This window comes from Stenotrophomonas sp. X (genome assembly GCF_055721025.1).
In genome coordinates, this window is sequence record NZ_CM146756.1 from 989,453 (window position 1) to 1,209,857 (window position 220,405).

The following is a 220,405-nucleotide window of genomic DNA, read 5'->3' on the forward strand; positions in this document are numbered from 1 at the left end:
TGGACAGCGGCCGGGTCCACCACGCGTTCCTGTTCACCGGTACCCGTGGCGTGGGCAAGACCACCATCGCGCGCATCTTCGCCAAGTCGCTCAACTGCGAGCAGGGCACCAGCGCCGACCCGTGCGGCCAGTGTGCCGCCTGCCTGGACATCGACGCCGGCCGCTACATCGACCTGCTGGAAATCGACGCCGCGTCCAACACCGGCGTGGACGACGTGCGCGAGGTGATCGAGAACGCGCAGTACATGCCCTCGCGCGGCAAGTACAAGGTCTACCTGATCGACGAAGTGCACATGCTGTCCAAGGCGGCGTTCAACGCACTGCTGAAGACGCTGGAAGAGCCGCCGGAGCACGTGAAGTTCCTGCTGGCCACCACCGACCCGCAGAAGCTGCCGGTCACCGTGCTCAGCCGCTGCCTGCAGTTCAATCTCAAGCGCCTGGACGAAGACCAGATCCAGGGCCAGATGACCCGCATCCTGGCGGCGGAAGAGATCGAGGCCGACGGCAGCGCCATCGTGCAGCTGGCCAAGGCCGCTGACGGCAGCCTGCGTGACGGCCTGTCACTGCTGGACCAGGCGATCGCCTATGCCGGCGGCGCGCTGCGCGAGGACGTGGTGCGCACCATGCTGGGCACTGTGGATCGCACCCAGGTGGCGGCGATGCTCGATGCGCTGGCCGAGGGCGATGGCCCGCGCCTGCTGCAGGTGGTGGCCGCGCTGGCCGAATTCTCGCCGGACTGGAGTGGCGTGCTGGAAGCGCTGGCCGAAGGCCTGCATCGCATCCAGGTGCAGCAGCTGGTGCCGGGCGCCGCCGTCGCGGAAGGCCTGGATGTGGCGGCATTCGCCGAGCGCCTGCGCCCGGAAGTGGTGCAGCTCTGGTACCAGATGGCCTTGAATGGCCGTCGCGACCTGCCACTGGCACCGAGCCCGCGCGCGGGCTTTGAAATGGCGGTGCTGCGCATGCTGGCGTTCCGTCCGGCCGCAGCGGTACCGTCGGTGCCGAAGGCCGTCGACGGTGCGGCGGGTGGCACGCCGGGTGGCAACGCTGCCGGTGGTGGCGCCGGTGCCGGAAGCCATGAAGCGACGCCGGCCGCTGCCGCCGCTTCGGCCAGCCCGGCCGTAGCGTCGCAGGTGGCCGCTCCGGTGGCTGCACCGCGCGAACCTGAACCCGAACCCGAGCCGGCCCCGCAACCGGAGCCGGATCCGACGCCTGAGCCCGAGCCGGTGCCGGTGGAAGAGCCCGTGTCACAGCCGCCGGTGAAGGCCGAGGCGCCGGCGCCTGCCATCGCTGTAGAGGCAAGCGATGACCTGCCGCCGTGGGCCACCGACGAAGCCGAGGCGCGGGATGGGGCCCTGGCGGCCGAGATGGCCGGCCCGGATGCCGCCATGGTCGCGCCCTGGCATGAACCGCCGGCTCCCGCCGCGGATCCAGGCGAACCTGCGCCGCCGGAGCGTTCGTTCCGCGCCGAAGGTATTGCCATTGCGCCGGCCGAACCGGCTCCGGCGCGTGAGGCCGCGCCGCAGGAAGGTGTCAGCGAGCTGGCCACTGCCGAAGACTGGCTGGACCTGGTCGCCAACAGCGGCCTCAGCGGCCCCTCGCGGCAGCTGGCTGCCAACGCTGCCTTTATCAGCTGCCAGCACGGGACCTTGAAACTGGGCCTTTCGCCCGGATTTGAGTACCTGCGCTCGGAGCGCGCGCTGGCTGCCCTGGGCGAGATGCTGGAGAAGGCCCTGGGCCAGGCGCCGAAGATCGTGGTCGAGACCGTGGAAACCGAACACGTTCCGGCCGAGACCCTGCATCAGCGTGCCGACCGCCAGCGTGGCGAGCGGCAGCAGGTGGCAGAGGCTGTTTTCATGGATGACCCGGAAGTGCAGGTGCTGATCCAACAGCACGGTGCCCGGGTTGTTTCCGATTCCATCCGTTCTTTTGACGAGTAAGACACTATGCGCGGCAATATCGCTCAACTGATGCAGCAGGCCCAGAAGATGCAGGAAAACCTGCAGAAGGCCCAGGAAGAAATCGCCAGGATCGAAGTGACCGGCAGTGCCGGCGGCGGCATGGTCAGCGTGACCCTGACCGGCGCCAAGGAATGCCGCAAGGTGCGCATCGACCCGTCGCTGACCAGCGACCCGGAGATGCTGGAAGACCTGATCGCCGCCGCCTTCAACGATGCCTCGAACAAGATCGATGCCGAGTCGAAGTCGAAGATGGGTTCGGCCACCGCCGGCATGCAGCTGCCGCCGGGCATGAAGCTGCCGTTCTGATTGCCAGCGTGGCATCCGTGCAAGCGGGTGCCACAGAATCTGTAGCCGTCGAGCTCGCTCGGCGCCATCAAAGCATGCCGCCGTGTCCGCATCCCTGCTTGAACAACTGATCGACGCACTGCGGGTGCTGCCTGGCGTAGGCCAGAAGACGGCGCAGCGCATGGCCTACCACCTGCTCGAGCGCGAGCGCGAAGGCGGCCAGCGCCTGGCCGAAACGCTGGCCTTGGCGGTGGAGCGTATCGGCCACTGCGTGCAGTGCCGCGACTTCAGCGAAACCGAGCTGTGCCCGACCTGTGCCAACAGCAGCCGCGAGCGCAGCCAGCTGTGCGTGGTTGAATCGCCGGCCGATCGTCTCGCGATCGAGAACGCGACGGGTTTTCGCGGTGTCTACTTCGTGCTGCAGGGCCGGCTGTCGCCGCTCGATGGCGTCGGCCCGCGCGAGCTGGGCCTGGAGCAGCTGGAGCAGCGGCTGGCCGAAGGTGAGGTACAGGAGCTGATCATCGCCACCAGTGCCACCGTCGAAGGCGAAGCCACCGCGCATTACCTTGCGCAGCTGGCGCGCGCGCGCAAGGTGCAGCCCAGCCGGCTGGCACAGGGCCTGCCGCTTGGCGGCGAGCTTGAATACGTTGACCGCGGCACGCTGTCGCACGCGTTCGGGACGCGCAGCGAATTCCGCGATTGAGGACCACCCGGGCATCACCCGGCGCGGCCGGCCTACAATGCGGAAGACACTCCCGCCGAGGCCGACCATGAGCAACGAAACCCTCTTCAGCAAGATCATCCGTCGCGAGATCCCGGCCACCATCGTCTATGAGGATGACGAGGTGCTGGGCTTCAAGGACATCGCACCGCAGGCGCCGGTGCACGTACTGTTCATTCCGAAGAACGAGATCATCCCGACCCTGGACGACCTGCAGCCGTCGCAGGCGCACCTGGTCGGCAAGCTGGCCCTGGCCGCTGCCGAATACGCGCGCCGCGAGGGTTTCGCGCAGGACGGCTACCGCATCGTGATGAACTGCCGCGAACATGCCGGGCAGACCGTGTTCCACATCCACATGCACCTGCTGGCCGGCACGCCGCTGGGGCATTTCGGTACGCCGGGGCGTTGAAGCCCTGTCCACGCATGCGTGGATGAAAAAGGCCGCCCGGAGGCGGCCTTTTCCGATCATGCGGGCTGGGGGGCGATCACCACCAGCCCCAACGGCCGTAGCCACCCCAGTACGGGCCCCACGGACCCGGGCCCCACGGGCCATAGGGGTAGGGCACCACATCGACCTGGCGCTGTTCCGGCCACAGGTAGATCACATCGGCCGACAGCTTCGGCAGGCGGTAGTCGTAGTCCCCAATGCGGGTGTTCTGGTAGCCGTCGATCTTGCCGATGAAGGTCACGTCACGCCCGGCTTCAAACACGGCCGGGTCGTAGAAACCGGCGCGGCAGGCAATGAAGCGGCCGTCGCTGGCGTCGGACGAGGTGGTGTTCGGGCGGCCACTGGCGTTGAGCGGGCGCGAGATCATCTGGAAGCAGGTCTCGCCCTGGCCGGGCTTGGTCTCGATGATGCGGCCGCCCCATCGGACCGGCGTGCCGACTTGCTGGGTGGCGACCGAGTCGCGCGGGGAAACCAGGCTGAACTGTCCCTGCAGCGGCTTGGGGGCCGTGGCGCAGGCCGACAGGGCCAGCGTGGCCACAGCGGTGAGGAGGAACTTGGTGTTCATGGGGAGGCTCCGGAAGTCGGGCGATGCCTGCGCAGGTCCCGCAATAATGAAGCGAGGTCGGTGCAAGTTCCAGCGTAGCGCGCGTCGGCGAAACGCTGGCTGAGCGCGAGCAGGGTCGGGTCGGGTCGCTGCCGGTGAACCCGCTGTGCCCAGTCCTGTGCGGTTTCGTGCGGTTCGCGGGCCAGGCCAAGGCGCGCATACCGCCGCCCGAGCCGGTGCCAGGCGCGCAGCAGCGGGTCGCGCTCGCGCTCGCCGCGGGCCAGCAGCCAGGCCATCCACGCCAGTGCCAGCAGGGCGGCGACCACGAATCCGGTCACCAGCTGCGCCGGCCCGAGGTCATCCAGCCCGAACGGCTTGAGCAGTTGCTGCTGGCGGCGTGCATCGAAGGACAGCACCAGGTCGTTCCAGCCGCGGCGCAGCCAGTCACCCATCTGCCCCAGCTGCAGCCAGCGCTGTTGCAGCGGGGTATCGGTGCCGGCCCGCAGGCGGTCGTCCAGGGTGTCCAGGATGCGTTCGGGTGCCACGGCGGCAGTCGGGTCGACCCGCACCCAGCCGCGTTGCGGCAGCCAGACTTCGGCCCAGGCGTGGGCATCCATGCGACGCACCACCCAGTAGTCGCCGATGCGGTTGCGGGTACCGCCTGCGAAGCCGGTGACCACCCGGGCCGGAATGCCGGCGTTGCGCATCAGCACTACGAAGGCCGAGCTGAAGTGCTGGCAGAAGCCGGCCTTGTAGTTGAACAGGAAATCGTCGACCGGATCGCGCCCCGCCAGTGGTGTATCCAGCGTGTAGGAGAAGTCGCGGGTGATCCATTGCAGCGCACGGCGGACGATGGCCTCGTCATCGCTGCCGGCCTCCTGCCGCCATTGCCGCGCGAGCTGGGCGGTGCGCGGATTGAAGCCGGGCGGAAGCTGCAGCGCCGCGCGGCGCAGGTAGGGCGAAAGATCGGTGTCGAACCGTTGCGGCGGCGCCGAATGCAACCGCCAGCGGCTGAGCGCGGACAGCGTGCGGTCGCTGCGCAGGCTCATGTCGGCATCGAAGCTGCTGCCCTCCGGTGCGCGGCTGGGCAGGTCCAGTGCCACCAGCAGGCGACGGTCGGTGGGCTCGTAGTCGATCTGGTAGTCCCAACCCTGTGCGGCGGTTTCGACTACCGGTGCGGGGCGCCCGGCCGTCGCGCGATCGCGGCTCCAGCGGTGGCCGTCGAACGACGTCAGCACCGGGCCGCGCCAATAGCGCTGCGCAGGCTCGGGCACCGTGCCGAAAAACTGCACGCGCAACGCCGGGGTGTCGTCGGCCATCAGGTCCAGCCACTGGTCCGGCGCCATGCTGTCAGCCAGTCCCGGTGTGCCCACCGCTCGCTCGGGTACGCCCCACAGCGGCGTGGACAAGCGCGGGAACAGCCAGAAGCAGGCCAGCGCGAGAGGCAGGCCGATCCCCAGCAGGCGGCCGACGCCACGCAGTTGTCCGCGCAGCGGCAGGCGAGGGCTGTGGCCCTCGTCCAGGGCCAGGCGTTGCAGGGCCAGCAGTGCGGCAACTGCGGCCAGCGCTGCCAGCCCGGTGGTCAGCGGCCCCTGGTCGAGCAGGAAGGCCGCGAACGGCGAGAACAACGCGAAGCCCAGCAGGCTGCGCGCATCGCGCAGGTTGCGCAGCTCGCTGGACTTGATCGCCAGCATCGCTGCCAGCAATGCGCAGCCGGTATCGCGGCCCGGCCGCACCATGCCCATCTGCCAGACGATGGCGGCAAGCATGGCCAGCACCAGCAACAGGCGGACCGGCATCGGCAGCAGCCGCCGCCATGAAAGCGCAGCGGTCAGCACGGCGGCGATCGCGATCACGCTGGCCAGCACCGGCGGCAGCTGCAGCAGCAGTGGCAGCAGCGCCAGCGCTGCGCTGGCCAGGGTCCAGCTGCGGGCGTTGCGGTCGAGCAGGACGGCAGGCTCAGTCATGGGGCATCAATGCCAGTGCGCGCAGGCACAGGTGGTGGTGGCTGGCACCCTGGGCGGGCCCCAACGGCGGATGGGCCGGAAGCAGCAGCGTATAGCGACGGCCTTCGCGTTCGGCCATGTCGACCCAGCGTGCCAGGCGTGCGATGCGCGCTTCATGGTCCAGCGCTGCCAGCGTGCGCCAATCCAGCACCACTTCGATGCCGATCGGCTTCTCGTACTCGCGTACCAGCAGGCTGTCGCGGCGCGCCGAGTGTTTCCAGGCAATGCTGCGCGGGGCATCGCCGGCACGATAGGGGCGCAGCTGATGCAGCTCTTCGCCCGTGGCGTGGGCGCGGGTGTGCAGGGGATCGCTGCCACTTTCCGGGAGGGGCGGTGCCTGGGCCTCGGCCAGCGGGTAGACCAGCAGCGGTTGCTCCGGCCACACCCACGACCATGCCCGCACCAGTCCCAGCGGCTGCGTGCTCGACAGGCGGATGCGGGGCAGTTCCAGCCAGCCGCGGCGCTCGCTGGGAACATCCAGCTCCACTTCGCCGCGACCGTGTGCAGGCAGTGCAACCCAGGCCTCGCTTGCGCCCAGCTGCAGATGCAGCCCGTGGCGCGCGCGCGGGTCGCGCAACGAAAGGTCCACGCGCAGGCGCAGGGGATGCCCGGCCGGTACTGGTTCGGCGGAGATTGCATCGATCTGTATGCCGGACAGTTGCAGGTGCGCGGCGATGGCGCTGGCGATCGCTGCCGCGGCCAGCAGCAGCGCCAGCAGCAGGGCCGGGTTGTTGTTGTAGTTCAATGCGCCCAGCAGCATCGCCGACAGCAGGGTGGCGACGAACAGGCCGAAGCGTGTCGGTAATACGTAGATGCGATGACGGTCCAGTCGCTGCGGCAGGGCTTCGGGCCTGCGGGGGCGTGCCAGCAGCTGCATGCGTGCCCAGCGTGTGGCCACCTTCAGTCCACCGCGACGGTCTGCAGGATCGCCCGCGCCAGCGCCGGCCCGGAGCTGGATTCGGCTTCGGCCACCAGGCGATGGCCGGCCACCGCCACGAACAGGGTCTGCACGTCTTCGGGCACCACATGCCCGCGGCCGAGCAGCAGCGCATGTGCCCTGGCGGCACGCAGCAGGGCCAGTCCCGCGCGCGGTGACAGGCCTACGCGCACGCCGGCATGGTGTCGGCTGCGGGTCAGCAGCGCCTGCACATAGTCGATCAGCGCGTCGCTGGCATGTATCTGGCCAACCGCTTCACGCAATGCACGCACCTGGGTGTCGTCCAGCTTTGGCACTGCGCGTGCGATCAGGTCGCGGCGATCACTGCCGCGCAGCAGCTCGCGCTCGGCCTGCGCGCTGGGGTAGCCCATCGCCAGGCGCAGCAGGAAACGATCCAGCTGCGAATCCGGCAACGGGAAGGTGCCGGACAGGTCGACCGGGTTCTGCGTGGCGATGACGAAGAACGGATCGGGCAGCGGATGCGTCTGTCCGTCCAGGGTGACCTGCTGCTCGGCCATCGCCTCCAGCAACGCACTCTGCGTGCGCGGCGGTGCGCGGTTGATCTCATCGGCCAGCAGCACGTGGGTGAACACCGGGCCGGGATGGAACTGGAACTGGCGGCTGCCGGCCTCGTACACCGAAACGCCAAGTACGTCCGCCGGCAACAGGTCGGAGGTGAACTGCACGCGCTGGAAGCTGAGGCCGAGGCTGCTGGCCAATGCGTGCGCCAACGTGGTCTTGCCCAGCCCGGGCAGATCCTCGATGAGCAGGTGGCCGCCGGAAAGCAGGGCGACAAAGGCCAGCCTGACTTCCGGCACCTTGCCCAGCACCAGTGCGTTCACCTGATCCTGTGCCTCCCGCAGGGCCTGGCGCAGTTGATCGGTTAGCATGCTGGGATTGGGGGACGAGGCTGGCATGATCGTCTCAGGTCTGGAATCCATTCGATTATCCATAGAGCAATGCAAGGCGAACAGCGCGCGCGGACGATATTTCTCTGGTTGTGGACGCTGGTCACAGCGGCCAAGCTGGTGGTGGCTGCGCGCCTGCCGCTGTTCGTCGATGAGGCGTTCTATTGGCAGGAAGGCCAGCATCTGGCCGCTGCCTATTCCGACCTGCCTGGGCTGACCGCCTGGCTGGCACGCCTGGGCGTGGAGATCGGTGGCCATCACGTACTCGCATTGCGCCTGCCGTTCCTGGCCATCGGCGCGCTGCTGCCGATGCTGGTGGTGCGCATCGCCACGCGCTGGTTCGGCAACGTGGCCGGTTGGCAGGCGGGCAGCCTGACCCTGCTGATGCCGTTGTCGGCCACGCTGGGCCTGCTGGCGGTGCCGGACGTGCCGATGGCGCTGGCGGCGGTGATCTGCCTGCACGCAGGTGCACGCCTGCTGCACAGCGTGGATGCGTCCTCGGCGATGAAGCTGGCGCTGGGCCTGCTGATCGGTGCGCTCAGCCACTACCGTTTCATTGGTGTCATCGGTGTCGGCTTCATTGCGCTGCTGGCGTTGCCGCAGGGCCGTCGCATGCTGGCCGACCCGCGCGTATGGGTGGCGCTGGCGGTGGGCGTGCTGGCCTGGCTGCCGTTGCTGGCGTGGAATGCCGACAACCACGATGCCGGCCTGAAGTTCCAGGTGGTCGAGCGCCACCCGTGGGCGTTCGAGTGGGAGGGGCTGTGGTTCCTGGTGATCCAGCCGATGCTGGTGACGCCGATCCTGTGCATCGCGATGTGGAAGGTCGCCCTCGCGGGTACCCGCAGTGGCGGTGGGGCGCGGGTGCAGTGGCGCTATTTCGGGCTGGTGGGCGGGGTGTCGACGCTGGGCATCTTCCTGCTGGGCTTCTTCACCGATGTCGAGCGGATCAGTTTCCACTGGCCGCTGCCAGGCTACCTGGCGTTGCTGGTGGCCGTGCCGGTGGTCCTCAACGGTTGGCCGCGCTGGCTGCGCCGTACCGGCTGGTGGCTGGCTGCTGCAGGTACGGTGCTGGCGTTCGGCTACTACCTGATGGCGTCCACGCCGGCACTGCGCGAGCAGATGGCCGGCAGCAAGTACTACCCGCGCAACTTTGCCGGCTGGCAGCCACTGGCCGTGGCGGTGCGTGACGAACTGCGGCAGATGCCACCGGGTACGCGTGTGCTGGCGGGTAACTTCAAGGTTGGTGCCGAACTGGGTTTCCAGCTGGGCAACGGTGATATCGAGGTGTTGCCACATCCGCTCAACGACAAGCATGGGCGCACCGCACAGCTGGCGCAGTGGGACCTGCTGCACGAAGGCCCGCGCAGTATGCCGATGCTGCTGGTGTTGTCACCCAGTGACCAGCGCTACCGCGATCTGCTGGCGCGCTACCACACCATCTGCGAGCAGGTGGGGCCGCTGCCGGCGCCGCGCGTGGTCAGCAGCGATCATGGCTTCCAGCGGTTCCTGCTGTTCCGGCTGCCGGCCAAGCGTGCACAGGGGCCCTGCGTAACGCCCGCGATGGCTTGGCTGGATGCGCCGTCCAACGGTGAAAAGGTCTCCGGAACGCTCGCCATCAAGGGGTGGGCATTCAAGGATGGGGTCGGGCTGGCGCGGGTTGAAGTGCTGGTTGATGGCCGCTCGATCGGTGACGCGCGTTACGGGCGCGTGTTCGACGTTCGCCCCGCCTGGCCGGGCAGTACCGATCCGCAGCATCCGGCGGTGGGCTTCGACGCGTCGCTGGACACCACCACGCTGGCGCCGGGCCGGCACTGGCTCGGCCTGCGCCTGCACGGGCGCGATGGCAGCGTGGAGGCGTGGCAGGAGCAGCCGTTCGAGGTTCGTTGAGGTCCCTGGTCCTGTAGAGCCGAGCCGATGCTCGGCTGCTTCTGCTACAGATGGCGGGCAGCCTCGAAAAGAACGGCCGAGCAAGGGCTCGGCTCTACCGTTCACGGCACCGCGAATCCAGTCCTGCGCAGCAGGCCGCACAGCGCGATCAGTGGCAGGCCGACCAGCGCGGTCGGGTCGCGGTTGTCGATCGCCTCGAACAGGCTGATGCCCAGGCCCTCGCACTTGAAGCTGCCGGCGCAGTCCAGTGGCTGCTCGACGGCGACGTAGCGGGCGATCTCCTGCGAGTCCAGCGCGCGGAAGTGCACTTCGGTCAGATCCAGGGCGGCCAGGGATTCTCCATCCCGCCTCAGACTGATTGCCGTGTGAAAGCGTACCGTCTGCCCGGACATCGCCACCAGCTGCGCACAGGCCGCCTCGACCGTGCCCGGCTTGCCCAGCGGCTGGCCGTTCAGGTCGGCGACCTGGTCCGAGCCGATCACCCAGGCACCCGGATGCCGCGTGGCGACATCGGCCGCCTTGGCGGCGGCCAGGCGCGTGGCCAGGGCCAGCGGACCCTCGCCGTTCAACGGCGTTTCATCCACCTCCGGGCGTGCGCAGTCGAAGGGCAGGCCCAGCCGTTGCAGCAGTTCGCGACGGTAGCGGGAGGTGGAGGCCAGGACCAGTGACATGCGAGAATACCGGGGCAGGGTGCGGCAGTCTGGCCCGCCGGCAACGCCAGCAGCAAGTCCTGTATGGCGGGCATTTGACAGCGGGCGGTGCGATCCTTAGTATTCAGCGGCTTATGTCCGCGAACGTGCCCGAAACGCTGGATGCCTGGCGGATGGTTGTAGCGCGAAGGCGCTTCGACGGTCAGGTCTCCCTGGCTGAATTGACCCGCCTGCAGGGGTTGGTCGCAGATACCGACGGCGAGTGTGTCTACTCGCTTGAATTCGGTCGCGACGACGTCTTGCGGGTATCCTATGTGGAACTGACCATCGACACCGCGTTGCCGCTGACCTGTCAGCGCAGCATGCAGCGATTCCTGTTGCCGGTGAAGGTGACCCAGAGGCTTGGCCTGATCCGCGACGAGGACGAGGAATCGTCCCTGCCGGAGGAATACGAGGCGTTGCTGGTGCCGGAAGACGGCCAGCTGCGTCCGCTGGACCTGGTCGAGGACGAGTTGGTGCTGGCGTTGCCTGTGGTCCCGCTGTCACCCGACGGTGAGGCAGTCGACAAGGACTGGGCACCGAGCGAAGAAGAAACGAAGAAGGCCAACCCGTTTGCGGCGTTGGCGGCTCTGAAGAAACAATAGCAGCCGGATTGTCGTCGGCGGCTGCGGCGAAAGCGAAAGTGTGCTGGGCGCTGGCGTCCTGCGCGACGATACGACGAAGCAAAACGAACCGAGTTTGGAGCAATCCCATGGCTGTGCAGAAATCCCGTGTTACCCCGTCCCGCCGCGGCCAGCGCCGTTCGCATGACGCCCTGAGCGCCAAGCAGCTGTCGACCGACCCGACCACCGGCGAAGTGCACCTGCGTCACCACATCACTGCCGATGGTTTCTACCGCGGCAAGAAGGTCATCCAGACCAAGACCTCGGCCGTCGAAGAAGATTGATGTGCCGGGAAGGCCGCTGCCTCCGGGCAGCGGCCTTTGCCTTCTTTCCCGGGCGTGCCGGTGATCGGCGGCCCGCGCAACAGGAAACATGATGAGCAAGCGGATCTATTCGAGGATCGCGGGCACCGGTAGCTATTTGCCGGAGAAAGTCCTGACCAACGCCGACCTGGAAAAAATGGTCGAAACCTCGGATGAGTGGATCCAGTCGCGCACCGGAATTCGTGAACGGCACATCGCGGCCGAAGGCGAAACCACCAGCGACCTTGGCTACAACGCCGCCCTGCGCGCGCTTGAAGCCGCAGGCATCGATGCCTCGCAGCTCGACATGATCGTGGTCGGCACGACCACGCCTGACCTTATTTTCCCGTCCACCGCGTGCCTGATCCAGGCCAAGCTCGGTGTGGCCGGGTGCCCCGCCTTCGACGTCAACGCAGCCTGTTCCGGCTTCGTGTTCGCGCTTGGCGTGGCCGACAAGTTCATCCGCTCCGGCGACTGCAAGCACGTGCTGGTGATCGGCACCGAAACGTTGACCCGCATGGTCGACTGGAACGATCGCACCACCTGCGTGCTGTTCGGTGATGGCGCCGGCGCCGTCGTGCTCAAGGCCGACGAAGAAACCGGCATCCTCAGCACTCACCTGCATGCCGATGGCAGCAAGAAGGAGCTGTTGTGGAACCCGGTCGGCGTTTCGACCGGCTTCAAGGATGGCGCCAATGGTGGCGGCACCATCAACATGAAGGGCAACGACGTGTTCAAGTACGCCGTCAAGGCGCTGGACTCGGTCGTGGACGAGACCCTGGCCGCCAACGGCCTGGACAAGTCCGACCTGGATTGGCTGATCCCGCACCAGGCCAACCTGCGCATCATCGAAGCGACCGCCAAGCGCCTGGACATGTCCATGGACCAGGTCGTGGTGACCGTCGACAAGCACGGCAACACCTCGTCCGGTTCAGTGCCGCTGGCGCTGGATGCCGCCGTGCGGTCAGGCAGGGTCGAGCGCGGCCAACTGCTGCTGCTGGAGGCCTTCGGCGGCGGCTTCACGTGGGGTTCGGCCCTGCTGCGCTATTGATAGTGCAAGTTACGACAACGTGAAGTCTTGTCGTTGCGGCCCTCCGGGGCCGTAACGCGTTTAAGGAGGACCTGTCATGGTTGAGCCCATCGTCATCGAAGGGCAACGTGCCTGGCTGAAGCAGTACGGCAAGGGAAGCCGAGCACTGGCCCTGGGCCTGCTCAATTTTGTTGCGCGCCGTTTCCATCTCGATGCCCTGCGCCCGCCGCCGCACCGTGGTGGCGACGCCGCGCGCGAAACCGAGGCCCGCCGCCTTGCAGAGCTGCAGGCGCAAGGCGTGAACGTACCGGACGTGCTGGGCACCGGCCATGCCGCGCTGGTGATCGGCGACAACGGAAGTTCGTTCAATACCTGCCTGCGCGAAGCCGACGAAGCCGGTCGTGATCGGCTGGTGATGGCGGCGATGCAGGCCATTGCCCAAGCGCATGCGCGCGGCGCCTATTTCGGCCAGCCGTTGCCGCGCAATCTCACCTGGGATGGGCAGCAGGTCGGCTTCATCGATTTCGAGGAAGATCCGCTGGAAGTGATGGACCTGTCCGAAGCGCAGGCCCGCGACTGGCTGATGTTCGGCTATGGCGTGGCCAAGTACTACGCTGACCGCCCCGAACATCTGCAGGCGATGATGGCCGAGGCGATGGGCGGGGTCCAGGCGCCGGTGCGCGAGCACGTGCATGCGGTCAGTGGCCGCCTGCGCAGCCTGGCCAGGGTCTGCATGAAGCTGGGCCGCTCAGCGCGCGCGCTGGCCCATTCGATCTTCATCACCCACGGTGCCAGCACTGCTGGCGTGCTGATGCTGGTGGGCCTGTGCGTGGATTTCCTCGCCGACGGCGATCTGGACGTCCTGCAGCTGTTCTGCTGATCGTCGGCCGGGGTCAGATCCCATTTCCCGTGGGAAAGGGATCTGACCCTGTCATTGCTCCATACGCCTGCATACGCGCACGTACAGACGACACAGCGGATTCCCCCTTATCATGGCCCGCTTCGATTGCAACAAGCGGATGACCGCGTGACCGTATCCACCCTCGCTTTTGTCTTCCCCGGCCAGGGCTCGCAGTCTGTGGGCATGGTGGCCGAGCTGGCCGAACTGCACCCGCAGGTGCGTGAAGCCTTCACCGAGGCATCCGATGGTGCCGGCGTCGACCTGTGGGCGCTGTCCCAGGGCGGCCCGGAGGAAATGCTCAACCGTACCGAATACACCCAGCCGGCCCTGCTGGCCGCGAGTATCGGCGTGTGGCGTGCCTGGAACGCCGTGGGCGGTCCGCGCCCGTCGGTGCTGTCCGGCCACAGCCTGGGCGAGTACACCGCCCTGGTTGCCGCCGGCGCGCTGAGCCTGCATGACGGTGCGCACCTGGTGCGCCTGCGTGGCCAGCTGATGCAGGAAGCGGCGCCGGCCGGTGTCGGCGCCATGGCCGCCGTGCTCGGTGCCGAAGACCAGCTGGTGCTGGCTGTCTGCGCCGAAGCCGCAGGCAGCCAGGTAGTGGTGCCGGCCAACTTCAATTCGCCGGGCCAGATCGTGATCGGTGGCGACGCCGATGCGGTCGACCGTGCGCTGGCATTGCTGGCCGAGAAGGGCGTGCGCAAGGCGGTCAAGCTGGCCGTCAGCGTGCCCTCGCACACCCCGTTGATGCGCGAAGCCGCCAACCGCCTGGCCGAAGTGATGGCCGGCCTGTCCTGGCAGGCGCCGCAGCTGCCGGTGGTGCAGAACGTCGATGCCCAGGTGCACGACGGCGTGGACGCCATCCGCACGGCGCTGGTCCAGCAGCTGTACCAGCCGGTGCAGTGGACCGGTTGCGTGCAGGCGTTGGCCGCCCGCGGCATCACCCAGATCGCCGAGTGCGGCCCAGGCAAGGTGCTGACCGGCCTGGTCAAGCGCATCGACAAGGCCATCGACGGCCGTCCGCTGGCCACGCCGGGCGACTTCGAAGCCGCCCGCGAGGCATGGTCGGCCTGACCTTCCCTGTTCCTGCCGACCGTACCGGTGGCCGCTGCAAGCGGCACGGTGCGGCGGCCGCTCCCGTCTGAGGAAAACATCATGAGCAAGCCCCTGCAGGGTGAAATCGCACTGGTCACCGGTGCCAGCCGTGGCATTGGCGCCGCCATCGCCGATCTGCTGGCCGCCCAGGGCGCCACCGTCATCGGCACCGCCACCACCGAATCCGGCGCCGCCGCGATCGGTGAGCGCCTGGCCGCCCACGGCGGTCACGGCCGCGCGCTGAACGTCACCGACGCCGCTGCGCTGGACAGCGTGCTCGATGGCATCGCCAAGGAATTCGGCCCGATCTCGATCCTGGTCAACAATGCCGGCATCACCCGCGACAACCTGCTGATGCGCATGAAGGACGAGGACTGGGCGTCGATCATCGACACCAACCTGACCAGCGTGTTCCGTACCAGCAAGGCGGTGATGCGCGGCATGATGAAGGCGCGCAAGGGCCGCATCATCAACATCGCATCGGTGGTGGGCGTGACCGGCAATGCCGGCCAGGCCAACTACGCGGCCGCCAAGGCCGGCATCATCGGCTTCAGCAAGTCGCTGGCCAAGGAAATCGGTTCGCGCGGTGTCACCGTCAATGTTGTCGCACCTGGCTTCATCGACACCGACATGACCAAGGCGTTGCCGGAAGAAGCGCGTACCGCGCTGATCAACGACATCGCCCTCGAACGCTTGGGTTCGCCGGAAGACATCGCCCATGCGGTGGCCTTCCTGGCCAGCCCGGCTGCCGGTTACATCACCGGCGAAACCCTCCATGTGAACGGTGGCATGTACATGCCGTAAGCAAGGGGCGCAGGGATTGCGCCGCAAGTGATTGATCTGCTGAGGTTTTTGCTGCGATGCAAGGCCGCGCCGGTTTCCACTACACTATCCCACGGCCATCGCCTTTGATGGCGACCACTTTTGAACCACAACTCCATCTGGAGCGAGATCCCATGAGCACCATCGAAGAACGCGTCAAGAAAATCGTCGTCGAACAGCTTGGCGTCAAGGAAGAAGAAGTCACCAACAGCGCATCGTTCGTCGATGACCTGGGCGCTGACTCGCTGGACACCGTCGAGCTGGTGATGGCCCTGGAAGAAGAATTCGAGTGCGAGATCCCGGACGAAGAAGCCGAGAAGATCAGCACCGTGCAGGCCGCCATCGACTACATCACGGCCCACGTCAAGGCCTGATGTCAGACGGCAGTGCGCGCGGGTCTCCGCTCGCCGCGCACCGCACCCCATGGGGCCGCAGTTGCGGCCCCGTGTGTTTGAGCATCGCACCGAAGCAAACCGTGTTACCCGATTGAACCTTCGGGTCAGGAGAATCAGCAATGAAGCGTCGCGTCGTCGTAACCGGCCTGGGTATCGTCTCGCCGTTGGGCAATGATCTGGCCAGCAGCTGGGAAGGCATCACCCAGGGTCGTTCGGGCATCGGTCCGCTGACCAACGTTTCTGATGCCTACCTGGACCGGTTCACCACCAAGATTGCAGGTGAGGTCAAGGGCTTTGACATCACCGCCGACAACGAACTGTTCGGCAAGTACCGGGTCAGCGGCAAGGATGCCAAGAAGATGGACCCGTTCATCCATTACGGCCTCGGTGCCTCGTTCATGGCCCTGCACGACTCGGGCCTGGAGATCACCGACGCCAATGCCGAGCGCATCGGCGCCATTGTCGGCGCCGGCATTGGCGGCCTGCTCGGTATCGAAGAGCAGACCATCGAGTTCCATGAGGGCAAGAAGATCTCGCCCTTCTACGTGCCCAAGACCATCATCAACATGCTGCCGGGCCAGCTGAGCATCATCGCCGGCCTGAAGGGGCCGTCGTTCTCGGCGGTGTCGGCGTGCGCGACCTCGAACCATTCGATCGGCACCGCGATGCGCATGATCCAGTACGGCGACGCCGACGTGATGGTGGTGGGTGGTGCCGAACGTGGCTCGTCGCCGACCGCCGTGGGTGGCTTCTGCGCGATGAAGGCGATGAGCACCCGCAACGACGCCCCGGAACAGGCCTCGCGCCCGTGGGACAAGGACCGTGACGGCTTCGTGCTGGGCGACGGCGCCGGCATCCTGATCCTGGAAGAGTACGAGCACGCCAAGGCCCGTGGCGCGAAGATCTACTGCGAACTGGCCGGCTTCGGCGCCAGCTCCGACGCGTACCACATGACCGCGCCGAGCGAGAACGGCGAAGGTGCCGCGCGCTGCATGGTCATGGCGATGAAGGACGCCGGCGTGACCCCCGAACAGGTGGGTTACCTCAACGCGCATGGCACGTCCACGCCGCTGGGTGACCTGGGCGAGACCATGGCGATGAAGACCGCTTTCGGCGACCACGCCTACAAGATGATGGTCAGCTCCACCAAGTCGATGACCGGCCACCTGCTGGGCGCGGCCGGCGGCGTGGAAGCGATCTTCTCGGTGATGGCGCTGCAGGACAACGTCATTCCGCCGACCATCAACCTGCAGCAGCCGGGCGAAGGCTGCGACCTGGACTACGTGCCCAACGAAGCACGCCAGGCCAAGGTCGACGTGGTGATGTCCAATGGCTTCGGCTTCGGCGGCACCAACGGCACGCTGATCTTCAAGCGCGTCTGACCGGGTTGTAGCGTCGGGCCATGCTCGACTGAACGTGCATTACGCACGAGGAGGCCGCCGCAAGGCGGCTTCCGTGCATCTGAATCCCTGAACTGGCCATCATGACCCACGCACCGCTGATCCACCCGCTGCCGCACCCGATCGATCTGCTGGCCCTGCAGCAGCACGACCCGGCACGCTTCCCGCTGCTGATGGAATCCACCGCCTCGGGCACCGCCCAGGGCCGCTGGAGCCTGCTGCTGGCCGCGCAGGGCGATCGCCTGCGGCTGGATGCCGACGGCCAGGTGCGCGACCTGCAGGGTGCCGTGCAGCCCGGCACGTTCCTGCAGGCGCTGGATCGCGCCTGGCAGCACGAACGCCTGCCGCACGACGGCAGCCACAGCCTGCCGTTCCGCGGCGGCTGGGCGTTGATGCTGGACTACGAAGTGGCCAGCCAGATCGAACCGGTGCTGCCGGCGCGCGCACGCGAGGACGGCCGCCCCACCGCGCTGGCGCTGCGCTGCCCGGCCGCGGTGCTGCACGACCACCAGAACGACGCCAGCTTCGTCATCGCCGAAGCCGGTGAGCAGGCCCTGCTGGAGGCACTGGTGACCTTGGCGTCGCAGGCACTGCCGGAGGCTGGGCAGGGCTGGCAGCCGCCGCAGTCGGTGGGCGAGGATGCGCCGCAGCGCTTCACCGACGGCGTGCGCCGGGTGATCGACTACCTGCGTGCCGGCGATGTGTTCCAGGTGAACCTGTCGCGGCGCTGGAGCGCGCAGTTCGCTGCGCCGGTCAGCCCGCAGGCGCTGTACGCGCAGCTGCGCCGTGCCAACCCGGCACCGTTCGCCGGCTTGTTCAGCGCGCACGGCCGCCACGTGGTCAGCTCCTCGCCGGAGCGGCTGGTGTCGGTACATGCCGGCCACGCGCAGACGCGTCCGATTGCCGGCACGCGTCCGCGCTTCGAGGGCGACGATGATGCCGCGCGCATCCAGGAGCTGGTCGGCCACCCGAAGGAGCGTGCCGAGCACGTGATGCTGATCGACCTGGAGCGCAACGACCTGGGCCGTATCTGCCTGCCCGGCACCGTGGTGGTCGATGAGCTGATGACCGTGGAGAGCTACGCGCATGTGCACCACATCGTCAGCAACGTCAGCGGCCACCTGCGCCCGGAGGTCACGCCCGGCGAGGTGATCGCCGCCACGTTCCCGGGCGGCACCATCACCGGCTGCCCCAAGGTGCGCTGCATGCAGATCATCAGCGAGCTGGAGCAGGTGCCGCGCGGTGCCTACACCGGCGCGTTCGGCTGGCTGAACCGCGATGGCGACCTGGACCTGAACATCCTGATCCGTACCGCCGAAGTGGATGGCCACGAGGTGAGCTTCCGCACCGGTGCCGGCATCGTGGTTGATTCGGACCCGGACAAGGAACTGGACGAGACCCGCGCCAAGGCCCGCGGCCTGCTGCGCGCGCTCGGCCAGCAGGGGTAGTGCCGGTGGGTGCCAGTGTTGTGGTGGGTGCCGACCGTTGGTCGGCACGCAGGCGCCACCCCGGTCATGACCCCAATCCATCGGCACGGTATCCTGCACGACGGAATCGAGTTCAGAGGTAGTCCATGGCGGGAGCCAAGCGCGGGTGTCTGTTCATGGTAACGCTGGTGGTGGTGCTGGCCGCCGTCGTGGCCGGCGCGGGCGCGTGGTTCTTCTACCAGCAGACCCGCTTCGCCGATGCCCCGATAACCCCGACCGCCGAGAGCGTGGTCATCGCCAGCGGCGATGGCATGAACAGCGTGCTGCGTAAGCTGCGCGATGCCGGCGTGGACGAGGGCCAGGACGCCCAGTGGCAGCTGCTGGCGCGCCAACTCGATGCGGCCGGCAAACTGAAGGTGGGCGAGTACGCGCTCAGTGGCGAGCTGACCCCGCGCGAGCTGCTGCTGCGCATGCGCGCCGGCAAGGTGCTGCAGCACCGGGTCACGATTGTCGAGGGCTGGAACATCCGCCAGCTGCGTGCCGCGCTCAAGCGCGCCGAGCCGCTGCTGCACACCACCGACACGCTTGATGACGCCGCGCTGATGCAGCGCCTCGGCTTCGGTGGCCAGCATCCGGAAGGCCGCTTCCTGCCGGAGACCTACGTCTACCAGCGCGGCGACAGCGATCTGGACGTGCTCAAGCGCGCCCACGCCGCAATGGAAAAGGCGCTGGACGAGGCCTGGGAAAGCCGCGCGCCGGACCTGCCGATCAACACGCCGTACGAACTGCTGACGCTGGCCTCGATCATCGAAAAGGAAACCGCGCTGGCCAGCGAGCGCCCGCAGATTGCCGGGGTGTTCATGCGCCGCCTGAAGATCGGCATGCGCCTGCAGACCGACCCGACCGTGATCTACGGCCTCGGTGCTGCGTATGACGGCAACATCCGCCGTCGCGACCTGACCACCGACACCCCCTACAACACCTATACCCGTGCCGGCCTGACCCCGACCCCGATCGCCATGCCCAGCCGTGACGCGCTGATGGCGGCCGCGCAACCCGCGGCGGGCGATGCGCTGTACTTCGTCGCCGTGGGCGATGGCAGCGGCGCGCACGTGTTCTCGCCCAGCCTGGACCAGCACAACGCCGCCGTGGCGCGCTACCTGCAACAGCTGCGCCAGCAACGTACCCAGGAGACCCCGGCGCAATGAGTCCCGCGCTGCTTCGCCACCCGCGTTTCGTCAGCCTGGAAGGCGGCGAGGGCGCGGGCAAGACCACCGCCATCAATGCCATCCGTGAGTGCCTGCGCAGCCACGGCCACGAGGTGGTGCTGACCCGTGAACCGGGCGGCACGCCACTGGCCGAGCGCATCCGCGGCCTGGTGCTGAAACCCGATGCCGAGATCGCCGCCGAACCGCTCAGCGCCGAAGCCGAGCTGCTGCTGGTATTCGCCGCGCGCGCGCAGCACGTGCGCCAGGTGATCCAGCCGGCGCTGCAGCGCGGCGCCTACGTGCTGAGCGATCGTTTCACTGATTCCAGCTACGCCTACCAGGGCGGTGGCCGCGGCTTGGATCCGCAGTGGATTGCCGACCTGGAGCGCCGCGCGGTCGGCCTGCTGCCGGGCCTGACCCTGCTGCTGGACGTGGACGTGGCCGTCGGCCGCGCGCGCGCCAACGGTCGCGACCTGTGGCCGGACCGCATCGAGAGCGAGCAGGACGATTTCTTCCAGCGCGTGCGCGAAGTGTTCCGCAGCCGTGCGCAGCAGGACCCGCAGCGCTTTGCGTTGATCGACGCCGGCCAGGTGCAGGAACGCGTGGCCGCCGACGTGGTCGCGCGTGTCGAGCGCTGGCTGCAGGACGGGGAGGGCGCATGAATACCTTTTCACCGTGGCAGCAGCGCGCGTTCGACCAGACCGTGGCCGCGCTCGACGCCGGTCGCCTCGGTCATGGCCTGCTGATCTGCGGCCCGGCCGGGCTGGGCAAGCATGAGGTGGCGCTGGCGCTGGCCGACCACGTGCTGGCGCAGGGCGATGCAGCCCACGCAACGCGCACGCGCCAGCTGATCGCAGCGGGTACACACCCGGACCTGCAGCTGGTCAGCTTCATTCCGAACAAGAGCGGCGACAAGCTGCGTACCGAGATCGTCATCGAGCAGGTGCGCGAGATCACCGACAAGCTGGCGCTGACCCCGCAGTACGGCGTGGCGCAGGTGGTGATCGTCGACCCGGCCGATGCGATCAACCGCTCGGCGGCCAACGCGCTGCTGAAGACCCTGGAAGAGCCGCAGCCCGGCCGCTACCTGTGGCTGATCAGCAGCGACCCGGCACGCCTGCCGCAGACCATCCGCAGCCGTTGCCAGCGCCTGGAGTTCAAGCTGCCGCCGCAGCACGAAGCGCTGGCCTGGCTGCAGCAGCAGGGCCATAGCGAGGCATCGGCGCGCGAAGCGCTGGAGGCCGCGCGCGGCCATCCCGGCCAGGCCGACAACTGGCTGCGCGAAGACGGCCTGAGCCTGCGCCGCGAAGTCGGTCGAGATCTGGAACAGCTGGCCGCCGGCAAGACCGGCGCGGTGGAGCTGGCGCAGAAGTGGTGCGGTGACGACAACGCGGCGCTGCGCCTGCGCTTTGCTGCCGACCTGGCGCTGGCCCAGGCCAGCACCGATGCCTTGACCACGCCGGAGCGATTGCACAAGCTTGCAGCCTGGTTCGATGCGGCCAACCGCACCCGCGACCTGCTGCGCACCACGGTGCGTGCAGACCTTGCGGTGGTCGAGTTGCTGCTGGCCTGGAACAAGGTGAACGAGCGGCCTGCCGCAAGGGGAAATCGATGAGTGCCAGCAACGCCCGCCAGGGCATCCTGTCCCTGGCCGTGAAGGACAAAGCCGCGCTGTACAGCGCGTACATGCCGTTCGTGAAGAATGGCGGCATCTTCGTGCCCACGCCCAAGCGCTACTTCCTGGGCGACGAGGTGTTCCTGCTGCTGACCCTGCCCGATTCCAGCGAGCGCCTGCCGGTGGCGGGCAAGGTGATCTGGGTGACCCCGGCCGGCGCGCAGGGCAACCGCACCGCCGGCATCGGCGTGCAGCTGGCCGACGGTGCCGAAGGCGAGGGCGTGCGCCACAAGATCGAGACCCTGCTGGCCGGCCTGACCAGCTCGGACAAGCCGACCCATACGATGTGATTCCGGTAGCGCCGGGCTGGGCTCGGCTGCATGCCCCGAAACGCCTGTGAACCCGCTGTTCTGTAGAGCCGAGCCATGCTCGGCTGCGCACCCCGAAAACACCCGTGAACACGAATGTGAAAAAGTGTTGACGGCCTCTGAAAAGCCCCTATAATGAGCGGCTCAGCAACACACCGGGCGGTTAGCTCAGCGGTAGAGCATTGCCTTCACACGGCAAGGGTCACAGGTTCGATCCCTGTACCGCCCACCATGTTGCAGAACGAAAGAAGCCTCCAGAAATGGGGGCTTTTTTGTTACCAGCGATCCAGCAAGATCAGCTGGAAGCACACGCCCTTTCAGCCGTGCCGCTCCAGCAGCTCGCGCGCGATCATCGCCGTGGCATCCAGCAGGTCATGGCCGCTACCCGCCTGCACCACCACTGCAAGCAGACCACGGCCCACCTCGGCATTGCCGCTGGTCAGCTCCATCTCGCCTTCAAAGCACAGATCGGCCAACCATTCATGAGCCTGTTGCAGCCCGCGCTTGCGGACGCGGCGGAACTCCGCGAGCAGCTTCGCTTGGCCGGCCTCCTGCTCGCCATCGGCCAGCAGGCCGATGGCACCGCCGTGCGCTGCGCGCCAGAGGGCCGGTAGCGGGCGACCGTTCGCGTCCACCACGTCCGGCGAGAACTGCGCGCAGTACATTTCGTAGCGCTTGCCCGCTGTGCTGCGGGGCACGATGCCGGCTTCGGCCAGCAGGCGTTCGGCTTCATCCAGTGTGCTGAACTTCAAGCGCAGCAGTGCAGGGCGGCTCAGCTGTTGTGCCAGCGCGTGCTGGTTGGCCGCGAACCAGACGTTCCAGCCCACGGTTGCACGGCCTTCCAGTGCGGCCTTGAAGTACTCCAGGTGTTCGGCGTCCATTGCGGTCTCCTGCGCTCCCTGCGCGATTGTAGCGGGAGCGTATCCGGGCCGGTCAGGCGTCGCCGCCGGAGAGGCAATGATGTGCCTCGCGCACCAGTTGTCGTGCGGCCACGATCAGTCCGTCGATATGGAAGGCGCCCAACTGTTCGTCCGGGCCGCCTTCGTTGCGCGCATGGTCCGCGGCCTGCAGCAGATCGAGCAATGCGCCGAGCCCAGACAGCGAGCGGCGCAACGAAGCGTGATTGCTGGCGCCCAGGGTGAGGCTGATGCACGGCTGTCCGTCATCACCGTCGGCCTGGTTGATCGCATTGAGACGGGCGAAGAACGTGGCCGACTGCGCCGGCAGGTTCTGTTCGTTCAGTGCGCACTCGATCTCGCGTGCGAGGTCTTCGGGCACATCGGCGGCGACGTCGCCGATCAGGGTGTGCAGGCGGGGATGGATGGCGGTGCGGTTGGTCATGGCGAAACCCTCACTGGCGTAGGGCCACCTTCCGGAGTGAAGGTGGCGGACGGTGCGGGTTGGCGTACCAAGGCAAACGAACTCCCATCGAGAAGAAGGCCTGGCGGATCTGTCGATCCCCACGCACCGGCCGCCATTGAAGGCAATCGGTGCATTCTCTCTGCTGCGACGTAAACCGCAGCGATGGGTGTTCATTCGTTTATTCGAGACGCCAATCCCGGCCAAGGCGTCTTGCCTCGGCGCGGCGATCTTCAAGCCGGGCAATCACATCGGTCTGTAAGGAAAATTCTCAACTGTCCCTAGGCAGGCCAGACGTTTCCCGTTGTGTGTCGTCCGACACCTGCAAGTAGTGCGGCCCATCACTGATGGCGCGCATCGCCGCCCCTGCCGACCGTGCACATGACGACTCCGGAGGGATGCCACCATGGCAATCGCGTCATCCCGCGCGGCGGAGGCGGGACCATGCCACGCATGGAGCCAGAAGGTTCCATTCCTGCGCTATCCCACCGCCCCGGGCAGGCGTAGTCTCAGCCCGTTGCCGTGCCCATCCACTCTGGAGTGCCACCATGCCGCTCGCCCGCATCGATCTTCGCAAAGGTAAATCCGCCGACTACCTGCAACGCGTCGGCGACACCATCTACCAGGCCATGCGCGCGGTGGGCGTGCCGGAAAACGATCGCTTCCAGATATTCCAGGAACACGCGCCCGGCACGCTGATCTACGATCCCGGCTACCTGGGCGTGGACCGCACCGACGACTTCATCTGCATCCAGATCACCTGGAACGAAGGGCGCACGCTCGAGCAGAAAAAGGCGCTGTACGCCGGCATCGCCGATGGGCTGCATGCGGCGGTGGGCATCCGCCGCGAGGATGTGTTCATCAATCTGGTGGAGGTGAAGAAGGAGAACTGGTCGTTTGGTAATGGACAGGCGCAGTACGTGAGTTGATGCGGAACGGTGTCAGCGCCTGATGCGGCTGGGTCAGGCCATGCGCGGCGACGCCTGCTGTTGTGCCTGTTGCTCGTCCTGCGCCAGCCGGCTTTCGTCGCGGGATTGCTGCTGCACATTGGCCTGCTGATACAGCGTATCCGCGTCGCCCTGCTGCGTATCGAGCAGGGACAGGCGCTGGCGATTGGCGGCAGGGTCCGGCGAGGCGGTGTCGCCGCTGCGATGCAGGAATACGTAGGCGGGTGCCTCGGAGGTGCTGTTTGAACTGAATGCCACCTGCAGCGTGTCCTTTTCGCTGAAGCCGGCCTGCACCGCCGCGTGGGTCAGATGGCCGGCCAGTCGTTCGTGCTCCTGTCCGGGGGGCAGCCCCTGCTGTTCGCTGGCCTGGGCGAGTGCGGTACGCACTTTCTGGTCCAAGGCATGAAGGCTGTGCCCCGGTGCGCGCGCGTCCGCAGCCAGGCGCTCGCCGATGCGACCATCGACGTTATCGACTTCGCTGAGCAGGTGCTGCTTCAGGGTGCGCTCGGGCAGGGGATGAGTGGTGGTGCGGTTGAGTTCGCTGTTGGGGAAAGGGGGCTCAATACTGTCCACGCCATGGATGTTGCGCAGCGGACGATAGCCGTCTTTGCCTTGTGACTGGACGCCCAGCGGAATGCGGACGTCTGGCAGCAATTGGCCCACAGGGCCGCCGATGCTGTTCACGTCCAGGCTGTGCTTGCGCTGGATGCCGGCATGATTCAATGCGCCCCAGGTGAAGTCCACACAGTTGTGGCGCACGTCGGCATAGTGCTTGCTGAAGCCGTGCGCCACTGGATCGTCGCCGAACGCCTTGAGCTTGTTGTACTGGGCTTCGGTGATTTCGATGGTACGGACATGGGCGGGGTCCTTATAGACTTTCACGTCGTCTCTGACGATGCGCCCGGGACCATTCATGCTGCCATGCTCGACGGGTGCGAAGCCGAAACTCTGCGCCGCTTTACCTGGAGCGTGCAGAACATAGAACATGTGGCCTGGCCCGGAAGTATCAGGAATGCCATCGGGCGTCAGCTGCTGCTTTCCCGAATCGGGATCGAGCAGTGGGGTGCCGGGTGCGGCAATGACAATGTCCAGGCTGTAGCGGGGCTTGTTCATGGAAACTCCTTCGTTCCTTCGAATGGATGGTGTCACTTCCCTGCGGGACGCGAGGCGCGCACGACTAGCCTTGCCGAATAGTCGTGCAGCCCCGGTATGGCATGGACCGTTTGAATCTGCAGCCGATATCTGCTGCCGAGCTCCAGCGGCAGCGCTGTCACGTTCAGGAGGTAGCTGCCGTCGCTGCCTGATGCCAGCGAGGCATAGCGCCAGTTCTCAGAGTGATGCCACGAGGGGAGCGGCTCAACACCGTTGCGCGCGCGAGCCTGATAGCGGTCCTGTGTTGCAATCTCCTGCCAGGTAGTGCCTTCCCGACGCTGCAGGGATACTTCGAATGGGATGTTGATACTTGCTATATCGGGCGTGCCCGTTGTGGCTGGGCTTCGCCGCTGCAGTTCCAGTTCCACCGCATAAGTGCGGTAGCTGGCAAAATTGCGCGCCGTGGTTTCGAACTCGAACTGCACCTGCTGGCCGGGCGCGTCCACGGCGATGGGCTGTGAGAGTTTCAGAGGCTCTGGCGGTGGAGGCGGCCCCTTGTCGGCGCAGGCGGCAAGCAGCGCGGTCAGGCCGAGCAGGCTGATGCGCTGCCGGTGTGTGATGCGGGCGGTCATGCGGATTCCTCTGGCTCCTTGCCGTGGCCAATTGAACCCTAACGTTGGCGAGGCAGAGCCCGCAAGCGCAGGGACCGCGGTGTGGTGCATTCACATGTCGCCGCGCGAGGCGGGCCCCTGCGTCACCGTGTCGCAGGGGGCAAACCCTGAACGGGGTCCAAGGTTGACCGTAGCCCCGTAGAATGGCGGCGTGCGTCGTTCTGCTCTCCACCGCCGGTTCCAGGTCCTGGCATGGCTTGCCATGCTGCTGGTGCTGCTCGCCCCGCTGGTGAGCCGCTGGCTGGCGCATGGTCACGTGCCTGCCGCTGCGCCGGTGGCCGCCATGGACCACGCGATGCACGCAGAGCATGCGCAGCACGCGATGGAAGGGCACCATGACCATCACGCGATGGCGATGCCGCACGACGAATCGACGCCGAAGCCGGCTGTCGATCCACATGCCGATCATGAGATGGGCGTGGACTGCGATTACTGCCTGATTGCAGCGCGGTTGATCACCCTGTTGGTGGCGGCATTGCTGCTGTTGGCGCCGATGGCACCGGTGTGCCGCGCGTTGCGCGGTGCGGTGCAGACGTTGCCGCAACGGATCAGCGGCACATTGGGAGCGCGTGGGCCGCCGGCTTTCATGGCCGCCTGAGCCGCACGCGCGTTGCACTGATCGTTTTTCCATGAGGTTGCCGGCCACGGCCGGCGCCCGCACGCGCGTGTTTGTCCCTTTCTGATTGCTGCCCTGCCATTGCGGGTGGCCTTGCATGCCGTGAAAAAATGAAAACGAACCCCAACGCCGCGTACCTGCGCCGGGCGACGCTGCCTGTCGCTTGCGCGTTGCTGCTGCACTCCGCTTCTGCCCTTGCCGCCGACGCGGCACCCCCGACCACGCTGGATACCGTGCGGGTGGTCGATACCCGCAGCGGCGAGCTGTCCTCCACCGCCAGCGCCGGCTCTGCATTGGGCCTGAGCGTGCTGCAGACGCCGGCGAGCCTGACCGTGATTTCGCGCGAGCAACTGGAGCAGCGCGGCGACAGCAACCTCAACGATGCGATCAGCCGGGCGGGTGCGATCAGTGCGATGCCGCACCCGGGCAATGGCCTGAGTGCGCTGTCCAGTCGCGGCTTCACGGACGGTGCCTCGGTGATGCGGCTGTACGACGGGCTGCGCCAGTACGGCGGCGTGGGCATCACCTTCCCGTTCGATACCTGGTCGATCGAGCGCATCGAAGTGCTGCGCGGCCCGGCCTCGGTCATCCATGGCGACGGGGCGATTGGCGGCGTGATCAATATCGTGCCGAAGAAGCCCTCGCGCGGTGCCATCGAAAACGAGATCAGCATGACCGTGGGCAGCGAGGACACCGCGCGGCTGGGCTTCGGCAGTGGTGGCGCGCTGACGCCCGGGCTGGCCTACCGGCTGGATGTGAGTGGCAACTACAGCGGTGGCTGGGTCGACCGTGGCCGCAACAACGATGCGACGTTCTCCGGTGCGTTGCTGTGGCAGGCTCGCCCGGACCTGCAGCTGACGCTCACCCATGCGCAGGGCTACCAGCAGCCGATGCGCTACTTCGGCACGCCGCTGGTCGAGGGCCGCCAGCTGGAGGCGCTGCGCCACCGCAACTACAACGTGGACGACAGCGAGATCCGCTTCCGCGACCGCTGGACCCAGCTCGACGCGCTGTGGACACCGAACGCGAACGTGGAATGGCGAACCCGCGTCTACCAGATCGACAGCCAGCGTGATTGGCGCAATGCCGAGGCCTATGTCTACAACCGCGCTACCGGCTTGATCGATCGCTCGGGCAATACCGAGATCACCCACAACCAGGACCAGACCGGACTGACCTCGACGCTGCGCGTGCAGGGAACGGCGGGTGGCCTGCAGAACAGTTTTGCCGTGGGCCTGGACGCGAACCGCGCGCACTTCAAGCACACCAACAACACCTATGCCGGCAGCTCGGGCCCGGTCGATCCGTCCGATCCGGTGCCGGGCCAGTTCGCCAGCGATGCGCCGAACCTGCCGCGCTACCGCAACCGTGCCGGGCAGTACGCGCTGTTCGTGGAGGACCGGCTGGCGCTGAGCGAGCGCTGGTCGGTGCTGGGTGGGCTGCGCCACGACCGCGCGCGCATTGATCGTACCGATCTGATCAGGGGCCAGAACGCGTTCTCGAAAACCTACAGTAGCACCGGCTGGCGCGCAGGCACGGTATTTGCGCGGCAGCCGACGCTGAGCCTGTATGCGCAGTACTCGCAGGCGGCGGACCCGGTCAGTGGCCTGTTGATGATCAGCCCGGCCAACGGTGCCTTCGACCTGGCCAAGGGCCGGCAGATCGAGGTGGGCCTGAAGCAGGCCTTCGACGGTGGCGAGTGGACGCTGGCGGCGTACCGCATCCGCAAGACCGGGCTGCTCAGCCGCGATCCGCTGGTGCCGGATCGCCGCGTGCAGGTGGGCGCGCAGACCTCGCGCGGTATTGAAGCGTCGTTGACCTGGAATGTCGCGCCGCACTGGACGCTGGATGCCAACGCGACGGTGCTGACGGCCGAATTCGAGGACTTCCTGGAAACCACGGGTTCGCCGGCGGTGCTGGTATCGCGTGATGGCAACGTGCCGCCGAACGTAGCCGAGCGCCTGGCCAGTGTGTGGCTGGGCTGGCAGTTCGCACCGGACTGGAATGCGGCGGGTGGCGTTCGCTACGTCGGCAAGCGCTATGCTGACAACGCCAATACACTGGAGCTGCCCGGTTACAGCACCACCGATCTGGCACTGACCTGGCAGGCGGCACCGCGCACGCGGCTGTCCGCGCGGTTGTTCAACGTGTTCGACAAGGCGTACTACGCCACCGCGTACTACACCAGCACCCAGTGGCTGCTGGGGGCGGACCGGCGCGTCGAATTCACCGTCGACCATCGCTTCTGAGGGCGCTGGCGATGACGTTGCGTTCCACCGCCAAGCGCTGGACCTACCTGGTGCATCGCTGGCTGGGCATCGGCGGATGCCTGCTGATGCTGCTGTGGTTCGTCAGCGGCATGGTGATGCTGTTCATTGGTTACCCGAAGCTGACGCCCGGCGAGCGGCTGGCGGCGTTGCCGGTGCTGGGTGAGGCCCGCGACCTGCAGGGGCTGTCTGTACTGCCTGCCGCCGTGCAGGCCGAGCCGGAGGCTGTGGCATTGACCACGCTGCGTGGCGAGCCGGCGTATGTGGTGCGAAGTGGCAGCAACGTGGGCGCCTGGTCTGCCGTGACCGGCCAGGCCCTGCTGCCGGTGTCGGCACAGCGCGCCGAAGCATCCGCTGCACAGTTCGCCGGAGGCCCGGCCTTTGTGGGTGCGATGCGCGTGGAGGAGGACCGCTGGACGCATTCGCGCGCATTGGATGTGCATCGACCGCTCTATCGCGTCGAGGTGGGCGGCGCGCAGCCGGGCGACCTGTACGTGTCCTCGCGTACCGGCGAAGTGGTGCTGGACGCCCCGCATGTGCAGCAGCGCTGGAACTATGTGGGCGCCTGGCTGCACTGGCTGTACTTCCTGCGCATGCAGTCGGTCGACCCGGTGTGGACGTGGGTGGTGATCGTGCTGTCCGCAATGTGCACGGTGGCGGCGATCAGCGGCATCGTGGTGGGAGTGTGGCGCTGGCGTTTCCGTGGGCACTATCGTTCCGGTGCGAAGACGCCGTACGTGGAGTCGTGGATGCGCTGGCACCATCTGATCGGATTGTGTGCCGCGGCCTTCGTGTTCACCTGGATTTTCAGCGGCCTGATGTCGATGAATCCATTGGGCGTCTTCAGCAGCACGCATGCTGCGATCGACGGTGGGCGCTATCGTGGCGGCGCGGTGGCGGTGGATGGCGTGTTGGGTGAGCCGGCAAAGCTTCTGGCGGTGGCCGATGCCGAGCGCTTCCGGCCGGTGGAGATCCAGTGGCGACGGATCGGTGGTGAGCTGTTCGCGGTGCTGCTGGACGGGCAGGGCGAGACCCGCATCGTGTCCGGCAGCGACGAGCATCTGCAGGTTGCGCACTTGCTGCCGGCCGCGTGGCTGCAGCAGAAGGCGCGGGCGCTGTCCGCTGCGCCCATGCAGGGCTTCGTGGTGCAGCAGACAGCGGATGCCTACTTCTATCCGCGTGCACCGGAAGCCATGAACGGCGCAGCAGTGCGCCGCTTCCCGGTGGCCGTGGTGGACTTCGGTGATGCCGAAGCGACGCGCGTCTATCTCGATCTGGCTACGGGCGATCCGTTGCTGACGATGGGGCATCGCGAGCGGGTGGGGCGCTGGTTGTTCTACTTCCTGCACAGCTGGGATCTGCCGGCGATGCTGCGCCAGGAAGGTGCCCGGCTGGCGGTGTTGCTGCTGCTGAGCGCTGCCGGCACCGCGCTGTGTGCCACGGCGACGGTGATCGGCTACCGGCGCGTGCGGATGAAGCTGCGCCGCAGGCGGAGTTGATGCGCCGCGCTACACCCGCAGCCAACGCGTGGACATCGCCACCAGCAACAAGGCCGTGGCCACGCAGATGAACGCGGCGATCAGGCCGAAGTGGTTGGCAGCAAAGCCGATCAGCGCCGGTCCGGCAAGGATGCCGGCAAAGCCGAGCGTGGACACGGCAGTGATGGCCAGCGCGCCGGGCATGCGGGTCTGGTGGCCGGCCAGCGAGAACAGTGCGGGTGCGATGTTGGCGCAGCCGAGGCCGACCAGCACATAGCCGAGCAGTGATGCCTGCCACGGCGTGACCAGGGTCAGCACCAGCACGCCCGCGGCGGCAAGCAACGCGCCGAACACGATCGCGCGCTGGCGGCCCACGCGTGCCACCAGTGCATCGCCGAACAGGCGCGCGACGGTCATGGTCAGGGTGAAGGTCACATAGCCGATGCCGGCAAGACTTCCATCGACGCGGCGCACGTCGCTGAGAAACACCGCGCTCCAGTCGAGCATCGCACCTTCGCCGAGGAACGCGACGAACGCCAGCACGCCGATGAACAGCACGATGCCGTGTGGCAGGGCCAGCATCGGTGTGTCGTGCGGCATCCGTTCGCTGTGCCAGTACGACGCCGACAGCAGCATCACCAGCAGCATGGCGCCAACGCCGATCAGCACGGACGCCAAGGGAGGCAGGTAAGCAGACAGCAGCACGGTCATGGTGGCCGCGCCGAGGAAGCCGCCGATGCTGAAGAACGCATGGAAGCCGGACATCATCACGCGCCGTGCGTCGCGCTCGACGATGACGGCCTGTACGTTCATCGTGCAGTCCATTGCACCCACGGCGGCACCGAACACGAACAGCACGAGGCCCAGCGTCCAGGCCGAACCGGCCAGCGCCAGGCCGGGCACGGTCAGGCAGATCAGCAGGCTGCTGGCCACCATCACCCGCCGGCAACCGAGGCGCGCGGCGAGCACGCCGGACAACGGCATCGCCAGCAGCGAACCGGCACCGAGGCAGAGCAGCACCAGCCCCAGCGTGGCGTCGTTGATCCCGGTGCGCGCTTTGGCGAACGGCACCAGGGTGGCCCACAGCGCGGTGGCGAAGCCGGGAATGAAGAACGCAGCGCGGGTCGCGTGCTGTTCGGCACGCGCGCGGTTGGCAACGGACATGAGCGGTACGGTCAGGGCGGAGTGGGGTGTACCGCGATGCCTGCGGCGCGGAAGCGTGCCGCCAGCGCCGGCGGGGCCGAGGTGGTGAGCACCAGGTCGTCGATCTCGTCGAGGCTGGCAATCTGCCAGTTGCCGCGTGCACCGAGCTTTTCAGTAGTGGCGGCGACGATGACGCGGCTGCTGCACGCGACCATCGCGCGCTTCAGCGTGGCCTCTTCTGCATCCATTGCCCACACACCAGTATCGCCGTCCACCGCGCAGGGGCCGGGCAGGTACACGTCGGCGCGCAGGCGCTGCACCTGGGCCAGTGCTTCTGCGCCGACCGCACCGCCACCGCTGGCCAGGCGGCCGCCGATCAGCTGCACCGAGGTGCCTTCAAGCATGCTGGCGGCCGTGGCGATCTGTGGCGCATTGGTGATCACCATCAGCCCGAGCGCGGGCGGCAGCTGCTGGGCGATCGCCAGGTTGGTTGAACCGGCGTCGAGCAGTACGACCTGCCCGGGTTGCAGAAGCGCGCACACGCGTGCGGCCAGCTCGGCCTTGTCGCCGCGGTCGCGGGTCAGGCGCTCGCGCAGCGGGCGCTCCTTTGGCGGCGGCAGCACGGCGCCGCCGTAGACACGCTGGCACAGGCCCTGTGCGGCCAGTTCGCGCAGGTCGCGGCGGATCGAATCTTCGGAGACGGCATAGCGGCGCGCCAGCTCGGCGGCGACCACGCGGCCCTGCTGGCGCAGTTCCTCCAGGATCTGTCGGGTGCGCTGGGCGGGGAGGGGGCTGGGATCGGAGCTCATGCTGCAAGTCTGCATCTTCGTGCATCAACGTGCAATAACGTGCATTTGACCCGTGTGGACACAGGTCAACTGGACTGCCGGTGAATCTGGCCGCGGCCGTGTCTGTGGATCGCCCCCGCGGCCCGGCATCATGGCGTGGCGTTTGGCAAGGAATCCACGATGTCCCCCACCGTTCACCGCAAGCTGCGCATCGGCGCGGACCAGTACACCGGCCAGAAAGTGGTCGACCAGCAGTTCCACGAGTGCGATTTTTCAGGCGTGGACCTGACCGCCACCGAGTTCATCGACTGCAGTTTCTACGATGCCGACAGCCGCGCCGGCTGCCGCTTCAATGGCGCCACATTGAAGGAGGCCAGCTTCCGCAGCTGCGACATCAGCATGTGCCACTTCAACTTCATCAAGGCGCTGGGCCTGGAGATCAGCGAGTGCCGCGCGCAGGGTGCGGATTTCAGCAACGCCAGCTTCATGAACCAGATCACCCCGCGCAGCTGGTTCTGCAGCGCCTTCATCAAGAAGTCGAACCTGCGCTATGCCAATTTCTCGCGGGTCACGCTGGAGAAGTGCGAACTGTGGGAGAACCGCTGGGACGGTGCAAACGTGAGCGGCGCCAGCTTCGCTGGCTCGGACCTGTCCGGTGGCCAGTTCGAGGGCATCGACTGGAACAGCGCCAACTTCACCGACTGCGACCTGACCCACTCGGAGCTGGGTGAGCTGGACCTGCGCAGCACCAATCTGCGTGGCGCCACGCTGGATGTCCAGCAGGTCGCGCTGTTGATGCAGCGCATCGGCATCACGGTGGTGCCGTAGGCATCAGCCGGCGTACGCCACCCAGCCCTTGAAGCTGAAGCCCGCATAGAACAGCTCCACGCCGTCGAAGCCGGCCTCCTGCAGCAGGGCGACCTCCTGTTCGGGGGCCAGCAGCGGCAGCCGCTCGGCAATGGCGTCGATCGCGCGCTGTGCATCGGCGTGGGCAACGCCCGAGGCTTCGGCGAACGCGGCGTAGCGCTGCAACCAGCGCAGCTTGCCGACCGGATCCTGCGGCACGCTGTGGTGGGACACCACCAGCGGCGCGCCGGGCTGCAGGCGCCTGTGCAGCTCGCGGAGCGTGTGCAGGCGCTGCCCGGCGTCGAGGAAGTGCAGGGTCAGCAGGCAGCTGGCACCATCGAAGCGCACGTCCGGTGCATCGTCGATGTAGCCTTCCAGCAGCTCAACGCGTGCGTTCAACGGGCCCAGTGTCTGCTCGGCCAGCGCGAGCATCGGCGCGGCCGGATCCACGCCCAGCAGCTGCCAGCCCGGTTGCGCCTCCGCAAAGGCCTTCAGCTCCAGCCCACCCCCGGCACCGAGTACCAGCACGCGGCCCTGCGCGGGAACGCGTTCGGCCAGCAGCAGGCGACTCATCTGCTGCAGGGCGAGGAAACCGGGCACCTGGCGCAGCGGTGCTTCGGCATAGCGGGCCACCGCCTGCGGGTCGGAGAACGTGGACATGCGTGGATTGCTGCGGCGGAGGACATATCACTGTAGCGCGGCGCGCAAGGGGCATTGCGCGCCGCTGCCGGACAGGCAGGGCAGGATTCAGGCCGCCGCGGCCTCAAGCACGTCTTCCAGCCGCACGTCGCCGAGGAAGCCGCCGCTGCTGGTAGCCGGCCGCTGTGCTTCGATGGCGTGGGCGAACTGCACGCCGGCGTCGTCCTGCAAGCGCTCGAACAGCTGCTGCACCCTGGGGAACTCGCGGCGATCGACCACCTGGTGGTAGTCGTTCCAGCGCGCGATGCCGGCGAAGTAGGCGTCGGCGAAGCTGCGCTGCTCGCCCAGCAGCCACGGGCCTGTGCTGAGCATCTGCTCCAGCGCCTGATGGGCCTGGCGCACCTTGGTGGTGCCATAGGCACGCAGCGCCTTGCCGTCATCGCCCTCGGCGTGTTCCAGCGCGTGCCAGAGCGGGGCGTAGGCACCGAAGAAGCTGGTGTTGAGATAGGCCAGCCGGTGGTTGAGGCGGTCGAAGCCGGAGGTGCCCTGTGCGAAGCCCAGCCCCTGCGCAACGCCCTTGGCGGCCAGGTGGTTGAGGATGGCCAGGCTCTCGCTGAGCAGTTCGCCCTGCGCGGTGCACAGAGTGGGGGTTTCGCCCAGTGGATTGAGGCGGCGATAGTCTTCGCCCTGCACCTGGCCGGGCATGTCGATACGGCACAGGTGATACGGCTGGCGCAGCCATTCCAGCGCGACGATGGAGCCGAACGAGCAGCCCGAGGGCACGCCGTAGAAGAGGATCGGGGTCATGGCAGGTTTCCGGTTCAAGCCGCGATGCGGCGGGTGAGGAAAGCGTGCCTGCGTGGACATTGCCCCGGAAGCGGTTCGAATGGCATCCTGAAGTCCACACCTGTGGACGTTGCGCATGCTCAACCTCAACGATCTGGCCCTGTTCGTGGCCGCAGTGGAGCAGGGCGGTTTTGCAGCAGGCGGACGCCATCTGGGCCTGCCGCGCTCGACGTTGAGCAAGCGCGTGGCGCTGCTGGAAGAACACCTCGAGGTACGGCTGCTGCAACGCAGTTCGCGGCGCTTCGCGCTGACCGAAGTCGGCCAGGCGTTCTTTGATCGCGCACGCGCGGCGTTGTCCGAGGTGGAGTCCGCCGAGGCCATTGTCCGTGACCGCCAGGCCGAACCGAGTGGCACCGTGCGCATCAGCGCTTCGATTCCGGTGGTGCAGGGCGAGCTCGCCGTGTGCCTGCCCCCGTTGGCCCGCCGCTATCCGCGGCTGCGCATCGAAGTTGAAGTGAGTGATCGTTTCGTCGACCTGGCGCAGGAAGGCATCGACATTGCCTTACGCAGCCACTTCGGTCCGCTGCCGGATTCCGGTTTGGTGCAGCGCTCGCTGAGTAGAGAACGCATCGTGCTGGTGGCGTCGCCTGGCTATCTGGCAGCCGCGCCAGCAGTGGATACGCCCGAGCAGCTACGCGCGCATGCCGGCCTGCTGACGGCGCGCCACGCAACGCGCTGGACACTGCACAGCGCCGACGCCCGCACCGTGCAGGTGGAACCGCAGGTGGCGCTGGTCGGCAATGAGTCGCAGCTTCTGGTCGCGGCGGCCGAAGCGGGCCTTGGCATCACGGTGTTGCCGCACAGCCTGTGTGCCGCAGCGATTGCGGCCGGCCGCCTGCAGCAGGTCCTGCCGGCGTGGCATGCCGGCGAAGTGACCACCAGCGTGCTGCTGCCGCATCGTCGTGGACAGTTGCCGGGCGTGCGCGCGGTGGTGGAAGCGCTGGTCGCGCATTACCAGCTCAACGCAGCGCCAGCGCCCAGGGAAAAAGGCGACGGAGGGGATTAGGTCGTTTCGGGCACAGTAGGGCCGATTACGACTTAATCCCCTCCGTCCCCTTTTTATGAGGCGTCCTGGAACAGGTTCGCGACGGCATAGTCGATGAACACCCGCAGGCGTGCACTGGGATGGCGCCCACCGGGCCATAGCAGCGAGAACTGCCCCTGGTGCGTAGGTAGTGTGGGCAACACCTGTTGCAGGCGGCCGTCGGCCAGCGCGTCGGCGGCGAGGAAGTCAGGCATCCAGGCCAGGCCCATGCAACCGATCGCAGCGGCCAGCACGGCTTCCATGTTGTTGCAGGTCATCGCCGTGGAAAGGCGCGCCCCGGCGTCGCCTTCGATGCCCGGCAGCTGCCACGGATGCAGTTTTCCGGTGGTGGGGTAACGGAAGCGCAGCGCGGTGTGCAGGCGCAGGTCGCCTACATCACCGGGAATGCCGTGCGCCTTCAGATACCCCGGTGCCGCACAGAGGATGAAACGAAAGCCGCCCAGTCGCCGTGCGGTCAGGCTGGAATCGGCCAGTTCGCCGCTGCGTATCACCGCGTCCAGCCCTTCGCTGACCACGTCGACGATGCGGTCATTGAACTCCAGTTCCAGCTGCACCTGGGGGTAGCGTTGCTGGAATCCGGGCAGCACCGGTAGAAGGAAACGGTAGCCGATGGTGGGCAGGCCAATGCGCAGCAGCCCACTGGGAGCGTGCTGTCGTTGCGCCAGGTCCGCCTGCGCTTCGGAAAGTTCATCCAGTGCGCGGCGGCAGCGCTGCAGCAGCAGTTCGCCTTCGTCGGTGAGGTGCACGCGGCGGGTGGTGCGCTGGAACAAACGGGTGCCCAGGTTCTGTTCAAGGCGGGCGATGCGCTTGCCTACCGCCGAGGCGGACAGGCCGAGTACGCGGGCGGCGCCGACGATGCTGCCCGCCTCTGCGGTTCGGACGAAGGCGAGCAGGGCAGAGATGGAGTCCATGACCGACATGATTGCGGAACATATGGCCGCAATCAACGTCCATAGAGCCTGTTTTTCAGGAATAACGGCCCGCCCATCATCAATGCCCCTGATGGATGGAGGCCCGCATGGCCCCGGTTCCGATGCTCCCTGTACCTGCCCAGACGCCGCAACGCTGGACGCTGCTTGCGGTTTGCCTGGCCGCGCTGGCGCTGCCGTTGTCCTTCACCGCCGGCGCCGTCGCGGTGCCGGTGCTGTCCCGCTCCTCAGTGGCATCGCCCACTGCGCTGGCCTGGGTGACCAACGCCTTCATGCTCACCTTCGGCAGCCTGCTGCTCGCTGCCGGTGGCTTGGCTGATCGCCATGGCCGACGGCGGATGTTCCTGCTGGGCACGGCCGGCTTCACCGTCGCGACGGCCGCTGTATGCCTGTCGCCTACGCTGCTGTGGCTGGATCTGGCACGCGCTCTGCAGGGCGTTGCCGCTGCCGCAGCGCTGGCCTCGGGCACCGCTGCGCTGGCGCAGGGCTGGCAGGGACCGAGGCGTGCCCGTGTCTTCGCCCTGCTGGGCACGACATTCGGTGCGGGCCTGGCGCTGGGGCCGCTGCTCGCGGGCCTGCTGCTGCAGGCGCTGGGCTGGCGCAGCGTGTTCGCTGCAGGCGGTGTGCTGACGTTGGCGGCGTTCGCACTGGCCGCGCGCGCGTTGCCCGAAAGCCGGGGCGAGCGCGGACGGCTGGACATCGCCGGCATGCTGGGCTTCAGCCTGATGCTGGCGGCATTGACCCTGGCCCTGCTGTGGCTGGGCGAGTACGGCCTGCACGCCGGTCGCGTGCAGCTGGCGCTGTTGGCGACGCTGCTGTTGGGCGGCGCGTTCGTCTATACCGAACGGCTGCATCCTTCCCCGTTGCTGGACCTCTCACTGTTCTGGCAACCGGCGTTTCTCGGCGTCCAGCTGCTGCCGGTGGCGACCTGCCTGGGCTACGTGGTGCTGCTGGTCGTGTTTCCTCTGCAACTGCTGGGCGTGCATGGCCAGAGCACGACGCTGGTGGGACTGCAGATGCTGGCGCTGTCCGCGCCAATGCTGGTGCTGCCGATGCTGGCTGCGCGCTGGGCGGAGCGCGTTGGAAGTGCGCGGCTGTGCACGCTGGGACTGCTGGTCTGTGCCTCTGGCCTGTACCTGTTGTCGCGCCACGCATCGCAGCCGTCGCCCTTGCAGTGGGTGCCGTTGCTGATGCTGGTCGGTGCAGGGACGGCCTTGCCATGGGGCCTGATGGATGGACTGTCGGTGAGCGTGGTGCCTGTACAGCGTGCGGGCATGGCCGCCGGCATCTTCGGAACCGTGCGGGTAGCGGGCGAAGGCATCGCCCTGGCCGCAGTGACGGCGCTGCTGGCGATGCTGGTCGACCAGCAGCTGCATGGGGCATCGCCCTCGTCGTTGGCACGCGCCGGTGCCTATCTGGCGAGCGGGTCCCGCGACCAGGCGGCGGCACTGCTGCCGGCGATGAGCGGTGAGCAGCTGCAGCAGGTCAGCGCCAAGGCGCTGGCAACACTGCTGCGTGTACTGGCGCTGCTGACGGCTGTGTGTGCTGTGTTGTTGCACCTGTTGCTACGAAAACGCAAAGGCACGTTGGCCGAGCATACGGCGTAGCAGGCTCATCGCCCCCTCCGCCGTCATCCCGTTGTCGTCTTCCGCTCACGCCACCCATGCCCATCCAGGTCTAATGTTGATCGGCCCCGTCCCCCACGGAGACCCGCCATGTGGCTGCTCGACCATCTCTGGCCCAGCCGTCGACCGCTTCCTCCCCCGGTCGCGGATGCGCCGCAGGCGCCGCCACGCCGGCCTTGGCTGAAACGACCCGCGCGGGCGGGGCGCAGCGGCATGGCGCCCTGGCAGAAGATCGCCACGCCGCCGCGGCGCACGCGCCACTAGTCGCTGCGGTCTGACGGGTGATTGATCCCGTCGCTGACCGGAATGACCCCCAGCGCGAACGGGTCGATGCCTTCCAGGCAGGCCACGTTGTAGCCGTACTCGTCCGGGTTGGAGCGGCGCCGGTGATGGGTGTAGATGCCGCACACGCCGCAGAAGTAGTGCTCCGCCACATGGGTGTTGAACTGGTACTTCTGCAGGTGATGCTGCCCGCGCACCACCTGCAGGCCCTGACGGGGGACGCTGGCGGCGATGGCGCCACGGCGGCGGCACATCGAGCAGTCGCAGCGGCGGGGATCGACGATCCCGTCCGGCAGGTCCAGCAGCAGCTCGACCGTGCCGCAGTGACAGGTTGCGCGGTGCCGGGGTTGGACCGGAACGCCGGCCACGGAAGTGATGCCCATCGTTGCTCCTGTGTGATTCATCTGGCCGCGGGGCCGCCGCAGACGGTGCGCCGGCGTGCCTGAACGGGCCGTAGATGCCACGGTGAACCCGCTTGTGGCTAACTATGCGGCTTCGGGACCGCGACAGGATGCCAGTGAGAGCCGCAGGACGTTGGATGACAGGAAGTGCCATGGCGCTGGCAGCGTTGTGGCTGACCGGGCTGCTGGCTTACCAGATGCCCGGGCCGGGCTGGCTGGCGAACGGTATTGCCGTGCTGTGGCTGCTGGCTGCGCTGTGGGCCTCGTGGCGGGTCGCGCGTGGCCGCAGCAGCCGTCGCCTGGGCCTGGCGTTCGGCGCTTCGCTGGCGCTGGCTGGCCTCTGGTGGCTGCTGCTGACCCCGCGCCAGGACCGCGTATGGGCCGACGACGTGGCCCAGCGCCTGCATGTGGTGTCCTTCGACGGGCGCCACGTGGTGTTCGACAACGTGCGTGATTTCACCTGGCGCAGCGAAACCGATTACGACGCGCACTGGGTGCGCCGCGCGTACGACCTGGACCAGCTGCGCTCGGCCGACCTGGTGCTGTCGTACTGGATGGGCCCGGCGATCGCTCACACCCTCATCTCGTTTGGCTTCGAGGATGGGCGCCACGTGGTGTTCTCGCTGGAGATCCGCAAGGAGCGCGGCGAATCGTTCTCGGCACTGGGCGGCTTCTTCCGCAAGTTCGAGATGACCCTGGTGGCCGCGGAGGAGACCGACATCATCCGCACCCGCACCAATGCGCGCGGTGAGGATGTCTACCTGTACCGCCTGCATGGCATGGACCGTGCGCAGTTGAAGGAGCTGTTTGCCGCGTTCGTCGCACAGGCACGCGAACTGGATGCGAAGCCGGGCTTCTACAATACGCTCACCAGCAACTGCACCACCATCGTCTTCGACCTGGCCCGCCACATCGCGCCGCGCCTGCCGCTGGACTACCGCCTGCTGCTGTCCGGGTACCTGGCCGAGTACGCACAGGAAGTCGGTGCACTGACCCCGGGTGTGCCGTACGCCGAGCTGCACGACAAGGGCCGCATCACCCAGCGTGCGTTGGACCTGGGCAGCGGCGAACACTTCTCCACCGTAATCCGCCAGGGCGTGCCCGGCACCGAGCAGGACCCGCAGTAATGACTCGACTCCTCCTGATCCGCTGGCAGCGTGCGCTGCCGGTGTTGTTCGCCACCTTCCTGCTGCTGGGCAGCAGCGGTTGCGCGATGGTCACCGTCAAGCAGGTCAAATCCAGCGATTCGCTGGTCAACAAGCGTGCCGACGTGCTCAATACCGGCAAGCTCAGCCCCGCCGCGCGCGAGACGCTCAGCGCGGCAGGCCTGGACGAATCGCAGTGCGAGAAGGACTTCCTGGTCTGCCGCAGCACGCTGCTGATGACCGACGATCTCAATGTCGAGCAGCGGCTGTCGGCGCTGTCCGAACTGTGGGTGAAGGCCGCGCTGGCGCTGACGCCTAAGAAGACCGCAGCCGGTGATCCGCCGATGAGCGACGCAGCGCTGGACGCCTGGCTGGAAGCCGCGCGCTACGCCTATGCCTACCTGTTCTACAGCGGCCGCTCGCCGTCCGACCGTGCCTTCGAGGACCGGCAGACACAGGTGCGCGACTACTACAACTACGCCGCCGAGAAGGCAGCGGTGGTGCTGTTCGTGCGTGCGCGCGCCGCTGCGTTGGCGGGCGAGGACTACACGAAGCCGATCTCGGTTGGCAGCTGGTCGCTGGCCTCCAACTACCAGCAGCTGAACCTGAAAAGCATTCCCGCGCAGCTGGTGCCGGCCGGCACGGTCAGCTTCGTCGGGCTGCGCAGTACTTATCGCCGTGATGGCTTCGGTGCCGAGCTGGTGATGGTGATGGACCCGCCGAAGCTGGTCGCACCGGTGATCGCGCCTGAGGGCCCGAAGGCCGAGACACCGCAGGATGACGAAGAGGGCGCACGCCGTGGCCGCCGTCATCGGCATGACGATTCGGTGCCCGAGTTCAGCGAGATGTCCTCGATCAACGTCACCGCGTTGCTGCGCTTCGAAGGCAGCAGCCTGGACGATGTGATGCGGACGCGCCGGGTTGAACTGGATGCCTATTCGCCGGAAGCCACCGAGCGCATCACCCTGCACGGCGAGCAGGTGCCGCTGGCCGGCAATTTCACCGCAGCCTACGGCCTGTGGCTTGCCCAGAGCGGCTTCGCCCGGCAGTCACTGCGCACCCTGTTCGGCATGAGCGAGGGCATCGGCGAGCCACACATCTACCTGATGCAGCCGTGGGACCCGAACCGCCGCATCATCTTCATGCTGCACGGCCTGGCCAGCAGCCCGGAAGCCTGGGTGAACCTGGCCAACGAGATCATGGGCGACCCCGAGCTGCGCCAGCAGTTCCAGGTGTGGCAGGTCTATTACCCGACCAACGCACCGATCGCGCTGAACCGCTACGAGATCGCCAACGCGTTCAACGACACGCTGAAGCACTTCGATCCCAATGGCAGCACGCGTGCATCGAAGGACATGGTCTACATCGGCCACAGCATGGGCGGCGTGCTCGCGCGGCTGCTGGTGAGCGATTCCGGTGACGTGCTGTGGAACGACCTGCTGGCCAACTATGACCTGAAGGGCGAGCGTCTGAAGCGCGTGCAGAACAAGCTGGGGCCGTTGCTGCATTTCAAGGCACAGCCGAACGTGGAGCGCGCAATCTTCATCGCTGCGCCGCACCAGGGCACTGATATTGCCGGCAACAAGGTCGGGCGCCTGCTGGGCCGGCTGGTGCGCCTGCCACTGACCATCCTCGGCAAGTTCGAGGACGTGTTCATGGCGCTGGCGCAGGCCGAGCAGCAGGTCGATGGCACGGCCAAGCCGAAGATCCCCAACAGCATCGACAACCTCAAGGCCAGCGATCCGTTCGTCAAGGCCGCAGCGCAGCTGCCGATCGAAGCGGGACTGAAGTACCACTCGATCATCGCCCAGCGCAAGCCGGAGCTGCCGGTGGACAAGTCCGATGACGGACTGGTGCCGTACTGGAGTGCGCACCTGCCGGGTGCACAGTCGGAGAAGGTGATCATTTCCGGCCACAGCGTGCAGGAGACCCCGCAAGCGGTGCTGGAAGTGCGGCGCATCCTGCACCGGGATATCGATGACGTGGGGACGGGGACCCGGTAGTGCCGGCCGCTGGCCGGTACTCTCCGCGCACGCGGGAATCCCGTGATGGTGCCGGCCAGCGGCCGGCACCGCCGAAACCCGGCGGCGCTACACCCGCCGCGCGATCACCGCAGCCAGCACCGCCAGGCCGAAGGTGATCGCCAGGCACAGCAGGTAGCCGGTGTGCGGCGCGCTTTCCACGAACAGCGCGAACAACGCACCGGAGACCGCCAGCGCGGTGGTCACCGACAGGGCCTCGCTCAGCTGCAGGGCCGACGTGTTGGCACCCTGCTCATGCGCTGCTGACAGCGAAAGCGTGAGTACCGAGAGGCTGGCGTAGATCATGCCCATGCCGAAACCGGTGACCGTCCAGCCCACCAGGGCCACCGGCAATGGCACTGCATTGAACAACACCGCAAGCGTTGCGGCGATGCCGACTGTCATCATCGCCGTGCCGACGCGCAGCAGCTGCTGGCGTGACCAGCCGCGCTGCTGGTGACCCTGCAGCCAGGAGCCGGCGAACCAACCGAGTGCGCCGAGGCTGAGCACAGCGCCGGCCCAGCTGGGCGGGAGTCCGCGTTCGCGCTGCAGCAGCAGCGGCAGGTAGGCTTCGCAGGCGAAGAATGCGGCAGCGGCGATGCCGCGCAGTGCAATCACGCTGGGCAGGCCCCTGCGCAGGATCAGCGTTCCGGCCGGCAGCAGGCGATGCACGCATAGCAGCAGCGCCAGCATCGCCACGCCGATGCAGAGCAGGGCGGTCGGACCGTGCTGCTGGCCGCCGAAGTACAGCAGCAGCGCCGCCAGCGATGCACCACTGGCCCAACGTACGACGTTGCCGCGCCCCTCGTCGTCGTTGCTGTCGGCGGAGGCCTGCATGCGCGCCAGCGCAGGCCGCAGCAACAGGGCAGCAGGGACTGCCAGCAGCGGCACTGCCAGGAACACCCAGCGCCAGCCGAGATGCTGGACGATCAGGCCGCTCAGCGCCGGGCCGACCATCGAGGGCACCACCCAGCCCGCCGAGAATGCCGCGAACACCTTCGGCCGCAGGTGCTCGGGGTAGCTGCGGCCGACCATCACGTACAGCGAGACCGAAATCGCGCCCGCACCCAGGCCCTGCAGCAGGCGCCCGGCCACCAGCATGCCCATGCGCACGGCGAAGCCGGCCAGCAGCAGGCCCAGCACGAAGCAGGCCAGGCCGTACCACAGCGGCCGTGCCGGGCCCTGGCGGTCGGCCCAGCGTCCGGCCAGGGTCATGCCGATCACGCTGGTGGCCAGGGTGCCACCGAAGGCCAGCGCATACAGGCGCAGGCCGCTGAGTGCTTCGGCCACCGTGGGCATCGCGGCCGCGACGGCCAATGCTTCGAAGGCGTGCAGCGCGACCAGCGCGACCATGCCGAGGGTGGTGGCGCGGTAGCGCGCGGACAGGATCGATGTGTCAGCCGGCAGGCGGGTGTCGGCGGGAGAGAGGGTCGGGGTCATACCTGTCAGGTGCGGGCCGCGCTTGTCAACGGGCGGCGAAGATAGCAGCATGCCACCTCAACTATAGTTGAGGTCAAGCAATGGCATCCCAGGAACTCAGCGTTGGCGAGGTCTCCCAGCGCAGTGGCGTGGCCGTTTCCGCACTGCATTTCTACGAGCGCAAGGGGCTGATCAGCAGCCTGCGCACCTCGGGCAACCAACGCCGTTACAGCCGCGACGTGCTGCGCCGGCTGGCAGTGATCCGCGTTGCGCAGCGGGTGGGCATGCCACTGGAAGCGGTCGGCCGCGCCTTCGAGAGCCTGCCTGAAGGCCGTGCACCGACCAAGGCTGACTGGGCCAAGCTGTCCGCGCGCTGGCGCACCGAGCTGGAAGAGCGCATCCACATGCTGCAGCTGCTGCGCGATGAACTGACCGGCTGCATCGGCTGTGGCTGCCTGTCACTGCAGCATTGCCGCCTGGCCAACCCTGGCGACGTTCTCGGCGAACGCGGCGATGGCCCGATGCGCTGGGAATGAAAAAGGGGACGCGCTCCCGGTAGCGCCGGGCCATGCCCGGGGGGACGAAAACGACTTAATCCCCTCCGTCCCCTTTTTCTTACCAGGCCGTGATCGTCTCGCCGCTCTGGATGCCTTCCACTGCACGCTGGAAGGCCAGTGCGGCGCGTTGCGCGCTTACCGCTTCGAAGCCCGGGAAGTAGGGGCCGTAGGCCGCCATCGATTCGATCAGTACGTTCGGGCTGACCACGTTGATGCGCAGGCCGCGCGGGAGCAGTTCCAGTGCGGCGGCGCGCACGAAGCCTTCCAGTGCGGCATTCACTGCGGTGGCGTTGACGCCGTCGCGGATCGGTTGTGCGCTGACGATGCCGCTGGTCAGGGTGATCGAGCCGCCACTGTTGAGATGGTGCTGGGCGGCCAGTGCCAGCCGCACCTGGCCCAGCAGCTTGTCCTGCAGGCCCAGGTTGAACTGCTCGGGCGTCATGTCCTGCAGCGGACCGAAGTGCAACTTGCCGGCGGTGGAGATCACCGCATCGACTGCACCGGTACGCGCAAACAGCGCGGCGACGCTGGCGTCGTCGGTCAGGTCCACGCGCAGTTCGCCACTGTGGCGGCCGGCGGCGAGAATCTGATGCTGTTGGCCGAGCTGACGGGCGACTGCCTGGCCGAGGGTGCCACTGGCACCGACGAGGAGGATCTTCATGGCCGTTCCTTGCGTGTGGGAGTGAGCGCAGTCTGCGCCGTCACAGCGGGGTTAGGTAAGCGGCGTATGATTCGCAGATTCCTAACTCTGGATTAGCAATGGATACCCTTCGCTGCATGCAGGCCTTCGTCGCCGTGGCCGAGCGCGGCAGCTTTGCAGGGGCCGCCGAACAGCTGCAGGTGTCGGCGGTGATGGTGGGCAAGTACATCCAGCAGTTGGAAGCACATCTGGGCACCGCGTTGCTGCAACGGAACACCCGCCGCCAGCGCTTGACCGAAGCCGGCAGCGCCTACCTGGCCGGGTGCCGGCAGGTGCTGGAGCAGGTGCAGCAGGCCGAGGCCGATGTGGCCGGCCTGCAGGTACAGCCGCGTGGCCTGTTGCGGGTCAGCGCGCCCACCACCTGGGGCAGCTGCGTGCTGGCGCCGCAGCTGGCCGGCCTGCTGCGCGCGCAGCCGCAGTTGAATATCGAGCTTGACCTGAGCAACCGCCGCGTGGACCTGATCGAAGATGGCTTCGACGCGGCGATCCGGGTCGGGCCGTTGCCATCGCAGGAGGTGGTGGCGCGGCCGCTGCCGCCGTATGCGATGAGCCTGTGCGCGGCGCCGTCTTACCTGCGCAGGCGCGGCACGCCGCGAACACCGGATGACCTGCAGGGGCACGACTGTCTGAGCCACCTGGCCTGGCGCGGCGGGCATGGTTGGCAGTTGGCCAACGGCGAACAGGTCGACTGGGAGGCACGGCTGAGCAGCAACGATGGCTTCGCGTTGCGCGAAGCCGCCGTGGCCGGGGCCGGGCTGGTACTGCAGCCCACCGCACTGCTGGCGGCGGAGATCGCAGCGGGGCGGTTGAAGCCGCTGCTGCGCGACTACCTGCCCGAACCGCGGCCGATGCACCTGATCTACCTGCCCGATCGACGCCCGCGCCCGCGTTTGCAGTGCTTCGTGGATTTCGTCATGGCCACGTTGGGGCAATGAACATCCACGCCATGCGTGGATGATGGTAGGTGCCGACCGTTGGTCGGCACACATCGGGATCAATCATTCGCCGCAGACAATTCCTGTCCACGCACCTGCGCGGCGCGCAGTGCGGTGTCCACCAGTGCCTCGAAGCCGCCAGCCTGGAAGCTCTCGATCGCGGCCTGGGTAGTGCCGTTGGGTGACGTCACGCGGCGGCGCAGCTCTGCGGGGCTCTCACCGGCCTCATCCAGCATGCGCGAGGCGCCCAGCAGGGTCTGCACCACCAGCGTGCGCGCGGCGTCGGCCGGCAGGCCCTGGGCAATGCCCGCTGCTTCCATCGCTTCGGCCAGCAGGAACACATAGGCCGGCCCGCTGCCAGACACGGCGGTGACCGAATCCATCAGTGCCTCGCGTTCGATCCACACCGTGCGCCCGGCACTGGCCAGCACCTGTTCGGCCTGCGCGTGCTGCTGTGCATCCACCGAGGGCGTGGCATACAGGCCGGTCACGCCGGCGCCGAGCAGAGCGGGGGTATTGGGCATTGCGCGCACCACCGGCAGGTTGCCACCCAGCCAGCGCTCCAGCTGTGCGCTGGTGATGCCGGCAGCGATCGACACCACCAGTGGCCGGTTTGCCTGGGCCAGTGCCTGCAGCGACTTGCAGACCTCACGCAGCACCTGCGGCTTCACCGCCAGCAGCCAGGTGCTGCCCTGTGCGGCGGCATCGGTGGCGTTGTCGTGTACCTGCACGCCGAAGTCGGCAGCCAGCGACTCGCGCAGCGCTGCAACCGGTTCGGCCACATGGATGTGCGCGGCGGGCACGCCCTGGCGGATCAGACCGGCGATCAGGCTGCGCGCCATGTTGCCGCCGCCGATGAAGGTGATGGAATCAGCTGCCATGGATGTCTCCTTGGAAAATCAGGCCGGGCGCGGGCGCGCGCCGAACAGGGCGGTGCCGATGCGCACCAGGGTGGCGCCCTCGGCGATGGCGTCGGCGTAGTCGCTGCTCATGCCCATCGACAGCGTGTCGACCTGTGCGTGCTGGGCGGCCAGCGACTGGAAGAGTGTGCGCATGCGCACGAACGCATCCCGACGGCGCTCCACCTCGGGCCACGGCGCAGGAATCGCCATCAGGCCACGCAGGCGCAGGGTGGGCTCGGCGGCAATCGCCGCGGCCAGTGCGTCCACTTCTTCCGGAGCACAGCCGTGCTTGCTGGATTCATCGTCGATGTTGACCTGGATCAGCACATTCAGCGGGCCGCGCGCGGCCGGGCGATGGCGCGCCAGCGCCGTTACCAGCTTGGGCCGGTCCACGCTCTGCACCCAGTCGAAGTGGGTGGCCACGGCCTCGGCCTTGTTCGACTGCAGGTGGCCGATCAAGTGCCATTCCAGCGCCAGATGCTGCAGCGCCTGCATCTTGGCCAGCGCTTCCTGCACATAGTTCTCGCCGAAGGCCTGCTGGCCCTGTGCGGCCAGCGCGGCCACGGCCTCGGCCGGTTGGGTCTTGGACACGGCCAGCAGGCGCGGATCGGGCCGGCCGGCCGCCTCGGCGGCGGCATGCAGGTTGCTCAGGATCTGGGGCAGGGGAGTGGCCACGTAACGCGTTCCGTTGAATCAGGAGGCTATACTGCCGCCCGGGGAAAGATCCTTCCAGTCGAAGCCGTTATTGGGGAGTAGCCGCTCATGGATATCGCCGAACTGCTGGCGTTTTCCGTAAAGAACAAAGCGTCCGACCTGCACCTGTCTGCAGGCCTGCCGCCGATGATCCGCGTGGACGGCGACGTTCGCCGGATCAACATCCCGGCCCTGGACCACAAGCAGGTCCACGCGCTGGTGTACGACATCATGTCCGACAAGCAGCGCCGCGATTACGAGGAATTCCTCGAAGTGGACTTCTCCTTCGAGATCCCGTCGCTGGCGCGCTTCCGTGTGAACGCGTTCAACCAGAACCGTGGCGCCGGTGCGGTGTTCCGTACCATTCCGTCCGAGGTGCTCACCCTTGAGGACCTGGCCTGCCCGCCGCTGTTCCGCGAGGTGATCCAGCAACCGCAGGGCCTGATCCTGGTGACCGGCCCGACCGGCTCGGGCAAGTCGACCACGCTCGCGGCGATGATCGACTACATCAACAAGAACGAATACGGCCACATCCTCACCGTCGAGGATCCGATCGAATTCGTGCACACCTCGCAGAAGTGCCTGATCAACCAGCGCGAAGTGCACCGTGACACGCATGGCTTCAACGAAGCACTGCGCTCGGCACTGCGTGAGGACCCGGACATCATCCTGGTCGGCGAACTCCGCGACCTGGAAACCATCCGCCTGGCACTGACTGCCGCGGAAACCGGCCATCTGGTGTTCGGCACCCTGCACACCAGTTCGGCGGCCAAGACCATCGACCGTATCATCGACGTGTTCCCGGCTGGCGAAAAGCCGATGGTGCGTTCGATGTTGTCCGAGTCGCTGCGTGCGGTGATCTCGCAGGCACTGCTGAAGAAGGTCGGCGGCGGCCGGACCGCGGCGTGGGAAATCATGGTCGGCACCCCGGCCATCCGCAACCTGATCCGCGAGGACAAGGTGGCGCAGATGTACTCGGCCATCCAGACCGGCCAGCAGTACGGCATGATGACCCTGGACCAGCATCTGCAGGACCTGGTCAAGCGCAGCCTGATCACCCGCAACCAGGCCCGCGAGTACGCCAAGGACAAGCGCCTGTTCGAGTAAGGCGGGACAGCGACGGGCGGCGCGCACCAGTGCGGCGCCGTCCCCGTGCCGTTTCCTCCACCGACCGTTTCCTGGTACATGCCCTCTTGGGAGCCCGCCGTGAACAGCACCGCGACCACCATCGATTTCACTTCGTTCCTCAAGCTGATGGCGCACCAGCGCGCCTCGGACCTGTTCATCACGGCCGGCATGCCGCCGGCGATGAAGGTCAACGGCAAGATCTCGCCGATCACCCAGACCCCACTGACGCCGCAGCAGAGCCGCGACCTGGTCCTCAACGTGATGACCCCGGCGCAGCGCGAGGAATTCGAGAAGACCCACGAATGCAACTTCGCCATCGGCCTGTCCGGTGTCGGCCGTTTCCGCGTGAGCTGCTTCTACCAGCGCAACCAGGTCGGCATGGTGCTGCGTCGCATCGAGACGCGCATTCCGACCGTGGAAGAGCTGAGCCTGCCGCCGATCATCAAGACGCTGGCGATGACCAAGCGCGGCATCATCCTGTTCGTCGGTGCCACCGGTACCGGTAAATCGACTTCGCTGGCGGCGATGATCGGTTACCGCAACCAGAACTCAACCGGCCACATCATCACCATCGAAGACCCGATCGAATTCGTGCACAAGCACGAGGGCTGCATCATCACCCAGCGCGAAGTCGGCATCGATACCGACAGCTGGGAAGCGGCGCTGAAGAACACCCTGCGCCAGGCGCCGGACGTGATCATGATCGGCGAGGTGCGTACCCGCGAAGGCATGGACCACGCCATCGCGTTCGCCGAAACCGGCCACCTGGTGCTGGCCACGCTGCATGCCAACAATGCCAACCAGGCGATGGACCGCATCGTCAACTTCTTCCCGGAAGACCGCCGCAACCAGCTGTTGATGGACCTGTCGCTGAACCTCAAGGGCGTGGTCGCGCAGCAGCTGGTGCCGTCGCCCGATGGCCGCTCGCGCAAGGTCGCGATGGAGATCCTGCTGGGCACGCCACTGGTACAGGACTACATCCGCGACGGCGAGATCCACAAGCTGAAGGAAGTGATGAAGGACTCGGTCCAGCTGGGCATGAAGACCTTCGACCAGAGCCTGTTCGAGCTGTACCAGGCCGGCGAGATCAGCTACGAGGACGCGCTGCGTTACGCCGATTCGCAGAACGAGGTGCGCCTGCGCATCAAGCTCAGCCAGGGCGGCGACGCGCGCACCCTGTCGCAGGGGCTGGATGGGGTGGAGATCTCCGAAATCCGCTGACCTGACCGGCAACGGTCATGACCGGATTGATGAATTCCAGTCATGACCGACTGCGGTCCAGCCGGCTCAATCCATCGCCACCGCAGGCGTATCGTCAGCATTCCCCCTCTGGAGTACGACGATGCAGACACGTGAACTCGGCCGCAGCGGCCTGAAGGTTTCCGCCCTGGGCCTGGGTTGCATGGGCCTGACCCATGCCTACGGCCAGCCGGTCGAACCGAGCCAGGGCATTGCCCTGCTGCACGCCGCCGTCGAGCGCGGCGTGACCTTCTTCGACACCGCCGAGGTGTACGGCCCGTACACCAACGAAGACCTGCTCGGCCAGGCCTTGGCCCCCTACCGCGACAGGCTGGTGATCGCCACCAAGTTTGGCTTCAAGGATGCGCGCACCGATGCCGGCCTGGACAGCCGCCCGGAGAACATCCGTGCCGTGGCCGAAGCCAGCCTCAAGCGCCTGCGTACCGACCATATCGATCTGTTCTACCAGCACCGCGTCGACCCGAACGTGCCGATCGAGGATGTGGCCGGTACCGTGCGCGACCTGATCGCCGAGGGCAAGGTCGGCCACTTCGGCCTGTCCGAGGCGAGCGCTGCCACCGTGCGTCGCGCGCATGCGGTGCAGCCGGTCACCGCCGTGCAGAGCGAGTACTCGCTGTGGTGGCGCGAACCGGAGCGTGAGCTGCTGCCGACGCTGCAGGAGCTGGGCATCGGCTTCGTGCCGTTCAGCCCGCTGGGCCGCGGCTTCCTGACCGGTGCGATCAACGCCGATACCACCTTCGACGCCAACGACTTCCGTAACAGCGTGCCGCGTTTCGAAGTGGAGGCGCGCCGCGCCAATCAGGCGCTGGTGGATCGCATCAGCACGATTGCGGCAGCGCGCGGTGCGACGCCTGCGCAGGTCGCACTGGCCTGGCTGCTCGCGCAGGCATCGTGGATCGTGCCGATTCCGGGCACCACCAAGGTTCATCGCCTGGAAGAAAACCTGGGCGCGGCCGACCTGCAGCTGGCGCCGGAAGAACTGCAACGCATCGCGCAGGCGCTGGACGAAGTGTCGATCGTTGGCGAGCGCTACAACGCGCAGCGTGCGGCGCAGGCCAAGGGCTGACCACCCGGCGGGTGCGGACCGTTGGTCCGCACTCCTTGACCCTCACCCCATCGGCCCGCGCAGCGCATCAAGCACCGTCCGCATCGCCACGGTCACGTGGCGGCGCGAAGGGTAGTACGCATAGTAACCATCGAAGTGCGGGCACCAGTCGTCCAGCACTGATTGCAGCCGGCCATCGTCCAGCATCGGCTGCACCTGGTCTTCCGGCAGCCAGGCCAATCCGCTGCCTGCCAGCGCAGCGGTGCGGGTCATGCCCATGGTGTTGAACGTCCACTGGCCGCTCACGCGCACGCTCAGTTCATTGCCGTCCTGGCCGAAATCCCACGGCATCAGCCCACCATGCGTGGGCAGCCGCAGGGTCACGCAGTTGTGCCCGGCCAGGTCGTCTGGATGCCGCGGCACCACGTGCTGGCGGAAGTAGCTGGGCGCCCCGACCACGCGCATGCGCAGCGGCGGGCTGATCGGTACGGCGATCATGTCGCGCGCCAGCCGCTCACCCAGGCGGATGCCGATGTCGTAGCGCTCGGCCACGATGTCGGCCAACCCGTAGTCGGCCGCCAGTTCCACCTTCAAATCCGGATACTGCTGCAGCAGCGGCGCCAGCCTGGGCCAGGCGATGTACTCGGCGGCGTGGCCGGTGGCATTGATACGGATGGTGCCGGCCGGGCGTTCACGGTACTCGGCCAGCGCGGCCAGCCCGTCCTCGATCTCGGCCAGGCGCGGGGCCAGGGTATCGAGCAGGCGGGCACCGGCTTCGGTGGTCGAGACGCTGCGGGTGGTGCGGGTCAGCAGGCGCACGCCCAGGCGCTGCTCCAGTCCGCGCATGGCATGGCTGAGCGCGGACTGGGACACGCCCAGCTGGGCGGCAGCCTTGGTGAAGCTGCCCTCGCGGGCAACGTGGACGAAGGCCTGCAGGTCGTTGAGATTTTCGCGGGGCATGCGGGAATGATACGGCCGGGCTGCGCCCGGCACCTGCTTCAAGCCAAGGCAACGTCAACGTCAAATGCGTGCATTCCGTGGGATGGCGGGGTGGGTCCGGTTGAGGGGGACGCCGTCCGTGTGGCTCGGTCGCGCTTGCTCGTGTGCGCTGTCCTGCGCACACGGCAAGACCGGGGTTGGGCGTCCTGCCCAACCCGCCCGAGGCATGCCTCGGGCCCATGGCGCTCACGCCCCGCAACCTGAGCCACCCCGCCTTCGACAGTTTCCCGCGAGCTGTTGGAACGGCATTCTGCTTTGGTGGGTGCCGACCGTTGGTCGGCACCGGGTCAAACGTGTGGGTATGTCGATTTCAGGGACTGTGGTTCGTCGAATGAATGACTTCAACGGGAGCTGCAGATGAGCACTGACGCCAAGCCGAAAGGCCCGGCCTCGTATTTCCCCTCCATCGAGAAGACCTACGGGCAGCCGGTGGCGCACTGGTTTGGGCTGCTGGCGGGGAAGAAGGGCCTGAAACACATGGAACTGGTCAGCTTCCTGAAAAGTGAGCACGGCTTGGGCCATGGCCACGCCAACGCGCTGGTGGCATACCACCTGGCCGGAAAGGGGTAACCAGCGGCCGGCGGAGGGCAGGGTAGGACGCATTCAGCTGAACGATTTCATCTGCAACTGTCATGCGGATCGTGTCTAATAGCGCTCCCCACCTGCTGTTCCCCCCACCCGCATGTCCCTTCCCTCCCATGGCCCCGCGCCGTGCGACGACGCTGACGGCCACCTGGTCACCGCCGGTCCGCTGACCCCGCCGCCCGACAGCGCCGGCACCACCGCCGACGACAAAGCGCTGCGTCACTCGATCGCCGAGGACGTGCAGGGCATGGTGCTGGCCACGATGGTGGCCTCGCTGGGCCTGGCCATCTTCGCCAAGGGCGGGCTGATGATCGGCGGCATGGCGGGCATGGCCTTCCTGCTGCACTACGCGATGGGCTGGAACTTCGGCCTGGTGTTCGTGCTGGTCAACCTGCCGTTCTACTGGGTGGCGCTGCGGCGCATGGGCTGGGAATTCACCCTGAAGACCTTCGCCGCGGTCACCGCCTGTGGCGTGCTGACCGACCTGCTGCCGCGCTGGATCGACTTCTCGCACATCAACCCGCTTTACTCGGCGATCGTCGGCGGTGCGTTGTCCGGCCTGGGCATCCTCTTTTTCATCCGCCACCGTGCAAGCCTTGGTGGCATCGGCATTCTGGCGGTGTACCTGCAGCGCACCCGTGGCTGGAGCGCGGGCAAGGTGCAGATGTCCTACGACGCCTGCCTGATGGTGGCCGCGTTCTTCGTGTTGTCGCCATCGAAGGTGCTGTACTCGGCCATCGGCGCGGTGGTGCTCAGCCTCGTGCTGATGTTCAACCACCGCCCCGGCCGCTACATGGGCGTGTGACGTTCAACGGTGTTGCCGGCCAGCGGCCGGCACTACCGGCACCCACGCGCGGAGATCCATCAGCGGGCGGCGGCCTTCAACCACGGCGGTGACAGCATCAGCAGCCGCGAATGCACCGGGCAATCCTCGGCGTGCGCACCGGGCAGGTAGCCCAGGCTCATCAGGAATTCGCCGGTGATCTCGCCGCCGGTGAAGCGGAACGTCTTCTTGAACAGCTTCACCCAGTCGGCCTTGCTGCGCGGGTGGTGCGCATCCAGCCACGCCGCGAAGCTGCCATGGCTGGCCCGCAGCTGCTGGATCACCTGCGCGTTGTGGATCGCCGCCAGCACCTTCAGCCGGTTGCGGATGATGCCCGCGTCCGACAGCAGGCGCTCGATGTCCTGCTCGGCATACGCCGCCACGCGGTCGACATCGAAGCCGTCGTAGGCCGCGCGGAAGCCCTCGCGCTTCTTCAGGATCGTTTCCCAGCTCAGGCCGGCCTGGTTGATTTCCAGCACCAGTCGCTCGAACAGCTCGCGCTCGTCACGCTGCGGGAAGCCGTACTCGTTGGCGTGGTAATAGTCGTGCACCGGATGGCCCGGGGCGATGAGGCAGTAGCCGCTCATGGGGAAGGCTCGTTGGAATCGGATTCGGATTCGGGATCGATGGCCACCGCAGGGTGCCCGCCGATGGACAGCATCGGCCAGCGCGGTGGAATGAGCGTGAGTCTGCCGTCACGCAGGGCCTGGTTGATCGTCTCGGCCTGGCCGCTGACGGTGCCGAACAGCGCACCGGCCCGGCGCCACTGCGAATCCTTGCCACGTGCGTACAGTACGCAGTCCGGTCCACGGTGGGTGTTCAGCTCGCACAGCAGCACCTCGCCGGTACCATCGCCGTCCAGGTCGCGATGCACGATCAGGCAGTCGCGCTCGCTCTGGGCGCAGGATTCGCCATTGATCGATCGGGTGGCCAGAGCTTTCCACCAGTCGCCCGGTGGCGAACTGGATCCCTTGGCCAGCTTCAGCACGCGCTGAAGCGCGGCGACGTCCTGCGGCCCCTTATCGAGGCGATGGCCGTCGTCCCAGCGTGAGGTGCGTGCCAGTGCTGCAGCGATCACCTGTGGCGCGTTGGCATCAGCGGTGATGGCCGGATCGCGCTGCAGTTCGCGCAGCGCCTGCACGCCACGGCGCCCCAGATCGAAGCGCAGCACGTTGACGTCGCTGCTGGTGATCGCCGGCGGGTCCGCGCGCAGCCGCTCCAGTTGGCTGGACAGGGTCAGCCGCACCGGGTCCAGCAGGGGCGAGTTGCCCAGCAGGGCCAGTGCCAGCACCGCCCAGCACATCCAGCGGTTGACCGGCTCCAGCATCTGCAGCCAGCGGCGCTGCCGGCGCAGCACCGCCAGCGCGTAGCCCACGGCATAGCCGGCCGTGGCCAATGCGACGAGTACCGCCCAGAAGCGATCCAGGGTCCAGCCGTACTGCGCCACGCGCAGGCCCAATGCATACAGTGCCAGCGCGGCGTAAACCGGCAGTGTCAGCAGGCTGGCTTCGACCAGCCTGCGCAGCACCAGAGGGTAGGAGACACTGTCTTCCCCCTGCTGGTAGACCGCATTGGTGAACGTCACCAGCAGCAGCGACACCACCACCAGCAGGCTGGCGGCCGAACGGGTCTTCCACAGCGGTTCCAGCCCGGTAAGCGGCAGGCTCAGCACGAACAATACGGCGATGAACGACAGCAGCGGCAGCAGCCCGCGGCAGATCGCGAACAGCACCTGGCGGGTGATCTGGATCGCGCGGTGCTGGGTGCGCCCGATCAGCACGCCGAACCCGGCCAGGCTGCCGGTGGCCAGCGCGATGAAAGCGTCCTGCCGGAACAGGTCGCGGAAGACATTCACGTCCAGCAGTTGGAACAGCGCTGCCCACAGCCACAGCAGCAGCCAGGTCAGCCCGGTGAACAGCGCCGCCAGGGCCAGGGTCAAACCGTTCTGCCAGGCGTGCTCGAACAACTCGGGGTAGCTGGCGCGCCAGTGCCCATGCTGCAGCTGGAACTGCCACCAGGGCAGGGCCACGAACACCGCCACGCCCATGCCCAGGGTCAACGGAAACTGCAGCGCGCCCGATTCCAGTGCGGTTTCGCCATTGAGGTTCCAGCCGATCCAGCCGGCCAGCGCCAGCACCACCGTCGAGCCAAGCACGGCCTGCAGCCACAGGCGGCGCTGGCCCAGCTCGACCAGGCTCAGCGCCACCGCGCTGGGAATGGCCAGCACCCAGGCGTACCAGCAGTAGCGCCAGCCGATATCGCGGAAGGGCCAGGCATCGGACAGCTCCTGCGCGGCGTACAGCATCAGGCCCTGCAGCAGGGCGATCAGGACGATGGCGCTGCGTGCCGGCAGGGTCAGGGGCGATGAAGATGGCATCAATGACCTTCCGTGGCAAAGCACCATCCTAGCCCATCGCGGTTCCGCGCCATCGCGCGACCATCCCGCCCCCAGCAGGTAGAATGGGCCCATGCCTGTAATGCCGACCTCCCTTGCCGATCACCTGCTCGTCGCGCTGCCGTCGCTGCTCGACGCGACCTTTGCCCGCAGCGTCGCGCTGATCTGCCAGCACGACGAGAACGGGGCGATGGGCGTGCTGGTCAACCAGCCTTCCGAATACACGCTGGGTGAAGTGCTTGCGCAGATGGACATCACCACCGGTGATGGCGAGCTGCAGGCGCGCATGGTGCTCAATGGCGGTCCGGTGCATCCCGAACGCGGCTTCGTCATCCACGACGACGCGCGCGCGTGGGATTCCAGCCTGACCGTGGGCGACGGCCTGTACCTGACCACCTCGCGCGACATCCTCGAAGCGATGGCGCGTGGCGAAGGCCCGGCCAATGCGGTGGTCACCCTCGGCTGTGCCGGTTGGGGCGCAGGGCAGCTGGAAAGCGAGCTGTCCGAGAACAGCTGGCTGACCGTGCCGGCCGATGCCGAGCTGGTGTTCCAGCTGCCGCTGGAGCAGCGCTGGCAGGGAGCGGCTTCGCGCATCGGCGTGGACCTGTTCCGGCTGACCGACTACAGCGGCCATGTCTGAGCCCATCATGCCCGCCCCGGTTCCTGCTGCGCCGGCCATCCGTCGCGACGGCACGGTCCTGGGTTTTGATGTTGGCTCGCGGCGCATCGGCGTGGCCATCGGCAGTGCTTTCGCCGCGCATGCGCGCGCGGTGGCGGTGGTCGATGTGCACGGCAACGGCCCGGACTGGACCGCGATCGAACGCCTGCTCAAGGAATGGAAGCCCGACGGCCTGGTGGTCGGCGACCCGCTGACCCTGGACGGCCAGGACCAGCCCAACCGCAAGCGTGCGCAGGGCTTTGCCCGCCAGCTGCGGGAACGCTTCAAGCTGCCGGTGGTGATGATCGACGAGCGTTCCAGCTCGGTCGAGGCGGCCCGCCGTTTCGCCGTCGAGCGCGCCGAAGGGCGCAAGCGTCGCCGTGATGCGGCTGCCCTCGACGCCGTGGCCGCGGCGGTGATCATCGACCGCTGGCTGTCGTCCCCCGACGACGCCACCCCCATTCCCTGACTGCACGACTCCCGCCATGACTGCCCAGCAAATCGATGCCTCCGGACGCCTGCGCCACCTGCTGACCCTGGAGGGCCTGCCGCGCGAAACCCTGCTGCAGTTGCTCGATCGGGCAGGGCAGATCCGCGACGCCGCAGTCGGCCGTGTCGGCAACAAGCGCCACGTGCTGGCTGGTTCGGCGGTGTGCACGCTGTTCTTCGAGCCGTCCACGCGCACCCGCAGCTCGTTCCAGCTGGCCGCGCAGCGCCTCGGGGCCGATGTGCTGAACTTCGATGCCTCGACCTCGTCCACGCGCAAGGGCGAAACCGCCTGCGACACGCTGCGCAACCTGGAAGCAATGGGCGTGCGCGGCTTCGTGGTGCGCCATCCCGATGACGGCGCCGTGGCCGCGCTGGCCGAGGCGGCGGGCGAGGGCACCGCGTTGATCAATGCCGGCGACGGCCGCAGCGCGCACCCGACCCAGGGCCTGCTCGACATGCTGACCCTGCGCCAGGCCAAGGGCCCGGATTTCTCGAAGTTGAAGGTGGTGATCGTCGGCGACGTGAAACACTCGCGCGTGGCGCGCACCGACCTGCATGCACTGCGCACGCTGGGCGTGGGCGAGATCCGCGTGTGTGGCCCGCAGTCGCTGCTGCCGGACGACGAGACCCTGAAGGGTTGCGTGGTCGGCGATGATTTCGACGCGATGCTGGAAGGCGTCGACGCGCTAATGATGCTGCGCCTGCAGCGCGAGCGCATGGAAGAAGGCCTGGTGCCGTCGCTGGAGCAGTACCACGCGCAGTACGGCCTGACCCGCGCGCGCCTGGCGCGTGCCGGCAAGGACGCTGCGGTACTGCACCCGGGCCCGATCAACCGCGGCGTGGAAGTGACCGACGACGTGGCCGATGGCCCGCAATCGTGGGTGCTGCGCCAGGTCGCCAACGGCGTCGCCGTGCGCATGGCCGTGCTGGAAACCTTGCTGGGCTGACCACTTTGGTGGGTGCCGACCGTTGGTCGGCACGGCTGATCTGTCCTCATCCGACCCGGTGGGTACCGACCGTTGGTCGGCACGGCTGATCTGTCCTTATCCGACCCGGTGGGTGCGGACCGTTGGTCGGCACGGCTGATCTGTTCTCAGCCGATCCGGTGGGTGCCGACCGTTGGTCGGCACTGAACCATCAGTGCGGTGAAGTGCGGGCCTGGCCATTGAATGGTTCCGGGCCTACCTGTACTGACGTGGTTGCCCGATAGAAGAGGGATACCGGCAGGCGCACGCTTGGGCCCATGAACCGCGCACGCCTACGCCTTGGCCGCCATTCCCGGATCGGGCAATCCTACATCCTGACCACCGTCACCCAGGAACGTCGACGCTACTTCGATGATGCCACTGCGGTACAGGAGGTGATGGATGTGTTCCGTCGCATTGATGATGATGGCCTGACGCGCTCACTTGCCTATGTGGTCATGCCGGACCACATCCATTGGCTTGTGGAGATCCGTGCGTTCTCGCTGGACTACATCATGCAACGCTTCAAATCGAGCAGTGCATTGCGGATCAACCGCACGCTGGGCAAGACAGGACCATTTTGGCAATCGAGCTATCACGATCACGCCATTCGTTCTGAAGAATCACTGTTTCGCCATGCGATGTACATCGTCGCCAACCCGGTCAGGGCGAACTTGGCGAGCTGCGTGGCAGAGTATCCGTATGCCTGGTGCCGATGGGAGATCGATGGGAGGTACCAAGCAATGGATTACCCCGAAGCGGAGAGATAGTGCCGACCAACGGTCGGCACCCACCAATACCCAAGCCGGCCAACGGTCGGCACCCACCAATACCCGAGCCGACCAACGGTCGGCACCCACCAATACCCAAGCTGACCAACGGTTGGCATCCACCCACAGGTGTTTCCCAGCAGAAGCTATGGCTCAGCGCTTCTGCGCGAACAGCCATGCCCACATTGCCGGGTCGGCGTAGGTGGCGTCCCAGGCATTGTGGTTGCCTTCGGGGTATTCGGTGTAGCGCACGTCACGCGCGTTGGCGTTCTGGAATGCGGCGTGCAGCCGGCGGTCGTCATCCGGCGGCACCACGTCATCCAGCGCACCATGGAAGATCCAGATCGGTGTGTGCCGAAGCCGCTTGGCGATCACGGCATACGGATCGGATTCCTGGGCCACCTGTTCGACGAACAGGGTCGGACGCACCGCACGCGGCGCCAGCACTGCGCCGCATACCGGCACGATCGCGGCGAAGCGCCCGGGTTGATCCAGCGCGATGTTCCAGCTGCCATAGCCGCCCATCGACATCCCGGTCAGGTACTGCCGCGAGGGATCGGCACCGAACTCGGCGATGGTGGCGTCCAGGGCGGCCAGCGCAACGCGGTTGTTGCGCCCGCTCCATTCCTGGCGGCCCGGCACCTGCGGGAATACGGCCAACGCGGGGAAGTCGGCCGCGTGCCTGCGCAGGTGCGGCCCCAGCCCGGCATGGGTCTGCTTGACGCCGTCGCCGCCACGCTCGCCGGATCCATGCAGGAACAGCACCACCGGCAGCGCGCCAGGCGTGCGCGCCGCGGTTGCCGGAATGAACACCTGGTAATAGGCGGTACGGCCATCCACTTTCACCGCACGCGATTCGAAGCGGCCACGTGCGCTTTCCGGGTGCGAGGCGCAGCCGGCCATCATCAGGATCGCCAGCATCGGCAGCCAGCGCATCATCGTACGGACCATCGACGTTCCCGGAGCGGTGGGTTCAGTCGCATCCTAGTCCGCCGCAGGTCAACGCGGCATCATGCGCCGCATCACTGCGGGCGCGGGAAGCTGGCGATGATGTCCAGCTGTTCCTGGGCTTCGGCATTGCCGCTGGCGGCGGCGGCCTGCACCTGCGCCATGTCCGGGTGCAGGACCACCAGCAACGGGTTTTCGCAGACCGGGCAGTCGTACTCGGTGGCGTCCTCGTCCAGCTCCATCTCCATGGCACGCGAGCTGCCCTTCCATTCGCAGGCTGGGCAGGTGTGCTGCTGGTCGCGCCAGCCGGGCTGGAAATAGTTTTCGATCGTGGTGGCCATGAGGGTCCAGTTGGAATCGGGTCAGAGCCCCGCGCTGCGGGGATCCGACCCTGGGTCTTGGTGTGGGTCGGAGCTCCGCGTTGCGGGGATCCGGTCCGGCAGGGATCAGTGCAGCAGCACCAGCGTGGCCAGGCCGAGGAAGGTGAAGAAGCCCATCGAGTCGGTCACGGCAGTCAGGAAGATGCCACTGGCCAGCGCCGGGTCGAAGCCGAAGCGTTTCAGGGTCAGCGGCACCAGCACGCCGGCCAGTGCCGCGAACAGCAGATTGCAGGTCAGCGCGATGGCGATCACCGCCGACAGTCCGGGCGAGTGGAACCAGAGCAGCACGATCAGCCCCAGTATCGAGCCGAGCAGCAGGCCGTTGAGCGCGGCCACCCGCACTTCCTTCCACAGCAGCGTGCGCGCGTTGGAGGCGCCCACCTGGCCCAACGCCAGGCCACGCACCATCAGCGCCAGCACCTGGGTGCCGGCATTGCCGCCCAGCCCGGCCACGATCGGCATCAGCACCGCCAGCGCCACCAGCTTGTCAATCGTGCCCTCGAAGTGGCCGACCACGCTGGAGGCCAGGAAGGCCGTGCACAGGTTGATCGACAGCCACATCAGGCGGCGGCGCATGGCGCGCCAGACCGGGCTGAACAGGTCCTCGTCCTCGTCCAGGCCGGCGGCGCCCAGCGCCTGGTGCTCGGCCTGGCCGCGGATGATGTCGACCACGTCATCGATGGTGATGCGGCCAACGAGGATGTTGTTCTCGTCCACTACCGGTGCAGAGATCCAGTCATGGTCGGAGAACTGCCGTGCCACTTCCTGGTCGCTCTCGCCGACGTCGATGGCCGGCTGCTCGTCGTCGATCAGGCGGTTGATCGGGGTGGTGTCCTCGTGGGTCACCAGTGCCGCCAGCGACACCCGGCCGAGATATTGGTGCCGCCGGCTGACCACGAACAGGTGGTCGGTGTGGTCCGGCAATTCGCCGCGCAGGCGCAGGTAGCGCAGCACGACGTCGACGTTGACGTCGGCGCGCACGGTCACCACGTCCGGGTTCATCAGGCGGCCGGCGCTGTCCTCGGGATAGGACAGCACCTGTTCCAGCCGCTCGCGGTTCTCGCGGTCCATCGACTTGAGGACTTCATCGATGACCGTATCCGGCAGGTCTTCGACCAGGTCGGCCAGATCGTCGATGTCCAGGTCTTCGACCGCGGCGATGATCTCGTCCGGGTCCATGTCCGCGAGCAGGCTTTCGCGCACGTCCTCGCCGACGTGGACCAGCACCTCGCCGTCGTCTTCAGGATCGACCAGGCCCCACACCACCTCGCGCTTGCCCGGCGGCAGCGATTCAAGCAGGTTGCCGATCTCGGCCGGGGCCAGGGTGTTGACCAGGCGACGTACCGGGCCCAGCCGGCCGCTGTCCAGTGCATCGGACAGCATCCGCAGTTGGCGCGCAGTCTTGTCGTGGCGTACAGCTTCAGCCATCGCAGCTCCCGCGGGATAAGAAAAGCCGCGATCCCGGCAAGGATGCGGCAACAGGGGTGTTCAGCGCGTCATTATCGCAAGGCGATGTTTCAGCGCATAGCCGCCGGATGGCACCACCCTAGGCGCTCAGGCCGTTTCCGCCACCAGCGCCAGCCAGCGTTCGATGGCGCGGCGGTCGCGCGCGGCCAGCAGCTTCGGCGCGCGCGCGCGCAGCACGGACAGGTCGGCTTCGCGTATCGCACGGCGTACCTCCAGCAACGTACCGGGGTGCAGGCTGAACTCGCTCAGGCCCAGCGCCAGCAGCAGCGGGGTCATCCGGGCATCACCGGCCATCTCGCCGCAGACCGCCACCGGGACGCGGTGGCGCGCGCCGGTCTCGATCACCATCTGCAGCAGCCGCAGCACGGCCGGGTGCAGCGGTGAATACAACTCGCCCAGCGCCTCGTTGTTGCGGTCGGCAGCCAGCAGGTACTGCACCAGATCGTTGGTGCCGATCGACAGGAAATCGACCAGGTCGATGAAGCTCTCCAGCGCCAGCGCAGCGGCGGGGACTTCGATCATCGCGCCCAGCGGTACATGGTCGGACACCATGTGGCCTTCGCCGCGCAGCTGTTCGGTCAGTTTGAGCATGCGCCGGCGCACGGCCAGCAGCTCCTCGCGGGTGCTGACCATCGGCACCAGCACGCGCAGCTTGCCGTACGCAGACGCGCGCAGGATCGCGCGCAGCTGGGTGTCGGCCACCTTCGGCCGTGCCAGCGACAGGCGCACCCCGCGCAGGCCGAGTGCAGGGTTCTCTTCGTTGCTCAGGGTCAGGCCGGTACGGTCGGCCTTGTCCGCGCCCAGGTCCAGCGTGCGTATGGTGACCGGCCGCCCGCTCATGCCCAGCGCGGCATCGCGGTAGGTCTGGAACTGCTCTTCTTCGTCCGGCAGCTCATTGCGCTGCAGGAACAGGAATTCGGTGCGGTACAGGCCGAGCCCCTGTGCGCCCAGTGCATGCGCCTGGGTCACGTCTTCCAGCGATTCGGCATTGGCCAGCAGGGCAATGTCGACCTGGTCGCGGGTACGACTGGGCTTGCTGCGCAGGCGGCCGAGCTCGCGCTGCTCGCGCGCGTGCTCCTTCAGCCGGACGCGGTAGTCCCGCAGGTTGTCGGCCTGCGGGTTGACGGTGATGCTGCCGTCGGCGCCATCGATGATCAGCACATCGCCATCGGCGATGCGGCTGAGCAGCTGCGGCACGTTGACGATCAGGGGCAGGTGCAGGCTGCGCGCCAGGATCGCGCTGTGCGACAGCGCGCTGCCGGCGGCAGTGACGATGCCGACCACGCCCTGTGCCTGCAGCTGCGCCAGCTCGGAGGGGGCGATGTTGTCGCAGACCAGGATCTCGCCGGCCAGGCCTTTCACCGCCGACGGCCGTTCGGGTTGCAGGAAGGCGTGGATGCGCCCGATCACATGGTCGAGATCGTCCATGCGGCTCTTCAGATAGGCATCGTCCATGCCATCGAAGACCTTGGCCAGGCGGTCGCGCTGCAGGCGCAAGGCATAGCCGGCGCTGTACGGGCCGCTGCGGATCAGCTCGTCCAGGCCGTGCAGCAGCTCGGGGTCGTCCAGCAGCAGCGCGTGCAGGTCGAGGAACTCGCCCACTTCCTGGTTCAGGGCGCCATGCAGGCGCTGGCGCAGCTCGTGCATTTCCGTACGCGCGGCATCCAGCGCCCGGTGCAGGCGCGCCAGTTCGGCCTCGACCTGGTGGGCGGCCACGCGCTGCTCGGCCACCTCCAGCGCATGCGGCAGCCGCACGCGTGCCCGGCCCATCGCCGTTCCGCGCGCGGCGCCGTGGCCGGCCAGCAGCTGTACCGGCCGTTGGCCGGAAAGGACCTGGCTGGCGCGTGCGCGCGGCACGCTCAGCTGTCCTCGTCGAAGCGGCGTTCGAACAGGCCGACCACCGCTTCCATCGCGGCGGCTTCGTCCTCGCCGTTGATGCGCACGGTGACCGGGGTGCCCTGGCCGGCGGCCAGCAGCATCACGCCCATGATGCTCTTGGCGTTGATCTCACGGCCCTTGGCGGCCATGGTCACGTTGCAGCGGAACGGCGCCAGGGTCTGCACCAGCTTGGCGGTGGCCCGGGCATGCAGGCCCAGGCGGTTGCTGACGGTGAGTTCTCGTTCAAGCATCGTCGACTATCGCTCCATTACGGGTACCCGCCGCGGCTGTGGCGGGCAGTTGATCCAGTCCCTGTTCCGGATAATTCATCACCCGCAGCAACATCGGCAGGCTCAGCGCTGACACTCGGCGAACCGGGGTCCCCAGCCGGGCCAGCTGCCCGGCAAGGTTGGCGGGGCTGGCGCCGTACAGGTCGGTCAGGATCAGCACGCCATCCCCTGCATCGACCCGCCGCAGGGCGGCCGAGGCGAGCGGGAGCAGGGCGTCCAGGTCTGCGTCGAACGGTACTTCGAAAGCTTCGGTTTTCAGCGGCAATTGCCGCAGGAGCCGGGTCGCCACCTCAAGCAGGGCGGGCCCGACCCCCGGATGTGTTACGAGGAGAATGCCACAGGTCATTACTGCACGTTAACAGGTCAAGGTGAATTGGCGATAGCAGCAGATGAGGGGCACTGTGTCCCGTATTCAGCGTTGCTCGGGTCCGGGCCCTTTCCTGTTGAAAAGGGGGCCGCCCCTTTCCGTTTTTTCGATGCCTGACCGAGATTCATCCACGGCGTGTCCTGCAGCCCACATCGCCCCGCATCCCTCGAAATGCAGGCGTTTGACGTTGCCGTTGCCTTGGCCTCGGTGGGTGCCGGGCGCAGCCCGGCCGACCACCCTCAATCCTGTTCGCGGTGGTAGGTGGCCACGTCCTGCCAGCCCATCTCGCGGGCGTGCCGGGCCATGCGCTCGGCCAGGAACACCGAGCGGTGCTTGCCTCCGGTGCAGCCGAACGCCACGGTCACGTAGCTGCGGGTGCCATCCCCCAGTTTCGGCAGCCAGGTATCCAGGAAATCCATCAGCTGGGCCAGGTAACGCTGCACGTCGGGCTGTGCTTCCAGATAGTCGCGCACGCCCGGCTCGCGGCCGCTCAGCGCGCGCAGGTCCGGGTCCCAGTGTGGATTGGGCAGCACCCGCGCATCGAACACGAAGTCCGCCTCGGCCGGTACGCCGCGCTTGTAGGCGAATGATTCGAACAGCAGCGACAGGCCGGTGGCATGGTCCATTGCGAACTCGGTGATGATCCGCCGCCGCAGCTGGTGCACGTTGAGGGTACTGGTATCGATCACCGCATCGGCCTCGCGGCGCAACGGTGCGGTCAGTTCGCGCTCGCGGGCGATCGCTTCGGGCAGCGACAGGCCCAGCTGGCTCAGCGGATGGCGACGGCGGGTGTCGGCGTAGCGCTTGAGCACCGTTTCGTCGCTGGCCTCGAAGAACAGTACCTTCACTTCCACGCCGGCGTCGGTGGCCAGCTGCCGCCAGTCGCCCAGCTGGCTCAGGTCGGCCTGGCCGCGGACATCGATGCCTACGGCCAGGCGGCGCGGTGCGCTGCCGTCGTGGTTGGCCAGCAGGCTGCGCACGAAGTCCGGCAGCAGGTGGATCGGCAGGTTGTCCGAGCAGTAGTAGTCCTGGTCCTCGAAGGTCTTCAGGGCGACGGATTTACCCGAGCCGGACAGGCCGCTGACGATGATCAGGGTCGGGGCGGTGGGGATTGCGGTGCTCATGGACAGGCTCTTCGAGGGGCAGGAGGATCAGGGTGTTCGCCGTTCCAGCAGGTTGCTGTGGCGGGCGATGAACATGGCCGCCGGGTCAATGCCCTTGGTGCGCAGGATGTGCAGGCGGGTGGCGGCTTCGGTCAGCACGGCCAGGTTGCGGCCGGGCATCACCGGCAGGGTGATCAGCGGAACGTCCAGGTCCAGCACATGGCGGGTGCCCGAGTCGCCGGTCAGACGCTCGTAGCCATGCGGGGTGGGTTCGGTCATCGGCTTGGTCAGGTGGACGATCAGCCGAAGGTACTTGTTCTTCTTTACAGCCGTGTCGCCGAACATCTCGCGCACGTTCAGCACGCCCAGGCCGCGCACTTCCAGCAGGTCCTGCAGCAGTTCGGGGCAGGTGCCGTCGAGTACATCCGGGGCGATCTGGGTGAACTCGGGGGCGTCGTCGGCGACCAGGCGGTGACCACGGCTGAGCAGCTCCAGCGCCAGCTCGCTCTTGCCCGACCCGGCCTCGCCGGTGATCAGCACGCCAATGGAATAGATCTCCATGAACACGCCGTGCAGGATCACCCTCGGTGCGAGCGTGCGCGCCAGGTGGTAGGACAGGTGGTTGAGCAGTTCGTGGCCGCGCTTGGGCGACAACCACAGCGGCGTGCCGGATTCATCGGCGGCGGCGCGCAGGTCTTCCGGGCAGGCCTGGTTGCGGGTCAGCACCAGCGCAAGCGGGTGCGACTGCATGATCTTTTCGATGGTCTCCCAGCGCTGGCGCGGTTCCAGCGCATCCAGCCAGGACAGTTCCTCGGTGCCCAGGATCTGCACCTTGTTGGGATAGATGGCGTTGAGGTAGCCGGCCAGCGAGGGACGCCGCGAGACGGTATTGCCGGCCTCCAGCTCGCGCTTCTCACCGGATTTGCCTGCGGCCCAGCGCAGCCCCAGCCGCTCGCGCTGCTGTTCGAACAGTTCACGGGCGGTGATGCTGGTATTCATGCGGCGCTCGCAGGTGGGGTCATGTCCAGCGCCTCGCGCAGGGCCCGGGCATCGCCGGCCTCACGCAGGGCCTGGCGGATATCCGGCGCGGAAAACAGCTCGGCCAGCTCGGACAGCAGCATCAGGTGCTGGTGGGTGTAGTGGGCCGGGACGGCCATCGCGAACACCAGGTCCACCGGCTCATCGCCGCCGAAGTCGACCGGGGCCGCCAGGCGCAGCAGGGCGCCACGGGGGCGGTCCAGGGTCGGCGCGCGGCCGTGGGGGATGGCGATACCGTGGCCGATCGCGGTGCTGCCCAGGGCTTCGCGCTGGCACAGGTTCAGATAGATCTGTTCGGCATTGGCCTGGCGGCAGGCCAGCAACCCGGCGGCGGCCTGCAGGACGCTGTCGCGGTCGGTGGCCGCGCAGAGCTGGGTCTGCACGGCCGCCAGGAGGTCAGTCAGGGGCATGTCTGCGGGGAACGGTGGCGATCAGCCACCATTGTCGCCCACCGGCAGCGGTGCGTGCTGCTGTTTTTTCTCCTTGTGCTTGATGACCAGGCGGTCAAGCTTGTCCGCAAGCAGGTCGATCGCGGCATACATGGTCTGGCCGCCGGCCTCGGCGTGCAGGGTCTGCCCCGGGATGTTGAGGCTGGCGTCGACGTGGTGTTCGGTCTTCTGCAGCTTGAGGGTCACCCGCGCTTCGCAGTGCTGGTCGAAGTGTTTTCCGATCCGGGCCAGCTTCTCCTCCACATAGGACTGCAGGGCCGGGGTGACTTCGACGTCTTTGCCAAACGTTTCGATGCGCATCGGGTTTCTCCTGTGTTCGGATGTGCCAATGAACCTCTCCGCCGGGCGCGGCGGTGCGTCAAGCGATTCTGACCCTTTCGTGCGAGGCGGAGATGTTCATGGCTTCACGATACTTCGCCACGGTGCGTCGCGCTACTGGAATTCCCGACGATTTGAGCAGGTCAGCCAGCTTGGCGTCAGAAAGCGGCTTGCGCGGATTTTCGTCGTCGATCAGGCGCCGGATCATCGCCTGGATGGCGGTGCTGGACGCCTCGCCACCGCCTTCGGTATCGATGCCCGAGGCGAAGAAGGCACGCAGCGGCAGCGTGCCGCGCGGCGTGCGCACATGCTTGCGGGCGATCGCGCGCGACACCGTCGACTCGTGCAGGCCCAGTTCGGTGGCGATCTCGCGCAGGGTCAGCGGACGCAGCGCCTGTTCGCCGAACTCGAGGAAACCGGCCTGCTGCAGGATCAGGCTGCGCACCACCCGCAGCAGGGTTTCGCCGCGCTGCTGCAGGCCCTTCAGCAGCCAGCGCGCCTCCTGCAGCTGGCCACGCAGGTAGCCGGCGTCGGCCTCGCCACAGCGGCGGATCAGCTGTTCGTAGCCACGGTGGATCACCACCTTCGGCCCGGCATGGGCGGCCAGCGCCGCGCGCCAGATGCCGTTCTGCCGCCACACCACCACGTCGGGCACCACGTAGGTATCCTGCGAAAGCGGCGCGATCTGGGTCCCTGGACGCGGGTCCAGCGAGCGCAGCAGGGCGACCGCCGTCTCGACCTCATCCAGCGGCTGTTTCAGTTCATGGGCCAGACCGGCGACGCCACTGCGTGGCAGCCGTTCCAGCGGGCCTGCGGCAATCTGCCGCGCCAGCGCCAGGCCCGCGGTGTCGCCAGGCAACACATCCAGCTGCAGCTGCAGGCATTCGCCGAGCGTGCGCGCGGCAACGCCGACCGGGTCGAAGCGCTGGATGCGATGCAGCACCGCAAGGATTTCATCCTCATCGGCATGGACCGACGGCAGCAGGGTTTCGGCGATGGTGGCCAGCGGTTCGCGCAGGTAACCGTCGTCGTCCAACGCATCGATCAGCGCAGCGCCGATGCTGCGGTCATGCATGGAAAGATGCGAAAGGTGCAGCTGCCACAGCAGGTGGTCGGCCAGCGTCTCGGTTTCGGCCACGCGCTCGGCGGCGCTGCCGGCGTCATCATCATCGTCGAAGCTGCCGCCACTGCCGGCAGCGCTCCAGTCGAGCTCGGCCGGTGCCCAGTCGTCGCCATTGTCGGTGCGTTCGGCCGGCGTGTCGGCGTCCGTGTTGTCGCCGCCTTCATTGGCGGCACTGCTGTCGTTGCTGTCGGCCCAGTCCAGCAGCGGATTGCTTTCCACGGCCTGGGCGATTTCAAGCTCCAGCTCGGTCGTGGACATCTGCAGCAGCTTGATCGCCTGCTGCAGCTGGGGGGTGAGCACCAGCTGCTGTCCCAACGATGTCTGCAGCCGAGTCTTCATGCCTGTGCCGAATGGAAGGAAAGGGACCCAGCACCTGCGGTCACAGCTTGAAGGAATCCCCAAGGTAGACGCGACGTACGTCAGCGTTGTCCAGGATCGCCTCCGGCGAGCCCTGGGCCAGCACGGTGCCCTCGGCGAGGATATACGCGCGGTCGCAGATTCCCAAGGTCTCGCGCACGTTGTGGTCGGTGATCAGCACGCCGATGCCACGCTGCTTGAGATGGGTGACGATGCGCTGGATTTCGCCCACCGAGATCGGGTCGACACCGGCAAACGGTTCGTCGAGCAGGATCAGGCGCGGCTGCGCGGCCAGTGCGCGGGCGATCTCGCAGCGACGACGTTCGCCACCGGACAGGCTGGCACCGAGCTGGTCGGCGACATGGCCCAGCTGCAGCTCGTCGAGCAGGCTGTTCAATTCGCGCTCGCGGCCGGCCGAATCCAGGTCTTCGCGCAGTTCAAGCACCAGGCGGAGGTTGTCGGCCACGGTCAGCTTGCGGAACACCGACGGCTCCTGCGGCAGGTAGCCCACGCCCTGCTTGGCACGGGTGTACATCGGGTCGCTGGTGATGTCCTTGCCGTCGAGCACGATGCTGCCTGCATCGGCGGCGACCAGGCCGACGATCATGTAGAAGCAGGTGGTCTTGCCGGCACCGTTGGGGCCGAGCAGGCCGACCACTTCACCGGCGTCGAGGGTCAGCCCGAATTCCTTGACGACTTCGCGCTGCTTGTAGCGCTTGCGCAGGCCCTTGGCGACGAGCATTACTTCTTGCTCCCCGCCGGCCTGGCCGGCGCGCTGGCAGGAGCCGCCGCCTTGGGTGCGGCGGCCGGCTGTGCCGCCGCGTTCTTGTTCTTCGGCGGAATGACAGTGCGCACGCGGCTGCCATCGCCACCGGAGTTCATCTCCCCGGTGCGGGTGTTGTAGACCATGCGCTGGCCGGCATTGGTGCCGCGCGCACTGGTGACCTTGTAGCTGCCGGTCAGGGTGATGATCTCGGTCTTGATGTCGTAGTCGATGCGATCGGCCGCCGCGTCCATCCAGGTGCCGTCGTCGAGCTGCTGCTTCATCGTGGCCTGCTTGCCGGTGAATACCGCACGCACGGCCTCGCCGTCCTTGAGGTAGATCTCCGCTTCGGACGCGCGGATGTCCAGCGTGCCCTGGGTAACGGTCACGCCCTGCGAGAGCACGGTCTTGCCATCGCCGGTGAGCACGCCCGACTGGGCGCCCGAGTCGATGTTCATGTTCTCGTTGCGGTCGGTGGACTTGGCAAAGCCAGCGCTGGGAACCAGGAGACCGAGCGCGAGTACGGCTGCAAAGGGAATCTTCATCGGGGTCCGTTCTACCGGTGGGGCCGTCCGGGAAACCGGCGGCGGGTGGGTGGGCCGCCTTCCTTGCGCCGGTCCGGGGACGTCGCAGGAGGGTGGCGGAATCAGCGTCGGGGCGTGTAACGGCCCTTGGACTGGCTGAGGAAATGATACGTGTTGTTCTTCGAATCCACCTCGAAGCCGACGCCGGACTGTTCCATGCCGGGACGGGTCATGGTGACCCGCGCATCGGTGCGGGCACGGTTTTCCTTCGGGAACACATCCAGGTGGTCGGTGCGGAACGTGGTCGGCACCACGCCCGGATCGGCCGGACTGTCGCCAGCGACATTGCCGCGCAGCTTCATCTCGTCGCCCTTGGCACTGAGCCAGCCGGTCTCGGCGCGCAGGGTCCAGTGCTTGCCATCCTTGTCCGGCATCTCGAACAGTGGGGTGGCGATGTTGATGGTCTGGTCGCCGCGCTGCCGTTCCAGCCGCGGTGCGCGCAGGGTGGTCGATTCCTTGCCCTGCTCATCCAGTGCGACGATCTGGAAGTCGTGCAGGATGTAGTCCACGCCGGCGTCCTGGCCGGCAGTGGCCGGGCCCTTGTCGCGGTTGCGCAGGGCGGCCCAGCTGCTGAGCAGGGCCGCCAGCAGCAGGCCGATGCCGAGCACGGTGCGCCAGTTCAGGGTGGGCAGGTTCATGCGCCGAACCTCGCCAGCACCGCGTCCACATGGCCCTGGGCGGCCAGCAGGATGTCGCACAGTTCACGGGCGGCGCCACGCCCGCCATCGGCGCGGGTCTGCCAGTGCACGCGCTCGGCGATCCACGGGTGGGCGTTGGCTGGCGCCACCGCCAGCCCGACCGCGCCCAGCGGCGCCAGGTCCGGCAGGTCGTCGCCCATGAAGGCCACCTGCTCCAGGCCGATGCCATGCTGCGCACACAGCGCCTGCACGCTGGCCAGCTTGTCGCCCACGGCGATCTGGGTGTCGATGCCGAGGTCGGCGCCGCGCTTGAGCGCGGACTGGCTGTTGCGCGCGGTGATCAGCACGGGGTGGATGCCGTGCTGCTGCAGCAGTTTCAGGCCCAGACCGTCCTGCACGAAGTACGCCTTGCTCTCGTTGCCGTCCTTGTCGTAGTACAGCCGACCGTCGGTGAGGGTACCGTCCACGTCGAAGCAGGCCAGGCGGACGCGGGCCGCAGCGGCATGCAGGTGGGCGGGGAACGCGGGCAGCGGGGACCAGGGCATCAGGCGATCAGGCTCGGTGGGGGCGTGTGGGGCATTACAGACTGAATGGGGTCTACGGACTGTCGGTTAAACCACCCGGGCCCGCAACAGGTCATGAATGTTCAGGGCGCCGACCGCACGGCCCTGGCCATCGACCACGATCAGGCCGTTGATTTTCTGGGTCTCCATCTGCCGCGCGGCCTCTACGGCCAGCTGGTCGGCACCGATGGTGCGCGGGTTGCGGGTCATCACATCGGCGATCTTCGCGGTGCGCACGTCCAGCGCGCTGTCCAGCGCCCGGCGCAGGTCGCCGTCGGTGAACAGGCCGATCAGCACGCCATCGGCGTCGACCACGGCGGTCATGCCGAGCCGCTTGCGGCTCATTTCCACCAGCGCCTCGCTGAGGCTGGCATCGGCGCTCACGCTGGGCAGGTCCTCGCCGGTGTGCATGACATCGGTGATGTGCAGCAGCAGGCGACGGCCGAGGCTGCCGGCCGGGTGCGAGCGGGCGAAGTCGTCGGCGGTGAAGCCGCGTGCGTCAAGCAGGGCTACAGCCAGCGCATCGCCCATCGCCAGCGAGGCGGTGGTGCTGGAGGTCGGCGCCAGCGCCAGCGGGCAGGCCTCGGCCGGCACGCTTACATCCAGGTGGATGTCGGCGGCGGTGGCCAGGCTCGACTGCGGGCGGCCGGTCATGGAAATCAGCACGTTGCCCTGGCGCTTGAGCACCGGCAGCAGCATCAGCACCTCATCGGACTCGCCCGAATAGGACAGGGCCAGCACCACGTCGGCTTCGGTGATCATGCCCAGGTCGCCGTGGCCGGCTTCGCCGGGATGCACGTAGAACGCCGGTGTGCCGGTGGAGGCCAGGGTGGCGGCGATCTTGCGGGCAATGTGGCCGGACTTGCCCATGCCGGTGGCGACCACCCGGCCGCGGCTGGCCAGGATCGCCTCGCAGGCCTGCTGGAAGGCCTCGCCAAGGCGGTCGGCGACGGCATCCAGCGCCTGCCGCTCGATCTCGAACACGCGGCGGCCACTGGCGACCAGGCCGGCAGGGTCGACGGAACGGGGGGGCAACAGGGATTCGGCCATGCGGACGCCACGCAGCGGAAGTAGAATGGAGGCACATTTTATTAGGAAAGCCCGTTGGACGCCGACACCATCCGCAATCTGATCGAAACCGGCCTGCCTGGCGCCCGCGCCGATGTGCAGGGCGATGATGGCGTGCATTTCGAAGCGACCGTGGTCTGCGAGGCCTTCGCCGGCAAGATGCCGCTGGCCCGCCACCGCATGGTCTATGCCACGCTGGGCGACCTGATGGGCGGCGCGATCCACGCGCTGGCACTGAAAACCGTGACCCCGGCCGAAGCCGGCTGAACCGCAGAAGATCCCGAATACATGGCCAAGATCGTTGTGACCGGCGGCGCTGCGCTGCACGGTGAAGTGAGCATCTCCGGCGCCAAGAACGCCGTCCTTCCCATCCTCTGCGCGACCCTGCTGGCCGACGAGCCGGTGGAGATCACCAACGTGCCGCACCTGCACGACGTGGTCACCACGGTGAAGCTGCTGGGCGAGCTGGGTGCCAAGGTCACCATCGACCAGGGCACGCTGTCGCGTGGCAGTGCGATCGTGGTCGACCCGCGTTCGGTCAACCAGCACGTTGCGCCGTACGAGCTGGTCAAGACCATGCGCGCCTCGATCCTGGTGCTGGGCCCGCTGCTGGCCCGCTTCGGTGCGGCCGAAGTGTCGCTGCCCGGCGGCTGCGCGATCGGTTCGCGTCCGGTCGACCAGCACATCAAGGGCCTGCAGGCGCTGGGTGCCGAGATCGTGGTCGAGAACGGCTTCATCAAGGCCAGCGCCAAGCGTCTGAAGGGCGGCCATTTCACCTTCGACATGGTCAGCGTCACCGGGACCGAGAATGTGCTGATGGGCGCGGTGCTGGCCGAAGGAACCACCGTCCTCGACAACTGCGCGATGGAACCGGAAGTGACCGATCTGGCGCATTGCCTGATCGCGCTGGGCGCGAAGATCGAAGGCCTGGGCACTGCCCGCCTGGTCATCGAAGGCGTCGAGCGCCTGTCCGGCGGTCGCCACGAAGTGCTGCCCGACCGCATCGAGACCGGCACCTTCCTGGTCGCTGCGGCGATGACCGGCGGCAAGGTCACGGTCAACCGTGCGCGCCCGAACACCATGGACGCGGTGCTGTCCAAGCTGGTCGAGGCCGGCGCGAAGATCGAGACCACCGACGACACCATCACCCTGGACATGCAGGGCAAGCGGCCGAAGGCGGTCAACCTGACCACCGCCCCGTACCCCGCATTCCCGACCGACATGCAGGCGCAGTTCATGGCGCTCAACTGCGTGGCCGACGGCGTCGGCGTGATCAACGAGACGATCTTCGAGAACCGTTTCATGCACGTCAACGAACTGCTGCGCCTGGGCGCGGACATCCAGGTCGAAGGCCACACCGCCATCGTGCGTGGCAGCGAGACCCTGAGCGGTGCGCCGGTAATGGCCACCGATCTGCGTGCCTCGGCCTCGCTGATCCTGGCCGGCCTGATGGCCAGCGGCGAGACCACCATCGACCGCATCTACCACCTTGATCGTGGCTACGAGAACATCGAAGAGAAGCTGTCTTCGCTCGGCGCCACCATCCGGCGCGTGCCATGATCCTGCGCGGCAAGTTCAGCCCGCGCCGCAAGGCGCTGCTGGCCCTGGTGCTGATCGTGCTGGCGTGGTTGGGCTATGCCTGGTACGCCAACATCGCCATCACCCAGGGCATCGAGCAGAAGGACATGGACTGGAACGGCGACGGCACGGTCTCGCGTGACGAGATCATCGAATCGTTCTACGCGGTCGCGGTGAACGACAGCCAGGACGGCAACCGCCATTGCCGCACCTTCGTCTGGCGCAGCACCGGCGAGCAGATCCGCGTGGACTGCCGCACCGAGTTCAAGCCGGCCGCGGCCGAGGAAAAGAAGTAAGAACAACGCCCGCGAAAGCGGGCGTTTTTCCCGGGGCGTCCATCCACGCATGGCGTGGATCTACTTCAGGTTTCCAGTAGATCCACGCCATGCGTGGATGACGTGGATCTCCGGTCAGTTCATCGCCTTGATGGTCAGGTCCAGCGCATCGCGGCCGCTCTCACGCTGCAGCATGCGCGCCGGCACCGGGAATTCCGGCACGATCCAGGCGATCAGCTCCTTGTTGCCGTCGGCACGCGAGACCTTGGTGGCCTCGTAGCTCTTGCCGCCCACGGTGATCGATTCCTTGCCGATCACGCGGTAGGTCATGTTCTTGATGCGGCCTTCGTCGACCATGCGATAGGTCAGCGGCTTGCCGGCGGCCAGGTCGCGGGCGATCGCCAGGTTGATCAGCAGCGCGTCCATGTCGCCCGTCTTCAACGCGATGGGGCCCGCACGGTCCGGCTTGATGTCGCCGGTCCAGGTGGCCTGGTTGCTGGTCCAGTTGTAGTTGGCCTGCACATTGCGCTTCTTCACCAGCAGTGCCGAACGGTCCTGGCTGCTGAGCGGGCGCAGCTGGCCGCGCACCTCTTCGAACACGGTGCTCTGGCTCAGGTCGGCCAGCTGGTTCTTCACCTGCAGCGTGTAGCGCCACTTGTTGGCTCCCTCGCTGCTCAGCGTCATGCTGCCATTGGCCTGCATGCCCATGTAGCTGGCCAGGTAATCGGCCTTGAATGGCTGCAGGGCCATGGCCGGCAGGCTGGCCACCGACAGTGCCGCTGCAGCGATCCAGGTGAGGGGGCGGGTCAGGGTGCTCATGCTCAGACTCCTTGGTATTCGATCAGGCGCAGATCGACGCGGTCTTCGCCGTCTTCGCGTTGCAGGATGCGCACCGGGGTGGGGACACCGTTGGCGATCCAGAGGATGGTTTCGTTGTTGCCGCCGTTGGTCCGGTAGACCCGCAGCGCGTTGTAGGACAGGTCGCCGACCTCGACATTCTCGGTCTGCGGCGCGGCCTGGTAGTCGTGCTGGCGGACCTTGCCCATGTCCACGTAGCGATAGTGCATGGTGGCGCCCGGGCGGGCATCACGCATGATCGCCAGATTGATCAGCAGCGCGCTCTGGTCGCCCGGCTGCAGCGGGATCGGTTGCGCACGTTCCTTCTTGACGTCGCCGCTCCACTGCGCGGTGCCGGCCTGCCAGTTGTACGTGCCGACCGCTTTCTTGCCCAGGAACAGGCCCTTGCGCACCGTGCTCTGGCTGAGCGGCGCATAGACGCCGCTGCGCTCTTCGAACACCGTGCTCTGCTCGATGTTCAGGCCCAGCACGCTGGCGAAGCCGCGGCGGCCGACCACCTGCATGTCCACCCGCCACTGGTTGCCGCCGGTGTGGGTGACCTGCATGCTGGCGTCGCCGGCCTCCTTGCCTTTGTAGAAGGCTTGGTAGGTCGCGGTGAACGGCTGCAGCGGCGGCGGCTCCCAGGCCAGCGCGGGGGGCATCGGCACGGCCGGTTCTGCGGGCGGCTGTACTACGGGCGCCGGCTGCGCAGGGGCCGCAGGCGCTTGCACCTGGCCCCAACCCACGCCGGGAAGCACGACAAGCGACAGCAGCAATGAAGTGGACAGCAGGGTCGTGGTCTTCATGGAGGACAGGAGCTGCAGGAGGGGGGCAGGATGCCAGCCCCGCAGTCAGCGGGGCGTGTGCGCGGGCGTTACCGGTTCAGGTTCCCGGCGGAATCTAGGGCCAGTGGGCTAAACAGGGGGTGACCGTCCAGGTGCGGCTGCCCCTCCCGTTCAGTCAGGCGGCCGGCGCACAGCAGCTGGAGGGTGGCGATCAGCAGGGGGTGCTCCACCTCCAGCACGCGCGCGGCCAGGCTGTCGGCGTCATCGCCGGGCATCACCGGCACCCGCGCCTGGGCCAGCACGGCGCCGGCATCCAGTTCGGGAACGACCAGATGCACGCTGGCCCCGTGCTCGGCATCGCCGGCGTGCAGCGCCCGCGCATGCGTATCCAGCCCTTTGTGCAGTGGCAGCAGGGAGGGGTGGATGTTGACCAGGCGGCCATTGAAGCGCTGCACGAAGGCGGCGCCGAGGATGCGCATGTAGCCGGCGCAGACGATCCAGTCCGGCGCGACCGCGGCCAGTGCATCGCCCAGGGCCTGCTCGTAGGCGGCGCGGTCGTCGAATTCCTTCGGCGCATGTGCCCAGCGCAGGCGTGCACCGACCCGTTGCAGCGCGGCGGCGGCTGGGCGGTCGGAGAACACGCCGACCACCTCGGCGGGCAGGCGGCCCGCTGCGATGGCATCGAGGATGGCCTGCAGATTGCTGCCGCGCCCAGAGGCGAGCACGGCGACGCGGGTGGGCGCGGTCATTACGGGGCACTCCGGCGGATCAACGGCCAGCTCAGCAGGCTGCCCACGGTCGCCAGCAGCATGTCGGCATGCGCGTCCCACATGTCGCCCTGCTGCCCGTTGTAGGCCTCGGCGGCGTCGGGCGAAAGGGCCAGTGCGATGGCCCACTCGAACCACTCGTAGACCAGGCTGGCGCACATCACTGCCATCACCGCCAGGGTAAAAGCCTGGCCGCGGCGCAGCGCAGGCCAGGCATGGCGTGCCAGCTGCAGCAGCGCAGGCGTGAAGCAGACGCCGAACAGGAAGTGGATAAGCCGGTCGAAATGATTACGCTGCCAGCCAAACGCCGCATTCGGCGACCAGCCGGTCAGCGCCTGCGCCCAGGCGTCGTAGGGCACGTTCGAGTACAGCCAGCGCGCAGCCACGCAGTGCAGTGCAATGAAGCCACAGATCGCGATGAAGGCGCCATTGCCCAGCCAGCCACCCCGGCGGTCGGCCCATAGCAGTGCGGCCAGCCCGATCACGGTCAGGGTGCTGTGCAGGGCCTGCTCGATGGGCCACAGCGGGTGGAGCCAGCTGATCGCGAATACCGCCAGCACGGCGGCGAAGGCCAGCTTCTTGGGGCCCGTGAAACGGGAAGCGGCAGGCGAGGCGGTCGTCGGGAGGGCAGGCGCGGACATGGGGAGTCGATCAGGGAAGGGGGCGTCTGCCGGCAAGCTCAGACGCTGAGATGGTCGCCGCGGTCGAACAGTGCGGCCATGTCAGGCTTGGACAGGAACACCCAGGCATAGGCGGTCAGGGCCATGCCCAGCGGGCCAGCCAGTACCGCCAGCCAGGCCGCGCGCTGGCACCAGGCCAGCCCGGTGCGGCGCGACAGCAGGCGCGCGGTGTGCAGCTGCACGACGCCAAGCGCGGCCGCCAACAGCGAAATGACCCCGTAGACCGTGGCCAGTACCGCGCCATCGCCCAGCCCGCGCGAGCTGGCGACCAGGCCGATGAAACCGAGGAACGCCAGCGCGGCCATCCAGTGGAAAACCGCCAGCGCGTAGAACAGCACCTTCAGCGTCTGCAGATGGCTGGCCAGCTGCAGCTGCGCCAGGGTCTGCTGCGGCAGCGGCGGTGGTGCGCCGGGTGTCGTCATGTCGTTGCACCACTTGCATCGAAGGCGGCCTTGACCTGCGGGCGCAGCAGCGTAACCAGGGTGAATACTCCCAGAACGGTGCCCAGCGGCGCGCACAGGCAGAGCAGGCCGGCCACGATCAGGCACAGCAGGTGGCGACGACGCTGGGCCAGGCAGCGTCCGGCCTGGATGACGAATGCGGCCATGCCCAGGCCACCGGCGACGAACACGGTCCCCAGCACCGTGAACACCCAGCCGAACAGGCGCTGTTCGGCCGGCGACGAGGGCTGGCCCCCGGAGTTCATCGGCAGATGGCCGCTCAGCGCACTGATGCCGAGCACGATGTACAGAATGAAAAACAGCGAGAGCAGCGCGATCAGGCCACCGAACACGTAGTGCGCGATGGACAGCGCGCGCAGGTGGTCAGCGTCCTGCCTGCTGAAGACCGGCACGGCCGCCAACGGCGGTGGTACCGGGGTGGGTGCCAGGGGGGGCGTTGCGTCCATGCGGGCTCCTCGGGGTCGGGTTCAGCCGATGCGGACGCGTTCGGCGCCTTCGGCGGTGACCACCTGGCCGATGGTCCAGTGCTCCAGGCCCTGCGCCTTGACCGCCTCGGACACCGCAGCCACCTGGTCCGGCGCGACGATCAGCACGAAGCCGATGCCGCAGTTGAAGGTGCGCCACATCTCGCTGTCGGCCACCGCGCCTTCCTTCTGCAGCCACTGGAATACCGGCGGCAGGGTCCAGGACGAGGCCTGGATGTCCAGGCCGAGGCCGTCGGGCACCACGCGGATGATGTTCTCGGTCAGGCCGCCACCGGTGATGTGGGCCATGCCGTGGATGGCGTCGCCGTGCGACTTCAGCAGCGACAGGATCGGCTTCACGTACAGGCGGGTCGGTGCCATCAGCGCATCAACCAGCTTCACGCCACCTTCCAGTTCCAGGTCGGCCGGGCGGCCGGCGCGGTCGTAGATGCGGCGCACCAGCGAGTAGCCATTGGAATGCGGGCCGGACGAGGCGATGCCGATCAGCACATCGCCGGCGGCCACGCTGGCGCCGTCCTTCAGCTCGCTCTTCTCGACCGCAGCCACCGTGAAGCCGGCCAGGTCGTACTCGCCCGGGGCGTACATGTCGGGCATTTCAGCGGTTTCACCGCCGATCAGCGCGCAGCCGGCCTCGGTGCAGCCGTTGGCGATGCCGCCCACCACCGCTGCGGCGGTGTCGATGTCCAGCTTGCCGGTGGCGAAGTAGTCCAGGAAGAACAGCGGCTCGGCGCCCTGCACCAGCACGTCGTTCACGCACATCGCGACCAGGTCGATGCCGATCGTATCGTGGCGGTTCAGCTGGTGGGCCAGCTTCAGCTTGGTGCCCACGCCGTCGGTACCCGACACCAGCACCGGCTCGCGGTATTTGTTGGACAGGTCGAACAGGGCGCCGAAGCCGCCCAGGCCGCCCATCACTTCCGGGCGGAAGCTGCGCTTGACCAGGGGCTTGATCCGCTCGACCAGCGCGTTGCCGGCGTCGATGTCGACACCCGCGTCACGGTAGGTGAGGGGGGAGGGGGCGGAAGACGGGGTGTTGGTCACGGGCGTCGGCGCTGGCAGGGGTTGAACGAGCGATTTTAACAGGCCGCATTGGCGCAAAGGCCGTATTCGGGCAACAATTCCCCCGGATTCGTCGAGCCAATGGATGTCCTGATGCGCCGCAGCCTGATTCTGACCCTGCTCCTTGCACTGAGCCTGCCGGTGGCCACGATGGCCCAGAGCGGCCTGCGCACCGAGGGAGATGTTGCCACCGCCTCGGGTGCGTACGAGGCCGAAGTGCCCGTCAACAGCCAGGCCGAAGCCGATCGCAACGGCGCCCTGGCCCGTGCCCTGAGCGTGGTGCTGGGCAAACTGTCGGGCGACCGCAACGTGATGTCCCGCCCCGGCGTGGTGCAGGCGCTGCGCAACGCCAAGGACTACGTGGCCAGCTACGACTACAAGCAGGACCAGAGCGTGGGCGCCAGCGGCGCGCCGAGCTTCAGGACCCTGCTGGTGGCCCGCTTCCGCGAGGATGACGTCGACTCGCTGGTCTCGGCGCTGGGCCTGCCGCTGTGGCCGCAGCCGCGGCCGAAGCCGGTGGTGTGGTTGGCCGTCGACGACGGCAGTGGCCCGCGCCTGGTCAGCGTGCAGCAGGCCAACGCCGCCCGCCCGCTGCTGAACCGCGCCATCGAGCGGGGTTACAAGCTGGGCCTGCCCAGCGGCGGTGCCGCCGAACAGGCGCTGGCCGGTGCCATCTGGCGCCAGGACAGTGCCGCCGTGGCCCGCGCCTCGTCGCGCTACTCGCCGCCGATGCAGCTGATCGGCAAGCTCTACCGCGCCAACGGCGGCTGGCAGGCGGACTGGGTGTTCGTCGACAACGGCCGTGAGCTGAACAAGTGGACCAGCAAGGACGCCAACGCCATGCGCGCGATGGCCGCCGGTGCCGACGGCGCCGCCGACGCGCTGGTCAGGCGCTATGCCAAGGCGGGTGCCGCCGTCGGCCAGGCCGGGACCTACCGCGTGGTGGTCACCGGCATCAACAGTGCCGACGACTACCTGCGCCTTGCCGCCGGGCTGCGCGAGGTGCCGGTGGTGCGCAACGTCACCCCGCTGCACGCTTCGGCCGGCCAGCTGGAGCTGAGCCTGGAGATGACCACCGGCCTGGCCGGCTTCAACCGCATGCTGGGCGACAACGGCGTGCTGGTGCCCAGCGCGACGCTGCCGGCCCTGCCGACCCCGATCGATGACACCACCGGTGCCCCGGTGGCCGCGCCGGTCAGCAACGAGTACCGTTTGCGATGACCCTGACCCCGGAAGCCGAAATCGCGCAGTTCCTGCGCCGCCTGAAGTACATCCTGTTCGCCGGCCTGGTCGGCTGGGTGGTGTGGCTGCTGGCACCGATCCTGACCCCGTTCGTGCTGGCGCTGGCGCTGGCGTGGCTGGGCGACCCGCTGGTGGACCGCATCGAGGCCACCGGCCGTTCGCGCATGACCGGCGTGGTGCTGGTGTTCGCGGCGATGGTGCTGGTGATCGTGGCGCTGCTGCTGGTGCTGGTGCCGATGATCGAGCGCCAGATCACCACCCTGATCGCGGTCGCGCCGCAGGCACAGGCGTGGCTGATGGAGAAGGGGATCCCCTGGTTCGAGCAGAAGACCGGCCTGGAAGTGATGCAGTGGCTGGATCCGGACCGCCTGATCGAATGGGTGCGCAGCCACTGGCAGCAGGCCGGCGGCTTCGCCACCACATTCATGGGCTACGTCTCGCGTTCGGGCTTTGCGATGGTGACCTGGGTGGTCAACATCCTGCTGCTGCCGATCCTGGCGTTCTATTTCCTGCGCGACTGGGACAAGCTGGTCGAGCGGGTGGCGTCGGTCATTCCGCGCAACCAGATCGGCACCATCAGCGCGTTGGCGCGCGAGTCCAACGAGGTGCTGGGCGCGTTCATCCGCGGACAGTTCCTGGTGATGCTGGCATTGGGCGTGATCTATGCCGGCGGCCTGTCGCTGGTCGGCCTCAAGCTGGGCTTGCTGATCGGCCTGATTGCCGGCCTGATCAGCTTCATACCGTACCTGGGCGCGACCACTGGCGTGCTGATGGCGGTGATCGCGGCACTGGTGCAGGCGCAGGGCTTCGACCTGAAGCTGCTGATCCTGGTGGGCGTGGTGTTCACCGTGGGCCAGCTGCTGGAAAGCTACGTGCTGACCCCGCGTATCGTCGGCGACAAGATCGGCCTGCACCCGGTGGCAGTGATCTTTGCGGTGATGGCCGGCGGCCAGCTGTTCGGCTTCCTCGGCATGCTGCTGGCGCTGCCGGTGGCGGCGGTGACCAATGTTCTGCTGCGCTATGCGCATCAGCGCTACCGACAGAGCGAGCTGTACGTGGGCGAGAAGCCGGCGATCGTGCTTGATGGCGTAGTGGACGCCCCCCATATCATCGTTCCGAACGACAAGGGCCCCGACCTGAAGTGATGGGTGTGCCGCAACTGCCGCTGGCCCTGCATTACCCGCGGGACCAGCGCCTGGAGACCTTCATCGGCGCGCCGGATGGCGCGCTGGCGCAGCTGCGCGCGATCGCGGTTGGCGCCAGCCACGACTGGGTCTACCTGGAAGGTGCGGCGGGCACCGGCAAGACCCACCAGGCGCTGGCGATGTGCTCCAGCGCCGAGCAGGCCGGGCGCCTGCCGACGTACGTGCCACTGGCCAGCGCCGCCGGCCGCGTTCGTGCAGCGCTGGATGGGCTGGACGCACGCGAACTGGTGGCGCTGGACGGGCTGGACGAGGTTGCCGGCAATCGCGAGGACGAGATCGCGCTGTTTGATTTCCACAACCGCGCGCGCGCTGCAGGTGTAACCGTGCTGTACACGGCGCAGAAGGCGCCGGGCGAGCTGGGCCTGGTGCTGCCGGACCTGCGTTCGCGGCTGGGCCAGTGCGTGCGCGTGCTGCTGCAGCCGCTGGATGAGGAAGGTCGTGCTGCGGTGCTGCGCGAGCGTGCACTGCGACGCGGCCTGGCCATCGACGAAGCGGCCATCGAATGGCTGCTGTCGCACACCGGCCGTGAGCTGGGTGGATTGATCACCCTGCTGGACTGGCTGGACCGCGAATCGCTGGCGGCGAAGCGGCGGATCACCGTGCCGTTCCTGCGCCAGGTGCTGGAAGAAGGCCGGCCTCGTTACTGAGGGTGGGGTTTGTTGGCAGGGCTGCGCCCTGCACCCGCAGAAGCAACGTCAACGTCAAAAGCTGGCTATCCGTGGGATGGTGGGGTGGGTCCGGTTGCGGGGGACGCTGCAAGTACGTCCATGTAAGCTCGGTCGCCGCATCCATGCGGCTCACGCCCCCGCAACCGGACCCACCCCGCCTTCGACAGGTTCCCGCGATCTGCCGGGACTGCGTACTGCACTGCTGACGGCTGTTGGTGGGTGTCGACCTTGGTCGACACCAGAGCAAGCGCAGCGAAGCGACCCGCTTTTGCTTTTCTTTTTTCTTTTCCGTGGCTGGACGCCCACGGAAACTGTCAGAGGCCGGGCGGGTGGGCCATGCAGCGGCGTTGCACCATGGATGGCGCCATCGAGCTTACAGGGGTGAGGGCGCTTTGCTTGCGAAGCACTGCTTCGCAAGCGCCCGAACGCACAGCCGCCAGCGGCTGGGCCGGGCCCCGGAGGGGGACTTGCAGCGTCCCCTGTGCAGCCCACCCCGCCCGGCCAGCTCACAATGACAGTCGACTAACAGTCGACTCTACGCGTCCAGCCACGAGGGGCTCAGCCGTTCGCCGCCAGCTCCACATCCAGCGCGCGCAGGCGATCCACGGTCCCGACATCGGTCCAACGCCCCCGATGGTGCTGCCCCGTCATCAACCCCTGCGCCATGAAATGCTTCTGCAGCGGCACCACCGAGAACCTCGGCGGCAGCCGCTCGCTGCCCGGCGCATCGCCGATCACCGCGCGCCAGTCGGCCACGATCGAGGGGCGGTACACGCCGATGCCGGCATAGGTCAGGCATGGCCCTGCGCGGTCGTGGTGCAGCAGGCCCTGTGCATCCAGCCGATAGTCACCGTTCGGGTGCTGAACCGGATTGTCGACCAGCACCAGATGTGCCTGGCCCTGCGGCTCGCGCGGCAGCGTGGCGAAATCGAAATCGGTCCAGATATCGCCGTTCACCACCAGGAACGGGGCATCGCCCAGCACCGGCAGTGCATTGAGGATGCCGCCGCCGGTTTCCAGCGGGCTCTGCCCTTCGTAAAGGAAATGCAGGCGCAGGCCCCACTGGCTGCCATCACCCAGCGTCGTTGGGAACTGCTCGGCCAGCCACGCGGTGTTGACCACTACCTCGCGTACGCCGAGCGCCGCCAGGCGCTCCAGGTGCCAGACGATCAGTGGCTTGCCGGCCACTTCCAGCAGCGGCTTGGGTGTGTGCAGGGTCAGCGGGCGCATGCGCTCGCCGAGCCCGGCGGCAAAGACCAGCGCCTTCATCGGGCCACGCGCATCGGTGCGCCCAGTTCGGCCAGCGCCGGCTTGATGCGGTTTTCCAGCAGCTGCTGCAGAGGCGCCAGCTCGCGATAGCGTGGCAGCACTTCATCCAGATAGCCGATGAAGCGCGGTGCGTCGTCCAGGTAATGGCCCTTGTTGTCGCGGTAGCGCAAGCGGCAGAACAGGCCGAGGATCTTCACGTGGCGCTGGATGCCCATCCAGTCGGCATCGCGTAGGAAGGTGGCGCGGTCGGGCACCGGCAGGCCGGCGTCGCGCGCGCGTTCGTGGTACTGCGCCAGCCACTCGTCAACGCGCTGCAGCGGCCAGCTCAGGAACGCGTCCTTGAACAGGCTCACCGCGTCGTAGGCGATCGGGCCACGCACCAGGTCCTGGAAATCCAGCACCGCGGGGCCGTCGTCGACCGGCATCAGGTTGCGCGGCATGTAATCGCGGTGGGTCATCAGCTGGGCCTGGCCCAGCGCGTTGTCCATCAACCGGCGATGCACCAGCTGTAGCACCTCGAGCTCACCGCAGTCCAGTTCCAGGTTCAGGTGACGCTGCAGGAACCATTCGTCGAACAGGCCGGCATCGCGCTGCAGCAGCGCTTCGCCGAACTGGCCGAAGTCGGCCGGTACCGGAATCGCCTGCAGGCGCAGCAGCTGTTCGATCGAGCGGCCGAACCATTCGTCAGCATTGCGCTCGTCGAGGATCCTGGCCAGGGTCGGGCCGCCGAGATCTTCCAGCAGCAGGAAGCCGGCATCCAGGTCCTGCGCGAGCAGCATGGGCACGCGCAGACCGTTGTCGTGCAGCAGGCCGCGCATGCGCAGCCACGGCCGCGGATCTTCCAGCCCCGGCGGGGCGTCCATCACGATGTGGCTGCCGCGCGTGCTGGTGGTGCGCCAGTAGCTGCGCATGCCGGCATCGACCGAGGCGCGTTCGACCACCGCGTTGGCATCATCGAGCTGGGTACGGGCCCACTGCAGGCGCTGCGCGCTGCGCTGGGGATCGGAGGCGGGTTCGGTCATGCAGGCATATCCGGGCGCGCCGGGCGCGCCAACGTCGGGAACAGGAAGGGAAGGAGGGACGGGGTCAGCGACGGCCGCTGAACAGGCGCAGCACGGCCAGTACGGCCACCGCACCCACTACCGCACCGAGGAAGCCGGCCGGCTCACCGGGGGCGTACCAGCCCATGTACTGGCCGAACCAGCCGGCCAGCAGGGCACCGAGAATGCCCAGCACGATGGTCAGCAGGCAGCCCATGCGGTTGTTGCCGGGCATGAAGAAACGCCCGAGCAGGCCGACCAAGAAGCCGACCAGCAGGATGTACAACCAGCTGCTGCTGCCGAACAGACCATTCATGCGCGCGGATTCCGCTTGAGTGTGGACGCAGCCTAGCAAGGCCAGGCTGCGTCCGTCACCGGTGCCGGATCAGCAGCAGCCGTGGTCGCCGTGGCGGGTGCCGCTGTCGGCAGCCACCGGCGAACCGCTGGTCTCGCCACGCAGGCTGGCGGCGTAGTGCTCGCTGATCACCTTGGACACGCAGGCGGTGACCTTCTTGCCCATCGGGATGTGCAGGAACTCATTCGGGCCGTGCGCATTGGAGTGCGGGCCGAGCACGCCGGTGATCATGAACTGCGCACCCGGGAACTTCTCACCGAGCATGCCCATGAACGGGATCGAGCCGCCTTCGCCCATGTACATCGCCGGCTTGCCGAAGAAGGCCTGGCTGGCATCGTCGATGGCCTGGGTCAGCCACGGCGCCATGGCCGGGGCGTTCCAGCCGGTGGAGGCTTTTTCCAGGTCCAGGGTGACCTGCGCGCCGTTCGGCGGGTCGCGCAGCAGCGCTTCCTTCAGCAGCTCGCCGCAGGTCTTGCCATCGGCGGTCGGCGGCAGGCGCAGCGACAGCTTCACCGAGGTCTGCGGGCGCAGCACGTTGCCGGCCGATTCCAGCGGCGGCATGCCGCCCACGCCGGTGACCGACAGCGCCGGGCGCCAGGTGCGGTTGAGCACCAGCTCGGTCAGGTCCTCGTTCATCGGACGCAGGCCGTCGACCATGGGGAACTTCTCGAAGATCTCGGTATCCACCACTTCGGCCGCGCGCCTGGCCTGTTCCAGGCGTTCGGCCGGGATTTCCACGTTCATGCCGTCGATCAGGATACGGCCGGTGTCCTGGTCCTCGATGCGCGACAGCAGCTGGCGCAGCAGGCGGAAGCTGGACGGCACCACGCCGGAGGCATCGCCGGAGTGCACGCCTTCGTTGAGCACCTTCACAGTGAAGTTGCCGCCGGTCAGGCCGCGCAGCGAGGTGGTGCACCACAGCTGGTCGTAGTTGGCGCAGCCCGAATCCAGGCAGACCACCAGCGAGGGCTTGCCGATGCGCTCGGCCAGGTGGTCGACGTAGGCCGGCAGGTCGTAGCTGCCGGACTCTTCGCAGGCCTCGATCAGCACCACGCAGCGGGCGTGCGGCAGGCCCTGGGCCTGCAGCGCCAGCACGGCGGCCAGCGAGCCGAAGATGGCGTAGCCGTCGTCCGCACCGCCGCGGCCATACAGCTTGTCGCCGCGAAGGACCGGCGTCCACGGGCCGAGATCGTCATCCCAGCCAGTCATTTCCGGCTGCTTGTCCAGATGGCCGTAGAGCAGGATGGTGTCGTCGCCGGTTTCGGCGCCGGTCGCGGGAATTTCCAGGAAGATCAGCGGCGTACGGCCTTCCAGGCGCACCACTTCAACCTTCAGGCCGGGCAGCTGCTGGGCCCTGGCCCAGTTCTCCATCAGGGTGACCGCCTGTTCCATATAGCCGTTCTGCACCCAATTGGCGTCGAACATCGGCGACTTGTTGGGAATGCGGATGTAGTCGACCAACTGCGGGACGATTTCGCTGTCCCACTTGTCATTGACGAATTGGCCGAGCTTGGCGCTGTCCATCTGAAACTCCGGTTGCATGGGCTGATCCGGCCATTCTACGCCTGTGCCACGGGTAGGGTTTTTCCTACATCACGTCGGGTATTTGGCTGGCTTACGGAAATCCGGGAAACCGATAGGCTGTGCACATGTGGTGACGGACACTGTTCCTGCCGACGGGATTGCCGGTCGGGGCGGCCAGAATCACAGGGAGATACACGTCGTGCCTTGGAGTGTCGTGTTGAGGGCACTGGTGCTGGTAGTGGGGATCGCTGGGGCGCATGCCGCCGAACCGATCGACATCAACCGCGCCGATGCCCAGGCGCTGCAGCAGGGATTGACGATGGTCGGGGCCGCCAAGGCCGAGGCGATCGTCGAGCACCGGCGCAGACACGGCCCGTTTCATCGCGTCGAGGACCTGGCGCAGGTGAAGGGGATAGGGAAAGCGATCGTCGAACGGAATCGACAGCGGATCACCGTAGGCAACAGGTTGTTGCCGGCGGATCCGGTACCCGGATCGGTACCGGTGCGGACCGTACCCAGGCGCTGACAGCAGGAATCGTCGGAACCGGCAGGAGGCTGGTTCACCGGTCGCGGACAGGAAGGCCGTGACCACCGACCGCCGCAGGACGCGGCACCAATCACCAGGATGGTGGCATCACAGACCTGTGGAAGGGGCTGAGATACAAACAGGACAGACGCGGCCGCGTGCAGGATGCAACGCTACCCCCACAGCGCAGGATGCGAGGGGGCGGCAGCAGGCCGACAAGGACGTAACGATTGCCCGGTACGACACATGGCTGTGTCGCCGGGCAGTTTCATTTCCGGCGCCTGGTTTTGCCGCGGCCACCACGGGCCGATGGTGTACGGTGGCCGCTCTGCATGGAAAGGACCCGCGCTGGATGCTTCCGCACCGCCCCACGACCCTGATGCTCGCCCTTGCACTGGCCCTGCCGCTGCTGGCCCATGCCGCTGCGACGACACCGGCTGCCAAGCCCGCAGCCGCCACCGCCGGCACCGCCGAGGTACGCGGGCCGACCGACCTGAAGCCGGGCGAATACCTGTGGCATCCGGAAATCTCGCCGACCGGCCCGATCGTGCTGGTGGTCAGCCTCGATGAGCAGCGTGCCTACGTCTACCGCAACGGTATTGCCATCGGCCTGACCACGATCAGCTCGGGCAAGGCCGGGCACGAGACACCGACCGGCGTGTTCACCATCCTGCAGAAGGACAAGGACCACAGGTCCAACCTCTACAACAGCGCGCCGATGCCTTACATGCAGCGGCTGACCTGGGATGGCATCGCCCTGCATGGCGGCAGCCTGCCCGGGCATCCGGCCTCGCACGGCTGCGTGCGCCTGCCGCAGGCCTTCGCGCAGAAGCTGTTCAGCGAAACCCAGCGTGGCGATACCGTCGTGGTGGCCGATGCCAAGAGCTCGCCGATGACCCTGGCCTATCCGTCAGTGCTGGCGCCGGTCAATGCACGCGGCCAGGCCCTGCCGGAGACGGAGGGTGGGGCGTCGGCACAGGCCTGGTGGAACGACAGCGCGGCGCCGGCCGGGCAGGTCGGCATCCTGGTCAGCCTGCACGACCAGCGCCTGTACGTGCTGCGCGATGGCGTGATGATCGGCGAGTCGCCGCTGAAGGCCGACGCGCTGCCGGCCTTCCAGGGCACCACCCTGTTCGTGATGGGGCAGGGTTACAGCGATACGCCCAGCCCGCTGGACGCGAACCAGCGCCTGCACCAGTGGACGGCCTACCCGTTGCTGGGCCAGGACCGCGCCCAGGCCACGCCGGACCTGCTGGCCACGCCCTCGCTGCCGATGGCGCTGCCGGCCGAGTTCGCCCGCCAGCTGTACCGGGTGCTGGTGCCAGGCACGACCCTGCTGGTGACCTCGCTGCCGGCGGTCCGCCCAAGCCTGGCTGAATCCGGAATGCAGCCGGTCTTGGAATCCGAGCCGCCAGGGTCCACCCTCAAGGGCAACTGAGTTCCCTCGTTGTGCCCATGACTGCATCCCGCCTGTGCCGGCTGGCCGCGTTCGGCCTGCTGGCGACCTCGGCCAGCGCCCCGGCGCTGGCACAGACGCCCGCCCTCGCCACCAGTGCCGAAGATCTGGCTGCCTTGCTGTCGCGCAGTGCGCCCAAGGCCGACCGCCACGTGTTGCAGCTGGCGGCGCACGCCATGCGCTGTGCGTTGCAGCGGCCGGAGCTTGGCATCAACGGTGACCGACTGAGCGTTATCGATTACTCGCGACCGTCCACCGAGCCGCGCCTGTGGGTGTTCGACCTGGCCCACCAGCGCCTGCTGTTCGAGGAATGGGTGGCGCATGGCCGCAACAGCGGCGAGAACCGCACCGAGCACTTCTCCAACCGCGATGGCAGTTTCATGTCCAGCCTCGGCGCGTTCACCGCGCAGGAGACCTACATGGGCGGCAACGGGTATTCGCTGCGCCTGGCCGGGCTGGAACCGGGCTTCAATGACCGCGCGCGCGAACGCGCGATCGTCATCCACGGCGCGCCATATGTGAACCCGGCCACCGCGCAGCTGCAGGGGCGGCTGGGCCGCAGCCTGGGCTGTCCGGCGGTGCGCCTGTCGGTGGCCAAGCCACTGATCGATGCGTTGCGTGGCGGCACGATGGTGTTCGCCTATTACCCCGACCAGGACTGGTTGAAACACTCGCAGCTGCTGGCCGGCGGGTGCGGCGGCCAGGGCACGCTGGCCACGCGGTGATGCACGATGGCGCGCGGCGTGATGCAATGCGCCGATGAACATCGACTCCCTGCTGCACACTCCGAGCCAGGTCATTTCCCGCCTGGACTATCGCCGCGAACGCTGGCGGAATGGACTTGGCTGGACCCGCGAGATCCTGCGCCTGCCTGCGCAGGGGAATGACTGGGCGCTGCGCCTGTCGGTGGCCGAGATCGAGCTGGACGCGGCGTTCTCCGCGTTTCCCGGTGTGGAGCGTGAGCTGGTGCTGCTGCAGGGCAATGGCGTGCGCCTGCGCTTCGAGGATGGCCGCGTGGCCGAAGTCCTGCCGCCGCATGGGCGCGTGCGCTTTGCGGGCGAGGAAACGCTGCACGGCGAACTGGTCGACGGCACCACCCACGACTTCAACCTGATGTGGAAGCGCGACCTGCTGCAGGCCGAACTACTGCATCGGCCGCTGGTGGGCTCGATGTTCTTTTTCTGCGAACCAGGCGTGGCCTGGGCGCTTTACCTGTTGGCCGGTCATGCCGAATTTGGGGCTGACAGTGGTCTGCCGCCGATGCACGCTGGCGATACCGCGTGGTTGGCGGCCGGTGAACGGCAAAGGAATGCGTTGCAGGGCGGGGGCGAGTTGCTGGCGATCCGGGTCAGTGCGGCGGCGGGATGATTCCTCGGCGCCGGTGGGCGCTATCCACGCCATGCGTGGACGCGGTGAGCTCAATACACATCGCGCCGGTAACGACCGGCCAGCAGTAGCGCTTCCTTGTCCGCAGTCCCGAGCACCTGCTCGATCACCGCATCCACCGCCGGGGCCATGCCCTGCAGGCTGCCGCAGACCAGGATCGTCGCGCCTTCATCCACCCACTGCCGCAGTGTTGCTGCTTCGGCCAGCAGGCGGTCCTGCACATAGCGATGCATACCGCCATCGCGGCTGAACACTGCATCCAGCCGCGCCAGCGTGCCGTCTTCCAGCATTGCCTGCAGCTCTTCGCCAAAATGGAAGTCATGCGCAGCAGTGCGCTCACCGAACAGCAGCCAGGTACGGCGCGCGCCACTGCGTACGCGTTCGTGCAGGTGCGCGCGCAGGCCGGCGATGCCGGTGCCGTTGCCGATCAGCAGCAGCGGTACCTCGGCGGCGACGCCGTGGAAATTGTCGTTGCGGCGCAGGCGCAGCTGCACCGGCTCGCCGATGACTGCATGGTCGCACAGCCAGCCGCTGCCGATGCCAGGCGTGCCGTCCGCGCGCAGCTGGCGACGCAGCAGCAGCTCCACCGCGCCGTCGGCCATCACCGAGGCGATGGAGTACTCGCGATGCGGCAGCGGCTGCAGGGTCGCCAGCAATGCGGGCAGATCACCCGGGGGAACCAATGAAGGCAGGTGCGAGCGCGCGACGCGTGCCAGCAACGTCTGCCCGTCATCCAGCACCCTGTCCGCATCGAAGCGCTGTGCGTCCAGCCAGGCACGCACGGTGTGCGACGCATGCTGCGGGCCGATCTCGGCGATGTCGCCGGCCTGCCACTGCACATCTGCGCCGGCCGGTGGCCGCAGGCGCAACCAATACACTGGACCGCCGGGGCTGCCCGGGTTCAGATGTTCGCGCTGCAGCAGCGTCCACGGCTGGTATTCGGCCGGGCTCCAGTCGGGCAGTTCACTGGCGCCGCCGCCGAGTTGTCCCAGCAGCTGTTGCCAATGACGAAGCGCTGCCGGATCGGCGTTGTCGACCTCGATCGCATCGAACAGCGGATGCGCGCCGTGCTGGCGCAGCCATTGGTCAAGCTGGTGGCCGAATCCGCAGAAGTGGCCGTAGCTGCGGTCGCCCAGTGCGAGCACGCCGTAGTGCAGGTGCTGCAGTGAAGGCGGCGAGACCATGACATCGCGCAGGAACGGCAGTGCGTGGTCAGGTGGATCGCCTTCGCCGGTGGTGCTGGCGATGAACAATGCACGCTGGCTGCTGGCCAGCAAGGCGGCGTCGACCTCATGCAGACCGCGCACGCGCACCGGCACGCCGGCACCACGCAATGCCTCGGCACTGCGTTCGGCCAGGTCGCGGGCAAAACCGGTCTGGCTGGACCAGACCAGCAGGATCGGCGCGGCGTCAGCGGAGGCGGCATCGTCGCGCGGGCGCCCACGCCACCACAGTGCGGCGCAGGCCAGCGCATACAACGCCGTAGCGAGCACCGCGATCTGCGACTGCCGCGCTGGTGGCGCGCCCTGCCACCAGGCTTCGCCGAGATGCAGGCGCAGCAACGCCGAACCGATCAGCGCCAGCAGAAGCAGGACCAGGGCGTTGCCGAGCCAGGCGCGTGACGGCCGGGTGCTCATGCATCCTGCTCGTCGAGCAGGCGCTGGAAGGCGCTGCTGAGGAACTCCCGCGCGCCGTCCGCTGCACGCTGCAGGTAGCGTGCAGCCAGGCCTTCGCGCTCGGCCAGTGCCATGCCCTGTTCGCGACCAAGGACGGTCAGTGCGGTGGCCCAGGCATCAGCATGCATCGCGTCGTCTGCCACCACGGTGACCGCTGCGGCGACCTGGCGGACCGGCCTGCCGCTGCGCGGGTCGAGGCTGTGGCTGTAGACCTCGCCATCGGCCTGGTACTGATGCCAGCGATCGCCGGAGGTGGCGACCGCCTTGCCATCCAACGCCAGCACCCGCAGTGGTGTTTCGCTGTGCGCGTCTTCTTCGGGTGCGGATTCCACCAGCACGCGCCAGGGATGGCCATCCGGTTTGCGGCCGTAGCCGGCCAGCTCGCCGCCGACTTCGATCAGCGCTGCCGCAATGCCTTGCCCATGCAGCCAGGCAGCCACGTGATCGACGCCGAAGCCCTTGGCGATCGCAGAGAGATCCAGTTCCAGTCCACCCGGTTGCAGCAGCGCATCGCCCTGCCACTGCAGGCGCCGCCAACCGCAACGCTCACGCGTGGCCTGCAGGGTAGCGTCGTCGGGCGGGCGGCGTTCGCCGGCGTGTGCACCGAAGCCCCACAGCGCAACCAGCGGACCGACGGTGGGGTCAAAGGCGCCGTCACTGGCGGCAGCGATGGCCTGTGCGCGGGCCAGAACGTGGCGGGTCTCGGCCGGCAACACGCACCATTGGCCCGCGTTGGCGCGGTTGTAGCGACTCAGGTTCGAGCCGGGCTCCCATGTGCTCATCTGCGCCACCACCGCATCCAGCCGCGCCTGGATGCCGGCATGCAGTGGGTGCAGGTCGCGCTGGCGCGGCGCGACCAGCGACACGCTCCAGGTGGTGCCCATGGTGGTGCCGCCGAGGCGGGCGATGTCGAGCTGGGGATCAGTCATGGTGATGCGTCGTGGCGGCGATGCCGGGGTGTGCCCGACATCGTGGTCCACATCACTGCGGCAGCACTTCCAGCGTGGCGACGTAGCTCAGGCGGCGCTTGGCGGCCTGCTTCACCGAGGTCTTGTTGTCTTCGGTGCCGGTTTCCAGCCAGTACATGCCGGCTTCCGGCCAGGTCACCTTGATCTCGCCCTTGGCGTCGCTGGTGAGCTTCAGTTCGTCCTGTGCGTTGCGGTAGCGGGTGGCGCCCCGCACGATCTCGAACTCCAGGCCAGCGGTCGGCTTGCCATCGACCAGCACGCGGAAGGTTGCTTCCTCGCCGGCGAACAGGTCGTTCGGGTGGCCAACAGCGACCAGCTCGATACCCCGGTTGGTCGGCTTCAGCGCGGTATCGTTCGGTGCACCGTTGGTGACGAAGGTCTCCACGCGGCCCACCGACTGGCTCAGTTCCAGCTTCTTCGCGTCCTTGGGCAGTTCGCCAAGGGTCGCCACGCTGCCGCGCCAGCGCTTGCGCTCGCCGTTCTGCTCGTAGGTGGCGAACAGGCCGTCATTGACCGACGCGATGCGGTAGGTGCCTGGCTGCTTCAGTTCGATGTCGAACACGCTGCGGTACTTGCCGGTGGCCGCGTTCTGCGGCTGCACGGTGCTGCCGTCCGGCGCGGTGATCACCAGCGATTCCAGTCGCAGCGGCACGTGGTTGAAGTAGAACAGGTCGTTGGAGACCGCACCGTCGACGGTGACCCACGGTGCGTTGCCGGCGAGCACGGTCTGCGAGGGCAGCAGCCAGGCCTTGTGGGCCAGGGCGGAGAAGGGAAGGGCAGCGGCCAGGGCGGCGGCGAGGACGAGCGTGCGCTTCATGCGGAAGACTCCAGGGACGTTGGGTGGATGGGGTCAGGGCCCTTCCTGCGGAAGGGATCCGACCCCGGGGTCGGATCCCTTTCCAACGGAAAGGGCCCTGACCCCGGAACAAACGGTCAGGGTTTGACGGACAGGGTGACCTGGCCCAGTTCGGTGGCGCCCTGCGCCTTGCCGCTCTGCGCGGCGGTGGCCGGCCAGGTGAAGGGGATCTTCAGCAGTTCGCGGCCGCCGACTTCGCGCACCGCCTCCACCACCAGGGTGTAGTTGCCCGGGGCCAGCTGCTTCAGTGCCGGCTGCCTGTCGTTGAACGACAGCGCGTGCTTGCCGGCCGGGCGGGTCGGGCCGGTCACGCCGTCCACCGGCACCTGCAGGGTGCGGCCGCTCTTGCGCCACCACTGGCGCAGGTCGGGCAGCCACTTGGTGCCGTGGCCTTCGCTGTTGCTGGTCTGCTGGTACCAGACCGACAGGTTGGCCGCGACCTTCTGGTCGGCGCCTTCCAGCCACACCGCCACATACGGGCGGTGGTATTCGGCCACGTTGAGCTTGGGCACTTCGACGTTGATGTCGAGGGTGGTGGCATAGGCCGGCGAGGTGGCCAGCAGGCCGCTGAGGGCGATGGTCAGGGTGACGCGCATGGGGCGGCTCCGGAGGAACGGATGGAATTCACGGTGGAAGTCAGTGGATCAGCAGCAGGGCGATCAACAGCGGGATCATCAGGCCGAGGCCGACCAGCGGCCAGGTCATGCGCCGTTGCCGCGCATGCAGGTGCAGCAGGAACAGGCCGGTGATGCAGAACACCAGGCAGGCCACGGCGAACAGGTCCAGGAACCAGCCCCATGCGGGGCCTGCGTTGCGGCCCTTGTGCAGGTCGTTGAGGTAGGAGACCACGCCGCGCGAGGTCGATTCGTACTCCACCGCGCCGGTTTCGCGGTCGATGCTCAGCCAGGCGTCGCCACCGGGGCGCGGCAGCGACAGGTAGATCTCCTCGGCCGACCACTCGGCCGGGCGTCCACCGATGGCGATGCCCAGCTGCGTGTCCAGCCAGTGCCGGGCCGGGCGCGGAATCGGCGCGTTGCCGTCCTCGCGCGTGCCCAGCTGGCCCAGCAGCTCGGCCGGCAGTTCCAGATGCTGGTTCTGCACCTCGGGCTTGGCCTCGATCTTCGCGGCATGGTTGAGAGTCAGGCCGGTCACCGCGAACAGCAGCATGCCGATCAGGCACACCGCCGAGCTGATCCAGTGCCACTGGTGCAGCGTCCGCAGCCAGAAGCCACGGTTCTGTTGCTGCTGCACGGTGGAAAGGGCGGGACGGCTCACGGCACGGTTCGAGGCGGACGGGGACTGCCCATTACATCATTGATGAGAATAGCTCGCAATTGCGTATCGTTCTGTATCCCGGAGCTATTTCGGGTTGCCGGCCAGCGGCCGGCACTACCGATCGGTAGATCCACGCCATGCGTGGAGCAGGAGCAGAGCGCGGCGATCAGAACTTCGCGTTCAGCGAAATCCAGTAGCTGCGGCGCTGGTCCTTGGTCGCATAGTCGTCCACGCAGTTGAATTCGCTCTGGCTGATCAACAGGCACGACTGCGAGACGAAATCCTTGTCGAACAGGTTGTTGACCCGTGCGTTCACCGTCAGCCAGGGCGTGGCCTTCCAGCTGCCACCGAGATGGAAGATCGTGTAGTCCTCGTAGTAGCGGGTGTGGCTGGCGCCGTTGGCGTCCAGCAGCGTGTCGCGGTAGCGGTCGTAGCGGCCCTCGCCGATCAGCGACAGGCTGACCGCTTCGTTGACCTGCCAGTTGAGGCTGGCGTTGGCCATGTGTTTTGCCGGCATGGTGCCGCTGATCGGCAGCCCCTTCTGTGCGCCACTGGTCTGCTCGCTCTTGGTCCAGGTGTAGTTGCCGCGCAGCTGCAGGGTGTCGAGCAGGTCGACGTGCGCGGCCAGTTCGGCACCCCGCGTTTCAGCCTTGTCGATGTTCACGCTCTGGGTGAAGGTGCTGTAGCCCAGTGCGGCCCAGCCCGGGCCGATGTCCACGCAGTAGCCGCTGCCGGCGCGCGCCACTTCGCAGTTGGGGAAGGTGCCGCCGCTGGCGATCTTGTCTTCGAACGTGTTGAAGAAGCCGGTGACGTTGAAGCCCCAGCGCTGGCCCTCGTAGTAGGCGGCCAGCTCGTAGTTGGTGCTGGTTTCAGGCTTGAGGTTCGGCGAACCGACCAGTGGCAGCACGCCCTGGCCACCGAAGCCGGTGATGCCCGGGAACAGCTGGTCCGGTCGCGGGGTCTTGTAGCCGGTGCTGACGCCGCCCTTGAAGGTCCACGCATCGCTGGCGTTCCACACCAGGTAGCCACGCGGGCTGACGTGGCTGCCGAACACGTTGTGGTCGTCGTAGCGCAGGCCGAAGGTGGCGGTGAGGGTGTCGGTCAGCGCCCAGTTGTCCTCGGCAAACAGCGCCCACATGCGGTGTTTCTGCTTGACGTTGCTGCGGTAGCCGGCGCCATCCATGCCGAACACACCGTCGACCATGTCAGTGTTGTTGTACTGGCCACCCACCGTCAGCGTGTGCGCGCCGAAGTCCAGGTCGAGCATCGTGTCGAGCACGTAGCCTTCCAGTTCCATGCTGCGCAGCGGGCGCGGCAGGAACGCCTGCAGGCGCGCCGTCTCACTCGGGTTGAGGGCGGCCAGGGCGTTGCCTCGGCCGGCCGCACAGTGGTTGGCGGCGCCAGTGCGGCGGCAGACGTCATTCCACAGCGTCTGCAGGTTGGCGCGCTCGTCCAGGGTCAGCGGCAGCGAACGACCCAGGTTGTTGCTCTTGCTGTGGGTCAGTGAGGTCTGCCAGGTGCCGAAGCTGTAGCGGCCCTGGTGGGTCAGCGACAGCTGATCGCGCTCGTAGCGCTGGTAGGCGGTGTAGCCCACGCGCGGCTGCACCACGCGACGGGTGACGGTGCCGCTGCCGTTCGGGTTGGGAATGATCGCATTGCCGACGCGCCACAGGCTGGCCAGGCTGTCGAGGGTGCCGGTCTGGCCTTCGCTGTTGTCGTATTTCTGCCGCGACACGTCGTAGTCCAGCCACAGTTCGTGATCGTCGTTGATGCGGAAGTCCAGGCGCACACCGGTGTTCCAGTTGGTGTTGGCGACCGACTTGCCGCCACCGCCGAAGCCGATGCTGCGCTCCCACGGCGTACCGTCGGGAAGGGTCAGTGCATCCCATTCCGGGTTCGATGCCTTGGCATCGTAGTAGCTGCCGCGTACCGCCAGGCTGAGGCGGTCCTTCAGCAGTGGGCCGCTGAGGTAGAGGTCGGTGGTGCGCGCATCACCGAACTGGTCGTCCTGCTGCACGGTGAAGCCTTGGGTCACCGAGCCGTGCCAGCTGTCCTGGTTGCGGCGGGTGATGATGTTGATGACGCCGCCCATCGCGTCCGAGCCGTACAGCGTGGACATCGGCCCGCGCACGACTTCGATGCGTTCGATCGCCTCCAGTGGCGGCAGGTAGGCGAACTGGCCGCCACCGAAGTTGTTCGGGTAGATCTGGCCGACATTGCTCTGGCGACGGCCGTCGATCAGCACCAGGGTGTACTCGGACGGCAGGCCGCGCATCGACACGGTGGCGCGGCCGTTCTTGTCGGTCGCTTCCAGGCCCACGTCGATGCCTTCGACGTCGCGCAGCGCATCGACCAGGCTGGTATACGGGCGCTTGCTCAGTTCCTCGCGGCTGACCACGCTGATGCTGGCCGGGGCATCGATCACCTTCTGTTCGAAGCCGGAGGCGGTGACCACCACCTTGTCCAGCGTCTGCGGGGCGCCGGCGGCGTCACCGTGGGCGAAGGCGGGGCTGGCGAAAGCCGCCAGCACGGCGCTGGTCAGCAGGGTACGGGACAGGGACGAACGGACACGATGGCGCTGGGCCATGGCAGTTACCTCGAAGAATGCAGGGTGGCGCGATGCCGTGCGCGAAGCGCGCGGCGGGCACGGAAGGCCCGGTCAGGGGCGACAGGGATGAAGCAGGCAGCGGCGTGCAGGCGCGACCGCGCAGGCGGTCACGCCAGGCCGTGGATCAGGCGAGCGGCGGCGCCTGGCCGCGTTGCTGGCGGCGCCCGGGCGCATCGGCCCAGGGTGTGTCCGGAGTGGCCAGCGGCCAGTCCGGGCGCACGCCGGGCATGGCCGGCGTGGCGGGTACGAGTTCGAGTTCAGTGCGCAGCCAGTGGCTGGCCAGCAGCAACGGCGGGTGTGCCTGCTCGGCCGCTTTCACCGGGGTGGAGGCACAGCGGCGCAGCTTGGCCGGCGCCTCTTCCTGCAGGGGGCTTTCGCCACCGCGCTCTTCCAGCGGCATCTGCATGGCCATTCCAGCCTGGGCCTGTGGCAGCAGGGGCAGGGTGCCCAGCAGCAACGCCAGCATCGCCACCCATGCCAGCAGGCTGGCCAGCGCCGGACGCTGGCCGCGCATGGCGGTGCCCATCTTGCGATGGCTGAGGGGGCGAGGGCGAAGCGGACGCAGCAAGCAGGGGTCCCCAGGGGTCTGCCGGCAGCGGCCGGCATCAACGGGGCGTGATTGTAATGAGAGCCGTTAGCTGTTGCAAATGAGAATGATTGCCAAAATTTCGCGGACCGGCCCGGCAAGGCTCAGACTTCGCTCCAGCGCCGCAAAAGGTTGTGGTACACGCCGGTCAGCTGCAGGATCGCCTCGGCGTCGCCGCCGGTCTGCCGCAGTCGCTCGATCGAGCCATCCATTTCCCACAACAGGCGGCGCTGCACGTCGTCGCGGATCATGCTCTGCACCCAGAAGAACGAAGCCACGCGTGCGCCACGGGTAACCGGCCGCACCTGGTGCAGGCTGCTGGACGGATACACGACCAGGTCGCCGGCCGGCAGCTTCACTTCGTGCTCGCCGTAGGTGTCGCTGATGATCAGTTCGCCGCCCTCGTACTCATCCGGCGCCGACAGGAACAGGGTGCAGGAGATGTCCGAACGCAGCTGTTCACCATTGGCGAGGTTCATCACCGCGCCATCGACATGGAAGCCGTAGGTGCCGCCGCCGCTGTAGCGGTTGAAGCGCGGTGGCAGGTACTTCAGTGGCAGCGCGGCGCTGAAGAACAGCGGGTGCCGGGCCAGCGCGACGAGGATGATCTCGCCCAGTTCGCGGCGTAGCGGCGAGGCCTCGGGCAGCTGCTGGTTGTGCTTGGCCTGCGCGCCCAGATGGCCGACGGTCTCGCGGCCATCGGTCCAGTCGGCGGCATCCAGTCGGCGGCGGAAGTCGGCCACCTGGTCGGCGCTGAGAATGTCGGGGATGTGCAGCAGCATGCGGGGCTCCTCAGAGGGACGGCGGTGCGACCAGGGCGCGCACCTGCGGATGCGGCGACGCGGCCAGTTCCGGCACGATGTGCGCCATGAACGCCGGGCTGCCGTGCGCCAGGGCGAGCCGTAGCCAGTGCACGGCCTGCTCGACCTGGCCGGCCTGCAGCAGGATCGAGGCGTAGTTGGCCTGGCCGCGGAAATCGCCGGTCTCGGCCGCGCGCCGGTACCAGCCCAGGGCGGCCTGCGGATCGCGCTCGATCTCCAGGCCGTCTTCAAGGTGGCGGGCCAGCAGGTTCATCGATTTGGCATGGCCCAGATGCGCGGCGCGGGTGTACAGGGCCAGTGCCTGCGCGCGGTCCTGGGGCACGCCGCGGCCGGTGGCCAGCAGGTTGGCCAGGTTGTACAGGCCCCAGTCCAGGCCGGTGTCGGCCGCGCGCCGGTACCACACCGCGGCCAGCGTGGGATCGGGCGTGGTGCCCTGGCCCAGCTCATGGCAGCGGCCGAGCATGTTCATCGCCATCGGCGCGCCGTTGTTGGCGGCGGTTTCGTACCAGAGCAGCGCAGCCGAGGCGTCCTGCGCGGTGCCTTTACCTTCCATGTGCATCTGCGCGAGCAGCAGCTGCGCCTCGACCTGCCCGGCCTGTGCGGCGTCGCGCACGCGTGCGAACGCAGCCTGTGGATCGTGCTGGAGCAGCTCGGCCAGGGCGTCGCTGTCGATGGGGGTACGGGTTGCCATTGGGTGAGTATCGCCGGAAACAAAAACGGCGGCAGGAGCGCCTGCCGCCGTGGTGGAGCGCCGTTACATCAGAACTTGACGTTCAGTGCCAGGGTGGCCGAGCGACCCGGGGCGATGCTCGCGTAGTGCGAGGCATAGGCCTTGGTGAAGTAGGTCTTGTCGGTCAGGTTCTGCACGTTGAGCTGCAGGCTGATGTTGTCCTGGATCGCGTAGCTGGCCATCGCGTCGAAGCGGGTGTAGCTCGGGATCCACTTGGTGTTGGCGACATCACCGTACTGCTTGTCCGAGTAGAACGCGCCGGCGCCGAGGGTCAGGCCGATCGGGAAGCGGTAGGTGGTCCACAGGTTGGCGCTGTGCTTGGCAGTGTTCGGGAACACGTTGCCGTTGTACGGCGACGGCACGTACACGTTGGACGGGCAGGTGCGGCCCACCGGTGCGCCACAGACGAAACCGTTGTCCTTCAGTTCCGAGTCCAGGTAGGTGTAGCCGCCGTACAGGCTCCAGGCGTCGGTCAGCTGGCCGGTGAAGCCCAGTTCGAAGCCGTTGATTTCCTTCTTGCCGGCATTCTGGCTGGTGCCGTTGTCGACCGTCACGCGTGCGTTGTTCATCACGGTGTGGAAGATCGCTGCGGTCAGATTCAGGCGCTGGTCGAACAGGTCCCACTTGGTGCCCAGTTCGAGGTTCTTCGTGTCCTGCGGCTTGAGGTCGGCCACGGCGGCGCTCAGGCCGTCCGAACCGTCACCACCGTCCATGCCCGGCGGGGTCGAGGAGGTGCCCCACGACAGGTAGATGCTGCCGTTGGCGGCCGGCTTGAACACCACACCGGCCTGGTAGTTCAGGAAGTCATTGCTGTTGCGCACGCGGGTCGGTGCCTTGCCGGCCACCGGAGTGGTCAGGGCGGTGCGGAAGTCGTCGTAGCGCAGGCCGAGGTTGATCATCCACTGCTCATTGAGCTCGATGGTGTCGAACACGTAGGCCGAGGTGGTCCTGGTGCGCTGCTCGACGTCCAGTGCCTTGTCGCTGCGGTACACCGAATGGGTGGCTGCCCACGGATCGCGCGGATCCGGATTGGCGAAATCGGTGCAGTTGTAACCGGTGGCCGCGCCGGTGGTCGGGCACTTGCTGTTGCCAGTGAGCGGGTTGCTGGTGCCCGGCGTCATCAGGTAGCTGCCGCGGGTCATCTTCTCGTCGCTGTATTCCACGCCAGCGCTGTAGCTGTGCTTGAGCGCGCCGGTCTGGAAGGCACCGGTCAGGCCCAGCTGGTCGGCGAAGCTCTTGACGTCGACGGCGCGGGCGTTGGTACGGCGCCACAAGGTGCCGTAGTTGTTCGGGTTGCCCTGGCTGTCGTCCGGCTGGGTCCACAGGTAATCGTTGCTGGTGTTGCCCAGGCGCGCGATGTTGCGCAGCTTGTGGCCGCCGAAATCGTAGCTGGCATCCAGCGTGCTGATGTCGGCACGGGTGCGCTGGAAGTCACGGTCGACCAGGCCGTAGTAGTTGTTGCGGTCCGGCACCATCGGGCGGCCGTCGACCCACTTCGAGGCCGGCGCACCGTTCGGGTTGCCGTAGGGGAAACCACCGGCGTCCGGCAGGTCATCGCTCTGCATGTGGTAGTGGCTGGCGATCAGCTGCGCCGGGCCGTTCAGGCCGAATGCGATCGACGGCGCGATGCCCCAGCGGCTGACATTGGCGGCGTCGCGGCCAGCGATGTCCGATTCGTGCTTCATCAGGTTCAGGCGCGCGGCGATGCCGTCGCCCAGGACGTAGTTGGCGTCCACGGTGCCGCGTGCGTAGCTGTCGGTACCGATGCCCATGCTGGCGTTGGTCTCGTTCTTCAGCTTCGGCGTCTTGCTCACCAGGTTCAGGCTGCCACCGCCGGAATCACGGCCGCCGTAAGCCGAGCTCGGGCCCTTGACCACTTCCACCTGCTCCAGGTCGAAGATCTCGCGGGTCTGCGAGCCGACGTCGCGCAGGCCGTCGACGAAGACGTTGCTCTGCGAATCGAAGCCACGGATGAAGGGGCGGTCGCCGGTCGGGTTGCCGCCTTCGCCGGCACCGAAGGTGATGCCCGGCACCATGCGCAGTGCATCCTGCAGGTTGGTCGCACCGGTTTCGGCGATCAGCTTTTCCGACACGATCGACACCGACTTCGGGGTGTCCAGCAGTTCGGCGGTGAACTTCGGCGAGGACGGATTGAACCAGCTGCCGCGCACCTGCACCTTGTCCAGGTCGGTGGCATTGCGGGAGCCGGCATCGGCGCTGTCGGCAGCCTGCGCGGCCAGCGGTGCGAAGCCGGCGGCCAGGGTGGCGGTGGCGAGCAGGGATACGCGCGGGGCGTGTTTGCGGGAGGTGATGTGGGTCATGGGCCTGGGTGGTAGTGGCTTGGATCGGGAAAGGGGGAGGGCGAGCCGGCGCAGGTGGGCGCGCGGCGACGGGCAGGAGGTGGGTTCTGTAGAACCGAGCCATGCTCGGCTGGCAGGAAACGCAATCAGGCGCACGGCAACGGCCGCAGGGCGCCTCAGCTGGCGTGCGGTGCCGGCGGTGCGTGGCCGGGGTTCAACCGCAGTGCGGGATCATGCAACTGCCAGCGCAGGGCATCGGAGCGCCACAGCGGGATACGCGCGACCAGAGCAGCGCGTGCAGGGACCAGGCCGGTGCAGGGCGAGGTGCCTTCGCCATCGAACGGAGGCTCCGGTGCTGGTACGGCGTGCTGCGGGCATTCATCGGCTGGCGGTTGCGGCAGCGGCATCGCCTGCAGCAGATCTTCAGCGTGTGCCTGCCAGCCGTGGGCAGCAGGGCCATTGCCGCGTCCTTCGTGCAGTGCCGACCAGCCCAGCAGCAGCGTCAGCAGCAGGGCCACGAGCAACGGCCACCCCTGGCGGGCGAGCCGGCACAACGTGGCAGTGGGCGCGGGCGAAGCCATGGCGCGAGGGCGGCGTCGTTACGAAGATGTTACGTAGAATAACATCAACGATAATGATTCGCATGTACGGCATGTTGCGGCACGTTGGAGCGGCCGGGGAACGCCTTGGGAGGGCCCTTGCGGGCCTCCTGCAGATCCAGCCCACGGGCGGATACCCCGAGGTCGGGGCGCGGCTCAATCCCGGTCGTCGCGCGTCCAGACGGCGTCGTGTTCGCGCTTCACCGGGAACTTGGGCACCGGGGTATAGGCCGGGGCGCACAGGGCGCGGCCATCGCGCACGTCGAAGCGCGCACCGTGCAGTACGCACTCCACGCTGCCTTCGGCGGTGTTGAATTCGCCCGAGGACAGCTCGAATTCCTCGTGCGTGCACTGGTCTTCCAGCGCGTACAGCTCGCCGTCGAGGTTGAACACCACGATCGGGGTGCCGGTCACCTCGTCGAACACGCTCTTCATTTCACCGGGCAGCAGCTCGTTGCTGGCGCACACGAAGGTCCAGGTATCGCTCACGCGGCCGCTCCGGCCAGCGGTTTTTCCAGGATCTCGAAGCGCAGGTCGTCGCGCTTGGGGATGCCGAAGCGTTCGTCGCCATACGGGAAGGGTTTCTTGATGCCGGTCCGCTGGTAGCCACGACGCTCGTAGAAGGCGATCAGTTCGTCGCGTACGTCGATCACTGTCATCTGCATCACCGGCACGTTCCATTCGCGTGCGGCGTGGGCTTCGGCGGCGTCCATCAGCTGCTTGCCGACGCCGCCGCCCTGCTGTGCGGGGTCGACCGAGAACATGCCGAAGTAGCCCTTGCCCTCAACGTCGGCAACGTGGGCGCAGGCCACAAGAACGCCTTCGCGCTCGGCCAGCAGGATGGTGGAGCGGGGGCGGTCCAGGTCGGCCTGGATGCCTTCGGCGTCGATGCGGGCGCCATCCAGCAGGTCGGCTTCGGTAGTCCAGCCCACGCGGCTGGCGTCGCCACGGTAGGCCGAGGTGACGAGGGCGATCAGGGCGGGGATGTCGGCCGGCGTGGCGGCGCGGAAGGTCAGGGTGCTCATGGGGGCATTTTAGGTGGGCAGTGGGCGGGCGCAAATGGGGGAGACCCTCGGCGGTCCTGGCAACCGCTATGCTCGTGCATTCTTCAAATGCCAGGCGGAGTGCAGGGGTGGGCATACCGAAGGGAATCGCGCTGGCCGCAACTGTCCTGCTTGTGGCTCTTCTGGCTTGCCTGCCGGCGCACGAGGAGAGTGGCGGCATCGCGCCCAACGGCCTGGGGTGCCCGCGTTTCAGTGCGTCCCGTGCGTTGCCAGTGACGGTGGAGGCGCTGCGTGCCGATCCCATGCGTTATCACGGCAGACTGGTGCGCGTACGGGGTGCCTACGTTGAGAGCTTCGAAATGTCTGCGCTGCACCCGGGGCCACCGGTGCAGGATCCATGGGCGGCCGACGGCGTGTGGGTGAATGGAATTCCCGTCACGGCGCTGCCGTCGGAGCAGGCGGTTGAACTCACCGGAATCGTATCGGCGGGCCAACCCGCGTTCCCTTACGGCAAGGGGCACCTTGGGCAATGGCCTGCGGAGCTCTGCGTGTCTTCGATCCTGCCCTTGGCGGCGCCATGAAAAACGCCGCGGTTTCCCGCGGCGTTCTCGTTGCTTCCGGCTGCGCTGTGAGTCTTACCCCAGCAGCTTGCGTACCTTGGTCAGCGCGGTCATGAACCGCTCGATCTCGGCGTGCGTGTTGTAGAACGCCAGCGAGGCACGGCAGGTGGCGGCGACGCCGAAGTACTGCAGCAGCGGGTGTGCGCAGTGCTGGCCCGAGCGCACGGCCACCCCTTCTAGGTCGAGCAGGGTGGCCAGGTCGTGGGCATGCGCGCCATCGATCAGGAACGAGACCACGGCGGCCTTCTCCGGTGCCTGGCCGATGATGCGCAGGCCATCGACGCGGCGCAGCTCTTCGGTGAAGTGCGCCAGCAGTTCGGCTTCGCGCGCTTCCACGTTGTCCTGGCCAAGCTGCTGCAGGTAGTCGGCAGCCACGCCCAGGCCGATGAAACCGGCGATGTTAGGGGTGCCGGCTTCGAACTTGTGCGGGGCATCGTTGAACACGGTGCCGTCGAAGCTGACTTCCTTGATCATCTCGCCGCCGCCGAGGAACGGTGGCATCGCGTCCAGGTGCTCGCGACGCGCCCACAGCGCGCCGGTACCGGTTGGACCGCACATCTTGTGGCCGGTGATGGCGTAGAAATCGCAGCCGATCGCGGCGACGTCGACCTTGCGGTGTGGCACGGCCTGCGAGCCATCGACCACGGTGATGATGCCGCGCTTGCGCGCTTCGCGGCAGATCTCGCGCACCGGGTTGACCGTGCCCAGCACGTTGGAGACATGGGTGACCGCCAGCAGCTTGACCTCCGGGGTCATCGCCGCGCGCAGCGCATCGAGGTCCAGCGCACCATCGGGAGTGATCTCGGCCACGCGGATGGTGGCACCGGTACGCTGCGCGACCAGCTGCCACGGCACGATGTTGGCATGGTGCTCCATGCGCGACACCAGGATCACGTCGCCGGCCTTCAGCCGCGGCAGCGCCCACGAATACGCCACCAGGTTGATGGCGAAGGTGGTGCCGCTGCACAGCACCAGCTCGCTGGGGCGCACGTTGAGGAAGCGCGCCAGCGTGTTGCGCGCACCTTCGTAGGCATCGGTGGCTTCGCTGCCCAGTGCATGCACCGCGCGGCTGACGTTGGCGTTGTAACGGCGGTAGAACTCGTCCACCGCGCCGATCACCTGCACCGGCTTCTGGCCGGTGTTGGCATTGTCGAAATAGACCAGCGGCTTGCCGTGTACTTCGCGCATCAGCAGCGGGAAGTCGAGGCGGACGCGGTCCCAGTCGGGGGCGCCGGTGCGTTCTTCGATCGGGCGCGGCGTGGACAGGTTCATGCCACACCCGCCTCGGCCAGGGCCTTGTCCAGGCGGCGTGCCAGCTGCGCGCGCAGCGCGTCCGGCAGGATCTTCAGCGGTTCATGGCAGAACGCAGCGCTCAGCAGCGCCTGCGCCTGGGCCTGCGGCAGGCCGCGCGAGCGCAGGTAGAACAGCGCATTGGCATCGAGCTGGCCAACGGTCGCGCCGTGCGCGGCCTTCACTTCATCGGCGTCGATCACCAGCGTCGGCTGGGTGTCGATCTCGGCGTCCGCCGACAGCAGCAGGTTCTTGTTGGACAGGTTCGCGTCGGTGCCATCGGCGCCTTCGCGGATCTGGATGCCACCATGGAACACCACGCGGCTGCGGTTGGCGGCAACGCCGCGCCACAGCAGTTCGCAGGCGGTATCGCGGGCGATATGGTCGATGCCGAGGCGGGTTTCGACGTGGCGGCGGCCATTGCCGAGCAGCACGCCGTTGGCGGTCAGCCGGGCATTGTCGCCTTCCAGGCGCACGTTCAGTTCATGGCGGCTGAGCGCGGCGCCCAGTTCCAGGTCGACGCGGTGGTACTGCGCGTCGCGGGCCAACACCGCGTCGGTGCGCAGGAAGCTGGTCTGGCGTGCGCTGCCGGCCTGCACGCGGGCGTGCTTGAGCACGGCGTCGCGCGCGACGTGGGCATGCAGCACGGTGTTGTCCAGGTGGGCGGAGTCACCCACGCTGAAGCGGTGCTCGACCACGCCGAGGCTGGCGCCGGCACGCAGTTCGATCAGGTGGCGGTGATGCCAGGCCAGGTCGGTCTCGCCCGCCATACTGGCGAATACCAGCTGCAGCGGCGCTTCGACCTGCACGCCTTCGTCAACGCGCAGCACCACGCCTTCATCGGCCAGTGCGGCGTTGAGGCGGGCGAAGATCTCCTCGCTGCGCTCGTAGCGGCGGCCAAGGAAACGCACGGCGTCTTCGCCGGAAGCCAGTGCGGCCGACAGCGGCTGCAGCTGCACGCCGGCCGGCAGGGCCTGCACGTCGCTCAGCGTGGCATCGAGGCGGCCGTTGACGAACACCAGGCGCGGCGCCGGGATGTCGTCCAGCAGCGCGGCGTCCAGCGCCGGGCCCTGCAGCGGTGCCGCAGCAAACGCACGGCGTTCCAGCTGGCGCAGCGAGGTGTACTTCCAGGCTTCATTGCGGGCGGCCGGCAGGCCGTCGCGCAGGGCCGCATCCAGCACTTCGCGGCGCGCATCGCTGCCGCAGAAGGCCTGGGCCATCGAGTCGAGCAGGGCGCTCATCAGACCGCCGCCTCGGGCACGACCCGGTCCTTCAGGAAATCATAGCCGTGCGCTTCCAGTTCCAGCGCCAGTTCGGGGCCGCCGCTCTTGACGATGCGGCCATCGGCCAGCACGTGCACCACGTCCGGCTTGATGTAGTCCAGCAGGCGCTGGTAATGGGTGATGACCAGGAACGAACGGTCGGCGGCGCGCAGCGCATTGACGCCGTCGGCCACGCTCTTCAGCGCGTCGATGTCCAGGCCCGAGTCGGTCTCGTCGAGGATGGCCAGCTTCGGTTCCAGCACGGCCAGCTGGAAGATCTCGTTGCGCTTCTTCTCGCCGCCGGAGAAGCCTTCGTTGACGCCACGATGCAGCAGCTCGTCCTTCAGGTGCAGCACGGCCAGCTTCTGGCGCACCAGCTTGAGGAACTGCATGGAGTCGAGTTCGTCCTCGCCGCGTGCCTTGCGCTGGGCGTTCAGTGCCGCGCGCAGGAAGTAGGTGTTGTTCACGCCCGGGATCTCCACCGGGTACTGGAACGCCAGGAACAGGCCGGCAGCGGCACGCGCTTCCGGGTCCTGCTCCAGCAGGTCGACACCGTCGAACTGCACGCTGCCTTCGGTCACTTCGTAGCCGTCGCGGCCGGCCAGGACATTGCCCAGGGTGGACTTGCCGGCGCCGTTCGGGCCCATGATGGCGTGCACCTGGCCGGGCTTCACATCCAGCGACAGGCCTTTGAGGATTTCCTTGTCGCCGATGCGGGCGTGGAGATTTTCGATCTTCAGCATGGTGGGGGTTTCCGTGGGGCGGGCCTGGGCCCGCCGGTAAAGAGAATGCGTTTGCGAGGGGCAGGGGCGGGCGGTCAGCCCACCGAACCTTCCAGCGAGACTTCCAGCAGCTTCTTGGCTTCCACTGCGAACTCCATCGGCAGTTCGCGGAACACCTGCTTGCAGAAGCCGTCGACGATCATCGACACCGCGTCTTCCTGGCTGATGCCACGGGCGCGGCAGTAGAACAGCTGGTCGTCGGAAATCTTGGAGGTGGTGGCCTCGTGCTCGACGGTGGCGCCCGGGTTCTTCACCTCGATGTAGGGGAAGGTGTGGGCGCCGCACTGCTTGCCGATCAGCAGCGAATCGCACTGGGTGTAGTTGCGCGCGCCGTCGGCATTGCGGTCCACGCGCACCAGGCCGCGGTAGGTGTTCTGGCCGCGGCCGGCGCTGATGCCCTTGCTGACGATCTTGCTCTTGGTGCGCTTGCCGACGTGGATCATCTTGGTGCCGGTGTCGGCCTGCTGGCGGTGATGGGTCAGCGCGACCGAGTGGAACTCACCGACCGAATCGTCGCCCAGCAGCACGCACGAGGGGTACTTCCAGGTGATCGCCGAGCCGGTCTCGACCTGGGTCCAGGTGACCTTGCTGCGCGCGCCGCGGCATTCGGCACGCTTGGTGACGAAGTTGTAGATGCCACCGACGCCGTTCTCGTCGCCCGGGTACCAGTTCTGCACCGTGGAGTACTTGATCTCCGCGTCTTCCAGTGCCACCAGTTCGACCACCGCAGCGTGCAGCTGGTTCTCATCGCGCATCGGCGCGGTGCAGCCTTCCAGGTAGGAGACGTAGGCCTTGTCCTCGCACACGATCAGGGTGCGCTCGAACTGGCCGGTGTGGCCGGCGTTGATGCGGAAGTAGGTGCTCAGTTCCATCGGGCAGCGCACGCCCCGGGGAATGAACACGAAGCTGCCATCGGAGAACACCGCCGAGTTGAGCGCGGCGAAGTAGTTGTCACTCACCGGCACCACGGTGCCCAGGTACTGGCGCACCAGCTCCGGGTGTTCCTTGATGGCCTCGGACATCGAGCAGAAGATGATGCCCTTCTCAGCCAGTTCCTTGCGGAAGGTGGTACCGACGGAGACCGAGTCGAACACCGCGTCCACCGCCACGCCGGCCAGCTTGGCGCGCTCGTGCAGCGGCACGCCCAGCTTGTCGTAGGTGTCGAGCAGTTCCTTCGGCACGTCGTCCAGCGAGGCGTACTTCGGGCCCTTCGGCGCGGAGTAGTAGCTGAGCGCCTGCAGGTCGATCGGGGCGATCTCCAGCTTGGCCCAGTCCGGCATCGGCATGGTCAGGAAGTGGCGGTAGGCGTCCAGGCGCCACTGCGTCATCCACTCCGGCTCGTCCTTCTTGGCCGACAGGGCACGGATGGTGTCCTCGTCCAGGCCCGGCGGCAGGGAGTCCGACTCGATCTCGGTGATGAAGCCAGCCGAATACTTGCGGCCGAGCTGCTCGTGGATCTCGCGGTTGGGGGTGTCGTCGTGGGCGACGTTTTCGATGGTTTCGGTGGCCATGGGGGGCTGCCTGTGGATCAGGAGACGACGTCGACAGCGATGGTGCGGCGCTGTTCGTCATCGGCAAGGGGAAGGGGGGGCAGGATCTGCGCAAGACTGACGTCGCGCAGGGCCTCGGAGACCACGTCGTTGATCAACCGCCAGCTGCTGCGCGCGCCGCACTTGGGTGCCATGCCGCACTGGTGGTGGTCGTGGCTGCATTCGGTCAGGGCCAGCGGGCCTTCCATCGCTTCGACCACTTCGAACAGCGAGATCTCGATGGCCGGGCGGGTCAGCCGGTAGCCGCCACGGACGCCGCGCAGGCCTTCGACCAGGCCGGCCTGGGCCAGCGGCTTGAGTACCTTGCTGACAGTGGGCGGCTCCAGGCCGGTGAATTCGGCCAGTTCGGTGGCACTGAGCACCTCGCCCGGACGGGCGGCGAGCACGGTCAGCACGACGGTGGCGTAATCGGTGAGCTTGGTGACGCGCAACATGGGGATGCGAGTGGTTCTTAAAGCGGACTGAAATTGTACGCTTTTATTCGCCACCATCCAACCCGGGCATTCAGCCGGCGCTGGGGCCGGGCCGGGAGGCTCTGCCAGCGGGCGCTGCCGGGGGCGCCATGCTGCGCCAACCGGGTGATTTTCGCAATCACCCGGAATGGGCGAGAATCCCTGTTCCATTCGCTGCAAACAGCCCGTGCCGATGCCGAAGAAGATCCAAGCCCGCAAGTCCGCCATCCATGGCAACGGCGTGTTCGCCGTCGCCCCGATCAAGCAGGGCGAGCGCGTGATCCAGTACAAGGGCCTGCTGCGCAGCCACGGCGACGTTGATGCCGATGACAGCGGCGACGTCGAAAGCGGCCATACCTTCCTGTTCACCCTCAATGACGACTGGGTGATCGATGCCAACTACAAGGGCAACGACGCGCGCTGGATCAACCACAGCTGCGACCCGAACTGCGAGGCGGTGATCGAGGAAGATGAGGACGGCGACAGCCGTGGCGACAAGGTGTTCATCGAGGCGCTGCGCGATATCAAGGCTGGCGAAGAGCTGACCTACAACTACGGCATCACCCTGGCCGAGCGCCACACCGCCAAGTTGAAGAAGATCTGGGAATGCCGCTGCGGCTCGCCCAAGTGCACCGGCACCATGCTGCAGCCCAAGCGCTGACCGGTACCGGGTAGGGCCGGCCGCTGGCCGGCATGGCGCGATGCAGGAGCCGGCCAGCGGCCGGCACTAGCGGGAGGCTCTCCACCTGCCGTGCACGGCAGGGTCACCGCCGTGCAAGGGCCGTTCGTCCACGCTGTGCACTCCCCCAACTGGAGTGCACCCATGGCAGAGCGATTGAAGGGCAAACAGATCGCAATCCTCGCGACCCACGGCTTCGAACAGTCCGAATTGACCGAGCCCAAACGGCTGCTGGAAGCGGAAGGTGCGCGGGTCAGCGTGGTGTCGCCCGCAAAGGAGGCGACCATCAAGGGCTGGAAAGAGAAGAACTGGGGCGACGCCGTCGCGGTCGACATTCCGCTGGACGAGGCTGACCCGGCGGGCTTTGATGCCTTGGTGCTGCCAGGGGGCGTCATCAATCCGGACACACTGCGCACCGACGACGCGGTGCTCAGCTTCATCCGCTCAGTGGATGAAGCCGGCAAGCCCGTCGCCGCGATCTGTCATGGCCCGTGGCTGCTGATCAACAGCGGCCTGGCCGATGGCCGCGAGCTGACTTCCTGGCCCTCCCTTCAGCAGGATCTGGCCAACGCCGGCGCGAACTGGCGCGATGCCGAGGTCGTGGTCGACGGCAACGTGATCACCAGCCGCAAGCCGGACGACATTCCTGCTTTCAGCGAGGCGGTGGTAAAAGCGCTTGCCGCGTGATCCGCTATACCGGTAGTGCCGGCCGCTGGCCGGCAGTGCAGTCTGCGCTGCCGGCCAGCGGCCGGCACCACCTTATTTGCCCAGCAGGCCTGCCGGCACCAGGTTGCCCAGGTTCTGGTTGAAGGTGACCACCAGCTTGCCGTTCTTGACCTGTGCCGCCTGTACCTGCAGCGCGCCGAGCACCCCGGCCACGGCCGGGTCCAGCTTGTAGATCGGTTCCCGCTGGGCGTAGTCGCTCAGCCAGGCATTGAGCAGGCCACGGGTGCGTGAGTCGAGGCGGCCGCCCTGGTTGGCCGGGGTGAAGTCGTCCACACTGGGCTGCTGGAGGTGGAAGCCTTGGGTCTGCGCGTCGTAGCGCAGGCCGCTGCTGAGCTTCACCGTACCCAGTTTGGCCGGGTTGCCGCCGGCGGTGGCCAGTGCCACGTCCATGCCCAGGTTCAAGCGCTCGCCGGCCGGAAGGCTCAGCTGAGGATGGCTCATGGTCAGGGAGATCAGGCCGCCAAGGGCGTCCTGGGTGCGCGGGAAGCTGCCATCGAGGTACTGCTGGACGTCGCTGGCACCCACCGACAGTTCGCGGCCGGAAATGGAGGGAGCCGCCTGCGCGCCGATCGCAGCGGCGATCAGTACGGTGGAGGCAGCGAGGCGGGTCATCAGGGAACGCAGGCGCATGGCGGTGACCGATGGCAGGGAATGGATGGATCAAAGAGTAGCCGTGCAGGCTGAATCGCGCGTGCATGCGGCTGTAACGGTTCAGTCCAGCATTGGACGCAGTTGCGCCGACTGGATCTGCCAGGCGCTGCCATCGCTGCTGGGTTGCACGCGGTACCAGCCACCGAAGCGGAACGTACCGTTGGCGGTGACCGCGCGGATCTGCACCGGCACTTCAAGCAGCCGCGGTGGCTGCCGGTCGTCGCGGGCGACCGGGGGATCGCTGTGCAGGCGCAGGGTGCGCAGGTCCTGCAGCTGCCGCAGCGCGGCGTCGTCTGCATGCTGCGGGTCGCTGGGCGGGATCGTCCAGGCGGCATCGCTGGCGGCGCTGTCGCGGTTGAGCAACGCCGCTACGTAGCGGTTGAGCATCGTCGATGGCGGCTCGGCATCGTCGGCGACAGCGGACAGCACCGGCATTTCACTTGCCTGCATTGCTGCGGGATCGGGGCCGGTGCGGGTGTCCACGGCTGCGGTAGCAGCGACGGCAGCGGACGCTGCCGCGATGTCGCCGGTCGTCTGTGCTGCCGGGCGTGAACAGCCCAGCAGCACCAGGGGGGCGATCAGCAACATTATCCTGCGCATGTCTGCCTCCTCCCCGAGGCAACCTGGAGGGTGGCAGTGTAGCGATTGCGCCGGGATCAGCGGGAGGAGGGCAGCTGATCCAGAGCGTCCAGCGCTGGCAGGACCTGGCCGGCGATGGCCGCCAATGCGTGGCCGCCGGTCTCGGCATGGCGCTGCACGATGTCGCGCAGCAGCTGGGTGGCGATCACCAGGGTCGCACGCTCGTCCCCGCTGATACCGGCGGTACGCGGGGCCGCCTCCAGCAGGCGCATCAGGTCGCGGCTGGCGCGATGCTCCAGTTCGATGGTGCAGCGCCCTGTGCACTGCAGCCCGTCCTTTTCGATGGGGGTCACCGAGATCCGGTAGCGGGTGGAGGGGCTGGCCATGAGGGTGTGCTCGCCGTAGCTGTGGAGGATGTGCCCACCATAGGCAAGGCCACGGCCTGAGGCGACGGCCGGCGCTGCACGCAGTGTTCCACCCGGTACGTTCCAGCACCTCCCCAGGCCGCGCTCGGCCAGTGGTGACGGGCCTGTGCGGGCATTCCCGGGGAGGCGGCAACGCTGTGTTGCGGATTGCCGCAGCGCGACGCATCCACGCATGGCGTGGATCTACCGCGGGGCACGCAAAAAAAAAAACGGGACGGCCAGAGCCGTCCCGTCGGAATCCACGTTGGGGCGCGCGCTTACAGCGCGGCGTCCTTCAGCTTCTTCAGCGGACGCACCTTCAGCTTGGTGGTGGCCGGCTTGGCGGCGAACCACTGCTCTTCCTTGGTGAACGGGTTGATGCCCTTGCGCTTCGGCTTGGCCGGCACATTGACGGTGGTGATCTTCAGCAGGCCCGGCAGGGTGAACGAGCCAGCGCCCTTCTTGTGCACCGAGGAGGCGACGGCGCTTTCCAGCGAGGCCAGCACAGCGCGGACGTCCTTGGCGATGACGCCGGAGGCTTCAGCGATGTGTGCAACCAGGCCGGACTTGGTCAGCACTTCCTTGATCGGCTTCGGAGCGGCCGGCTTGGCGGCTGCCTTCGTCGCGACTTTCTTCGCTGCCTTCTTCGGGGCAGCCTTCTTAGCGGTCTTTGCCATGGTTTCCTGTTCCGTGAACGGTTGGTTGTTTGGTCGGCGCCGAACCCCGTCGGCAAGCGCAATGTAGGGCAACTCTTGGGCGCCGCCAATAGCCCGAAGCGCGGAAAGTGCATGTTTTTTCATATCCAGGCCGATTCAGTACATGGCCGGCGGTGGGGGATGGGGGCACGTCAGCGTGTTCGATCGCCGGCGCTCGCCGATCGGTGGGGTGGGCGAAACCACTGAAAACAAGAGGAAAATGCGTTCCGGGCTGGCGCGGAAGTGTCCACGCGCCGGGCTCGGGGCGACGTCCGGCGTGCGGCGGAGCGACGCAGGGCTAACGCGTGGCGTGCGAGGGTAGCCGTTCATCACCGCCACGCAGGAGCAGCACAATGGGAATCTCGCGACACGCCACCGCGCACTGGGAAGGCGATCTGAAGACGGGCAAGGGGCAGTTGAGCACGCCGCAGAGTGGGCTGCTGGACAAGACCCGCTACGGTTTCAACAGCCGCTTCGGCGACGAAAAGGGCACCAATCCGGAAGAGCTGGTTGCCGCCGCGCACGCGGGTTGTTTCACCATGGCGCTGTCAGCCAAGCTCGGCGAAGCCGGCTTCACCCCGACCTCGCTGGACACCGAAGCCAAGGTCGACCTGTCGCTGGAAGGCGGTCCGCAGTTGTCGCAGATCCGGCTGAAGGTGAAGGCGGTGGTGCCGGGCATCGACGCGACGCAGTTCCGTGCGATTGCCGATGACGCCAAGCAGAACTGCCCGGTGTCCAAGGCACTGAGCGCCGTGCCGATCAGCCTGGAAGCCGAGCTGGGCTGAGCCGGCGCATCTGTAGAGCCGAGCCCATGCTCGGCTTCTGCAGCTCCCGTGATCTGGCCGAAGAGCAGCCGAGCGTGGGCTCGGCTCTACAGTATCCCTTTACCAATCAAGGGTGCCGGTGATGACGGTCTGCACCTGGCCGCCCGACCAGACCTCGCCGTCCTCGTCGACCCGCAGGGTCAGGCGTGCATCGTGGCCGACTTCGCGGCCCTGGCTGACTTCGAACGGTGCACGGCCACGTGGCAGCGCGTCGCGCAGGTCCAGCCACGCGGCCAGCACTGCATTGGCGGCCCCCGAGGCGGCGTCCTCGAAGCGCCGACCATTGCCGACGAAAGCGCGCACGGCCAGATCGAATCCCTCACTGCCATCGCTGAAGGCATAGGCGAACACGCCCATGCTGTCGGTGGACTCGGCCAGCGCAGCCACCGCGTCCCAGTCCGGGCGCAGCGCGCGCAATGCCGCTTCATCGGCCACCTGAACCACCCACCAGCTGCGTCCGCCCTGCATGCGTGCCGGCGGCAGCGTGCCCAGCGGCCAGCCCTTCAGTGCGGCCTGCAGGCGAGGATCGGTGACCTCGGTCGTCTCGGCCAGCTGCGCGCGCGGGGTGCGGATGGCGATGCGCTGCTGCGCGCCCTCACCGCTGACGCGCAGCGGCAGGACACCGGCAATGCCGTCCTGCACCAGCACGCCGTCGATCGGTGTGGCCAGGCCTGCCTGCAGCACCGCATGCGCCGTGCCGACGCTGGGGTGGCCGGCGAACGGCACTTCCTTCTGCGGGCTGAACATGCGCAGCCGGTAGCTGGCACCGGCAGCCTGGGGCGGGAACACGAAGGTGGTCTCGGGCAGGCGCGTCCAGCGCGCGATGGCCTGCATGCTGGCATCGTCCAGGCCATCGGCATCGAGTACCACGGCCAGCGGGTTGCCAGCGCCGGCGCGCGGGGAAAACACATCCAGCTGCAGGAAACGGCGGGTGGTCATCGGGGCGAAACTCCAGGATCGGGTGGCGCGCAGCTTAACGCGCGGTTGTAGAGCCGAGCCCATGCTCGGCTGTGTCGGGGTGTGAGAAGAAGCAGCCGAGCGTGGGCTCGGCTCTACAGCCAACGGATCTGGCCGTCGATGACCGGCTGCACCTGGCCGCCGATCCATACCGTGCCCTGCGCATCGACCTGTACCTGCACGCGACCATCGCGACCGACTTCGCGGCCCTGGCTGGCCACGTAGCGGCCCTCGCGGCCGGGCAGGGCATTGTGCTGCCGCAGCCAGGCGCCTATCAGTGCATTGGCACTGCCGGTCACGGGATCCTCGGGCACGGCGGGCGCATCAGCGGGGCAGAAGGCACGCACCACGCGGGTGTGGCCGGTGCCGGCTTCATCGGCGAAGACGGCCAGGCCTGTAGCGTCGGTGGCGAGGCTCCAGTCGGCCAGCGCGGCCATGTCCGGCAGCAGGCTGCGCACGGCGTCGGCATCGCGCAGTGGCAGCAGCCACCAGCGTGCGCCGTTGTCCCAGAGTTCGGGCACCTGCCCGTCGGCAGCGAGCGCCAACAGCGCGGCGGGCGCTCCGCCTGCCTCCGTGTCCAGTTGCCGTGCCGGCGGGCTGGCCAGCTGGATCTCCAGTGCCTCGGCCGGGCCGCTCACCCGTACTGGGAGCACCCCTGCCGCGCATTGCTGCAGCAGGGCGCCGGCGCGCGGTTGGGCCAGGCCGCAGGTCACCGCCGCCCAGGCGGCGCCGACGCTGGGGTGGCCGGCGAAGGCCAGCTCACGGGTCGGGGTGAAGATGCGGATGTGGTAATCGGCGCCGGGCGCGGTGGGGCGCAGGAAGAACACCGTCTCGGACAGGTTCAGCCAGGCGGCCAGGGCCTGCATCTGGCTGCTGGAGAGCGCGTCGGCGTCCAGGATGACGCCCAGTGGATTGCCGGTTCCGGGGCGGGGGCCGAAGACATCGAGCTGCAGGTAACGGAGGACGGCCATCTACGGGGATATTGCGCTTAGAATCAAAGGTTCCGCCCCCGAGGGCGGCTTCCCCACATTCTACATAGCCAATCCATGTCAGCTTCCCCCCTTGTCGATCGTTGGATCGTACTGAAGTTCGGCGGCACTTCGGTGTCGCGTCGTCACCGCTGGGACACGATCGGGAAGCTGGCGAAAAAACGCGCGGAAGAGACCGGATCGCGCGTGCTGGTGGTGGTATCGGCGCTGTCCGGGGTCACCAACGAACTGACCGCGATTGCCGACGGCGCGCCGGACAGCGGTGATCGCGTGGCAGCGCTTGTCGAGCGCCATGAGGGCTTCCTGGCCGAACTCGGCCTGGGCCGCGAGGTGCTGGCCGAACGGCTGGCGGCGCTGCAGGGCCTGCTCGACGATGCGCGGGCGGCCACCCGTCCGCTGGATTGGCAGGCCGAAGTGCTGGGCCAGGGCGAGCTGCTGTCCTCCACCCTGGGCGCGGCCTATCTGCGCGCCTCGGGCCTGGACATGGGCTGGATGGATGCCCGCCAGTGGCTGGACGCGATGCCGCCGCAGCCGAACCAGAGCGACTGGTCGCAGCGGCTGTCGGTGAACTGCCAGTGGCGCGCCGACGCGGAGTGGATGCAGCGCTTCCGCGCGCAGCCGACCCGCCTGCTGATCACCCAGGGCTTCATTTCGCGGCATGCCGATGGCGGTACCGCCATCCTCGGCCGTGGTGGCTCGGATACCTCGGCGGCGTACTTCGGTGCGCTGCTCGGCGCCAGCCGGGTGGAGATCTGGACCGATGTGCCGGGCATGTTCAGCGCCAATCCGAAGGACGTGCCGGACGCACGCCTGCTGACCCGCCTGGACTATTACGAAGCGCAGGAAATCGCCACCACCGGCGCCAAGGTGCTGCACCCGCGCTCGATCAAGCCGTGCCGCGATGCCGGCGTGCCGATGGCCATCCTCGATACCGAGCGCCCGGAACTGCCGGGCACCAGCATCGATGGCAGCGCCGCACCGGTGCCGGGGGTGAAGGCGATCAGCCGCCGCAATGGCATCGTGCTGGTGTCGATGGAAGGCATCGGCATGTGGCAGCAGGTCGGCTTCCTGGCCGATGTGTTCAACCTGTTCAAGAAGCACGGCCTGTCGGTGGACCTGATCGGTTCGGCCGAGACCAACGTCACCGTGTCGCTGGACCCGTCCGAGAACCTGGTCAACACCGATGTGCTGGCCGCGCTGTCGGCCGACCTGTCGCAGATCTGCAAGGTGAAGGTGATCGTGCCGTGCGCGGCGATCACCCTGGTGGGCCGCGGCATGCGATCGCTGCTGCACAAGCTGTCGGACGTGTGGGCCACCTTCGGCCGCGAGCGCGTGCACATGATCTCGCAGTCGTCCAACGACCTGAACCTGACCTTCGTCATCGACGAGGCCGATGCCGATGGCCTGCTGCCGATCCTGCACGCAGAGCTGATCGACAGCGGCGCGATGCCGGTGGAGGAGACCGAAGTGTTCGGCCCGCGCTGGCGCGAGATTGCCGGCACCGTGCGTCCGCGCGGCACGCCGTGGTGGCGCGGCCAGCGTGCGCACCTGCTGCAGCTGGCCGATGCCGGTACGCCGCGCTACGTCTATCACCTGCCGACGGTGCGCGCCCGCGCCCGTGCACTGGCCGCGATCAAGCCGATCGACCAGCGCTACTACGCGATCAAGGCCAACAGCCACCCGGCCATCCTGCAGCTGCTGGAAGCCGAAGGCTTCGGCCTTGAGTGCGTGTCGCACGGCGAGCTGAAGCATGTGTTCCAGCACCTGCCGGAACTGTCGCCCAAGCGCGTGCTGTTCACCCCCAGCTTCTGCCCGCGCAGCGAGTACGAGGCGGCGTTTGCGCTGGGTGTGACCGTGACCGTCGACAACGTGGAAGCGCTGCAGCGCTGGCCGGACCTGTTCCGTAACCGCGAGCTGTGGCTGCGCGTCGATCTGGGCCGGGGTGAGGGCCACCACGCCAAGGTCCGTACCGGTGGCAAGGAGTCCAAGTTCGGCCTGCCGATCGCCCGCGTCGACGAGTTCGTGCGCGCGGCCACCGAACTGGGCAGCCGCGTGGTGGGCCTGCATGCGCACCTGGGCAGCGGCGTGGAAACCGCGCAGCACTGGCGCCTGATGTGCGATGAGCTGGCCGGTTTCGCCCGCCGCATCGGCAGCGTGCAGACCATCGATATCGGTGGCGGCCTGCCGATTCCGTACAGCGATGAAGACGAACCCTTCGACCTGGACGCCTGGGCCGAGGGCCTGGCCGAGGTCAAGGCACTGCACCCGGCATTCCGCCTGGCGATCGAGCCGGGTCGCTACCTGGTGGCCGAATCGGGCGTGCTGCTGACCCATGCCACCCAGGTGGTGGAGAAGGACGGCGTGCGCCGTGTCGGCCTGGACGCCGGCATGAACGCACTGATGCGCCCGGCGCTGTACGACGCCTGGCATGACATCGAGAACCTCAGCCGCCAGGGCGGTTATGCCGAAGCGACGTTCGATGTGGTCGGCCCGATCTGCGAATCCAGCGATGTGTTTGGCAAGCGCCGCAAGCTGCCGGTGTCGACCGCGCCGGACGACGTGATCCTGATCGCCGATGCCGGTGCCTACGGCTATGTGATGGCCAACACCTACAACCAGCGAATGCTGCCGCGCGAAGACGTGATCGAATGACCACCGCCCGCGCCCTGCACCCGCCCACCGACACGCCCCGCGCCCTCGCGCGGGCCCGTGCCTGACCGGATACACCATGACTGCTTTCGACAAACACCAGGTTTCCCGCTTCCGCTTCGTCCGCTGCGACTTCGCAGCGGATACCGGCGTGGCCCGGCTGGTCTACGCCTTCGACGACGGCCCGGAGATGGTGGAAACCATCACCGTGCCCGGCGCCCCGTTCGTGCTGGACGAGGCGCGCGCCGCCGCCGTGCAGCGTGCGCTGCAGCTGCTGCACCTGATCGCCGGCGTCAGCTACTACAAGGCCGGCGTACCGGATACGGTCAGCATCGACAGTTACAGCATCGATGCCGATACCGCCGCACTGGTGGAGACCATTTACCTCAATGGCCTGGGCGAATTCGCCTACCGCAACGGCCTGAACCTGCGCGGCCGCTTCCGGTTGCCAGTGCAGGGCGAGGCCGTGCAGGCGCCGGCGCTGGGCCTGCGGCCGCACGCGCTGGTGGCCATCGGCGGCGGCAAGGATTCGCTGGTCAGCATCGAAGCGCTGCGCCGTGCCGGCGTGGACGAGACGGTGACCTGGATCGGTGGCTCGCAGCTGATCCGCGCCTGCGCCGAGCGCACCGGCCTGCCGACATTGAACCTGGGCCGCACGCTCGCACCGGAACTGTTCGAGTTGAACCGCCAGGGTGCCTGGAACGGCCATATCCCGGTGACGGTGGTGAACTCGGCAATCATGGTGCTGGCCGCCCTGCTGCACGGCGTGGACCAGGTCGTGTTCTCCAACGAGCGTTCGGCCAGCTACGGCAGCCAGATTCCGGGCACCGGCGAAGTGAACCACCAGTGGTCCAAGGGCTGGGCCTGCGAGCAGGCGTTCGGCAGCCATGTGCGTAAGTACGTGGCGGCGGATCTGCAGTACTACTCGCTGCTGCGACCGATGTCCGAGCTTGCGGTGGCCCGCCAGTTCGCCAAGACTGATTTATACGACGCGCACTTCTCCAGCTGCAACCGCAATTTCCACATCCTCGGCGAGCGCCCGGTGAACCGCTGGTGTGGCGTCTGCCCGAAGTGCCATTTCGTGTTCCTGGCGCTGGCCCCGTTCATGCCCAAGACGCGCCTGGTGCGCATCTTCGGCCGCAACCTGCTGGACGATGCCGAGCAGGCCGGTGGCTTCGATGCGCTGCTGGAATTCCAGGACCACAAGCCGTTCGAGTGCGTGGGTGAAGGCCGCGAATCGCGTGCGGCGATGGCGACGCTGGCGCAGCGCCCGGAGTGGAAGGAAGACGTGCTGGTGAAGCGCTTCTGCAACGAGATCCAGCCGCAGCTGGATGCCGCCGAACTGGAACTGGCGCCGCTGCTGCAACTGCAGGGCGAGCACCGCGTTCCGGCTGCGCTGTGGGAACGGGTGCGTGAAGATTTCGAAGCTTGAAGGAAAGCGCGTCGCGCTGTGGGGCTGGGGCCGCGAGGGCCGCGCCGCGTTTGCGGTGCTGCGTGAGCGCCTGCCCACGCTGCCACTGAGCCTGTTCTGCCCGGCGGCCGAAGTCGGGGCCGCACGCGTGGAAACACAGGGCGCGCTGGACGTGCGTGGCGACCCTTCTGCTGAAGCGCTGGCCGCGTTCGACGTGGTGATCAAATCGCCCGGGATCAGTCCCTATCAGCCGATCGCGCTGGCGGCGGCAGCGCAGGGCACCACCTTCATCGGCGGCACCGCGCTGTGGTTCGCCGAACACGCGGCCGACGATGGCATCGTGCACGACATCGTGTGCGTGACCGGCACCAAGGGCAAGAGCACCACCACCGCGCTGGTCGCGCACCTGTTGCGTGCGGCCGGCCACCGCACCGGACTGATTGGCAACATCGGCCTGCCGCTGCTGGAGGTGCTGGACCCGCAGCCGGCGCCCGAGTACTGGGCCGTCGAGCTGTCCAGCTACCAGACCGGTGAAGTGGCGCGCAGTGGCACCCACCCGCAGGTGGCAGTGGTGCTGAACCTGTTCCCGGAACACCTGGACTGGCACGGCAGCGAACAGCGTTACATCGAGGACAAGCTGAGGCTGGTGACGGAAGCCGCACCGCGCATTGCCGTGCTCAATGCCGCCGATCCGCACCTGGCGGCACTGTCGCTGCCCGATAGTGAGGTGGTCTGGTTCAACCAGCCGCAGGGCTGGCATATGCGGAGCGACATCGTGCATCGCGGCGAACAGGCGGTGTTCGATACCCGCAACACGCCGCTGCCGGGCCGCCACAACCGCGGCAACCTGTGCGCGGTGCTGGCCGCGCTGGAGGCACTGGGCCTGGACGCGGTGGCGCTGGCGCCGGCAGTGCAGGATTTCCGCCCGCTGCCGAACCGCCTGCAGCGGATTGGCGTGGCCGATGGCCTGACCTACGTCAACGATTCGATCAGCACCACGCCGCATGCCAGCCTGGCTGCGCTGGAGTGCTTCGCCGGGCAGCGCATCGCGCTGCTGGTGGGCGGGCACGACCGTGGCCTGGACTGGACCGACTTCATGCAGCACATGGCGCACGATGTGCCGCCGGTGGAGATCGTGACCATGGGCAGCAACGGCCCGCGTATCCACGCCATGCTGCAGCCGCTGGCCGATGCCGGCCGCTTCGGCCTGCACGCTGCGGGCGATCTTGCCGAGGCGATGGCGTTGGCGCGCACGGCGCTGGGCGCGCAGGGCGGGGTGGTGCTGCTGTCGCCGGGTGCGCCGAGCTTTGGTGCTTACCGCGACTACGTGGCGCGTGGCCGCCATTTCGCCGAACTGGCCGGGTTCGATCCGGACAGCATCAGCGCGATTCCGGGGTTGGGCATCGCCTGATCCGCCGGATCGGGGTCGGATCCCTTTCCTCAGGAAAGGGCTCTGACCCCGGCGAGTTACCATGGGCGCATCCCCGGACGGACCCGGATAGCCGCGTGTGCACCTTCATTACCCTGTTCCTGCCCGCATCCTTATCGCACATTGAAGCCGCCGCGATCATGCAGCGCAGCGGTCGGCGCCTGTTTGCGCAGGATTCGCCCAGCCTGCAGTCAGCGGTCGGGCCTGGCTGGCAGCCGTGGCTGAGCGCCGCGCACTGCGATTGCGGTACTGCGCTGGCCTCGTCGCGGGCCGAGCGGGAGTGGAAGGGCGATGCCGAACGCTGGCGGAAGAAGGGCTGGAGCGAAGCCAAGATCGCCCGCGCGCTGGCCGAGCAGCGAGCGCGCCATGAACAGGATCAGCAGGTACGTCGCGATGAAGCAGTGGGCGACGCCGGCCAGTGGCTGCAGCGCATCGATGCCCTGCTGGCCGCAAGCGCGGCGCGCGTCGGACTGCTGGTACGCGACTACGACGGTTCGGTCGGTGCCCGGCAGCCGAAGCCGCCGGAACGCCACTGGCCGCGCGCGCATCTGGCGGCGTCGGATCTGCTGGCATTCGAGCCGGGCACGTTGCACTGGATCGAACGCGGGTAGTGCCGGCCGCTGGCCGGCAACCTGCGGGGAAATTCATCCACGCATGGCGTGGCTCTACTGTAGCGCCGAGCCCACGCTCGGCGGCCTTCATTCGTCTTCGTCGATGAACGCGTAACCGCCGTCAATGAGCTGCTGCAGGTACGCATCGAAGCTCGGCGCGATGACTGCGTAGCTGTCCGGATCGTGCAGGTAGCGCACCACCTGGCCGACGGTGCCACCCGGTGCCGGATCGAAATCCAGGTACAGCATCGAGGTGCCGCCGTTGTTCATGCAGTGCGAGAAGCACAGGCGCCTGCTCATCGGCAGATCACCGTCGATGCCTTCACCCAGGATCTCCGGCTCCTCATCCAGCCACTCTTCGTAGATGGAACGGATGCTGTCGTCCCACTGCTGCTGGTCCTCGAAGATCTGCGCGACCGATCGCAGGTAGTACGGGTAGCCACCGTCCTCCACGTCCGAGCCCAGCATCAGTACGCAGACCTTGCCGCCGGGGTACTCCCGGTAGTGGGTGCCATCCACGCGCGATAGGAGTTCCACCAGGCTGTCCGGCACCTGCGGCCACTGCACACGCAGGCGCTGCAGGTCCTCGGCGCTGGCGCCCTGGACATGTGCCCACTGCGGGGCATCCTCGGCAGGCAAACGCGGGATCAGGCCAGACAGAAAGCGATCAACAAGATTCATGCGAAAAAAGGGGACGGAGGGGATTAAGTCGTATCCAACCACACCTGCGTCACGCCGCCAATGCAGAATGCGACGCGGGAGGGGCGAAAACGGCTTAATCCCCTCCGTCCCCTTTTTCTTGCGGAGCAGGCGCATGAATCGTTGGCGATGCGGTGTGGCGATGATGCTGGGGCTGGCGGCGATGCCGGCGTGGGCGGCGATGAAGACGCAGCCGGTGGAGTGGAAGCACCAGGGCACGACCTTCAGTGGTGTGCTGGTCTATGACGACGGCGAGCACGACAAGCGCCCCGGCCTGGTGATGGTGCCGAACTGGAAGGGCGTGAACGAATCGGCCATCGAGAAGGCCAAGCAGCTGGCCGGCGACGACTACGTGGTGCTGGTGGCCGATGTCTACGGCAAGGACGTGCGGCCGAAGAGCGATGCGGAGGCGGGGCCGGTGGCCAGCAAGCTGCGCAACGACCGGCCGCTGCTGCGTGCGCGTGCACTGGAAGCGGTGAACGTGCTCAAGGCGCAGGCCGGCAAGGTACCGCTGGATGCCAGCCGGATCGGTGCGGTCGGTTTCTGTTTCGGTGGCACCACGGTGCTGGAGCTGGCCCGCGCCGGTGCGCCGCTGGCCGCTGTGGTCAGCCTGCACGGTGGGTTGGGTTCGCCGCTGCCGGCGCAGGCCGGTGGCACCCATCCGTCCGTGCTGGTGCTCAATGGGGCCGATGACAGGAGCGTGACCGCCGAGGACATCGCCGCTTTCCAGAAGGAAATGGACGCGGCCAAGGTCGATTGGGAGTTCACCAACTACAGCGGTGCCGTGCACTGCTTCGCCGAGCGCGACGCCAACAGCCCACCGGGCTGCCAGTACAACGAGCGGGCGGCCAAGCGCGCGTGGAAGGCGCTGGATGAGTTCTTCGAGGAACGCTTCCGGTAATAAACGGCGTGCCGACCAACGGTCGGCACCCACCGGAATGCCGGTTTGGTGGGTGCCGACCGTTGGTCGGCACACCTCAACCCATCAATGCGAGCGCTGCACCGCGTAACGCGCCAGACCACGCAGGGCCGCCACGGCGTCATTGTCGCCCAGGCCGTCGAGCGCACGCTCGGCGGCTTCGGCGTACTCTTCGGCACGGCGGCGGCTGTACTCCAGGCCGCCGGTGGCGCGGATCGCGGCCAGCACTTCCGGCATCGCCGAGGCGTCGCCGTCCTGCACGATGGTGCGCAGGCGCTCGCGGGTAGCGTCATCAGAGTGGGCCATCGCGTGGATCAGCGGCAGCGTGGCCTTGCCCTCGGCGAGGTCGTCGCCCAGGTTCTTGCCCAGCTCCTCGGCGTTGGCCGAGTAGTCCAGCACGTCGTCGGCGATCTGGAATGCGTAGCCCAGGTGCATGCCGTAGTCGAACAGGGCCTGCTGGGTCGCTTCATCCATGCCGCTGGCCAGCGCGCCCAGGCGGGTACCGGCGGCGAACAGCACCGCAGTCTTGCGCTCGATCACGCGCAGGTAGGCGGCTTCGTCGGTATCCGGGTTGTGCACGTGCAGCAGCTGCAGCACTTCACCCTCGGCGATGCGGTTGGTGGCATCGGCCAGGATCTGCATCACCGGCATGCGCTCCAGCTCGACCATCAGCTGGAAGCTGCGCGAGTACAGGAAGTCGCCCACCAGCACGCTGGGCGCGTTGCCCCACAGCGCGTTGGCGGTGCTGCGGCCACGCCGCAGGCTGGACTCGTCCACCACGTCGTCGTGCAGCAGGGTAGAGGTGTGGATGAACTCGATGATCGCCGCCAGCTGGTGGTGCTCCGGGCCGGCCTGGCCGACCGCGTGGCCGGCCAGCATCACCAGCATCGGGCGCAGGCGCTTGCCGCCGGCGGAAATGATGTGGTCGGCGATCTGGTTGATCAGCACGACGTCCGAGGACAGCCGGCGCCGGATCAGGGCGTCGACGGCGGCCATGTCGGCCGCGGCAAGCGACTGGATCTGGGGCAGGCCCAGGGCGGGACGGGTGTCTTCGGTGATGGTCATGCGATCAGGCTTTCAGGCTCACCATCGATTATAGGCGCTGGCCGTGAATTCGGGCGCAAACCGGCCCGGGCGGCAATTCCAACCCGGCCTGCGCGGCCCTCCGCGTGAATACGTATGCAGGTTGCGCCATGCCCGCGAGGCCACCGCTAAGCTTGCCGGATCAGGATTTCGGCCCGCTGCCGGCGGGTCCCGCATGCCCGGAGGGGGGCTGTCGATGTCGCACTATCCATGGTGGCGCGGAGCCGTCATCTACCAGATCTACCCGCGCAGTTTCCTCGATGCCAACGGCGATGGGGTGGGCGACCTGCCGGGCATCATCGAGCGCCTGGACCACATTGCCGCGCTGGGCGTGGATGCGATCTGGATCTCGCCGTTCTTCAAGTCCCCCATGGCCGACTTCGGCTACGACATCGCCGACTACCTCGACGTCGACCCGCTGTTCGGCAGCCTGGACGACTTCGACCGCCTGCTGGCCAAGGCCCATGGCCTGGGCCTGAAGGTGATGATCGACCAGGTGCTGAGCCATACCTCGATCGAGCATGCCTGGTTCCGTGAGAGCCGCCAGGACCGCAGCAATCCGAAGGCGGACTGGTACGTCTGGGCCGACCCGCGCGAGGACGGCACCCCGCCCAACAACTGGCTGTCGCTGTTCGGCGGCTGTGCCTGGCAGTGGGAGCCGCGCCGCGAGCAGTACTACCTGCACAACTTCCTGGTCGACCAGCCGGACCTGAACTTCCACCACCCGGACGTGCAGCAGGCCACCCTGGACAATGTACGCTTCTGGCTCGATCGCGGCGTGGATGGCTTCCGCCTGGATGCGATCAACTTCTGCTTCCACGATGCGCAGCTGCGTGACAACCCGCCCAAGCCGGCGGAGAAGCGGGTGGGGCGCGGCTTCAGCCCGGACAACCCGTACGCCTACCAGTACCACTACTACAACAACACCCAGCCGGAGAACCTGCCGTTCCTGGAGCGCCTGCGCGCGCTGCTGGATCAGTACCCGGGCGCGGTCAGCCTGGGCGAGATCTCCTCGGAGGACTCGCTGGCGACCACCGCCGAGTACACCCGCGAAGGCCGCCTGCACATGGGCTACAGCTTCGAGCTGCTGGTGGATGACTACAGCGCGGCCTACATCCGCGACACGGTCTCGCGGCTGGAAGCGGCGATGACCGAAGGCTGGCCGTGCTGGGCGGTGTCCAATCACGACGTGGAGCGGGCGGTCAGCCGTTGGGGCGGCCACCCGGCCGATCCGCGCCTGGCGCGGATGCTGGTGGCGATGCTGTGCTCGCTGCGCGGCTCGGTCTGCCTGTACCAGGGCGAGGAGCTGGGCCTGGCCGAGGCCGAGGTACCGTTCGAGGCACTGCAGGACCCCTACGGCATCACCTTCTGGCCGAACTTCAAGGGCCGTGATGGCTGCCGCACCCCGCTGCCATGGACCGATGCGCCGTTAGCAGGTTTCACCAGCGGCCAGCCCTGGCTGCCGATTCCGGCCGAGCACCGGGCGGCGGCGGTGGCCGTGCAGGAACGCGACCCGCATTCGGTGCTGGCGGCGTTCCGGGCGTTCCTGGCCTGGCGGCGTACCCAGCCGGCGCTTCTGCATGGCAGCATCAGATTCCTTGAAAGCGCCGAGCCAGTGCTGCTGTTCGAGCGTATGCTTGCAGATGAAACCCTCCTGCTGGCCTTCAACCTGTCGGCCGAGGCAGTGACCCATCCGCTGCCGCCGGGCAACTGGCAGCAGGTGGCGGTACCGGGCCCGGATGCGGGCACGGTGCAGGGCAATGAACTCCAGCTGCCGCCGCGCGCGGTGTATTGCGCCCGACGCAGCTGACCGTTTTCTCCGGTGGCGGTACTTGCGGGGACGGGGCCGAAGCGCCCCGTCCCTTTTTTGTGGTTGGAATTCCGGTGAACGGCATCCACGCATGGCGTGGATCTACGGCTTGGAACGTCGCTGCATGGGCCTTGCTGATCACGTGCCGGCATCCGCGCAAAAGAAAACCCGCTGCCTGCGCAGCGGGTTTCCGGTCCTGCTCCCTTTGTGTTGCCGGCCAGCGGCCGGCGCTACCGGGTTCGGGGTGCCAGCCAGCGGCCGGCACGACCCGGCCGTGATCAGAACTTGTAGTTCACGCCCAGCATGTAGGTGCGGCCCCACTCGATGTACTCCAGCGGGCGGTCCTTGCTGCCGGCGTAGGTGCGGTACGGCTCGTTGGTCAGGTTGCTGCCCTGCAGAAGCAGGGTCAGGCCACGCAGGGCACTGCTGTCGCTGAAGGTGTAGCTGATCTGCGCATCGGTCACGTTCTCGCCGACCACGTAGCGCAGGCTGCGGTTGCCGTTGAAGTTGCCGATCTCACCGATGAAGTCCGAACGGCGGCGCTGGCTCACCCGTGCCTCGAAGCCGCTGCGCTCGTAATACGCGGTGAAGTTGTACACGCGCTTGGACAGGCCCGGCAGGCTGATCGGATCACTGCCCACGCTGGAGGCGCTCTCCGGGTCCAGGATGGTGATGTCGCTCTTGTTGAAGGTCGCGCTGGCCTGCACGCCGAAGCCACGCAGGCTGTCGGTCAGCATCTCCAGCGGGAACGATGCGGTCAGTTCCAGGCCCTTCAGCGTGCCGCCCTTGCCGTTCTGCGGGGCGGAGAAGGTGCCGGTGGTCAGCACCGGTGCATCACCTGGCTGAGAAACCCAGTTGGCCACTTGATCGCTGAAATCAAAACCATCAATTGTCTGCGTATAGACGTAACTCTTCAGGTCCTTGTAGAAGATCGCCGCCGCTACGTAGGCCTTCTCGCCGAAGTACTTCTCGTAAGACAAGTCGACCGCGGTCGCACGCCAGGGATCCAGCAGGGGGTTGCCGCCGCTGGCCCCGGGCTTGCCGGTTTCTCGGGCAACACCAAAATCCAGACCGGCGCGCATCTGATCCACGCGCGGGCGTGCGACCTGCTTGGCGACGGCGAAGCGAAGGGTCTGCTGGTGCGGGAACAGGAAGGCCAGGTTCAGGCTCGGCAACCAATCGTTATAAGTTTTCCCGCTGGCGATAGGAAGAACGCTCTCGCCCGCTGGGCGGGAGCGGTCAAAATAGCGCGAATCCGAGCTCTGGTCGGTGTGCTGCATCTGCACGCCGATGTTGCCGCGCACGCCAACCACGCCGATGTCGGTGTTGATGTTCAGGCGCGCCCAGGCGGTGGTGATCTTCTCCTGCACCGTCCACGACTTGGGAATCAGGTAGTCCAGGTTGTCGACCGGGTTGAAGGTCATGTAGCGGCCCACCGCGGCGGGCACGTTCCAGGCCGGGATGGTGCCGAGGCCGGCGAAGCCGAGGTTGACCGGGCGATACTGCAGGTCCGAGGCGATGTTGGCATCGCCCTGCGCACCCAGCAGGATGTTGCCTTCGGACTGGGTCTTCACCTTGCGGCGGTCGGCGTAGTTCACGCCGATGTCGATGTCCGGCGCCCACGAGGCGATCGCTTCGGGCAAGGCGATCGTTGCGGCCAGCTTGCCACCCTTCAGGCGGTCTTCCACCTGCGGCACCTTGCCGTAGCCGGAGCCGTAGATGGTGTTGGTCAGGAACAACGCGTCGGGGTTGGAGTAGTTCAGCCCCGGGCTGATCTGCGAGAAGCCGTCCTGGCGGATCGACACGCCGACCGTATCCAGCTGCGGCATCGGCGTCAGCTGCAGGTTGTTTTCCAGGTTCAGCTCGTCGCGCGTGGCCTTGGAGTAGTTCAGGTCGGCGACCAGCTTGACGCCACTGAAATTGAACTCGTTGTTCCAGCCGAACGCGTCGATCTTGTCCTTGCGCTTGTTGTACATGCCGCGTACCAGCGGGTACACGCCGCTGGCGGTGCCGCCAGTGAACGAACCATTGGCGTTGACCTGCGGGTTGCTGACCAGCAGGCCCGGGGTGTAGTTGCCGTTGTAGTTGCTCAGGTTGAGCTCGAACTGGTTGGCGGTGTCGATCTGCTCGGCTTCGGTGTGGAATGCATCGAAGGTGCTGGTCCAGCTGTTGTTCGGCCGGAACTGGATCGTGGCCATCACGCCGTCGCGCTTGTTGTTGCCGGTGCGGCGCAGCGCCTTGATGCCATCGGAGAAGTAGGTGCCGGCACCCACGCCCGGACGGTCGCCCTTGTCGGTGTGCTCGGTGGTCCACGGTTCGTACAGGCCGACCTGGTTCTCCTGGATCGGCATGTCGCTGTGCGCATAGCCGATGGCGATGCCCAGGGTCTTGTCCAGGAACTGGTCGATGTAGCTGGCGCTGAAGCGGTTGCCGTACGGATCGGTGTTGGCGGCGCGGCCCAGCGAGCTCTTCTGGTAGCGGCCACTGACCGCGATCACGCGCTCGCCGAAGCTGAGCGGGCGCGCGGTCTGCATGTCGATGGTGCCCGACAGGCCCTGGCCGACCAGCGCCGCGTCCGGGGTCTTGTACACGGTCACGCCGTTGACCAGCTCGGACGGATACTGGTCGAACTCGACGCCACGGTTGTCGCCGGTGCTGACCACTTCGCGGCCATTGAGCAGGGTGGTGGCGAAGTCCGGCGACAGGCCGCGGACGCTGATTACCTGCGCGCGGCCCGCCACGCGCTGGGCGGCCAGGCCGGGCAGGCGCGAGATCGATTCGGCGATGCTGACGTCGGGCAGCTTGCCGATGTCTTCGGCGGAGATCGCTTCGACCACCGAGGTGGCGTCCTGCTTGACCGCGATCGCGCTCTCGATGCCGCGGCGGATGCCGGTGACCTGCACCGTATCGAGGTTGGTGGCGGCGGTGCCGGCCGGTGTGGTGGTGCTCTGCGTGGACTGTGCCGACGCCAGCGTCGGCGCCAGGACAACGGCCAGCGCGATGCTCAGCGCGCTGCGCTTGTGGTTCAACATTTTCCCCTCCCAGGCAATGTTGCAGATCGATTTGTGAGCGTTCCGGCGGCGCCGTGAACGTGCGACGCGGTGGCCGCTGTCGTCGCCGCTATGGTAGGCAGCGCGTTCTTCGCGGGAATCACCCTGCATACGTATTCAATGGCGTCTGCAGGGATGTAATCGCTTTCATGTGTCTCGTTCTGTAGAGCCGAGCCCATGCTCGGCTGCATTTCGGTGCTACGCACCGCCGCCCGAGCGTGGGCTCGGGCGCTACGGGGGCGCATGCAGGAAAACGTTCAGCGGATCGGCGTGAAGCGAATGGCCTGGCCACCGCCGGGTGCCAGCACCAGCGTCACTGCATCGGCGCTGGTCACTTCGCGGGTTTCGCGAACGAACGCGAATGGATTGCTGCGGAAATCCGCGCCCTCGCCATCGCGGTAGATCTCGGCGCGGTAGCGCACGCCAGGTTCCAGGAAGCCCAGTGACACCGGCAGCACGCGGCCGTGTTCATCGGTGATGCTGCCGAGGAACCAGTCGCGGCTGTTGCGGTCGCGGCGCACGATCGTCACGTAGTCACCCACTTCGCCATCGAGCACGCGGCTCTGCTCCCAGTCCACCGCCACGTCCTCGATGAAACGGAACGCCTCGCGATGCTGCAGGTAGTGTTCGGGCAGATCGGCGGCCATCTGGATCGGGCTGTACAGCACCACGTACAGCGCCAGTTGGCGGGCCAACGTACTGGGGATGGCCTGGCCGTGGCGGCCCTTCAGGCTGAGGATGCCGGGGGTGTAGTCCATCGGCCCGGCCAGCATGCGGGTGAACACCAGGTTGACCTCGTGCTCCGGCGGGTTCGGTGGTTGGCCCCAGGCGTTGTACTCCATGCCGCGAGCGCCTTCGCGCGAGATCCAGTTGGGATAGGTGCGGCGCAGGCCGGTGTCCTTGATCGGCTCATGCGGGTTCACCGACAGGTGCCGGCGCGCGGCTTCCTGCACCACCTTCAGATGGTGGCGGGCCATGAACTGCCCGTCATGCCACTCGCGCCACAGTGGTCCCCCCGTGGGATTGCGGCGGTCGACCTGGCCGTCGTCGCAGACGTAGCCGGTCTTGAACTGGTCCACGCCCAGCCGTGCGTACAGGTCCAGCGCGGCGCCCAGCTGGGCCTCGTAATGTTCGATGGCGCAGCCGGTTTCGTGGTGACCGATCAGGTGCACGCCCTTGTTCAGGCCATACGCCGACAGCGATTCGATATCGAAATCGGGCGTGGCGCGGGTGAAATCAAAGTCGTAGCCATTGCCCACCCACATGCCGTTCCAGCCCGGATTCCAGCCTTCCACCAGCACGCCGCGGAAGCCGTGCGCCGCGGCGAAGTCGATGACTTTTTTCGTCTTGGCGGTGGTAGCCGCATGCTTCGGCCCGGTCGCCCAGCTCTCGTTGTCCAGGTGCATCGACCACCACACGCCCAGGTACTTGGCCGGCTTCACCCAGCTCACATCACCCAGCGCATTGGGTTCGTTGAGATTGAGGATCAGGTCCGATTCGACCAGGCCACCGGCGCGGTCGGCGATCTGCAGCGTGCGCCACGGCGTGGCGAAGGGCAGGGTGCGGCGCACCTTCCAGCCTTCGGCCGAGGGCGAGAGCTGCGCGCGCAGGCGCTGCCCCTCGCTGCGGCGCAGCCACATGCCGGCGTAGTCCACCAGCGCGGCCTCGTGAATGGCCACATGCAGGCCATCGCGGCTGCGCAGGGTCATCGGCGTATGCACCAGCGGTACTTCGCGCAGCGGGGTGCGCTGGTACAGGTACTCGTAGTGGATCGGCTCGCCGGCGGGGATCCACCAGGCGGTGGAGTCCTGTGCGATGGCGAACTCGGTCAGCTCGTCATCGATGATGGCCTCGTGCAGATTCGGCTGTTCGGGGAATACGTAGCGGAAGCCGAGGCCATCGTCGTAGACGCGGAACACTACATCCAGCCGGCGCTTGCTGCCGGTGGTTTCGGCCAGCTGCACGGTCAGTTCGTTGAAATGGTTGCGGGTGAGCCGGCGTTCGCCCCACGGCTGCTCCCAGGTGTCATCGACGCTGCGCCGCTGCTGGCCCAGCAGGGTGAAATCGCGGTCCAGGCGACCGTCGCGCAGGGCGAAGCCGAGCTTCGAATCCTCCACCACAGTGTCGCCCAGGCGCTCGACCCGGTAGCGGGCCGTGCCGCCGTCCAGCACCAGGCTGACCTTCAACACCTTGCCCGGCGATTCGACGCTGGCCACCTGGGGCGCGGCCTGTACCAGCGTGGCCCATCCGATCAGGGCCAGGCCCAGCATGTGCGCGAATACCGCGCGTACAGCAGTGGGTGACATCGGCAATTCCCCTCCCAAGGCGCCGTTGGCAGACCCGGACCATAAGCCAGCGCGGCGGGTGCGCTACCGCGCGACGCCATGAATACGTATGCAGCTGGACGCAGCCGACAGCCCCGCGTCTACCATGGCGCCAGGGCACCTTGAGGGAGGGGCCGCGCCCGCCCGCCGGCAACGACGGTGCGGACCTACAACGCGTGCAGAGAGGGAGGGAGGCCGACGGGCGCGAGCCGGTCCGCCGCTTCGATGCTGAAGATCATTTGCCTGACCGCTGCCCTGGGGGCAGCGCTGGGGACGACCGCGCAGGCGGCCGACCTGCAATTCGACGGCCGCCATGCGCGCGCCGAAGCCGCTGCCAAGGGCAGCTTCGTGCTGCATGCGCGCACACCGGAAGGGCGCGGCGAGGTGCGCATCGCGCCGATGCCGATGCGCAGCCAGACCGGCAGCGTGATGTTCGATGCCCTGTTCGCACTGGCCCAGCAGGAGATGGACCAGGACCGCGTGGATGCGATCCGTGATCCCGCCTTCGACGAAGGCCGGCCGGTGCCCTGCGAGTGCTTCCAGACCGGCGCGCGCTGGCCCTATGTGTGGACGCGCGATGTCAGCTTTGCCGCCGATCTGGCGCTCGCACGCCTGGACCCGAAGCGCACCCGGCAGTCGCTGCAGTTCAAGCTGTCGGCGGCGCGCGATGGCCATACGCCCGGCCTGTTCGTTGCGCAGGACACCGGCTCCGGCGGCAGCTGGCCGATCAGCAGCGACCGCGTGGTGTGGTTCCTGGCCGCGCGTCACCTGCTGGAGGATCGCGCGTTTGCCGACCAGGTCTGGCAGGCGCTGCAGGGCACGCTGGCGCAGGACCGCGCGATGGTGTTCGACGCGCAGATGGGCCTGTACCGCGGCGAGACCTCCTTCCTGGACTGGCGTGAGCAGACCTATCCAGACTGGACCCGCGAGGATGTGCGTTTCATCGGTGATTCCTACGCACTGTCCACCAACGTGCTGCACTACCAGGCACTGCGCCTGGCCGAACGCCTGGCCGGGCAGCGCGGCGATGCCCGCGCGGCCGACTACAAGGCCTGGGCCGATGCATTGGCCCAGCAGATCGATGCGCGCTTCTGGCGCGAGGATATCGGCCAGTACATGAGCTACATCGGCGAAGCCGCGCACCCGGTGCCGTACGCCAAGGTCGATCTGCTCGGCCTCTCGCTGGGCATCCTCGCCGAGGTGCTGCCGCCCGAGCGCGCGCGGCGTGCGCTGGCGGCGTATCCGATGGGCCCGGCCGGCAGCCCGGTGGTCTGGCCGCAGGAAGCACAACAGCCGATCTATCACAACCGGGCAATCTGGCCGTTCGTCAGTGCCTACTCGCTGCGTGCGGCGCGGCAGCTGGACGATGCGCCGCGCATTGCCGCCGAGATCCGCTCGCTGATGCAGGGTGCCGCGCTGGCCGGCTCCAACATGGAGAACTACGAGCTGGTCAGCCAGGCCGTGCATGTCGATGAAGGTGCGCTCAGCGGGCCGGTGGTCAATTCGGAGCGCCAGCTGTGGTCGGTGGCTGGGTATCTGTCGATGGTGGTCGAGGGCGTGTTCGGCCTGCAGGACGATGGCCGCGTGCAGCCCAAGCTGCCAGCCGCGCTGGTCCCCGAACTGTTCGGCAGGCAGCGCCGCATCTCCCTGGAGGCCGATGGCAAGCGCTATGTGCTGGAGCGGCCGAAGCAGGTGGGTGATGGCCTGCTGGTGGCGGGCGAGGTAAAGACGCGTGGTGCCACCACCACCGTGCAGCTGGTGGCCGCGCCGTCGCGCACGTCGCCCGCCAGCACGGTCGATGCCAATGCGCGCGCGCCGGCCACGCCGGCCGCACCGCAGGCGCGACGCGAGGGCAGGGGCTGGAATGTCGAGGTCGCTGCCGGCCAGGTGCTGTGGCAGGACGGCCGGGCGCTCACCGCCAGCAATGGCCTGGCACGCATCGGTGACGATGGCCTGCAGCATTGCCTGAGCCTGACCCGGCGCGACGGCGCATTGGAATCGCTGCACAGTCCGATGGTCTGCGTCGGTCCGCAGCAGCGATTGAAGGGTGCCGAGCGCTGGCAGTTCACCTCGGCCAAGGCGGGGCAGGTGCGCCTGCGCCTGCAGTACAGCAACGCGAATGGGCCGATCAACACGGGCGTGACCGCCGCGGTGAAGCAGCTGGTGCTGCAGTGCCCGGGCCAGCCGTTGCAGCGGCACACCGTCACCCTGCCGCACAGCGTGGCCGTGCAGGACTCGACCTCGGCGACGTTCCCGGTGCCGAAGGGCCGATGCGTGGTCACGCTTGAAGAGGGCTTCAACATGAGCACACTGCAGCACTTCGCGCACTACACCGGGGGCAAGGGCGGGCGCGACGGCGTGCTCAACCAGGCGCAGGTGCAGGCGCTGACGGTGGCGCCCGTGGCCGTAGAGGGCGCGCGATGAATCGCCCCGCCAAACCCCAGCTGTCGTTCTGGCAGATCTGGAACATGTGTTTCGGTTTTCTCGGCATCCAGTTCGGCTTCGCCCTGCAGAATGCCAACGCCAGCCGAATTTTCGAGACGCTGGGCGCGGATATCGACGCGGTACCGGGGCTGTGGATCGCCGCGCCGCTGACCGGCCTGCTGGTGCAGCCGGTGATCGGTTACCTGTCCGATCGCACCTGGACGCGCTGGGGGCGGCGCCGTCCGTTCTTCATGATCGGTGCGGTGCTGACCACGCTGGCCCTGCTGGTGATGCCGAACTCGCCGACGCTGTGGATCGCGGCCGGCACGCTGTGGGTGCTCGATGCCTCGATCAACGTATCGATGGAGCCGTTCCGAGCCTTCGTCGGCGACCAGCTGGCGCCACGCCAGCGTCCGGCCGGCTATGCGATGCAGAGCTTCTTCATCGGTGTGGGCGCCATCGTCGCCAGCTTCCTGCCGTTCATCCTGGCCCACTTCGGCGTTGCCAATACGGCCGCCGCCGGTGAGGTGCCGGACACCGTGCGCTATGCGTTCTACTTCGGCGCGGCGGTGCTGCTGGCGGCGATCACGTGGACGGTGGTCAGCACCCGCGAATATTCACCAGCAGAGCTGGCTGCCTTCGATGATGCCGAGCCGCCGGCGCATCATGCGGGAGCGGTGATCAACGGCCCGGCGCCATGGACGCGGGTGGCCCTGTGGCTAGGGCTGGGTGTGCTGTTGGCGCTGCTGATCACCTGGCGGCAAGGCGACAGGATGCTGTACGTGCTGGCAGGCCTGTGCGCCAGCTACGGCCTGCTGCTGGCGGCCGCGCGCGCGTTGCCGGCCACGCATATGCTGGCCGCCATCGTCGGCGACCTGCGCGCGATGCCACTGACCATGCGCCGCCTGGCGTGGGTGCAGTTCTTCTCATGGTTCGCGCTTTTCGCCATGTGGATCTACACCACTGCTGCGGTGGCCGGTACCCACTTCGGTTCGACCGATCCACAGTCGGTGGCCTACAACGAAGGTGCCAACTGGGTGGGCGTGCTGTTTGGCGCCTACAACGGCTTCGCTGCGCTGGCGGCGGTGCTGATTCCGCCGATGGTGCGTGCGATCGGCCTGCGCTGGAGCCACCTGGTCAACCTGTGGCTGGGCGCTGCCGGCCTGGTCTCGCTGATGTTCATCCGCGACCCGCACTGGCTGCTGCTGTCGATGGTGGGTGTCGGCTTTGCCTGGGCATCGATCCTGTCGTTGCCGTATGCACTGCTGTCCGACAGCGTGCCTGCGTCGAAGATGGGCGTGTACATGGGCATCTTCAATTTCTTCATCGTGATCCCGCAGCTGGTGGCGGCCAGTGCGCTCGGCTTTGCCCTGCGCGCATGGCTGGGTGGCCAGCCGATGCATGTGCTGGTGCTGGGCGGCTGCAGCCTGTTCGTCGCCGGCTTGTGCGTGCTGCGGGTTCCGTCCCGTCCGGAGGTGGTGTGATGCGTGGTGTACTGGCGGTTGCCGTTTCCCTTGCCCTGTTCGCCGGCCAGGCCGTGGCCACGCCGCGCCCGGACTACGTCGGCACCACCGAACCGTTCGCCAGCGATGCGGTGTACTTCGTGGTCACTGACCGCTTCGTCAACGGTGATCCATCCAACGATCATCGCGGCCAGGGCGGCGCGCACCGCACCTTCGACATCCCGGTGCCATGCCCGGACAAGGTGGACGGCAACATCGGCTACCTCGGCGGCGACTTCCGTGGCGTGCTCGACAATGCGCAGTACATCCGCAACCTGGGGTTCGGCGCGGTGTGGATCACGCCGATCATCGACAACCCCGACCAAGCTTTCACCGGCAGCAAGCCGATCAGCTGCACCAGCACGCTGACCGACCGCGGCAAGACCGGCTACCACGGCTACTGGGGCATCAACTTCTACAGACTCGATGAGCACCTGCCCAGCAGGGACCTGGACTTCGCCGGACTGACCAAGGGCCTGCACGGTGCCGGCCTGAAGGTGGTGCTGGACATCGTCGGCAACCACGGTTCGCCGGCCTGGACCATGCCGACACGGCAACCGCAGTTCGGTCAGATCTTCGACAAGGATGGAAAGTTGATCGCCGACCACCAGAACCTGCCGCCGCAGAAGCTGGACCCGAAGCACAACCCGCTGCACGCGTTCTACAACAACATCGGTCCGGTCGACAGCAAGGACGGCTCGATCTTCGACGGCAACCTGGCCGAGCTGTCCGACTTCAATCAGGACAATCCGGCGGTGATGGATTACCTGGTCGGCGCTTACCTGCAGTGGACCGCGCAGGGCGTGGACGCACTGCGCATCGACACCATCGGCTGGCTGCCGCACCCGTGGTGGCATGAATTCGTCAAGCGCATCCGCGCCGAGCACCCGGGCATGTTCATGTTCGGCGAAGCCTTCGACTACAACGCGGCGACCATTGCCGAGCACACCTGGCCGGCCAACGCCAATGTCAGCGTGCTCGACTTCCCGTTGCGCGGTGCTCTGGAGCAGACCTTCGGCACCGCCGGCAAGGGCTTCGAGACCCTGGCCGAGCCGCTGCACCTGAGCGGCGGCCCGTATGCCAATCCGTACGAGCTGATGAGCTTCTACGACAACCACGACATGCCGCGCCTGCAGGCCAGCGACAACGGCTTCATCGACGCGCACAACTGGCTGTTCACCGCACGCGGCATTCCGGTGGTCTATTACGGCTCGGAGACCGGCTTCATGCGTGGCCGCGCCGAGCACGCAGGCAACCGTGCCTACTTCGGCCAGCCGCGTGTGGACGCTGCGCCGCAGAGCCCGATCTTCGCGCCGCTGCAGCGTATCGCCAAACTGCGTGAAGCGACCCCGGCACTGCAGCGTGGCTTGCAGGTGAACGAGCGGCTGCAGGGCGATGAGGCCGTGTTCTTCCGCGTGCTGCAGCACGGTGACGTGACGCAGACGGCGCTGGTGCTGCTGAACAAGGGCGATGTGGCGCGCACCTTCGAGGTGGATCGCTACCTGCAGGCCGGCACGTGGCGTGACGCGCTGGATGGCGGCACGGTGAAGGTCGAGCGGCAGCTGAAGACCGACGTGCCGGCGCATGGGGTGAAGGTTTACGTGCTGGATGCGCCCGTGCAGCAGCCGGCACTGCAGGCCGAACTGGACAAGGCGATGGCCGACCAGAAAGCGCGGGACGTGCGTCTGGGGCGTTGATCGGCCTGGGCCAGGCGGCTGTAGAGCCGAGCCAATGCTCGGCTGCGCCTCTGAGGCGCGCAGATAGGGGCAGCCGAGCGTGGGCTCGGCTCTACAATAGGAGCCCCTATCTCCCCGCCGTATCGCCATGACCGACCCCGCACCGCAGACTCCGATCGAAACCCTGCTGAAGGCGGCGATGGACGGGGCGGTGCCGATCCGCGCCTTCATGGAAGCCTTCGTCGCCTCCGAGGTGGTGCTGCAGACCGGCAGCCTGGTGACCCCCGATGGCAGCGGTTTCGACCCGCTGCTGTTCGACAAGCAGGGCACGCTGCACGTGGCCGTGTTCACCGATCCATCGCGGGTGGGCATCTACAGCCAGCAGGCCGAACACCAGATCCGCTGGCTGATGCTGGACGTGCTGCGCCGCGTGCCCGGCGGCTACGGCGTGGTGATCAACCCCGGCACCCCGCTGGGCTTCGAGATCTCGCCCAGCGGCGTCGGCGAGATCCTGAAGGACTTCGCCCAGGGTTGATTGTCATGTAGAGCCGAGCCCATGCTCGGCTGCCGTTCGCGCCATGCCGGATCAGTCGAGCACAGCCCGACCCTACAGAACGCTTCCCTTCGGGTGCAGTACGTGGTTCCTTTTGGATAACACCAGGATCGAGGCTCTGCTGTGGAATTGAAGGAATTACCTGTCGGCTCACCGGCACGATCACGCCATTCCCGCTCCGCACTGATCTTCCTGATCGCAGCCATCGTTGCCGCGCTGGTGTCCGTGCCCCTGCTGCGCGCGGTGGGCATGGTGCAGTGGCCGGCCTTCGCCATTGCCTGGCTGATCAACCTGGGTTCGGCCTGGCATCTGGCCCAGTGGGCACGCGAGCAGGGTCGTTCGGCGTGGGCATTCGGATTGCCGGCGGTGCTCGGTACCGTCGCTTCGATCGTGGTCTATGTGCTGTTGGCGTTGCTGGGGCCGAAGGCCGGGGTGCGCTGAACCTGCGCGGCTGGCGTGGGCTGTTGGCCGAGCATGGCTCGGCACTACGGCAAGATCAGGCCACCCAACAAGGGCGAGGCAAAGGGCGACCGCACCCTGCGGCGCTTAGCCGCGCAGGGACGATTCCCGCACCACCAGCTTCACCGGGATGCTCTGGCTCTCCACCGGCTGCCGGCCGATCAGCGTCAGCAGGCGCTCCACCAGCAGCTGGCCGGCCTGCTTGGTGTCCTGCTGCACCGTGGTCAGCGCCGGGGATACCGAAGCGGCCAGCGGGATATCGTCGAAGCCGGTCACCGCCACGTCCTGCGGTACCCGCAGCCCGGCCTCGCGCAGGGCGCGCATCGCACCGATGGCGATCAGGTCGCTGGCGGCGCAGATCGCATCGATCGGCTCGCCGCGCGCCAGCAGGGCCTGGCAGGCCTCCTGGCCGGAGGCTTCGGTGGTGATCGCATCGTGCTGCAGCGCCGGTTCGGCGGCCAGGCCGTGGTCCTGCAGCGCCGCGACATGACCGCGGTAGCGCTCCTGGAATTCGGGGTAATGGCTGGAGGCATGGCCGAGGAAGGCGATGCGGCTGCAGCCCTGCAGCAGCAGATGGGTGGTGATGTCATGCCCGCCCTGGAAGTTGTCGCTGCCGATCGAGACACCGGGCTGGCCAGGCAGGGCGGCGCCCCAGCGCACGAAGTGCGTGCCCTGTTCGACCAGCCGCTGCAGGCGGTCGCGCGATTCGTGGTAGTCGCCGTAGCCGAGCAGGATGATGCCGTCGGCCTTGTTGCTGTCTTCGTAATCGGCCTGCCAGTCGGTGGACAGCTGCTGGAACGACACCAGCAGGTCCTGCCCGTGCAGGGCGCAGGCGCGGGTGATCGAGCCCAGCATCGAATGGAAGAACGGGTTGATCAACGAGTCGTCGTTGGTCGGGTCCTCGAAGAACAGCAGGGCCAGCGTGCCGGCATTGCGCAGGCGCAGGCTGGAGGCGTTCTTGTCGACCTTGTAGTTCAGCTCGCGGGCGATGCGCAGGATGCGCTCGCGGGTCTCGGCGTTGACCATCGGGCTGCCGCGCAGGGCCCGCGACACGGTCGGCTGGGAGACCCCGGCCAGGTGGGCGATGTCGAGGGAGGTGGCTTTGCCTTTGATCGTCATGGGCGGGCGGAGCGGGCAGATGGAAGGTGCCCGGGCATGATGCCATGCGCCGACGCGAATGCCCCTCTGAACGTCGGTCGGGGCGAAGGTAAGTCATTGCCGGACAAGGAAATCAGCCTGATCCTTCGGGGCGGTCGGGGTCTCCTGACCGGGCGGACGGCGGCGGCAATGGTAAGATGCGTCGTTCTCGCATTCCCCCAAATTTCACCAGGGGCGGCCCAGCGTACTGCACCCCGCCCGGGGCTGTGCTATCACTGGAGGTCTGCCCCTGGACAACGGACGAAGGTACCTATGGCGCGCGGCATCAACAAAGTCATCCTGGTCGGCAATCTCGGCAACGACCCGGACGTGAAGTACACCCAGGGCGGCATGGCGATCACCCGCATCAGCCTGGCCACCACCAGCGTCCGCAAGGACAAGGATGGCAACCAGCAGGAGCGCACCGAATGGCACCGCGTGGTGTTCTTCGGCAAGCTCGGCGAGATCGCCGGCGAGTACCTGCGCAAGGGCAGCTCGGTCTACGTCGAAGGCAGCCTGCGTTACGACAAGTACACCGGCCAGGACGGCGTGGAGAAGTACTCCACCGATATCATCGCCGATGAAATGCAGATGCTGGGCGGCCGCGGTGAAGGCGGCGGCGGCGGTGGCGGCAACTACGGCGGCGATCGTCCGCAGCGCCAGCAGGCGCCGCGCCAGGAGTACGGCGGCGGTGGCGGCGGCCAGCGTGGTGGCCAGGGCGGTGGCTATGGCAACCAGGGCGGCAACCAGGGCGGCGGTTACGGCAACCAGGGAGGCAACCAGCGTCCGCAGCCGCAGCAGGCGCCGCCGATGGACGACTTCGCTGACGACGATATTCCGTTCTAAGCGCATCTTCGGTGCATCCCGACAAGGGCTCCTGGCATGCCTGCCTGGGGCCCTTGTCGTTCTTGAGGCACTGCCGGGATCCTGTTGTCCGGCGGCGGCCGATGCGGATGTTCCTCGATGTTGTCACCGATTACCGAACACGCCCTGGTCCAGCAGGCAATCAATGAATGCACCCAGCAGGGCGGGGCGATGCCGCCTGTTCGGGTAGTAAAGAAAAAGCCCGGGGCGCGAGACCGACCAATCCGCCAGTACCCGCACCAGCAATCCCTGGGCCAGCAGTTCCCCCACGCGATCCTGCTCGAAGTGATAGGCGATTCCAAGGCCGGCCAGTGCCGCTGCAATCCCGACGTCAGCGTGATTGGTGACGACAGGCCCGTCCACGGCGACCTCCAGGTGGCGGCCTCGCTTCTTGAACTCCCATCGGTACTGCCTGCCGTCACTCTGCAGCCGCCAGTTGATGCAGGCATGGTCCTGTAGTTCCGCCGGAGATCGCGGTGTTCCACGGCGTGCCAGGTAATCTGGTGACGCCACGGCCACCATGTTCAGGTCCGGGGTGAGGCGGATGGCCACCATGTCCTTCTCGAGCTGACCACCCACGCGGATGCCCGCATCAAACCGGCCACTGACGATGTCGCTGAGCGCGTCGTCGACCACGATGTCGACAACGACATCAGGGTAGGCCTGGTGGAAGCGGGCAAGCCTCGGGGCAATCAGTGTTCTCGCGGCGATGCCCGGCGTATTGATTCGCAGGGTCCCGTTGATCCGTCCGCTCGCTTCGCTGGTTTCAGCGACCGCTACCGCCAACTCCTGGAACAGCGGCGCGATGCGCGCGTACAGTCGTCCGCCACTTGCCGAGGGTGCCACGCTTCGTGTTGTGCGATTCAGAAGGCGGGTGCCGAGACGGCCTTCCAGTTGACGGATGGTCTGGCTCAGGGCCGAGGGCGATACCCCCAGATGTTCCGCCGCCCGCGCGAAGCTCTGACGTTCCACTACCGCCACGAAGGCCTTCAGTTCAGCGAACTCGGATCCGCGCATTATGTAAGATTCTTGACATAACCCATTCGGATTATAGGGCATTCACTTAACCGACCTGCGTGCACATCCTGAGCGCCTCACCACTGCAGGAGCCAGGAATGAATGCGTTGACTCTCCCAGAACCCATCGCCGCGTACTTCGCGGCCGATCATGACCCCGAAGTGCTGGCGCGTTGTTTTGCCGCCCAGGCTGTGCTGAAGGACGACGGGCACACCCTCGTCGGCGTCGACGCCATCAAAGCCTTCCTGGCCGAGGCATCGGCCAAATACAGCGCCACCAGCGTGCCGAGCGCCATCGAACGGCAGGGGAAACACCAGGTTGTCCGTGCCATCGTGAGCGGCAACTTCCCCGGCAGTCCGATTCTGCTGAGCTACCGTTTCGAACTGGAACGGGGCCTGATCGCATCGCTGGAGATCACCGCATGAGCTTCGATCTTCAACTCGGTGGCCTGCGGGCCGTGGTGACTGGCGGCACGGCCGGTGTGGGGGCGGCCGTGGTCAGGACCCTCGCCGAGGCCGGGGCCAGGGTGATGACGTCGGCGCGCAGCCTGCCGGCACGCCCGGTGGAAGGAGTCGCCTACGTAGCCGCCGATCTGTCGACGGCCGAGGGCACCGGCATTTTCGCCCACGCCGTGCTGCAGGCATGGGGCGGCGCAGACATCCTGGTCAATGTGCTGGGGGGATCAAAGACACCTGGCGGCGGCTTCGCAGCGATCAGTGATGCGCACTGGCTTGCCGAGCTGAACCTGAATCTGATGCCGGCGGTCCGTCTGGATCGTGCCTTGCTGCCATCCATGCTCGCGCAGCGCGCTGGCGTGATCATCCACGTCAGTTCGATCCAGCGCATGCTGCCTCTGCCGGAGTCCACCACCGCGTATGCCGCCGCCAAAGCGGCACTCACGACCTACAGCAAGTCGCTTTCACGAGAGGTCACCCCCAAGGGCGTGCGGGTGTTGAGCGTAGCGCCGGGCTGGATCGAGACAGAAGCATCCCGGGAATTTGCAGAGCGGATCGCGGCAGAAGCGGGAACCGATTATGAAGGTGGCAAGAGGCTGGTCATGGACTGGCTCGGCGGGATCCCGGTGGGACGGCCCGCGGCACCGCAGGAGGTGGCCGATCTGATTGTGTTCCTGGCGTCTCCCCGGTCGGCGTCGATTGCTGGAACGGAGTATCGGATCGACGGCGGCACGATTTCGACGCTGTAGCCAACAGGCGTCGTCCTGCTCCCACCGCCAGAAGGAAAGCCCCGCTCACGCGGGGCTTTTGTTTTCCAGGTCGGCTGCGGAGTTGTGCCTCGCAGCATTGATTTTCGTGCACTGCGACTTGCAAACACACAAATTCCTCCCCTATGGTGCAATCGATTGCATTGCAGTGAATCCTCAGTGTTTGATGTCGGTTGGGAGGCCGGCAGGTGGATGTCCATCCATTCGATCAGACCGGCCCCGGCGATGGGCATCACGCGACGCGACGCGCTACGCCTTGCGGTTGCCGGCGGCATTGGCCTGGGGGCTGCAGGTGTGCTCCCTGCATTCGCCGCCGATGCCCGCCTCAAAGGAAACCTGAAGCAGGCCGTCGCCCGTTGGACCTTCCCGCAGCTGTCGGTTGCCCAGCTCTGCGCGACGGTGAAGGACATCGGTTTCGCCGCGATCGACCTGGTCGGTCCCGAAGACTGGCCCACGCTGAAGGCCCATGGCGTGTACAGCTCGATGTGCAATGGCGCGGAGCTGGGCCTGACCAAGGGTTTCGCCGGCCGCGAGTTCCATGACCAGCTGGTAGAGCGCTACACGCGGCACATCGATCTGGTGGCCGATGCCGGTTACCGAAATCTCATCTGCTTCTCCGGCAACCGCGATGGCATGGACCCCCACGACGGCTTGGCCAATGCCGAAGCCGGCCTCAAGCGCATCCTCGGGCATGCCGAGAAGCGCGGCGTCGTGCTGGTGATGGAACTGCTGAACTCCAGGGTCGACCATCGCGACTACCTGTGCGACCACTCCGCATGGGGCGTGGAGCTGTGCCAGCGGCTCGGCTCGGACAATTTCGGCCTGCTCTACGACATCTACCACATGCAGATCATGGAGGGCGACATCATCGCCACCATCGGAAAACACCATGCCTGTTTCAAGCACTACCACACCGCAGGCGTGCCCGGCCGGAACGAGATCGGAGACCAGCAGGAGCTCAACTATCCGGCCATCTGCCGCGCGATCCGCGACACCGGTTTCAAGGGGTATCTGGCGCAGGAGTTCATGCCTGCCGCGCCCGATCCCGTTGCTTCATTGCGCGAGGCGATCCGCCTCTGCGACGTCTGAAACGATATCCACCCAGGTGAGAGACCCATGGCAGATAATCACTACGACGCCATTGTTGTTGGCTCGGGAATCAGTGGCGGCTGGGCAGCGAAGGAGCTGACCGAGAAGGGCCTGAAGGTCCTGATGCTGGAACGCGGGCGCAACATCGAGCACGTCAAGGACTACGTCAATGCGATGAAGGAAGCGTGGGACTTCCCGCATCGCAACCGGCCGACGCAGGCGATGAAGGCCGCTTTTCCGGTGCTGATGCGCGACTACGGCCTCGCCGAGAACCTGGAAGGAATGTGGGCCAACGAGCAGGACTCACCCTACATCGAAACCAAGCGTTTCGACTGGTTCCGCGGCTACCACGTCGGTGGCCGTTCGCTGTTGTGGGGCCGTCAGAGCTACCGCTTCTCCGACCTGGATTTCGAGGCGAACCTCAAGGAGGGCATCGCCACCGATTGGCCGATCCGCTATGCCGACATCGCGCCGTGGTACGACCATGTGGAAAAGTTCGCCGGCATCGCCGGCACGCGCGAGGGACTGGACGTGCTGCCGGATGGTGAGTTCCTGCCGCCGATCCCGTTGAACATCGTCGAGAAGGACGTGGCCGCGCGGATCAAGAAGGCCTTTGGCGGCACCCGGCACATGATCCACTCGCGCACTGCCAACATCACCCAGCCGATGCCCGAGCAGGGGCGCGTCAATTGCCAGTACCGCAACAAGTGCGTCCTTGGCTGTCCCTTCGGTGCCTATTTCTCGACCCAGGCGGCGACACTGCCGGCGGCGATGAAGACCGGCAACCTGACCCTGCGGCCGTTCTCGATCGTCAAGGAAGTGCTCTACGACAAGGATCGCAAGCGCGCGCGTGGCGTGGAGGTGATCGACGCCGAGACCGGGCAGACCTACCAGTACACGGCCAAGGTCATCTTCCTCAACGCATCGTCCTTCAACTCGACCTGGCTGCTGATGAACTCGGCCACCGATGTCTGGGAGGGGGGGCTGGGTTCTTCGTCGGGCGAGCTGGGGCACAACGTGATGGACCATCATTTCGGTGCGGGCGCCTCGGGCCGGGTCGAGGGCTACGAAGACAAGTACTACTTCGGCCGCCGTCCCTGCGGCTTCTACATTCCGCGGTTCCGCAATGTCGCCGCCGACAAGCGTGGCTACCTGCGCGGATTCGGCTACCAGGGCGGTGCCAGCCGCACCGGCTGGTCGCGCGAGATCGCCGAGCTGAACATCGGTGCCGACCTGAAGGAAGCGCTGACCGTGCCCGGTGACTGGCGCATCGGCATGACCGGGTTCGGTGAGATGCTGCCGCACCACGACAACACGATCCGCCTGGACCGCGAGCGCAAGGACAAGTGGGGGCTGCCGGTGCTGGCGATGGACGTGTCCATGCGCGCCAACGAACTGGCGATGCGCAAGGACATGGCCGCGGACGCTGCCGAGATGCTGGAGGCGGCCGGGGTCAAGGACGTGAAGATGCACGACAACGACTACGCCCCGGGCAAGGGCATCCATGAGATGGGGACTGCGCGTATGGGACGGGACCGGAAGAGCTCGGTATTGAACGCGCACAACCAGGTCTGGGATGCCCCCAATGTGTACGTCACCGACGGTGCCTGCATGACCTCCAGCGCCTGCGTGAATCCGTCGCTGACCTACATGGCGCTGACCGCGCGCGCGGCCGACCACGCGGTACGCGAACTGAAAGCGGGGAACCTGTGATGGATCGCCGCGAACTGCTGAAGATGATCGTCGCCGCCACCGGTGCGGCCATGGTCGGCCTGCCTGCGCTGGTGCAAGGCAAAGCGCCAGCGGCCGGGGCGATGGTTCCGTTCTCCGATGCCGATATCGGCACGCTGGACGAGATTGCCGAGACCATCCTGCCGCGGACCCGGACACCCGGGGCGAAGGACGCGGGCGCCGGTGCGTTCATGGCGACGTTCGTCAGCGACTGCTACACCGCCAGGCAGCAGGCGGTGTTCCGCGCCGGGCTGGCGGACATCGACAAGCGCGCCGGTGGCCGCTTCGTGTCGCTCACGCCGGAGGCGCGCACCGGATTGCTGCGTACACTGGATGCCGAAGCCAAGGCGCGCAATGCAGACGTGACCGAGACCGGAACGCCCGAAGAGGGCGAAGCCATGCCGCATTACTTCACGATGATCAAGCAGCTGGCCATCTTCGGCTTCTTCACCTCCAAGGTCGGTGCGACCGGGGTGCTGCAGTACGTCGCCGTGCCGGGGCGCTACGACGGTGACCTCGCCTATGTCCCCGGCACACCTGCCTGGGGGACCAGCTGATGGACACCAACCTGATGATCCGCCCTGCGTTGATCACCGCCGGCCTGCTGGCCGCTGCATCTGCGTTCGCACAGGACAGTGCCGACGCTGTGCGTGACCCGAAGAAGACGGAAGTGTGGACCCCTGTGCCCGCGACCGTGGCAACGCCACCCGGCAAGGCACCATCCGATGCGATCGTGCTGTTCGATGGCAAGGATCTCTCCGCGTGGGAATCGGAGCAGGGTGGCCGCGTGCCCTGGAAGGTTGCCGGAGGCGCCATGACGGTTGTTCCGGGCAGCAAGGGCATCCGTACCCGGCAACCCTTCTGCGATGTCCAGCTGCATGTCGAATGGCGTACGCCCAGCGAAACGAAGGGCTTCGACGGCCAGAACCGGGGCAACAGCGGGATCTTCCTGCAGGGACTCTATGAGTTGCAGGTACTCGACAGCTACCACAACCCGACCTACGCCAATGGCCAGGCGGGTTCGATCTACAAGCAGGCCATGCCACGGGTGAACGCCTCGCGCGCACCGGGCCAGTGGCAGGTCTACGACATCCTCTGGAAGGCCCCGCGCTTCTCGCCGGGCGGCGGCCTGACGTCGCCCGCACGGATCACCGTGCTGCACAACGGGGTGCTGGTACAGGACGACACCGTGCTGGCGGGCAGGACCGAATACATCGGTGCGCCTTCGTACGCACCGCATGGGTGCGCGCCGCTGTATCTGCAGGAACATGACTCCAAGGTCAGCTACCGCAACATCTGGGTGCGCGAGCTGTAGCGCCCACCCGCTACTTCGCCAGGTAGCTGGCGATGTCATCGATCTCCTGCTGTGACAGCTGCGGGAAGGGGGGCATCAGGCCGCCGCCCTTCCTGATCCTGTCCTTGACCTGGGCGGGCTGCAGCCGCTTGCCGACATCGGTGAGCGCCGGGAACGTCGGCGGTACACCGGTGCGTTCAGCACCGTGGCAGGCGGTGCAGTGCTGGGCGTAGAGTTTCGCACCCGCGGCCGGGTCGTCCTTGGCCCACGCTGCCGTCGCAACGTTCATGCCGCCCAGGGCCACGGCCACTGCCAGGATCATTTTCATGTGGGGCTCCTTGATGCGTCAGCGGTGGGCACGGGTGGGCAGGTTGGTGGTCAGGTGTCCACGCAGGTAGTCCGCGCCGGCCTGGATGACCTTGGCCGGGTCGCGTGGCTGGTCGTGTTCGACGATGTACCACTGCACGCCAGCGGTGGCGGCGGCCGGCAGGATCGCGTCCCAGTCCAGCACGCCCTGGCCGACCGCAGCGAATCCACCTTCGTCTTCGGCCTGGCCCTTGGGCGCATTGTCCTTGGCGTGTACCGCAAATATGTGGCCGCGGAACTTGCCAAGCATCACGGCCGGGTCCAGGCCCGCGCGCGCGACCCAGGCCAGGTCCAGTTCGGTCTGCAGCTCGGGGCCGGCGGCGTCGAACAGCAGCTCCAGTCCGGTCCTGCCATTGAAGTCGACCAGCTCGAAGTCGTGGTTGTGATAGGCCAGCTGCATCCCCTTGCCGCGCACCTGCCTGGCAATCCGGCCCAGCTCCCGGCCCAATGCGGTCCAGCCCGCGGCATCGCGCGGACGGTCCTTCTGGTCCAGATAGGGCACCACCAGCGTGCTGTTGCCAATCGAGCGGTTGAAGGCCACCACGGCATCCAGGTTGTCGCGCAGCTCGGCCAGCTGAACGTGCGACGAAACCGCTTTGATCGAGTAACGGTCCAGCAACTGTTTCAGCTCCGCAGCGCTTGCATTCTGCGTACCGACGGTCTCCACCGCACGCACGCCCGCGTCGTGGACGATCTTCAGCTGTTGGTCAAGCGGCCCGGCATTGCGCAGCGTGTACATCTGCACGGCGATGGGCTTCTGCGCACCGGCTGTGTTTCCTGCGAAGGCGGGCAGGACTGCGAGCAGCAGCAGGACGAGGGTTGCAGTTCTACGGACAGGGATGTTCATCAACAGGTCCTCCCGGGATTCAACCGATGGCGGTCCAGGTGCGTGACCTGGCCGATGCAATGACACGATCGACGATCCGCGCCGAGCGCAGGCCGTCTTCGAAGGTGGGCAGGCCCTGCGGCCGCTCGCCTTCAATGGCGCGATAGGTGTCGGCGACGAACGCTTCGAAGCACTGCCCGTAGCCCTGCGCGTGCCCCGCTGGCAGCGGCGACAACCGGCGTTGTTCGGCACTGCCGGCGCCCGGGCCGCGCACGAAGATTTCCTCGCGCTGCTCGGGCAGGCCGATCCACAGCCGCTCGGCATCCTCCTGGTTGAACGCCACGCTGGCGTTGGCGCCGTCGATCTCGAACCAGAGCCGGTTGTGGCGTCCGGCCGAGACCTGGCTGACCGTCAATGACGCCAGCGTGCCCGCGCCGGTCCTGAACATCGCTGCGGCCACGTCCTCGCTCTCGACCGCTTGCTTTGCGCCGTCTGTCGCCGGCGTGCTGAAACTCTGGGAGGTGGTTGCGCTGCGCTCGGGGATCACCGTGGCAAACGCCGCGTTCACTTCGGCGAAGCACTCGCCGCTGACCCATTCAACCAGGTCGCACCAGTGCGACCCGATGTCAGCGAACACGCGCGATGTGCCACCCAGTGCCGGGTCAACCCGCCAGTTGTTGCTGGCCGGGTCCAGCAGCCAGTCCTGCAGGTAGCTGCCATGGATCAGGTGCAGTGGCCCCAGGTCGCCCTGCGCGATGCGTGCACGTGCCTCGCGGACCACCGGGTGGTAGCGGTAGACGAAGGGGACGGTGGCGACCAATCCGGTCGAGGCGGCCAGCGCCGCCAGCGCCTGCGCATCGTCCAGCGTCGTCGCCAACGGTTTCTCGCAGATCACGTGCTTGCCGGCTTCCAGTGCGGCCTGCGCCATCGCGCGGTGCAGGTGGTTGGGCGTGCAGATGTGCACGACCTGTACCTGGGGATCAGCGACGACGTCCTCGATATCGCGATAGGCGCGCGGGACATTCCACGCGTGCGCCACCTCGCGCGCGCGCTGCGGCGACGAGGCGGCCACGCCGCGCACCTCGGCGCCAGCCAGCAGTGCCGCGCGGCGATGCACCGCGCCGATCATGCCGGTACCAACGATGGCGATTCCAAGCGGGGGCATCGGCCGGTCTCCTCAGGGTGTGGACGACGCGGCCGCCGCTACCGGGCGGTCGCGGAACAGCAGCAGGAAGGCGATCAGCACCACCAGTGCGACGCCGGCCGGGAACAACCAGATCTGCTGCCAGTCCGGGCCCGCTGCAGTGGTGAAGTGCTCCACTACCGCGCCGGACAGGAAGGTGCCGATCAGCATGCCCACGCCATAGGTGGCCAGGGTGATGAAGCCCTGCGCGCTGCTGCGCGCGGCGGGGCCGGCGTGGGCATCGGTGTAGATCTGGCCGGTGACGAAGAAGAAGTCGTAGCAGATGCCATGCAGTACGATGCCGATCACAAGCAGGGAGAAGCCACTGCCCGCATCGCCGAAGGCGAACAGCGCGTAGCGCACGACCCAGGCCGCCATGCCGACCGCCAGCATGGTCTTCACCCCCAGCCGCACGAACAGGAACGGCATGGCCAGCATCAGCAGCACTTCGGACACCTGGCCCAGCGACTGCAGGCCGGCCGCGCCCTGCACGCCCAGGTCGTTGAGATACGGATTGGTGAAGTTGTAGTAGAACGACAACGGGATGCAGATGGCGATGGAGGCCAGGAAGAACACCAGGTAGGCGCGCGACTTCAGCAGCCGCAACGAATCCAGTCCCAGGATCTGCCCCAGCCCGGCATCGCGCTGCTGTGCCAGTGGCGGCGTGTGCGGCAGGGTGAACGCATACAGGCCCAGCACCAGCGATGCCGCCGCCGCCATCCGGAAGGTCAGTTCAAGCCGATGCGCCTGTTCCCAGCCCAGCCAGCCGATCAGCACCCCTGCGACGATCCAGCCGACGCTGCCGGCCACGCGTACCAGCGGGAACTGCTTCTCCGGCGATTGCATGTGCCGCATCGCCACGCTGTTGGCCAGTGCCAGCGTCGGCATGAACAGCAGCATATAGCCCATGACGCACGCGGAAAACACGCTGAAGCTGGTGGCGGTGGACGCCAGCCACATCAGCACCGCGCCGGCCAGGTGCAGTACCGCCAGGATGCGCTGCGCCGCGAAATAGCGGTCTGCGATCAGGCCGACCAGGAACGGTGCCACGATGGCACCGATGGACTGGCTGAGAAACGCCGTTGCCACCTGGCTTGCGCTGGCCTGCAGCGGGCCCTGTACCAGGTAGGTGCCCAGGGTGACGAACCACGCCCCCCAGATGAAGAACTGCAGAAACATCATCGCGCCCAGGCGCGACATGGCGTGCGTCATGGCTTGCCCTCCCGGGGCGGTCTTGGCTCAGATTCCCAGCATGCGGCGCAGTGATCCAGCGTCCGTGGCGCTCCCGGCAAAGTCGTCGAAGGCGCGTTCGGTTACATGGATGATGTGATCGCGGATGAAGGCGGCACCCTCGCGCGCGCCGTCCTCCGGGTGTTTCAGGCAGCACTCCCACTCCAGCACCGCCCAGCCGGGGAAGTCGTACTGGGCGAACTTCGAGAAGATCGCCTTGAAGTCGATCTGGCCGTCACCGGGTGAGCGGAACCGGCCCGGACGATCGATCCAGTCCTGGTAGCCGCCATACACGCCGCTGCGCGCGCTGGGGCGATACTCCGCGTCCTTGACGTGGAAGATGCCGATGCGGGCGTGGTAACGGTCGATGAAACCGAGGTAATCCATCTGCTGCAGCAGCAGATGGCTGGGGTCGTACAGGATCTTCGCGCGGGGATGATGGTCGACCTCATCGAGGAAGCGCTCGAAGGTCGCACCGTCATGCAGGTCCTCGCCCGGGTGGATCTCGAAGCACAGGTCCACGCCGCAGGCATCGAACACATCCAGGATCGGGCGCCAGCGGCGGCCGAGTTCGGCGAAGGCTTCTTCCACCAGGCCCGGCGGGCGCTGCGGCCACGGATAGAAGTAGGGCCAGGCCAGCGCACCGGAGAACGTGGCGTGCGCGGTCAGCCCCAGGCGCTGGCTCGCCTGCGCGGCGAGCCGCAGCTGCTCCACGGCCCAGGACTGGCGCGCGGGCGGGTTGCCGCGCACGTCTACGGGTGCGAATCCGTCGAACAGGCTGTCGTAGGCGGGATGGACCGCGACCAGCTGCCCCTGCAGATGAGTCGACAGTTCGGTGATCTGCAGGCCGTGCCCGGCCAGCATGCCGGCAACATCGTCGCAGTACGCCTGGCTGCGTGCCGCCTCGGCCAGATCGAACAGGTGGGGCGCGGAGGTGGGAACTTGTACGCCAGAATAGCCCAGACCCGCGGCCCACCCGGCCAGCGTATCCAGCCGATCAAAAGGAGCTGTGTCGCCGATGAACTGCGCCAGGAACAGCGCTGGACCCTTGAGCGTCTTCAACGTGATTCGCCCTCGATGCAATCGATTGCATTATCCTAGCAGGGGCGCACGCAGGACCTGTTGTGCACTGCACAGCGGACAGGAGAACTAACGCCATGGCCACCATCTACGACATCGCCAGGCACGTCGGCGTCTCCGCAGGCACGGTGTCACGGGCGCTTTCCCGGCCGGACAAGGTGCTGCCGGCCACCCGCGCGCGCATCGAGCAGGCCGCCGCCGCATTGGGCTATGTGCCCAACACGGTGGCCCGCACGCTCAAGACCCAGCGCAGCGGCAAGATCCTGGTCACCGTCCCGGACATCGCCAATCCGTTCTTCGCACAGATCCTGCAGGGTGCGGAGGAGGCCGCGCAGGCGGTCGGCTACGCGGTTCTGCTGGGCGATACCCAGCATCAACCCGATCGTGAGGAGCGCTACGCACAGATGCTCCGGCGCAACGAGGCCGACGGCATGATCGTGCTGGGCCATCGCCTGCCACCGACCGCGCGCGAAATCGTCGAGCAGCGCGGCGCAGCTGCGCCGGTGGTCAATGGATGCGAGTTCGACCCTGCACTGGGCATCCCCAGCGTCCATATCGACAACGCGGCCGCCGCACGCGCGGTGATGGAGCACCTGTACGGCCTGGGGCACGAACGGATCGCCGTGGTCGGCGGGCCACCTGACAACCCCCTGCACCAGCAGCGGCTGGAAGGGGTCCGGGCCGCCGGCAAGGCGCGGGGTCGCCTGCGCCAGCTGAGCATCGTGCCCGGGGACTTTTCCGTTGAGTCCGGGCATGCGGCGGTGATGGCGCTGCTGGACGGCACGCCCGTGCCGACCGCGGTGTTCTGCTTCAGCGACCAGATGGCACTGGGGGCACTGGCGGCCTGTCGCGACCGGGGCATCCGCGTTCCGGAAGCGCTCTCCATCGTCGGCTTCGACGACCTGGCCTCTTCGCGTTATCTCACCCCGCCGCTGACGACCATCCGGCAGCCGATGCGTGAAATCGGCGAGCGCGCGGTCAACCTGCTGCTCGCCATCATCGAACAGGTCGATGTACCGCTTCAGCAGACGCTGGAGTTCAGCTTCATGCTGCGCGGTTCGACAGCGGCGCCTCGGCGGTAGCGCAGGCGAGGCAGGGCAGCCGGAGCAGGGCGGCCGGCCCGCGCGTCGTGCCGCGACCTTGATCCCGAATTGACGCAAAGCTGTCAGACTCATCGCAGGCAGCCCGGCAAGGGCCGTGGCAGCAGGTGCGATCGCGCAAGGGGGGGGGGGGCAATGCCATTCTTCACCGATTCGGCGGAAGGCGCGGTCGAAGGCATTGGCGCGGCACGTCGCATCGGCTGGATGCGTTTCGTCGGCAATGCACTGGGGGCAATCCCCATCGCTTCGATCATCCTCGAGCGCCACGATGGGCCGCTGGCGTGGGTCCTGCTGCTGCTCAACGCGCTGGCGTGGCCTGCGCTGGCATTGATGCTGACCCAGCGCTCCGGCCAGCCCGCGCTCGTCCAGTTCCGCTGCATGGTGGCCGACTCCTTTTTCGGTGGTGGCTGGATCGCCTTCATGGCGTTGAGCGCGGTGCCCAGTGCACTGTTCGCCGCACTGCTGGTGGCCGACAAGATCGCTGCCGGTGGCGTTCGCCTGGCGATGCGCGCCACGCTGGCCCTGATGCTGGGCTTCGCTCTCACCTGGTGGGTGCTCGGCTTCCCTTACCAGCCGGTCACCTCGCAGCGCACGATCGTGCTGAGTGTCCCGTTCCTGTTCGTGTATGGCATCGGCCTGAGCATTCTCAGCTGGCAGCTGGCGCGCCGGGTCAAATCGCAGAACCGCCAGCTGCAGCGTCTCAGCCGGATGGACCCGCTGGTCGAGCTGGCCAACCGTGGCTTCCTGATCCTGCGTGCGCAGCAGGCGCTGGACCGGGCACAGGGCCAGGGCGGGTTTGCCTGCCTGCTGATGCTCGATGTGGACGACTTCAAGCGCATCAATGACTCGCATGGCCACCGCGCCGGTGACGAGGTGCTGCGGCATATCGCGGCGACATTGCGCACCGTTGCCCGGCCCGGTGATACGCCCGCGCGGCTGGGGGGCGATGAGTTCGTCGTGCTGCTGCGCGACTGCGCGCCCGTCGATGCGATGCACGTGGCCGAGCGGGTGCGCCTGCACCTGCTCGAGGCCGCGCGGCAGGCCACGCCGGGTGTGGAATTCAGCGTCAGTATCGGCATTGCGGCCACGCCGCGTGGCGGCAGTGTCGAGGACTGGTTGGCACTGGCCGACCGCGCGCTGTACCACGCCAAGCGCCAGGGCAAGAACACCGCCAGCTACGGCGAGTGAGCGCGCGTGGGGACGGCACGGCTGCCGCCGAACGAGGATGAAATACCCATTCAGCCTGCACGCGGAATCGGCACGCCAATCCTCTACCATGGGCCACCCCGCCCGGACGCGCTCCCATGCAAGACGCTCTCGTTGCCCAGCCCAAGCCCCCCATTCCAAGGATCGCGGCGTGGCTGATGATGCTGCTGGGCATGTGGCTGGCGCTGAAACTGGGCCTGGTGGTCACCCTTCTGTCCGGCCTGCTGGTGTTCCAGCTGACCCACCTGCTGGCTTCCACCGTGGAAGGCAGGCTGCCGCCGGGACGCGCACGGGCAATCGCCGTGATCGTGCTGTCGGCGATCATCATCAGCGCGCTGGTGCTGGCCGGGATCGGCGTGGCCTCGTTCTTCCGCAACGAGACCGGTGGCCCGGATGCTTTGCTGGCGCGCCTGATGGAGATTCTCAACACCTCGCGGCACCAGGTGCCGGCGCTGCTGCAACCCTACATTCCCGAAGACATGCCAGCGCTGCGCGCGGCGCTGAACGACTGGGCCGCCGAGCATCAGCGCCAGCTGGGCGTGGCCGGTACCTCGGTGGTCCAGGTGGGTGTGCGCGTGCTGATCGGCATGGTGCTGGGTGCGATGATCGCACTGTATGACGAACTGCCGCTGCCGAAGATGGGTCCGCTGGCGCAGGAGCTGGTCGGGCGCACCAGCCGCCTGGCCACCGCGTTCCGCCAGGTGGTGTTCGCGCAGGTGAAGATCTCGCTGCTGAACACCGTGTTCACCGCGATCTTCCTGCTGGGCGTGCTGCCGTTGTTCGGCGTGCACCTGCCGCTGTCCAAGACCCTGGTGCTGATCACCTTCCTGGCCGGCCTGCTGCCGGTGGTGGGCAACATCATCTCCAACACGATCATCACCATCGTCGCACTGTCGGTCTCGTTCTACGTGGCGGTGGCGGCGCTGCTGTACCTGATCGTGATCCACAAGCTGGAGTACTTCCTCAACGCGCGCATTGTCGGTGGCGAAATCCAGGCGCGTGCCTGGGAGCTGCTGCTGGCCATGCTGGTGATGGAGGCGGCCTTCGGCCTGCCGGGCCTGGTCGCCGCGCCGGTGTTCTATGCCTACGTGAAGCGCGAACTGGTCGACCAGCGCTGGATCTGACGCGGCGGGGCATGACGTATTTGTCCCGATTCGAGTGTCCGCGCGGCCTTGTCGGTGCGTTCGCGGCGGGCACGGTGTACCGACGGCCACGGTTGGCCCGCTAGCGGCTTGGCGCCTGTGCAGGCGGCCGCTACAGTGTTCCGCACGACAGGGGAAATGTGCATGGCCCGCAAGGCGTCGCCCATCGGATTGCGGACCTGGGTCTGGATCCTGGCCGGGCTGTTCGTAGTCTGTACGCTGCCGCTGATGGCCATCGCACTGGTGCAGGGCACGCTGCGCTTCACCGCCGCCGAGGACAACCTGGTCAGCCTGCGCCGACTGCAGCAGACCTTCGACCTGGCCAACCGGGTGTCGGCCGAGCGCGGCCCCGCCAACAGCCTGCTGGGAGCCAATACGGCCGATGCGGCCGAACAGGCGCGGCTGGCCGCGCAGCTGGCGGTTGCGCGCAAGCGGGTCGACACCGCCCTGCTGCAACTGGACACCGTGTTCAAGGCCGATCCGGGCGTGGTCGACGAACATGGGCTGCTGGCCGACGCGCAACGTCGCCTGCAGTCGGCGCGGGCCGCGGTGGACCAGGTGGCGGCACAGCCGCACGACGCGCGCCGGGTGGAAGACGTGGAGCGCGCGATCAGCAGCATGTTCGCCGTGGTCGATCGCCTGCACGTGTTGACCTCGACGCAGATCAGCGTGCTGGTCAGTGCCGACCGCGAAGCGGCGATCCCGGCGATGCAGGGCCAGGTGCTGATCGACCTGCGCGAGCATGGCGGCCGCCTGGCCTCGAACGTGATGGCGCCGGTGGCGGTACCGGGGGCCTGGCGTGACGAACAGGTGCGGGCGGCATTGCAGACCGAAGGCCGCCTGCTGGAACTGTGGCGGCTGGCAGGCAGCCATGAAGCCGTGTTCCGCAGCGATCCGACGCTGTCCTGGCATTGGGACATGGCACGCCGCCAGTTCTTCGGCGAATCGCTGCCGATGATCGAACGGCTGATCGAAGATGGACGGCGTGGCGTGCCGCCGCCGTGGACCGCCGCCGAGTTCACCACGCGCTACGTACCGACCCTGCGGTCGCTGGAAGCGCTGCGTGACGGTTACCTGAGCGTGTCCATCGCCCGTTTCGAGCGCACCCGCAACCGCGAAGCGACGCGCCTGGTGGTGCTGGTGGCGACCGTGCTTGGCACGCTGGTGGTGCTCGGCGTGGCGCTGCGCATTGCCCATCTGCAGATCCTGCGGCCGCTGCTGCAGGCACAGAAGCAGGTGATCCAGATCGCCTCGGAAGCGCCCGGCCCGGAACAGCACGTGACCCACCCGCTGGCCGAGATGCAGCGCCTGTTCGATGCCATCGAAGTGCTGCGCGAGAAGTCGCGCGAGCGCTCGGCGTTGACCAGCGAGCTGCGCCAGCTGGCCGGCACCGATGAACTGACCGGGTTGTTGAACCGGCGCGCGCTGGACCAGAGGGTGCAGCAGCGCCATGCCGACGGTGGCAACAGCGCGGTGGTGATCCTGCTGGACATCGATCGCTTCAAGGCCATCAACGACGGCCATGGGCATGCTGCTGGGGACCAGGTGCTGGTGCAGGTGGCACAGCTGCTGCAGCGCCACCTGCGCCGCAGCGACAGCATCGCCCGCTACGGTGGCGAGGAATTCCTGGTGCTGCTGGCCGACGGCGATCTGGCCGGCGGCCGCCAGTTGGCCGAGTCGCTGCGCGTGGCCATGCGGCAGCTGGACATCGCACTGGCCGCAGGCAACGTGCTGCGGGTCACTGCCAGCTTCGGCGTAGCCGAGGGGGGCACCGATGCGCTGGGCTGGCGCACCCTGCTGCGCGCCGCCGACGCGGCTATGTACCAGGCCAAGGCGCAGGGCCGCGACCGCGTGCGGGTGGCCGGCGGCGGCCGCAACGCACGTTGAGGACACGCATCAGCCGATGCGCGCATGCACGCGCCGCAGCGTGCGCGCGATCATCCGGCGCGCGATGGGACGCGGCATCGAGAGCCCGCGCCAGCGCAGCGCACCCACCCGGAAGGTGGCGCTGGCGGTAGCCAGTACCTTGCCGGCCGGGTCGGTCAGCCAGCCACGGGTGAAGGCGATGCTGCCCTTGCTGTGCTCGACTTCGCCCCAGCCGATGATCCGCCCCGGCCGTGCCGGGTTGACGAAACTGGTCTTGGATTCCACCGTGACCGCGATGCGGTTGGCTGGCAGGGTGGCGTAGATCGCCGGCCCCATGCAGTCGTCCAGCATCGCTGACAGGAATCCGCCCTGCACGTTGCCCATCGGGTTGGTGAGCACCGTCCCGGCGTCGAACTCGACCTGGATGCGACGCAGTGCATCGTCATAGCTGACGAAGCGCCAGCCGAGCAGGGTGCCGGCCTTGGAACGTGGAAGATCACCGTTGACCACGCTGTAGAAGATCGATTCGGGGTTCATGGCGGAGCCTCGTGGGGAGGGGGGGAAGGGAACTCACCGGGATAGTGACAGCACGGCCAGCGCGAGGCCGAGGAGCGACAGCAGCACTACGGCCGCGCCGGTGGATACCGGGGTACGCGCACCGGTGCGTCGCCGCACGCCGGAGGCGACCAGCACCGGGGGCGCGGTGGCGACCAGGCAGAACAACTGGAACGCCAGCAGCTGTGGCAGCGCGAAGTGACCACCGAAGAAGATCAACCAGGCCAGCATCACGCCGGCACCGGCCAGTGCGATCCACCCGGTGCCGACCACGCGGATGAGTGCCATCAGCAGCACCTGCATGCGCGGTTCGATCTCCGCCCACGACATGCCCACGGCCTGCGCGTGGTAGGGCATGAAGTCGGAACGTTTCAGATAGGCCGCAGCAAACAGCGAGACAATGAAGAACGCCAACAGGTAGCAGCCGAACGCGAGCCAGGCGAACAGATCCATGTGGAGGCCGTGCGGTTGGGGGGAGGAGTCGCCGCGTGCACGCCGGCTGCCATGCCGGTCGTGCCACGGGGGTGCGCGATTCTCGGGCACGACCCTGTTAGCTGGGTGTGGTGCTCCGCAGGGGCGTTCCTCTATCTGCTTTTAACGTAAGCATGGTGGTGTGGAGTGCGTCACGCACGGACCATGCGCCGTATCTCGTTTCCCGTGAAGGGGCCGCAAGTGCTCATCCACTTTCCGGTCACCGCTCTGCGCAGACGCTGGGCGTCCCTCCGATCAAGGACCGCGCCGTGACCGAGCTCACCCTCCCAGAACTTGCCAAGAAAATGGCCGGCATCGATTTCACGATGCTGCAGACCCACGCCAGTGGAGAAATTGCCGGTCGCCCCATGAGCAACAACGGTGACGTGGACTATGACGGTGACAGCTGGTTCTTCACCATGGAAGACACCGACATGGTGCGCGAGATCGAGGCTGACCCCACCGTCGCACTGGGTTTCTCCGGCAGCAAGTCGCTGCTGGGCAAGCCGCCGCTGTTCGTGCACGTGCAGGGAAGGGCGGCGCTGGTGCGCGATCGGGCCACGATGCGCGAGCACTGGGTGAAGGACCTGGAACGGTGGTTCGAACAGGGAGTGGATACACCGGGACTGGTACTGATCCATGTGCGCGCCAGCCGTATCCACTACTGGGATGGCGAGGACGAGGGCGAAATCACAACCTGATCCCGGCGCGGGGAGGCCGGCGGCAACGCGGCCGTTGCACGCCGCGCCCGGGCTTTGCCATCCTCCCTGCTGTTTTCCGTACCGTGGAGTTCCAATGCGCCCTGCCTCCTGGCTGATCCTGGCCCTGCTGCCTGCCCTGGCGGCGGCGCAGCCTGCACGTGCACCCAAGGCCAGCGCACAGGCGCAGGACCCTTTCAGTGAGTTGTTCGATACCGCCTGCATGCAGCACATCGGCGCACCGGCGCGGTTGCAGTCGTTGATGGAATTCAACGGGCTGTCACCCCTGCAGCCTGCCGAGGCGGCAACGTTGCTGCAGGGGCAGTCGGGCGTGGCCTGGATGGTGCCGCTGGCCAGCGGCCGCTATGCGGTCAGCTGGGCTGACGATGGCACGTGCACGGTCTACGCCGAAAAGGCCGACGCGGCGGTCGTGCAGAAGGGCTTTGCCCGGTTGGTGCAGGCGGCGCCGACACCGTTGCAGGCGCGCTCGCTGCCAGGCCGTGGGCCGTTGTCGGCGGACCAGGTGGCGGTCCAGTACGGCTGGGCCACGCCCGGGCAGGCCAAGCTGCAGGTGCGTTTCCGGCTGGTCACGCGGCAGGCGGCCGAGGCCGGCGTGCAGGCGATGGCCTCGGTGACGCCGGGCGAAGCGATGCTGGAGCAGGCTGCACCCAGCCAATAACGCTGGCCCCGCGCCGCGCAGGCTGCCCATGCCCGCGATTCAGCCTTTCATGCAGGTTGTGATATATCGTTTATCGATAAATCCACCCTGGGGCGGCGAGGCCGCCCCAATGCCGGAGGCCGCTTGACCGCTCGTCCCGCCCGCGCCAGACCCGCGCGAGGCTTGTTCACCCTGGCCCAGGCCGCCGTCCAAGCCGTCCGGGCGATGTGCTGGCTGGGCATCCTGGCCGCACTGCTGGCCGTGCCGCTGGTCGCGCACGACCGTCGCTGGCTGCTCGACAGCGTCCACGATGCCGCTGCCGCTGCTGCACACGGCAACGCTCTGTTCCTGCACTTCTGCCTGGGGCTGGCTGCGATCGTCGCGCTGCTGGTGCTGTGCCTGCTGTTCCTGCGCCATCTGCTGCGGCTGCTGAAATCGGCGGCGCGCGAAAGGCCGTTCACCCACGCCAATGCGCAGCGACTGCAACGGATGGCGTGGCTGATGCTGGCGATGGAGCTGCTGTCGATCCTGATCGGCGCCTACGCGGCCTGGATGGGCCCGGACTTCAGCTGGATGGAGGTGGGCGGCGGCATGTCGATCACCGGGCTGGTGGCGGTGATGATGCTGTTCGTGCTGGCACGCGTCTTCGCCGTGGGCGCGGCGATGCGCGATGACCTCGACGGTGTCATCTGATGGCAATCGTCATCACCCTGGACCGCGTGCTGCAGGAACGGGGCATGACCCTGTCCGAGCTGGCCGGGCGCATCGACATCACCCTGGCGAACCTGTCGATCCTGAAGACCGGCAAGGCGCGCGCCATCCGCTTTTCCACGCTGGATGCGATCTGCCGGGAGCTGCAATGCACGCCTGGCGACCTGGTCGGGTACGACCCGTCGCACACGCAGGACGCAGACTGAGTGTTTGTTCTTCTCCCTTACCTACTGACGAAACGGACCTGAAATGGAATGGTTGGCTGACCCCTCGATATGGATGGGCCTTGCAACCCTGGTCGTGCTTGAGATCGTGCTCGGCATCGACAACCTGGTGTTCATCGCGATCCTTGCCGACAAGCTTCCGCCACACCAGCGCGACCGCGCGCGGGTGATCGGCCTGGCACTGGCTCTGCTGATGCGGCTGGTGCTGCTGGCGGCGCTGGCCTGGATCATGAAACTGACCGAGCCGCTGCTTACGCTGTTCGAGCACAGCTTTTCCGGGCGTGACCTGATCCTGCTGGGCGGTGGCCTGTTCCTGCTGTTCAAGGGCACCATGGAGCTGCACGAACGGCTGGAAGGCCGCGCGCACCACGAAGATGGCAAGAAGGTCTACGCCAGCTTCGCCATGGTGGTGGCGCAGATCGTGGTGCTCGATGCGGTGTTCTCGCTGGATTCGGTGATCACTGCGGTCGGCATGGTCGACAACCTGGGCGTGATGTATGCCGCCGTGACCATCGCGATGGCGCTGATGTTGCTGGCGAGCAAGCCGTTGACCCGCTTCGTCAACAAGCATCCCACCGTGGTGGTGCTGTGCCTGGGCTTCCTGCTGATGATCGGCTTCAGCCTGGTGGCCGAAGGCCTGGGCTACAAGATTCCGAAGGGCTATCTGTACGCGGCGATCGCCTTCTCGATCCTGGTGGAAGCCTTCAACCAGTGGGTGCGTTTCAACCGTGAGCGCAACGAGCGTCGCCAGCCGTTCCGGCAGCGCACCGCTGATGCGGTGCTGCGCATGCTCGGCGCGCGCCCGGCCAATGGCCACGACGATGAAGGCCTGGACGCGCAGGTGGACGCCGAAGAGCGCCTGCAGCCTGCCGAACACGAAATGATCCGCAGCGTGCTGGGCCTGGCCGACCGGCCGGTGTCGAGCGTAATGACCGTGCGCGCCGATGTGCAGTGGATCGACCTGGCGCGTGGGCAGGAGGACGTCGTGGCGCGCCTGGTGGCGTCGCCGCACACCCGCCTGCTGGTGGGTGAGGGTGACCTGGACAGCCTGCGTGGCGTGGTGCAGAGCCGCGATCTGCTGGCCGACCTGCTGCAGGGCAGGCCGCTGCAGCTGGAAGGCAACCTGCGCGAGCCGCAGTACGTGCTGTCCAGCGCCAGTGCGCTGCAGGCGCTGGAACTGATCCGCCAGCATCCGGTACCGCTGGCGGTGGCGGTGGATGAGTACGGCAGCGTGGAAGGCCTGGTGACCGCCAACGATCTGCTGGCGGCGATTGCCGGTGACCTGGTCGATACCCAGGACGAGCGCTATGGCGTGGTCGCGCAGGGCGAGGGCCAGTGGGAGGCCGACGGTGCACTGACCCTGGACGACCTGCAGCGGCTGACCGGCGTATCGCTGCCACGCAGTGCCGACTACATGACCATCTCCGGGCTGGTGCTGGAGCAGCTGGGCCGGCTGCCGGACATCGGCGATGCGGTGGAGGTGGCGGGCGTGCGCATCACCGTGCTGGCGATGGAAAAACGCCGTATCGCCCGCCTGCGGGTGCAGCGCCTCGACGGAATGGCTTGACCCACCTGTTGTTGTAGCGCCGAGCCCATGCTCGGCTGCAGATTGAAATGCCGGGCATGGGCTCGGTGCTACACAACACCGCCTGCAGCCGTCACCATGGCGGCCCGCTTTCTTTCCAGGATGGTTGCAGTGCTGAGTACGATCGGTTTGTTGATGGGCCTGTATGTGGCCTGGCGCCTGTTCTGGCCACAGCGCATGCCCACTTGGCTGAAGGTCGTGCTGTCGCTGCTGCTGGTGGGCGTAGCCGTGCAGCTGCGTATCGTCGCCACCTTCTGGGGCACGATGGCGTCGCCGGAAATTCCGAAGCTGGCCATCGCCACGCTGGCCACCGGCTCCACGGCGGTGTTGCTGCTGGCGTTGCTGATGCTGGCGATGGATGTGGGCCTGCTCGCGTCCCGCCTGCTGCGCTGGCCACGTGCGGTAGCCGCATTGCGCACGCGGCGCTTGCGGCCGGCGGCCGGCGTGCTGGCCCTGCTGGTCAGTGGTTATGGTGTCAGCCAGGGCATGGCAGTGCCCCAGCCCCGGCAGATCGAGGTGAGCGTTGCCGGGCTGCCAGCGGCGTTCGACGGCTATCGCGTGCTGCAGCTGACCGACATCCATGCCAGCCGCCTGCTGACCGGCGACTGGGTGCGCAGGGTGGTGGATGAGAGCAACGCATTGGCGCCGGATCTGATCGTGATCACCGGCGATCTGATCGACGGCAGTGTGGAGGCCCGTCGTGACGACGCGCGTCCTCTGGCCGATCTGCGGGCGCCGGACGGTGTCGTCGCTATTACCGGCAACCACGAGTATTACGCGCAGTACCAGGCATGGATGCAGGCGTTCCGCGCGCTGCACATGCAGGTGCTGGACAACAGCCACCTGCAGGTACGACGCGGTGATGCAGCGCTGACCATTGCCGGGGTCACCGATCCGGTGGCCGCACGCTACGGCCTGCCGCTGCCGGATCTGGACGCCGCCTTGGCCGGCGCCGATCCCTCTGCGCCGGTGATCCTGCTTGACCACCGCCCGCGCAACGCGCGAGAGGCGGCGGCGCGCGGCGTGAAGCTGCAATTGTCCGGGCACACTCACGGTGGGCAGATCATCGGCATGGACCAACTGGTGAGGCGGGCCAATGGTGGCTTCGTCTCCGGCCGCTACGACGTGGACGGGATGACCCTTTACGTGAGCAATGGTGCGGGTCTCTGGGCCGGTTTCCCGGCACGCATCGGCGTGCCGTCGGAGATCACCCTGGTGACATTGCGCCGCGCGCCGTGACCTGAAGTGGGGCAGATCCCGTTCCCGCAGGGAAAGGGAACTGACCCCTGACAAACCACATGGAAGGAACGAAGGCCTATCCCCGTGCCCTGATGGAACGCCTGATCCGAGCCAATGCGGATGAGATCAACCGGTTGCCGCGGGCCATCCGGGAGAGTGCTGCGTTGCGCTGGCGTGACCCGGAACGCAAGCTGCTGCACACCCAGGCCTGCGCGGCGTTCCACCAGCACTACGAACGGCTCGCGTTTCCGGGTGGCTACGCCAATGCGCTGAAGCAACTTGCCGAACACGATCGCGATACGCTGGATGTCGCGCTGGCTACGGGACGCTGGAAACAGGCGTGGATCAGCAGCAGTTCTGCCTCGACGGTGCGCTGCTGGTCTACCGCGCGTTCGAGCAAGGACGCTTCTGCTTCGGCTTTGACGGTGAGCGCTTCAGCGGCCATGAAACCCAGTACATGCAGGCAGCCGATAGCCGATGACCGGTATTTCACCCCGTCCATGCCACGCTGCGCCGAACCTGCCCAACCGGGATCGAGGCTGTTGAAGGCGAATACGCGATGACTGTGGCGCGACAGCGCTCGATGTGGGTGGCCGGCCTGTCCACGGTGGTGGAGTGGTACGACTTCACCCTGTACCTGTACTTCGCCACGGTGCTGTCGCGGGTGTTCTTCGGCGGTGGCGAGCAGGCGCTGCTGGTCACCTTGGCCGGATTCGCCGTGTCCTACCTTATGCGTCCGCTGGGCGCGCTGTGCTTTGGTCACCTGGGTGACCGGCTCGGCCGGCGATGGATGTTGCTTGCGTCGATGGCGTTGATGGCAGCGGCAATGCTGGCCACCGCGCTGCTGCCGACCGCGGCCACCGCAGGCGCCACGGCCGGCGTGCTGCTGCTGGTGCTGCGCTGCGTGATGGCGTTCTCGGTGGGCGGCGAATATACCGGCGTGGTGGCGTACCTGCTGGAAAGCGCACCGGCGCGCCGACGCGGCCTGGTTACGTCGTTGGCTTCGGCGGCCAGCGAAGTGGGCGCACTGCTGGCGGTGGCGATCTCTGCACTTACCGTCGCGCTGCTGCCCACACCGCAGCTGGACAGCTGGGGCTGGCGGATTCCGTTCCTCGTCGGCGCTGCGCTTGCGCTGGTGATCCTGATTGCGCGTTCGGGCATGCACGAGTCGCCGGAGTTCGAGCGCCAGCGCCGCGAAGGCAGCATTCCCGCCACACCGCTGCGGCATGTGCTGCAGCATCATCCGTTGGCGGTGGCGCGCACGTTCGCGATTTCGGCGCTGGGATCGATCACCTACTACGTGGGCATCACCTATGTGCCTGCGTTCCTGCACGCGCAGGGCCACGATGAGGGTGACGCACTGTGGCTGTCGACGATCGCGGCGGTGGCAGTGATTGCGATCACGCCCCTGTGTGGCGCATTGTCGGACCGGGTCGGACGACGGCCGGTGTTGTTGGGCCTGACCGTGCTGGCAGCGCTGCTGCCGCTGTCCCTGTTTGCGTGGATGGCACAGGCGACGGCGCTGGGCATCGTGCTGGCTGCGGTGCTGCTGGCCTGCGTGGCCGGCGGTGTAAGCGCGGTGGCCGCCCCGGCCACGGCTGAGCAGTTCCCAGGCGAAGGCCGGGTCAGCGGTCTCGCACTGGGGGTAACCATGGCCACTGCCTTCTTCGGCGGCGCAACGCCGTGGCTGGCGCAATGGTGGGTGGAGCGCAGCGGCTGGGCGGCGGCGCCGGGCGCGATGATCGCACTGGTGGCGGTGCTGGTGCTGCCGGTGCTGTGGACCCTGCCCGAGACGGTCCCGGGCAGGGCCAAGCGCTAGACGGTCAGACCTTCAGGGTCTGCTCGATGTCGGCCAGTACCGCGGCCGCATCCACACCGATGGCAATCGACTGCACCACGTGGCCGTCCCACACGCTGGGGCCGAATGCCAGGCCTTCCGGCTTGGGAATGGTCATGCCGCGGGCAACGCCGTCGGTGGCCACACGCACGCTGGCGCGCTCGAACTGGAACAGTTCCGGGCGGGTCAGCGCGATGCATGCGCAGCAGTCGTGCACGACCATGCCCTTGTGGCCGGCCTGCAGGTAGAAGTCCACGTAATCCTGCGACAGCGCACGGACCAGCTCGGCGTCGGCACCGCCGATGGCGGCCAGCTTATCCAGGCCGTCACGGTCCATTTCCACGCGGGTGGTCACGTCCAGGCCGATCGCGGTGACCGGCCAGCTGGCGGTGAACACCACGTCGGCCGCTTCGGCATCGCCCCAGATGTTGGCCTCGGCGGCCGGGGTGATGTTGCCGTTGACGTGGAAGGCGCCGCCCATGATCACCACGCCGCGTACCAGGCCGGCGATGTCCGGGGCCTGCTGCAGGGCCAGGGCCAGGTTGGTCATGCGGCCGACCGCGACCAGGGTCACTTCGCCCGGATGGGCGCGGACCAGATCGATGATCAGCTGATGGGCCGGGCGGGCATCGGCGGTCACGTCCAGGCTGGCCGGCACCGGGTGGTTGCCCAGGCCGTTGTGGCCGTGGATGTGCACCGGCCAGGCTTCCGGGGTGGCTTCCGGCTGCAGCGGGCCATCGGCACCGCGCGCGACCGGGGCGGCGAAGCCCCAGGCCTGCTTCAGGTACAGCGCGTTGTGCGTGGTCGACTCCACCGAGGCATTGCCGAAGGTGGTGGTGACACCGATCAGGTCGATCTGGGCGTGCTTGTGCAGGTACAGCAGGGCCAGGGCGTCGTCGACGCCCGGGTCGGTATCGAAAATGACTTTCAGCATGTTGTTGTTCTTCTTCTTCCGTGTGGTGCGAGGGGCGCCGGCGGCCAGGGGCAGGCCGGCACGCCCCCACATTGTCCCATCTTCATGACAGGCAGGGCCATTGCCGGGGTGGCAGGCCATAATGCCCCCAGTCCAGGCATGGTGTCGCCGAATGCTGATCGTTGCCCTTCTGCTGGTCCTGCTGGTGCTGGGCTTGAACGTGGTGGCTACCGTGGTGATCGTCAGGCGTGATGGGCTGTCGACGGGCGGCCGGACGGTGCAGCTGCTGATGGTCTGGCTGCTTCCCTTGGTCGGGGCCATCCTGTGCATGGCGGTGGCCACGGCCGACGGCTCCGGGATCCGGGGCGACAACAGTTTCGGCGGTAGCTACGATCATCCGGGCGGCCAATCCGGCGACAGCTACAGCCATCACAGTCACAGCAGCTCCGACTGCAGCAGCGACGGTGGCAGCGGTGACGGCGGCAGCTGCAGCGATTGAGGTCTCTGTAGCGTCGAGCCATGCTCGACTGCACTTCGCTCCAACGCCGCGACGCCTGATCGAAAAGCAGTCGAGCATGGCTCGACGCTACAGAACAGCGGTTGGCTGCGGCCGGTAGTGCCGGCCGCTGGCCGGCAACCTCATCCGCTCAACCGCCGCCTTCGGTCGGCAAGGGCGCTGGCACGTTCAACAGCCCGCCCGCTGCCACATAGGCGGCCAATGCCTGGCCCTGGCTGAGCAGATGGCGCTCCATGGTGCGTTCGGCAGCCTGCGCATCGCGGCGGCGGAAGCACTCCATCAACTCGCGGTGTTCGGCCAGCGACTGCGCCGTGCGGCCCGGGGTCAGCAGCTGGCGGCCGCGATGCATCTTCAGGATGCGGTGCAGGTCGTGGGTGATGCGGATCAGCCACGGATTGCCCGCGTAATGCTGCACGGTTTCGTGGATCAGGTAGTTGTTGCGGTAGTACTCGGCAATGTTGCCCTCGGACGCCGCCGCTTCCATCGCCGCATGCAGGGCCTCCAGTTGTTGCACGCCGGCATCGTCGATGTGCTTCACCGCCTCATGCGCGCAACGGCCTTCCAGCATGGCCATTACCGGGAACAGCTGGTTGAGGTCTTCCAGCGTCAACCGGGTGACCCGGCTGCCACGACCTGCGTCGATCTGTACCAGGCCTTCGGCGGCCAGCAGCTTCAACGCCTCGCGCAGCGGCGTGCGGCTGATGCCCAGTTCTTCGCACAGCGCGGGCTCGTCGATCCACTCGCCCGGCGGCAGCCGGTAGTCGTAGATGCGCTCGCGCACGTGGTCGGCCACCTCTTCATACAGAGGTGCGCGCTTCTTCGGTGACCGCGGGGCAGGGGCAATGGCCATGGAGGAAGTGTACCGCCAGGTAGTGCCGGCCGCTGGGTGGTTACATCCAGCCCGGCACCACGAATACCAGCCAGGCCAGCAGCGGTCCAAGCGCCACCACCAGTCCGCTGTAGACCAGGAAGCGGCGGAACAGGGTCTCGCGTTCCTCCTTGGCTGCCGAGGCCACCACCAGTGCGCCATTGGTGGAGAACGGGCTGACATCGACGATGGTGGACGACACCGCCAGCGCGCAGATCACGCCGGCGGCGCTGAGGTGACCCTGCATCAGGAACGGCACCGCCAGCGGAATCGTGGCGCCCAGCACTGCGGCCGACGAGGCGAACGCGGAGACGATGCCGCCGACGTAGCAGACCAGCAGCGCGCCGAGCAGCGGAATGCCGATGTCGGACACGCCATTGCCGATGAAGTCCACCGCGCCGGCATGTTCCAGCACGCCGATGTAGGTCACCACGCCACAGATCAGCAGCACGGTGGACCAGCTGATGCCATCGACCGCGCCCTTCTGGCTTTGTGGCGACAGCAGCGCCAGCGCCACCGCGACGGTGATCGAGACCAGGCCGACGTTGAGGTTGTAGATCAGCGCGGCCACGCCCAGGCCGAGCAGGCCGATCAGGGTGAACAACCGTTCGCGGGTCAGGCCCACCGCATCCAGTGCCGCCGGATCATTGCTGAGCGTGCCGCCGCCTGCTGCGACCAGCGCGCCATGGCCTTCGATCGCGAACTGGCGCGACGACGCCTGCGGGCCACCGGCCATCGCCAGTTCGGCATTGCCGATCGTTCCTGCCGCGGTGATCGAGCCGCGACGCAGCAGGGCGATGCCACCGAAGGCGAAGAAGCAGATCGTCGCCATCATGAAGTTGAAGCCCAGGCTGGTCAGGAACACTGCCATCTCGGTCACTTCCAGCCCAGCCTTCTGCACCACGCCGTTGGTGATGCTGCCGTACACGCTGATGGGCGAGAAGCCGCCGGCCTGCGCACCATGGATGACCAGCAGGCCCATCATCAGCGGGTTGATGTTGTACTGCTTGGCAAAGCGCAGCGCGACCGGGCCGATGATCGCGACCGCCGCCGGGCCCAGCGCACCGAACGCGGTGAGCACCGCGGTGATCACGAACATCACCCACGGAATGGCCACGATATGGCCACGCACCACTTTCACCGCCCAGTGCACCAGCAGGTCGATGGTGCCGTTCTTCTGCGCGATGGCGAACAGGTAGGTGATGCCGACCAGGGTCAGGAACAGATCGCCGGGAAAGCCGGCCAAAACCTCCTTGCCGCCCATGTCGACCCACAGCCCGCCGATGATGAAGGCCAGCGCAAAGGCGACCGCGCCCATGTTGATCGGCATCGCCGTGGCGACGATGAACATGATCACCAGGCCGATGATCGTTGCGATTTGTGGACTCATGCGCCCTCCCAGACACGTGGCTCACGTACAGCGCGGATGGAGACCCGCCATCCCGGGGTAAGGCGACGTACTGCGTGATGCGTGATACGTACTGCTGGAACCCGTTACTGCAGCCGCTCCAGCGCACTGCGGACCCACGCCGCCGCGCCTTCCAGGCTCTGGAACTCTTCCACCGCGCGCACTTCGCAGCACGGATAGGACGGCGCGACCATGCGCGCCAGTGCGTTGCCCGGGCCCAGCTGCAGGAACACCCGCGCGCCGCGCTCGAAGGCCTGGCGCATCACCTGCGCCCATTCGATGGTCTGCGCCAGCTGCGCCGACAGCGTGTGCACCACCGTGGCACGATCACGCACAGGCCGCGCATCGATGCCGGCCAGCAGCGGCAGGCGTGGGGCTTGCAGCGGCGAGGCATCGAGTGCGGCAGCGAACGGTGCGACCGCCGCCGCCAGCAACGGCGTGTGGGCAGGCACGTGCACCGCCAGCGGACGGATTCCGGCACCCTGCGCCTGTGCGGCACCGGCCAGCCGCTGCAATGCGGCGTGCGTGCCGCCCACGATGAAATGGCCCTGCCCATTGGCGATGGCCACGTACGCACCGTGCAGATCGCACAGTGGCTGCAGTACATGGCGCTCCAGGCCAAGTACCGCCTGCAGGCCTGCATCGGCGGGGCTGGCGCCGTCCATCAACTGCGCGCGCTGCGCCGCCAGGGCAAGGCAGGTGGCCGCATCGAAGCTGCCGGCGATGGCATGCGCGGCCAACTCGCCGATGCTGTAGCCGACGGCCAGCGTCGGCGTTGGCACGTTGCCGCGCAGCCCCTGCCACTGAGCCAGAGTGGCCGCGCACAGCAGCGGTTGCGCCTGCGCATTGTCGAAACGATCGTCGGCCGCCGCGGCGGAAAACACATCGCGGCCGAGCACCGTGCTGGCCCGATCAAGGGTGTGGCGCGCGGCCGGAAGATCGCGCACGCGGTCGAACATCGCTGCGTGCTGCGCGCCTTGGCCGGGGCAGAGCAGGGCCAGGCTCATGCGCGCTCCTGCAGCAGCAGGAACCCGCTGCAGGCCAACAGGTCTGCGCTGCCGCCCGGGCTCAGCCGGCGCGCGACGAAGCCATCACCGATGCGACGCAGATGTGTCCGCCAGTCCGGCGCGAAGGTGCCGCCCGCGTCCAGGAAGGTGCGGGCCTGCCGCTGGGCCCAGCGCAGGCCGTCGGCGCCGCCACGGTGCAGCAGGTTGAGGTCATCCACGCACGCGATCAGCTGCATCAGGGTCTGGCACATCGCGGCCTCGCGTGGCAGGCCGCTGGCCAGCGCGTGACGCATGGTAGGCAATGCCACGCCGCGCAGCAGCGGATAGCCGGCGGCCGCTTGTTCGCGCACACCCTGCACGCCGTGCCGTGCGCGCGCGCGCTGGCCAGGGCTGTTCGCATCCAGAGGTGCGTCGGCGAGCTCGGCAGACCAGCGGCGCACTTCCTGGCAGACCTGCTCACCCGTGGCGGCATGGTCCAGGCGGGAGCGACAGGCCGCGGCGGCCGCCACCAGCAGGCCGAGACTGAAGATCGCGCCACGATGGGTATTGACGCCGGCGGTTGCGCGCAGCATCGCGATTTCAGCGGCGATGCCACATCGGCGCAAGGCGTCGAAGTCCGCCCCGGCTGCACCGAGGCAGGCCACGGCGGTGAAATAGTGGCGCAGCGCGAACAGGCTGCGCAGGAATGTGCCGGCGTCCATGTCGTGATGGCTGCCGCTGTCGAATGGCGTGACCAGTCCGGGCTTGGGCGCCAGCGCCAGCTCCGCATGCAGGCTGGCGACGGCGAGGCGCCCCAGGCGCGCGCTGTCCACGGCAGCTGCCGGCCTGACTGCCGATTGGACGACGGCGGTCATGCGCTCACCCCGGCAGAGGCGAACATCGCATCGCGTAGTTCCAGTGCGGCACCATCGAGGCGCTTGACCAGTACCTCGCGGCTGCGTCCGGCGTACTCCCGCCAGTTCACGGCGGCGTCGCCGCCCAGGCACAGCTCGCCATCGACCCGCCGGTCGTGTTCGGCTTCCCATGCCTGTAGCCGTGCAGCCAGGGCATCGGCCTGCGCGGTGGTGTCGATCGGCCACAGCAGATCGACGTCCGAGCGCGCGTGCACATAGCGCAGGCCAGTAAGGTGCTGCCACGCGAAGGCACCGAATACGCGCGCCTCAGCGATGTTCTGCAGCACTTCAAGGGGCCGCCGCCAGTCCTGCGGAACGTCGCCTTTCAGCACCGCCTGGAGTGCCGGCGGCGGCGTGGTGCGCAGCACATCGTGTGCTGGCACGCGCAGGGCCAGGCGCAGTTTGCCCTCGGCGGGCGGCAGCGGCACGCCGAGACGCAGGCGTGGATCGGCATCGTCGGCGGCACGCCGCGCGACGATGGCCGGCCGGCCCTGTGCAAACCAGTCGGCCAAGCGCGACTCATGCGCGGCGATGTCCGCCTGCCAGCCGGCGTGCGCTGACAGCCAGACCAGCGTATGTCGGGGCAGCCGCTCAGGCATCACCCTGGCTCACGGCTTCAGCCACGCGTGCGGCCAGCATGCGCCCGCCACGTTCGGCTCCGCGCACTGCGCGGCGGTCGCCATGGGCGGGCGTGCGCAGGGCCTGCAGAAGGTGCTGGGCAAGATTGCCCTCCCACAACGATTCCACCGCACCCATCGCCACGTAGTTCTCCACGCCCGGTGCGAACACCGGTGAGGTCTGGCTCAGCGCCTGCAGTTTATCCAGCGGCTGCTTGGTCACCCGGGCCATCGCGCGCAGGTCCATCACCCGCACCTGCGCATCCGGCAGGGCATGGATGTGGTCGGCCATCAGCCCGAACGAGAGGAAGCCACCACTGACGGATTCACCGTAGACCAGCGTGACCAGTCGCGCGCCACGTCGACGCGCGAGATCCAGCGTCTGCGCCAGGTGCGCGAAACAGCCGTTGATGCCGAGCAGTTCGTCGCGGCGTGCCAGGCGCTGGCCGGCGGTGTCGACCAGCATCACGATCGGTTGCTGCGGATGCGCGGCGGTGCTGGCCAGCACCGTTTCGGCCAGTGTCAGTGCGTGGTCCATGCCCACCTCGAGCTTGTTGGCGGTGCCGATCACAGTCACATCGCCGTTGTCGGTGGTGGCGCTGCCGGTCAGCACCGAATCGCTCACCGCAATGGCATGCCCATGCGGAAACAGGGCATCGAGCAGTGTCTGCAACGGCATGCTCATGGCAGGCTCCGGTCGCCGGTGGCGGTGAGGAATTCATCGGTGTCGAGCAGTGGCAGGCGTTCGGGGTGGGCAATGCCCAGCCGCGCCCAGATCTCCAGGCCATCGCGGCAATCGCCCCAGGCCCGCACGCGCGCCTTCAAGGCCGCATGGCGTTCCTGCAATGCGGCTAGTGCAGCATCCGGGTCAGTGCTGCCCGCATCGGGGTGCAGCGCGTCGCGTGCGGCCAGCGCGAATGCTTCAAGGGCATCGGGCACCAGCACCTGCGCCTGGTCGATCAGGTACCGGTGCTTGCCACCGGTCACACGCCAGACCAGCGCGCGATCGCGTGAGTCGAACTCTTCCACGCCGCGAACGGTTTCGATCACCTCCGGTCCGGACAGCGACATCCGGCCTTCCTCGGACATGATGACCGTGGTGCAGCAGCGGGCAACGATGCCCATGCCACCGAAGGCGCCGTTGCCGCTGCCGATCAGCGCGATCACCGGCACGCCCGCTGCACGCGCGTCCAGGGTGGCGCGCATGATCTCGGAGATCGCAATCAGGCCCGCATTGGCTTCGTGCAGCCGCACGCCGCCGGTATCGAGCAGCAGCAGCACGCCGTCAGGGCGGGTGTGCGCTGCACGGCGCAGCAGCCCGGTCAGCTTGGCGCCATGCACTTCGCCCACGCCGCCGCCCATGAATTCACCCTGTTGTGCGGCCAGCAGCACGTGTTTGCCCTGCAGCCTGGCCTCGCCGACGACGATGCCATCGTCGAACGCGGCCGGCTGGTCGAGCTGGGCCAGGTGCGGACTCATCATCCGTCGCGCCGGGCCGAGGAACTCGTGGAACGAGCCGGCGTCGACCAGCCCGGCGATGCGCTCGCGCGCATCGGCTTCGTAATAGCTGTGGCGCTGTACGTGGTTCATGGCGCGCCTCCGGCCAGCAGGGTTTCCACGGCCTGGTCCAGGCGCAGGCTGACCACGGCCGGGGTCGCACCGGCGTCGTTGATCGAGACGCGCACATCGCGCAGCGGATGACGCTGTGCGAAGTCGTTGATCACCGCCTGCCAGATGCTGCCGAAGCCCTGCGCGGCGGTGATGACGCGCACCGTCATCGCGCCCTGCTGCGCCGCCGGTTCCAGCAGGATTTCCAGGTTGCCCGACGCCAGCACGCCCACCAGCACCGCGTCGCGCGCGAACGGCACGTCGGTGCGGCCTTCGAATCGATAGTCGAGGGTTTCCATGCTCAGCCCCTTACCAGTTGCGGAAGCGCTTGGGCGGGTCGTACAGACCGCCGGACCAGCGCACCAGGTCCTTCACCGAACGCGCCGCCAGCAGGTCACGGCTGGCATCGCGCACGGAGATGCCGAGGTCACCGGGACGGCGGATCACGCCGCGGTCGCGCAGGTTCTCCACCATCGCGCGGTCGCGCCCGATGCCCACGGCGGTATAGCCGGCCACGCCACGGATCGCCTGTTCGCGCTCCTCGGGGGTGCGGCACAGCAGCAGGTTGGCGATGCCTTCCTCGGTCAGCACATGGCTGACGTCGTCGCCGTAGATCATCACCGGCGGCAGCGGCATGTTCGCGCGTTCGGCCAGTTCCCAGGCGTCGAGGCGGTCAACGAATGCCGGGGCCATGTGCTCGCGGAAGGTTTCCACCATCTGCACCACCAGTTTGCGCCCGCGTGGCATCTCGCCCGGGCGTGCGGCCTGCTGGCCGGCCTTGATCCAGGCCTCGCTGGCATGGCGGCGGCCGCGCGCGTCCGAGCCCATGTTCGGTGCGCCGCCAAAGCCGGCGATGCGGTCGCGGGTGGCGGTGGAACTGTTGCCCTGCAGGTCGATCTGCAGGGTGGAACCGATGAACATGTCGCAGGCATACAGGCCTGCGGTCTGCGAGAACGCGCGGTTGGAACGCATCGAGCCGTCGGCGCCGGTGAAAAACACATCGCCCCGCGCGGCAATGTATTTCTCCATGCCCAGTTCCGAACCGAACGAATGCACCGATCTGACGAAGCCCGATTCGATCGCCGGAATCAGTGCCGGGTGTGGGTTCAACGCCCAGTGCTGGCAGATCTTTCCCTTCAGCCCGAGCGATTCTGCGTAGGTGGGGAGCAGCAGTTCGATGGCGGCGGTATCGAAGCCGATGCCGTGATTCAAACGATTCACGCCGTACTCGGCGTAGATGCCCTTGATGGCCATCATTGCCATCAGTACCTGGATTTCGGAGATCTGCGCAGGGTCGCGGGTGAACAGCGGCTCGATATGGTTCGGCTTCGGCGCCTGCACCACGAAGTTGACCCAGTCCGCAGGAATATCGACGCGGGGGAGGCTGTCGACGATCTCGTTGACCTGGGCGATGACGATGCCGCCACCGAAGGCGGTGGCTTCGACGATCACCGGAGTGTCTTCGGTATTCGGCCCGGTATAGAGGTTGCCGTGGCGGTCGGCGGCCTGCGCGGCGACCAGCGCTACGCGCGGCGTAAGGTCGATGAAGTAGCGGCCGAACAGTTCCAGGTAGGTGTGGATGGCACCGATATGGATGCGCCCTTCGGCCACCAGGTTGGCCAGTCGCACCGATTGCGGGCCGGAGAACGAGAAATCCAGTTTCGAGGCGATGCCACGCTCGAATGCGTCCAGGTGCGAGGGCAGTGAGAGGACCGACTGCACCATGTGCAGGTCATGCACGCGGGCGGGGTCGAGGTCGGCCAGCGCCTGGGCGAGGAAATCGGCCTGCTTCTGGTTGTTGCCCTCCAGGCAGACCTTGTCGCCTGGCTCCAGCACTGCGTGCAGCAACTCGCCGACGTCGCTGCTGGCGACCTCGCGTCCCCGGGCCCACGGCGCGGCACGTTCCAGGCGGGCCTGGCGACTGCGTTCCAACGTATCCCAGCTCGGGTTCATTGACCGGCTTCCGACGGGTGTTGGGATAATTACGGCATAATTACGAAGTGGGTACAACCTGCAGTGCAGCAAAGAGAAGGGCCCGCGCGGAGGCGGGCCCATTCAGGGTGTGGGGTGTGCCGACCAACGGTCGGCACCCACCGGTTCGCAGGTGGCTCAGAACTTCCAGCGCAGGCTGGCCGACACGAAGCGCGGCTCGCCGTAGTTGTTGTAGTCCAGGTTGGCCCAGTAAGTCTTGTCCAGCGCGTTGCGCACGCTCAGCGTTGCAGTCCAGCTGTCGCTGATGCGGTAGTTGGCATTGAATTGCACCAGCATGTACGCCGGCTGGTTCACGGTCACCGTGCCGCCCAGCGGGTAGGCGATGTTGTAGCCCTGCACCTTGCTCTGCCACTGCAGGCCACCGCCGATGCTCAGGCGTTCCAGCGCACCGCGCAGCTGCAGTTGCGTGTTGAGCTGCAGCAGGTCCTTGGGCGGGTTGGCGTACAGCAGGTCGGTGGCGGCGCGGGTGACCTTGACGTGGGTGTAGCCGGCATTGACCGTCCAGCCCGGCAGGATTTCGCCGTTGATATCCATCTCCCAGCCACGCGCCTTGGTACCGTTGACGCCGATGTAGGCCGAGCTGCCGTCGCTGAGCGAACCCTCCGGCACGCCCATGTCACGCACCGCGTAGTTGTCCTGCTTGGCCTCGAACACAGCGGCATTTGCGGTCAGGCGGCCATCGAACCACTGCGTCTTGAGGCCCGCTTCCAGGTTCGAGCCCTGCACCGGCGCCAGCAGGTTCTCGTTGCGGTCCTTGTAGTTCTGCGGATTGAAGATCTCGGTGTAGCTGGCATAGGCCGACACGTTCGGGGTGATCTCGTAGAGCAGGCCCACGTACGGAGTGACTTCATCGCTCACCTTGTACGCACCGCTGGTGCCGGTATAGGCGCCGGCGGCGTTGTAGGAGCGGGTGAGGGTTTCCCACCGGCTCAGGCGTGCACCGGCGATCAGCGACAGCGGATCGGCCAGGTGCAGGCGGGTGGCCAGATAGACGCCACTCTGCGTGGTCTTGGCCACGCGGCGCGCGCCGGTGCGGCGGTAGGTCACCTCGGAGATGTCGCCGTTCCAGCTGTATACGTTGGGGATGTAGTAGCAGCGCTCGCGTGCACCCGTGGCGCTGACACACGTTGCCCAGTCGCCCGGGAAGTTCAGCGCCACGGTGTTCGTGGTCCCTTCCAGATCCGACCACTGGGCACCGACCGTGAGGTCGTGGTCGCGGCCGAACAGCGGGAAGTTGCCGGTCAGGTAAGCATCGACATTGCGGCGGGTGTCTTTCGAATCACCGGCGGCCGCACGCAGGAAGATGCCCGAGCCGGTCACCGGGTCCGGCTCCCCGGTGCCGTACAGCCGCACGTTCTGCACGTTGCCACGGGTGTAGGCGGTGTTGATCTTCAGCAGCCAGTTGTCGCCGAAACGCTGTTCCAGGTTGGCGAAGGCGGTGTTGCTCTCGCGCTTCCAGTAGCTCCACTTCGGCGACAGGTTGGTCGAGCGCGGCAGATGGGCGAAATTGCCCTGGTTGTCGAAGAACGGCACGGTGCCCCAGGTCGAACCGGTCGGGTTGTTGTCCTGGGTCTGGTAGCCGAGGGTGAGGGTGGTGCTGTCGGTGACATCGCCTTCCAGCACCGCCATGCCGGCCATCTTGTTCTCGTCGTAACGGTCGTAGTACAGCCCGCGGTCGGTGTAGGCGGCGACCACGCGGCTGCGGAAACGGCCGTCATCGGTCAGCGGCGCGGTGACGTCGGCTTCCATGCGGCGGTAGTCCCAGCTGCCGGCACTGACCGCGAACGACGCGTCGAATTCCTTGCCGGGGCGCTTGCGCAGCAGGTTGACCGTGGCCGACGGCACGCCGGCGCCGCTGAGCAGGCCGTTGGCACCGCGGATCACTTCGATGCGGTCGTAGAAGGCGGTGTCGTATTCCTGGTTGGTGGAGCCGCTGTAGGTGGGAATGCCGTCGACCTGGAAGTCGGTGATGGCGAAGCCACGCGCGTAGTACAGCGGGCGCTGCGTGTCATAGAAGGACACGCTGACGCCGGTCACGTTGCGCATCACATCGTTGATGCTGAACAGTGATTCGTCCTGCAGGCGCTGCAGGCTGATCGCGGTGGCCGACTGCGGGGTTTCCTGCAGGGTGATCGGCAGCCGCGTCGTACTGGCCGGCGGAGCGGACTGCTCGGCCCGGACGCTGACCCGGTCCAGGGTCTTGGCATCGGCGGCGGCATCGGTGGCGGCGAACGCGGCGGGCGTGGCCAGCAGAGTCAGCGACGAAAACAGGGCAGCCGGCAGCAGCGCGCGGCGGGGCAGGCGGTTACGGAGAGGCTGGGACATGGTGGGCTCGAGGCTTGGAAACGGGGAAGGGCGGCAACAGTCGTCCAGCACCCGGGGCGGCGGCTTCGGGCACATCAGGTCCATCTGGGAGGGGCGCGGTCACTGCGTAGGACGCAAATGTAAATAATTCTTAACAACATTACAATTCGCGTCATCGTGCATCGGCTTTCCGGCACCAGGCATCGCCTTCTGTAGAGCCGAGCCCATGCTCGGCTGCTTTTGGCTGGAGCCGAGCATGGGCTCGGCTCTACAGCAGGGAGCCGCCCCAAAAATGAACGGCCACCCAAAGGTGGCCGTCCGTGTGCGTCGAAAGGAAACGGCGGGCTTACAGCGCCTGCAGTTCCTCGTTGGCGTTGCGCTTTTCCTTGACCGGAGCCGGAATTACGGCCGGTGCAGGTGCTGCCGCGTTGGCATCCACCGGCACTTCCAGGTAGGGAAGGTGCAGGGTCTGGCTGGTCAGCGTGCGGATCTCGTTGACCAGCGCGGCACTGTCGTTGAGCTTGCGCCCATACGACGGCACGATCTCGCGCAGGCGGGTTTCCCAGCCGGCCTTCATCTGCTCCGGGAAGGCCTTGGCCATCAGGTCCAGCATGATCGGCGGCGAGGTCGACGCACCCGGCGAGGCGCCGAGCAGGGCGGCGAGGGTGTGGTCCTTGTCGGTCACGATCTCGGTACCGAACTGCAGCACCGGGCCCTTCAGCGGGTCACGCTTGATGATCTGCACGCGCTGGCCGGCGGTCACCAGCTTCCAGTCACCCGGCTTGGCATTGGGGAAGTACTTGACCAGTTCGGCCTGGCGGTCGGCATCGTTCAGGCGTGCCTGGCCCATCAGGTACTGCACCAGGTCCAGGTTGTCCTTGCCCACTTCCAGCATCGGGCCAACGTTGTTGTGGGTCACCGAGGAATACAGGTCCCACCACGAGCCGTGCTTGAGGAACTTGGTGCTGTACAGCGCGAACGGCCCGAACAGGACCACCGGCTTGCCATCCAGCTTGCGCGCATCCAGGTGCGGCACCGACATCGGCGGCGAACCGGTCTCGGCCATGCCGTAGGCTTTCACGCCATGGCGCGAGGTCACGTCCTGGCCCTGGAAGGCGAGGAACTGGCCACCGACCGGGAAGCCGGCATAGTCCTTCGACTCCGGAATGCCGGACATCTGCAGCAGCTTCAGCGCGGCGCCGCCGGCACCGATGAAGACGAAGCGGGTGTGGGTGGTGGTTTCGGTGCCGGCCTTGAGATCCTTCACCGTCACGTTCCAGCTCTTGTCGGCGTTCTGCCGCAGCGCGGTCACTTCATGGTTCAGGTGCAGGCTGAAGTTCGGGTTGCGCTGCAGGCCGGCGGTCAGCTGGCGGGTGATCACGCCGAAATTGACGTCGGTGCCCAGCGGCATCCAGGTCGCGGCCACCTTCTGCTTCGGGTCGCGGCCTTCCATCAGCAGCGGCGCCCACTGCTTGATCTGTGCCGGATCTTCCGAGTACTGCATGCCGTAGAACAGCGGGTTCTTCACCAGCGCCTGCTGGCGCTTGTGCAGGTAGGCGATGTTGTCATCGCCCCAGACGAAGCTCATGTGCGGCGTCGGGTTGATGAAGTCGCTGGGCTGGCTCAGCCGGCCTTCCTTCACCTGGTGCGACCAGAACTGGCGCGAGACCTCGAACGATTCGGCGATGCCGACCGCGCGCTTGGTTTCGATGCTGCCATCGGGCAGTTCCGGGGTGTAGTTCAGTTCGGCGAAGGCCGAATGGCCGGTGCCGGCGTTGTTCCAGCTGTCGGAGCTTTCACCGGCAACGCCGTCGAGGCGTTCGTAGACCTGGATGTTCCAGTCCGGCTGCAGTTCCTGCAGGTAGGTGGCCAGGGTGATGCTCATGATGCCGGCGCCGACCAGCACAACATCGACGGGCTTGTCGTTGCTGGCGGCGGGCACCGAGCGCTGGGTCAGCGGCCAGTACAGGAACAGCGCGGCGGCCAGCAACAGCAGCACGAGCAGGGCGAGAAGAGCCTTGCCAAATTTCTTCATGGGGGCGGGATCGTTGGCGGAGGGGAAGGGGTCAGGATGCGCGTGGGGCAGGGAAAGGGCGTGAAGAAACAACGCCTTGCCGCATCCAGGTGCGATTCTAACCGGATCCGGTCCGTTTTTGATGCAACGCAGCATCCGGTCGGCGGACCTCTACCATAGCGCCAGGCCATGCCCGGCGACGCGGCCGTCCCTGCGGATGCCGATGCCGCCCGACCGCGTGGCGGCGAAGGCGTTTCCCGGGAGTGCAGGCAGCCGGGTCAGTCACCGCCGACGGTGAAGTATTCCACGGCGAAATAGCCGATCTGGTAGGCCAGCGTCGCCAGCACCAGGCGCAGCTGTGCGCGATGGCTGCGCAGCCGCCAGCCGAGCACCGTTACCGCCAGCATCAACACGGCATGCAACGGGTACGCGGTTCCCAGCAGCTTCCAGCGGCTGCTGCCCTTGATGCCGGTATCGACCAGGTCAAGCAGGGTCAGCGCAGCAATCACGCTGAAGATCCAGCGCCGCCGTTGCATCAGGTAGTTCCCGTAGCTGCCGTATTCGCGCAGGTCGTCGGGAAACAGCAGCGCGCACAGCAGGAACCAGGTCGCGCAGTAGACGATCACGAACAGGTAGGTTTCAAACGTCCAGCGGTGCACCTCGATGAGGCGGAATTCCCACCACCAGAAGGTCACCAGCGAGATCAGCGTCCACGCCACCCAGCCCAGGTGCAGGGCCGAGCAGCCGCGGCGCTGCGGATGCTCGATGATCTGCGCCAGGCCCTTGAGCACGGTGGTAATCGACAGGCCGAGGATGATGCCCATCACCACCCGGATGTGCAGGAACAGCGGATCGGTCTGCATCGCGGCGCTCCGGTGTTGGGTGCTGCGATGCTGGCACAACCGAGCGACCCGGAACGGACCCCGGTCACGCGCTGAAAAAGGGGACGCAGGGGATCAAGTCGTATCAGGCCATACGGCTTGCACGGCGGAAGCGACTTGATCCCTCCACGCCCTTGTCGCTGTACAGCTCAGCGCTTGCGCCGGATCAGTGCCGAGGAGGCATCCAGCACGGCGCGGGTCAGAAGAGCCATGGTCTGCACGTCGCCTTTCCAGTGTTGCCAGTACAGCGGCACGTCTTCCCACGCGCGCTGGCGCACGTAGACCAGGCGGCCCGCGTCCAGGTGGCGCTTGACCAGCGGCAGCGGGTTCATGGTCCAGCCCAGTCCGCCGAGGTTGGCCTGCACGAAGGCCCGGGTGGAGGGAATCCACCAGGTCGGTGCGGCGCTGGGCAGGTCGTCGCCGGCCATGCGTCGGGCGAAGCGCGACTGCATTTCATCCTTGCGGTTGAACACCAGCACCGGGGCCTGCGCCAGCGCCTGCGCGGTCACGCCCTTGGCGAAATGGCGCTCGCGGAACTCAGGGGTGCAGGTCGCCGCATAGCGGATGCTGCCCAGCGCGTGGATCTGGCAACCCTGCACCGGCTCGTCCAGCGTGGTCACCGCGCCCAGCACCGTACCCTGGCGCAGCAGCTCCACCGTGTGGTCCTGGTCCTCCACACGCAGGTCCAAGGTGGTGCCGGTGCTCTGCGCGAACTGGTAGGCCGCCTGCGGGAACCAGGTCTCCAGGCTGTCGTGGTTCACCGCCACCGGGATGCTGGCCTGGGGCAGGTCCTCGTCGGCCAGTCCCATCCGGTGCAGCGCATCGTGTTCGAGCAGGGCGGTCTGCTCGGCCAGCTGCACCAGCAGCTGCCCCTCGGCGGTGGCGGTGGCCGGCGTGCCGCGCTTGACCAGCAGGCGGCCGATCCGGTCCTCCAGTGCCTTGACCCGCTGCGAGATGGCCGAGGGCGTGACATTCAGCGACTGCGCGGCGCGGTCGAAGCTGCCTTCGCGGATCACCGCGGCCAGGGCGCGCAGCTGGGCATGGTCGATACGCATAGAATTAAGCTCCGCTAATGTTGATTTAGGAAGTTTAGCTCGTCTTTTTCATGTTGCGGCGCGACAATGGCGCCCGTTCCGGTGCTGTCCGCCTTCGCGAGGCACCGTCCCCCGCAAGCAATACAAGGCAGTGAATCCCATGTTCTCGGTCATCTCCGCCAGCACCGGCCTCGGTGCCTGGTTCTCTGGTGCAGCCACCGGCATCGGCCTGTTCGCCGTGGTCGGCGCCCAGAGCGCCTTCATTCTGCGCCAGGGCATCCTGCGCAAGCACATCGTGCCGGTGGTCGCCACCTGCGCGGCCATCGATGCCATCTTCATCTTCGCCAGCGTGGCCGGCCTGCGCACGCTCACCTCGGCGCTGCCGTGGCTGACCAGCGCCGTGCTGTGGACCGGCGTCGCCTTCCTGGCCTGGTATGCGATGAAGTCGGCACGCCGTGCGATCGCGGGTGGCGGTGGCATGGGCGAGGCTGACAGCGACGACGGCAGCCGCCGCGCGGTGCTGATGGCCGCGGTCGGCTTCTCGCTGATCAATCCGCACTTCTGGCTGGACATGATGGTGATCGGCTCGATCGCCGAGAACTTCGGCAACGCCCGCATGGCTTTCGCTGCTGGCGTGGTCACGGCCAGCTGCCTGTGGCTGACCGCGCAGGGCCTCGGCGCACGCCTGCTGGCGCCGCTGTTCACCAAGCCCGGCACCTGGCGCGTGCTCGACGGCACCATCGCCGTGATCCTCAGCATCCTGGCCCTCATGTTGGCGGTGCGCGGGGTCCACTGACCCGACGCACGCCCCCCGAACCCACGTCCTGACTCTCTCTCCAAGGTAGTGGCAACGACGGCACCGGCAACGGTGCCGTCGTCTTTTCCGGCTCTGGCGGGAAAGGCATGGCCCTGCCTAGAATCGGCCACCAGGACAAGGTGTCCACAGGAGCAGGGGAAGGATGCACAAGACGATTCTGGCGGCCGCACTGGCCGTCATCGGGGGCGTTGCCGCAGGCAGCGTGGGGGCGGTGGACCTGACGCAGTACCTGCGCCGGGAGACCTTCACCGATATCAAGATTTCGCCGGGGGGCGAGTACGTGGCGGCGACGGTGCCGATGGAGGACGCCACCGCGATCGCCGTGCTGCGGTTGAAGGACAAGCAGATGGTCGGCAGTTTCCGGCCACCCAGCCGCAACCACGCGCAGGAATTCGACTGGGTCAGCAACGAGCGCCTGTTGATCGGCCTGGCCCAGAAGTGGGGCTCGCTCGACCAGCCCAATCCCACCGGCGAACTCTACGCCATCGATGCCAACGGCAATCGCGGCGAACTGCTGGTGGGCTACCGCGTGGAGAGCAACGGCCCGGGAACCCGCATCCAGCCGAAGAAGGTCGAGGCGGTCGCCGCCTTCCTGGCCGACGACCTGCCGGGCGACGAGCGCAACGTGCTGGTGACCGTATGGCCGCTGGCCGAGGATCCGTTCACCCGCGTCGATCGCATGGATGTGACCACCGGCCGCCGTGCGCGGGTGGCATCTTCGCCGGTACGGCGCGGCGAATTCACCACCGATGGCGCCGGCGAGGTCCGCTTCGTGCACGGCTCGGGCAGCGACAACATCAACAAGCTGTATTTCCGCGAACGCAGCGGCGAAACCTGGAAGCTGATCAACGACGAGGCGGTCAGCAAGCGCATCGAAACCGCCCTCGGCTTCTCGGCCGATGACAGCCTGGCCTACCTCAACGTCGAGCAGGCCCAGGGCCCGGATGCGATCGTCAGCTGGAATCCGCAGACCGGCGAGCGTGCCACGCTGCTGCGCGACGAGGTGGTCAATCCGTATCGCATCATCCATCGGCCCGGCACCCACGTGCCGGTGGGCGCGCTGTATCTGGGCGATACGCCGCGTACCCGGTTCTTCGACGAGAAGTCGCCGGAGGCGCGCCTGTACCGCAGCCTGGAAGCCGCGTTCGGAGGGCCCGTCTACATCACCTCCAGCACCCGCGATGGCCGTGTCGTGCTGGTGGAAACCTGGTCGGGCTCGAACCCGGGCGATTTCTACGTGTACGACACGGTGGCGCGCAAGGCCGATCACCTGATCAGCCGCAGCGACTGGATCGACGTGGACCGTAGTGCCAGCGTGAAGCCGATTGCACTGAAGGCGCGCGACGGGCTGCCACTGCATGGCTTCCTGACCCTGCCGGCCGGCAGCGACGGGCGCAACCTGCCGATGGTGGTGATGCCGCATGGCGGCCCGTTCGACATCTTCGATTCCGGCCAGTACGACCGCGAAACGCAGATGCTGGCCGCGGCCGGTTATGCCGTGCTGCAGGTCAACTTCCGTGGTTCGGGCAACTACGGCCGGGCCCACACCCAGGCCGGTGCGCAGCAGTGGGGCGCGGCAATGCAGGACGATGTCACCGATGCCACCCGCTGGGCAATCAGCGAAGGCATCGCCGACGGCCGTCGCATCTGTATCTACGGCGCCAGCTACGGGGCCTACTCGGCGATGATGGGTGCCGCCCGCGAACCCGGGTTGTATCAGTGCGCGGCGGGCTATGTCGGGGTTTACGACCTGCCGATGATGTACACCCGCGGCGACATCCAGGACCGGGGTTCAGGCGTGACCTATCTGCGCGAATGGCTGGGGGATCCGGCCAAGCTGGGTGCGGTGTCGCCGGTGAACCTGGCCGAACGGATCAAGGTGCCGGTGTTCCTGGCCGCCGGTGGCGAAGACAAGCGCGCGCCGATCCAGCACACCGAGCGCATGGAAGCGGCGCTCAAGCGCGCCGGCACGCCGGTGGAAAGCCTGTACTACAAGACCGAAGGCCACGGCTTCTACACCGAGGCCCATCGCAGCGAGTACTACGACAAGTTGCTGGCCTTCCTGGCGCGCAGCCTGGGTGGCAAGACCGCGACGGCCGCGCCTGCGACCGGCAAGGACAAGGCGCCCTGAGCTGGCAGGGCGGCGGATGAACGTTCCGCCGCCCTGGTTTTCCGCAAGCGCGGGGTTTACTTCACCCCGTGCATCATCTTCTTCAGCAGCGGTGCGGCGATGAAGGCCGCCAGTGCGCAACCCAGGCCGATCCACATCAGCAGCCAGAACAGGTGCGCGTAGGCGCCGGCTGCGGCCACCATGTCCAGCGATTCGCCTTCCGGCACCTCGATCGCGGCCAGCTTGCCGAACAGCGCGGCCAGCGTCTCCGAGAATGCGGTGGCCAGGAACCAGGTGCCCATCATCAGGCTCATCACCCGCGGCACGGCCAGCTGTGTCACTGCCGACAGGCCGACCGGCGACAGGCACATCTCGCCGCTGGCGAGCAGGAAGTAGGCCAGCACCAGCCACCACACGCTGGCCATCTCGCCCGTGGCGCCCACCTGCTGCGCCGCCAGTGCCAGCGGCACGAACGACAGTGCGCCGATCACCAGGCCCCAGGCCGACTTCACCGGCTTGCCCGGCTCCCAGCCGCGGCGGTCCATCCACGTCCACAGCGCGGCGAAGACCGGCGCCAGCAGCACCAGGAACAGGCCGCCGAGATAGGTCAGCGAGCCGGCGGTCTGCGGGATCACCAGGCAGTCGCGCACCAGCAGCACCAGCATCAGCACGACGATGGCGGCGAAGAACGTGCGCGGTGCAGACGAGCCCGGGCGGCGCTCGGACAGCCGCGCGCTGATCACGAAGCCCAGCGGTGCCAGCAGCAGCGAGAGGATCGACCACGGCAGCGGCGTGCCGCCGGTGATCACCAGCGAGGGCACGATGTCCTTGGTCAACAGGCGGTCGGTGAAGGTCACCCACGAGCCGTAGGACTGCTCGTACATGGTGAAGAACACCAGCGCCAGGAAGATCAGAACCATCAGCGCGATCATCTGCTGGCGCTGCACCGGCGTGCACTTGCTGCCGGTGAACCAGGCGAACCAGACCAGCACGCCGCCCAGCACCACCAGCATCAGCATCAGCGCCAGGCTGATTTCTCCGCCCAGTGCGAACGCGCCGTTGCCGGCAGCCCACATCAGCCACGCCACCGGCAGCACACCCAGCACCGCGCACAGATAGATGAGCCATTCGCGTGGCAGGCCCAGCACCTTCTGCTTCAGCGCAGCCGGCTGCGGCGGTTCGGCATGGCCCTGCAGGTACTTCTGGCCCCATAGGAACATCGCCAGGCCGGCCAGCATGCCGATGCCGGCAGCACCGAACCCATACTTCCAGCCATAGGCCTCACCGAGGAAGCCACACACCAGCGAAGAGAACAGCGCGCCGAGGTTGATGCCGGCGTAGAACAGCGAGAAGCCCGAGTCGCGACGGGGGTCGTCCTTGGCGTACAGCTTGCCGACGATGGTGGAGATGTTCGGTTTCAGGAAGCCGACGCCCATGATGATCAGCGCCAGGGACAGGTAGGTCACCGCCAGTGCGGAGGTGTCGCGCACCACTTCGCCGTTCACCCGGTACGCGGCGTGGCCCTCGAAGGCCATGCCGAGGTGGCCGAGCACCAGCAGGATGCCGCCGAACAGCACTGCCCGGCGCATGCCCAGCCAGCGGTCGGCCAGCATGCCACCGAACACCGGGATGCAGTACACCAGGCCGCCATAGGCACCGAGCAGGTCCAGGCCGGCCTTGTCGCCGAACAGGTGGTACTTGGTCAGGTACAGCAGCAGCAGCGCCTTCATGCCGTAGAAGGAGAAGCGCTCCCACATTTCAGTGAAGAAGCAGACGTAGACGCCCTTGGGATGGCCCAGGAAATCGTCGGAAGCGATAGCGGTGGAATTCATCGCGGAATTATAGGCCTGTGGCCTGATCCGCTTTCAGTAGATCCACGCCATGCGTGGATTGCCGGACTGGCCTGGGCGATCACAGGTATCGCAACCACGGCAGATCGCGCCTTCGCGCTTTGAACCGCGCGAAGGCCCGCGTCGGCGGGTACAGCACCACCGCCAGCACACAGGCCACCAGCAGCAGGCCGGCGACCGAATCCAGCGCGTACAGGCCACCGTGTGTCGGGCCCCAGATTGCCAGCGCGCCCAGGTACAGCCCCTTCAGCACATACAGGTGCAGCAGGTAGAAGAACATCGGCGCAGCGCCGATATCGGCCAGCGGCTGCAGTGCCCGCGCCAGCGGCGGCCATTCGTACAGCCGCAGCAGCAACATTCCCACCCCCAGGGTCAGCAGCAGGAACTGCAAGGACGGCGGGTATTTGGTGACATTGAAGATGCTCAACCACGTGCGCAGCGTAGTGGTCTGGTACGACCAGGGAGCATCCCCATACTGGTTGGCGAACCGCAGCAATGCGAACAGGGCCAGCGCGCCGACGCCTGTCCACAGCAGCCAGCGCTGGCGCTGCTCCAGTGCGCGCTCGCGGGCGAACCAAGGCCCCATCAGATAGCCCAGTGCGATCACCCCGATCCACGGCAGCACCGGATAGGAGGTGCGCAGGCGCAGCGCGCCAGCCTCGATCCAGTCGCGCTGATGCAGCACTTTCCACAGCACCGCCAGCAGGCCATTGCCTTGCACCCGCATGCCGTCGAACAGGTTGTGCCCGGCCACCACCGCGATTGCCAGCATCAGCAGGGCCGGGCGTGGCAGCCATAGCAGCCCGGCCAGCGCGATCATGCTCAGTCCGATGGCCCAGATCACCTGCAGGTACAGCGTGTCCGGCGGCAGCTGGAAGGTCCAGGCGAAGTTCACCAGGGTCAGTTCCAGCACGACAAGGAACAGCCCGCGCTTGAGCAGGAAGGCGGCTGTGGCCCGGCGCGGATCCGCCTGGCGCTGGCCGTACAGCCAGGCCGACAGGCCGGTCAAGAGGACGAACACGGGTGCGCACAGGTGGGCCAGCAGGCGGCAGGCGAACAGCGCAGGAGAGACTGTCGCTGCATCCATCGGGTCGCTCACCTGGTGCTGCAGGAAGAAGGTCTCGCGCACGTGGTCCAGCAGCATCAGCAGCATCACGGTGCCGCGCAGCTGGTCGATGGAGGCCAGGCGAGGGGAGGGGGAAGGGGGCATGCGATGCAGTAAGAACAAGGTAGCATTAAGATATAACATATCATTTGCGGTACGCCCATCCGGACTTTGCCGGGTCGGTCGATTGCCGGGCCACGTGTTGGCCCGTTGCGCTGCAGCGCACGCCCCCATCCTTTGGCACGCTGGACTTGATCTGCCCTGAACGCTAGCGTGCAAGGGATTTTTTGCCAGCAGGGGCTTCCATGAACCACGACGCTGCGCCCAAGCAGCTCACCTTCCGCGCGGTGGCCCTGGCCATCGTGCTGGCGGTGGTGCTGTCGGCCGCCAACGCCTACCTCGGCCTGTTCGCAGGCCTGACCATCGCCACCGCCATTCCCGCCGCGGTGATTTCCATGGGCGTGCTGCGCCTGCTGGGCGGTGGTTCCATCCTCGAGAACAACATCGTGCAGACCGGCGCCTCGGCCGGTTCATCGATCGCCGCCGGTGTGATCTTCACCATCCCCGCGCTGGTGATCATGGGCTACTGGCCGGACTTCAAGTACTGGTGGGTGCTGGGCATCGCCGGCCTGGGCGGCCTGCTGGGCGTGCTGTTCTCGGTGCCGCTGCGCCGTTCGATGATCGTTGAAGACCCGCTGCCGTTCCCGGAAGGCAAGGCGGCGGCGGAAGTGCTCAAGGCCGGCGAGAACCCGGGTCCGGGCCTGAAGATCCTGGGCCTGTCGGCGGTGATCGGCGCCTTCGTCAAGCTGGCTGCGGAAAGCGGCATGCGCCTGATCCCGGACGCCTGGGCCACCTCGGCCTATGTCGGCAGCTCCAAGGTCACCGCCTTCATCGGCACCAACCTGTCGCCTGCACTGCTGGGCGTGGGCTACATCGTCGGCCTCAACGTCGGCATCGTGGTGGTGTCCGGCTCGATCCTGACCTGGCACATCGCCATTCCGATCTACCAGGCGTTCTTCATGAACACCGATCCGGCGCTGGCCGCATCGGTTGCCGCAGCTTCCTCCACCGAGGCCGCGTTCGCCATCTGGGGCGCGAAGATGCGCTACCTGGGCGTTGGTGCGATGCTGATCGGTGGCATCTGGACCCTGATCTCGCTGCGCAAGTCGCTGCTCAACGGCGTCAAGAGCGGCTTCGCCGCGGCCCGCAAGAGTGGCGGCCCGGTGCTGGCGCACACTGAGCGCGACCTGCCGATGAAGTGGATGCTGGTCGCCCTGGTGGCGTTCGTGCTGCCGCTGCTGGCCCTGTATCAGGCCATCGTCGGCCAGTGGCACGTGTCGATCCCGATGACCCTCATCATGATCGTCGCCGGCTTCCTGTTTGTTTCGGTCTCGGCCTACCTGGCCGGCCTGATCGGTTCGTCCAACAACCCGGTCTCGGGCATCACCATCTCGACCATCCTGTTCGCCTCGGCCGTGCTGGTCGTGCTGCTGGGCGCTGACGGCCTCAAGCCGGTCGGTGCCGGCGGTGCGCCGCTGGGTGCGGTGGCCGCGATCATGATCGGCGCGGTGGTGTGCTGCGCCGCTGCGGTCGGTGGTGACAACCTGCAGGACCTCAAGGCCGGTTACATCGTCGGTGCCACCCCGTGGAAGCAGCAGCTGATGCTGGGCATCGGTGCGTTCTCGTGCGCGCTGATCATGGCCCCGGTACTGAACCTGCTGGCCACTGCCTACGGCATCGGCGTGAAGTCCGAGCTGCACCCGAACGCGCTGGCCGCGCCGCAGGCCAACCTGATGGCCTCGGTGGCCAAGGGCCTGTTCGGTGGTGAACTGCCGTGGACTTTCATCGGCATCGGTGCTGTGGTCGGTGCTGCCATCATCGCCTTCGACAGCTGGCTGAAGTCGCGCAACGCGCGCTTCCGCGTGCCGGTGCTGGCCGCCGCCATCGGCATCTACCTGCCGCTGGAACTGATGGTGCCGATCTTCCTCGGCGGCCTGATCGCCCATCTGGTCGAGCGCTTCCACAAGGTGCGCGCCGATGACGAAGAAGGCCGCGACCGCGTGCACAAGCCGGGCGTGCTGTTTGCCGCCGGCCTGATCACCGGTGAGGCACTGATGGGCATCGCCATCGCGATTCCGATCGTGATCAGCAGCCGTGCCGACGTGCTGGCGGTGCCGTTCCACCTGCCGGGCGCACAGTGGATCGGCCTGGCCGTGCTGTTCCTGGTCGGCTGGCTGATCTACCGCACCGGCAAGTACGCCAAGGCGTAGGGGCGGGCTCTGACCCTGGGTTCAATGGGTAGTGCCGGCCGCTGGCCGGCAACCACGGAACCTCCAAGGGCCTTGGTGTTGCCGGCCAGCGGCCGGCACTACCGCAAAACCCCGCTTCGGCGGGGTTTGCTGTTTCTGGCGATTGCCCGCCTGCAGCCATGACCGATGGCCTTGGCAGCCCCGGCCATGCGGGCCTACCATCGGTTTTTTGCCGTCCTGCGGAGACCCCGATGAAACTGCGTCATGCCCTGCTGCCACTGAGCCTGCTGGCCGCCCTGCCCAGCGTCGCCGCTGCCCGCGGCCTGGAAGTCCGCGACATGGTGGCCATGGACCGCGTCTCCGCGCCGGTACTGACCGCTGACGGCGGCACCGTGGTGTTCGCCAAGCGCAGCGTGGACGCCAACCTGAAGGCCTCCACGGCGCTGTTCGCGCGCAACCTGCGCACCCGCGACGCAGCGCCGCCGAAGCAGATCACCCCGGCCGGCTGGAACGTCAATTCCGCTTCGCTGTCGGCCGATGGCCAGACCGTGTATTTCCTCAGTGCCAGGAACGGCAGCCAGCAGCTGTACGCGCAGCCGATCAGCGGCGGCACGCCGCGCCAGCTGACCGACTTCCCGGTCGACGTGGACAGCTATCGTGTGTCGCCGCAGGACGACCGCGTGTTGTTCAGCGCCGGCGTGTTCCAGGCGTGCGCCTCGGACCTGGCCTGCACCGAGAAGAAGCTGAAGGAAAAGAAGGACGCCAAGGCCAGCGGCCAGGTGTGGGATTCGCTGTTCGTGCGCCATTGGGACACCTGGAACGACGGTCGCCGCAATACCCTGTTCGTCGCTCCGCTGCCGGCAGCCAAGGCCGGTGTGGTCAAGGGCGCTTCGGCGCTGAGCGCGACCATCGATGGTGATGCGCCGTCCAAGCCGTTCGGCGGCAATGACGACTTCGTTTGGTCGCCGGACGGCGCCAGCGTGGTGGCCAGCATCCGCGTGGCCGGCAAGCAGGAGCCGTGGTCGACCAACTTCGACCTGTACCGCTTCGACGCCGCCGGCAAGCAGGCGCCGGTCAACCTGACGGCCTCCAACCCGGCCTGGGATGCCGGCCCGGTGTTCAGTGCCGACGGCAAGACGCTGTTCTACCGCGCGATGAAGCGCCCGGGCTTCGAGGCCGACCGCTTCGGCCTGATGGCGATGGACGTTGCCAGCGGCAAGACCCGCGAGATTGCCCCGCAGTGGGATCGTTCGGCCGGTGGCATCACCCTGTCCGCCGACGGCGCCAGCATCTACACCACTGCCGATGATCTCGGCGAACACCCGCTGTTCCAGATCGACGTGGCCAGCGGCAAGGCCACCAAGCTGATCGGCGACGGCAGCGTGACCGCAGTCGACGTGGCCGGCAACAGTGTGGCGATCACCCGCAACAGCCTGAAGAGCAACGACCAGGTGCTGGTCGGCTTGCTGCCGGCCACGGGCGAAGCCATCGGCGAACTGCGCGCGCTGACCCCGGCCGCAGGCGAGGTGCTGAAGGACGTGTCCTTCGGCGACTACGAGCAGTTCGAGTTCAAGGGCTGGAACAACGACACCGTGCACGGCTACGTGGTCAAGCCGCACAACTACCAGGAAGGCAAGTCCTACCCGGTGGCGTTCCTGATCCACGGCGGCCCGCAGGGCAGCTTCGGCAATGGCTGGAGCTACCGCTGGAACCCGCAGACCTACGCGGGCCAGGGCTACGCGGTGGTGATGATCGACTTCCACGGCTCCACCGGCTATGGCCAGGCATTCACCGATGCGATCAGCCAGCACTGGGGCGACCGCCCGCTGGAAGACCTGCAGAAGGGCTGGGATGCGGCGCTGAAGAAGTACGCCTTCCTCAACGGTGACAAGGCCTGCGCGCTGGGCGCCAGCTACGGCGGCTTCATGGTCAACTGGATCGCCGGCAACTGGAACGGCCCGTTCAAGTGCCTGGTCAACCACGACGGCGTGTTCGACCAGCGCATGATGGGCTACGCCACCGAAGAACTGTGGTTCACCGAGTGGGAACAGGGCGGCACGCCGTACCAGAAGGCCGCCAACTACGAGAAGTTCAACCCGGTCAACCACGTGGCGGACTGGAAGAAGCCGATCCTGGTCATCCACGGCCAGCAGGACTTCCGCATTCCGGTCGAGCAGGGCCTGGCCGCATTCACCGCCGCCCAGCGCCAGGGCATCGAATCGAAGTTCCTGTACTTCCCGGATGAAAACCACTGGGTGCTGAAGCCGAACAACAGCATCCTGTGGCATGACACCGTCAATGCCTGGCTGAAGCAGCACATCGGCAATTGATGATTGCAGCGCCGCCCTTAGGGGCGGCGCTTTTGTCTCCGCCGGTGGGTGCCGATGTTCCCGCCGGTGGGTGCCGACCGTTGGTCGGCACACCTTCGCCAACAGCAGCCGAGCATGGCTCGGCTCTACAAGAGCCCCTGCATGATCCAGAACGACATCGTCGTCTTCGGTTTGATCGCCGCCACCCTTGGCGCCGTGTTCTGGACCGCCTCGCGGGAGCAGGGCCTGTGGAAGCGCGTCTACACCTTCGTGCCGGCACTGCTGCTGTGCTACCTGATTCCCGGCATCTACAACACCGTCGGCCTGATCGACGGGCAGAACACCCGGCTCTACAACCCGATCGCGCGCGACATCCTGCTGCCGGCGGCGCTGATCCTGCTGACCCTTGCGGTCGACATCAAGGGCATCCTGCGGCTCGGCCCGAAGCTGGTGCTGATGTACCTGGGGGCCTCGGCCAGCATCATGCTCGGTGCGGTGGTGGCGTTCCTGCTGATGCGTGCCGTGCATCCGGAAACCGTGGCCGGCGACACCTGGGCCGGCATGGCCGCGCTGGCCGGCAGCTGGATCGGTGGCGGCGCCAACATGCTGGCGATGCGTGAAGTGTTCGACGTCAATGCGACCACCTTCGGACAGTTCGCGGTGGTCGACGTGGGGGTCGGCTACGTATGGATGGCCGCGCTGATCTTCCTGGCCGGGCGCGCGGCGAAGATCGACGCACGCAGTGGTGCCGATACCTCGGCCATCGATGAGCTGAAGGAGCGCATTGCGCGCTTCCAGGCCGAACACGAGCGCATTCCCAGCCTCACCGACCTGATGCTGATCGTGGCGGTGGCCTTCGGCGGTGTCGGCCTGGCTCACGCCATTGGCGCACCGCTGGCGGCGTGGTTCAAGGCGAATGTCAGCTGGGCTGCGCAGTTCAGCCTGGACGCGCCGTTCGTGTGGGTGGTGGTGCTGTCGACCACGCTCGGCCTCAGCCTCAGTTTCACCCGTGCGCGCAACCTGGAAGGTGCGGGCGCATCGCGCCTGGGCTCGCTGCTGCTGTACTTCCTGATCGCCTGCATCGGCATGCAGATGGATCTGCTGGCGCTGCTGGATCGCCCGTGGCTGTTCCTGCTGGGCATCATCTGGATCAGCGTGCACATCGTGCTGCTGTGGTGCCTGGGCAAGCTGCTGAAGGTGCCGTTCTTCTATTTCGCCATCGGTTCGCAGTCGAACATTGGTGGCCCAGCCTCGGCGCCGGTGGTGGCCGCGGCGTTCCATCCGGCCCTGGCGCCGGTCGGCGTGCTGCTGGGAACGATGGGTTATGCCACCGGCACGTACCTGGCCTACATCGTCGGCATTACCTTGCGGACGCTGGCCGGGCAGGGGTGATTGTGCACGGGGCGATTGGGCAGATCCTGTAGAGCCGAGCCCGCGCTCGGTTGCATCTGTATTTGTGCAGGTAACAGCGAAGAGCAGCCGAGCATGGGCTCGGCTCTACAGTAGATCCACGCCATGCGTGAATGGTGCGTACCAAGGTCCGCACCCACCAGCGGCGGTTACGCCGCCTGCAGCAATCCGCGTTCGATCAACCACGCCTTCGCGTCCTCGGCGTCCTGCTCGAACCACGCCTTCGTGGATCCCAGCCGATACGTATACCCCCAAGCATCCATGTCGGCCATCAGCCGCTGGCTGCCGACACCGGGCAGCTGCCCGGCCAGCACGATCTGCAGGTAGCAGGTCGCGTCTTCCTCGGCCACCGAGTCGGTGGCATCGGTGTGCACCTGCGCACGCCGCTCCGGCGGCAGTACGATCAGGTGGCAGGCCTCATGCAGCATCGAGTGCACGGGCGTGTCATCGCGCACGTAGACGTTGCTGGCGATGATGCCGGCCTCTGGCTCGCCCCAGTAACTGCCGGGAATCGGTTCGCCGGGCGCCACGTGGTGCAGCCGAAGGCCATGCGCGGCGAGCAGGCGCTGCGCGTCGGCGAAGGCGATGTCGCCCACGCAGGTGATGTCCACGGCGGTTGTCGTATCGGTCATGCGGGTCAGGCAGCCCCGCCCATGCAGGCACGGGCGGGGCAGGGGATCAGGGTTTGTCCGGGCCTTCGGGCAGCGCCACGGAAATGTCCAGCACGTCGTGCTGGCCATCCTTCACCAGGTCGACCTTCACCGCATCGACGTCGATGTTCACGTACTTCTTGATCACTTCCAGCAGCTCGCGCTGCAGCAGCGGCAGGTAGTCCGGGCCACCGCGGTGGCTGCGTTCCTGCGCGATGATGATCTGCAGGCGGTTCTTGGCGGTTTCGGCGGTGGTCTTCTTCGCTTTGAGGAAATCAAACAGGCCCATGCTTACCCTCCGAACAGCTTGCTGAAGAAGCCCTTCTTCTCGACGTTGGTGAAGCGCATCGGGCGTTCTTCGCCGAGGATGCGCGCGACGGCGTCTTCATAGGCCTGGCCGGCAGCGGATTCGACATCCAGGATGACCGGCTCGCCCTTGTTGGAGGCGTTGAGCACGTCGCCCGACTCCGGAATCACGCCGATCGCCTTCAGGCCGAGCACTTCCTCGACGTCGGCGATGCTCAGCATCTCGCCGCTTTCCACGCGCACCGGGGTGTAGCGGGTCAGCAGCAGGAAGGCCGGCACGTCCTGGCCGGACTCGGCCTTGTGGGTCTTCGAGTCGAGCAGGCCGATGATGCGGTCGGAGTCGCGCACCGACGACACTTCCGGGTTCACCACCACCACCGCGCGGTCGGCGAAATACATCGCCAGGAAGGCACCCTTCTCGATGCCGGCCGGGGAGTCGCAGATGATGTAGTCGAAACCGTCGGCGGCCAGGTCCTTCAGGACCTTGCCCACGCCTTCCTGGGTCAGTGCGTCCTTGTCGCGGGTCTGCGAGGCGGCCAGCACGTACAGGTTGTCAAAGCGCTTGTCCTTGATCAGGGCCTGCTTGAGGGTGGCTTCGCCGTGCACGACGTTGACGAAGTCATACACCACGCGGCGTTCGCAGCCCATGATCAGGTCGAGGTTGCGCAGGCCGACGTCGAAGTCGATCACCGCCACCTTCTTGCCGCGCCGCGCCAGGCCGCAGGCCAGGCTCGCGCTGGAAGTGGTCTTGCCGACGCCGCCCTTGCCGGAGGTGACTACGATGATTTCAGCCAAAGGACTTCTCCTGATGATTCTGTTTGGGGGCTGCGTCAGTCCAGCGCAGCGATCTTGATCTGGTCCTGTTCCAGCCAGACCTGCACGGCCTTGCCGCGCAGGTTGTCCGGGACATCGTCCAGTACCTTGTAATGGCCGGCAATGGCGACCAGTTCCGCATGGAAATCACGGCAGAAAATGCGTGCCGCGGTGTTGCCCTGGGCCCCGGCCAGCGCGCGGCCGCGCAGGGTGCCGTAGATGTGGATGCTGCCATCGGCGATGACCTCGGCGCCGGCGCCGACGGTGGCCATCACGGTCAGGTCGCAGTTTTCCGCGTACAGCTGCTGGCCCGAACGCACGTTGCCCAGCTGCATGCGGCCCGGCTTCGGTGCAGCCGCGTCGGCCACCTTGGCCACCGGCGTTGCCGGGGCGGGCTTCGGTTCGGCACGGGCGGCGCGGCGCGGCTCCGGTGCAGGCGGCGGCGGGGCCGGTTCGGCCTCGGCACGCTCGTACTGCGCGCGGAACTTGGCCAGCAGCGGCAGGCCGAGCTGCTGCGAGAGCAGGTCGATCGCGCTGGTGCCATAGGCCAGCGCCACCGGCAGCACGCCGGCGCTGCGCAGGCCATCGACCAGCGCCTGCGCGGTGGCCACATCCGGCACCTGGCTCAGGCCGCCGAAGTCGAGGATCACCGCGGCGCGGCCGAACAGCTTCGGGGCGCGGGTCACGCGCTCGCGCATTTCCTGCACGAGGCGTTCGACATCAAGGGTACGGATGCGCAGGTTGGCGATGCCCACCTGGCCGATCTTCAGTTCACCGGCTTGTTCGTAATCGAAATTCACCGCCACGCTCAGGTCCCCGTCGGCCGCTGTGCCTGCGCCGGCAGCTGCCGTGCGCGTGTCCATGCCACATCCGGCAGCTTGCCGCCGTAGGTCTCCTTGACCCAGGGGTAGCTGCACAGTTCCTTGGCCAGCATGCTGGCGCGCACATCGACCTGCGGCATCGTGTTCTGGCCCAGCTCGCGGAAGCCGAAGCTGCCGTGGAAGAGCAGGGCGGCATCGGCGCCATGGTCGAGGAAGACTTCGCAGGTCATCTGCGGGTAGCGCAGCTCGGCGAAGCTCTGCGCGTCGGCATAGAACGCACGGCCGACGCCGCCGCCACGACGGCGGCTGGCGACCACGATGCGGTCGATATAGAAGAACGGGGTGTCCAGCTGCTGCTTGAACCAGGCGAAATTGCTGCTGTCGTGCTGGCTGTCGCTGCCAAAGCCGATCAGGAAGCCGGCCAGGTTGCCGTCGCGCTCGGCGACGCGGAAGTATTCAGCGGTTTCATAGAACAGGCGCAGGCGGGCCGCATCCAGGGGAAGGATGGCCAGGCCAGCATTGTTGTTCAAAGCCAGGACGGAATCGAGCTCGTGCTCGCGCACGTCGCGGATGACAATCGACATTGTGACTCCGTGGGGTAACGCGGTTGGTCCATCAAGGGACCCTGCGTACGATTATTGCATGCCCGGGGTGGGCTGCGGCATGAACAGGCGACCGCAGGGGCATGACTTCCGTGGGAGTGCGCGACGCAGGCCGGACCCGTAGAGTGCTGGCATGTTGGGAGTCCTCAGCCATACCCGCGTCCTCCGCCTGGCCGGCCTGTTCACCTGGGTCATGGTCGGCCTGCCGCTGGCGTACTCGCAGTTCGAGAACCTGCACAGCCGCGCTGACATGGGCGGCTGGGCGATCCTGCTGTTCGTCGCCTACCTGTCCTTCGGCACGGCCTACTACTGGCTGACCCGCATCCTGCGCAGCGACAGCCATACCAGCTGGCTGGACCGCGGCCTGCTGCTGTTGCTGACGGTCTCGGCGCTGGGGGTCAGCTTCCTCAGCGGGTCGGGCCTGGGCAGCATCCTGATGATGGTGGCCGCCGGGGTCATTCCGTGGATGCTGTCGGTACGGCTGGGCGTGCTGTGGCTGCTGGTCAGCCAGCTGGCCGTGGCTCCGGTCTATTACCTGCTGCTGCGCTTCCCGCTGTTCGAAGCGGTGATGCAGTCGCTGCTGTATGGCGGCTTCTCCATGTTCATCTTTGTGACCAGCCTGGTCGCGCGGCAGCAGACCGAGGCCCGCGACGAGCAGCGCCGGCTCAATTCGGAACTGCGCGCCACCCGCGCCCTGCTGGCCGAGAGCGCGCGGGTCAACGAACGCACCCGCATTTCGCGCGAACTGCATGACCTGCTGGGCCACCAGCTGACCGCGCTGACCCTGAACCTGGAGGTCGCCGGGCACCTGGCCGAGGGCCAGGCCCTCGATCACGTGAAGCGCTCGCACGCGCTGGCCAAGCTGCTGCTGGGCAACGTGCGCGAGGTGGTGAGCCAGCTGCGCGAGACCGGCGCGATCGATCTGGCTGCGGCGCTGCGCCCGCTGACCGAGAACGTGCCCTCGCTGGACATCCAGCTGGAGATCGAGGATCCGCTGAACGTGGAGGACCCGCAGCGGGCCCACGTACTGCTGCGCTGCACCCAGGAGATCATCACCAACGCGGTGCGCCATGCCAGTGCCCGCCACCTGTGGATCAAGGTGTACCGTGAAGCCCCCGATCGGGTCGTGGTCGAGGCCCGCGACGACGGCGTCGGCGCGGATATGGTCAATGTGGGCAATGGCTTGCGCGGCATGCGCGAGCGCCTGCAACAATGTGGTGGCCAGCTGCAGATCGAAACCCGCCCCGGTGAGGGTTTCCGGCTGCGGGCGACGGTGCCGGCAACGGTGCTGGTGGCGGCCCTTACCAAGGTTCCTGAAGGAGTGCGTTGATGATTCGCGTCTGCCTGGTCGACGACCAAACCCTGGTGCGGCAGGGAATCCGCTCCCTGCTGGCGCTCGACGACGGCATCGAGGTGGTGGCCGAGGCCGGCGACGGCCGGCAGGCGGTCGAGCTGATCCCCCAGGTACGCCCCGACGTGGTGCTGATGGACATGCGCATGCCGGTGATGTCGGGGCTGGAGGCCCTGCAGGTGCTGTCGCGGCAGGAACAGCTGCCGCCGACCATCATCCTCACCACCTTCGACGACGACCAGCTGGTGCTGGCCGGGCTCAAGGCCGGTGCCAAGGGCTACCTGCTCAAGGACGTCACCCTGGCACAGCTGGTCGGTGCCATCCGCACCGTGGCCGACGGGGGATCGCTGGTGCAGCCGGCGGTAACCCAGCGCCTGCTGTCCGGCCTGGAGCACATGCGCAATGAATTCGTCAGCCTGGACCGCCCGGACCCGTTGACCGACCGCGAGACCGAGATCCTGCGGCTGATGGCCAGTGGCTTCTCCAACAAGGAGATCGCCAATTCGCTGGGCGTCGCCGAGGGCACCATCAAGAACCACGTGTCCAACATCCTTTCCAAGCTGGGTGTGCGCGACCGTACGCGTGCCGTATTGAAGGCGTTCGAGCTCCAGCTGGTCTGAGAAAAAATCTTTCAAGTACAAAGACTTGGGTCGTAGTCCGGGGTTTCCGCCAAGGTTGCCCCCTACTTGCCGGGTAGCGGTATGCGTTACCCTTCGAATCCTTTGTCCATACAAATACGCAGCCGGCAGGGAAACCGGTGCGCCAATCCCGATAAACAATGCCCGCGAAGCCTGCTAGGATTGGCGCTTCGCTTCAATCAACCCGGCCGTGGGATCGGCCCCGGAGACTCTCTGAATGACCCGTATTATCGAGTTCCTGATCGCCTTGGGGATCGTGGCTGGCCTGTTCGTCATCATTGGCGTATGTCTGCCGGGCGAGCGTCACATCACCGAAAGCATCGAGACCAACCGCAAGATGACGATCGTGTACGACACGGTCAGCAGCCTGCGCCGCTTCAAGGACTGGAACCCGCTGGTACTGCGCGATCCCGCCGTTGACCTGAAGCTGTCCGGCCCGGCCTCGGGTGTCGGTGCCACCCTCGACTTCACCTCCAAGGACCTGGGTACCGGTTCCTGGAAGATCACCGAAGCCGAAGAGAACAAGCGTGTTGTGATCGCCATCGAGGACGCCACCAAGGGTCACGACAAGGTCACCACCTTCAACCTGGAGCCGACCGGCAAGGGCGGTCGCAACGTCAAGATCACCCAGGACTACTCGGTGAAGTACGGCTTCGACCTGTTCGGCCGTTACGCCGGCCTGTATGTCAGCCGCCAGATCGGCGACGACATCAAGATGGGTCTGTCGCGCATGGCCAACATGCTCGCAACCGTGCCGAACGTGGACTACCGCACGCCGGAAGCCCCGCTGACCGACCTGGCCATCGTTGAAGTGCCGGCCGAGAACCTGCTGGTGGTCAACGCCGGCAACGTGGACCGCGGTCAGGACACCATCACCAAATCCATCAAGGACAACCAGGAGTGGATCAAGCGCGTGATGGAGGCCAATGGCCTTGAAGCTGCCGGTCCGTTCCGCATCATCACCACCGACTTCGGCCAGGAGAAGTACGCCTTCGACATCGCCCAGCCGGTGAAGAAGAAGGGTGCTGAAGGTGCTGCTGCCGACGAGCTGACCGTCAAGATCGACGGCGGCGCTCCGGTCAAGTACGTGCACGTTGCTCCGCACCGTTCGGCGCATGCGGCCTACACCGGCCACATGGCGGGTCTGGACGTGGCGCGCAACGGCCTGCGTGCCTGGGCCGTGACCTCGGGCAACGAAGTCATCGACCGTCCGTACGAAACCTGGAAGGACGGCATCGACAAGTCGTTCACCCCGGAAGGTACCTACGACATCTACTGGGCCGTCAAGTAATCCCCGGCTGACCCATGTAGTGTTGGACACGAAAACGCGCCGCTCATTGCGGCGCGTTTTTTTTCATCCGGCGCCCGTCAAGGGGCGCTGCGCAAGGAGCCCTCATGTTCAATCTGGAACGTCGCGCACGTAAGCCTTCCCTGCTGGCCTGCCTGGGGGCGCTGTTGGCTGCCGCCTCGATCGGCCTGTCTGCCTATGCATCGCATGGCGTAGCCGACCCGTTGGCGCAGCAGCATCTGAACATGGCGGCGCTGTATGCGTTCGCGCATGGCGCGGTGCTGGTGGCGCTTGGGCCGCGCGCGCAGGGGGCGATCGCACACCTGGCGCTGTACGTGCTGCTGCTGGGGGTCGTGCTGTTTTCCGGCAGCCTGGTGGGTGGGGCGTTGTGGCAGTGGCCGACACGGATGGCGCCGATCGGTGGCACCAGCATGATGGCCGGATGGGTGTTGCTGGCGATCAATGCGTTGAGGCGGTGACCGAGTCGACGTTGTTGCTTCGATCCATGCTGATGCGATCTGCACCGTTCATGGGCGTTACTTTTCTTTTCGCGCGAAAAGAAAGGTAACCAAAAGAAACGCACCGCCGGCCGCGAGCCGGTGCTGCGCACCGGTCCTCTGCGCTTCTCGGCCCGTCGAGGGACGGGGCGGAGAGCAGCCGAGCGTAGCGTGGCTCGGCTCTACAAATCGCACGCACCTCTTCGCCCTCGCCGGACCTGTGGTGCTCGGCTCGCTTGAAGGCGGACCCAACAGCCGCGCGCTGATCCGTTGTAGAAGCTTCGAGCGAAGCGACCCGCTTTTGTCTTTGCTCTCTTGTTCCATCCCGTGGCGGACGCACGCGGAATCTGTCCGTGGCCGGGCGGGTGGGTTGCGCAGGGCGTAAGCGCCATGGATGGCGCGCCCGAGCCTACAGGGACGTATTTACGGCGTCCCCTGCGCAGCGCACCCGCCCGGACAGCCCCATGAATTTCGCCTTGCGGTCGCCACGAGGGACTCAGCCGTTACCCGGTCTCCAGCACCAGTGCCAGGGTTCGTAGACGATGCCGTGCGGGTTGTCGCGCGGGTAGCTCAACCAGAAGCCGTGCCCAGCGGCATGGGCCTGCAGCCAGGCGAACGCATCGGTAGCGTCGAACGATTCCTCGGCCGGGGCATCGCCCGGCGTGCCGATGTCCAGCGCATGGCCGCTGTGGTGTTCACTGAACCCCGGCGCGGCATTCACCTTCAGGATCTCCGTCACGCTCAGCCCGCGCGCCCGTTTCCGTTCGAAGATGCCCAGCTGGTAGGCATGGCTGCGGAAGCCGGAGATTGCATCCAGTGCGATGCCATCGCGCGCTGCATGCAGACGCATCCGCCGCCAGCCCTGTGCAGCGCCGCGGCGCAGCCACAGCGGGCGGGCGAAGCGGTCGCGCCCAGCGAAGTGCAGCAGGCACGGTTCGGGTTCCAGCGGCAGGCCGCTGTCGTCGGCATAGCGCTGGGCATCCAGGCCGAGCTGCTGCAGGCGCTGCTGCAGCCCGGCGAGGGGCAGCCACTGCGCTTCCAGATTTGCACCGAATGGCGGGGCCGCGGCTGCATCCAGCAAGGCCAGTGCTTCCTCGGCCCCGGGCTCGCGCGCCAGGCGCGGCACCATGGCGTGCACGCCGTGTTCCACCACTGCCGCCAGGTAACGGCCATCGCACTTGCGCCGCAGCACCCAGTTCGCTCGTGACAGCAGGCGCGCGTCGAGATTGCTGCGCGCACGCAGCAGGTCTGCGGGCCACAGTTCGATGGCTTCGGTATTGATCAGCAGGGGCAGGCGTCGTTGCATCGCCGCAGCTTACTGCCGCGGGCCCGGCACGGCCACCTTGCGCAGTGCTTCCAGCAGCGCCTGTGGCTGATCGAGACTGAGCAGCAGGGTGCTGCCATCGCGGACCGGCAGGGCGAGGACGCGCGCGCGGTTGGTGACCAGCGCGAAGCCCTTGGCGCCGCCCTGCAGGCGAAAGTGGCCGGAATAGAAGCCCGGCATTGCGTAGCCGTTGGTCTTGAAGCGGATGCCATAGCGGGGGTCACGCTGCAGATCGACCACCTCAGCCTGGTCCAGCCGCAGCTGCGCCACCGGTACGCGGCGGCGGTACATCGTCGAGCGCACATCCAGCACGTTGTCGGCCAGTTCCACCCGGCGACGGAAGAATGCTGCGCCCAACCCGATGCCGAGTACCGCGATCACCAGCAGACTCCAGGCGGCACTGCCGCCCATCCGGAACCAGGGCGGCGACAGCGTTACTTCGATCCAGGGGGCACTGGCCGGCGCCTTGTACAGCTGCGCATACAAGCAGGCCACGAAGGCGGCGAGCAGGGGCAGCACGATCCACAGCACGCGCAACGGCGAGCTCTCGGCCACCTCGTACTGTTTCGGATCGCTGGCGCCCATGGCTCAGGCCTCCTTCTTGAACACCAGCATCGCCGGGCGCATCGGTGCGGGGATGATGATGTTGACCAGCTCCCAGCCCAGTTGGCCTTGGCGGCTCAGTTCGCTCTGGATGTCCTCGGCCTTGAGCAGGCCCATCATGGACGTCTTGACCTCGATCGTCTGGTAGCTCCAGCGCTTGCTCATTCCTTGTCCTCTGAAGATGGCGTGGGTTTCGGCAGGCGGCCTGCCTTGCGCAGGGCGTCGCGCAGCACATACTCGATCTGCGCGTTGAGGCTGCGCAGCTCGTCGTCAGCCCAGCGTTGCGCGGCGGCCAGGACGTCGGCATTGATGCGCAGCGGGTAGGCTTTCTTCTCACTCATGCAAGCTCCTGGCGTGGCGGTGGGGCGCCCCGTTGCGAGGGTGGTTCAGTACAGCGAACCGGCGTTGACGATCGGCTGGGTGCCGCGGTCCGAGCACAGCACGGTCAGCAGGTTGCTGACCATGTGCGCCTTGCGTTCCTCATCCAGCTGCACCACGCCGTTCTTCTGCAGTTCGGCCAGGGCCATTTCAACCATGCCGACCGCACCGGCCACGATGCGCGTGCGTGCAGCGATCACTGCGTTGGCCTGCTGCCGCTGCAGCATCGCCTGGGCGATTTCGGCGGCGTAGGCGAGGTGGCTGATGCGTGCGTCGATCACCTGCACGCCAGCGTCGGCCAGGCGTTCGGCCAGCTCGTTCTTCAGGTGCTGGGAGATCTCGCTGGCATGGCTGCGCAGCGCCAGCTGTCCCTCCTCGTGCTGGTCGTAGGGATAGCTGGTGGCCATCGCGCGCAACGCCGATTCGGACTGGATGTGCACGAAGCTTTCGTAGTCGTCCACGTTGTAGACGGCCTCGGAGGCATCGACCACCTGCCAGACGATGACCGCAGCGATCTCGATCGGGCTGCCGTCCAGCTCGTTGACCTTCAGCTTGCCGCTCTCGAAGTTGCGCACGCGCTGGCTGACCCGGCGCTTGGCATAGAAGGGGTTGTTCCAGCGCAGGCCGTTGTCCTTGACGGTGCCGACGTACTTGCCGAACAGGCTCAGCACCGCCGCCTGGTTGGGCTGGATGGTGTACAGGCCGGCCAGGATGAAGACCGCAGCGAAGATCACCAGCATGCCGGCCAGCATCAGCAGCAGGTTCGGTGAGCCGGAATCGGTCCTGGTCGTCGCCCCGAGTACGAACAGTGCGGTACCCGCCAGCGCGACCAGCAGGGATCCGGCCAGGGTGCCCAGGCCGTTGAGGGAGGCAAGCGACTTCTCTTTCATGGCGGTACTTCCTTGAGGGTTCGAATTGAAGATATCAAATTGATATCACTTGTCGACTACCGTTCGTCGGATGCCATGGTCAGGGTGCGCGGCCAGCTAGAATGCCCACCCGCCTTCACGTCGCTGCTGGAACCGCCATGGCCAAGCTTGGAACTCCGTTGTCCCCCTCCGCCACCCGCGTGCTGCTGCTGGGCTCGGGCGAACTTGGCAAGGAGGTGGCCATCGAGCTGCAGCGGCTGGGCGTGGAAGTGATCGCCGCTGACCGCTACGCCGATGCCCCGGCCATGCAGGTCGCCCACCGCTCGCACGTGATCGACATGCTCGATGCGATGGCGCTGCGCGCCCTGATCGCCCAGGAGCAGCCACATCTGGTGGTGCCGGAGATCGAGGCCATCCATACCGAGACCCTGGTCCAGCTGGAGCAGGAGCAGGGCCTGCGGGTGATCCCGACCGCACGCGCCGCGCGCCTGACCATGGACCGCGAGGGCATCCGCCGCCTCGCCGCCGAAACCCTGGGCCTGCCGACCTCGCCGTACCGCTTCGTCGATACCGAGGCCGAGTACCGTGCTGCCGTGGCCGCCATCGGCCTGCCGTGCGTGGTCAAGCCGGTCATGTCTTCCTCGGGCAAGGGCCAGAGCACCCTGCGCAGCGAAGCGGACATCGCTCCGGCCTGGGACTACGCACAGACCGGTGGCCGCGCCGGCGCCGGCCGCTGCATCGTCGAGGGTTTCATCGACTTCGATTACGAGATCACCCTGCTGATCGTGCGCCATGCCGGTGGCACCTCGTTCTGCGCGCCGATCGGCCATCTGCAGAAGGACGGCGACTACCGCGAAAGCTGGCAGCCGCAGCCGATGTCGAGCGCGGCACTGGCGCGTGCCGAAGAGATTTCGCGTGCGATCACCGACGACCTTGGCGGCTGGGGCCTGTTCGGCGTCGAGCTGTTCGTGAAGGGCGACGAAGTGTGGTTCAGCGAAGTGTCGCCGCGCCCGCACGATACCGGCCTGGTGACGCTGGTATCGCAGGAGCTGAGCGAGTTCGCGCTGCACGCGCGCGCGATCCTCGGCTTGCCGATTCCGGTGATCCGCCAGAGTGGTCCGTCGGCGTCGTGCGCGCTGTTGGCACACGGCGAGGGTGTGCCGTACTTCAACAATGTCGCCGCCGCGCTGCAGGTGCCGGATACCGCCGTGCGCCTGTTCGGCAAGCCGAGCGTGCATGGCCACCGCCGCGTCGGTGTGACCCTGGCGCGCGCGGAAACCATCGACGAAGCACGCGCCATCGCGCGTGATGCCGCCGACGCCATCGGCGTCGAACTGCGCCCGTAAAACGATAGCGCCGGGCCATGCCCGGCGGGAATCTTCTGTAGAGCCGAGCCCACGCTCGGCTGCTTTTCCATGTGACGCTTTCAGCCCGACAATGGATTCAAGTATTCAGTCTTGCGCGGTCTACCGGGGCGCTATTGAGCGCCGAATGACGCTGTTGGAGGATTTGCCGCAAAGCAGGTAAACGCTTCGCCGCACCTTCGAACTGAAAAGTGACATCTGGTTGAGCGTCAGAATCCTGCGTGTTTTATCTTCTGACGGATGAATGCCAAAGACACCTCAGGAGAAGGCTTGGACGAGCGGCTTACATCAGCGCTACCTGCCTTGTATCACCGAATTGGCCAATCACTGATTGATGCCATGCCTACCGACCAATGCGGGACCTGGCTGAACTTCGAGATCTTCAAGAATGCCCGGTCGGGTTGGGCGTTCTACCGCAAGCCGTCAGGCTCATACGGCTATCTAGAAATTCCAGATGATGCGGAAGCAGCGCTTCTGGAGATGCATCAGCTCTTTGCGCAATGGCACCATGCACTCTGGACGAGTTTGACGTTTCATCTGGATCCAGAGAACAAGATGGAAATCGAGCTCGGATATGAGCAGCTTTCCGAGGATGAGTTCATCGATTCCCTGGGTCGGGAGCAGGCTTGGCAGGACCGCTGTCTCGGGGCTGACGCTCAGATTGACTGGCAGAGCTACTAAGCTTGGTTGGTTGCAGTAGCCGAGCATGGGCTCGGCTCTACAACATCTTCAGCAACCGGTGGCGCCGGGTGATGCCCGGCGGCTGCGCCGGTTACGGCTTCACGTCCACCCACACCAGATGGTGGTCGCTGCCGTCGGCGATCTTCGCTTCCGGGCTTTCATTGGCCGGCCAGAAGATGCCGCTGCCCACGTATTCGAAGCCGGTCGAGGGCAGCACGTAGTCCAGGCGCATGGTGCCGGATTTCGGGCCGAAATCGCCGGTGGCGTGGAACGGCGCGCCCTTGCGCTCGATGCCCTTGGCCGCATAGGCCAGGCTGGTCTGCTCGCCGCCGACGCTGCGCGGGGTGGGGTAGCGCAGCACGCGCGCGTTCTCGATCAGCTCGACGATCGCCTCGTGGCGGCCATCGCCATCGACCGGGTCGTTGTTCAGATCGCCAAGGATCACGAAGCGCGCGTCCTGCGCCAGGCCGCCACACTGGCCCTTGTCGTCGCACAGCCAGGGCTTATCACCCTTGGACAGGTATTCCTGCCACAGGCGCAGTTCGTCATGGTTGCGCGCCGCGTTGCGCTTTTCCGGGCCATCGAACACCGGCGGGGTCGGATGCGAGACCAGCGCGTGGACCACGCCGGCCGGGGTCTTCACCGGCACGTCCCAATGCGACTTCGACGACAGGCGCAGCTGCGACCACACATGATCGTTGTAGAAGCTCTGGCCGGTACGTGGGTCGACCGGGCGGATCGCACCGGGCATCGCGCTCCACTTCAGCAGCTGGAAGCTGCGTACCTTGGCTTCATCGATCGGGTAGCGCGACAGTACCAGCATGCCGTACTGGCCCGGGTGCAGGCCGTAGCCCCACGCGTCATTGCCACGGCTGCGGCCCTCGCCGCCGACCACGCCGTTGTTGTCCAGGTCCAGGCCGCTGGGCACGCCGGTGTTGACCGGGGCCAGGTAGCGGTAGGCGAAGTGCAGCGGCTTGCCGCCGCCAGGCTGGGCCACTTCCAGGTAGCGCTTCTGGAACAGGTCTGCGGCGCGATGGGCGTCGTCGAAGTCGAACTCGTTCAGCAGCACCAGGTCCGGGCGCACCTGCTGCAGCACCGCGGCGATCTTGCGTGCGTGCTCGCTGTCGCCCTCCAGCTCCTTGATCAGGCCACCGGCGTCGTCGGAGTACAGCGAGGTGTTGTAGGTGGCCAGGCGCAGCGCAGTGGACGGCTTCTCAGTCATCGCGGGGGACGTGGCAAAGGCGGGGGCGGTGGCGCCGCAGAGCAGGGCCAGGGCGAGGATCAGGGGTTTGGCGTTCATCCCCCTATTCTGCACCCGGCCCGGTGTCAGCGGTTTGTCAGCGCCCGTCCAGTTCGTTGTCGAAATCGTGCCAGCGGCGGCCGTCGTAGGCCTCAAGGGGATGGAAACGGCGCTTGTAGTCCATCTTCTGGTGCCCGCGGATCCAGTAGCCCAGGTACACGTGCGGCAGCCCCTCGCGGCGCGCCCACTCGATCTGCTGCAGGATCGCGAAGGTACCCAGCCCGCGCGCGGCGTGGTCCGGGTCGAAGAACGTATAGACCGCCGACAGGCCATGCTCGGTGACGTCGGTCACCGCCACCCCCAGCAGCTGGCTGGGCTGGCCGTCGTGGCCGGGCAGGCGCATCTCCATGAAGCGGGTGTGCGACCAGCTGCCGATCAGGAACTGCTCGAATTCGTGCGGGCCGTGGTCGTCCATGCCGCCATTGGCGTGGCGGTGGGTGAGGTAGCGGTGATACAGCGCGAACAGGTCGTCGCGGGCGGTGGCGGCAGTGATCCGCACCTCCAGGTCGTCATTGCGGGCGGCACAGCGGCGCTGGCTGCGGTCCGGGGCGAAGCGCGCCACCGGGATCCGCACCGCCACGCAGGCCTGGCAGTGCGCGCAGTGCGGCCGGTAGACCAGGTCGCCGCTGCGGCGGAAGCCCCAGCTCAGTGCCAGCGGGTACAGGCCACCCAGCCGGCGATCGTGCGGATCCAGCACCAGGTCGCGCGCCACCCGGTCCGACCAGTACCCGCAGGGGTGCTCGCCGGTCTGGAAAAGTCGCAGTTCGTCGTCTCTGTCGCCATGTATCGCCATGGGCACAGCATAGCCCCAGCCTGTCGCAGAGGCGGCGACTGTCCAGCGGATGAATGGAATCGGCAGTGGCGTCAACCGACGTCGCGCCCGGGCGTTGTTGTCCCCCGAGGGTGAAGTGATCACCCCGACGCTGTTCCCATCCCCAGGAGTGACCTCATGATCCGTACCCCCCTGCTGCTGGCCCTGCTGCTGGGCACCTCCGCTTCCGGAATCGCGCTGGCCGCCGACACCCCGGCCATGCCGGCGCAGCGCCCGGCCAAGCTGGACACCAATGGCGACGGCGTGATCGACCGCAGCGAGGCGGCTGCCAATCCGCGCCTGGCCGCGAAGTTCGACGAGCTGGACAAGAACAAGGACGGCAAGCTCTCGCGCGATGAGCTGCCGCGCTGGCAGCATGGCCGCCGTGGCCACGGCGGTGAGCGCTGGGCCAGGCTGGACGTCAACAAGGACGGCCGCATCAGCCGCGACGAGGCCAAGGCCGATCCGCGCCTGGCTGCGCGCTTCGACCAGCTCGACCTCAACAAGGACGGTTACCTGGACAAGGCCGACCGCGAGCTGCGCATGAAGCAGCATCGTGATGCCTGGTTCGCTGCCGCCGACACCAACAAGGACGGCCAGCTGAGCAAGGCCGAGTTCGACGCAGCCAAGGGCCCGATGCACGGCGGCCCGCGCCAGGGCGGTCCACGCGATGGCGGCGCACCGAAGCCGCAGCGCTGAGCGTCAATGCGGTGATCGGAGACAACGCCGGCGCACTGCCGGCGTTGTCCGTTACAGGCGGCCGCTGCGCGTCATCGTGTAGGCCAGGGCACCGATGACCATCAGGTTCACCGCCATCATGCCGGTCAGGCCGTACATGGATTCGTACTTCCAGTTGATACCGTGACGCCCACGCCGTGCTGCATCACGCGCGAGCAGTGGCGCCATGATGCGCCGCAGTGTCACCAGGCACTGGTAGTTGACCACCACCAGGCCCAGTGCCAGCACCAGCAGCTGCGTCCACATCGGCGCCTGCAGCAGCACGGTGAACAGGATGGCCAGGCACCAGCCCAGGCTGGTGCCGGTGCTGAGATTGACGAAGCGGCGGACCTGCACCTGCTCGGCGCCGGTCTCGGCGTACGACAGCAGGAAACGGCCGCCGAGATAGCTGCCGAGCGCGCCACCGACGACGCCACCGATGATCGCAGCCCAGCTTGAGGCAGGCAGCATCTGCAGCTGGCCCAGCGTGGCGGTCAACGAGCCGAGCGCGGTACCGCCGGCAGCGCTGGCGCCACCGAGGCCGAGCTTGCTGCCACCCACGCCGAAGCCGGTTCCCAGCAGGATCGCCGCGCTGGCGGTGCCGGGCGCGGCGATCATCACCATCGACACCACCGCCGTTGCGAACGCTGCACTCGGTGCGCTGCTGCGTGCGAATTCGCCGAAGCGAAGCAGCAGGCCCTCGCGCACCTGCGCACGGGCACGCGACAGGCGCTTGCGTACTGCCGCGTCGCTCAGCCCGAGCAGGTCGGCGACCTGCTGCGAATGCTGGCCTTCGCGGTAATACAGCAGGAGCACTTCGCGGCTGTCGGCGGGCAGGGCGGAGATGATGTTCTCGGCGGCGATTTCCTCTTCCAGCCGCTGCAGGCGATCGGCCACGCCCGGGGTCGGATCCGCAGCCATGGTCAACGCCACTTCGGCAGCCTCGCCGCTCAGCGGTCGGCCGCGTTGCGCGCGCAGCCAGTCACGGGCGAGGTTGCGGGTGATCTGCCGCAGCCACGGCAGGAAGCTGGTCGCGCTGCGCAGCTGGTGAAGTTGCTGCCAGCCCTTCACGAACGCTTCCTGGGCGATGTCTTCGCTGGCCTGGCGGTCGCCGGTGATGGCCAGGGCAATGGCGGTGACCGTGTTCTGGCAGGCCAGCACGATGCGGCCATAGGCATGCTGGCAACCGCTGCTGGCGGCCGGCAGTTCGCGTTCCAGGGTTTCGTCGATGCTTGCGGCGAAGGTCGTCATGGCGGCGGGCTCCTGCAGGGATTGTGTCCCAAGACGGAGCCGCGTGCGGAATGTGACCTGCCTTCCACAGGGTAGTGCCGGCCGCTGGCCGGCAACTCACGGGCCCATTCGGCAGGCTGCGGTTGCCGGCCAGCGGCCGGCACTACCACCAGGTTACTTCGAGGGCTGGATGCGGACCCGCACTTCCTCTTCTTCCGGCGGTGCCGGTGCGGTCGGCTGGGCTTGCTGCGGCTGCGCCTGCGGGGCTGGCACCGGGGTGGCGGGGGCAGGGGCGCTGCGATGGCGCAGGCCGATGACCAACGCCACGCCAGCAATCACCACCAGCAGGGCAATGCGGATGCGCCAGGCCCAGCTGCGGCCGCCGCTGCCCGTTTCAGGCGCGTCGCGGAAGGCGAACTCGGCCGTGGGGTGGTCGCGGCGGGTGGTGTCGAGCAGGCGCGCCTCGCGCAGGATTTCGCGCGCGCGCGGCTGGTCGTCGGCACGCACGATCCATACCGCCGGATAGGCGTTGGCGTTGCCCAGGTCGGTATAACTGAACTGGCCGCGGCGACGGGTCTTGTACGAGCGCCCGTTGGTCACCTTGACCTCGATGCCATGCCCGCGCAGGAGCTCGGCCACGCCTTCGACGGTTTCCACGCGCTGGCTGCTGAAGATCTGGCGCATGGGTTTACTCCTTGGCCGGCACGGCAGTGGCCGCGGCCTGGTCAGGAACGACGCGGATCAGGCCTTCCTGCGCAGTGCTGGCCACCAGCACGCCGTTGCGGGTGAAGAACTGGCCGCGGGCCAGGCCGCGCGAATCCTGCGCGCTGGGGCTGTCCAGCGAATACAGCAGCCAGTCGTCTGCGCGGAACGGGCGGTGGAACCAGATTGCGTGGTCGAGCGAGGCCATCTGCACGTGCGGGTGGTAGTAGCTGATGCCGTGCGGGAAGGTTGCCGTGCCCAGCAGGTGGAAGTCGGAGGCATAGGCCAGCAGCGCCTGGTGCAGCTCCGGTGCATCGCCGACCGGCTCGCTCAGGCGCAGCCACACCTGGTGGTAGGGCGGGCGCTTGGGCGGGTTCAGTTCGTCGCGCGGGTAGACGTGGCGGAACTCGAACGGGCCGCCACGCGACAGCCAGCGCTGCACCTTGATCGGGAGGCGTTCCAGCACTTCGGCCGGCAGCGGCCGGTTCGGTTCGATGTCTTCCGGCTGCGGCACTTCGGGCATCTTGTGCTGGTGCTCGGCGCCGGTCTCGGCCTGCTGGAACGAGGCCGCGCAGAAGAAGATCACCTTGCCGTGCTGGATCGCGGTGACCCGTCGCACCGAGAAGCTGCCGCCATCGCGGGTGCGGTCCACGTCGTAGACGATCGGGTGGTCGATGTTGCCGGCGCGCAGGAAGTAGGCGTGCAGCGAGTGCACGTGGCGGCCATTGTCGACCGTGGCCTGCGCCGCAGCCAGTGCCTGGCCCAGCACCTGCCCACCGAACACGTACTTGGTGCCGATGTCGCGGCTCTGCCCGCGGAACAGGTTGTCCTCCAGCCGCTCCAGCGTGAGCAGGTCGATCAGCTCGGAGACGACGGGTTCGGGCGTGTCGTTCAAGGGGGCGGCCACAGCAATGAAGAAGGACTGATTATACCGGTCAGGGGTCAGATCCCTTTCGCCTGGCGAAAGGGATCTGACCCCGATGCCACGCGATGCCCCAACCGCCTACTTGCCCAGGCGCGCCACCAGGGCCTGCAGGGCGTTCTGTGCGTCCGGAGCGAACCAGGCGTCGACGAAGCGGTCGAGCTGGATCAGGTCCGGGTGCAGCGCTTCGTGCAGGTCGGCGCGAGCGATGGCGCGGGTCAGCAGCATCGGCTGCCGAGGCTGCTTCAGCAGGTTCTGCAGCCAGGCCACGGCGCGGGCCACCACCAGGTCGCCTTCGGCCAGTTCATCGACCAGGCCGATCTGCAGCGCCTGTTCGGCCGGTACCAGCGAACCGGTGGTCAGCAGCACGCCGGCGCGGTGCACGCCTACCGCACGGCGCAGCAGGCGCTGGATGCCCTCCGGCGCGATCAGGCCCACCTGCACCTCGTTCAGGCCGATGGCATACGGCCGCGACGGATCGGCGCTGCGCGCCATTACCCGGTAGTCGCAGCACAGGGCCAGCACGCAGCCGCCCGCCGGTGCATGGCCGGTAATCGCCGCAACCACCGGGATGCGGCTCTCGGCCAGCGTGCGTACCGCGCCGAAGAACGCGTTCCAGGTGTCCAGCAGCTTGTGCTTGTCATCGCCATGCGAGAGCAGGTGCGGCACGTCCATGCCGCCGGTGAAGATGCGCTCGCTGCCGGACAGCACGATGCCGTGCGCGTCCTCGGCCATCGCCAGTTCGATGGCATGGATCAACTGCCGGCACAGCTCGGTGTCCAGTGCATTGACCGGCGGCCGCGCCAGGCGCAGTTCGCGGATGGGGCCATGGTTGATCACCTCGATGAGCGTCGTCATGCTGCGGGTCTCGTTGCGAAGAAGGAACCTGGGCGATGATAACCAAACCATTCGTTGGCGTACTGTGGGTGCTGTGTGCGGCCGCAGCATCGGCTTCGGCTGCGGAATCACGCTGCGTCACGATGGAGCAGGGTTGGGCGCGGTTGCCACCGAATCCGGCGATGACCATGACTGCCGGCTATGGCGTGATCCACAACGGCTGCAGCAGGGCGGTGGTGATCACCGGTGCGACCAGCAGTAGTTTCGGCGACGTGTCGCTGCACGAGACCACGATTGTCGATGGGGTCAGCCGCATGCGTGCGATCGAGCGCCTGCCGCTGGCAGCCGGTGCGCGTGCCGAACTCAAGCCCGGTGGCCTGCACCTGATGCTGATGCAGGGCCAGGGCGCGCTGAAGGAGGGGCAGGCGGTACCGCTGCGGCTGCAGCTGGAAGGCGGCGGCGAAGCGAGTGCGGCGTTGACCGTGCGCAAGGCCGCGAAATGACGGTCGGGTAGTGCCGGCCAGCGGCCGGCACTACCGCAGGGTCTTACGACCAGTCGTACGAGAACAGCACCGTGCGGCTCACCGGCTCATACAGCATCACGATCGCGTCGGGGCCGGTGGCGCACCAGTTGTAGCCGGCGACTTCGGCGACGGCGAAGAACTTGTGGCCATCGCGGCGGATGATCGCCAGTTCGGCATCATCTGGAGCATGCCGGTCGTTGGCGGCGTCGGTGAATTCCAGGGTGAAGGCGGCCGGAATATCGGCCGTTTCGATCCAGTTGCCACAGGAAATCTGTCCCCCCAGCGTATCCAGATAATCGCGCTCGCTGGCCTCACCCTTGCCGTAGCGCGAGTAGCAGGCGAGGCGGCCATGCGTGGCGTGGTAGTCGCGGGCCTTGGCGTAGCTGTCGCGCATCTGCGCAATGTGTTCCTGCGCGTCCTTGTCCTGTACTGCGTCGCCGATGAAATAGCCCTCGTTGCCGAGGAAGCGCATCTGGTTGCCGGTGGTCAGCTCGAAGGCGATCCAGTTGGTGCCGGTGAAATCGTTGTGGTGTTCTTCGGTGGTTTCGCCGATGCAGCCGTCGTACGGCTCGATCGGGCACAGCATCGTTGCCACCTGGCCGGCCAGTTCCGGGCGCAGCACACCGAGGTCGATCTTCAGCAGCGGCAGCAGGTGCTTGCCGAGCCACGTCTGGTCGGCGGGGAAGACATCGGTAGGGAAGGGGACCATGCCGGGCAGCAGGTCGCGCAGTTCAGTCTGGTGGATCATCTCAGTCCTTTGAATGGGTTCGGTAGTGCCGGCCGCTGGCCGGCATGCGCGAAGCGTCTGGAGGTTGCCGGCCAGCGGCCGGCACTACCTTCAGGTGGAAGCGTTGCGGATCGCCTCAGGCAGCGGCGCGCTCCTGCCGGTCTGGGTATCCATCCAGACCACCACCACGTTGCCGTCGGAATACAGCTTCGACGCGTCCTGCTGGTCGACGATGCGGTGGCCGATGGTCACGCTGCTGTTGCCCAGGCGCTCGACGAACAATTCGACCACGATGTCGTTGGGCCACACGATCGGCAGCCGGTAATTGACGTTGGTCGCGGCCACGACCGGGGCGATGCGGTCGGTCATCGACACGCCGTCCACGCCCAGCATCCAGCGCACGCGCGCTTCTTCCAGGTAGGAAATGTACTTGGCGTTGTTGACGTGGCCCATGCTGTCCATGTCACGCCAGCGCACGCTGATCGGGATGCGGGCCAGGATCTTGTGTTCGCTGCTCATCAGGCGTCCTTCTTCTTCGACGTGCTCTTGCTGGCCTTGCCGGTGCTCTTGGCGGCCACGGCCTTCTTCGCCACCTTGGCCGGCTTCTCGGGCTTCACCTTGCGCGGCGGGCGGGCGTCGGGCTTGTTGGCCACGGCGGCCGGCTGCTCGGGGCGCGCGCTGGTGGAGGGCAGCATGCGGGCCAGGAACTGGCCGGTGTACGACTGCGGGCAGGCCGCCACGTCTTCCGGCGTGCCGGTGACCAGGATGGTGCCGCCGCGGTGGCCACCCTCCGGACCCAGATCGACGATCCAGTCGGCGGTCTTGATCACGTCCAGGTTGTGCTCGATCACCACCACCGTGTTGCCTTCGTCGCGCAGCTTGTGCAGCACGCCCAGCAGCGCTTCGATGTCGTGGAAGTGCAGACCGGTGGTCGGCTCGTCGAGGATGTACAGGGTGCGGCCGGTATCGCGGCGCGACAGTTCCTTGGACAGCTTCACGCGCTGCGCTTCGCCACCGGACAGCGTGGTCGCGCTCTGGCCCAGCTTGATGTAGCTCAGGCCGACGTCGATCAGCGTTTCCAGCTTGCGTGCGATCGACGGCACCGGCTCGAACAGCTTCAGTGCATCCTCGACGGTCATTTCCAGCACGTCGTTGATGTTGAAACCCTTGTACAGGATCTCCAGCGTCTCGCGGTTGTAGCGCTTGCCGTGGCAGACATCGCACGGCACGTACACGTCCGGCAGGAAGTGCATCTCGACCTTGATCAGGCCATCGCCCTGGCAGGCCTCGCAGCGGCCACCACGCACGTTGAAGCTGAAGCGGCCCGGCGAGTAGCCGCGTGCACGCGCTTCGGGCACCTGTGCGAACAGTTCGCGCAGGGGAGTGAACAGGCCGGTGTAGGTGGCCGGGTTCGAACGCGGGGTGCGGCCGATCGGCGACTGGTCGATGTCCACCACCTTGTCGAACAGGTCCAGGCCATCGATCTCCTTGTACGGGGCGATCGGGTGCGAGGCGCCGTTGATCTCGTTGGCAGCCAGCGAGAACAGGGTGTCGTTGATCAGGGTCGACTTGCCGGAGCCGGACACACCGGTCACGCAGGTCAGCAGGCCCGACGGAATCGCCAGATCCACGCCCTTGAGGTTGTTGCCGCTGGCCCCGCGCAGGTGCAGGGTCATCTTCGGGTTCGGCTTGTGCCGGCGCGCCGGGATCTCGATCGCGCGCTTGCCCGACAGGTACTGGCCGGTCAGCGAGCGCGGTGCCTCCAGGATGTCCTGCAGGGTGCCCTGGCCGACGATCTCGCCGCCATGCACGCCCGCGCCCGGGCCGATGTCCAGCACGTAGTCGGCCAGGCGGATCGCGTCCTCGTCATGCTCGACCACGATCACCGTGTTGCCGAGGTCGCGCAGGCGGGTGAGGGTGCCGAGCAGGCGTTCGTTGTCGCGCTGGTGCAGGCCGATCGACGGTTCGTCGAGCACGTACATCACGCCGACCAGGCCGGCGCCGATCTGGCTGGCCAGGCGGATGCGCTGCGCCTCGCCACCGGACAGGGTGTCGGCCTTGCGCTCGAGGGTCAGGTAATCCAGGCCCACGTCGACCAGGAAGCCGAGGCGTTCGCCGATTTCCTTGACGATCTTCGCGGCGATCTCGCCGCGCCAGCCCGGCAGACTCAGCTCGCTGAAGAACTTCAGCGCCTCGTCGATCGGCAGCACCACCAGCTCCGGCAGCGGGCGGTCGGCCACGAACACATTGCGTGCAGCCTTGTTCAGGCGCGCGCCATGGCATTCCGGGCAGGGTTGTTCGCTGATGTACTTGGACAGCTCTTCGCGCACCGCCGGCGATTCGGTTTCCTTGTAGCGGCGCTCGAGGTTGGGAATGATGCCCTCGAAGCGATGCTTGCGCTGGGTGCGGCCACCGGCTTCGGTGAAGTAGGTGAAGGTGATCGCTTCGTCGCCGCTGCCGTACAGCACGGCCTGCTGCACCTTGTCCGGCAGCGAGTTCCAGGCCGCGTCGACGTCGAACCGGTAGTGCTTGGCCAGCGAAGCGATCAGCTGGAAGTAGTAGGCATTGCGGCGGTCCCAGCCGCGCACCGCACCGGCGGCCAGCGACAGCTCGGGGTGCACCACCACGCGCGAGGGATCGAAGAACTCGGCCATGCCCAGGCCATCGCAGCCGGGGCAGGCGCCCATCGGTGCGTTGAACGAGAACAGGCGCGGCTCCAGTTCCGGCAGCGAGTAATCGCAGACCGGGCAGGAGTATTTGGAGGAGAACAGGGTCGGCGCGGTTTCCGTGTTGTCCAGGCTCTGCACCGACGCCATGCCGTCGCCCAGCTTCAGCGCGGTCTCGAAGCTCTCGGCCAGGCGCTGCTTGATGTCCTCGCGCGGGCGGAAGCGGTCGATCACCGCCTCAATGGTGTGCTTCTGGCGCAGCGCCAGCGGCGGCACCGCGTCGATCTCATGCAGCTCGCCGTCCACGCGCACGCGCACGAAACCCTGCGCACGCAGCTGGTCGAATACCTGCGCGTGCTCCCCCTTGCGGTCGCGGATGACCGGCGCCAGCAGCATGTAGCGCTGTTCCGGGTCCAGGGTCAGCACCTGGTCGACCATCTGGCTGACCGTCTGTGCTTCCAGCGGGTAGCCGTGGTCCGGGCAGCGCGGGGTGCCGACGCGGGCGTACAGCAGGCGCAGGTAGTCGTAGATCTCGGTGATCGTGCCGACCGTCGAACGCGGGTTGTGCGAGGTCGACTTCTGCTCGATCGAGATCGCCGGGGACAGGCCCTCGATGTGGTCCAGGTCCGGCTTTTCCATCACGCTCAGGAACTGGCGCGCATAGGCCGACAACGACTCGACATAGCGGCGCTGGCCTTCTGCATAGATGGTGTCGAACGCCAGCGAGGACTTGCCCGAGCCGGACAGGCCGGTGATCACGATCAGCTTGTCGCGGGGCAGGTCGAGGTCGAGGTTCTTCAGGTTGTGCGTCCGCGCGCCGCGGATGCGGATGAAATCCATCGCCATGGGGGATCCGGTTGTGGGGGCGTTGGCTGGGTGCCGGGCCAGCAGGGAACGGCAATCGGTCAGCCTACCGAGGTGACCAGATGGGGGCAATGGGCGACAATGCCAGCCCGGTGTCTCACCTTGTGAGACAGGCCGACAGGCAGGGGTCAGATCCCTTTTCACGACGTGAAAAGGGATCTGACCCCGTTCCGGCCGGGCCCCCCCCCAGGCCGTCCAGGGGTTGACTTGACCCGCGCCCGATGTTCTGCGTACAATCCCGCTCCTGTCCGCCCTCGATGGCGGCAGCTCAGACCACAATAACTACAGAGGAAGGCCTGGTCATGTACGCAGTACTGGTCACCGGCGGTAAGCAATACCGCGTGGCGCAGGGCGAAAAGCTCCGCATTGAAAAGCTCGAAGTCGAAGTCGGCAGCGAGATCAAGTTTGACAACATCCTGATGCTGGGTGACAGCGACGGCGTGAAGCTGGGCGATGCGCTGAAGGGCGCTGCCGTCACCGCCAAGGTCCTGTCCCAGGGTCGTGCTGACAAGGTCCGGATCATCAAGTTCCGTCGCCGCAAGCACCACATGAAGCGTCAGGGTCATCGTCAGTACTACACCGAAATCGAGATCACCGGCATCGCCGGCTAAGCATCAGGAGAAGCAGTCATGGCACATAAAAAGGGCGTAGGCTCCTCGCGCAACGGTCGCGACTCCAACCCGAAGTACCTGGGCGTCAAGATCTTCGGCGGCCAGGCCATCGAAGCCGGCAACATCATCGTGCGTCAGCGCGGCACCCAGTTCCACCCGGGTTCGGGCGTTGGCTTGGGCCGTGACCACACCCTGTTCGCCCTCGTGGACGGCAAGGTGGAGTTCTCGGTCAAGGGCGCCAAGAAGCGTCGCACCGTCAGCATCGTCTCGGCCGACGCCTGATCCAGGCATCGCCGGCACCCGTGCCCCGGCACGGGAGTGCTGCATGAAGAGCCCCGCTTCGGCGGGGCTTTTCGTTAGAGTTGAAGCAAGACCGGCTGGGCCGGGTTGCCGGCCCACGGCCGGCATGACATTCAAGGTGGCGGCCAGCAGGCCGCGCCCATCGCAGGCATCGAAACAATGAAACTGGTAGACGAAGCAGAAATCGAAGTGTTCGCCGGCAACGGCGGCAACGGCTGCATTGGCTTCCGTCGCGAGAAGTTCATTCCGCTCGGCGGCCCGGACGGCGGCGACGGCGGTGCGGGCGGCAGCGTGTACATCCGCGCCGACGAAAACCTGAACACTCTGGTCGACTTCCGCCATGACCGCATCTTCAAGGCGCAGCGCGGCGAGAACGGCATGGGCCGCCAGGCCTATGGCAAGGGCGGCGAAGACCTGACCATCACCGTGCCGGTCGGCACCGTGGTGATCAACGTGGCCACCGATGAAGTCATCGGCGACCTGACCCGGCACGGCGATCGCCTGCTGGTGGCCAAGGGCGGTCGTGGCGGCCTGGGCAACATGCACTTCAAGAGCTCGACCAACCGCTCGCCGCGCCAGGCGTTGCCGGGCGAGCCGGGCGAGGAGCGCACGCTGAAGCTGGAGCTGAAGCTGCTGGCCGATGTCGGCCTGCTGGGCTTCCCCAACGCCGGCAAGAGCACCCTGATCCGCGCCGTTTCAGCGGCGACGCCGAAGGTGGCTGATTACCCGTTCACCACGCTGTACCCGAACCTGGGCGTGGTGAAGGTGGAGAACCACCGCAGCTTCGTGATCGCCGACATTCCGGGCCTGATCGAAGGCGCGGCCGATGGCGCCGGCCTGGGCGCGCAGTTCCTGCGCCATCTGCAGCGCACCCGCCTGCTGCTGCACCTGGTGGACATCTCGCCGATGGAAGGGGGCGTGGACGGCATCTCGCCGGTGGAGCAGGTGCGTGCGATCGAGCGCGAGCTGGAGAAGCACGACCCCGAACTGCTGAAAAAGCCGCGCTGGCTGGTGCTGAACAAGGCTGACCTGATGTTCGAAGACGAGGCGCAGGCCGCGGCCGAGCAGATCGTTGCCGAGCTGGGCTGGAAGGAGCCGTGGTTCCTGGTCTCCGCACTGGGTCGCGAAGGCACCTTCCCGATCATGAGCCGGATCATGGCCTTCTTCGATCGCCAGAAGGAAGAAGAGCAGGAAGCCCGCGACGCGCAATGATGGCGTTGTGGTTCCGTGCAAAAAACCCGGCTTTGGCCGGGTTTTTTTGTTGGCTACCGCTCTTCTGTAGGGCCGAGCCCATGCTCGGCTGCTGTTCGCGCGGCCAGCCGAGCATGGGCTCGGCTCTACAGGGTGGAAACCGCAGGCAACAAAAAACCCGGCCGGGGCCGGGCTTTTGTCTGCAGCCCAACCCCGAAGGGCAGGGCGGCAACGCCGGATCAGGCGGCCTTGAGGGCCTTGATGCGGTCGTTCAGGCGGCTCTTGTGGCGAGCAGCCTTGTTCTTGTGGATCAGGCCACGCGCGCTGAAGCGATCCAGGATCGGCTGGGCAACGGCGAAGGCGGCTTCGGCGCCGGCGGCATCGTTGGCGTCCAGCGCCTTGATCACTTTCTTGACAGCGGTGCGCAGCATCGAGCGCTGAGCCACGTTGCGCGCGTTGCGCACGACGGTCTGCTTGGCGCGCTTCTTGGCGGACTTGATATTGGCCACGGTGGTGGTTTCCTGAAAAAATCGGTGTTATGGGAACAGCAAGCTAGCTAGTATGATGGCGTAAGAAATGCACGTCAAGTCGATTGTCAAGAGGGACGCTGAGTGAGTTCACCCAAGTTGTTGCGGGGCCTGCTGTCGTTCAGCAGCATGACCATGGTCTCGCGCGTTCTCGGACTTGTCCGGGACTTCGTGGTGACCACCACGTTCGGCACCAACGCCATCACTGATGCTTTCTGGGTCGCCTTCAGGGTACCCAATTTCCTGCGCCGCTTGTTCGCCGAAGGGTCTTTTGCCACCGCTTTCGTGCCGGTGTTCACGGAAGTGAAGGAAACCCGCAGCCACGCCGAGCTGCGCGAACTGATGTCCCGCACCGCCGGCACCCTGGGCGGGGTGCTGATGCTGGTCACCGCACTGGCGCTGATCTTCGCGCCGCAGCTGGCCTCGGTCTTCTCCAGTGGCGTTGATACCGACCCGGTCAAGCAGGGCCTGCTGGTCGACCTGTTCCGCCTGACCTTCCCGTTCCTGCTGTTCGTCTCGCTGACCGCACTGGCCGGTGGTGCGCTGAACAGCTTCCAGCGCTTTGCCATGCCGGCGCTGACCCCGGTCATTCTCAACCTGTGCATGATCGCCGGCGCGCTGTGGCTGGCACCGCGGCTGGGCGGCACGCCGGAAAAGCAGATCCTGGCGCTGGGCTGGGCGGTGCTGGCCGCCGGCATCCTGCAGTTGCTGTTCCAGCTGCCCTCGCTGAAGGGCATCAACCTGCTGTCCCTGCCGCGCTGGGGCTGGCGCCACCCGGGCGTGCGCAAGGTCATGACGCTGATGGTGCCGACCCTGTTCGGTTCCTCGGTGGCGCAGATCAACCTGCTGCTGGACACGGTGATCGCGGCCAAGCTGATCGACGGCTCGCAGTCCTGGCTGTCGCTGGCCGACCGCTTCCTGGAGCTGCCGCTGGGCGTGTTCGGCGTGGCCCTGGGGACGGTGATCCTGCCGGCGCTGGCCCGCCACCATGTCAGCACCGACCGCGAGGGCTTCTCGCGTTCGCTGGACTGGGGCCTGCGCATGACCCTGCTGATCTCGGTGCCGGCCATGCTGGGCCTGCTGCTGCTGGCCGAGCCGCTGATCGCGACCATCTTCCAGCACGGCCAGTTCAGCGCCTTCGACACCCGCATGACCGCGCTGTCGGTGTACGGCCTGAGCTTCGGCCTGCCGGCATTCGCCCTGCTGAAGGTGGTGCTGCCGGCCTTCTACGCCCGCCAGGACACCAAGACGCCGGTGCGCGCCGGTGTGGCGGCGCTGGTGGCCAACATGGTGTTCAACTTCGCCCTGCTGGCCGTGCTGTACCAGGTGATGGTGCCCGACGCGCTGAAGGCGCAGGGCGTGATGGCGGCCATCGGCAAGCAGCCGGGCCTGCACCTGGCACTGGGCATCGCCAGCGCGCTGTCCAGTTACCTGAACCTGGGCCTGCTATGGTACTGGCTGGGCAAGACCGATGTCTACCAGCGCCGGCCGGGTTGGGGCGGCTATCTGCTGCGCTTGGTGCTGGCCTGCGCGGCCATGGTTGGCGTGCTGTTGGCGCTGCTGCACTGGCTGCCGGGCTTCTCCGCGATGCGTGTGTGGGAGCGGATCGGTGCCCTGGCGTTGCTGGTCGGCGGCGGCGGCGCGACCTATGCGGTGGCCATGCTGGCGATGGGCTTCCGCCCGCGCGACCTGCGCGGGCATTGATCGCGGCCCGTGGCGGCTATACTTCAGGGTTACACCATTGAAGCGGCGGCCCCGGTCGGGCCGGAACGAGAGTTGATGAGCAGGCTGTTCAGAAGCGTCGAGGGCGGGGAGCTGTTCCTCAACGGAAGCGTGGTCTGTATCGGTGCATTCGACGGCCTCCACCTGGGCCATCGTGCGCTGGTCCGCCACGCGGTCGCCCGCGCGCGCGCCTTGGGCGTGGCCGCAGTGGCCGTGGCATTCGAACCGCTGCCGCGTGAGTTCTTCGCGCAGGGCACGCCGCCGCCGCGGCTGACCCTGGCGCGCAGCAAGGTCGAGATCCTGCGCGAGCTCGGCGTCGATGCGATCGGCCTGCTGCGTTTCGATGCCGCGATGGCGGCGATGCCGGCCGAGACCTTCGTGCGCCAGTTGCTGGTGCACCGGCTGGGCGCCCGCGAAGTCTGGATCGGGCCGGAGTTCTGCTTCGGCAACCGCCGCCGCGGTGATCTGGCACTGCTGCAGGAGATGGGCGCCGAATTGGGCTTCTGCGCCGGCGAGATTGAAGCGGTGGACCTGCATGGCGAGCGCATTTCCAGCACCCGCATCCGCCAGCTGCTGCAGGGGGGCGATTTCGCCCGCGCCAACGACCTGCTCGGCCGCCCCTACGCGATCAGCGGGCGGGTGGTGCGCGGGCGCCAGCTTGGCCGTACGCTGGGTTTCCCCACCGCCAATCTGCGCTTCCCGAAGACCCCGGCGCTGTCGGGCATCTACGCAACCTGGGTGCACGGCGTGTTCGACCAGCCGTGGCCGTCGGTGTCCAGCTTCGGCACCCGGCCGACAGTGGACGGCGTGGAGCCGCTGCTGGAAGCCCACCTGTTCGATTTCCAGGGCGACCTGTACGGGCGCCACATCGACGTGGAGTTTGTCGCCA

General features: G+C 67.2%; 222 protein-coding genes, 1 tRNA gene and 1 pseudogene (2 of these 224 cut by a window edge). 102 read left to right on the forward strand and 122 right to left on the reverse strand.

Features of this window, described 5'->3' with window-relative positions:
• The 4 genes from dnaX to ACZ75I_RS04495 all read left to right on the forward strand — a co-directional run.
• A protein-coding gene (gene dnaX, locus ACZ75I_RS04480) for a DNA polymerase III subunit gamma/tau (protein WP_180869527.1) crosses the window boundary here: on the forward strand, positions 1-1,937 show its 3' portion. Its footprint begins 112 nt before the window's first position; the window shows 1,937 of its 2,049 coding nt (coding positions 113-2,049); its start codon lies beyond the left edge, outside the window; the stop codon is at positions 1,935-1,937.
• 6 nt (positions 1,938-1,943) lie between these two features.
• Positions 1,944-2,264, forward strand: coding sequence for a YbaB/EbfC family nucleoid-associated protein (locus tag ACZ75I_RS04485; protein ID WP_019659509.1), 321 nt, complete (start codon positions 1,944-1,946; stop codon positions 2,262-2,264).
• Positions 2,265-2,346: 82 nt separating this feature from the next.
• Positions 2,347-2,946 carry a recombination mediator RecR gene (recR, locus tag ACZ75I_RS04490; protein WP_180869522.1) on the forward strand — a complete coding sequence of 200 codons (600 nt, stop codon included), beginning with the start codon at positions 2,347-2,349 and terminating at the stop codon, positions 2,944-2,946.
• 67 nt (positions 2,947-3,013) lie between these two features.
• Complete coding sequence (locus ACZ75I_RS04495) at positions 3,014-3,373, forward strand: histidine triad nucleotide-binding protein (protein ID WP_472958750.1); 360 nt, start codon at positions 3,014-3,016, stop codon at positions 3,371-3,373.
• Positions 3,374-3,449: 76 nt separating this feature from the next.
• On the opposite strand, the gene ACZ75I_RS04500 is transcribed toward ACZ75I_RS04495, so the two are convergent.
• Genes ACZ75I_RS04500 through ACZ75I_RS04515 form a run of 4 tightly spaced genes read right to left on the reverse strand, consistent with a single transcriptional unit; the run spans position 3,450 to position 7,816 of the window.
• Positions 3,450-3,977: a Slp family lipoprotein gene (locus tag ACZ75I_RS04500; protein ID WP_005415498.1), complete on the reverse strand. Its 528-nt coding sequence runs from the start codon at positions 3,975-3,977 to the stop codon at positions 3,450-3,452.
• The gene (locus tag ACZ75I_RS04505; RefSeq protein WP_472958751.1) at positions 3,974-5,923 is read right to left on the reverse strand and encodes a transglutaminase TgpA family protein; all 1,950 of its coding nucleotides are present in this window, start codon (positions 5,921-5,923) and stop codon (positions 3,974-3,976) included. Before ACZ75I_RS04505 ends, ACZ75I_RS04500 begins: the two co-directional genes overlap by 4 nt.
• The gene (locus ACZ75I_RS04510) at positions 5,916-6,839 is read right to left on the reverse strand and encodes a DUF58 domain-containing protein (RefSeq protein ID WP_472959042.1); all 924 of its coding nucleotides are present in this window, start codon (positions 6,837-6,839) and stop codon (positions 5,916-5,918) included. The genes ACZ75I_RS04505 and ACZ75I_RS04510 overlap by 8 nt, the downstream gene beginning before the upstream one ends.
• Before the next feature lie 23 nt (positions 6,840-6,862).
• Entirely contained in the window at positions 6,863-7,816 is a 954-nt protein-coding gene (locus ACZ75I_RS04515; protein ID WP_472959043.1) for an AAA family ATPase, read from the reverse strand.
• A 42-nt stretch (positions 7,817-7,858) separates the two neighbouring features.
• On the opposite strand from ACZ75I_RS04515, the gene ACZ75I_RS04520 reads away from it, so the two are divergent.
• Entirely contained in the window at positions 7,859-9,694 is a 1,836-nt protein-coding gene (locus ACZ75I_RS04520; protein WP_099494682.1) for a glycosyltransferase family 39 protein, read from the forward strand.
• Positions 9,695-9,795: 101 nt separating this feature from the next.
• On the opposite strand, the gene ACZ75I_RS04525 is transcribed toward ACZ75I_RS04520, so the two are convergent.
• A complete protein-coding gene (locus ACZ75I_RS04525) occupies positions 9,796-10,365 on the reverse strand; it encodes a Maf family protein (RefSeq protein ID WP_472958752.1) in 570 nt (189 codons plus the stop codon).
• 113 nt (positions 10,366-10,478) lie between these two features.
• Here ACZ75I_RS04525 and ACZ75I_RS04530 point away from each other — a divergent pair, with 113 nt between their 5' ends.
• From ACZ75I_RS04530 to ACZ75I_RS04595, 14 genes are all read left to right on the forward strand, one after another.
• Positions 10,479-10,988 carry a YceD family protein gene (locus ACZ75I_RS04530; protein ID WP_284448109.1) on the forward strand — a complete coding sequence of 170 codons (510 nt, stop codon included), beginning with the start codon at positions 10,479-10,481 and terminating at the stop codon, positions 10,986-10,988.
• 107 nt (positions 10,989-11,095) lie between these two features.
• Positions 11,096-11,290: a 50S ribosomal protein L32 gene (gene rpmF, locus ACZ75I_RS04535; protein ID WP_005408308.1), complete on the forward strand. Its 195-nt coding sequence runs from the start codon at positions 11,096-11,098 to the stop codon at positions 11,288-11,290.
• 91 nt (positions 11,291-11,381) lie between these two features.
• Positions 11,382-12,359 (forward strand): beta-ketoacyl-ACP synthase III, encoded by a 978-nt coding sequence (locus ACZ75I_RS04540; RefSeq protein WP_005415505.1) that lies wholly within the window; start codon positions 11,382-11,384, stop codon positions 12,357-12,359.
• 76 nt (positions 12,360-12,435) lie between these two features.
• Complete coding sequence (locus tag ACZ75I_RS04545) at positions 12,436-13,218, forward strand: BUD32 family EKC/KEOPS complex subunit (protein ID WP_049417070.1); 783 nt, start codon at positions 12,436-12,438, stop codon at positions 13,216-13,218.
• A gap of 147 nt (positions 13,219-13,365) precedes the next feature.
• On the forward strand, positions 13,366-14,310 hold the full coding sequence (fabD, locus tag ACZ75I_RS04550; RefSeq protein WP_472958753.1) for an ACP S-malonyltransferase: 945 nt from the start codon (positions 13,366-13,368) through the stop codon (positions 14,308-14,310).
• Positions 14,311-14,391: 81 nt separating this feature from the next.
• Positions 14,392-15,135, forward strand: a complete 744-nt coding sequence (gene fabG / locus ACZ75I_RS04555) for a 3-oxoacyl-ACP reductase FabG (protein ID WP_005408312.1) — start codon at positions 14,392-14,394, stop codon at positions 15,133-15,135.
• 152 nt (positions 15,136-15,287) lie between these two features.
• Positions 15,288-15,527 (forward strand): acyl carrier protein, encoded by a 240-nt coding sequence (gene acpP / locus ACZ75I_RS04560; RefSeq protein ID WP_472958754.1) that lies wholly within the window; start codon positions 15,288-15,290, stop codon positions 15,525-15,527.
• Between the two features lie 140 nt (positions 15,528-15,667).
• Positions 15,668-16,930: a beta-ketoacyl-ACP synthase II gene (gene fabF, locus ACZ75I_RS04565; RefSeq protein ID WP_061480515.1), complete on the forward strand. Its 1,263-nt coding sequence runs from the start codon at positions 15,668-15,670 to the stop codon at positions 16,928-16,930.
• A 101-nt stretch (positions 16,931-17,031) separates the two neighbouring features.
• Positions 17,032-18,396 carry an aminodeoxychorismate synthase component I gene (locus ACZ75I_RS04570; RefSeq protein ID WP_180869509.1) on the forward strand — a complete coding sequence of 455 codons (1,365 nt, stop codon included), beginning with the start codon at positions 17,032-17,034 and terminating at the stop codon, positions 18,394-18,396.
• A gap of 125 nt (positions 18,397-18,521) precedes the next feature.
• Entirely contained in the window at positions 18,522-19,583 is a 1,062-nt protein-coding gene (gene mltG / locus ACZ75I_RS04575; RefSeq protein WP_180869507.1) for an endolytic transglycosylase MltG, read from the forward strand.
• The gene (gene tmk, locus ACZ75I_RS04580; RefSeq protein WP_134968121.1) at positions 19,580-20,245 is read left to right on the forward strand and encodes a dTMP kinase; all 666 of its coding nucleotides are present in this window, start codon (positions 19,580-19,582) and stop codon (positions 20,243-20,245) included. The genes mltG and tmk overlap by 4 nt, the downstream gene beginning before the upstream one ends.
• A complete protein-coding gene (locus ACZ75I_RS04585) occupies positions 20,242-21,198 on the forward strand; it encodes a DNA polymerase III subunit delta' (protein WP_180869505.1) in 957 nt (318 codons plus the stop codon). The genes tmk and ACZ75I_RS04585 overlap by 4 nt, the downstream gene beginning before the upstream one ends.
• Complete coding sequence (locus ACZ75I_RS04590; protein WP_004146965.1) at positions 21,195-21,548, forward strand: PilZ domain-containing protein; 354 nt, start codon at positions 21,195-21,197, stop codon at positions 21,546-21,548. The genes ACZ75I_RS04585 and ACZ75I_RS04590 overlap by 4 nt, the downstream gene beginning before the upstream one ends.
• A 175-nt stretch (positions 21,549-21,723) precedes the next feature.
• A tRNA-Val gene (locus ACZ75I_RS04595) sits at positions 21,724-21,798 on the forward strand.
• An 85-nt stretch (positions 21,799-21,883) separates the two neighbouring features.
• On the opposite strand, the gene ACZ75I_RS04600 is transcribed toward ACZ75I_RS04595, so the two are convergent.
• Together ACZ75I_RS04600 and ACZ75I_RS04605 are read right to left on the reverse strand one after the other, a co-directional pair.
• Positions 21,884-22,447, reverse strand: a complete 564-nt coding sequence (locus ACZ75I_RS04600; protein ID WP_061480694.1) for a hypothetical protein — start codon at positions 22,445-22,447, stop codon at positions 21,884-21,886.
• Positions 22,448-22,499: 52 nt separating this feature from the next.
• Positions 22,500-22,907 (reverse strand): hypothetical protein, encoded by a 408-nt coding sequence (locus ACZ75I_RS04605; RefSeq protein ID WP_061480693.1) that lies wholly within the window; start codon positions 22,905-22,907, stop codon positions 22,500-22,502.
• Positions 22,908-23,473: 566 nt separating this feature from the next.
• Here ACZ75I_RS04605 and ACZ75I_RS04610 point away from each other — a divergent pair.
• Positions 23,474-23,854, forward strand: coding sequence for a tautomerase family protein (locus tag ACZ75I_RS04610; RefSeq protein ID WP_021202620.1), 381 nt, complete (start codon positions 23,474-23,476; stop codon positions 23,852-23,854).
• A gap of 33 nt (positions 23,855-23,887) precedes the next feature.
• On the opposite strand, the gene ACZ75I_RS04615 is transcribed toward ACZ75I_RS04610, so the two are convergent.
• Positions 23,888-24,985: an XVIPCD domain-containing protein gene (locus ACZ75I_RS04615; protein ID WP_154350323.1), complete on the reverse strand. Its 1,098-nt coding sequence runs from the start codon at positions 24,983-24,985 to the stop codon at positions 23,888-23,890.
• A 32-nt stretch (positions 24,986-25,017) separates the two neighbouring features.
• Positions 25,018-25,596 (reverse strand): hypothetical protein, encoded by a 579-nt coding sequence (locus tag ACZ75I_RS04620; RefSeq protein WP_472958755.1) that lies wholly within the window; start codon positions 25,594-25,596, stop codon positions 25,018-25,020.
• A 241-nt stretch (positions 25,597-25,837) separates the two neighbouring features.
• Between ACZ75I_RS04620 and ACZ75I_RS04625 the strand changes: the two genes are divergently transcribed.
• The 3 genes from ACZ75I_RS04625 to ACZ75I_RS04635 all read left to right on the forward strand — a co-directional run bounded on the left by ACZ75I_RS04625 (position 25,838) and on the right by ACZ75I_RS04635 (position 30,017).
• Positions 25,838-26,233 (forward strand): DUF2946 family protein, encoded by a 396-nt coding sequence (locus ACZ75I_RS04625; protein WP_472958756.1) that lies wholly within the window; start codon positions 25,838-25,840, stop codon positions 26,231-26,233.
• A 128-nt stretch (positions 26,234-26,361) separates the two neighbouring features.
• Positions 26,362-28,500, forward strand: a complete 2,139-nt coding sequence (locus ACZ75I_RS04630) for a TonB-dependent receptor (protein WP_472958757.1) — start codon at positions 26,362-26,364, stop codon at positions 28,498-28,500.
• Between the two features lie 11 nt (positions 28,501-28,511).
• On the forward strand, positions 28,512-30,017 hold the full coding sequence (locus ACZ75I_RS04635) for a PepSY domain-containing protein (protein WP_472958758.1): 1,506 nt from the start codon (positions 28,512-28,514) through the stop codon (positions 30,015-30,017).
• 9 nt (positions 30,018-30,026) lie between these two features.
• Here the strand turns inward: ACZ75I_RS04635 and ACZ75I_RS04640 are convergent, their stop codons facing one another.
• Positions 30,027-31,160, reverse strand: coding sequence for an MFS transporter (locus ACZ75I_RS04640; protein WP_472958759.1), 1,134 nt, complete (start codon positions 31,158-31,160; stop codon positions 30,027-30,029).
• 11 nt (positions 31,161-31,171) lie between these two features.
• Positions 31,172-31,948 (reverse strand): DeoR/GlpR family DNA-binding transcription regulator, encoded by a 777-nt coding sequence (locus ACZ75I_RS04645; protein WP_061479764.1) that lies wholly within the window; start codon positions 31,946-31,948, stop codon positions 31,172-31,174.
• Between the two features lie 159 nt (positions 31,949-32,107).
• Between ACZ75I_RS04645 and smqnr the strand changes: the two genes are divergently transcribed.
• A complete protein-coding gene (gene smqnr, locus ACZ75I_RS04650) occupies positions 32,108-32,755 on the forward strand; it encodes a SmQnr family pentapeptide repeat protein (protein ID WP_472958760.1) in 648 nt (215 codons plus the stop codon).
• A 3-nt stretch (positions 32,756-32,758) separates the two neighbouring features.
• Here the strand turns inward: smqnr and ACZ75I_RS04655 are convergent, their stop codons facing one another.
• The gene (locus tag ACZ75I_RS04655; protein WP_180869486.1) at positions 32,759-33,433 is read right to left on the reverse strand and encodes a class I SAM-dependent methyltransferase; all 675 of its coding nucleotides are present in this window, start codon (positions 33,431-33,433) and stop codon (positions 32,759-32,761) included.
• An 87-nt stretch (positions 33,434-33,520) separates the two neighbouring features.
• A complete protein-coding gene (locus tag ACZ75I_RS04660; protein ID WP_472958761.1) occupies positions 33,521-34,219 on the reverse strand; it encodes a glutathione S-transferase family protein in 699 nt (232 codons plus the stop codon).
• A 115-nt stretch (positions 34,220-34,334) separates the two neighbouring features.
• Here ACZ75I_RS04660 and ACZ75I_RS04665 point away from each other — a divergent pair, with 115 nt between their 5' ends.
• On the forward strand, positions 34,335-35,264 hold the full coding sequence (locus tag ACZ75I_RS04665) for a LysR substrate-binding domain-containing protein (RefSeq protein WP_180869484.1): 930 nt from the start codon (positions 34,335-34,337) through the stop codon (positions 35,262-35,264).
• A gap of 25 nt (positions 35,265-35,289) precedes the next feature.
• Here ACZ75I_RS04665 and ACZ75I_RS04670 read toward each other — a convergent pair.
• Positions 35,290-36,214: pseudogene (locus ACZ75I_RS04670) on the reverse strand (LysR family transcriptional regulator).
• 107 nt (positions 36,215-36,321) lie between these two features.
• On the opposite strand from ACZ75I_RS04670, the gene ACZ75I_RS04675 reads away from it, so the two are divergent.
• The gene (locus tag ACZ75I_RS04675) at positions 36,322-37,839 is read left to right on the forward strand and encodes an MFS transporter (protein WP_472958762.1); all 1,518 of its coding nucleotides are present in this window, start codon (positions 36,322-36,324) and stop codon (positions 37,837-37,839) included.
• Between the two features lie 278 nt (positions 37,840-38,117).
• Here the strand turns inward: ACZ75I_RS04675 and ACZ75I_RS04680 are convergent, their stop codons facing one another.
• On the reverse strand, positions 38,118-38,522 hold the full coding sequence (locus tag ACZ75I_RS04680) for a GFA family protein (RefSeq protein WP_072168213.1): 405 nt from the start codon (positions 38,520-38,522) through the stop codon (positions 38,118-38,120).
• A gap of 170 nt (positions 38,523-38,692) precedes the next feature.
• Here ACZ75I_RS04680 and ACZ75I_RS04685 point away from each other — a divergent pair, with 170 nt between their 5' ends.
• Together ACZ75I_RS04685 and ACZ75I_RS04690 are read left to right on the forward strand one after the other, a co-directional pair.
• Complete coding sequence (locus ACZ75I_RS04685; protein ID WP_180869548.1) at positions 38,693-39,667, forward strand: Lnb N-terminal periplasmic domain-containing protein; 975 nt, start codon at positions 38,693-38,695, stop codon at positions 39,665-39,667.
• Positions 39,667-41,688, forward strand: a complete 2,022-nt coding sequence (locus ACZ75I_RS04690; protein ID WP_180869475.1) for an esterase/lipase family protein — start codon at positions 39,667-39,669, stop codon at positions 41,686-41,688. The genes ACZ75I_RS04685 and ACZ75I_RS04690 overlap by 1 nt, the downstream gene beginning before the upstream one ends.
• Before the next feature lie 87 nt (positions 41,689-41,775).
• Here ACZ75I_RS04690 and ACZ75I_RS04695 read toward each other — a convergent pair whose 3' ends face one another.
• Positions 41,776-43,197: an MFS transporter gene (locus ACZ75I_RS04695; RefSeq protein ID WP_061479771.1), complete on the reverse strand. Its 1,422-nt coding sequence runs from the start codon at positions 43,195-43,197 to the stop codon at positions 41,776-41,778.
• A gap of 29 nt (positions 43,198-43,226) precedes the next feature.
• On the opposite strand from ACZ75I_RS04695, the gene soxR reads away from it, so the two are divergent.
• Complete coding sequence (soxR, locus tag ACZ75I_RS04700) at positions 43,227-43,661, forward strand: redox-sensitive transcriptional activator SoxR (protein WP_005415534.1); 435 nt, start codon at positions 43,227-43,229, stop codon at positions 43,659-43,661.
• Positions 43,662-43,740: 79 nt separating this feature from the next.
• Here soxR and ACZ75I_RS04705 read toward each other — a convergent pair whose 3' ends face one another.
• A complete protein-coding gene (locus ACZ75I_RS04705) occupies positions 43,741-44,343 on the reverse strand; it encodes a short chain dehydrogenase (RefSeq protein ID WP_134969238.1) in 603 nt (200 codons plus the stop codon).
• Between the two features lie 98 nt (positions 44,344-44,441).
• Here ACZ75I_RS04705 and ACZ75I_RS04710 point away from each other — a divergent pair, with 98 nt between their 5' ends.
• Positions 44,442-45,317 carry a LysR family transcriptional regulator gene (locus ACZ75I_RS04710; RefSeq protein WP_095377013.1) on the forward strand — a complete coding sequence of 292 codons (876 nt, stop codon included), beginning with the start codon at positions 44,442-44,444 and terminating at the stop codon, positions 45,315-45,317.
• A 59-nt stretch (positions 45,318-45,376) separates the two neighbouring features.
• On the opposite strand, the gene proC is transcribed toward ACZ75I_RS04710, so the two are convergent.
• Positions 45,377-46,198, reverse strand: a complete 822-nt coding sequence (gene proC, locus ACZ75I_RS04715; protein ID WP_134969239.1) for a pyrroline-5-carboxylate reductase — start codon at positions 46,196-46,198, stop codon at positions 45,377-45,379.
• A gap of 18 nt (positions 46,199-46,216) precedes the next feature.
• Positions 46,217-46,894 (reverse strand): YggS family pyridoxal phosphate-dependent enzyme, encoded by a 678-nt coding sequence (locus tag ACZ75I_RS04720; protein WP_231352589.1) that lies wholly within the window; start codon positions 46,892-46,894, stop codon positions 46,217-46,219.
• An 87-nt stretch (positions 46,895-46,981) separates the two neighbouring features.
• Between ACZ75I_RS04720 and ACZ75I_RS04725 the strand changes: the two genes are divergently transcribed.
• The 3 genes from ACZ75I_RS04725 to ACZ75I_RS04735 all read left to right on the forward strand — a co-directional run bounded on the left by ACZ75I_RS04725 (position 46,982) and on the right by ACZ75I_RS04735 (position 50,366).
• Positions 46,982-48,019 (forward strand): type IV pilus twitching motility protein PilT, encoded by a 1,038-nt coding sequence (locus tag ACZ75I_RS04725; protein ID WP_004147099.1) that lies wholly within the window; start codon positions 46,982-46,984, stop codon positions 48,017-48,019.
• A 78-nt stretch (positions 48,020-48,097) separates the two neighbouring features.
• Positions 48,098-49,261 (forward strand): PilT/PilU family type 4a pilus ATPase, encoded by a 1,164-nt coding sequence (locus tag ACZ75I_RS04730; RefSeq protein ID WP_061479777.1) that lies wholly within the window; start codon positions 48,098-48,100, stop codon positions 49,259-49,261.
• Positions 49,262-49,382: 121 nt separating this feature from the next.
• Positions 49,383-50,366 carry an aldo/keto reductase gene (locus ACZ75I_RS04735; protein WP_134968804.1) on the forward strand — a complete coding sequence of 328 codons (984 nt, stop codon included), beginning with the start codon at positions 49,383-49,385 and terminating at the stop codon, positions 50,364-50,366.
• 42 nt (positions 50,367-50,408) lie between these two features.
• Here ACZ75I_RS04735 and ACZ75I_RS04740 read toward each other — a convergent pair whose 3' ends face one another.
• On the reverse strand, positions 50,409-51,305 hold the full coding sequence (locus ACZ75I_RS04740) for a LysR family transcriptional regulator (protein ID WP_061479779.1): 897 nt from the start codon (positions 51,303-51,305) through the stop codon (positions 50,409-50,411).
• 396 nt (positions 51,306-51,701) lie between these two features.
• Here ACZ75I_RS04740 and ACZ75I_RS04745 point away from each other — a divergent pair, with 396 nt between their 5' ends.
• Positions 51,702-51,914, forward strand: a complete 213-nt coding sequence (locus ACZ75I_RS04745; RefSeq protein WP_472958763.1) for a DUF4287 domain-containing protein — start codon at positions 51,702-51,704, stop codon at positions 51,912-51,914.
• A 112-nt stretch (positions 51,915-52,026) separates the two neighbouring features.
• Positions 52,027-52,734, forward strand: coding sequence for a YitT family protein (locus ACZ75I_RS04750; protein ID WP_005415543.1), 708 nt, complete (start codon positions 52,027-52,029; stop codon positions 52,732-52,734).
• 59 nt (positions 52,735-52,793) lie between these two features.
• Here the strand turns inward: ACZ75I_RS04750 and ACZ75I_RS04755 are convergent, their stop codons facing one another.
• Together ACZ75I_RS04755 and ACZ75I_RS04760 are read right to left on the reverse strand one after the other, a co-directional pair.
• Entirely contained in the window at positions 52,794-53,339 is a 546-nt protein-coding gene (locus ACZ75I_RS04755; protein WP_061479781.1) for a DNA-3-methyladenine glycosylase I, read from the reverse strand.
• On the reverse strand, positions 53,336-55,129 hold the full coding sequence (locus ACZ75I_RS04760) for a DUF4153 domain-containing protein (protein WP_472958764.1): 1,794 nt from the start codon (positions 55,127-55,129) through the stop codon (positions 53,336-53,338). The genes ACZ75I_RS04755 and ACZ75I_RS04760 overlap by 4 nt, the downstream gene beginning before the upstream one ends.
• A 91-nt stretch (positions 55,130-55,220) precedes the next feature.
• Here ACZ75I_RS04760 and ACZ75I_RS04765 point away from each other — a divergent pair, with 91 nt between their 5' ends.
• From ACZ75I_RS04765 to ACZ75I_RS04780, 4 genes are all read left to right on the forward strand, one after another.
• Positions 55,221-55,787, forward strand: a complete 567-nt coding sequence (locus ACZ75I_RS04765) for a YqgE/AlgH family protein (protein WP_058979385.1) — start codon at positions 55,221-55,223, stop codon at positions 55,785-55,787.
• Positions 55,780-56,274 carry a Holliday junction resolvase RuvX gene (gene ruvX / locus ACZ75I_RS04770; RefSeq protein ID WP_180869462.1) on the forward strand — a complete coding sequence of 165 codons (495 nt, stop codon included), beginning with the start codon at positions 55,780-55,782 and terminating at the stop codon, positions 56,272-56,274. Before ACZ75I_RS04765 ends, ruvX begins: the two co-directional genes overlap by 8 nt.
• 16 nt (positions 56,275-56,290) lie before the next feature.
• A complete protein-coding gene (locus ACZ75I_RS04775) occupies positions 56,291-57,241 on the forward strand; it encodes an aspartate carbamoyltransferase catalytic subunit (protein WP_072168199.1) in 951 nt (316 codons plus the stop codon).
• Between the two features lie 296 nt (positions 57,242-57,537).
• A complete protein-coding gene (locus tag ACZ75I_RS04780; RefSeq protein ID WP_472958765.1) occupies positions 57,538-58,029 on the forward strand; it encodes an REP-associated tyrosine transposase in 492 nt (163 codons plus the stop codon).
• A gap of 153 nt (positions 58,030-58,182) precedes the next feature.
• Here ACZ75I_RS04780 and ACZ75I_RS04785 read toward each other — a convergent pair whose 3' ends face one another.
• The 16 genes from ACZ75I_RS04785 to ACZ75I_RS04860 form a co-directional block, all read right to left on the reverse strand.
• On the reverse strand, positions 58,183-58,980 hold the full coding sequence (locus tag ACZ75I_RS04785; protein WP_346476603.1) for a carboxylesterase family protein: 798 nt from the start codon (positions 58,978-58,980) through the stop codon (positions 58,183-58,185).
• A 71-nt stretch (positions 58,981-59,051) separates the two neighbouring features.
• The gene (locus ACZ75I_RS04790; protein WP_061479786.1) at positions 59,052-59,318 is read right to left on the reverse strand and encodes a hypothetical protein; all 267 of its coding nucleotides are present in this window, start codon (positions 59,316-59,318) and stop codon (positions 59,052-59,054) included.
• A 105-nt stretch (positions 59,319-59,423) separates the two neighbouring features.
• The gene (mgtE, locus tag ACZ75I_RS04795) at positions 59,424-60,785 is read right to left on the reverse strand and encodes a magnesium transporter (protein WP_061479787.1); all 1,362 of its coding nucleotides are present in this window, start codon (positions 60,783-60,785) and stop codon (positions 59,424-59,426) included.
• A gap of 126 nt (positions 60,786-60,911) precedes the next feature.
• The gene (gene ptsP, locus ACZ75I_RS04800) at positions 60,912-62,681 is read right to left on the reverse strand and encodes a phosphoenolpyruvate--protein phosphotransferase (RefSeq protein WP_061479788.1); all 1,770 of its coding nucleotides are present in this window, start codon (positions 62,679-62,681) and stop codon (positions 60,912-60,914) included.
• A 2-nt stretch (positions 62,682-62,683) separates the two neighbouring features.
• Positions 62,684-62,953 carry an HPr family phosphocarrier protein gene (locus tag ACZ75I_RS04805; RefSeq protein WP_005408385.1) on the reverse strand — a complete coding sequence of 90 codons (270 nt, stop codon included), beginning with the start codon at positions 62,951-62,953 and terminating at the stop codon, positions 62,684-62,686.
• Entirely contained in the window at positions 62,946-63,338 is a 393-nt protein-coding gene (locus ACZ75I_RS04810; protein WP_019659454.1) for a PTS sugar transporter subunit IIA, read from the reverse strand. Before ACZ75I_RS04810 ends, ACZ75I_RS04805 begins: the two co-directional genes overlap by 8 nt.
• A 260-nt stretch (positions 63,339-63,598) precedes the next feature.
• A complete protein-coding gene (rapZ, locus tag ACZ75I_RS04815) occupies positions 63,599-64,483 on the reverse strand; it encodes an RNase adapter RapZ (protein ID WP_005415554.1) in 885 nt (294 codons plus the stop codon).
• Positions 64,484-64,510: 27 nt separating this feature from the next.
• A complete protein-coding gene (gene hprK / locus ACZ75I_RS04820; protein WP_005408388.1) occupies positions 64,511-65,461 on the reverse strand; it encodes an HPr(Ser) kinase/phosphatase in 951 nt (316 codons plus the stop codon).
• Complete coding sequence (locus ACZ75I_RS04825; RefSeq protein WP_061479789.1) at positions 65,458-65,910, reverse strand: PTS sugar transporter subunit IIA; 453 nt, start codon at positions 65,908-65,910, stop codon at positions 65,458-65,460. The genes hprK and ACZ75I_RS04825 overlap by 4 nt, the downstream gene beginning before the upstream one ends.
• Positions 65,911-65,931: 21 nt before the next feature.
• Entirely contained in the window at positions 65,932-66,249 is a 318-nt protein-coding gene (gene hpf / locus ACZ75I_RS04830; protein ID WP_005415556.1) for a ribosome hibernation-promoting factor, HPF/YfiA family, read from the reverse strand.
• 58 nt (positions 66,250-66,307) lie between these two features.
• Positions 66,308-67,729, reverse strand: coding sequence for an RNA polymerase factor sigma-54 (locus ACZ75I_RS04835; protein ID WP_154350342.1), 1,422 nt, complete (start codon positions 67,727-67,729; stop codon positions 66,308-66,310).
• Positions 67,730-67,769: 40 nt separating this feature from the next.
• Positions 67,770-68,489, reverse strand: a complete 720-nt coding sequence (lptB, locus tag ACZ75I_RS04840; RefSeq protein ID WP_472958766.1) for an LPS export ABC transporter ATP-binding protein — start codon at positions 68,487-68,489, stop codon at positions 67,770-67,772.
• Positions 68,489-69,055 carry a lipopolysaccharide transport periplasmic protein LptA gene (gene lptA, locus ACZ75I_RS04845; RefSeq protein WP_346476604.1) on the reverse strand — a complete coding sequence of 189 codons (567 nt, stop codon included), beginning with the start codon at positions 69,053-69,055 and terminating at the stop codon, positions 68,489-68,491. The genes lptB and lptA overlap by 1 nt, the downstream gene beginning before the upstream one ends.
• Before the next feature lie 101 nt (positions 69,056-69,156).
• Positions 69,157-69,732: an LPS export ABC transporter periplasmic protein LptC gene (gene lptC, locus ACZ75I_RS04850; protein WP_005415560.1), complete on the reverse strand. Its 576-nt coding sequence runs from the start codon at positions 69,730-69,732 to the stop codon at positions 69,157-69,159.
• A complete protein-coding gene (locus ACZ75I_RS04855; RefSeq protein WP_049415164.1) occupies positions 69,729-70,277 on the reverse strand; it encodes a KdsC family phosphatase in 549 nt (182 codons plus the stop codon). Before ACZ75I_RS04855 ends, lptC begins: the two co-directional genes overlap by 4 nt.
• 66 nt (positions 70,278-70,343) lie before the next feature.
• A complete protein-coding gene (locus ACZ75I_RS04860) occupies positions 70,344-71,345 on the reverse strand; it encodes a KpsF/GutQ family sugar-phosphate isomerase (protein WP_061479792.1) in 1,002 nt (333 codons plus the stop codon).
• A gap of 54 nt (positions 71,346-71,399) precedes the next feature.
• Here ACZ75I_RS04860 and ACZ75I_RS04865 point away from each other — a divergent pair, with 54 nt between their 5' ends.
• From ACZ75I_RS04865 to ACZ75I_RS04875, 3 genes are read left to right on the forward strand one after another with little or no spacing between them, the layout of a single operon-like run.
• Positions 71,400-71,630 carry a BolA family protein gene (locus ACZ75I_RS04865; RefSeq protein WP_005408396.1) on the forward strand — a complete coding sequence of 77 codons (231 nt, stop codon included), beginning with the start codon at positions 71,400-71,402 and terminating at the stop codon, positions 71,628-71,630.
• A gap of 21 nt (positions 71,631-71,651) precedes the next feature.
• Entirely contained in the window at positions 71,652-72,923 is a 1,272-nt protein-coding gene (gene murA / locus ACZ75I_RS04870) for a UDP-N-acetylglucosamine 1-carboxyvinyltransferase (protein WP_134968817.1), read from the forward strand.
• Positions 72,920-73,237, forward strand: coding sequence for a hypothetical protein (locus tag ACZ75I_RS04875; RefSeq protein ID WP_032957609.1), 318 nt, complete (start codon positions 72,920-72,922; stop codon positions 73,235-73,237). The genes murA and ACZ75I_RS04875 overlap by 4 nt, the downstream gene beginning before the upstream one ends.
• 114 nt (positions 73,238-73,351) lie before the next feature.
• Here the strand turns inward: ACZ75I_RS04875 and ACZ75I_RS04880 are convergent, their stop codons facing one another.
• The 7 genes from ACZ75I_RS04880 to purM form a co-directional block, all read right to left on the reverse strand.
• Positions 73,352-74,035, reverse strand: coding sequence for a DUF3108 domain-containing protein (locus ACZ75I_RS04880; RefSeq protein WP_005415565.1), 684 nt, complete (start codon positions 74,033-74,035; stop codon positions 73,352-73,354).
• A 2-nt stretch (positions 74,036-74,037) separates the two neighbouring features.
• Positions 74,038-74,859 carry a DUF3108 domain-containing protein gene (locus ACZ75I_RS04885; protein WP_061480740.1) on the reverse strand — a complete coding sequence of 274 codons (822 nt, stop codon included), beginning with the start codon at positions 74,857-74,859 and terminating at the stop codon, positions 74,038-74,040.
• A 68-nt stretch (positions 74,860-74,927) separates the two neighbouring features.
• Positions 74,928-75,587 carry a phosphoribosylglycinamide formyltransferase gene (purN, locus tag ACZ75I_RS04890; RefSeq protein ID WP_472958767.1) on the reverse strand — a complete coding sequence of 220 codons (660 nt, stop codon included), beginning with the start codon at positions 75,585-75,587 and terminating at the stop codon, positions 74,928-74,930.
• Positions 75,587-76,246, reverse strand: a complete 660-nt coding sequence (locus ACZ75I_RS04895; RefSeq protein WP_235647438.1) for a DUF2238 domain-containing protein — start codon at positions 76,244-76,246, stop codon at positions 75,587-75,589. Before ACZ75I_RS04895 ends, purN begins: the two co-directional genes overlap by 1 nt.
• 38 nt (positions 76,247-76,284) lie before the next feature.
• Entirely contained in the window at positions 76,285-76,707 is a 423-nt protein-coding gene (locus ACZ75I_RS04900) for a hypothetical protein (protein WP_111190420.1), read from the reverse strand.
• Entirely contained in the window at positions 76,704-77,192 is a 489-nt protein-coding gene (locus tag ACZ75I_RS04905; protein WP_061480736.1) for a hypothetical protein, read from the reverse strand. The genes ACZ75I_RS04900 and ACZ75I_RS04905 overlap by 4 nt, the downstream gene beginning before the upstream one ends.
• A 21-nt stretch (positions 77,193-77,213) precedes the next feature.
• Positions 77,214-78,272: a phosphoribosylformylglycinamidine cyclo-ligase gene (gene purM / locus ACZ75I_RS04910; protein WP_061480735.1), complete on the reverse strand. Its 1,059-nt coding sequence runs from the start codon at positions 78,270-78,272 to the stop codon at positions 77,214-77,216.
• 99 nt (positions 78,273-78,371) lie between these two features.
• Here purM and ACZ75I_RS04915 point away from each other — a divergent pair, with 99 nt between their 5' ends.
• The 3 genes from ACZ75I_RS04915 to hda are packed head-to-tail and all read left to right on the forward strand — an operon-like array spanning position 78,372 to position 81,384.
• Positions 78,372-79,511, forward strand: coding sequence for a DUF2066 domain-containing protein (locus ACZ75I_RS04915; protein WP_061480734.1), 1,140 nt, complete (start codon positions 78,372-78,374; stop codon positions 79,509-79,511).
• Positions 79,508-80,677, forward strand: coding sequence for an AI-2E family transporter (locus tag ACZ75I_RS04920; protein ID WP_005415573.1), 1,170 nt, complete (start codon positions 79,508-79,510; stop codon positions 80,675-80,677). Before ACZ75I_RS04915 ends, ACZ75I_RS04920 begins: the two co-directional genes overlap by 4 nt.
• Positions 80,677-81,384 carry a DnaA regulatory inactivator Hda gene (hda, locus tag ACZ75I_RS04925; RefSeq protein WP_053500213.1) on the forward strand — a complete coding sequence of 236 codons (708 nt, stop codon included), beginning with the start codon at positions 80,677-80,679 and terminating at the stop codon, positions 81,382-81,384. Before ACZ75I_RS04920 ends, hda begins: the two co-directional genes overlap by 1 nt.
• Positions 81,385-81,963: 579 nt before the next feature.
• On the opposite strand, the gene murU is transcribed toward hda, so the two are convergent.
• From murU to ACZ75I_RS04945, 4 genes are all read right to left on the reverse strand, one after another.
• Complete coding sequence (murU, locus tag ACZ75I_RS04930; RefSeq protein ID WP_472958768.1) at positions 81,964-82,674, reverse strand: N-acetylmuramate alpha-1-phosphate uridylyltransferase MurU; 711 nt, start codon at positions 82,672-82,674, stop codon at positions 81,964-81,966.
• On the reverse strand, positions 82,671-83,696 hold the full coding sequence (locus ACZ75I_RS04935; RefSeq protein ID WP_472958769.1) for an aminoglycoside phosphotransferase family protein: 1,026 nt from the start codon (positions 83,694-83,696) through the stop codon (positions 82,671-82,673). The genes murU and ACZ75I_RS04935 overlap by 4 nt, the downstream gene beginning before the upstream one ends.
• A 64-nt stretch (positions 83,697-83,760) precedes the next feature.
• Positions 83,761-84,030 (reverse strand): GlsB/YeaQ/YmgE family stress response membrane protein, encoded by a 270-nt coding sequence (locus ACZ75I_RS04940; RefSeq protein WP_061479236.1) that lies wholly within the window; start codon positions 84,028-84,030, stop codon positions 83,761-83,763.
• Between the two features lie 69 nt (positions 84,031-84,099).
• Entirely contained in the window at positions 84,100-85,593 is a 1,494-nt protein-coding gene (locus tag ACZ75I_RS04945) for a M20 family metallopeptidase (RefSeq protein WP_061479235.1), read from the reverse strand.
• 199 nt (positions 85,594-85,792) lie between these two features.
• On the opposite strand from ACZ75I_RS04945, the gene ACZ75I_RS04950 reads away from it, so the two are divergent.
• The 4 genes from ACZ75I_RS04950 (at position 85,793) to ACZ75I_RS04965 (ending at position 88,943) form a co-directional block, all read left to right on the forward strand.
• Positions 85,793-86,119 (forward strand): ComEA family DNA-binding protein, encoded by a 327-nt coding sequence (locus ACZ75I_RS04950; RefSeq protein WP_032953992.1) that lies wholly within the window; start codon positions 85,793-85,795, stop codon positions 86,117-86,119.
• 352 nt (positions 86,120-86,471) lie between these two features.
• Complete coding sequence (locus ACZ75I_RS04955; protein WP_180869107.1) at positions 86,472-87,557, forward strand: L,D-transpeptidase; 1,086 nt, start codon at positions 86,472-86,474, stop codon at positions 87,555-87,557.
• Positions 87,558-87,574: 17 nt separating this feature from the next.
• On the forward strand, positions 87,575-88,300 hold the full coding sequence (locus ACZ75I_RS04960; protein WP_061479233.1) for a murein L,D-transpeptidase catalytic domain family protein: 726 nt from the start codon (positions 87,575-87,577) through the stop codon (positions 88,298-88,300).
• Positions 88,301-88,334: 34 nt separating this feature from the next.
• Positions 88,335-88,943 (forward strand): HutD/Ves family protein, encoded by a 609-nt coding sequence (locus ACZ75I_RS04965; RefSeq protein ID WP_180869105.1) that lies wholly within the window; start codon positions 88,335-88,337, stop codon positions 88,941-88,943.
• Positions 88,944-88,993: 50 nt separating this feature from the next.
• On the opposite strand, the gene ACZ75I_RS04970 is transcribed toward ACZ75I_RS04965, so the two are convergent.
• The 13 genes from ACZ75I_RS04970 to ACZ75I_RS05030 all read right to left on the reverse strand — a co-directional run bounded on the left by ACZ75I_RS04970 (position 88,994) and on the right by ACZ75I_RS05030 (position 102,405).
• Entirely contained in the window at positions 88,994-90,598 is a 1,605-nt protein-coding gene (locus ACZ75I_RS04970; protein WP_180869103.1) for a sulfite reductase subunit alpha, read from the reverse strand.
• Positions 90,595-91,566 carry an FAD:protein FMN transferase gene (locus ACZ75I_RS04975; RefSeq protein WP_472958770.1) on the reverse strand — a complete coding sequence of 324 codons (972 nt, stop codon included), beginning with the start codon at positions 91,564-91,566 and terminating at the stop codon, positions 90,595-90,597. Before ACZ75I_RS04975 ends, ACZ75I_RS04970 begins: the two co-directional genes overlap by 4 nt.
• 52 nt (positions 91,567-91,618) lie before the next feature.
• Positions 91,619-92,422, reverse strand: coding sequence for a DUF4198 domain-containing protein (locus ACZ75I_RS04980; protein WP_061479230.1), 804 nt, complete (start codon positions 92,420-92,422; stop codon positions 91,619-91,621).
• Positions 92,423-92,538: 116 nt separating this feature from the next.
• A complete protein-coding gene (locus ACZ75I_RS04985; RefSeq protein ID WP_154350356.1) occupies positions 92,539-93,057 on the reverse strand; it encodes a DUF2271 domain-containing protein in 519 nt (172 codons plus the stop codon).
• Positions 93,058-93,097: 40 nt separating this feature from the next.
• Positions 93,098-93,736, reverse strand: coding sequence for a PepSY-associated TM helix domain-containing protein (locus tag ACZ75I_RS04990; protein ID WP_180869099.1), 639 nt, complete (start codon positions 93,734-93,736; stop codon positions 93,098-93,100).
• A 166-nt stretch (positions 93,737-93,902) separates the two neighbouring features.
• Positions 93,903-96,323: a TonB-dependent receptor domain-containing protein gene (locus ACZ75I_RS04995; RefSeq protein WP_472958771.1), complete on the reverse strand. Its 2,421-nt coding sequence runs from the start codon at positions 96,321-96,323 to the stop codon at positions 93,903-93,905.
• Positions 96,324-96,468: 145 nt separating this feature from the next.
• Entirely contained in the window at positions 96,469-96,870 is a 402-nt protein-coding gene (locus ACZ75I_RS05000) for a hypothetical protein (RefSeq protein ID WP_180869095.1), read from the reverse strand.
• Between the two features lie 164 nt (positions 96,871-97,034).
• On the reverse strand, positions 97,035-97,712 hold the full coding sequence (locus tag ACZ75I_RS05005) for a Fe2+-dependent dioxygenase (RefSeq protein ID WP_069139012.1): 678 nt from the start codon (positions 97,710-97,712) through the stop codon (positions 97,035-97,037).
• Positions 97,713-97,722: 10 nt separating this feature from the next.
• Complete coding sequence (locus ACZ75I_RS05010; RefSeq protein WP_180869091.1) at positions 97,723-98,442, reverse strand: tetratricopeptide repeat protein; 720 nt, start codon at positions 98,440-98,442, stop codon at positions 97,723-97,725.
• A 68-nt stretch (positions 98,443-98,510) separates the two neighbouring features.
• Positions 98,511-100,802: a TonB-dependent receptor gene (locus tag ACZ75I_RS05015; RefSeq protein ID WP_472958772.1), complete on the reverse strand. Its 2,292-nt coding sequence runs from the start codon at positions 100,800-100,802 to the stop codon at positions 98,511-98,513.
• Between the two features lie 155 nt (positions 100,803-100,957).
• A complete protein-coding gene (locus tag ACZ75I_RS05020; protein ID WP_472958773.1) occupies positions 100,958-101,362 on the reverse strand; it encodes a hypothetical protein in 405 nt (134 codons plus the stop codon).
• A 174-nt stretch (positions 101,363-101,536) separates the two neighbouring features.
• Positions 101,537-101,869 (reverse strand): non-heme iron oxygenase ferredoxin subunit, encoded by a 333-nt coding sequence (locus tag ACZ75I_RS05025; RefSeq protein WP_005415593.1) that lies wholly within the window; start codon positions 101,867-101,869, stop codon positions 101,537-101,539.
• Positions 101,866-102,405, reverse strand: a complete 540-nt coding sequence (locus ACZ75I_RS05030) for a GNAT family N-acetyltransferase (RefSeq protein WP_065177925.1) — start codon at positions 102,403-102,405, stop codon at positions 101,866-101,868. The genes ACZ75I_RS05025 and ACZ75I_RS05030 overlap by 4 nt, the downstream gene beginning before the upstream one ends.
• A 68-nt stretch (positions 102,406-102,473) precedes the next feature.
• Between ACZ75I_RS05030 and ACZ75I_RS05035 the strand changes: the two genes are divergently transcribed.
• A complete protein-coding gene (locus tag ACZ75I_RS05035; protein WP_065196581.1) occupies positions 102,474-102,965 on the forward strand; it encodes a hypothetical protein in 492 nt (163 codons plus the stop codon).
• 54 nt (positions 102,966-103,019) lie between these two features.
• On the opposite strand, the gene ACZ75I_RS05040 is transcribed toward ACZ75I_RS05035, so the two are convergent.
• The 5 genes from ACZ75I_RS05040 to ACZ75I_RS05060 form a co-directional block, all read right to left on the reverse strand.
• On the reverse strand, positions 103,020-104,276 hold the full coding sequence (locus ACZ75I_RS05040) for a cysteine desulfurase (RefSeq protein WP_065196580.1): 1,257 nt from the start codon (positions 104,274-104,276) through the stop codon (positions 103,020-103,022).
• Positions 104,273-105,535 carry a Fe-S cluster assembly protein SufD gene (gene sufD / locus ACZ75I_RS05045; protein WP_472958774.1) on the reverse strand — a complete coding sequence of 421 codons (1,263 nt, stop codon included), beginning with the start codon at positions 105,533-105,535 and terminating at the stop codon, positions 104,273-104,275. The genes ACZ75I_RS05040 and sufD overlap by 4 nt, the downstream gene beginning before the upstream one ends.
• Positions 105,535-106,299, reverse strand: coding sequence for a Fe-S cluster assembly ATPase SufC (gene sufC, locus ACZ75I_RS05050; protein WP_005415598.1), 765 nt, complete (start codon positions 106,297-106,299; stop codon positions 105,535-105,537). The genes sufD and sufC overlap by 1 nt, the downstream gene beginning before the upstream one ends.
• A gap of 74 nt (positions 106,300-106,373) precedes the next feature.
• Positions 106,374-107,849 carry a Fe-S cluster assembly protein SufB gene (gene sufB, locus ACZ75I_RS05055; RefSeq protein ID WP_049455562.1) on the reverse strand — a complete coding sequence of 492 codons (1,476 nt, stop codon included), beginning with the start codon at positions 107,847-107,849 and terminating at the stop codon, positions 106,374-106,376.
• 17 nt (positions 107,850-107,866) lie between these two features.
• Entirely contained in the window at positions 107,867-108,322 is a 456-nt protein-coding gene (locus ACZ75I_RS05060; protein ID WP_049414161.1) for an SUF system Fe-S cluster assembly regulator, read from the reverse strand.
• A 211-nt stretch (positions 108,323-108,533) separates the two neighbouring features.
• Here ACZ75I_RS05060 and ACZ75I_RS05065 point away from each other — a divergent pair, with 211 nt between their 5' ends.
• Together ACZ75I_RS05065 and ACZ75I_RS05070 are read left to right on the forward strand one after the other, a co-directional pair.
• The gene (locus ACZ75I_RS05065; protein ID WP_012479369.1) at positions 108,534-109,001 is read left to right on the forward strand and encodes an SET domain-containing protein; all 468 of its coding nucleotides are present in this window, start codon (positions 108,534-108,536) and stop codon (positions 108,999-109,001) included.
• Between the two features lie 162 nt (positions 109,002-109,163).
• Complete coding sequence (locus tag ACZ75I_RS05070; protein WP_005415602.1) at positions 109,164-109,706, forward strand: type 1 glutamine amidotransferase domain-containing protein; 543 nt, start codon at positions 109,164-109,166, stop codon at positions 109,704-109,706.
• A gap of 72 nt (positions 109,707-109,778) precedes the next feature.
• Here ACZ75I_RS05070 and ACZ75I_RS05075 read toward each other — a convergent pair whose 3' ends face one another.
• The 4 genes from ACZ75I_RS05075 to ACZ75I_RS05090 form a co-directional block, all read right to left on the reverse strand.
• Entirely contained in the window at positions 109,779-110,375 is a 597-nt protein-coding gene (locus tag ACZ75I_RS05075) for a YceB family lipoprotein (protein ID WP_005415603.1), read from the reverse strand.
• 81 nt (positions 110,376-110,456) lie between these two features.
• A complete protein-coding gene (locus ACZ75I_RS05080; protein ID WP_346476618.1) occupies positions 110,457-110,996 on the reverse strand; it encodes a hypothetical protein in 540 nt (179 codons plus the stop codon).
• 56 nt (positions 110,997-111,052) lie between these two features.
• Complete coding sequence (locus tag ACZ75I_RS05085; protein WP_005415605.1) at positions 111,053-111,361, reverse strand: DUF3861 family protein; 309 nt, start codon at positions 111,359-111,361, stop codon at positions 111,053-111,055.
• Positions 111,362-111,657: 296 nt separating this feature from the next.
• The gene (locus tag ACZ75I_RS05090) at positions 111,658-112,056 is read right to left on the reverse strand and encodes an HU family DNA-binding protein (RefSeq protein ID WP_005415606.1); all 399 of its coding nucleotides are present in this window, start codon (positions 112,054-112,056) and stop codon (positions 111,658-111,660) included.
• Positions 112,057-112,427: 371 nt separating this feature from the next.
• Between ACZ75I_RS05090 and ACZ75I_RS05095 the strand changes: the two genes are divergently transcribed.
• The gene (locus ACZ75I_RS05095) at positions 112,428-112,859 is read left to right on the forward strand and encodes an OsmC family protein (protein WP_180869058.1); all 432 of its coding nucleotides are present in this window, start codon (positions 112,428-112,430) and stop codon (positions 112,857-112,859) included.
• Between the two features lie 99 nt (positions 112,860-112,958).
• Here ACZ75I_RS05095 and ACZ75I_RS05100 read toward each other — a convergent pair whose 3' ends face one another.
• Together ACZ75I_RS05100 and ACZ75I_RS05105 are read right to left on the reverse strand one after the other, a co-directional pair.
• Complete coding sequence (locus ACZ75I_RS05100; protein WP_231352595.1) at positions 112,959-113,837, reverse strand: PhzF family phenazine biosynthesis protein; 879 nt, start codon at positions 113,835-113,837, stop codon at positions 112,959-112,961.
• Between the two features lie 113 nt (positions 113,838-113,950).
• Complete coding sequence (locus ACZ75I_RS05105; protein WP_061479210.1) at positions 113,951-114,826, reverse strand: PhzF family phenazine biosynthesis protein; 876 nt, start codon at positions 114,824-114,826, stop codon at positions 113,951-113,953.
• Between the two features lie 75 nt (positions 114,827-114,901).
• On the opposite strand from ACZ75I_RS05105, the gene ACZ75I_RS05110 reads away from it, so the two are divergent.
• The 4 genes from ACZ75I_RS05110 to ACZ75I_RS05125 all read left to right on the forward strand — a co-directional run bounded on the left by ACZ75I_RS05110 (position 114,902) and on the right by ACZ75I_RS05125 (position 120,944).
• Positions 114,902-117,496: a bifunctional aspartate kinase/diaminopimelate decarboxylase gene (locus ACZ75I_RS05110; RefSeq protein WP_472958775.1), complete on the forward strand. Its 2,595-nt coding sequence runs from the start codon at positions 114,902-114,904 to the stop codon at positions 117,494-117,496.
• A 76-nt stretch (positions 117,497-117,572) separates the two neighbouring features.
• Positions 117,573-118,925, forward strand: a complete 1,353-nt coding sequence (gene murL, locus ACZ75I_RS05115; protein WP_472958776.1) for a UDP-N-acetyl-alpha-D-muramoyl-L-alanyl-L-glutamate epimerase — start codon at positions 117,573-117,575, stop codon at positions 118,923-118,925.
• Positions 118,906-120,315, forward strand: coding sequence for a UDP-N-acetylmuramoyl-L-alanine--D-glutamate ligase (gene murD, locus ACZ75I_RS05120; RefSeq protein ID WP_472958777.1), 1,410 nt, complete (start codon positions 118,906-118,908; stop codon positions 120,313-120,315). The genes murL and murD overlap by 20 nt, the downstream gene beginning before the upstream one ends.
• Before the next feature lie 95 nt (positions 120,316-120,410).
• A complete protein-coding gene (locus tag ACZ75I_RS05125; RefSeq protein ID WP_180869048.1) occupies positions 120,411-120,944 on the forward strand; it encodes a hypothetical protein in 534 nt (177 codons plus the stop codon).
• Between the two features lie 87 nt (positions 120,945-121,031).
• Here ACZ75I_RS05125 and ACZ75I_RS05130 read toward each other — a convergent pair whose 3' ends face one another.
• Positions 121,032-121,625: an SMI1/KNR4 family protein gene (locus ACZ75I_RS05130; protein WP_180869046.1), complete on the reverse strand. Its 594-nt coding sequence runs from the start codon at positions 121,623-121,625 to the stop codon at positions 121,032-121,034.
• Between the two features lie 133 nt (positions 121,626-121,758).
• On the opposite strand from ACZ75I_RS05130, the gene ACZ75I_RS05135 reads away from it, so the two are divergent.
• Positions 121,759-122,544, forward strand: coding sequence for a dienelactone hydrolase family protein (locus ACZ75I_RS05135; RefSeq protein WP_111201195.1), 786 nt, complete (start codon positions 121,759-121,761; stop codon positions 122,542-122,544).
• Between the two features lie 84 nt (positions 122,545-122,628).
• On the opposite strand, the gene ACZ75I_RS05140 is transcribed toward ACZ75I_RS05135, so the two are convergent.
• A complete protein-coding gene (locus ACZ75I_RS05140) occupies positions 122,629-123,627 on the reverse strand; it encodes a polyprenyl synthetase family protein (RefSeq protein WP_180869044.1) in 999 nt (332 codons plus the stop codon).
• Positions 123,628-123,841: 214 nt separating this feature from the next.
• Here ACZ75I_RS05140 and ACZ75I_RS05145 point away from each other — a divergent pair, with 214 nt between their 5' ends.
• The gene (locus tag ACZ75I_RS05145; RefSeq protein WP_472958778.1) at positions 123,842-125,455 is read left to right on the forward strand and encodes an alpha-glucosidase family protein; all 1,614 of its coding nucleotides are present in this window, start codon (positions 123,842-123,844) and stop codon (positions 125,453-125,455) included.
• 278 nt (positions 125,456-125,733) lie between these two features.
• Here ACZ75I_RS05145 and ACZ75I_RS05150 read toward each other — a convergent pair whose 3' ends face one another.
• Both ACZ75I_RS05150 and ACZ75I_RS05155 read right to left on the reverse strand, forming a co-directional pair.
• A complete protein-coding gene (locus ACZ75I_RS05150; RefSeq protein ID WP_472958779.1) occupies positions 125,734-128,487 on the reverse strand; it encodes a TonB-dependent receptor in 2,754 nt (917 codons plus the stop codon).
• Positions 128,488-128,762: 275 nt separating this feature from the next.
• On the reverse strand, positions 128,763-130,817 hold the full coding sequence (locus tag ACZ75I_RS05155) for a glycoside hydrolase family 97 protein (protein WP_472958780.1): 2,055 nt from the start codon (positions 130,815-130,817) through the stop codon (positions 128,763-128,765).
• Between the two features lie 237 nt (positions 130,818-131,054).
• Between ACZ75I_RS05155 and ACZ75I_RS05160 the strand changes: the two genes are divergently transcribed.
• The 5 genes from ACZ75I_RS05160 (at position 131,055) to ACZ75I_RS05180 (ending at position 137,425) form a co-directional block, all read left to right on the forward strand.
• Entirely contained in the window at positions 131,055-133,253 is a 2,199-nt protein-coding gene (locus ACZ75I_RS05160) for a glucosidase family protein (protein ID WP_346477074.1), read from the forward strand.
• Entirely contained in the window at positions 133,250-134,737 is a 1,488-nt protein-coding gene (locus tag ACZ75I_RS05165; protein ID WP_346477075.1) for an MFS transporter, read from the forward strand. Before ACZ75I_RS05160 ends, ACZ75I_RS05165 begins: the two co-directional genes overlap by 4 nt.
• Entirely contained in the window at positions 134,737-136,452 is a 1,716-nt protein-coding gene (locus ACZ75I_RS05170) for an alpha-amylase family glycosyl hydrolase (protein ID WP_346477076.1), read from the forward strand. Before ACZ75I_RS05165 ends, ACZ75I_RS05170 begins: the two co-directional genes overlap by 1 nt.
• 127 nt (positions 136,453-136,579) lie before the next feature.
• Positions 136,580-136,966 carry an SseB family protein gene (locus ACZ75I_RS05175; RefSeq protein ID WP_180869028.1) on the forward strand — a complete coding sequence of 129 codons (387 nt, stop codon included), beginning with the start codon at positions 136,580-136,582 and terminating at the stop codon, positions 136,964-136,966.
• A 141-nt stretch (positions 136,967-137,107) separates the two neighbouring features.
• The gene (locus ACZ75I_RS05180; RefSeq protein ID WP_180869026.1) at positions 137,108-137,425 is read left to right on the forward strand and encodes a hypothetical protein; all 318 of its coding nucleotides are present in this window, start codon (positions 137,108-137,110) and stop codon (positions 137,423-137,425) included.
• Between the two features lie 105 nt (positions 137,426-137,530).
• On the opposite strand, the gene ACZ75I_RS05185 is transcribed toward ACZ75I_RS05180, so the two are convergent.
• Positions 137,531-138,562 carry a LacI family DNA-binding transcriptional regulator gene (locus ACZ75I_RS05185; RefSeq protein ID WP_180869024.1) on the reverse strand — a complete coding sequence of 344 codons (1,032 nt, stop codon included), beginning with the start codon at positions 138,560-138,562 and terminating at the stop codon, positions 137,531-137,533.
• Positions 138,563-138,853: 291 nt separating this feature from the next.
• Between ACZ75I_RS05185 and ACZ75I_RS05190 the strand changes: the two genes are divergently transcribed.
• The gene (locus tag ACZ75I_RS05190; protein ID WP_043034165.1) at positions 138,854-139,426 is read left to right on the forward strand and encodes a single-stranded DNA-binding protein; all 573 of its coding nucleotides are present in this window, start codon (positions 138,854-138,856) and stop codon (positions 139,424-139,426) included.
• A 123-nt stretch (positions 139,427-139,549) separates the two neighbouring features.
• Here the strand turns inward: ACZ75I_RS05190 and ACZ75I_RS05195 are convergent, their stop codons facing one another.
• A complete protein-coding gene (locus ACZ75I_RS05195) occupies positions 139,550-140,461 on the reverse strand; it encodes a LysR family transcriptional regulator (protein ID WP_180869022.1) in 912 nt (303 codons plus the stop codon).
• 98 nt (positions 140,462-140,559) lie between these two features.
• On the opposite strand from ACZ75I_RS05195, the gene ACZ75I_RS05200 reads away from it, so the two are divergent.
• The 6 genes from ACZ75I_RS05200 to ACZ75I_RS05225 all read left to right on the forward strand — a co-directional run bounded on the left by ACZ75I_RS05200 (position 140,560) and on the right by ACZ75I_RS05225 (position 145,818).
• A complete protein-coding gene (locus tag ACZ75I_RS05200) occupies positions 140,560-140,886 on the forward strand; it encodes a nuclear transport factor 2 family protein (protein ID WP_346477077.1) in 327 nt (108 codons plus the stop codon).
• Positions 140,883-141,665 carry an SDR family oxidoreductase gene (locus tag ACZ75I_RS05205; RefSeq protein ID WP_061479191.1) on the forward strand — a complete coding sequence of 261 codons (783 nt, stop codon included), beginning with the start codon at positions 140,883-140,885 and terminating at the stop codon, positions 141,663-141,665. Before ACZ75I_RS05200 ends, ACZ75I_RS05205 begins: the two co-directional genes overlap by 4 nt.
• A gap of 210 nt (positions 141,666-141,875) precedes the next feature.
• A complete protein-coding gene (locus ACZ75I_RS05210) occupies positions 141,876-142,772 on the forward strand; it encodes a hydroxypyruvate isomerase family protein (RefSeq protein WP_346477089.1) in 897 nt (298 codons plus the stop codon).
• Between the two features lie 27 nt (positions 142,773-142,799).
• Positions 142,800-144,485, forward strand: a complete 1,686-nt coding sequence (locus ACZ75I_RS05215) for a GMC family oxidoreductase (protein ID WP_346477078.1) — start codon at positions 142,800-142,802, stop codon at positions 144,483-144,485.
• Complete coding sequence (locus ACZ75I_RS05220) at positions 144,485-145,060, forward strand: gluconate 2-dehydrogenase subunit 3 family protein (protein ID WP_134969200.1); 576 nt, start codon at positions 144,485-144,487, stop codon at positions 145,058-145,060. Before ACZ75I_RS05215 ends, ACZ75I_RS05220 begins: the two co-directional genes overlap by 1 nt.
• Complete coding sequence (locus ACZ75I_RS05225) at positions 145,060-145,818, forward strand: 3-keto-disaccharide hydrolase (protein WP_472958781.1); 759 nt, start codon at positions 145,060-145,062, stop codon at positions 145,816-145,818. The genes ACZ75I_RS05220 and ACZ75I_RS05225 overlap by 1 nt, the downstream gene beginning before the upstream one ends.
• Before the next feature lie 10 nt (positions 145,819-145,828).
• Here ACZ75I_RS05225 and ACZ75I_RS05230 read toward each other — a convergent pair whose 3' ends face one another.
• From ACZ75I_RS05230 to ACZ75I_RS05250, 5 genes are read right to left on the reverse strand one after another with little or no spacing between them, the layout of a single operon-like run.
• Entirely contained in the window at positions 145,829-146,125 is a 297-nt protein-coding gene (locus ACZ75I_RS05230; RefSeq protein ID WP_005415640.1) for a c-type cytochrome, read from the reverse strand.
• Between the two features lie 18 nt (positions 146,126-146,143).
• Positions 146,144-147,010, reverse strand: coding sequence for a sugar phosphate isomerase/epimerase family protein (locus tag ACZ75I_RS05235; RefSeq protein WP_180869009.1), 867 nt, complete (start codon positions 147,008-147,010; stop codon positions 146,144-146,146).
• 19 nt (positions 147,011-147,029) lie between these two features.
• On the reverse strand, positions 147,030-148,154 hold the full coding sequence (locus tag ACZ75I_RS05240) for a Gfo/Idh/MocA family protein (RefSeq protein ID WP_472958782.1): 1,125 nt from the start codon (positions 148,152-148,154) through the stop codon (positions 147,030-147,032).
• Between the two features lie 12 nt (positions 148,155-148,166).
• Positions 148,167-149,384, reverse strand: a complete 1,218-nt coding sequence (locus tag ACZ75I_RS05245) for a nucleoside permease (protein ID WP_134968073.1) — start codon at positions 149,382-149,384, stop codon at positions 148,167-148,169.
• Positions 149,385-149,411: 27 nt separating this feature from the next.
• Positions 149,412-150,464: a sugar phosphate isomerase/epimerase family protein gene (locus tag ACZ75I_RS05250; protein WP_472958783.1), complete on the reverse strand. Its 1,053-nt coding sequence runs from the start codon at positions 150,462-150,464 to the stop codon at positions 149,412-149,414.
• Positions 150,465-150,559: 95 nt separating this feature from the next.
• Here ACZ75I_RS05250 and ACZ75I_RS05255 point away from each other — a divergent pair, with 95 nt between their 5' ends.
• The 4 genes from ACZ75I_RS05255 (at position 150,560) to ACZ75I_RS05270 (ending at position 155,817) form a co-directional block, all read left to right on the forward strand.
• Positions 150,560-151,564, forward strand: coding sequence for a LacI family DNA-binding transcriptional regulator (locus ACZ75I_RS05255; protein ID WP_111201179.1), 1,005 nt, complete (start codon positions 150,560-150,562; stop codon positions 151,562-151,564).
• A gap of 153 nt (positions 151,565-151,717) precedes the next feature.
• A complete protein-coding gene (locus ACZ75I_RS05260; protein WP_061479183.1) occupies positions 151,718-152,770 on the forward strand; it encodes a sensor domain-containing diguanylate cyclase in 1,053 nt (350 codons plus the stop codon).
• Positions 152,771-152,886: 116 nt separating this feature from the next.
• A complete protein-coding gene (locus tag ACZ75I_RS05265; protein WP_053497611.1) occupies positions 152,887-153,912 on the forward strand; it encodes an AI-2E family transporter in 1,026 nt (341 codons plus the stop codon).
• Between the two features lie 162 nt (positions 153,913-154,074).
• Positions 154,075-155,817 carry a GGDEF domain-containing protein gene (locus ACZ75I_RS05270; protein WP_346477083.1) on the forward strand — a complete coding sequence of 581 codons (1,743 nt, stop codon included), beginning with the start codon at positions 154,075-154,077 and terminating at the stop codon, positions 155,815-155,817.
• 9 nt (positions 155,818-155,826) lie between these two features.
• Here ACZ75I_RS05270 and ACZ75I_RS05275 read toward each other — a convergent pair whose 3' ends face one another.
• Entirely contained in the window at positions 155,827-156,333 is a 507-nt protein-coding gene (locus tag ACZ75I_RS05275) for a PaaI family thioesterase (protein ID WP_346477084.1), read from the reverse strand.
• A gap of 33 nt (positions 156,334-156,366) precedes the next feature.
• Positions 156,367-156,804 (reverse strand): hypothetical protein, encoded by a 438-nt coding sequence (locus ACZ75I_RS05280; RefSeq protein WP_180868989.1) that lies wholly within the window; start codon positions 156,802-156,804, stop codon positions 156,367-156,369.
• 287 nt (positions 156,805-157,091) lie between these two features.
• Between ACZ75I_RS05280 and ACZ75I_RS05285 the strand changes: the two genes are divergently transcribed.
• The 8 genes from ACZ75I_RS05285 (at position 157,092) to ACZ75I_RS05320 (ending at position 163,756) form a co-directional block, all read left to right on the forward strand.
• A complete protein-coding gene (locus ACZ75I_RS05285; protein WP_061479180.1) occupies positions 157,092-157,523 on the forward strand; it encodes a pyridoxamine 5'-phosphate oxidase family protein in 432 nt (143 codons plus the stop codon).
• A 94-nt stretch (positions 157,524-157,617) separates the two neighbouring features.
• Complete coding sequence (locus tag ACZ75I_RS05290) at positions 157,618-158,199, forward strand: NMCC_0638 family (lipo)protein (RefSeq protein ID WP_180868985.1); 582 nt, start codon at positions 157,618-157,620, stop codon at positions 158,197-158,199.
• 204 nt (positions 158,200-158,403) lie between these two features.
• Positions 158,404-158,871 (forward strand): DUF2975 domain-containing protein, encoded by a 468-nt coding sequence (locus tag ACZ75I_RS05295; protein ID WP_180869069.1) that lies wholly within the window; start codon positions 158,404-158,406, stop codon positions 158,869-158,871.
• Positions 158,871-159,095, forward strand: coding sequence for a helix-turn-helix domain-containing protein (locus ACZ75I_RS05300; RefSeq protein WP_346477086.1), 225 nt, complete (start codon positions 158,871-158,873; stop codon positions 159,093-159,095). The genes ACZ75I_RS05295 and ACZ75I_RS05300 overlap by 1 nt, the downstream gene beginning before the upstream one ends.
• 43 nt (positions 159,096-159,138) lie before the next feature.
• The gene (locus tag ACZ75I_RS05305; RefSeq protein WP_346477087.1) at positions 159,139-160,680 is read left to right on the forward strand and encodes a TerC family protein; all 1,542 of its coding nucleotides are present in this window, start codon (positions 159,139-159,141) and stop codon (positions 160,678-160,680) included.
• Between the two features lie 120 nt (positions 160,681-160,800).
• Positions 160,801-161,937 (forward strand): metallophosphoesterase, encoded by a 1,137-nt coding sequence (locus ACZ75I_RS05310; RefSeq protein ID WP_180869066.1) that lies wholly within the window; start codon positions 160,801-160,803, stop codon positions 161,935-161,937.
• Between the two features lie 59 nt (positions 161,938-161,996).
• On the forward strand, positions 161,997-162,500 hold the full coding sequence (locus tag ACZ75I_RS05315) for a hypothetical protein (protein ID WP_180868980.1): 504 nt from the start codon (positions 161,997-161,999) through the stop codon (positions 162,498-162,500).
• Positions 162,497-163,756: an MFS transporter gene (locus ACZ75I_RS05320; RefSeq protein ID WP_061479175.1), complete on the forward strand. Its 1,260-nt coding sequence runs from the start codon at positions 162,497-162,499 to the stop codon at positions 163,754-163,756. Before ACZ75I_RS05315 ends, ACZ75I_RS05320 begins: the two co-directional genes overlap by 4 nt.
• Before the next feature lie 4 nt (positions 163,757-163,760).
• On the opposite strand, the gene ACZ75I_RS05325 is transcribed toward ACZ75I_RS05320, so the two are convergent.
• Entirely contained in the window at positions 163,761-164,708 is a 948-nt protein-coding gene (locus tag ACZ75I_RS05325) for a nucleoside hydrolase (RefSeq protein ID WP_134968082.1), read from the reverse strand.
• A gap of 151 nt (positions 164,709-164,859) precedes the next feature.
• On the opposite strand from ACZ75I_RS05325, the gene ACZ75I_RS05330 reads away from it, so the two are divergent.
• Positions 164,860-165,186 (forward strand): hypothetical protein, encoded by a 327-nt coding sequence (locus ACZ75I_RS05330; protein WP_472958784.1) that lies wholly within the window; start codon positions 164,860-164,862, stop codon positions 165,184-165,186.
• Positions 165,187-165,334: 148 nt separating this feature from the next.
• Here ACZ75I_RS05330 and ACZ75I_RS05335 read toward each other — a convergent pair whose 3' ends face one another.
• The 13 genes from ACZ75I_RS05335 to ACZ75I_RS05395 form a co-directional block, all read right to left on the reverse strand.
• Positions 165,335-166,054 carry a GntR family transcriptional regulator gene (locus ACZ75I_RS05335; protein WP_019659340.1) on the reverse strand — a complete coding sequence of 240 codons (720 nt, stop codon included), beginning with the start codon at positions 166,052-166,054 and terminating at the stop codon, positions 165,335-165,337.
• Between the two features lie 40 nt (positions 166,055-166,094).
• Positions 166,095-167,462, reverse strand: a complete 1,368-nt coding sequence (locus tag ACZ75I_RS05340; RefSeq protein WP_069139059.1) for an SLC13 family permease — start codon at positions 167,460-167,462, stop codon at positions 166,095-166,097.
• Between the two features lie 104 nt (positions 167,463-167,566).
• Positions 167,567-168,487 (reverse strand): malonate decarboxylase subunit epsilon, encoded by a 921-nt coding sequence (gene mdcH / locus ACZ75I_RS05345; RefSeq protein WP_472958785.1) that lies wholly within the window; start codon positions 168,485-168,487, stop codon positions 167,567-167,569.
• The gene (mdcB, locus tag ACZ75I_RS05350; protein ID WP_472958786.1) at positions 168,484-169,341 is read right to left on the reverse strand and encodes a triphosphoribosyl-dephospho-CoA synthase MdcB; all 858 of its coding nucleotides are present in this window, start codon (positions 169,339-169,341) and stop codon (positions 168,484-168,486) included. Before mdcB ends, mdcH begins: the two co-directional genes overlap by 4 nt.
• Positions 169,338-169,979 (reverse strand): malonate decarboxylase holo-[acyl-carrier-protein] synthase, encoded by a 642-nt coding sequence (mdcG, locus tag ACZ75I_RS05355; RefSeq protein WP_072168678.1) that lies wholly within the window; start codon positions 169,977-169,979, stop codon positions 169,338-169,340. The genes mdcB and mdcG overlap by 4 nt, the downstream gene beginning before the upstream one ends.
• A complete protein-coding gene (gene mdcE / locus ACZ75I_RS05360; protein WP_472959044.1) occupies positions 169,972-170,676 on the reverse strand; it encodes a biotin-independent malonate decarboxylase subunit gamma in 705 nt (234 codons plus the stop codon). Before mdcE ends, mdcG begins: the two co-directional genes overlap by 8 nt.
• A 2-nt stretch (positions 170,677-170,678) precedes the next feature.
• The gene (locus tag ACZ75I_RS05365; protein ID WP_111201158.1) at positions 170,679-171,587 is read right to left on the reverse strand and encodes a biotin-independent malonate decarboxylase subunit beta; all 909 of its coding nucleotides are present in this window, start codon (positions 171,585-171,587) and stop codon (positions 170,679-170,681) included.
• Positions 171,584-171,904: a malonate decarboxylase acyl carrier protein gene (gene mdcC / locus ACZ75I_RS05370; protein WP_065178127.1), complete on the reverse strand. Its 321-nt coding sequence runs from the start codon at positions 171,902-171,904 to the stop codon at positions 171,584-171,586. Before mdcC ends, ACZ75I_RS05365 begins: the two co-directional genes overlap by 4 nt.
• 10 nt (positions 171,905-171,914) lie before the next feature.
• Positions 171,915-173,558 carry a malonate decarboxylase subunit alpha gene (mdcA, locus tag ACZ75I_RS05375; protein ID WP_472958787.1) on the reverse strand — a complete coding sequence of 548 codons (1,644 nt, stop codon included), beginning with the start codon at positions 173,556-173,558 and terminating at the stop codon, positions 171,915-171,917.
• Between the two features lie 156 nt (positions 173,559-173,714).
• Positions 173,715-175,922 (reverse strand): TonB-dependent siderophore receptor, encoded by a 2,208-nt coding sequence (locus ACZ75I_RS05380; RefSeq protein WP_472958788.1) that lies wholly within the window; start codon positions 175,920-175,922, stop codon positions 173,715-173,717.
• 325 nt (positions 175,923-176,247) lie between these two features.
• Positions 176,248-177,936 (reverse strand): malate dehydrogenase (quinone), encoded by a 1,689-nt coding sequence (mqo, locus tag ACZ75I_RS05385; protein ID WP_472958789.1) that lies wholly within the window; start codon positions 177,934-177,936, stop codon positions 176,248-176,250.
• A 257-nt stretch (positions 177,937-178,193) separates the two neighbouring features.
• Complete coding sequence (locus ACZ75I_RS05390) at positions 178,194-178,778, reverse strand: hypothetical protein (RefSeq protein ID WP_346477037.1); 585 nt, start codon at positions 178,776-178,778, stop codon at positions 178,194-178,196.
• A gap of 167 nt (positions 178,779-178,945) precedes the next feature.
• The gene (locus tag ACZ75I_RS05395) at positions 178,946-179,851 is read right to left on the reverse strand and encodes a LysR family transcriptional regulator ArgP (protein WP_346477038.1); all 906 of its coding nucleotides are present in this window, start codon (positions 179,849-179,851) and stop codon (positions 178,946-178,948) included.
• Between the two features lie 139 nt (positions 179,852-179,990).
• Here ACZ75I_RS05395 and ACZ75I_RS05400 point away from each other — a divergent pair, with 139 nt between their 5' ends.
• Complete coding sequence (locus ACZ75I_RS05400; protein WP_049422777.1) at positions 179,991-180,626, forward strand: LysE/ArgO family amino acid transporter; 636 nt, start codon at positions 179,991-179,993, stop codon at positions 180,624-180,626.
• 163 nt (positions 180,627-180,789) lie between these two features.
• Complete coding sequence (locus ACZ75I_RS05405) at positions 180,790-182,778, forward strand: alpha/beta hydrolase family protein (RefSeq protein ID WP_180868956.1); 1,989 nt, start codon at positions 180,790-180,792, stop codon at positions 182,776-182,778.
• A 56-nt stretch (positions 182,779-182,834) separates the two neighbouring features.
• Here the strand turns inward: ACZ75I_RS05405 and ACZ75I_RS05410 are convergent, their stop codons facing one another.
• Both ACZ75I_RS05410 and ACZ75I_RS05415 read right to left on the reverse strand, forming a co-directional pair.
• Positions 182,835-184,589 carry an oligopeptide:H+ symporter gene (locus ACZ75I_RS05410; protein ID WP_235647484.1) on the reverse strand — a complete coding sequence of 585 codons (1,755 nt, stop codon included), beginning with the start codon at positions 184,587-184,589 and terminating at the stop codon, positions 182,835-182,837.
• A 79-nt stretch (positions 184,590-184,668) separates the two neighbouring features.
• Entirely contained in the window at positions 184,669-185,817 is a 1,149-nt protein-coding gene (locus ACZ75I_RS05415) for an acetyltransferase domain-containing protein (RefSeq protein WP_346477041.1), read from the reverse strand.
• A 200-nt stretch (positions 185,818-186,017) separates the two neighbouring features.
• On the opposite strand from ACZ75I_RS05415, the gene ACZ75I_RS05420 reads away from it, so the two are divergent.
• From ACZ75I_RS05420 to ACZ75I_RS05430, 3 genes are all read left to right on the forward strand, one after another.
• A complete protein-coding gene (locus ACZ75I_RS05420) occupies positions 186,018-187,982 on the forward strand; it encodes an OPT family oligopeptide transporter (RefSeq protein WP_072168689.1) in 1,965 nt (654 codons plus the stop codon).
• Between the two features lie 230 nt (positions 187,983-188,212).
• Positions 188,213-190,291, forward strand: coding sequence for a S9 family peptidase (locus tag ACZ75I_RS05425; protein WP_445391438.1), 2,079 nt, complete (start codon positions 188,213-188,215; stop codon positions 190,289-190,291).
• Positions 190,292-190,432: 141 nt separating this feature from the next.
• Positions 190,433-191,662: a DUF819 family protein gene (locus ACZ75I_RS05430; RefSeq protein WP_061480388.1), complete on the forward strand. Its 1,230-nt coding sequence runs from the start codon at positions 190,433-190,435 to the stop codon at positions 191,660-191,662.
• 167 nt (positions 191,663-191,829) lie between these two features.
• Here the strand turns inward: ACZ75I_RS05430 and ACZ75I_RS05435 are convergent, their stop codons facing one another.
• Genes ACZ75I_RS05435 through ACZ75I_RS05455 form a run of 5 tightly spaced genes read right to left on the reverse strand, consistent with a single transcriptional unit; the run spans position 191,830 to position 194,854 of the window.
• Positions 191,830-192,312 (reverse strand): hypothetical protein, encoded by a 483-nt coding sequence (locus ACZ75I_RS05435; protein ID WP_061480387.1) that lies wholly within the window; start codon positions 192,310-192,312, stop codon positions 191,830-191,832.
• A 46-nt stretch (positions 192,313-192,358) separates the two neighbouring features.
• Positions 192,359-192,619 (reverse strand): cell division topological specificity factor MinE, encoded by a 261-nt coding sequence (minE, locus tag ACZ75I_RS05440; RefSeq protein WP_005408532.1) that lies wholly within the window; start codon positions 192,617-192,619, stop codon positions 192,359-192,361.
• 2 nt (positions 192,620-192,621) lie between these two features.
• The gene (gene minD, locus ACZ75I_RS05445) at positions 192,622-193,431 is read right to left on the reverse strand and encodes a septum site-determining protein MinD (protein ID WP_006424120.1); all 810 of its coding nucleotides are present in this window, start codon (positions 193,429-193,431) and stop codon (positions 192,622-192,624) included.
• A 35-nt stretch (positions 193,432-193,466) separates the two neighbouring features.
• Positions 193,467-194,312, reverse strand: a complete 846-nt coding sequence (gene minC, locus ACZ75I_RS05450) for a septum site-determining protein MinC (RefSeq protein WP_049413254.1) — start codon at positions 194,310-194,312, stop codon at positions 193,467-193,469.
• A complete protein-coding gene (locus ACZ75I_RS05455; protein WP_005415684.1) occupies positions 194,258-194,854 on the reverse strand; it encodes a GNAT family N-acetyltransferase in 597 nt (198 codons plus the stop codon). Before ACZ75I_RS05455 ends, minC begins: the two co-directional genes overlap by 55 nt.
• A 151-nt stretch (positions 194,855-195,005) precedes the next feature.
• Between ACZ75I_RS05455 and ACZ75I_RS05460 the strand changes: the two genes are divergently transcribed.
• The 4 genes from ACZ75I_RS05460 to ACZ75I_RS05475 all read left to right on the forward strand — a co-directional run bounded on the left by ACZ75I_RS05460 (position 195,006) and on the right by ACZ75I_RS05475 (position 198,628).
• Entirely contained in the window at positions 195,006-196,202 is a 1,197-nt protein-coding gene (locus tag ACZ75I_RS05460) for a sensor histidine kinase (RefSeq protein ID WP_072166929.1), read from the forward strand.
• Entirely contained in the window at positions 196,202-196,843 is a 642-nt protein-coding gene (locus ACZ75I_RS05465; protein WP_006424175.1) for a response regulator, read from the forward strand. The genes ACZ75I_RS05460 and ACZ75I_RS05465 overlap by 1 nt, the downstream gene beginning before the upstream one ends.
• 235 nt (positions 196,844-197,078) lie before the next feature.
• Positions 197,079-198,152 carry a polyketide cyclase gene (locus ACZ75I_RS05470; protein ID WP_005415686.1) on the forward strand — a complete coding sequence of 358 codons (1,074 nt, stop codon included), beginning with the start codon at positions 197,079-197,081 and terminating at the stop codon, positions 198,150-198,152.
• 104 nt (positions 198,153-198,256) lie between these two features.
• The gene (locus ACZ75I_RS05475) at positions 198,257-198,628 is read left to right on the forward strand and encodes a DUF423 domain-containing protein (protein WP_472958790.1); all 372 of its coding nucleotides are present in this window, start codon (positions 198,257-198,259) and stop codon (positions 198,626-198,628) included.
• 514 nt (positions 198,629-199,142) lie between these two features.
• Here ACZ75I_RS05475 and ACZ75I_RS05480 read toward each other — a convergent pair.
• From ACZ75I_RS05480 to ACZ75I_RS05500, 5 genes are read right to left on the reverse strand one after another with little or no spacing between them, the layout of a single operon-like run.
• Positions 199,143-199,952: a M15 family metallopeptidase gene (locus tag ACZ75I_RS05480; protein ID WP_472958791.1), complete on the reverse strand. Its 810-nt coding sequence runs from the start codon at positions 199,950-199,952 to the stop codon at positions 199,143-199,145.
• Positions 199,953-199,961: 9 nt separating this feature from the next.
• Positions 199,962-200,555 (reverse strand): PH domain-containing protein, encoded by a 594-nt coding sequence (locus ACZ75I_RS05485; protein ID WP_472958792.1) that lies wholly within the window; start codon positions 200,553-200,555, stop codon positions 199,962-199,964.
• A 3-nt stretch (positions 200,556-200,558) separates the two neighbouring features.
• Entirely contained in the window at positions 200,559-200,738 is a 180-nt protein-coding gene (locus tag ACZ75I_RS05490; RefSeq protein ID WP_005415690.1) for a DUF4177 domain-containing protein, read from the reverse strand.
• Complete coding sequence (locus ACZ75I_RS05495; RefSeq protein ID WP_005415691.1) at positions 200,735-200,914, reverse strand: type II toxin-antitoxin system antitoxin; 180 nt, start codon at positions 200,912-200,914, stop codon at positions 200,735-200,737. Before ACZ75I_RS05495 ends, ACZ75I_RS05490 begins: the two co-directional genes overlap by 4 nt.
• A 45-nt stretch (positions 200,915-200,959) precedes the next feature.
• Positions 200,960-201,841 carry an SPFH domain-containing protein gene (locus ACZ75I_RS05500; RefSeq protein WP_134968943.1) on the reverse strand — a complete coding sequence of 294 codons (882 nt, stop codon included), beginning with the start codon at positions 201,839-201,841 and terminating at the stop codon, positions 200,960-200,962.
• A gap of 137 nt (positions 201,842-201,978) precedes the next feature.
• On the opposite strand from ACZ75I_RS05500, the gene purT reads away from it, so the two are divergent.
• Both purT and ACZ75I_RS05510 read left to right on the forward strand, forming a co-directional pair.
• The gene (gene purT, locus ACZ75I_RS05505; RefSeq protein WP_472958793.1) at positions 201,979-203,166 is read left to right on the forward strand and encodes a formate-dependent phosphoribosylglycinamide formyltransferase; all 1,188 of its coding nucleotides are present in this window, start codon (positions 201,979-201,981) and stop codon (positions 203,164-203,166) included.
• A gap of 288 nt (positions 203,167-203,454) precedes the next feature.
• Entirely contained in the window at positions 203,455-203,865 is a 411-nt protein-coding gene (locus tag ACZ75I_RS05510) for an immunity protein YezG family protein (RefSeq protein WP_472958794.1), read from the forward strand.
• Between the two features lie 91 nt (positions 203,866-203,956).
• Here the strand turns inward: ACZ75I_RS05510 and ACZ75I_RS05515 are convergent, their stop codons facing one another.
• Positions 203,957-205,165 (reverse strand): endonuclease/exonuclease/phosphatase family protein, encoded by a 1,209-nt coding sequence (locus ACZ75I_RS05515; protein ID WP_180868941.1) that lies wholly within the window; start codon positions 205,163-205,165, stop codon positions 203,957-203,959.
• A gap of 37 nt (positions 205,166-205,202) precedes the next feature.
• Entirely contained in the window at positions 205,203-205,958 is a 756-nt protein-coding gene (locus ACZ75I_RS05520; RefSeq protein ID WP_061480378.1) for an arginyltransferase, read from the reverse strand.
• 156 nt (positions 205,959-206,114) lie between these two features.
• Here ACZ75I_RS05520 and ACZ75I_RS05525 point away from each other — a divergent pair, with 156 nt between their 5' ends.
• Positions 206,115-206,675 (forward strand): EF-hand domain-containing protein, encoded by a 561-nt coding sequence (locus ACZ75I_RS05525; protein ID WP_134968946.1) that lies wholly within the window; start codon positions 206,115-206,117, stop codon positions 206,673-206,675.
• Positions 206,676-206,726: 51 nt separating this feature from the next.
• Here ACZ75I_RS05525 and ACZ75I_RS05530 read toward each other — a convergent pair whose 3' ends face one another.
• The 4 genes from ACZ75I_RS05530 to ACZ75I_RS05545 all read right to left on the reverse strand — a co-directional run bounded on the left by ACZ75I_RS05530 (position 206,727) and on the right by ACZ75I_RS05545 (position 210,405).
• Positions 206,727-207,944: an RNA polymerase sigma factor gene (locus ACZ75I_RS05530; RefSeq protein ID WP_180868939.1), complete on the reverse strand. Its 1,218-nt coding sequence runs from the start codon at positions 207,942-207,944 to the stop codon at positions 206,727-206,729.
• 153 nt (positions 207,945-208,097) lie between these two features.
• Positions 208,098-208,607 carry a pathogenicity-like protein gene (locus tag ACZ75I_RS05535; RefSeq protein ID WP_180868936.1) on the reverse strand — a complete coding sequence of 170 codons (510 nt, stop codon included), beginning with the start codon at positions 208,605-208,607 and terminating at the stop codon, positions 208,098-208,100.
• 4 nt (positions 208,608-208,611) lie between these two features.
• Entirely contained in the window at positions 208,612-209,532 is a 921-nt protein-coding gene (gene tesB / locus ACZ75I_RS05540; protein ID WP_429000375.1) for an acyl-CoA thioesterase II, read from the reverse strand.
• 96 nt (positions 209,533-209,628) lie between these two features.
• Positions 209,629-210,405: an enoyl-CoA hydratase/isomerase family protein gene (locus tag ACZ75I_RS05545; RefSeq protein ID WP_180868934.1), complete on the reverse strand. Its 777-nt coding sequence runs from the start codon at positions 210,403-210,405 to the stop codon at positions 209,629-209,631.
• Positions 210,406-210,440: 35 nt separating this feature from the next.
• Here ACZ75I_RS05545 and ACZ75I_RS05550 point away from each other — a divergent pair, with 35 nt between their 5' ends.
• Positions 210,441-210,887, forward strand: a complete 447-nt coding sequence (locus ACZ75I_RS05550) for a copper chaperone PCu(A)C (protein WP_472958795.1) — start codon at positions 210,441-210,443, stop codon at positions 210,885-210,887.
• Positions 210,888-210,930: 43 nt separating this feature from the next.
• Here the strand turns inward: ACZ75I_RS05550 and ACZ75I_RS05555 are convergent, their stop codons facing one another.
• The 3 genes from ACZ75I_RS05555 to uvrA all read right to left on the reverse strand — a co-directional run bounded on the left by ACZ75I_RS05555 (position 210,931) and on the right by uvrA (position 215,147).
• Positions 210,931-211,656: an enolase gene (locus ACZ75I_RS05555; RefSeq protein WP_346477052.1), complete on the reverse strand. Its 726-nt coding sequence runs from the start codon at positions 211,654-211,656 to the stop codon at positions 210,931-210,933.
• Positions 211,657-211,746: 90 nt separating this feature from the next.
• A complete protein-coding gene (locus ACZ75I_RS05560; RefSeq protein WP_346476501.1) occupies positions 211,747-212,154 on the reverse strand; it encodes an acyl-CoA thioesterase in 408 nt (135 codons plus the stop codon).
• Positions 212,154-215,147, reverse strand: coding sequence for an excinuclease ABC subunit UvrA (uvrA, locus tag ACZ75I_RS05565; RefSeq protein ID WP_346476502.1), 2,994 nt, complete (start codon positions 215,145-215,147; stop codon positions 212,154-212,156). The genes ACZ75I_RS05560 and uvrA overlap by 1 nt, the downstream gene beginning before the upstream one ends.
• 320 nt (positions 215,148-215,467) lie before the next feature.
• Between uvrA and rplU the strand changes: the two genes are divergently transcribed.
• From rplU to cgtA, 3 genes are all read left to right on the forward strand, one after another.
• The gene (gene rplU / locus ACZ75I_RS05570) at positions 215,468-215,776 is read left to right on the forward strand and encodes a 50S ribosomal protein L21 (RefSeq protein ID WP_005408557.1); all 309 of its coding nucleotides are present in this window, start codon (positions 215,468-215,470) and stop codon (positions 215,774-215,776) included.
• 18 nt (positions 215,777-215,794) lie between these two features.
• The gene (gene rpmA, locus ACZ75I_RS05575; RefSeq protein ID WP_005415704.1) at positions 215,795-216,058 is read left to right on the forward strand and encodes a 50S ribosomal protein L27; all 264 of its coding nucleotides are present in this window, start codon (positions 215,795-215,797) and stop codon (positions 216,056-216,058) included.
• Positions 216,059-216,235: 177 nt separating this feature from the next.
• Entirely contained in the window at positions 216,236-217,288 is a 1,053-nt protein-coding gene (cgtA, locus tag ACZ75I_RS05580; protein WP_061479125.1) for an Obg family GTPase CgtA, read from the forward strand.
• A gap of 218 nt (positions 217,289-217,506) precedes the next feature.
• Here the strand turns inward: cgtA and rpsT are convergent, their stop codons facing one another.
• Entirely contained in the window at positions 217,507-217,776 is a 270-nt protein-coding gene (gene rpsT / locus ACZ75I_RS05585; protein ID WP_005408560.1) for a 30S ribosomal protein S20, read from the reverse strand.
• A 117-nt stretch (positions 217,777-217,893) separates the two neighbouring features.
• On the opposite strand from rpsT, the gene murJ reads away from it, so the two are divergent.
• A complete protein-coding gene (murJ, locus tag ACZ75I_RS05590) occupies positions 217,894-219,498 on the forward strand; it encodes a murein biosynthesis integral membrane protein MurJ (RefSeq protein ID WP_180870968.1) in 1,605 nt (534 codons plus the stop codon).
• A gap of 75 nt (positions 219,499-219,573) precedes the next feature.
• A protein-coding gene (locus ACZ75I_RS05595; RefSeq protein ID WP_472958796.1) for a bifunctional riboflavin kinase/FAD synthetase crosses the window boundary here: on the forward strand, positions 219,574-220,405 show its 5' portion. It continues 116 nt past the right edge of the window; the window shows 832 of its 948 coding nt (coding positions 1-832); it begins with the start codon at positions 219,574-219,576; its stop codon lies off the right edge, out of view.

Bases quoted from the DNA above. Each gene is read 5' to 3' on its own strand.
- ACZ75I_RS05135 (WP_111201195.1), top strand. From the start codon at position 121,759: ATGAATCGTTGGCGATGCGGTGTGGCGATGATGCTGGGGCTGGCGGCG.
- ACZ75I_RS04895 (WP_235647438.1), bottom strand. From the start codon at position 76,246: ATGTCCGCGCCTGCCCTCCCGACGACCGCCTCGCCTGCCGCTTCCCGT.
- ACZ75I_RS05230 (WP_005415640.1), bottom strand. From the start codon at position 146,125: ATGAAAATGATCCTGGCAGTGGCCGTGGCCCTGGGCGGCATGAACGTT.
- ACZ75I_RS04495 (WP_472958750.1), top strand. From the start codon at position 3,014: ATGAGCAACGAAACCCTCTTCAGCAAGATCATCCGTCGCGAGATCCCG.
- murL (WP_472958776.1), top strand. From the start codon at position 117,573: ATGACTGCTTTCGACAAACACCAGGTTTCCCGCTTCCGCTTCGTCCGC.
- ACZ75I_RS04785 (WP_346476603.1), bottom strand. From the start codon at position 58,980: ATGGTCCGTACGATGATGCGCTGGCTGCCGATGCTGGCGATCCTGATG.
- cgtA (WP_061479125.1), top strand. From the start codon at position 216,236: ATGAAACTGGTAGACGAAGCAGAAATCGAAGTGTTCGCCGGCAACGGC.
- ACZ75I_RS05525 (WP_134968946.1), top strand. From the start codon at position 206,115: ATGATCCGTACCCCCCTGCTGCTGGCCCTGCTGCTGGGCACCTCCGCT.
- ACZ75I_RS05315 (WP_180868980.1), top strand. From the start codon at position 161,997: ATGGAAGGAACGAAGGCCTATCCCCGTGCCCTGATGGAACGCCTGATC.
- ACZ75I_RS04735 (WP_134968804.1), top strand. From the start codon at position 49,383: ATGCAGACACGTGAACTCGGCCGCAGCGGCCTGAAGGTTTCCGCCCTG.
- ACZ75I_RS04905 (WP_061480736.1), bottom strand. From the start codon at position 77,192: ATGGACGCAACGCCCCCCCTGGCACCCACCCCGGTACCACCGCCGTTG.
- ACZ75I_RS04975 (WP_472958770.1), bottom strand. From the start codon at position 91,566: ATGACTGATCCCCAGCTCGACATCGCCCGCCTCGGCGGCACCACCATG.
- ACZ75I_RS05365 (WP_111201158.1), bottom strand. From the start codon at position 171,587: ATGAACCACGTACAGCGCCACAGCTATTACGAAGCCGATGCGCGCGAG.
- rapZ (WP_005415554.1), bottom strand. From the start codon at position 64,483: ATGAGCACCGCAATCCCCACCGCCCCGACCCTGATCATCGTCAGCGGC.
- ACZ75I_RS04695 (WP_061479771.1), bottom strand. From the start codon at position 43,197: ATGCTGCTATCTTCGCCGCCCGTTGACAAGCGCGGCCCGCACCTGACA.
- ACZ75I_RS05335 (WP_019659340.1), bottom strand. From the start codon at position 166,054: ATGGCCATTGCCCCTGCCCCGCGGTCACCGAAGAAGCGCGCACCTCTG.
- ACZ75I_RS05460 (WP_072166929.1), top strand. From the start codon at position 195,006: ATGTTGGGAGTCCTCAGCCATACCCGCGTCCTCCGCCTGGCCGGCCTG.
- ACZ75I_RS04755 (WP_061479781.1), bottom strand. From the start codon at position 53,339: ATGAGCGGCTACTGCCTCATCGCCCCGGGCCATCCGGTGCACGACTAT.
- ACZ75I_RS05535 (WP_180868936.1), bottom strand. From the start codon at position 208,607: ATGCGCCAGATCTTCAGCAGCCAGCGCGTGGAAACCGTCGAAGGCGTG.
- ACZ75I_RS04940 (WP_061479236.1), bottom strand. From the start codon at position 84,030: ATGAATGGTCTGTTCGGCAGCAGCAGCTGGTTGTACATCCTGCTGGTC.
- ACZ75I_RS05095 (WP_180869058.1), top strand. From the start codon at position 112,428: ATGGGAATCTCGCGACACGCCACCGCGCACTGGGAAGGCGATCTGAAG.
- ACZ75I_RS04545 (WP_049417070.1), top strand. From the start codon at position 12,436: ATGGTTGAGCCCATCGTCATCGAAGGGCAACGTGCCTGGCTGAAGCAG.
- ACZ75I_RS04970 (WP_180869103.1), bottom strand. From the start codon at position 90,598: ATGAGCACCCGGCCGTCACGCGCCTGGCTCGGCAACGCCCTGGTCCTG.
- ACZ75I_RS05220 (WP_134969200.1), top strand. From the start codon at position 144,485: ATGGATCGCCGCGAACTGCTGAAGATGATCGTCGCCGCCACCGGTGCG.
- ACZ75I_RS05235 (WP_180869009.1), bottom strand. From the start codon at position 147,010: ATGAACATCCCTGTCCGTAGAACTGCAACCCTCGTCCTGCTGCTGCTC.
- ACZ75I_RS05465 (WP_006424175.1), top strand. From the start codon at position 196,202: ATGATTCGCGTCTGCCTGGTCGACGACCAAACCCTGGTGCGGCAGGGA.
- ACZ75I_RS04920 (WP_005415573.1), top strand. From the start codon at position 79,508: ATGACCCTGACCCCGGAAGCCGAAATCGCGCAGTTCCTGCGCCGCCTG.
- ACZ75I_RS04945 (WP_061479235.1), bottom strand. From the start codon at position 85,593: ATGGACAGCGCCAAGCTCGGCCAATTCGTCAATGACAAGTGGGACAGC.
- ACZ75I_RS05015 (WP_472958772.1), bottom strand. From the start codon at position 100,802: ATGACCCACATCACCTCCCGCAAACACGCCCCGCGCGTATCCCTGCTC.
- ACZ75I_RS04640 (WP_472958759.1), bottom strand. From the start codon at position 31,160: ATGTCCGTTGCCAACCGCGCGCGTGCCGAACAGCACGCGACCCGCGCT.
- ACZ75I_RS04750 (WP_005415543.1), top strand. From the start codon at position 52,027: ATGTCCCTTCCCTCCCATGGCCCCGCGCCGTGCGACGACGCTGACGGC.
- ACZ75I_RS05270 (WP_346477083.1), top strand. From the start codon at position 154,075: ATGGCCCGCAAGGCGTCGCCCATCGGATTGCGGACCTGGGTCTGGATC.
- mqo (WP_472958789.1), bottom strand. From the start codon at position 177,936: ATGAAGAAATTTGGCAAGGCTCTTCTCGCCCTGCTCGTGCTGCTGTTG.
- ACZ75I_RS04620 (WP_472958755.1), bottom strand. From the start codon at position 25,596: ATGACCGCCCGCATCACACACCGGCAGCGCATCAGCCTGCTCGGCCTG.
- ACZ75I_RS04590 (WP_004146965.1), top strand. From the start codon at position 21,195: ATGAGTGCCAGCAACGCCCGCCAGGGCATCCTGTCCCTGGCCGTGAAG.
- ACZ75I_RS04980 (WP_061479230.1), bottom strand. From the start codon at position 92,422: ATGAAGCGCACGCTCGTCCTCGCCGCCGCCCTGGCCGCTGCCCTTCCC.
- ACZ75I_RS04915 (WP_061480734.1), top strand. From the start codon at position 78,372: ATGGATGTCCTGATGCGCCGCAGCCTGATTCTGACCCTGCTCCTTGCA.
- ACZ75I_RS05400 (WP_049422777.1), top strand. From the start codon at position 179,991: ATGTTCTCGGTCATCTCCGCCAGCACCGGCCTCGGTGCCTGGTTCTCT.
- ACZ75I_RS05550 (WP_472958795.1), top strand. From the start codon at position 210,441: ATGATAACCAAACCATTCGTTGGCGTACTGTGGGTGCTGTGTGCGGCC.
- ACZ75I_RS05100 (WP_231352595.1), bottom strand. From the start codon at position 113,837: ATGACCACCCGCCGTTTCCTGCAGCTGGATGTGTTTTCCCCGCGCGCC.
- acpP (WP_472958754.1), top strand. From the start codon at position 15,288: ATGAGCACCATCGAAGAACGCGTCAAGAAAATCGTCGTCGAACAGCTT.
- ACZ75I_RS05160 (WP_346477074.1), top strand. From the start codon at position 131,055: ATGCTGAAGATCATTTGCCTGACCGCTGCCCTGGGGGCAGCGCTGGGG.
- ACZ75I_RS04625 (WP_472958756.1), top strand. From the start codon at position 25,838: ATGCTGCTGGTGCTGCTCGCCCCGCTGGTGAGCCGCTGGCTGGCGCAT.
- ACZ75I_RS05405 (WP_180868956.1), top strand. From the start codon at position 180,790: ATGCACAAGACGATTCTGGCGGCCGCACTGGCCGTCATCGGGGGCGTT.
- ACZ75I_RS05165 (WP_346477075.1), top strand. From the start codon at position 133,250: ATGAATCGCCCCGCCAAACCCCAGCTGTCGTTCTGGCAGATCTGGAAC.
- ACZ75I_RS04600 (WP_061480694.1), bottom strand. From the start codon at position 22,447: ATGGACGCCGAACACCTGGAGTACTTCAAGGCCGCACTGGAAGGCCGT.
- ACZ75I_RS05075 (WP_005415603.1), bottom strand. From the start codon at position 110,375: ATGCGCCTGCGTTCCCTGATGACCCGCCTCGCTGCCTCCACCGTACTG.
- ACZ75I_RS04585 (WP_180869505.1), top strand. From the start codon at position 20,242: ATGAATACCTTTTCACCGTGGCAGCAGCGCGCGTTCGACCAGACCGTG.
- hda (WP_053500213.1), top strand. From the start codon at position 80,677: ATGGGTGTGCCGCAACTGCCGCTGGCCCTGCATTACCCGCGGGACCAG.
- ACZ75I_RS05280 (WP_180868989.1), bottom strand. From the start codon at position 156,804: ATGGATCTGTTCGCCTGGCTCGCGTTCGGCTGCTACCTGTTGGCGTTC.
- ACZ75I_RS05410 (WP_235647484.1), bottom strand. From the start codon at position 184,589: ATGAATTCCACCGCTATCGCTTCCGACGATTTCCTGGGCCATCCCAAG.
- ACZ75I_RS05390 (WP_346477037.1), bottom strand. From the start codon at position 178,778: ATGCAGACCGATCCGCTGTTCCTGCACATCCGGGTGGTGATGGGCATC.
- ACZ75I_RS05215 (WP_346477078.1), top strand. From the start codon at position 142,800: ATGGCAGATAATCACTACGACGCCATTGTTGTTGGCTCGGGAATCAGT.
- ACZ75I_RS04965 (WP_180869105.1), top strand. From the start codon at position 88,335: ATGAACATCGACTCCCTGCTGCACACTCCGAGCCAGGTCATTTCCCGC.
- ACZ75I_RS05210 (WP_346477089.1), top strand. From the start codon at position 141,876: ATGTCCATCCATTCGATCAGACCGGCCCCGGCGATGGGCATCACGCGA.
- mltG (WP_180869507.1), top strand. From the start codon at position 18,522: ATGGCGGGAGCCAAGCGCGGGTGTCTGTTCATGGTAACGCTGGTGGTG.
- ACZ75I_RS04710 (WP_095377013.1), top strand. From the start codon at position 44,442: ATGGATACCCTTCGCTGCATGCAGGCCTTCGTCGCCGTGGCCGAGCGC.
- sufB (WP_049455562.1), bottom strand. From the start codon at position 107,849: ATGGCCACCGAAACCATCGAAAACGTCGCCCACGACGACACCCCCAAC.
- minE (WP_005408532.1), bottom strand. From the start codon at position 192,619: ATGGGCCTGTTTGATTTCCTCAAAGCGAAGAAGACCACCGCCGAAACC.
- ACZ75I_RS05190 (WP_043034165.1), top strand. From the start codon at position 138,854: ATGGCGCGCGGCATCAACAAAGTCATCCTGGTCGGCAATCTCGGCAAC.
- ACZ75I_RS04780 (WP_472958765.1), top strand. From the start codon at position 57,538: ATGAACCGCGCACGCCTACGCCTTGGCCGCCATTCCCGGATCGGGCAA.
- ACZ75I_RS04690 (WP_180869475.1), top strand. From the start codon at position 39,667: ATGACTCGACTCCTCCTGATCCGCTGGCAGCGTGCGCTGCCGGTGTTG.
- murU (WP_472958768.1), bottom strand. From the start codon at position 82,674: ATGAAGGCGCTGGTCTTTGCCGCCGGGCTCGGCGAGCGCATGCGCCCG.
- fabF (WP_061480515.1), top strand. From the start codon at position 15,668: ATGAAGCGTCGCGTCGTCGTAACCGGCCTGGGTATCGTCTCGCCGTTG.
- ACZ75I_RS05265 (WP_053497611.1), top strand. From the start codon at position 152,887: ATGCAAGACGCTCTCGTTGCCCAGCCCAAGCCCCCCATTCCAAGGATC.
- ACZ75I_RS05225 (WP_472958781.1), top strand. From the start codon at position 145,060: ATGGACACCAACCTGATGATCCGCCCTGCGTTGATCACCGCCGGCCTG.
- ACZ75I_RS05065 (WP_012479369.1), top strand. From the start codon at position 108,534: ATGCCGAAGAAGATCCAAGCCCGCAAGTCCGCCATCCATGGCAACGGC.
- ACZ75I_RS05330 (WP_472958784.1), top strand. From the start codon at position 164,860: ATGCTGATCGTTGCCCTTCTGCTGGTCCTGCTGGTGCTGGGCTTGAAC.
- ACZ75I_RS04520 (WP_099494682.1), top strand. From the start codon at position 7,859: ATGCAAGGCGAACAGCGCGCGCGGACGATATTTCTCTGGTTGTGGACG.
- ACZ75I_RS04745 (WP_472958763.1), top strand. From the start codon at position 51,702: ATGAGCACTGACGCCAAGCCGAAAGGCCCGGCCTCGTATTTCCCCTCC.
- soxR (WP_005415534.1), top strand. From the start codon at position 43,227: ATGGCATCCCAGGAACTCAGCGTTGGCGAGGTCTCCCAGCGCAGTGGC.
- ACZ75I_RS04525 (WP_472958752.1), bottom strand. From the start codon at position 10,365: ATGTCACTGGTCCTGGCCTCCACCTCCCGCTACCGTCGCGAACTGCTG.
- ACZ75I_RS05085 (WP_005415605.1), bottom strand. From the start codon at position 111,361: ATGGCCAGCCCCTCCACCCGCTACCGGATCTCGGTGACCCCCATCGAA.
- ACZ75I_RS05555 (WP_346477052.1), bottom strand. From the start codon at position 211,656: ATGATCCACCAGACTGAACTGCGCGACCTGCTGCCCGGCATGGTCCCC.
- tmk (WP_134968121.1), top strand. From the start codon at position 19,580: ATGAGTCCCGCGCTGCTTCGCCACCCGCGTTTCGTCAGCCTGGAAGGC.
- hprK (WP_005408388.1), bottom strand. From the start codon at position 65,461: ATGAATACCAGCATCACCGCCCGTGAACTGTTCGAACAGCAGCGCGAG.
- ACZ75I_RS05420 (WP_072168689.1), top strand. From the start codon at position 186,018: ATGAACCACGACGCTGCGCCCAAGCAGCTCACCTTCCGCGCGGTGGCC.
- lptA (WP_346476604.1), bottom strand. From the start codon at position 69,055: ATGAAGATTCCCTTTGCAGCCGTACTCGCGCTCGGTCTCCTGGTTCCC.
- ACZ75I_RS04760 (WP_472958764.1), bottom strand. From the start codon at position 55,129: ATGCCATCTTCATCGCCCCTGACCCTGCCGGCACGCAGCGCCATCGTC.
- hpf (WP_005415556.1), bottom strand. From the start codon at position 66,249: ATGCGCATCGAAACGTTTGGCAAAGACGTCGAAGTCACCCCGGCCCTG.
- mdcE (WP_472959044.1), bottom strand. From the start codon at position 170,676: ATGCCGTTGCAGACACTGCTCGATGCCCTGTTTCCGCATGGGCATGCC.
- ACZ75I_RS05010 (WP_180869091.1), bottom strand. From the start codon at position 98,442: ATGGCAACCCGTACCCCCATCGACAGCGACGCCCTGGCCGAGCTGCTC.
- ACZ75I_RS05515 (WP_180868941.1), bottom strand. From the start codon at position 205,165: ATGAACGCCAAACCCCTGATCCTCGCCCTGGCCCTGCTCTGCGGCGCC.
- ACZ75I_RS05185 (WP_180869024.1), bottom strand. From the start codon at position 138,562: ATGACGATCAAAGGCAAAGCCACCTCCCTCGACATCGCCCACCTGGCC.
- sufD (WP_472958774.1), bottom strand. From the start codon at position 105,535: ATGAGCGCCCTGCTCGACTCGATGGCCCAGGCCTTCTGCGGCAGCGAT.
- ACZ75I_RS04810 (WP_019659454.1), bottom strand. From the start codon at position 63,338: ATGACCTGTGGCATTCTCCTCGTAACACATCCGGGGGTCGGGCCCGCC.
- ACZ75I_RS04835 (WP_154350342.1), bottom strand. From the start codon at position 67,729: ATGAAGACTCGGCTGCAGACATCGTTGGGACAGCAGCTGGTGCTCACC.
- ACZ75I_RS05290 (WP_180868985.1), top strand. From the start codon at position 157,618: ATGCGCCCTGCCTCCTGGCTGATCCTGGCCCTGCTGCCTGCCCTGGCG.
- ACZ75I_RS04540 (WP_005415505.1), top strand. From the start codon at position 11,382: ATGAGCAAGCGGATCTATTCGAGGATCGCGGGCACCGGTAGCTATTTG.
- ACZ75I_RS05200 (WP_346477077.1), top strand. From the start codon at position 140,560: ATGAATGCGTTGACTCTCCCAGAACCCATCGCCGCGTACTTCGCGGCC.
- ACZ75I_RS04510 (WP_472959042.1), bottom strand. From the start codon at position 6,839: ATGCAGCTGCTGGCACGCCCCCGCAGGCCCGAAGCCCTGCCGCAGCGA.
- purN (WP_472958767.1), bottom strand. From the start codon at position 75,587: ATGACCGCGCCCACCCGCGTCGCCGTGCTCGCCTCTGGGCGCGGCAGC.
- ACZ75I_RS05415 (WP_346477041.1), bottom strand. From the start codon at position 185,817: ATGCCCCCTTCCCCCTCCCCTCGCCTGGCCTCCATCGACCAGCTGCGC.
- ACZ75I_RS04645 (WP_061479764.1), bottom strand. From the start codon at position 31,948: ATGAGCTCCGATCCCAGCCCCCTCCCCGCCCAGCGCACCCGACAGATC.
- ACZ75I_RS04505 (WP_472958751.1), bottom strand. From the start codon at position 5,923: ATGACTGAGCCTGCCGTCCTGCTCGACCGCAACGCCCGCAGCTGGACC.
- ACZ75I_RS05170 (WP_346477076.1), top strand. From the start codon at position 134,737: ATGCGTGGTGTACTGGCGGTTGCCGTTTCCCTTGCCCTGTTCGCCGGC.
- mdcG (WP_072168678.1), bottom strand. From the start codon at position 169,979: ATGCCTGAGCGGCTGCCCCGACATACGCTGGTCTGGCTGTCAGCGCAC.
- ACZ75I_RS04885 (WP_061480740.1), bottom strand. From the start codon at position 74,859: ATGAAGACCACGACCCTGCTGTCCACTTCATTGCTGCTGTCGCTTGTC.
- ACZ75I_RS05080 (WP_346476618.1), bottom strand. From the start codon at position 110,996: ATGCGCAGGATAATGTTGCTGATCGCCCCCCTGGTGCTGCTGGGCTGT.
- purT (WP_472958793.1), top strand. From the start codon at position 201,979: ATGGCCAAGCTTGGAACTCCGTTGTCCCCCTCCGCCACCCGCGTGCTG.
- ACZ75I_RS05090 (WP_005415606.1), bottom strand. From the start codon at position 112,056: ATGGCAAAGACCGCTAAGAAGGCTGCCCCGAAGAAGGCAGCGAAGAAA.
- ACZ75I_RS05545 (WP_180868934.1), bottom strand. From the start codon at position 210,405: ATGACGACGCTCATCGAGGTGATCAACCATGGCCCCATCCGCGAACTG.
- ACZ75I_RS04765 (WP_058979385.1), top strand. From the start codon at position 55,221: ATGCCTGTAATGCCGACCTCCCTTGCCGATCACCTGCTCGTCGCGCTG.
- ACZ75I_RS04725 (WP_004147099.1), top strand. From the start codon at position 46,982: ATGGATATCGCCGAACTGCTGGCGTTTTCCGTAAAGAACAAAGCGTCC.
- ACZ75I_RS05295 (WP_180869069.1), top strand. From the start codon at position 158,404: ATGTGCTGGCTGGGCATCCTGGCCGCACTGCTGGCCGTGCCGCTGGTC.
- ACZ75I_RS05425 (WP_445391438.1), top strand. From the start codon at position 188,213: ATGAAACTGCGTCATGCCCTGCTGCCACTGAGCCTGCTGGCCGCCCTG.
- proC (WP_134969239.1), bottom strand. From the start codon at position 46,198: ATGGCAGCTGATTCCATCACCTTCATCGGCGGCGGCAACATGGCGCGC.
- ACZ75I_RS05105 (WP_061479210.1), bottom strand. From the start codon at position 114,826: ATGGCCGTCCTCCGTTACCTGCAGCTCGATGTCTTCGGCCCCCGCCCC.
- ACZ75I_RS05320 (WP_061479175.1), top strand. From the start codon at position 162,497: ATGACTGTGGCGCGACAGCGCTCGATGTGGGTGGCCGGCCTGTCCACG.
- ACZ75I_RS05275 (WP_346477084.1), bottom strand. From the start codon at position 156,333: ATGAACCCCGAATCGATCTTCTACAGCGTGGTCAACGGTGATCTTCCA.
- ACZ75I_RS05300 (WP_346477086.1), top strand. From the start codon at position 158,871: ATGGCAATCGTCATCACCCTGGACCGCGTGCTGCAGGAACGGGGCATG.
- ACZ75I_RS04825 (WP_061479789.1), bottom strand. From the start codon at position 65,910: ATGCCCCTGACTGACCTCCTGGCGGCCGTGCAGACCCAGCTCTGCGCG.
- ACZ75I_RS05560 (WP_346476501.1), bottom strand. From the start codon at position 212,154: ATGAGCAGCGAACACAAGATCCTGGCCCGCATCCCGATCAGCGTGCGC.
- ACZ75I_RS04985 (WP_154350356.1), bottom strand. From the start codon at position 93,057: ATGCGCGTCACCCTGACCATCGCCCTCAGCGGCCTGCTGGCCACCTCG.
- ACZ75I_RS04880 (WP_005415565.1), bottom strand. From the start codon at position 74,035: ATGAGCACCCTGACCCGCCCCCTCACCTGGATCGCTGCAGCGGCACTG.
- ACZ75I_RS05020 (WP_472958773.1), bottom strand. From the start codon at position 101,362: ATGGCTTCGCCCGCGCCCACTGCCACGTTGTGCCGGCTCGCCCGCCAG.
- ACZ75I_RS05130 (WP_180869046.1), bottom strand. From the start codon at position 121,625: ATGAATCTTGTTGATCGCTTTCTGTCTGGCCTGATCCCGCGTTTGCCT.
- ACZ75I_RS05030 (WP_065177925.1), bottom strand. From the start codon at position 102,405: ATGAGCACCCTGACCTTCCGCGCCGCCACGCCGGCCGACATCCCCGCC.
- ACZ75I_RS04570 (WP_180869509.1), top strand. From the start codon at position 17,032: ATGACCCACGCACCGCTGATCCACCCGCTGCCGCACCCGATCGATCTG.
- ACZ75I_RS04955 (WP_180869107.1), top strand. From the start codon at position 86,472: ATGCTTCCGCACCGCCCCACGACCCTGATGCTCGCCCTTGCACTGGCC.
- ACZ75I_RS04680 (WP_072168213.1), bottom strand. From the start codon at position 38,522: ATGGGCATCACTTCCGTGGCCGGCGTTCCGGTCCAACCCCGGCACCGC.
- ACZ75I_RS04730 (WP_061479777.1), top strand. From the start codon at position 48,098: ATGCCCTCTTGGGAGCCCGCCGTGAACAGCACCGCGACCACCATCGAT.
- mgtE (WP_061479787.1), bottom strand. From the start codon at position 60,785: ATGGCTGAAGCTGTACGCCACGACAAGACTGCGCGCCAACTGCGGATG.
- ACZ75I_RS05060 (WP_049414161.1), bottom strand. From the start codon at position 108,322: ATGTTGCGCGTCACCAAGCTCACCGATTACGCCACCGTCGTGCTGACC.
- ACZ75I_RS04775 (WP_072168199.1), top strand. From the start codon at position 56,291: ATGACTGCCCAGCAAATCGATGCCTCCGGACGCCTGCGCCACCTGCTG.
- ACZ75I_RS05150 (WP_472958779.1), bottom strand. From the start codon at position 128,487: ATGTTGAACCACAAGCGCAGCGCGCTGAGCATCGCGCTGGCCGTTGTC.
- ACZ75I_RS05255 (WP_111201179.1), top strand. From the start codon at position 150,560: ATGGCCACCATCTACGACATCGCCAGGCACGTCGGCGTCTCCGCAGGC.
- ACZ75I_RS05380 (WP_472958788.1), bottom strand. From the start codon at position 175,922: ATGTCCCAGCCTCTCCGTAACCGCCTGCCCCGCCGCGCGCTGCTGCCG.
- ACZ75I_RS04685 (WP_180869548.1), top strand. From the start codon at position 38,693: ATGGCGCTGGCAGCGTTGTGGCTGACCGGGCTGCTGGCTTACCAGATG.
- mdcB (WP_472958786.1), bottom strand. From the start codon at position 169,341: ATGACCGCCGTCGTCCAATCGGCAGTCAGGCCGGCAGCTGCCGTGGAC.
- ACZ75I_RS05435 (WP_061480387.1), bottom strand. From the start codon at position 192,312: ATGACCGATACGACAACCGCCGTGGACATCACCTGCGTGGGCGACATC.
- ACZ75I_RS04805 (WP_005408385.1), bottom strand. From the start codon at position 62,953: ATGCTTGAACGAGAACTCACCGTCAGCAACCGCCTGGGCCTGCATGCC.
- ACZ75I_RS05485 (WP_472958792.1), bottom strand. From the start codon at position 200,555: ATGGGCGCCAGCGATCCGAAACAGTACGAGGTGGCCGAGAGCTCGCCG.
- ACZ75I_RS04635 (WP_472958758.1), top strand. From the start codon at position 28,512: ATGACGTTGCGTTCCACCGCCAAGCGCTGGACCTACCTGGTGCATCGC.
- uvrA (WP_346476502.1), bottom strand. From the start codon at position 215,147: ATGGCGATGGATTTCATCCGCATCCGCGGCGCGCGGACGCACAACCTG.
- ACZ75I_RS04615 (WP_154350323.1), bottom strand. From the start codon at position 24,985: ATGAACAAGCCCCGCTACAGCCTGGACATTGTCATTGCCGCACCCGGC.
- ACZ75I_RS05455 (WP_005415684.1), bottom strand. From the start codon at position 194,854: ATGTCGATTGTCATCCGCGACGTGCGCGAGCACGAGCTCGATTCCGTC.
- minC (WP_049413254.1), bottom strand. From the start codon at position 194,312: ATGGACACGCGCACGGCAGCTGCCGGCGCAGGCACAGCGGCCGACGGG.
- rplU (WP_005408557.1), top strand. From the start codon at position 215,468: ATGTACGCAGTACTGGTCACCGGCGGTAAGCAATACCGCGTGGCGCAG.
- ACZ75I_RS05475 (WP_472958790.1), top strand. From the start codon at position 198,257: ATGTTCAATCTGGAACGTCGCGCACGTAAGCCTTCCCTGCTGGCCTGC.
- ACZ75I_RS04485 (WP_019659509.1), top strand. From the start codon at position 1,944: ATGCGCGGCAATATCGCTCAACTGATGCAGCAGGCCCAGAAGATGCAG.
- ACZ75I_RS04500 (WP_005415498.1), bottom strand. From the start codon at position 3,977: ATGAACACCAAGTTCCTCCTCACCGCTGTGGCCACGCTGGCCCTGTCG.
- ACZ75I_RS04790 (WP_061479786.1), bottom strand. From the start codon at position 59,318: ATGGCCACCACGATCGAAAACTATTTCCAGCCCGGCTGGCGCGACCAG.
- ACZ75I_RS05340 (WP_069139059.1), bottom strand. From the start codon at position 167,462: ATGAGTCCACAAATCGCAACGATCATCGGCCTGGTGATCATGTTCATC.
- ACZ75I_RS04530 (WP_284448109.1), top strand. From the start codon at position 10,479: ATGTCCGCGAACGTGCCCGAAACGCTGGATGCCTGGCGGATGGTTGTA.
- ACZ75I_RS05245 (WP_134968073.1), bottom strand. From the start codon at position 149,384: ATGACGCACGCCATGTCGCGCCTGGGCGCGATGATGTTTCTGCAGTTC.
- ACZ75I_RS04665 (WP_180869484.1), top strand. From the start codon at position 34,335: ATGCTCAACCTCAACGATCTGGCCCTGTTCGTGGCCGCAGTGGAGCAG.
- ruvX (WP_180869462.1), top strand. From the start codon at position 55,780: ATGTCTGAGCCCATCATGCCCGCCCCGGTTCCTGCTGCGCCGGCCATC.
- mdcH (WP_472958785.1), bottom strand. From the start codon at position 168,487: ATGAGCCTGGCCCTGCTCTGCCCCGGCCAAGGCGCGCAGCACGCAGCG.
- ACZ75I_RS04860 (WP_061479792.1), bottom strand. From the start codon at position 71,345: ATGGCCGAATCCCTGTTGCCCCCCCGTTCCGTCGACCCTGCCGGCCTG.
- ACZ75I_RS05395 (WP_346477038.1), bottom strand. From the start codon at position 179,851: ATGCGTATCGACCATGCCCAGCTGCGCGCCCTGGCCGCGGTGATCCGC.
- ACZ75I_RS05500 (WP_134968943.1), bottom strand. From the start codon at position 201,841: ATGAAAGAGAAGTCGCTTGCCTCCCTCAACGGCCTGGGCACCCTGGCC.
- ACZ75I_RS04995 (WP_472958771.1), bottom strand. From the start codon at position 96,323: ATGGCCCAGCGCCATCGTGTCCGTTCGTCCCTGTCCCGTACCCTGCTG.
- ACZ75I_RS05005 (WP_069139012.1), bottom strand. From the start codon at position 97,712: ATGCTGCTGCACATCCCCGACATTCTCAGCGCCGACCAGGTGGCCGAC.
- ACZ75I_RS05110 (WP_472958775.1), top strand. From the start codon at position 114,902: ATGTCAGCTTCCCCCCTTGTCGATCGTTGGATCGTACTGAAGTTCGGC.
- ACZ75I_RS05040 (WP_065196580.1), bottom strand. From the start codon at position 104,276: ATGAACCTGTCCACGCCGCGCCCGATCGAAGAACGCACCGGCGCCCCC.
- rpmA (WP_005415704.1), top strand. From the start codon at position 215,795: ATGGCACATAAAAAGGGCGTAGGCTCCTCGCGCAACGGTCGCGACTCC.
- ACZ75I_RS05430 (WP_061480388.1), top strand. From the start codon at position 190,433: ATGATCCAGAACGACATCGTCGTCTTCGGTTTGATCGCCGCCACCCTT.
- mdcA (WP_472958787.1), bottom strand. From the start codon at position 173,558: ATGAACCCGAGCTGGGATACGTTGGAACGCAGTCGCCAGGCCCGCCTG.
- fabG (WP_005408312.1), top strand. From the start codon at position 14,392: ATGAGCAAGCCCCTGCAGGGTGAAATCGCACTGGTCACCGGTGCCAGC.
- ACZ75I_RS04675 (WP_472958762.1), top strand. From the start codon at position 36,322: ATGGCCCCGGTTCCGATGCTCCCTGTACCTGCCCAGACGCCGCAACGC.
- ACZ75I_RS04935 (WP_472958769.1), bottom strand. From the start codon at position 83,696: ATGACCGAACCCGCCTCCGATCCCCAGCGCAGCGCGCAGCGCCTGCAG.
- ACZ75I_RS05325 (WP_134968082.1), bottom strand. From the start codon at position 164,708: ATGCTGAAAGTCATTTTCGATACCGACCCGGGCGTCGACGACGCCCTG.
- ACZ75I_RS04855 (WP_049415164.1), bottom strand. From the start codon at position 70,277: ATGCCCTGGTCCCCGCTGCCCGCGTTCCCCGCCCACCTGCATGCCGCT.
- ACZ75I_RS05530 (WP_180868939.1), bottom strand. From the start codon at position 207,944: ATGACGACCTTCGCCGCAAGCATCGACGAAACCCTGGAACGCGAACTG.
- ACZ75I_RS05305 (WP_346477087.1), top strand. From the start codon at position 159,139: ATGGAATGGTTGGCTGACCCCTCGATATGGATGGGCCTTGCAACCCTG.
- ACZ75I_RS04630 (WP_472958757.1), top strand. From the start codon at position 26,362: ATGAAAACGAACCCCAACGCCGCGTACCTGCGCCGGGCGACGCTGCCT.
- ACZ75I_RS05310 (WP_180869066.1), top strand. From the start codon at position 160,801: ATGGTTGCAGTGCTGAGTACGATCGGTTTGTTGATGGGCCTGTATGTG.
- ACZ75I_RS05140 (WP_180869044.1), bottom strand. From the start codon at position 123,627: ATGACCATCACCGAAGACACCCGTCCCGCCCTGGGCCTGCCCCAGATC.
- ACZ75I_RS05260 (WP_061479183.1), top strand. From the start codon at position 151,718: ATGCCATTCTTCACCGATTCGGCGGAAGGCGCGGTCGAAGGCATTGGC.
- ACZ75I_RS05470 (WP_005415686.1), top strand. From the start codon at position 197,079: ATGACCCGTATTATCGAGTTCCTGATCGCCTTGGGGATCGTGGCTGGC.
- rpmF (WP_005408308.1), top strand. From the start codon at position 11,096: ATGGCTGTGCAGAAATCCCGTGTTACCCCGTCCCGCCGCGGCCAGCGC.
- ACZ75I_RS05195 (WP_180869022.1), bottom strand. From the start codon at position 140,461: ATGCGCGGATCCGAGTTCGCTGAACTGAAGGCCTTCGTGGCGGTAGTG.
- ACZ75I_RS04605 (WP_061480693.1), bottom strand. From the start codon at position 22,907: ATGACCAACCGCACCGCCATCCATCCCCGCCTGCACACCCTGATCGGC.
- ACZ75I_RS05070 (WP_005415602.1), top strand. From the start codon at position 109,164: ATGGCAGAGCGATTGAAGGGCAAACAGATCGCAATCCTCGCGACCCAC.
- sufC (WP_005415598.1), bottom strand. From the start codon at position 106,299: ATGCTGAAGATCGAAAATCTCCACGCCCGCATCGGCGACAAGGAAATC.
- ACZ75I_RS05175 (WP_180869028.1), top strand. From the start codon at position 136,580: ATGACCGACCCCGCACCGCAGACTCCGATCGAAACCCTGCTGAAGGCG.
- smqnr (WP_472958760.1), top strand. From the start codon at position 32,108: ATGTCCCCCACCGTTCACCGCAAGCTGCGCATCGGCGCGGACCAGTAC.
- ACZ75I_RS05000 (WP_180869095.1), bottom strand. From the start codon at position 96,870: ATGGGCACCGCCATGCGCGGCCAGCGTCCGGCGCTGGCCAGCCTGCTG.
- ACZ75I_RS05145 (WP_472958778.1), top strand. From the start codon at position 123,842: ATGTCGCACTATCCATGGTGGCGCGGAGCCGTCATCTACCAGATCTAC.
- murA (WP_134968817.1), top strand. From the start codon at position 71,652: ATGGCCAAGATCGTTGTGACCGGCGGCGCTGCGCTGCACGGTGAAGTG.
- ACZ75I_RS05520 (WP_061480378.1), bottom strand. From the start codon at position 205,958: ATGGCGATACATGGCGACAGAGACGACGAACTGCGACTTTTCCAGACC.
- lptC (WP_005415560.1), bottom strand. From the start codon at position 69,732: ATGAACCTGCCCACCCTGAACTGGCGCACCGTGCTCGGCATCGGCCTG.
- ACZ75I_RS04900 (WP_111190420.1), bottom strand. From the start codon at position 76,707: ATGACGACACCCGGCGCACCACCGCCGCTGCCGCAGCAGACCCTGGCG.
- ACZ75I_RS05495 (WP_005415691.1), bottom strand. From the start codon at position 200,914: ATGAGTGAGAAGAAAGCCTACCCGCTGCGCATCAATGCCGACGTCCTG.
- ACZ75I_RS04655 (WP_180869486.1), bottom strand. From the start codon at position 33,433: ATGTCCACGTTCTCCGACCCGCAGGCGGTGGCCCGCTATGCCGAAGCA.
- ACZ75I_RS04875 (WP_032957609.1), top strand. From the start codon at position 72,920: ATGATCCTGCGCGGCAAGTTCAGCCCGCGCCGCAAGGCGCTGCTGGCC.
- ACZ75I_RS04660 (WP_472958761.1), bottom strand. From the start codon at position 34,219: ATGACCCCGATCCTCTTCTACGGCGTGCCCTCGGGCTGCTCGTTCGGC.
- mdcC (WP_065178127.1), bottom strand. From the start codon at position 171,904: ATGGAAACCCTCGACTATCGATTCGAAGGCCGCACCGACGTGCCGTTC.
- ACZ75I_RS04740 (WP_061479779.1), bottom strand. From the start codon at position 51,305: ATGCCCCGCGAAAATCTCAACGACCTGCAGGCCTTCGTCCACGTTGCC.
- ACZ75I_RS04705 (WP_134969238.1), bottom strand. From the start codon at position 44,343: ATGAAGATCCTCCTCGTCGGTGCCAGTGGCACCCTCGGCCAGGCAGTC.
- ACZ75I_RS04610 (WP_021202620.1), top strand. From the start codon at position 23,474: ATGCCGCTCGCCCGCATCGATCTTCGCAAAGGTAAATCCGCCGACTAC.
- ACZ75I_RS04960 (WP_061479233.1), top strand. From the start codon at position 87,575: ATGACTGCATCCCGCCTGTGCCGGCTGGCCGCGTTCGGCCTGCTGGCG.
- ACZ75I_RS05205 (WP_061479191.1), top strand. From the start codon at position 140,883: ATGAGCTTCGATCTTCAACTCGGTGGCCTGCGGGCCGTGGTGACTGGC.
- ACZ75I_RS05035 (WP_065196581.1), top strand. From the start codon at position 102,474: ATGCTCGTGCATTCTTCAAATGCCAGGCGGAGTGCAGGGGTGGGCATA.
- ACZ75I_RS05490 (WP_005415690.1), bottom strand. From the start codon at position 200,738: ATGAGCAAGCGCTGGAGCTACCAGACGATCGAGGTCAAGACGTCCATG.
- ACZ75I_RS05480 (WP_472958791.1), bottom strand. From the start codon at position 199,952: ATGCAACGACGCCTGCCCCTGCTGATCAATACCGAAGCCATCGAACTG.
- lptB (WP_472958766.1), bottom strand. From the start codon at position 68,489: ATGCTCGTCGCCAAGGGCCTGCGCAAGCGCTACAAGCAGCGCGAAGTC.
- ACZ75I_RS04515 (WP_472959043.1), bottom strand. From the start codon at position 7,816: ATGCCAGCCTCGTCCCCCAATCCCAGCATGCTAACCGATCAACTGCGC.
- ACZ75I_RS05240 (WP_472958782.1), bottom strand. From the start codon at position 148,154: ATGCCCCCGCTTGGAATCGCCATCGTTGGTACCGGCATGATCGGCGCG.